This is a genomic window from Pseudomonas sp. USHLN015, assembly GCF_037153275.1.
Lineage (GTDB): Bacteria > Pseudomonadota > Gammaproteobacteria > Pseudomonadales > Pseudomonadaceae > Metapseudomonas > Metapseudomonas tohonis.
Genome location: NZ_JBBCKP010000008.1, coordinates 228,641 through 401,118, shown reverse-complemented (window position 1 = coordinate 401,118; position 172,478 = coordinate 228,641). Strand labels below are relative to the sequence as shown.

The 172,478-nt window shown below is 67.1% G+C and carries 152 protein-coding genes and 2 pseudogenes (1 of these 154 cut by a window edge); 83 read left to right on the top strand and 71 right to left on the bottom strand.

Annotation, left to right across the window (positions count from 1 at the left end; translation table 11 throughout):
- Window positions 1-448: 448 nt before the first annotated feature.
- Genes WFQ67_RS18575 through WFQ67_RS18565 form a run of 3 tightly spaced genes read right to left on the bottom strand, consistent with a single transcriptional unit; the run spans window position 449 to window position 5,803 of the window.
- Window positions 449-3,535: an efflux RND transporter permease subunit gene (locus WFQ67_RS18575; protein WP_337057820.1), complete on the bottom strand. Its 3,087-nt coding sequence runs from the start codon at window positions 3,533-3,535 to the stop codon at window positions 449-451.
- Complete coding sequence (locus WFQ67_RS18570) at window positions 3,532-4,629, bottom strand: efflux RND transporter periplasmic adaptor subunit (protein ID WP_213624883.1); 1,098 nt, start codon at window positions 4,627-4,629, stop codon at window positions 3,532-3,534. Before WFQ67_RS18570 ends, WFQ67_RS18575 begins: the two co-directional genes overlap by 4 nt.
- A complete protein-coding gene (locus WFQ67_RS18565) occupies window positions 4,622-5,803 on the bottom strand; it encodes an efflux RND transporter periplasmic adaptor subunit (protein ID WP_442969603.1) in 1,182 nt (393 codons plus the stop codon). The genes WFQ67_RS18570 and WFQ67_RS18565 overlap by 8 nt, the downstream gene beginning before the upstream one ends.
- A gap of 189 nt (window positions 5,804-5,992) precedes the next feature.
- On the opposite strand from WFQ67_RS18565, the gene WFQ67_RS18560 reads away from it, so the two are divergent.
- Window positions 5,993-6,220: a hypothetical protein gene (locus WFQ67_RS18560; RefSeq protein WP_173175458.1), complete on the top strand. Its 228-nt coding sequence runs from the start codon at window positions 5,993-5,995 to the stop codon at window positions 6,218-6,220.
- Window positions 6,221-6,364: 144 nt separating this feature from the next.
- Here the strand turns inward: WFQ67_RS18560 and WFQ67_RS18555 are convergent, their stop codons facing one another.
- From WFQ67_RS18555 to WFQ67_RS18545, 3 genes are all read right to left on the bottom strand, one after another.
- Window positions 6,365-6,592, bottom strand: a complete 228-nt coding sequence (locus WFQ67_RS18555; protein WP_213624881.1) for a DUF2188 domain-containing protein — start codon at window positions 6,590-6,592, stop codon at window positions 6,365-6,367.
- A 122-nt stretch (window positions 6,593-6,714) separates the two neighbouring features.
- Complete coding sequence (locus WFQ67_RS18550; protein ID WP_213624880.1) at window positions 6,715-6,939, bottom strand: hypothetical protein; 225 nt, start codon at window positions 6,937-6,939, stop codon at window positions 6,715-6,717.
- Window positions 6,940-6,941: 2 nt separating this feature from the next.
- Complete coding sequence (locus WFQ67_RS18545) at window positions 6,942-7,217, bottom strand: hypothetical protein (protein WP_263149524.1); 276 nt, start codon at window positions 7,215-7,217, stop codon at window positions 6,942-6,944.
- A gap of 556 nt (window positions 7,218-7,773) precedes the next feature.
- Here WFQ67_RS18545 and WFQ67_RS18540 point away from each other — a divergent pair.
- From WFQ67_RS18540 to WFQ67_RS18530, 3 genes are all read left to right on the top strand, one after another.
- Window positions 7,774-8,082, top strand: a complete 309-nt coding sequence (locus WFQ67_RS18540) for a hypothetical protein (protein ID WP_337057817.1) — start codon at window positions 7,774-7,776, stop codon at window positions 8,080-8,082.
- Window positions 8,083-8,141: 59 nt separating this feature from the next.
- The gene (locus WFQ67_RS18535) at window positions 8,142-8,444 is read left to right on the top strand and encodes a hypothetical protein (protein ID WP_213624877.1); all 303 of its coding nucleotides are present in this window, start codon (window positions 8,142-8,144) and stop codon (window positions 8,442-8,444) included.
- 177 nt (window positions 8,445-8,621) lie between these two features.
- Window positions 8,622-9,320 carry a hypothetical protein gene (locus WFQ67_RS18530; RefSeq protein WP_337057816.1) on the top strand — a complete coding sequence of 233 codons (699 nt, stop codon included), beginning with the start codon at window positions 8,622-8,624 and terminating at the stop codon, window positions 9,318-9,320.
- A gap of 41 nt (window positions 9,321-9,361) precedes the next feature.
- Here WFQ67_RS18530 and WFQ67_RS18525 read toward each other — a convergent pair whose 3' ends face one another.
- Window positions 9,362-10,786 (bottom strand): hypothetical protein, encoded by a 1,425-nt coding sequence (locus tag WFQ67_RS18525; protein ID WP_337057815.1) that lies wholly within the window; start codon window positions 10,784-10,786, stop codon window positions 9,362-9,364.
- 372 nt (window positions 10,787-11,158) lie between these two features.
- Window positions 11,159-13,273, bottom strand: a complete 2,115-nt coding sequence (egtB, locus tag WFQ67_RS18520; protein WP_337057814.1) for an ergothioneine biosynthesis protein EgtB — start codon at window positions 13,271-13,273, stop codon at window positions 11,159-11,161.
- Between the two features lie 577 nt (window positions 13,274-13,850).
- On the opposite strand from egtB, the gene WFQ67_RS18515 reads away from it, so the two are divergent.
- Window positions 13,851-14,288 carry a phosphotransferase system, HPr-related protein gene (locus WFQ67_RS18515; protein WP_337057813.1) on the top strand — a complete coding sequence of 146 codons (438 nt, stop codon included), beginning with the start codon at window positions 13,851-13,853 and terminating at the stop codon, window positions 14,286-14,288.
- 85 nt (window positions 14,289-14,373) lie between these two features.
- On the opposite strand, the gene WFQ67_RS18510 is transcribed toward WFQ67_RS18515, so the two are convergent.
- Entirely contained in the window at window positions 14,374-15,048 is a 675-nt protein-coding gene (locus WFQ67_RS18510) for a TetR/AcrR family transcriptional regulator (RefSeq protein ID WP_337057812.1), read from the bottom strand.
- A gap of 153 nt (window positions 15,049-15,201) precedes the next feature.
- Between WFQ67_RS18510 and phlG the strand changes: the two genes are divergently transcribed.
- Window positions 15,202-16,086 carry a 2,4-diacetylphloroglucinol hydrolase gene (gene phlG, locus WFQ67_RS18505; RefSeq protein ID WP_337057811.1) on the top strand — a complete coding sequence of 295 codons (885 nt, stop codon included), beginning with the start codon at window positions 15,202-15,204 and terminating at the stop codon, window positions 16,084-16,086.
- 39 nt (window positions 16,087-16,125) lie between these two features.
- Here the strand turns inward: phlG and WFQ67_RS18500 are convergent, their stop codons facing one another.
- Window positions 16,126-16,728, bottom strand: a complete 603-nt coding sequence (locus WFQ67_RS18500; protein ID WP_213624870.1) for a TetR/AcrR family transcriptional regulator — start codon at window positions 16,726-16,728, stop codon at window positions 16,126-16,128.
- Between the two features lie 528 nt (window positions 16,729-17,256).
- Between WFQ67_RS18500 and WFQ67_RS18495 the strand changes: the two genes are divergently transcribed.
- From WFQ67_RS18495 to WFQ67_RS18470, 6 genes are all read left to right on the top strand, one after another.
- Window positions 17,257-18,339: a hydroxymethylglutaryl-CoA synthase gene (locus WFQ67_RS18495; protein ID WP_178083006.1), complete on the top strand. Its 1,083-nt coding sequence runs from the start codon at window positions 17,257-17,259 to the stop codon at window positions 18,337-18,339.
- Window positions 18,340-18,365: 26 nt separating this feature from the next.
- On the top strand, window positions 18,366-19,562 hold the full coding sequence (locus WFQ67_RS18490) for a thiolase family protein (protein ID WP_044402899.1): 1,197 nt from the start codon (window positions 18,366-18,368) through the stop codon (window positions 19,560-19,562).
- A gap of 12 nt (window positions 19,563-19,574) precedes the next feature.
- Window positions 19,575-20,015, top strand: coding sequence for a Zn-ribbon domain-containing OB-fold protein (locus WFQ67_RS18485; protein ID WP_044402896.1), 441 nt, complete (start codon window positions 19,575-19,577; stop codon window positions 20,013-20,015).
- Window positions 20,016-20,222: 207 nt separating this feature from the next.
- Window positions 20,223-21,272, top strand: a complete 1,050-nt coding sequence (locus tag WFQ67_RS18480; protein WP_337057810.1) for a type III polyketide synthase — start codon at window positions 20,223-20,225, stop codon at window positions 21,270-21,272.
- Between the two features lie 72 nt (window positions 21,273-21,344).
- A complete protein-coding gene (locus WFQ67_RS18475; protein WP_301150996.1) occupies window positions 21,345-22,607 on the top strand; it encodes an MFS transporter in 1,263 nt (420 codons plus the stop codon).
- 5 nt (window positions 22,608-22,612) lie between these two features.
- Window positions 22,613-23,500: a fumarylacetoacetate hydrolase gene (locus WFQ67_RS18470; protein ID WP_337057809.1), complete on the top strand. Its 888-nt coding sequence runs from the start codon at window positions 22,613-22,615 to the stop codon at window positions 23,498-23,500.
- A 138-nt stretch (window positions 23,501-23,638) separates the two neighbouring features.
- On the opposite strand, the gene WFQ67_RS18465 is transcribed toward WFQ67_RS18470, so the two are convergent.
- On the bottom strand, window positions 23,639-24,127 hold the full coding sequence (locus WFQ67_RS18465; protein WP_337057808.1) for a BRO-N domain-containing protein: 489 nt from the start codon (window positions 24,125-24,127) through the stop codon (window positions 23,639-23,641).
- 893 nt (window positions 24,128-25,020) lie between these two features.
- Window positions 25,021-25,404, bottom strand: coding sequence for a hypothetical protein (locus WFQ67_RS18460; protein ID WP_337057807.1), 384 nt, complete (start codon window positions 25,402-25,404; stop codon window positions 25,021-25,023).
- 258 nt (window positions 25,405-25,662) lie between these two features.
- On the opposite strand from WFQ67_RS18460, the gene WFQ67_RS18455 reads away from it, so the two are divergent.
- Together WFQ67_RS18455 and WFQ67_RS18450 are read left to right on the top strand one after the other, a co-directional pair.
- Window positions 25,663-26,424 carry a hypothetical protein gene (locus tag WFQ67_RS18455; RefSeq protein WP_337057806.1) on the top strand — a complete coding sequence of 254 codons (762 nt, stop codon included), beginning with the start codon at window positions 25,663-25,665 and terminating at the stop codon, window positions 26,422-26,424.
- A gap of 95 nt (window positions 26,425-26,519) precedes the next feature.
- A complete protein-coding gene (locus tag WFQ67_RS18450) occupies window positions 26,520-27,023 on the top strand; it encodes a hypothetical protein (protein WP_337057805.1) in 504 nt (167 codons plus the stop codon).
- 463 nt (window positions 27,024-27,486) lie between these two features.
- Here the strand turns inward: WFQ67_RS18450 and WFQ67_RS18445 are convergent, their stop codons facing one another.
- A complete protein-coding gene (locus tag WFQ67_RS18445; protein ID WP_337057804.1) occupies window positions 27,487-27,921 on the bottom strand; it encodes a hypothetical protein in 435 nt (144 codons plus the stop codon).
- A gap of 413 nt (window positions 27,922-28,334) precedes the next feature.
- On the opposite strand from WFQ67_RS18445, the gene WFQ67_RS18440 reads away from it, so the two are divergent.
- The 3 genes from WFQ67_RS18440 to WFQ67_RS18430 all read left to right on the top strand — a co-directional run bounded on the left by WFQ67_RS18440 (window position 28,335) and on the right by WFQ67_RS18430 (window position 30,206).
- Window positions 28,335-28,898 (top strand): hypothetical protein, encoded by a 564-nt coding sequence (locus WFQ67_RS18440; protein ID WP_337057803.1) that lies wholly within the window; start codon window positions 28,335-28,337, stop codon window positions 28,896-28,898.
- Window positions 28,898-29,854, top strand: a complete 957-nt coding sequence (locus WFQ67_RS18435; protein WP_337057802.1) for an acyl-CoA desaturase — start codon at window positions 28,898-28,900, stop codon at window positions 29,852-29,854. The genes WFQ67_RS18440 and WFQ67_RS18435 overlap by 1 nt, the downstream gene beginning before the upstream one ends.
- 82 nt (window positions 29,855-29,936) lie before the next feature.
- Entirely contained in the window at window positions 29,937-30,206 is a 270-nt protein-coding gene (locus tag WFQ67_RS18430; protein ID WP_111261850.1) for a hypothetical protein, read from the top strand.
- 115 nt (window positions 30,207-30,321) lie between these two features.
- Here the strand turns inward: WFQ67_RS18430 and WFQ67_RS18425 are convergent, their stop codons facing one another.
- Together WFQ67_RS18425 and WFQ67_RS18420 are read right to left on the bottom strand one after the other, a co-directional pair.
- The gene (locus tag WFQ67_RS18425) at window positions 30,322-31,905 is read right to left on the bottom strand and encodes a rhodanese-related sulfurtransferase (protein WP_337057801.1); all 1,584 of its coding nucleotides are present in this window, start codon (window positions 31,903-31,905) and stop codon (window positions 30,322-30,324) included.
- Entirely contained in the window at window positions 31,902-32,510 is a 609-nt protein-coding gene (locus tag WFQ67_RS18420) for a cysteine dioxygenase (RefSeq protein WP_173175415.1), read from the bottom strand. Before WFQ67_RS18420 ends, WFQ67_RS18425 begins: the two co-directional genes overlap by 4 nt.
- A 107-nt stretch (window positions 32,511-32,617) precedes the next feature.
- Between WFQ67_RS18420 and WFQ67_RS18415 the strand changes: the two genes are divergently transcribed.
- The 8 genes from WFQ67_RS18415 (at window position 32,618) to WFQ67_RS18380 (ending at window position 40,540) form a co-directional block, all read left to right on the top strand.
- Window positions 32,618-33,538, top strand: coding sequence for a LysR family transcriptional regulator (locus WFQ67_RS18415; protein ID WP_021221877.1), 921 nt, complete (start codon window positions 32,618-32,620; stop codon window positions 33,536-33,538).
- A gap of 187 nt (window positions 33,539-33,725) precedes the next feature.
- Window positions 33,726-34,562: an ABC transporter permease gene (locus WFQ67_RS18410; protein WP_083422403.1), complete on the top strand. Its 837-nt coding sequence runs from the start codon at window positions 33,726-33,728 to the stop codon at window positions 34,560-34,562.
- A gap of 2 nt (window positions 34,563-34,564) precedes the next feature.
- On the top strand, window positions 34,565-35,326 hold the full coding sequence (locus WFQ67_RS18405) for an ABC transporter ATP-binding protein (RefSeq protein ID WP_397468422.1): 762 nt from the start codon (window positions 34,565-34,567) through the stop codon (window positions 35,324-35,326).
- Complete coding sequence (locus WFQ67_RS18400; protein WP_337057800.1) at window positions 35,323-36,522, top strand: acyl-CoA dehydrogenase family protein; 1,200 nt, start codon at window positions 35,323-35,325, stop codon at window positions 36,520-36,522. Before WFQ67_RS18405 ends, WFQ67_RS18400 begins: the two co-directional genes overlap by 4 nt.
- Entirely contained in the window at window positions 36,519-37,463 is a 945-nt protein-coding gene (locus WFQ67_RS18395; RefSeq protein ID WP_337057799.1) for a D-isomer specific 2-hydroxyacid dehydrogenase family protein, read from the top strand. The genes WFQ67_RS18400 and WFQ67_RS18395 overlap by 4 nt, the downstream gene beginning before the upstream one ends.
- 28 nt (window positions 37,464-37,491) lie before the next feature.
- Window positions 37,492-38,325 carry a class II aldolase/adducin family protein gene (locus WFQ67_RS18390; RefSeq protein ID WP_074971354.1) on the top strand — a complete coding sequence of 278 codons (834 nt, stop codon included), beginning with the start codon at window positions 37,492-37,494 and terminating at the stop codon, window positions 38,323-38,325.
- A 15-nt stretch (window positions 38,326-38,340) separates the two neighbouring features.
- Window positions 38,341-39,294 carry an ABC transporter substrate-binding protein gene (locus WFQ67_RS18385; RefSeq protein WP_044402856.1) on the top strand — a complete coding sequence of 318 codons (954 nt, stop codon included), beginning with the start codon at window positions 38,341-38,343 and terminating at the stop codon, window positions 39,292-39,294.
- Window positions 39,295-39,331: 37 nt separating this feature from the next.
- Window positions 39,332-40,540 carry a dipeptidase gene (locus WFQ67_RS18380; RefSeq protein WP_337057798.1) on the top strand — a complete coding sequence of 403 codons (1,209 nt, stop codon included), beginning with the start codon at window positions 39,332-39,334 and terminating at the stop codon, window positions 40,538-40,540.
- Between the two features lie 327 nt (window positions 40,541-40,867).
- Here WFQ67_RS18380 and WFQ67_RS18375 read toward each other — a convergent pair whose 3' ends face one another.
- From WFQ67_RS18375 to WFQ67_RS18340, 8 genes are all read right to left on the bottom strand, one after another.
- On the bottom strand, window positions 40,868-42,025 hold the full coding sequence (locus tag WFQ67_RS18375) for a glutathionylspermidine synthase family protein (RefSeq protein WP_337057797.1): 1,158 nt from the start codon (window positions 42,023-42,025) through the stop codon (window positions 40,868-40,870).
- 9 nt (window positions 42,026-42,034) lie between these two features.
- The gene (locus WFQ67_RS18370; RefSeq protein WP_213624846.1) at window positions 42,035-42,766 is read right to left on the bottom strand and encodes a DUF1190 domain-containing protein; all 732 of its coding nucleotides are present in this window, start codon (window positions 42,764-42,766) and stop codon (window positions 42,035-42,037) included.
- A gap of 25 nt (window positions 42,767-42,791) precedes the next feature.
- Window positions 42,792-43,217 carry a DUF350 domain-containing protein gene (locus WFQ67_RS18365; RefSeq protein WP_213624844.1) on the bottom strand — a complete coding sequence of 142 codons (426 nt, stop codon included), beginning with the start codon at window positions 43,215-43,217 and terminating at the stop codon, window positions 42,792-42,794.
- 16 nt (window positions 43,218-43,233) lie between these two features.
- Window positions 43,234-43,896 (bottom strand): DUF2491 family protein, encoded by a 663-nt coding sequence (locus WFQ67_RS18360; RefSeq protein ID WP_213624842.1) that lies wholly within the window; start codon window positions 43,894-43,896, stop codon window positions 43,234-43,236.
- Window positions 43,893-44,918 (bottom strand): ion channel, encoded by a 1,026-nt coding sequence (locus WFQ67_RS18355; protein ID WP_213624840.1) that lies wholly within the window; start codon window positions 44,916-44,918, stop codon window positions 43,893-43,895. The genes WFQ67_RS18360 and WFQ67_RS18355 overlap by 4 nt, the downstream gene beginning before the upstream one ends.
- 45 nt (window positions 44,919-44,963) lie before the next feature.
- A complete protein-coding gene (locus WFQ67_RS18350; protein ID WP_213624839.1) occupies window positions 44,964-45,521 on the bottom strand; it encodes a rhomboid family intramembrane serine protease in 558 nt (185 codons plus the stop codon).
- 71 nt (window positions 45,522-45,592) lie between these two features.
- On the bottom strand, window positions 45,593-46,297 hold the full coding sequence (locus WFQ67_RS18345) for a PspA/IM30 family protein (RefSeq protein ID WP_021221891.1): 705 nt from the start codon (window positions 46,295-46,297) through the stop codon (window positions 45,593-45,595).
- 26 nt (window positions 46,298-46,323) lie between these two features.
- A complete protein-coding gene (locus tag WFQ67_RS18340; protein WP_213624837.1) occupies window positions 46,324-46,980 on the bottom strand; it encodes a YjfI family protein in 657 nt (218 codons plus the stop codon).
- A gap of 636 nt (window positions 46,981-47,616) precedes the next feature.
- Between WFQ67_RS18340 and WFQ67_RS18335 the strand changes: the two genes are divergently transcribed.
- The 10 genes from WFQ67_RS18335 (at window position 47,617) to WFQ67_RS18290 (ending at window position 59,976) form a co-directional block, all read left to right on the top strand.
- Window positions 47,617-49,203, top strand: a complete 1,587-nt coding sequence (locus WFQ67_RS18335) for a flavin monoamine oxidase family protein (RefSeq protein WP_268195322.1) — start codon at window positions 47,617-47,619, stop codon at window positions 49,201-49,203.
- An 89-nt stretch (window positions 49,204-49,292) separates the two neighbouring features.
- Window positions 49,293-49,787 carry a RidA family protein gene (locus WFQ67_RS18330; protein WP_044402848.1) on the top strand — a complete coding sequence of 165 codons (495 nt, stop codon included), beginning with the start codon at window positions 49,293-49,295 and terminating at the stop codon, window positions 49,785-49,787.
- Between the two features lie 63 nt (window positions 49,788-49,850).
- Complete coding sequence (locus WFQ67_RS18325; protein ID WP_337057795.1) at window positions 49,851-52,313, top strand: TonB-dependent receptor plug domain-containing protein; 2,463 nt, start codon at window positions 49,851-49,853, stop codon at window positions 52,311-52,313.
- A gap of 2 nt (window positions 52,314-52,315) precedes the next feature.
- Complete coding sequence (locus WFQ67_RS18320; protein WP_337057794.1) at window positions 52,316-53,260, top strand: aliphatic sulfonate ABC transporter substrate-binding protein; 945 nt, start codon at window positions 52,316-52,318, stop codon at window positions 53,258-53,260.
- A 269-nt stretch (window positions 53,261-53,529) separates the two neighbouring features.
- A complete protein-coding gene (locus tag WFQ67_RS18315; protein WP_337057793.1) occupies window positions 53,530-54,306 on the top strand; it encodes a 2OG-Fe(II)-dependent halogenase WelO5 family protein in 777 nt (258 codons plus the stop codon).
- A gap of 4 nt (window positions 54,307-54,310) precedes the next feature.
- The gene (locus tag WFQ67_RS18310) at window positions 54,311-55,060 is read left to right on the top strand and encodes a tRNA-dependent cyclodipeptide synthase (RefSeq protein ID WP_337057792.1); all 750 of its coding nucleotides are present in this window, start codon (window positions 54,311-54,313) and stop codon (window positions 55,058-55,060) included.
- A gap of 204 nt (window positions 55,061-55,264) precedes the next feature.
- Window positions 55,265-56,821: a DHA2 family efflux MFS transporter permease subunit gene (locus WFQ67_RS18305; protein WP_337057791.1), complete on the top strand. Its 1,557-nt coding sequence runs from the start codon at window positions 55,265-55,267 to the stop codon at window positions 56,819-56,821.
- Window positions 56,808-58,145 carry an LLM class flavin-dependent oxidoreductase gene (locus WFQ67_RS18300; protein WP_337057790.1) on the top strand — a complete coding sequence of 446 codons (1,338 nt, stop codon included), beginning with the start codon at window positions 56,808-56,810 and terminating at the stop codon, window positions 58,143-58,145. Before WFQ67_RS18305 ends, WFQ67_RS18300 begins: the two co-directional genes overlap by 14 nt.
- Window positions 58,146-58,377: 232 nt before the next feature.
- A complete protein-coding gene (locus WFQ67_RS18295; RefSeq protein WP_337057789.1) occupies window positions 58,378-59,148 on the top strand; it encodes a hypothetical protein in 771 nt (256 codons plus the stop codon).
- 99 nt (window positions 59,149-59,247) lie between these two features.
- Complete coding sequence (locus WFQ67_RS18290) at window positions 59,248-59,976, top strand: BPL-N domain-containing protein (protein ID WP_337057788.1); 729 nt, start codon at window positions 59,248-59,250, stop codon at window positions 59,974-59,976.
- A gap of 92 nt (window positions 59,977-60,068) precedes the next feature.
- Here WFQ67_RS18290 and WFQ67_RS18285 read toward each other — a convergent pair whose 3' ends face one another.
- The 4 genes from WFQ67_RS18285 to WFQ67_RS18270 all read right to left on the bottom strand — a co-directional run bounded on the left by WFQ67_RS18285 (window position 60,069) and on the right by WFQ67_RS18270 (window position 62,999).
- Window positions 60,069-60,761 carry an amino acid ABC transporter permease gene (locus WFQ67_RS18285; RefSeq protein ID WP_337057786.1) on the bottom strand — a complete coding sequence of 231 codons (693 nt, stop codon included), beginning with the start codon at window positions 60,759-60,761 and terminating at the stop codon, window positions 60,069-60,071.
- Between the two features lies 1 nt (window position 60,762).
- Window positions 60,763-61,488 (bottom strand): amino acid ABC transporter permease, encoded by a 726-nt coding sequence (locus tag WFQ67_RS18280; RefSeq protein WP_337057785.1) that lies wholly within the window; start codon window positions 61,486-61,488, stop codon window positions 60,763-60,765.
- A 130-nt stretch (window positions 61,489-61,618) separates the two neighbouring features.
- On the bottom strand, window positions 61,619-62,431 hold the full coding sequence (locus WFQ67_RS18275; RefSeq protein ID WP_213624815.1) for an ABC transporter substrate-binding protein: 813 nt from the start codon (window positions 62,429-62,431) through the stop codon (window positions 61,619-61,621).
- Window positions 62,432-62,681: 250 nt separating this feature from the next.
- Window positions 62,682-62,999 (bottom strand): hypothetical protein, encoded by a 318-nt coding sequence (locus WFQ67_RS18270; protein ID WP_213624813.1) that lies wholly within the window; start codon window positions 62,997-62,999, stop codon window positions 62,682-62,684.
- Between the two features lie 299 nt (window positions 63,000-63,298).
- Between WFQ67_RS18270 and WFQ67_RS18265 the strand changes: the two genes are divergently transcribed.
- The 3 genes from WFQ67_RS18265 to WFQ67_RS18255 all read left to right on the top strand — a co-directional run bounded on the left by WFQ67_RS18265 (window position 63,299) and on the right by WFQ67_RS18255 (window position 65,449).
- Window positions 63,299-63,886 carry an STN domain-containing protein gene (locus WFQ67_RS18265; protein WP_337057783.1) on the top strand — a complete coding sequence of 196 codons (588 nt, stop codon included), beginning with the start codon at window positions 63,299-63,301 and terminating at the stop codon, window positions 63,884-63,886.
- The gene (locus tag WFQ67_RS18260; RefSeq protein WP_337057782.1) at window positions 63,883-64,428 is read left to right on the top strand and encodes an RNA polymerase sigma factor; all 546 of its coding nucleotides are present in this window, start codon (window positions 63,883-63,885) and stop codon (window positions 64,426-64,428) included. The genes WFQ67_RS18265 and WFQ67_RS18260 overlap by 4 nt, the downstream gene beginning before the upstream one ends.
- A 67-nt stretch (window positions 64,429-64,495) precedes the next feature.
- Window positions 64,496-65,449, top strand: a complete 954-nt coding sequence (locus WFQ67_RS18255; RefSeq protein ID WP_213624807.1) for a FecR family protein — start codon at window positions 64,496-64,498, stop codon at window positions 65,447-65,449.
- A gap of 265 nt (window positions 65,450-65,714) precedes the next feature.
- On the opposite strand, the gene WFQ67_RS18250 is transcribed toward WFQ67_RS18255, so the two are convergent.
- Together WFQ67_RS18250 and WFQ67_RS18245 are read right to left on the bottom strand one after the other, a co-directional pair.
- Complete coding sequence (locus WFQ67_RS18250) at window positions 65,715-65,840, bottom strand: hypothetical protein (RefSeq protein ID WP_271106178.1); 126 nt, start codon at window positions 65,838-65,840, stop codon at window positions 65,715-65,717.
- Window positions 65,841-65,990: 150 nt separating this feature from the next.
- The gene (locus WFQ67_RS18245) at window positions 65,991-66,275 is read right to left on the bottom strand and encodes a hypothetical protein (RefSeq protein ID WP_213624805.1); all 285 of its coding nucleotides are present in this window, start codon (window positions 66,273-66,275) and stop codon (window positions 65,991-65,993) included.
- Window positions 66,276-66,487: 212 nt separating this feature from the next.
- Between WFQ67_RS18245 and WFQ67_RS18240 the strand changes: the two genes are divergently transcribed.
- Window positions 66,488-66,898: a hypothetical protein gene (locus WFQ67_RS18240; RefSeq protein ID WP_337057781.1), complete on the top strand. Its 411-nt coding sequence runs from the start codon at window positions 66,488-66,490 to the stop codon at window positions 66,896-66,898.
- Between the two features lies 1 nt (window position 66,899).
- Here WFQ67_RS18240 and WFQ67_RS18235 read toward each other — a convergent pair whose 3' ends face one another.
- The 19 genes from WFQ67_RS18235 to WFQ67_RS18145 all read right to left on the bottom strand — a co-directional run bounded on the left by WFQ67_RS18235 (window position 66,900) and on the right by WFQ67_RS18145 (window position 91,126).
- Complete coding sequence (locus WFQ67_RS18235) at window positions 66,900-67,403, bottom strand: hypothetical protein (protein ID WP_337057780.1); 504 nt, start codon at window positions 67,401-67,403, stop codon at window positions 66,900-66,902.
- A 109-nt stretch (window positions 67,404-67,512) separates the two neighbouring features.
- Window positions 67,513-68,571 (bottom strand): hypothetical protein, encoded by a 1,059-nt coding sequence (locus WFQ67_RS18230; protein ID WP_337057779.1) that lies wholly within the window; start codon window positions 68,569-68,571, stop codon window positions 67,513-67,515.
- Window positions 68,572-68,581: 10 nt separating this feature from the next.
- Window positions 68,582-70,387, bottom strand: coding sequence for a hypothetical protein (locus WFQ67_RS18225; protein ID WP_213624796.1), 1,806 nt, complete (start codon window positions 70,385-70,387; stop codon window positions 68,582-68,584).
- Window positions 70,388-70,391: 4 nt separating this feature from the next.
- Entirely contained in the window at window positions 70,392-71,663 is a 1,272-nt protein-coding gene (locus WFQ67_RS18220; RefSeq protein WP_337057778.1) for a hypothetical protein, read from the bottom strand.
- Window positions 71,664-71,681: 18 nt separating this feature from the next.
- Window positions 71,682-72,614, bottom strand: coding sequence for a hypothetical protein (locus WFQ67_RS18215; protein ID WP_337057776.1), 933 nt, complete (start codon window positions 72,612-72,614; stop codon window positions 71,682-71,684).
- A 73-nt stretch (window positions 72,615-72,687) separates the two neighbouring features.
- The gene (locus tag WFQ67_RS18210; RefSeq protein ID WP_213624790.1) at window positions 72,688-75,090 is read right to left on the bottom strand and encodes a hypothetical protein; all 2,403 of its coding nucleotides are present in this window, start codon (window positions 75,088-75,090) and stop codon (window positions 72,688-72,690) included.
- The gene (locus tag WFQ67_RS18205) at window positions 75,087-76,250 is read right to left on the bottom strand and encodes a hypothetical protein (protein ID WP_213624788.1); all 1,164 of its coding nucleotides are present in this window, start codon (window positions 76,248-76,250) and stop codon (window positions 75,087-75,089) included. The genes WFQ67_RS18210 and WFQ67_RS18205 overlap by 4 nt, the downstream gene beginning before the upstream one ends.
- Entirely contained in the window at window positions 76,220-77,665 is a 1,446-nt protein-coding gene (locus WFQ67_RS18200; protein WP_337057775.1) for an alkaline phosphatase family protein, read from the bottom strand. Before WFQ67_RS18200 ends, WFQ67_RS18205 begins: the two co-directional genes overlap by 31 nt.
- A complete protein-coding gene (eboE, locus tag WFQ67_RS18195; protein ID WP_337057774.1) occupies window positions 77,658-78,878 on the bottom strand; it encodes a metabolite traffic protein EboE in 1,221 nt (406 codons plus the stop codon). The genes WFQ67_RS18200 and eboE overlap by 8 nt, the downstream gene beginning before the upstream one ends.
- Window positions 78,875-79,759 carry a TatD family hydrolase gene (locus WFQ67_RS18190; RefSeq protein ID WP_337057773.1) on the bottom strand — a complete coding sequence of 295 codons (885 nt, stop codon included), beginning with the start codon at window positions 79,757-79,759 and terminating at the stop codon, window positions 78,875-78,877. Before WFQ67_RS18190 ends, eboE begins: the two co-directional genes overlap by 4 nt.
- A gap of 22 nt (window positions 79,760-79,781) precedes the next feature.
- Window positions 79,782-80,534 (bottom strand): EboA domain-containing protein, encoded by a 753-nt coding sequence (locus WFQ67_RS18185; protein ID WP_213624780.1) that lies wholly within the window; start codon window positions 80,532-80,534, stop codon window positions 79,782-79,784.
- The gene (locus WFQ67_RS18180; RefSeq protein ID WP_213624778.1) at window positions 80,531-81,421 is read right to left on the bottom strand and encodes a UbiA family prenyltransferase; all 891 of its coding nucleotides are present in this window, start codon (window positions 81,419-81,421) and stop codon (window positions 80,531-80,533) included. The genes WFQ67_RS18185 and WFQ67_RS18180 overlap by 4 nt, the downstream gene beginning before the upstream one ends.
- A complete protein-coding gene (locus WFQ67_RS18175) occupies window positions 81,418-83,298 on the bottom strand; it encodes a 3-dehydroquinate synthase (protein WP_337057772.1) in 1,881 nt (626 codons plus the stop codon). The genes WFQ67_RS18180 and WFQ67_RS18175 overlap by 4 nt, the downstream gene beginning before the upstream one ends.
- Before the next feature lie 706 nt (window positions 83,299-84,004).
- Entirely contained in the window at window positions 84,005-84,853 is an 849-nt protein-coding gene (locus WFQ67_RS18170) for an alpha/beta fold hydrolase (protein ID WP_213624774.1), read from the bottom strand.
- Entirely contained in the window at window positions 84,846-86,066 is a 1,221-nt protein-coding gene (locus WFQ67_RS18165; RefSeq protein ID WP_337057771.1) for an LLM class flavin-dependent oxidoreductase, read from the bottom strand. The genes WFQ67_RS18170 and WFQ67_RS18165 overlap by 8 nt, the downstream gene beginning before the upstream one ends.
- Entirely contained in the window at window positions 86,063-87,688 is a 1,626-nt protein-coding gene (locus WFQ67_RS18160) for a dipeptide ABC transporter ATP-binding protein (protein WP_213624770.1), read from the bottom strand. The genes WFQ67_RS18165 and WFQ67_RS18160 overlap by 4 nt, the downstream gene beginning before the upstream one ends.
- On the bottom strand, window positions 87,685-88,518 hold the full coding sequence (locus WFQ67_RS18155; RefSeq protein WP_213624768.1) for an ABC transporter permease: 834 nt from the start codon (window positions 88,516-88,518) through the stop codon (window positions 87,685-87,687). The genes WFQ67_RS18160 and WFQ67_RS18155 overlap by 4 nt, the downstream gene beginning before the upstream one ends.
- Entirely contained in the window at window positions 88,515-89,528 is a 1,014-nt protein-coding gene (locus WFQ67_RS18150; RefSeq protein WP_337057770.1) for an ABC transporter permease, read from the bottom strand. Before WFQ67_RS18150 ends, WFQ67_RS18155 begins: the two co-directional genes overlap by 4 nt.
- Complete coding sequence (locus WFQ67_RS18145) at window positions 89,525-91,126, bottom strand: ABC transporter substrate-binding protein (protein WP_213624765.1); 1,602 nt, start codon at window positions 91,124-91,126, stop codon at window positions 89,525-89,527. Before WFQ67_RS18145 ends, WFQ67_RS18150 begins: the two co-directional genes overlap by 4 nt.
- Before the next feature lie 245 nt (window positions 91,127-91,371).
- On the opposite strand from WFQ67_RS18145, the gene WFQ67_RS18140 reads away from it, so the two are divergent.
- Window positions 91,372-92,748 (top strand): tetratricopeptide repeat protein, encoded by a 1,377-nt coding sequence (locus WFQ67_RS18140; protein ID WP_213624763.1) that lies wholly within the window; start codon window positions 91,372-91,374, stop codon window positions 92,746-92,748.
- A 23-nt stretch (window positions 92,749-92,771) separates the two neighbouring features.
- Here WFQ67_RS18140 and WFQ67_RS18135 read toward each other — a convergent pair whose 3' ends face one another.
- A complete protein-coding gene (locus WFQ67_RS18135; RefSeq protein WP_213624761.1) occupies window positions 92,772-93,767 on the bottom strand; it encodes a P1 family peptidase in 996 nt (331 codons plus the stop codon).
- 351 nt (window positions 93,768-94,118) lie between these two features.
- Here WFQ67_RS18135 and WFQ67_RS18130 point away from each other — a divergent pair, with 351 nt between their 5' ends.
- The 9 genes from WFQ67_RS18130 (at window position 94,119) to WFQ67_RS18090 (ending at window position 107,119) form a co-directional block, all read left to right on the top strand.
- A complete protein-coding gene (locus WFQ67_RS18130) occupies window positions 94,119-96,389 on the top strand; it encodes a TonB-dependent receptor (protein WP_337057769.1) in 2,271 nt (756 codons plus the stop codon).
- Between the two features lie 50 nt (window positions 96,390-96,439).
- Window positions 96,440-98,017, top strand: a complete 1,578-nt coding sequence (locus tag WFQ67_RS18125; RefSeq protein WP_337057768.1) for an alkaline phosphatase D family protein — start codon at window positions 96,440-96,442, stop codon at window positions 98,015-98,017.
- Between the two features lie 230 nt (window positions 98,018-98,247).
- A complete protein-coding gene (locus tag WFQ67_RS18120) occupies window positions 98,248-100,521 on the top strand; it encodes a TonB-dependent receptor (RefSeq protein ID WP_337057767.1) in 2,274 nt (757 codons plus the stop codon).
- A 12-nt stretch (window positions 100,522-100,533) separates the two neighbouring features.
- Window positions 100,534-101,892 carry an LLM class flavin-dependent oxidoreductase gene (locus WFQ67_RS18115; RefSeq protein WP_213624753.1) on the top strand — a complete coding sequence of 453 codons (1,359 nt, stop codon included), beginning with the start codon at window positions 100,534-100,536 and terminating at the stop codon, window positions 101,890-101,892.
- The gene (locus tag WFQ67_RS18110) at window positions 101,889-102,830 is read left to right on the top strand and encodes a 5'/3'-nucleotidase SurE (RefSeq protein WP_337057766.1); all 942 of its coding nucleotides are present in this window, start codon (window positions 101,889-101,891) and stop codon (window positions 102,828-102,830) included. Before WFQ67_RS18115 ends, WFQ67_RS18110 begins: the two co-directional genes overlap by 4 nt.
- Window positions 102,827-103,852 (top strand): LLM class flavin-dependent oxidoreductase, encoded by a 1,026-nt coding sequence (locus WFQ67_RS18105; RefSeq protein ID WP_337057765.1) that lies wholly within the window; start codon window positions 102,827-102,829, stop codon window positions 103,850-103,852. Before WFQ67_RS18110 ends, WFQ67_RS18105 begins: the two co-directional genes overlap by 4 nt.
- A gap of 39 nt (window positions 103,853-103,891) precedes the next feature.
- Window positions 103,892-104,932, top strand: a complete 1,041-nt coding sequence (locus WFQ67_RS18100) for an LLM class flavin-dependent oxidoreductase (protein ID WP_337057764.1) — start codon at window positions 103,892-103,894, stop codon at window positions 104,930-104,932.
- A gap of 32 nt (window positions 104,933-104,964) precedes the next feature.
- Entirely contained in the window at window positions 104,965-105,999 is a 1,035-nt protein-coding gene (locus tag WFQ67_RS18095) for an LLM class flavin-dependent oxidoreductase (RefSeq protein WP_213624745.1), read from the top strand.
- Entirely contained in the window at window positions 105,989-107,119 is a 1,131-nt protein-coding gene (locus WFQ67_RS18090) for an LLM class flavin-dependent oxidoreductase (protein WP_213624743.1), read from the top strand. The genes WFQ67_RS18095 and WFQ67_RS18090 overlap by 11 nt, the downstream gene beginning before the upstream one ends.
- A gap of 55 nt (window positions 107,120-107,174) precedes the next feature.
- On the opposite strand, the gene WFQ67_RS18085 is transcribed toward WFQ67_RS18090, so the two are convergent.
- The 3 genes and pseudogenes from WFQ67_RS18085 to WFQ67_RS18075 form a co-directional block, all read right to left on the bottom strand.
- Window positions 107,175-108,275 (bottom strand): sigma-54 interaction domain-containing protein, encoded by a 1,101-nt coding sequence (locus tag WFQ67_RS18085; protein ID WP_213624741.1) that lies wholly within the window; start codon window positions 108,273-108,275, stop codon window positions 107,175-107,177.
- A 116-nt stretch (window positions 108,276-108,391) separates the two neighbouring features.
- Window positions 108,392-109,085, bottom strand: a pseudogene (locus tag WFQ67_RS18080) (NtaA/DmoA family FMN-dependent monooxygenase); the annotation flags it as partial.
- A gap of 178 nt (window positions 109,086-109,263) precedes the next feature.
- Window positions 109,264-110,216: pseudogene (locus WFQ67_RS18075) on the bottom strand (GNAT family N-acetyltransferase).
- A gap of 255 nt (window positions 110,217-110,471) precedes the next feature.
- Here WFQ67_RS18075 and WFQ67_RS18070 point away from each other — a divergent pair.
- Window positions 110,472-110,948 carry a hypothetical protein gene (locus tag WFQ67_RS18070; protein WP_213624737.1) on the top strand — a complete coding sequence of 159 codons (477 nt, stop codon included), beginning with the start codon at window positions 110,472-110,474 and terminating at the stop codon, window positions 110,946-110,948.
- A gap of 326 nt (window positions 110,949-111,274) precedes the next feature.
- Window positions 111,275-112,405, top strand: coding sequence for an FMNH2-dependent alkanesulfonate monooxygenase (gene ssuD / locus WFQ67_RS18065; protein ID WP_337057763.1), 1,131 nt, complete (start codon window positions 111,275-111,277; stop codon window positions 112,403-112,405).
- Window positions 112,406-112,441: 36 nt separating this feature from the next.
- On the opposite strand, the gene WFQ67_RS18060 is transcribed toward ssuD, so the two are convergent.
- Window positions 112,442-113,362, bottom strand: a complete 921-nt coding sequence (locus tag WFQ67_RS18060; protein WP_337057762.1) for a LysR family transcriptional regulator — start codon at window positions 113,360-113,362, stop codon at window positions 112,442-112,444.
- Between the two features lie 134 nt (window positions 113,363-113,496).
- Between WFQ67_RS18060 and WFQ67_RS18055 the strand changes: the two genes are divergently transcribed.
- The gene (locus WFQ67_RS18055; RefSeq protein WP_173180224.1) at window positions 113,497-113,703 is read left to right on the top strand and encodes a tautomerase family protein; all 207 of its coding nucleotides are present in this window, start codon (window positions 113,497-113,499) and stop codon (window positions 113,701-113,703) included.
- A 65-nt stretch (window positions 113,704-113,768) separates the two neighbouring features.
- Here WFQ67_RS18055 and WFQ67_RS18050 read toward each other — a convergent pair whose 3' ends face one another.
- Entirely contained in the window at window positions 113,769-114,980 is a 1,212-nt protein-coding gene (locus WFQ67_RS18050; protein WP_337057761.1) for a cytochrome c biogenesis protein DipZ, read from the bottom strand.
- 36 nt (window positions 114,981-115,016) lie between these two features.
- Window positions 115,017-115,283 (bottom strand): DUF2790 domain-containing protein, encoded by a 267-nt coding sequence (locus WFQ67_RS18045; RefSeq protein ID WP_337057760.1) that lies wholly within the window; start codon window positions 115,281-115,283, stop codon window positions 115,017-115,019.
- Between the two features lie 201 nt (window positions 115,284-115,484).
- On the opposite strand from WFQ67_RS18045, the gene WFQ67_RS18040 reads away from it, so the two are divergent.
- From WFQ67_RS18040 to WFQ67_RS18030, 3 genes are all read left to right on the top strand, one after another.
- On the top strand, window positions 115,485-116,225 hold the full coding sequence (locus WFQ67_RS18040) for a response regulator (RefSeq protein WP_213624727.1): 741 nt from the start codon (window positions 115,485-115,487) through the stop codon (window positions 116,223-116,225).
- Between the two features lie 41 nt (window positions 116,226-116,266).
- The gene (locus WFQ67_RS18035) at window positions 116,267-117,532 is read left to right on the top strand and encodes a sensor histidine kinase (RefSeq protein WP_337057825.1); all 1,266 of its coding nucleotides are present in this window, start codon (window positions 116,267-116,269) and stop codon (window positions 117,530-117,532) included.
- Window positions 117,533-117,652: 120 nt separating this feature from the next.
- The gene (locus WFQ67_RS18030) at window positions 117,653-118,150 is read left to right on the top strand and encodes an HvfX family Cu-binding RiPP maturation protein (RefSeq protein ID WP_337057759.1); all 498 of its coding nucleotides are present in this window, start codon (window positions 117,653-117,655) and stop codon (window positions 118,148-118,150) included.
- A 643-nt stretch (window positions 118,151-118,793) separates the two neighbouring features.
- Here the strand turns inward: WFQ67_RS18030 and WFQ67_RS18025 are convergent.
- The 4 genes from WFQ67_RS18025 to WFQ67_RS18010 all read right to left on the bottom strand — a co-directional run bounded on the left by WFQ67_RS18025 (window position 118,794) and on the right by WFQ67_RS18010 (window position 122,023).
- Entirely contained in the window at window positions 118,794-119,537 is a 744-nt protein-coding gene (locus tag WFQ67_RS18025) for an HvfC family RiPP maturation protein (protein WP_337057757.1), read from the bottom strand.
- Entirely contained in the window at window positions 119,530-120,375 is an 846-nt protein-coding gene (locus tag WFQ67_RS18020) for an HvfB family MNIO-type RiPP peptide maturase (RefSeq protein WP_337057756.1), read from the bottom strand. Before WFQ67_RS18020 ends, WFQ67_RS18025 begins: the two co-directional genes overlap by 8 nt.
- Before the next feature lie 73 nt (window positions 120,376-120,448).
- Window positions 120,449-120,931, bottom strand: coding sequence for an HvfA family oxazolone/thioamide-modified RiPP metallophore (locus tag WFQ67_RS18015; RefSeq protein WP_337057755.1), 483 nt, complete (start codon window positions 120,929-120,931; stop codon window positions 120,449-120,451).
- 210 nt (window positions 120,932-121,141) lie between these two features.
- A complete protein-coding gene (locus WFQ67_RS18010; RefSeq protein WP_213624717.1) occupies window positions 121,142-122,023 on the bottom strand; it encodes a LysR substrate-binding domain-containing protein in 882 nt (293 codons plus the stop codon).
- Between the two features lie 92 nt (window positions 122,024-122,115).
- On the opposite strand from WFQ67_RS18010, the gene WFQ67_RS18005 reads away from it, so the two are divergent.
- Complete coding sequence (locus tag WFQ67_RS18005; RefSeq protein WP_337057754.1) at window positions 122,116-123,159, top strand: NAD(P)H-dependent flavin oxidoreductase; 1,044 nt, start codon at window positions 122,116-122,118, stop codon at window positions 123,157-123,159.
- Between the two features lie 216 nt (window positions 123,160-123,375).
- On the opposite strand, the gene WFQ67_RS18000 is transcribed toward WFQ67_RS18005, so the two are convergent.
- Entirely contained in the window at window positions 123,376-124,107 is a 732-nt protein-coding gene (locus WFQ67_RS18000) for an SDR family NAD(P)-dependent oxidoreductase (protein WP_337057753.1), read from the bottom strand.
- Between the two features lie 256 nt (window positions 124,108-124,363).
- On the opposite strand from WFQ67_RS18000, the gene WFQ67_RS17995 reads away from it, so the two are divergent.
- The gene (locus tag WFQ67_RS17995) at window positions 124,364-125,260 is read left to right on the top strand and encodes a TauD/TfdA dioxygenase family protein (protein ID WP_213624711.1); all 897 of its coding nucleotides are present in this window, start codon (window positions 124,364-124,366) and stop codon (window positions 125,258-125,260) included.
- A 36-nt stretch (window positions 125,261-125,296) separates the two neighbouring features.
- Here the strand turns inward: WFQ67_RS17995 and WFQ67_RS17990 are convergent, their stop codons facing one another.
- Entirely contained in the window at window positions 125,297-126,127 is an 831-nt protein-coding gene (locus WFQ67_RS17990) for a cache domain-containing protein (RefSeq protein WP_213624709.1), read from the bottom strand.
- Between the two features lie 355 nt (window positions 126,128-126,482).
- Between WFQ67_RS17990 and WFQ67_RS17985 the strand changes: the two genes are divergently transcribed.
- Window positions 126,483-127,106: a LuxR C-terminal-related transcriptional regulator gene (locus tag WFQ67_RS17985; protein ID WP_213624707.1), complete on the top strand. Its 624-nt coding sequence runs from the start codon at window positions 126,483-126,485 to the stop codon at window positions 127,104-127,106.
- A 669-nt stretch (window positions 127,107-127,775) separates the two neighbouring features.
- On the opposite strand, the gene WFQ67_RS17980 is transcribed toward WFQ67_RS17985, so the two are convergent.
- Window positions 127,776-129,419: a hybrid sensor histidine kinase/response regulator gene (locus tag WFQ67_RS17980; protein WP_213624705.1), complete on the bottom strand. Its 1,644-nt coding sequence runs from the start codon at window positions 129,417-129,419 to the stop codon at window positions 127,776-127,778.
- A gap of 197 nt (window positions 129,420-129,616) precedes the next feature.
- Between WFQ67_RS17980 and WFQ67_RS17975 the strand changes: the two genes are divergently transcribed.
- The 5 genes from WFQ67_RS17975 to WFQ67_RS17955 all read left to right on the top strand — a co-directional run bounded on the left by WFQ67_RS17975 (window position 129,617) and on the right by WFQ67_RS17955 (window position 134,943).
- Window positions 129,617-130,117, top strand: coding sequence for a hypothetical protein (locus WFQ67_RS17975; RefSeq protein WP_244862885.1), 501 nt, complete (start codon window positions 129,617-129,619; stop codon window positions 130,115-130,117).
- 182 nt (window positions 130,118-130,299) lie between these two features.
- Complete coding sequence (locus tag WFQ67_RS17970; RefSeq protein ID WP_173179912.1) at window positions 130,300-130,677, top strand: DUF4189 domain-containing protein; 378 nt, start codon at window positions 130,300-130,302, stop codon at window positions 130,675-130,677.
- A 137-nt stretch (window positions 130,678-130,814) separates the two neighbouring features.
- Window positions 130,815-131,210: a DUF2946 family protein gene (locus tag WFQ67_RS17965; protein WP_213624703.1), complete on the top strand. Its 396-nt coding sequence runs from the start codon at window positions 130,815-130,817 to the stop codon at window positions 131,208-131,210.
- Between the two features lie 54 nt (window positions 131,211-131,264).
- On the top strand, window positions 131,265-133,430 hold the full coding sequence (locus WFQ67_RS17960) for a TonB-dependent receptor (protein ID WP_337057752.1): 2,166 nt from the start codon (window positions 131,265-131,267) through the stop codon (window positions 133,428-133,430).
- Between the two features lie 10 nt (window positions 133,431-133,440).
- A complete protein-coding gene (locus tag WFQ67_RS17955; RefSeq protein ID WP_337057751.1) occupies window positions 133,441-134,943 on the top strand; it encodes a PepSY domain-containing protein in 1,503 nt (500 codons plus the stop codon).
- 28 nt (window positions 134,944-134,971) lie between these two features.
- Here the strand turns inward: WFQ67_RS17955 and WFQ67_RS17950 are convergent, their stop codons facing one another.
- The 5 genes from WFQ67_RS17950 to imuA form a co-directional block, all read right to left on the bottom strand.
- A complete protein-coding gene (locus tag WFQ67_RS17950; RefSeq protein ID WP_213624698.1) occupies window positions 134,972-135,883 on the bottom strand; it encodes a response regulator in 912 nt (303 codons plus the stop codon).
- A 4-nt stretch (window positions 135,884-135,887) separates the two neighbouring features.
- A complete protein-coding gene (locus WFQ67_RS17945) occupies window positions 135,888-137,192 on the bottom strand; it encodes a sensor histidine kinase (protein WP_280527431.1) in 1,305 nt (434 codons plus the stop codon).
- Between the two features lie 363 nt (window positions 137,193-137,555).
- Window positions 137,556-140,633 carry an error-prone DNA polymerase gene (locus WFQ67_RS17940; RefSeq protein ID WP_337057750.1) on the bottom strand — a complete coding sequence of 1,026 codons (3,078 nt, stop codon included), beginning with the start codon at window positions 140,631-140,633 and terminating at the stop codon, window positions 137,556-137,558.
- Entirely contained in the window at window positions 140,630-142,045 is a 1,416-nt protein-coding gene (locus WFQ67_RS17935; protein WP_337057749.1) for a Y-family DNA polymerase, read from the bottom strand. Before WFQ67_RS17935 ends, WFQ67_RS17940 begins: the two co-directional genes overlap by 4 nt.
- Entirely contained in the window at window positions 142,045-142,656 is a 612-nt protein-coding gene (gene imuA / locus WFQ67_RS17930) for a translesion DNA synthesis-associated protein ImuA (protein WP_213624691.1), read from the bottom strand. The genes WFQ67_RS17935 and imuA overlap by 1 nt, the downstream gene beginning before the upstream one ends.
- Window positions 142,657-142,917: 261 nt before the next feature.
- On the opposite strand from imuA, the gene WFQ67_RS17925 reads away from it, so the two are divergent.
- The 10 genes from WFQ67_RS17925 (at window position 142,918) to WFQ67_RS17880 (ending at window position 153,004) form a co-directional block, all read left to right on the top strand.
- Window positions 142,918-143,958 (top strand): GGDEF domain-containing protein, encoded by a 1,041-nt coding sequence (locus tag WFQ67_RS17925; protein WP_337057748.1) that lies wholly within the window; start codon window positions 142,918-142,920, stop codon window positions 143,956-143,958.
- 184 nt (window positions 143,959-144,142) lie between these two features.
- A complete protein-coding gene (locus tag WFQ67_RS17920) occupies window positions 144,143-145,156 on the top strand; it encodes a methyl-accepting chemotaxis protein (RefSeq protein WP_442969607.1) in 1,014 nt (337 codons plus the stop codon).
- A gap of 14 nt (window positions 145,157-145,170) precedes the next feature.
- Window positions 145,171-145,536 (top strand): response regulator, encoded by a 366-nt coding sequence (locus WFQ67_RS17915; protein WP_021221682.1) that lies wholly within the window; start codon window positions 145,171-145,173, stop codon window positions 145,534-145,536.
- A 1-nt stretch (window position 145,537) separates the two neighbouring features.
- Entirely contained in the window at window positions 145,538-145,864 is a 327-nt protein-coding gene (locus WFQ67_RS17910) for an STAS domain-containing protein (protein WP_213624687.1), read from the top strand.
- A 13-nt stretch (window positions 145,865-145,877) separates the two neighbouring features.
- Window positions 145,878-148,070: a chemotaxis protein CheA gene (locus WFQ67_RS17905; RefSeq protein ID WP_213624685.1), complete on the top strand. Its 2,193-nt coding sequence runs from the start codon at window positions 145,878-145,880 to the stop codon at window positions 148,068-148,070.
- 12 nt (window positions 148,071-148,082) lie between these two features.
- The gene (locus WFQ67_RS17900) at window positions 148,083-149,729 is read left to right on the top strand and encodes a methyl-accepting chemotaxis protein (protein ID WP_337057746.1); all 1,647 of its coding nucleotides are present in this window, start codon (window positions 148,083-148,085) and stop codon (window positions 149,727-149,729) included.
- 9 nt (window positions 149,730-149,738) lie between these two features.
- The gene (locus WFQ67_RS17895) at window positions 149,739-150,248 is read left to right on the top strand and encodes a chemotaxis protein CheW (protein WP_228723449.1); all 510 of its coding nucleotides are present in this window, start codon (window positions 149,739-149,741) and stop codon (window positions 150,246-150,248) included.
- Complete coding sequence (locus tag WFQ67_RS17890) at window positions 150,248-151,057, top strand: CheR family methyltransferase (RefSeq protein ID WP_173179938.1); 810 nt, start codon at window positions 150,248-150,250, stop codon at window positions 151,055-151,057. The genes WFQ67_RS17895 and WFQ67_RS17890 overlap by 1 nt, the downstream gene beginning before the upstream one ends.
- Window positions 151,054-152,184, top strand: a complete 1,131-nt coding sequence (locus WFQ67_RS17885) for a protein-glutamate methylesterase/protein-glutamine glutaminase (RefSeq protein WP_213630368.1) — start codon at window positions 151,054-151,056, stop codon at window positions 152,182-152,184. The genes WFQ67_RS17890 and WFQ67_RS17885 overlap by 4 nt, the downstream gene beginning before the upstream one ends.
- Window positions 152,185-152,359: 175 nt before the next feature.
- The gene (locus WFQ67_RS17880; protein WP_213630367.1) at window positions 152,360-153,004 is read left to right on the top strand and encodes a response regulator; all 645 of its coding nucleotides are present in this window, start codon (window positions 152,360-152,362) and stop codon (window positions 153,002-153,004) included.
- Window positions 153,005-153,016: 12 nt separating this feature from the next.
- Here the strand turns inward: WFQ67_RS17880 and WFQ67_RS17875 are convergent, their stop codons facing one another.
- Window positions 153,017-153,739: a phosphatase domain-containing protein gene (locus WFQ67_RS17875; protein WP_213630365.1), complete on the bottom strand. Its 723-nt coding sequence runs from the start codon at window positions 153,737-153,739 to the stop codon at window positions 153,017-153,019.
- 816 nt (window positions 153,740-154,555) lie between these two features.
- Here WFQ67_RS17875 and WFQ67_RS17870 point away from each other — a divergent pair.
- A complete protein-coding gene (locus WFQ67_RS17870; protein WP_213630363.1) occupies window positions 154,556-154,810 on the top strand; it encodes a hypothetical protein in 255 nt (84 codons plus the stop codon).
- A gap of 12 nt (window positions 154,811-154,822) precedes the next feature.
- On the opposite strand, the gene WFQ67_RS17865 is transcribed toward WFQ67_RS17870, so the two are convergent.
- Window positions 154,823-155,242: a hypothetical protein gene (locus WFQ67_RS17865; RefSeq protein WP_173179948.1), complete on the bottom strand. Its 420-nt coding sequence runs from the start codon at window positions 155,240-155,242 to the stop codon at window positions 154,823-154,825.
- Between the two features lie 434 nt (window positions 155,243-155,676).
- Between WFQ67_RS17865 and WFQ67_RS17860 the strand changes: the two genes are divergently transcribed.
- On the top strand, window positions 155,677-158,049 hold the full coding sequence (locus tag WFQ67_RS17860) for a glucose/quinate/shikimate family membrane-bound PQQ-dependent dehydrogenase (protein WP_337057744.1): 2,373 nt from the start codon (window positions 155,677-155,679) through the stop codon (window positions 158,047-158,049).
- A 3-nt stretch (window positions 158,050-158,052) separates the two neighbouring features.
- Window positions 158,053-159,216: a lactonase family protein gene (locus WFQ67_RS17855; RefSeq protein ID WP_337057743.1), complete on the top strand. Its 1,164-nt coding sequence runs from the start codon at window positions 158,053-158,055 to the stop codon at window positions 159,214-159,216.
- On the opposite strand, the gene WFQ67_RS17850 is transcribed toward WFQ67_RS17855, so the two are convergent.
- Window positions 159,217-159,549: a four-helix bundle copper-binding protein gene (locus WFQ67_RS17850; RefSeq protein WP_213630357.1), complete on the bottom strand. Its 333-nt coding sequence runs from the start codon at window positions 159,547-159,549 to the stop codon at window positions 159,217-159,219.
- A gap of 255 nt (window positions 159,550-159,804) precedes the next feature.
- On the opposite strand from WFQ67_RS17850, the gene WFQ67_RS17845 reads away from it, so the two are divergent.
- Window positions 159,805-160,926: a mechanosensitive ion channel family protein gene (locus WFQ67_RS17845; RefSeq protein ID WP_213630355.1), complete on the top strand. Its 1,122-nt coding sequence runs from the start codon at window positions 159,805-159,807 to the stop codon at window positions 160,924-160,926.
- Window position 160,927: 1 nt separating this feature from the next.
- Here the strand turns inward: WFQ67_RS17845 and WFQ67_RS17840 are convergent, their stop codons facing one another.
- Window positions 160,928-161,446 carry a CinA family protein gene (locus tag WFQ67_RS17840; protein ID WP_337057742.1) on the bottom strand — a complete coding sequence of 173 codons (519 nt, stop codon included), beginning with the start codon at window positions 161,444-161,446 and terminating at the stop codon, window positions 160,928-160,930.
- Window positions 161,447-162,011: 565 nt separating this feature from the next.
- Here WFQ67_RS17840 and glgA point away from each other — a divergent pair.
- The 6 genes in view from glgA to glgX are tightly spaced (at most 31 nt apart) and all read left to right on the top strand, a layout consistent with a single transcriptional unit that may run on beyond the window.
- Window positions 162,012-163,553 (top strand): glycogen synthase GlgA, encoded by a 1,542-nt coding sequence (glgA, locus tag WFQ67_RS17835; RefSeq protein WP_213630352.1) that lies wholly within the window; start codon window positions 162,012-162,014, stop codon window positions 163,551-163,553.
- The gene (gene treZ, locus WFQ67_RS17830; RefSeq protein WP_213630350.1) at window positions 163,553-165,319 is read left to right on the top strand and encodes a malto-oligosyltrehalose trehalohydrolase; all 1,767 of its coding nucleotides are present in this window, start codon (window positions 163,553-163,555) and stop codon (window positions 165,317-165,319) included. The genes glgA and treZ overlap by 1 nt, the downstream gene beginning before the upstream one ends.
- Window positions 165,316-167,400: a 4-alpha-glucanotransferase gene (gene malQ / locus WFQ67_RS17825; RefSeq protein WP_337057741.1), complete on the top strand. Its 2,085-nt coding sequence runs from the start codon at window positions 165,316-165,318 to the stop codon at window positions 167,398-167,400. The genes treZ and malQ overlap by 4 nt, the downstream gene beginning before the upstream one ends.
- Window positions 167,393-170,191 (top strand): malto-oligosyltrehalose synthase, encoded by a 2,799-nt coding sequence (locus WFQ67_RS17820; protein WP_337057740.1) that lies wholly within the window; start codon window positions 167,393-167,395, stop codon window positions 170,189-170,191. The genes malQ and WFQ67_RS17820 overlap by 8 nt, the downstream gene beginning before the upstream one ends.
- A complete protein-coding gene (locus WFQ67_RS17815) occupies window positions 170,188-170,511 on the top strand; it encodes a DUF2934 domain-containing protein (protein WP_337057739.1) in 324 nt (107 codons plus the stop codon). Before WFQ67_RS17820 ends, WFQ67_RS17815 begins: the two co-directional genes overlap by 4 nt.
- Window positions 170,512-170,542: 31 nt before the next feature.
- Window positions 170,543-172,478, top strand: partial view of a glycogen debranching protein GlgX gene (gene glgX, locus WFQ67_RS17810; protein ID WP_337057738.1) — the 5' portion only. The gene runs 191 nt beyond the window's last position; the window shows 1,936 of its 2,127 coding nt (coding positions 1-1,936); the start codon lies at window positions 170,543-170,545; the stop codon falls past the right edge of the window.

Sequence of the window (172,478 nt, the reverse complement as noted above, 5' to 3'; positions counted from 1 at the left end):
CTGCGCAGCGATGCGCAAGCTGCTGAACATCGCCTATGGCGTCTTGAAATCGGGCCGGCCATTTGACGCAAAACTGGCCCTTGCTCACTAGGAATCAAGACGGTATCTACGGCGGTGCTGCGCCCCGCTGGGCGATTGAAATCGCCCCTACAGGAACGCTCCCTCTCTCAAGCCTCGTGGGTGCACGCCTGTAGGGGGGATGACGCTTTTTTCATCCACCAGCGGTGCTCGATATGGCTCCAATTGGTGGACCGGTGGAGCGTGGTCCACCCTACGGCGGTGCTGCGCCCCGCTGGGCGATTGAAATCGCCCCCAACAGGAACGCTCCCTCTCTCAAGCCTCGTGGGTGCACGCCTGTAGGGGGGATGACGCTTTTTTCATCCACCAGCGGTGCTCGATATGGCTCCAATTGGTGGACCGGTAAAGCGTGGTCCACCCTACGGCGCCGCTACGCCTCCTGCGCATGTCGTGCCGGGGGCGTGTCGTCGTCCGGTTCGTGGATGCGGTACCAGGCGACGTAGAGGGCGGGCAGGAAGAACAGGGTGAGCAGGGTGGCGATGATGATGCCGCCGATCATGGCGAAGGCCATGGGGCCCCAGAACACCTCGCGGGCGATGGGCAGCATGCCCAGGCTGGCCGCTGCGGCGGTGAGGAGGATGGGCCGGGTGCGGTGGTGGGTGGCTTCGATCACCGCGTCCCAGGGATGGGCGCCTTCGCGATGGAACTCGTCGATCTGGGTCACCAGGATCACCGAGTTGCGGATGATGATGCCGATCAGCGCCAACACTCCAAGTATCGCCACGAAGCCCAGCGGCGTGCCCGTGGGCAGCAGGGCGAGCACCACGCCTATCAGCCCCAGGGGTGCCACGCTGGCCACCAGGAACATCTTCTGCACGCTCTGCAGCTGGATCATCAGGAAGGTCGCCATGAGGAACAGCATCAGCGGCACCACCTGGCCGATGGGCCCCTGGGCCTTGCCGCTTTCCTCGACCGTGCCACCGGGGGTGATGCGGTAGGAGGCGGGCAGCGTGGCGGCGAAGTCATCGACCTCGGGCTTGAGCCTGGCCATCAGGTCGGTGGGTTGCATGTCGCCGTGGACGCTGGCCTTGAGGGTGATGGTGGGTTTGCGATCGCGGCGCCACACCAGCGGCTGCTCCAGCTCGTAGCCCACGCTGGCGAAGGCCTTGAGCGGGATGGAGGTGCCGTTGGGGGTGACGATCTGCAGGTTCTCCAGGGTCTCCGGCGAGTTGCGCTCGCCTTCCTCGGAGCGGCCCACCAGGTTGACCAGGTAGATGCTGTCGCGCACCTGGGTGATGGTGGCGCCGGTGACCACGCCGTTCATCATCTGCGCCACGTCCTCGGAGGAGAGGCCCAGCTGGCGCGCCTTGTCCTGGGCGATGTCGATCTTCAGCACGCGGCCGGGCTCGTTCCAGTCGTAGATCATCTCGCCGACGTTGGGGTTGGCGTCCAGCCGCGCCGCCAGGGCCATGGCGTACTCGCGCACCTTGTCGATGTCCGGGCCGCTGATGCGGTACTGGATCGGCCGGCCCACCGGCGGACCCATCTCCAGGGGCTGCACGTAGCCGCTGATGCCGACGAACTCGTCGCGCAGGCGCTGCTTGAGGCGGGCGGAGAGGCGCTGTCGCGCATCCATGTCCTTGGCCACTATCACCAGTTGGCCGTAGTAGGGGTTCTGCAACTGCTGGTCGAGCGGCAGGTAGAAGCGCACCGCGCCCTCGCCGATGTAGGAACTCCAGCGCTGGATATCGTCATCGCCCTTGAGCTTGGCCTCGAAGCGGTCCATCACCGCGCGGGTCTCGGCGATGCTGCTGTTCTGCGGCAGGTTCAGGTCCACCAGTAGCTCGGGGCGGTCGGAGGAGGGGAAGAACTGCTGCTGGACGAACTGCATGAGGAACAGCGAGCCGCCGAACAGCGCCACGGTGAGCAGGATGGTCGCCCAGCGGTGCCCCATGGCCAGGCGCAGGCCGCGGTCCATGAAGCGGGTCATGTGGCCCTTCTTCTCTTCCTTGTGCTTGAGCGTGGCAGGCAGCACGTGCACGGCGATGACCGGGGCGAAGATCACCGCCACTATCCACGACAGCAACAGGGCGACGGCGATCACCGCGAACAGGGTGAAGGTGTATTCGCCCGCCGAGCTGGCGTTGAGGCCGATGGGCACGAAGCCGGCCACCGTGACCAGGGTGCCGGTGAGCATGGGGAAGGCGGTGGAGGTGTAGGCGTAGGTGGCGGCGTCGTGCCGCGAGTCGCCCAGTTCCAGGCGGGTGACCATCATTTCCACCGTGATCATGGCATCGTCCACCAGCAGGCCGAGGGCGATGATCAGCGCGCCGAGGGAGATGCGCTGCATGGTGATGCCGCTGTATTCCATGAACACGAAGACCAGGGCCAGCACCAGCGGGATCGAACAGGCCACCACCAGGCCGGCGCGCACGCCGAGGCTGATGAAGCTCACCACCAGGACGATGATCACCGCCTCGAACAGCGCGCTGGTGAAGCCGCCGATGGCCTTCTCCACCACTTCGGCCTGGTTGGAAACCTGGTGCACGCCGACGCCGATCGGCAGTTCGTTGGTGACCTCCTGCATGCGTGCATGCAGCGCCGCGCCGAAGGTCTGGATGTTGCCGCCGTCACGCATGGCCACCGCCAGGCCGATGGCCGGCTCGCCGTTGAAGCGGAACAGCGAGGTGGGCGGGTCCTGGTAGCTGCGCTGGATGCTGGCGAGGTCGGCGAGGCGGTAGAAGCGGTCGTTGATGCGCAGGTTGACCGCCTCCAGGTCCGCCTGGGAGCGGAACTCGCCGGAGGTGCGCACCGAGATGCGCTCGGCGCCGGCTTCGATCACCCCCGAGGGCGTCACGCTGTTCTGCGCCTGCAGGCTCTGCATCACCTGGCGCTGGTCGAGGCCCAGGGCGGCCAGCTTGCGGGTGGAGAAATTGAGGTAGAACACCTCGTCCTGTTCGCCGATCAGCTGCACCTTGCCCAGATCCTTGACGCTGCGGATGTCCAGGCGCACGCGCTCGACGTAGTCGCGCAGCTGGCGGTAACTGAGGCCGTCGCCGGTGAAGGCATAGAGGCTGCCGTAGACGTCGCCGAACTCGTCGTTGAACGCCGGGCCCTGCAGGCCCTGGGGAAACTCGCCGCGGATGTCGTCGATCTTCTTGCGCACCTGGTACCAGATGTCGGGTATCCGGGTGCCGTCGGTGGTGTCCTTGAGGTAGACGAAGACGGTGGATTCGCCCGGCCGCGTGTAGCTCTTCACGTAGTCGAGGCTGTCCAGTTCCTCGAGCTTTTTCTCGATGCGGTCGGTGACCTGTTCCAGGGTGTCGTTCACCGTGGCGCCGGGCCAGCGAGTCTGGATGACCATGGTCTTGATGGTGAAGGCCGGGTCTTCCTCGCGGCCCAGTTCGAAATAGGAGAAAACCCCCATCACCAGTGCCACCGCCATCAGGTACCAGGCGAACGACTGGTGGCGCAGCGCCCATTCCGAGAGGTTGAAGCCGCCCTTGGCATCACTCATGGCCGATCCCCTTCATCCAGTTTCACTGCCTGGCCTTCCTTGAGGCTGTTGACCCCGGCACTGACCACCCGCTCGCCATCGGCGAGCCCCTTGCCGACCAGCACGTGCTCGCCTTCGCGACTCAGCACCTGCACCTCGCGGCGGTGCACGACGGCGGCCTGTTCGTCCACCACCCAGACCTGGCCACGGTCCTCCTGCGCGCCGGGTTCCGCACGCACCAGCACGCTGGCGGGCAGGCTGGCGCGCGGGGTCACCGGGCTGCTCAGTTCCACCCGCACCGTGGTGCCGAGGCGGAAGCTATCCGGGGTCTGCTCCAGGCTCAGGCGCACGCGGCGGGTGCGGGTGGCGGCGTCGGCCTGGGGCGCCATCTCGCGGATGCGCCCGGTGGTGGAGGCGTTCTCCTGCAGCTGGGCGCTGACGAGGAAGGTGGCGTCCTCGGGCAGGGCGGCGACGAGGTCGTCGGGCAGGTCGAACACCGCCTCGCGCACTTCCGGGCGTGCGAGGGTCACCACGTCCTGGCCGGCGGCGACCACCTGGCCGGCCTCGGCGCGCCAGGCGGTGACGACGCCGTCGAAGTCGGTGGTGAGGCGGGTGTAGTCGAGCTGGTCGCTGGCCTGCTGCACCGCCGCGCGGGCCTGGTCGAGGCTGGCGCGGCTGGTCTGCAGGCGGGTGCGCGCGGCGTCGAGGTTGGCCTTGGCGCCGACGCCCCGGGCGAACAGCTCCTCCTGGCGGCGGGCATCGGCCTGGGCGTCGATCCATTGCGCTTCGGCGCTGGCGCGGTCGCCCTCGCTGGCACGCAGGCGGTTCTGCTGGTCGGTGGGGTCGAGGGTGGCGAGGAGGGCGCCCTTGGCCACCTTGTCGCCGACATCCACCGCACGCGAGGCGATGCGGCCGTTGGTGCGGAAGCCCAGGGTGGTTTCGTAGCGCGCCTGGATGGTGCCGGCGAAGCGGCCGACACTCTCCTGGCGCTGGCTCTCCACCACCACGCTGAGCACCGGGCGCGGTGGGGGCGGCGTCTGTTCCTGCTCGCCGCAACCGGCCAGCAGCAGGGCGCCGAGGGGCAGGAGGCAGGCGATGCGGGTGGCGTCATTCATGGGGCACGCTCCCTTCGACCTGGGGCTGTGGCGCCGGCTCGTCGCGGTCCTCTCGCACCGCTGCGGCCTTGTCCGGTTCGGCGGCCTGTTCGGCGCGGGCGATTTCTACCTGCTGGCCGGGGTGCAGCAACTGGCCGCCGGCGATCACCACCCGCTGGCCCGCTTGCAAACCCTGGCCCACCAGCACCTTGCCGCTGGCGTAGCGAACCGCGCCGACCTTCTGCAGCGCCACCCGCTGGTCATCACCGACCAGCCATACCGCCGGCTCGCGCCCGGCCTTGGTCAGCGCCGACCAGGGCAGCACGACGCCATCGCCGCTGCGCGGCCGCAGGCGGGTGGTGACCACGGCCCCCAGGTTCATCTGTGGCGGCACGTCCTGCAGCGCCACCTTGACCTTGAGGGTGCCGCTCTGCGGGTCGATGGTCGGGGTGATCTCGCGCACCTCGCCCTTGGCGGTCACCTGCGGCTGGCCGAGGAGGGCGACGGTCACGTCCTGGCTCTCCAGCTGCTGGTCGAACAGCGATTCGTAGACGTTGAACACGGCGTCACGCTCGCCCTCGCGGGCGAGGGTGAAGATCGGCACCGTGGCTTGCACCACCTGGCCGACTTCGGCGTGGCGGCTGGTGATCACGCCGTCGGTCGACGCCTTCAGCTCGGTGTAGGCGAGCATGTCGCGGGCGTTGGCGGCCTGTGCCTCGGCGGCGTCCAGGGAGCTGCGGGTGGCACGCAGCTGGGCTTGTGCCTGGTCGAACTCGCTCCGGCTGGTGTAGCCCTTGGGCAGCAGCTTGCGCTGGCGCTCGAAGGCCAGCTCGGCCTCCTTGAGCTGCGCGCGCTGGGCGGTGACGGCCGCATTGGCGGTGTCGAGGTTGCTGCGCTGCTCCTGCGGGTCGAGGCGTGCCAGCACCTGCTGCGCCTGGACCTGGTCACCCACGTCCACCAGGCGTTCGATGATCTTGCCGCCCACGCGGAAGGCCTGCTGGGCCTCGACGCGGGCCTGGATGTCGCCGGTGAGGCGCACTTCGGCGCTGAAATCGGCTTCCTCGATGTTCTGCACCAGGACTCGCTGCACGGGCTTGGGCGTCTCCTGCTCCTGGCAGGCGGCCAACAGCAAGGCGGCCAGGAGGCCGGTTGCGATGCGAATGTTCCTCGATGAGGGGGTATGCAGCGGGTTCATCCCTGGACCAGGCCTCCGGTGGCGAATGCGACGTGAATGGCGCCGAGCGTGCAGCGAAGCGGTGGCGCCGATGGCAATTCGAGGGAAGTGCCAGGAGGAAAGTTCAAGTCGGCAAGGCGCCTTGCAGTGAACTCATCGTCGCCGGCGCCAGTCAGCACAGATACACCCGCCAACGCCGAGGTAACCGACATGGCGCACTGGATCATCACCTACCACAAGGACAACAACACTTCGACGCTGGACATCGAGGCGGCGAGCAAACCGGATACGGAGGAGGCCAACCGCCAGTTGCTGGCGTGGGCCGAGGACAACCTGCCTGCCGGGGAGTACGCCGAGAGCGAGGACCACAGCCGCGAGCCGGCGATCCAGTTGCTCAAGCGCTACGGCATCACCATCACCGGCATCTCGCGCGCCTGAGCCTCGAATGTGACAACGCGACCGATCCGGGACGCTCACCTTGCAAGGCGTGAGGTGGATATCCGGGTCGATCGCGTTTCTCAGCGCCGGCAGCGGTCAGTGGCCAAGAGGCCGCTGACAACCCTGGCGAGGCGGTGACGCGCGCTAGTCGTCCGACGGCTCGTAGTAACGCCGGGTGGGCGGATAGCGCAGTTCCTGCTCGACGCTGCCGTCCTCCCCGTGCACCTTCACCGTGCCTGCGCGGTTCTGCATGAAGCTCTCGATGCTCTCGAGCAGTACGGCTTTCTCGCTGGCGGTCTTGGACGGGCGCGTCGCACCTTCCTTGCGCAACTCCCACCCCTTTTCCGTGGGGGAAATGTGATAACAGCCCATGTGGATCTCCAGTTCATTAACGTCGACGGTCTTGATGCCGTTTGCGCCCCCGGGCGCCTCTCAGGGACTTATAGAGCCGGTGGTGCCGGACAGGTTCCGCCTTTGTGCCGAGGCGCGCCCTTTCAGGGCTTGCAGCGGATGCGCCCGCGTGAAGCCTCCCTGGCGAGCGCTGCCAGGCGCTCGGCTTCGCTGCGCAGGATCGCCACCGTGCGGAACAGGGCCTCGCAGAGCTCTTCGTCGTCGATCTTCTGCGCGGCGCTGACCAGCGTGATGCAGGCCACCTGATTGTTCAGCGAGGCGTCGTGCAGGGTGGTGCGCAATGGCTCGTCGAGTGGGGCGAGGGGCATGGTCAGTCGCCCTCCGGCAGGGCGTCGTCGCCTCCACCCGGGTCCTGCTCGAGCATGCGCTCCAGTTCGTCGATCAACTGGCCATTGAGGGCCTCGAACTGCGCGTGGCTGGCCCAGTGGCGGGGGAAGAGGCCGGAGACGATGGTCAGGCGGCCGGTGCGCAGGTCGCGCAGGGACAGCACCACCTCGTCGTCGCGGAACTTGACCACGCACAGGTGGTTGTCCAGCCGGGCGTCCAGCCTTTGCTGCAATTCTTCGGCTGAGGGTTGAAAAGCCATGGCTATGTCCAGGTACGGGTGGGTCCATCCAAAAAAGAAGCCCGACGCATGCCGCAGCGACCGGGCCTCAAGTTGGGATACGCGTGAGTTGCTATTGAGAAGTCCGGGAGCGGGTGTGAGTTCAGCCTTATTACGCTGCTGGAAGAGGCCGTTCGTCCGCTGCAATGGTTTCAATATCATCGAGATGACGCGCTGATGTCAGGTGATTTCCCGGCCGCTTCCCCGTGCGGGGTCGACGAGCACCATTAGCGTGCAGCCCGCCCCCGATCATCGCATCGTGCCTGTTCGCGACCTTGCAAATCGCCCGAATCGTGCAGATCGCCCGTGCAGAATGCATGGGCTCGACCCCGCTCAAGGACGCGGGTTCCCCGGCTTTTTGGGTGGTTTGCCATCGTGTCGATATCAGGTTGTGGCGGTTTTCCTGTGCAGGGCGGCGACGGGGTGCAGGGAAGTTGCAGAAAACCTGTATTGGCATGTTTATCGCTAGTTGCCTGTGCTCCCCTGGGGGTTGAAAACCTTTTCCGAGCCTGTCTCACCGGCTTCCGGAGGTATCAGGATGATCACGTCCCTCGCTCATCTGACCCTGTACTCGCCCGCACTGGCCGAAGGCGTCGTGCGGCTTGAGCCGCGCGCGGTGACGCTCGACTTCGGCCTGGCGCAGTTCGAAGACTGGGCGGCGCTGGATGGGCTCGCCGGGCACATCAGCTTCGTGGGGGCGGCACCGGAGAACTGGAACCGCACGCGGCTGATCGAACTGGAGCCGCTGGACCCCGGGCAGGACAAGGCGATTTTCGAGGTGATGGCCGAGCGGCCATCCATCAGGGGCGTGGACGGCGCATCGGTGTTCCCGGTACGCATGCTCTGACCCCATTGCGCGCGGCCCGAATTCACGCGGCCGGCATGACCGTAACAAGGAGGCTGTTGATGAAAACTGCACTGTCTGGCAAGGAACTGGACCTGATGCTCGCGCGCGCCATCCCCAGTTGCAGGGTGGAAAGCCGGACGCTCACGGACGGCACCTTCAGCCTCTTCGTGCATAACCCGGCGACCCATGAACACTTCACCGTGGCCGGGCTCAACCACCTCGATTACCAGGACCCCAGCGCCGTGTTGCGCCTGGGCAAGCAGGTGTTCGAGGACATGGTGCTGCTCCAGGCCGGCTGCGGCAGCCGGCGCATCGTCAAGCTCGCCAGCGCCCAGGAGCAGGGGATCCGCCAGGCGGGCTGATGCTGTTTCCACCGGTGCCGATCGTGCCCGGTGAGCTGCATCACCCACACCCCCGGGCTGCTCCGACTGGAGCGTCTTGTTCCTACATGGGAATAGGACGTTCCAGTCGCTCGTCGCACTCAGCTTAAAAACACACCGGCCGACCTTGAGGGAACACCCCAGAAAGGAGAGGTCGTCATGGAAATCACGCGCAACCTGCCGTTATGGCTCATGCGCTCGGATACCCGGGTCGCCGAAGTGGCCAAGGCGGGCGAGTCAGCCCGAGCACTGGCACTGCCAGAGGCACTGCCGCAGAAAGATCTGGATCGAGTCATCGAAAGTCATACTTACAACCGGTTGGCGCAATTGCCAACGAAGCCGCAGGTGAGTTTCGATCTTGAGATATGGGCCATCGAACAGGTGACGCGCCCGCCCAAGGACAATGCGCGTCCGCTGGAAATCATCGATGCGGAGCTGAACATGGCGCATGCGGGGTTTCAGGCGATCTACGGCAGCATATTGAGAGAGTTGTCGGGGCGGGAGCCGGTTATGCGTGACGGATTGGTTGGTATATCGGTGGATAGCGCAGGCAACATCATCGTCAGTAATCACAATGGCTTACTCAGGGATGATGTGGCGAAACGGCTGTCTGCACGAATGAACGCTTCCACCGAATTGCTGCAGTACGCCAATCGTTATGTGGAGTTGGCCATCGAGCGTATCGAGTCGGATATGAACGTGGACTTCGATGGGTTCGGCCGTTATCACTTGGACAAAAGCAATTTCTCGAGCGTTGTCAGAGCCCTTGAGTACAACAGCCTTCAGGCCCATCTGATCTCATGGGGTGTCGTACGTTATGGACACTGGACCGAGCGACGGATTCATCCGCCAGCCTAGTTGGAATGTGCGGGCTTATTAGCCCGCACAAAGCTCAAGCATCAACGCTCGCTCTTAAGAAGTGTCTGTTGACATAGATGCCCTAAAACTACGGAATTCTCTGGGCTGCCGACTCCTACACTCGGTTCTTCGTTAAGCCTTAGGTACCATGAGCCGTAGTTGTAGTCAGTCTTCCACGTGTTCCTGTAACTTCCCGAATAGTCGACAAAAGTCGTGCTCCAGTCCCCATAACAAGTCCCCAGATTTATGGTGCCACGAGCCCATCCATTGATATCGGTTTTTGCAGGATACGAAATATAAGGCTCCTGCCCGAGACGCGTTCGCTGTAACAGGTGGAGTACTGGTGTGACCCCCTTTATCGGAGTGTCGGTGCTGTCTGTCAGCAACATCGACCACTTCACCTGTTTATAAGCCTGTGTCGTCATGTATCGCTGCCCGTATGCCAATGGAGCGGAGTATGGAATGCGAAGGACATTCGACTCTCCCTCGACGTAGTGATTGCGCATGAAGGGCGTTGAGCCAATAGTCAGGCGATAGCGCAGATGGGGAGTCCACGCCACTACCGGGTTGGGGCGAACCCGAACCTGGAGGCGCTCATTGGCTGGCAGCCCGTTGATATTCAGTCGTATGTCCTTGGTCTCCTGCTGCCAGGCACCGTTGTTGTAGACCTCCAGCAACCAGCGATTGCTCCTCCCTGAATCCTCCCCCGTCAGCATGAGCCGCAGCGTCTGCCCACGAACACTGGTGAACGCGTAATAGTCGTAGTCCCAGGCACTGTCCGAGTTACCCGTGATGACGTTCAGGGTGTCGGGCAGGACGGTGGCCGACTCGAGGCTGTCGTTGGGTTCATGGGCATCGATTGGAGCGGCGACCAGTGCGCCGAAGCCGACGGGCGAGCCGTCGGAGGCGTGGGCGTTCATCAGCCAGTAGTAATGACCGGGTGGCGTGACGGCGAGGATCGATTCGTCCGCATTGCCGGGTTGGTTGGAATGCCCGACCAACTGGAGGTTGCCGTTGCCGATGTCTCTCAACAGGAAGAGTTCGAAGTCAGTGCCTGGGCTCTGCTCGGTGACGACGGCTTCGGTCTTGGAATGCTGGCCGATTTCGAAGTGGTAGCAGTAGCTGCCGCCTTGCTGCACACCGGAAAGGGTGTACAGCTGGTTGATCGAAAGCGACGTACACAACGGGGTGTAAGCATTGCTGCGTGCTTGCAGGCCGTTGCTTCTGCTGATGGGAGGTTTGGGCGCTGCCGCTTGCGGTACTGATGAGACCGGGGGAGTAGCGGGGAGGTTGCCGGGTAATGGCACCTGCCGCAGGACGGCAGGTGGCGCAAAATGGGACTCGGCGGTAAGGGTGCTTCCCGGCGGAAGCCTGGGGGTGTCGGCCAGTGCATTGGAAGCCTGGGCGCCAAGCATGGCCAGCAGCAATAGCTGGGGTGCGTGGAGCGTGGTTTTGAGGGCTGGCATCGGCTTCATCCTTGTGTCTGTGAAATGGCGAGCGCAGATGCTAGGGCGACCCCGTCGATCACCTTCCGGTGGGGGCGTCAGTGGTTTTTTCCGCTGTTGTGGGGCAGGTGTTTTTATTGCAAGGGGTCGCGGGAGATGAGTAAGGAAATCTGACCGGCAGATTGCCCGCAGGCACCTCAGGCTCAGGCCTGTTCCTTCACGGTGATAGACGCAATGACGGGGTGGTCATGCCGCTGTCGGTAGGCACGGCCTGGGTCGCAATGGCATGCATCGTAGCGATGAGATCGCCCAGGCAGGTGCTCATGTGCGAAGACGGCGTTGGTGTAGGAGGCTGAGCCGAGCGCCTGCCAGCTTCAGGTGCCCTCAGCAGCCTCAACCACTCTCCAACACGAATATCCCCACCTGCGGTTCCGGGCTCAGCCAGTGGCGGGCGAGGCGCCAGCCGGATTCGGCGGCCATCTCGGCGATGCCTTCCAGGCTGTACTTATGCGAGCACTCGGTGTGCAGACGCTCCCCGGCGGTGAAGTGGAAGCGCCGGCCGGCGACGCGGACTTCCTGCTCGTGGAGGCTGACCAGGAACATCTCCATGCAGCGGTCCTGCGCGTTCCAGCGCGCCAGGTGGGCGAAGGCGTCGAGGTCGAAGTCGCCATCCAGTTCGCGGTTGATGCGGGCGAGCAGGTTCTTGTTGAACTGTGCGGTGATGCCGTCGTCGTCGTCGTAGGCGGCCTCCAGCGTGGCGACATCCTTCTGCATGTCCAGGCCCAGGATCAGGCGTGAGTCGCGACCGAGGAAGCGGCGCACCGAGCGCAGGAAGCGCAGCGCCTCCGCCGGGCTGAAGTTGCCCAGGGTCGAGCCGGGGAAGAAGGCCACCCGTGCCCGGGAGGCGGCCGCCTGCGGCAGGTGCGGCAGGTGGGTGAAGTCACCCACCTGGGGCAGTACACAGAGATCCGGATAGGCGCCCTGCAACATGGCGGTGGCCTTGCGCAGGGCCGACTCGCTGATGTCGATGGGCAGGTAGAGGCCGATCTGCGGTGCCGCGTCCAGCAGCAGTCGGGTCTTCAGGCTGGCACCGCTGCCGAACTCCACCAGCGCCGCGCCAGGTGGGATGACCGCTGAAAGCTCCCTGGCGATATCGCCCAGCAGCGCCGTTTCCATGCGCGTGGGGTAGTACTCGCGGGTGCGGCAGATGGCTTCGAACAGCTCGGAACCGGCGGCGTCGTAGAAGTACTTCGGCGGCAGGCTCTTGTTCGGCGCCCCGAGCCCGCTGCGCACGTCCTCGGCGAAGCCTTCGTGCTCGCCGGCCTGCTCGTCGGCGCGGGCGTCGCGGGCCAGTCGCAGGCCGGAGAACATCCAGCGCTGGGCCGGGTAGAAGAAATTGCGGTAGCTGGGCCGTGCGTGGCCGGCCGGGGTGATGCTGGCGCCGCCGCGCAGGACCATCTGGCTGACCATGAACTTGCCGTTGTACTCGCCCACCGCGCCGGCGGAGGGATGGAAGCCGGGGTAGGGCAGGTAGGCGCTGCCGGTCCATTGCCAGGCGCAATCCTCCACCTGGCCGAGCAGCCCTGCGCGCGCCGCGACTTCCCATTCCGCTTCGCTGGGCAGGCGGGCGTCCGCCCAGGTCGCGTATGCGCAGGCTTCGTAGTAGCTGATGTGGGTCACCGGTGATGCCGGCTGCAGCGGGCGCAGGCCGCCGAGGCCCATCTCCATCCAGCCCGTTTCGCCATGCTGCCAGTACAGGGGCGCTTCCCAGCCTTCTTCCTGTACTTTTGCCCAGCCTTCGGAGAGCCAGAGGTCCGCACGGGAGTAGCCGCCTGCCTCGATGAACGCCAGCCATTGGCCGTTGCTCACCAGGCGGTCGGCGATCTGGAACGGGGGCAGGAATACCTGATGGCGCGGCCCCTCGTTGTCGAACGCGAAGCCCTGGCCGTCGTGGCCGATCTCCACCAGGCCGCCGGCGAGGGCGACGAAGCGCGCCGGCCGGTCGCTCCCCGGCTCGCGCCAGCGGGTGTCGTAGGCCGGGTGCAGGGGCGAGCGGCTGAACAGGTGCAGCAGGTCCATGAGCAGCAGTTCCTGATGCTGCTGCTCGTGGGCCAGGCCGAGCTCCACGAGGACGGCCAGCTCGTCCGTGATGCCGTCCTGCAGCAGCGCGTGCATGTGTTCGTCGATGTAGCGGCGGTAGGCCATGACCTGCGACACCGGTGGTCGGGTCAGCAACCCGCGCTGGGGGCGCGGCTGGCGTGGGCCGAGGGCCTCGTAGTAGGAGTTGAAGAGGTAGGCGAAGCCCAGGTCGAAAACCTTGTAGTCCGCGAGGTTTGGCGCCAGCAGGAAGGTTTCGAAGAACCAGGTGGTGTGGGCGAGGTGCCATTTGGCCGGGCTGGTGTCGGGCATGGACTGCACGACCATGTCCTCTTCGCTCAGGGGCGCCACCAGGGATTCGCTGTGGCTACGGACTTGCAGGTATCGGTCGAGCAGCGTGGTGCGGTTCATCGGCCTCTCTCTCAGTGCTGTTGGCAGGACTGTTGGATGCGCGTGATGGCATGCCCGAGCGGCAGGCAGGGCAGCAGGCCCCGAAGAGCGGGGTCATAGGGTCTGATGCTTTGGGGTCGAGGAAAGTTCGTGTGGTTTCGCCATCCGGAGCGAGCGGCGGCGGCATGCTCCGAGCTCTGGGTGTGCCCGGCTCAAAGGGCCAGGCAACGCCACGCTCCAAGAGCGCAAATTTTTATTTTATTTTTAGATTTCGGTCATAACACATTGATAAATATGTATTTAATTTCTTGGTTGCTGTGAATTTCACGCTAGCCACAGGTGCTCGCTACGCAACGCGTGTCGCGCCTTGCTTATTTGGCTCGTCGCCCAGGGCTGAGGGGGGCTGGCGACGAATTTCCTGCCTTCCGACTTTATGAATATCTCTTAACCTATTGATGTTTATTGATTTCTAATACTTAAGGTGAATTCTAGATTTTGCCTGGGCATTGGCTTGTGGCGGGCGTGCAGGCATCGAAAAGCCTGAATCTTTGCGGGTTTTGGCCTGTCCACCTTGAACACGCCAAGCAGGAGAGCCGCCATGAGCAGCAGTGAACGCAAGCCCTATACCCCTCGCGAGATCGACGACATCGAGGACCGCATGGGCTCCATGGAGCAACTGGATTTCAGTGACCGCAAGGACGAGCGCCAGGGGCGCGTGGGCGACCTGCGCCCGGGGGAAGAGGTGGCGCGTGAGTTCCCTGACCGTCGTGTGCGTGAGGCCGGCATGTCGGGCGGCGAGACGCTGGGGCGCAGCCTGCACGAGGACGGCGTCTCCGCCGATGACCTCAGCCCCGAGACCCTGATCGACGAGAACGAGACCCGTATCGGCCGTGACCCGGGCGGCGTATTGCCGGCGGACAAGGATCTGTCCGTGGTGAAGGAGCGCGAGATAGGCGCTGGCGATGGGCTGGATGAGGCCGAGGAAGCGCGGGTCCGACCGCTGGATGGCAAGCCCTGGGATGGCGAAGCGCAATAGCCGGGCCGCCAAACGTAGCCCGGGCTTCAGCCCGGGAAGGCCCTTGATGTCGCTCCGGGCTAAAGCCCGGCGTTCGTTAAGGGCGTCAAGCGCCGCCGTTGCGGCGGTGTTCGCCAATCGCCGCAAGCCCGCCCAGGGCGTAAGTCAGCATGTGCTCCAGCAGCGGTTGAGGTTCCGTATCCAGGCCCGGAAGCACGGTCGTGCTGAGGGTGTCGTGGGCGATCAGCAGGAACAGGCAGGGCGAAAAGATATTCAGGGCGCTGCGCAGCACGGCCGGGTCATCCTCCGGGAGGCCCAGCAGCTCGCCGATGATGCGCCGGGTGGCGAGGGCCTTGGGGAAGGATTCTTTCTTCAGCACGGCCGGCAGCAGCGGGGAGGGTGACAACAGCTCCCGCGCCAGCACCTTGGCGGGCCAGGCGAGGCGAGGGCTGCCGAGACTCGCCAGCAGCTCCGTGATCAGGCGGCGCAGTTTTTCCTCGCCGGTCAGCTCGCTGGTCGTCAGCGCTTCCAGCGTCTCCAGGGTCATGATGCGCTGGTGGGCTTCCAGCAGGACGGCGGTGTAGAGCCCGTCCTTGCCCTCGAAGTGGTAATTCACGGCGGCGACGTTGGCCTGCGAGCGCGCGCAGATCTCCTTGCTGGTGGCATTGGCGAAGCCGCGTTCGGCGAAAACCTGCCCGGCGATCTCGAGAATCTGCTGGCGTGTGGCCTGGCCGTCCTGGCGAGGCGCCCGGCTGGGGGCCTGCTGCTCGGTAGTTGTCATGGAACCGACTCTTTTCGTCTTAGTTTAAATTCAAATTTGACTTTGCTTTTAGCCTGTCCTAGCGTCTCAGGGGCCGACACCTTCCCGCAGGAAGGTGAGATATGTGATCCGTCCGCACCTGATCCCATCGAGCCAACGATGCAGGTTACTTCAATGCAAACACGCGTGATGGTGCCATTCAGTTATTTTTCCCTGCCCATGCAGAAGCAGTTCCTGCGCAACCGCGAAGCGATCCGCGGCAAGCCCTATGCGCGCTTTTTCAGCGGCGATATGCGGGTTCCGCTATCGGCCATGCGCCTGCTTCAGCAGGGGCCTTTGCCCCTGGAGCAGACGCTGAGCCCCTCGGTGGAGGACATCAATCGCCTGCTCGACCCGGACTACGCCAGTGCGGAGGCCGGGTACGCACTGTTGAGCGGGCCGATGGCCTATGTCCAGAGCCGCAAGTTCTTTCCGGGCTGCAGCGCACGGATGTTCGAGTGGTGGTTCCTCTGGCACCCGCTGGAGGCCGAGCGCTACATGCTCTGGTTCCCCTACGCCCATGTGAAGAACCCCTGCCTGAACGCCCATAAGCTCTGCGATACCGAGCGCTGCTTCCGGCACCGGCTGTACGGCAACAGCTTCTGTGCCACGGAGTACGTCGGCTCCCGGCTGATGGACCTGAAGATCGACTTCCACGAGCCGGCGCAGCTGGGGCTGGACCCGGCGCTCTACCGCGAGGCGAAGATCGACGGCAGCGTCAGTGCGCTGATGAGCCTGGCCCAGGAGCCGGACGTGCCGGTGTCGCTGATGATCCATCTGTTCAAGGAAACGGAGGAGGGGATGTGGCTGACCAGCCGTTACTGGGTCGGTTCGCATCCGTCGATGGCGCGGTTCCCCGGCGCCGAACGCGCGGAAGCCCTGCTCGCCGGCTTGGGTCTGGACGCGGCCGGGCTGGAGGAACTGGCGTTCGAGTTCGCGGTGCACGACCTGTGCGAGTTCAATCACCTGGCGAGTTTCCTGCCGGAACTCTACCGCGAGTTCTCCGGCGATCCGGCCTGACCTGGACGACCCGCGTTCCCTGCGGGTCCTGTTCCTGCTTCAGGTGGCGGGGGAGGAGCAGACACCGTTGATCAGCAAGTTGATGAAGTCGTCGATGTCCTCTTCGGCGCGCAACTGATCGGTGAGCAGCCGGTACCAGCAGAACCCGAAGATCATGTCGAGCAGCAGGTCCTGGTTGATGTCCTTCGGCAGCTCACCGCGACTCACCGCATTTTCCACCAGGCGCTTGGGTACTTCCCGGCGCCGTTCCATGAACTGGTCCTTGAGCTCCTCGAGCGTTTCCGGGTCCAGCTGGGCTTCCGCGATGACACTGCGGAAGGCCAGGCCGCAAATGGTTTCCCTCCAGATATTCCACAGATTGTGCAGCAGGAAGGAGAGATCTTCGCGGAACGAGCCCAATTCCGGAAAAACCCTGACCTGCTCGCTTTCCTTCTCGTAGACCTCAGCTATGAGGGCTGCCTTGTTCCGCCACCAGCGATAGATCGTCGGTTTGCTGGCACTGGCCCGTCGCGCGACGGATTCGATGCTCAACCCCGCATAGCCACTTTCCGTCAGAATTTCTGTCGTCGATTTGAGGATGGCTTTGTGCGCATGCGGGCTACGTAGCGAGCCGATGGAGCTCCTGGAGCGGGTTCGATTCAAGGCAAAGTCCCCATAGAAAATGTATTGACAAACGAATTCTAAGGTATAGGCTCGTTTTTACGAAACGATACGGACCGTTTCGGTTAGTTGTTCTGTAACAAAATCCCTCTTGAGATGAGGGGATCGGGTCGGCGGTCACATATCACAGGCAGATAGAACCAAGGCTACCGGTTTCCTTTTCTCTTTGGGTGACGGCTGTTGAATTGTTTCCTAAATACGATACGGCACGTTTCGTATCTCTGATGAGAGGCAACGAAGACGAAGAGATTTTCACGCAGTGCCACTTTGCAGCGTCAATGCGCTGAGAAATGCAGCACGCCCAAGCGTTAGCGCTGCGTGGCGGTGGTCGGTGCCCGTGACAACCTGCGGACGTCGCGGATACCTGTGGCGAGCGAACATCGCGTCGTTCCCACCTATCAGAACAACAACAAGCAGGTACTCCTTTTTCGATGTGATTTGCGTGCTGCCCATTCCGGACGGCAAGGGATGGCTTGTCTCAATGAAAATGTGCTCAAGAGGAATACGACCGTGCATAAGACAGGAATTGTCAGTTACGGCTACGGGCTGCCCGTGTGCCGCCTGAAAGTCGAAGACGTGCTCAGCGTCTGGCGTAACGCCGACCTGAGACTGGTCAGGGATCAGTTAGGGATAACCGAACGTGCCGTGCTCCAGCCGGACGAAGATGTCATCACCCTGGGTGCCCTCGCGGCCCAGCAGGCGGTGGAGCAGGGCGGTATCGCCGAGCTCGACGCCCTGTACCTGGGAACCTGCACCAACCCCTATGAATCCCGCGCCTCGGCGGCGGTGATCCTGGAGATGCTCGGCAGCGGCTACGACGCCTTCTGCGCCGACGTCCAGTTCGCCGGCAAGTCCGGCACCTCGGCCCTGCAGATCGGCCACGCCCTGGTCGCCTCCGGCATGGCCCGCAACGCCCTGGCCATCGGTGCCGACACCATCAACCGCAACACCGCCCCGGGCGACCTCACCGAAGCCTACGCCGGCGCCGGTGCCGCCGCGCTGCTGCTGGGCCGCGACAACCTGATCGCCGAGTTCGACGGCAGCTTCTCCTGCGCCGCCGACGTCGCCGACAACATCCGCCCGCAAGGCGAGCGCTACATCCGCTCCGGCATGGGCCTGGGCTCCGACAAGAACAGCATCGGCCTGGAAGAGCAGACCGCCCGCGCCGTACACGGCCTGTTCAAGAAGCTCGGCACCTCCAGCCATGACTACGACTACGCGGTGTTCCAGCAGAACCTCGTCTCCACCCCCCGCTCGCTGGGCCGCCACCTGGGCTTCGAGCCGCGCCAGATCGAGCCCGGCATCTACGCCGGCAGCGTCGGCGACACCGGTTCGGCCAGCCCGCTGCTGGGGTTGATCAACGTGCTCGACCAGGCACGGCCGGGGCAGAAGATCCTCCTCTCGTCGTACGGGTTCGGCGCCGGCAGCGATGCCATCGCGCTGACGGTCACCGACGCCATCCTCGCCTACCAGCAGCGCACCAAGCCGCTGCGCAAGGTGCTGGAGAACAAGGTGTACGTGGATTACGGCACGTCGATCAAATACGAATTCAAGTATTTGCGCGCCGACTACGCCCTGACCGCCTACCTCTGACCGCCCGTACTGCAAGGAGCACAACCATGACTGCACGTCGCGTTGCAATCGTGTCGGCCGCCCATACGCCGAAACCCGGCAACTCCCGCGTCCGGCAGACCTTCAAGGAAATGATCGTCGAGTCCGCCTACGAGGCCATCCACGCCGCCAAGATGCACCCCCGGGAAATCCAGGGTGTCGCCTACGGCTACCACGGCGAGGGCATCTCCGAATACGGCGGCCTCGGCCCGACCCTGTCCGACGCCCTCGGCATCAGCCCCGCGCCCACCTTCATGAGCACCGCCAACTGCACCAGCAGCTCGGTGTCGTTCCAGATGGCCCACCAGATGGTGGCCTCCGGCGAATACGACATCGTCCTGTGCGGCGGCTTCGAGAAGATGACCGACCACTTCAACTACGCCGAGTACATCGGCTCCAGCACCGAGTGCGAGTACGACTACTTCCTCGGCATCTCCCACACCGACGCCTTCGCCCTGGCCACCGCCGAGTACTTCCACAAGTACGGCTACGCCGGTCGCGAGGCCGACGTGCTCGCCAGCTTCGGCCGGCAGATGCGCATCTACGCCCACAACACCCCCGGCTCCACCCGCTACGGCCACCCCATCCCCAGCCTCGAAGAGCTCAAGCGCACCGAAGCCTGCGGCTCCATGCTCGCCTGGGGCGAGGCCAGCGGCTGCGCCATCCTCGTGGCCGAGCACCTGGCCCACAAGTACACCGACAAACCGGTGTTCGTGCGGGGCTGCGCCTACACCGGCGTGTCGCACTACTACGGCACCCGCTACCACAACCCGACGCTGAAGTACCCGGGCCTGCCCCAGGACGTCGGCATGGCCGTCTCGGCCAACTCCATCGCCTGCGCCGAGATCGCCTACAAGAAGGCCGGCATCACCGCCAAGGACATCGACGTCGCCCAGGTCTACGACCTGCTCGGCGCCGGGCTCATCCAGATGGAATCCATGGGCGTGTGCAAACCCGGCCAGGCCGGCGACTTCGTCCGCGAGGGTGGCATCGCCCTGGACGGCCAACTGCCGTTGAACACCGACGGCGGCAACATCGGACGCGGCCACGCCTCCGGCGCCGACGGCATCCTGCACATCACCGAACTGTTCCGCCAGTTGCGCGGCGAGTCCACCAACCAGGTTCCCGGCGCCCGTATCGCCGTCTCGCAGAACCTGGGGGGTTACGCCGCCCACAACTCGGTGATCGTCCTGGCCAACGACTGAGGAGTGTCGACCATGTCTCTCTACCCCGAACAGATCCACCGGATGACCACCGCCAGCATGCTCCGCGAATGGCGCGAGCACGGCGGCAAGTACCGGCTCGAAGGCAGCCGCTGCGACGAATGCCACGAGATCTTCTTCCCCCGGCGCACCGTCTGCGGCGCCTGCAACTCGCTGAAGGTCAGCGCCTACCGCTGCGAGCGCACCGGCCATATCGAAGTCATGGCCAATGCCGAGAACCCGATCCTCGCGGCCATGGGCTACGGCGAAGTGGTGCCCCGGCACATCGCCATGGTGCGGCTGGACGACGGACTGGTGATCGCCTCCGAGATCGTCGATGTCGTCGACCCGGCCCAGCTCAAGGTCGGCGCCCGCGTGAGGATGGTGGTGCGCAAGCAGGTGCGTGAAAGCAACCTGGCCTGGCAGTACGCCTACAAGTTCGTACTCGACCACTGAGGCTCTTGCCGCGGGGCCCGGAAGGGCTCCGTGGCAGCTAAAACAAGAACGTCATTTTCCGGCGTGCGGTTACGCCCTTTTCTCCTGCCGCTGCCCCCCCCCCGGGAAGTGCTGGCCCACGCCAGCGCTGACGGGCTTGGCTGTGCCTGAAGAACGGGTTCTTACCCACTGAATGAACAAATTTTGAACGATCAACGAGGATTCAACATGTCGACTCTTTGCCAGCCCCACGTACTGTTCCCGCAACACAAGATCACCCAGCAGCAGATGATCGAGCACCTGGAGAACCTCCACGGTGATCACCCGCGCATGGCCCTGGCCAAGCGCATGATCCTCAACACCGAGGTCAACGAGCGCCACCTGGTACTGCCCATCGACGAGCTGGCCATCCACACCGGCTTCACCCACCGCAGCATCGTCTACGAGCGTGCCGCCCGCGAAATGTCCTCCGCTGCCGCCCGCCAGGCGCTGGACAACGCCGGCCTCAAGCCCGAGGACGTGCGCATGGTCATCGTCACCTCGTGCACCGGCTTCATGATGCCGTCGCTCACCGCCCACCTGATCAACGACCTCGGCCTGCCGAACTCCACCATCCAGCTGCCCATTGCCCAGCTCGGCTGCGTGGCCGGCGCCGCCGCCATCAACCGCGCCCACGACTTCGCCACCCTCAAGGCCGACAACCACGTGCTGATCGTCTCCCTGGAGTTCTCCTCGCTGTGCTACCAGCCGGACGACACCAAGCTGCACTCCTTCATCTCCGCGGCGCTGTTCGGTGATGCCGTCTCCGCCTGCGTGCTGCGTGCCGACGACGAGGCCAAGGGCTTCCGCATCAAGGCCACCGATTCGTTCTTCCTGCCCAAGAGCGAGCACTTCATCAAGTACGACGTGAAGGACACCGGCTTCCACTTCACCCTCGACAAGGCCGTGATGAACTCCATCAAGGACGTCGCCCCGGTGATCGAGCGCCTCAACCAGACCGGCTACCAGCAGAACTGCGCGCAGAACGACTTCTTCATCTTCCATACCGGCGGCCGCAAGATCCTCGACGAACTGGTCCGTCACCTCGACCTGCCGTCCGAGCGCGTCTCGCTCTCGCGCACCAGCCTCTCCGAGGCCGGCAACATCGCCAGCGTGGTGGTCTTCGACGTCCTGCGCCGGCAGTTCGACAGCTCCCCCAAACCCGGCAGCAAAGGCCTGCTCGCCGCGTTCGGGCCGGGCTTCACCGCCGAAATGGCACTTGGTGAATGGGCAGCCTGAGTACCCTCGGGCGCGGTGGCGCGGGGTAACCCGCGCCACCCTTTTCGGCTCCTTAGAAGAGGAGGGCTGGCCATGCGCGAGCAGGCAAGCGACACGGGCTGGGATGCCCGCTACGAAACACGCATGGTGATCCTGTTGTCGCTGAGCTTCGGCCTGGTGGGGCTGGATCGCTTCATCATCCTGCCGCTGTTCCCGCTGATCATGCGCGACCTGCAGCTGGACTATCAGGACCTCGGCAACATCTCCGCGGCCCTGGCGCTCACCTGGGGCGTCTCCGCCCTGGGCATGGGCTGTCTGGTGGAACGGCTCGGCGCCAAGCGCGTACTGGTCGTCTCCGTGCTCGCCTTCTCGCTGCTCTCGGGGCTCTCCGCCCTGGCCGGCGGGGTGCTCGGGCTCATCCTCCTGCGCGGCCTCATGGGCTTCTCGGAGGGCGCCTTCACGCCCACTAGCATCAGCGTCACCACCCAGGTCTCGCACCCACGGCGCACCGGCTTCAACATCGGCGTACAACAGGCCGTGTTCCCCATCCTCGGGCTCGGCCTCGGGCCGCTGATCGCCGCCGGCCTGCTAGCCTGGCTCGGCTCCTGGCGCTGGGTGTTCATCAGCGTGTCCATCCCCGGGTTCATCCTCGCCTGGTGGCTGCAGCGCACCTACCGCCCCGTCCCCGCACCCCTCCAGGCCGGGCAGGAGCGGCCCTGGCGCCTGTGGCTCGCGGCCCTCGGCAGCGGCAACGTGCGGCGCAACATCGGCATCATGTTCTGCATCCTCACCTGCCAGTTCGTGCTCTGCGCGCTGCTGCCCAGCTACCTCACCGACCACCTCGGGCTGTCGCTGGAGGCGATGGCGCTGGTGATCTCGGCGATCGGCTTCGGCGGCTTCGTCGGCCAACTGATCATCCCCGGCCTGTCCGACCGCTTCGGGCGCAAGCCGGTGGTGCTGCTCTCGTTCTGCGCCAGCGCCGCACTGGTCGCCACGCTGATCGTCACACCCGCCGAGCCCTGGCTGCTGTTCGGGGTGCTGTTCTTCATCACCTTCTTCAACTTCAGCCTCATCTGCCTCACCGTCGGCCCGCTCACGGGCGAATCGGTGGCGCCGCACCTGCTCACGGCGGCCACCGGCATCGTCATCGGCTTCGGCGAAATCCTCGGCGGCGGTCTGGCGCCGATCCTCGCCGGCTACCTCGCCACCCACCACGGGTTGCCATCGATCCTCTACCTGGCCCTGGCCGGCAGCCTCGCCGGCCTGTGCCTGGCGCTCGGGCTCAAGGAAGGCCGCGCACAGGCACCTCGCGAAGCCACACCGCCGGCCAACGCCGCACTGCTTATTAGGGAGTAATTGAAATGGGCGACTACCTGAAAGTCCTCGACATCGAACACAGCGGCGGGCCGCGCATCGGCCTGCTGGGCGACGACCCCGCGCACACGGTGCGGGTGCACGGCGAAAGCAGCGGCCTCTACCAGACCCTGCAGGACTGCGCGCGCCGCCATCAGGACCACCTGGCGCACCTGCGCCACCTGCCGGGCCCGACGCACACGCTGCCCGCCCTGCGCCAGGAAACCCGCCTGCGCCCGCCCGCCATGCCCGACAACCCGCTGCTCACCCATGTCAGCGGCCTGCCGCTAGGGGCGCGGGACGACGCCGGCTGGTTCTACAAGGGCAACGGCCGCGTCCTGCGCATCGACCGCGACGACCTCGAAGTGCCGTACCACGTCCAAGCCATCGCGGCGGACGCCTGCCTGGTCTCCATCTACCTGGTGGGCTCGCGGGGCCAGCTGCTCCACGTCGGCGTCACCCTCGGCCACGACCTGCACGACCCGCTGCAGGGCCAATCCGCCCGCGCCCACCTGCTCGAATGCGCCGTGGCCTCGGAACTGCTGCTGGGCGAGCTGGACGAACCGCTGCACCTGCGCCAACGCATCGAACGCAACGGCACCTGCTTCAGCGAAACCCACCTGCGCCTCGACCCACAGGCCTGGCGCGCCTCGCGGGAAGCCGGCGAAGCCCTGCTGGAGCAGCACCCGCAATTCCTCCAGCCGGGCATGGTCCATTACCTCTTCAGCCGCCTCGACAGCGAAATCGTCGCCACCCACCTGCAACACGGCGACTGCCTGGAACTGAGCTGCCCCATGCTCGACATGCGCCTCGAAAACCGCATCGTCGAAGAGGAACTGCGGCACCTGCTGCCGCTCTCGTCACCCCGCCGCGCGGGGCAGGGCAGGGCGGCCTGAGTCACCGGGCGGCGTTCCGCGTGAGGCTGTAGGGTGGGCCGGGCGGCTCCAGTACGTAGGGTGGGCTTCAGCCCACCGTTCCTGCCCGGCACACGCCAAAAAAACGCCGCACCTTAGTGCGGCGTTCCCGGCCGAGCCCTAGATGAACCGCTTCCAACTCGGCCCATCACTCAATGCCGGGTCATCGTGCGCCGCCATGAAACGAGGCAGGTCCCGCCGCGCGATCCACAGCTCCCCCTGCCAACGCAGAGCGCCGACACGCTGGTTCGCCCAGGTCATCAGAATGCGTCGCGGGCTGGCATCGACCTCGCGGTGATAGTCGTACAACGCCGGGATCACCTCATCGCTGAGCCACTGGCTCAACGCGCAATGCTCCGGGTGCCCGAAGCGATACAGCGCCCGGTAAAGCCCGGCCTCGCTGATCAATTCCAGCTCCTCGCAACGGCCAGTGGCAAAGCGCAGCATTGCGAAACGGGGATACAGGCGCTTGGTCAGCCGATAGGGCCGGGCAGCGGCGATCATCAGGGCGAAATCGATGGCGACGAACCAGGGTCGGTTGTCGATCATCACCGCGCGCAGTTGGTGGCAATGGCGTTGAAAGGTGATGGGGGTGGATGCGTCATGCATGGTGCAGCTCCAACGTAAGGTCAGGTAGCTGTCGCCATTCGCTGTCAATCGAAGGGTGACAGGGCACGCGGGGTTGACAGACCGGTACGTTGGAACCGGCAGGCCACGAGGACCTCCCCGCGCGACCTGCCATAAAGCAGAGCAGTTACGAAAACTGCATGCGTGCTGATGCCTGCAAAAAACATCCGCCGTTTTTCGCATGCACCAACTGGCGCAATCGCGCCAACGTATACGGGCTGTCAAACCCGACCACGGGATTGACCGTGGCGGTGGGAGGATAGGGATGGGGGAGCGTGAGAGCAAGTGGAGAAGGGCTACTGCCGCTATTCAAGTATTTGAGCGGTGTGTTGTAGATGAGTAGTGGCGATTCACAAAGCTCCTCGTGAACGACTGCTATCAGTCGGAAACAGTCACTCAGGCTCTTTGCGAAGCAGGTGCAATTAAATTTTAAGACTATGCGCTCATAACCTGCTGATTAAAATGACAAAAGCTACCATTACAGTAGCTTTTGCCGGTGATAGCCTACTTCTTTTTGGGCTTGCTAGGTTTCAAGTCGGGATTGTTTCCCGGAGTTTCCTTATTGTCACGGCGACGCTTGTCGACTTCGCCGGTTGACTTGGCAATGGGTTTTGGGCCTGGCTTAAGCGCCATAGTATCTCTCCTTGATGTTGATGTTGATGTTGATGTTGTTTGTTGCGGATTTAGCTTATTGATATTAGCGGGTGCTTTCAATAAGTATGAGACTCTGGATTTTGACTTTTGGAAAAACTCATTCGCTGTCAAGAAGTTAGCAATCCAAGACTGAATGAACACCTCTGGTCGGCAGCTGCCCCTCTTAAGCGTCGGCTATCGGCAGCACCGGATATCCATATTGGCTCGTAAGTAGCACGCTTTTAGTAACGCTGCCCCTTGGCAGGCTTGGCGATGATCTGCCACTCATCTTCGTAGACAACTGAACCGGGCACAGAGGTTCGAAGCACGTCAACGTGGAGGCCATGAAGTTCCAAGAGGGTCTTCAGGTGCCACATGCGCTGGATGGCTTCAGTGGCCGCCGGCTTGAACCAGGAGATGGCCCGTCGATGCTCCATGGATTTCAGTACGCTCGGGACAGTCAGACTCTCGTTGAACCACACCAATGAGGTCCGCAGTTCCGAATGCTCGCTGACTGTGAGATCTCCGGTGTCTCGCAGGTCATGCGCGGCTACTAGAATCCCGGTTGTATGACCTGAGTCGCGGTCGGGGGCGAGCGTTGTAAAGCGGATCAATCCTTGATGCATAACGTTCCTTGTCTTTTGAATCGGTTACTTCAGCAGTAAAGGCTCGGACCAGCCGGAGTGGCAGAAATAGCAACTTGCTTGAAGGTTAAGAAGCTGTCAGCTGTGTGTCTACGTTCGGTAGGCCGACGATAGCGCATTGGAGGAGGGCGTACGCCATGCCTACTAGCCAGTTCTCGATTCGATAACCACGCCCGTCCAAGCAGAACCCTTTTCATTTAATGTCCTCACACCCCCCAAATCCTTCATCAAGGCCCTACCGTGTTCAAAAAACTCAAAGGCATTCTCGGCATCCAGCCCAAACCAGCAGGTGAAAACAGCTACGGCGTCCATCTCCGTGGTGGCGCGGACGAGACCTGGCCCGAGGCCCTGAACCGATTCGAGTCGTTCTGCATGAGCCTGCATGCGTTCTACGACGAGGAAGGGGAAACCTATGAACTGTACTTCGACGAGTACTTCCAGGACGGCACGCTGTTCGAGTGGTCGGGCGCTGTATCCGACGAGGACCTGCTGAGCGCCGAGACGCAGCATGGGTTCGCGATGCCGGAGGAGCTGAAGGCGCTGTTCAGGAAGCGCTTCGCCATCTACGACGTCATCGCGGATCGCGGCCGCTGGGGCGACCGTCGCATCCTCGAGATCTACGGGCGTTCGACCTCGACCTCCTACCCGTGCCTGCACGCGTTCTGCCCGGCGATCGCCTGGAACTTCGGCGAGTACTTCGCCAGGGAGGAGTTGACGGAAGAACAAATCGCGCACCTGAGCGCCAACTACTTCTGCTTCGGGCGCTGGTCGGACGATGACCACTACTGCACCTATCTTCTGGTGGACCGGCACGGCAACTACGGGCGATTCCGCTTCCACACCGAAGACTACCCCGGCACCCTGCAGCGGCTCGAACCGCTGTTGAGCGGCCAGCCTCTCGACATGACGCTGGATGCGCTGATGGTGTGGGCGATCAACAACTCGATGGAATACCTGCTCGAACGCAACGATCTGCCCAGCCCTTATGGGAAAGAGGTTTGAGGCGCTAGCTATGGGGTGCTGGTCCAGTCGGCTCGATTGTGAGGAGCAGGGATTGAGCCAAGATTGGTTCTCTTCGTTTGCAGGGCGGTTAAACCATGTGCATTGATCTCGTTTCCAGGCCGATCCTGGGCCACTGGGATGTCTCCTCTGCTGTCTCGCAATGTGAGTATCAGTTCGGTCAACGACTCATTTATGTCCAGCACCCGAAAGACGACTCATACGTGCCATACGTTGAGCAGGCGCAAGAGACCATAAAAGCGGTGTGGAATGACATCGAGCATGCAGTTCGCTTTGCCGAGGAATTTTCACGTCACCTGCTCCCTGAGTTTTGGATAGAGCATGACAAGAGTGGAAAGCCAGGCATGCGGTTCGACGTTTATTCAATTCACTTTGATCTCAACGCACCACACCCCACCTACGTGATTGGCAAGAATAATGATTTCGGCTTCGAGTATATGACCTATGACGAAGACGACCTCTGCCAAGCTTCACCGAAATTAACTGAACTGCCTGAGCCGCCAGAAAATTTCTGGCTAAGCGTGAGCTGGATTGGGGCCCGTAAATTTGAAAGCATCACCTGGCCAGGCGCACAACCTTGATTCTTCAAGGTGCTGCAAACTGCGCGCCTCGGTTCTGTTCCATGCGCATGTCGCATAGATGAGAGTGACAGTTATCGGTTAGAGCAGGACGCCTGCATTGGCAGCAAGACGGCTTGGTGGGCTGTCCGTTGTAGCTGACAAATCGACATCAGAAAATAAGCCTCTCCGCAACCAGCCGGGTATACAGCGACCTGCCTGCTTCCAGACATGCCTCAGGTGAAAACTGCGGGCAGGCCTGAAATGACGAAGTAAATACACGGCTAAGGCAGAGCGCAGCATCTCTTTCCGAGTGAATACGTCCAAGCTGCTTTGCAATGCTCTTGGCTTCCCTGTCAAATTCGGGATCCATTGGGTCAGTAGGCCACCAATGGAATGCATGCCACCTTGCTATTTCTTCCTTGATTATTCTTTTGAGTGCATTTTCCATTAGGCAGTCAACACGGTTTTTCAATGTTTCGTTGATTCAAAAGCCACATCCCGGCTCTTTTCCCTCTGCGCTTTCCTTCAGCCTTGCAAAATGTCTTTCCCACGCAAAGTTGTAAGCAGTAATGGACATTTTTGTCTTGCAACTGGCGTCGCCTTTTGAAATCAGGGCATGCAAGAAATAGCCGGCTCCCGTGCCTGAAGGCGAGTAAACAGAAAGCCCAGTGGCTCCATTGCTTACTTCTTTCTTCAACTGTTGGTTATTTACGAAGCCGGTGATGTTCCCAGTGCGAACGTAGCTTGGCCTAAAGCACTTCGACAGGTAGGTCTCGACGCGTCTGGCAACCCGTTCGCTCTCGTCGTTGAAGCAGTATTCCGGGCTTATGTTGCCAGTTTGCAGCAGCTCTTCCTTGGTTTCAGGGAAGATTGAACAGCCGCTTAGAAGGATGAAGAAGATCGCTATGAGTTGCTTCATGGAACTGTGCGGTACCAAATTGTGGGTGAGTGGCATATCCAGCGTTGTGACGGAAAAGGCTCACAGCCGTTACATATACCCGGGGCAGGAATTGCCAGGAGGGCGGAAGGATATCTGATTTGGGATTACGAACCCGCAGGAAATCTGTCTGTGGCTGGTTATAGGTCGGGCGTTACTGCTCCAGGAGTGCTTGCTTCTGGTCGAAGCTGGCGGGTTCGCTGGAGAAGATGGCCCATCCGTCCAGTGTGAAGCTGAAGCAGGTGGATACCTGGCTCATAAAATCGACCCTGAAATTTCTTCAATCACCCAGTTGATCCATACGCCCGCCACGTAAAGAATGGCGCAGCCGGCGGCACAAGCTTCGTGTCCACGAAGCCCGCAAGACACGGCGAACCTGAAAGGAGTCAGGTGATATGGAAGTCGATCCGAATGCTTCGCTGAAAGAAGCCGTCGCCCAGTTCTATACCCGCCATGGCTTCCCAATCGACGGTGGTGTCAGTGCCAAGCGCTGGTCACCCGTGGGCTGCCGCGACCTCAAGGTCTATCTGCCGAATTTCGAGTGGCGCCGCCGGGCGCTGCCGCTCCATGACATTCACCACGTCCTCACCGGCTACCCATTCCGGCCAACCGGCGAGTTCGAGATGGCCGCCTGGGAATTCGCTGCAGGCCGTTACCCGAATCCACTCAGCACACTGTTCTGCCTGCCGTTGGTGAGCATGGGGGCCTGTGTCGTACCCAGGCGCAGCTTCTCGGCCTTCGTGCGCGGGAAGCACAGCCGCACGCTGTACCAGGGTTACGCCTATCCGGAGCTGCTGGAGAGGAGTGTGGCGGACGTTCGCGCCGAGATACTGCCTTCTGCTCCTGTAGCCCCGACGCCTAGGCATTACTTCGAGTACCTGGCCCTGGTCGCCTGCTCGGCAAGCGTGATAGCGCTGCCGCTCCTGGGTATCGCCTTTGTCCTAGCGGAGATTTTCTGATGTCCACTCACGCAGGCGCTGCCTCCGGCGCGTTCAAGGTCAACTCCCTGGTGCTGGACAACGGCGCCAGCCCGCTGACGGGCACCATCGTCTGGGACACATGGCGGTCGCTCTGGAACAGTTTCATCTTCACCAGCGCCCTCGTGCTGGCACCGCTCTATTTCAGCTGGGGCGCTTTGCTGGTCTTCCTCACGCTCAGTGCGGCGACCCTGTGTGCGGGGCATTCGGTGGGGTTTCATCGGAGGCTGATTCACCGCAGCTTCAAGTGCACGAAGGCCACGGAACGCTTCCTCGTGTGGATGGGCACCATCGTTGGCATCGGCGGCCCGTTCTGGACCATCCGCACCCATGACACCCGCGATTGGTCCCAGCGGCAGCCGGCCTGTCACGACTACCTCGCTCACCGCCAGGGCCTGCTCAAGGACGCCTGGTACAACCTGCATTGCAAGTTCGTGCTCGATCACCCACCGGGCTTCAACCCGGGCCCGGATATCGCCAACGACCGCTTCTACCAGTTCCTGGAAAAGACCTGGATGCTCCAGCAGCTCCCCATCGGCATCGTCCTTTACCTCATCGGCGGCATGCCGTGGCTGGTGTGGGGTGTGTCGGTCCGGGTGGCGGCCTGCACCACCATGCACTGGTTCATTTCCTACTTCGCCCACACCCGCGGCCCCCAGACCTGGGAAGTGGATGGTGCCGGCGTGCAGGCCCATGACGTGCCCATTGCCGCCATCCCCACCTTTGGCGAGAGCTGGCACAACAACCACCATGCCTTCCCGGCGTCAGCTCGCCATGGGCTCTACCCCGGCCAGATCGACCTGGGTTGGCACTTCATCCAACTGCTCCAGCGTCTTGGTCTTGCCTGGGATGTGAATGTGCCGAGCAATCTGCCGCCTCGGGAGGGGATTACGGCGTTGAAAGTGGGGGCTGAGGAAGTTATGTGCCGCAATGACTAGATGATCGGCAGCAGGTCTGTACAAAAATTAGAACTCAATCAACAGGAGAGCGGAACAAATTCCGCCACATACAAGTGCCCTCATGAAAGAAGAACCAAAGAATCCTGTGCTGGAGACCCCGTGGCACAAGTCATCTTTTCTTTTCATTATCATTTTCTTCATTTCAATCAATGGGTACGGGCTGATTGCCCTGATCGCGCTGGTCATGGCTCTGCTTAATCTGAGGCATGACAACTGGTACAGATTCCTATGGCCCTGGATTTTCGTCCTGATGTTTAGTGCTGCGGGTCTTGTAGGTTTTGCAACCCGAATCATCGCCGAGAACTACACATACGAAGCGTCAGAGCGATAAGCCTGCTTGGGAAGGCCAGAGAGAGTTGATGGGCTGCCATAGGCAGCTGGTGTCCATTCCAATCAACTGACGTGAGTGCCTGCTCCTGGCAGAGAGCAGGCACTCAGCGTCCTCCTCACACCACAAAGAACCCGTGCGTCCCATCCCGCCCCAACTGCTCCACCAACCCAAACTCCCAATCCAGATACGCCTGCATGGCCTCACGCGGGTTGTCGGTGCCTTCGTAGGGGCGGCGGTAGCGGTCGATGCGCGGTGACAGCAGGCCGCTTTCCCCGGCTTCCACCGGCAGGCCGGCGTCGGCCCAGGCGGTGTTGCCGCCGTCGAGCAGGAAGGCGGGTTTGCCGGTGATGGCGGCCACTTCGTCCACGGCGAAGCGGGCCAGCAGGCCGCTGCCGCAGGTGAGTACGTAGCGCTCGGCCTTCGGAGCCGTGGCGAGGGCGTCGCGCAGTTGGGCGCGCAGCACCCAGCGGGCGCCGGGGATGTGGCGTTTGACGTGGTTGGCGCTGGCGGTGAAGTCCAGCACCACCGTGTCGCCATGCTCCAGCCAGGTGGCCAGGGTCTGCGGGGCGATGGCTTCGACCTGGGGCAGGGCGGGCAGGGTGGGGCGCCAGGCGCCGCTCTCGCTGAAGTCAGCTGCCGTGAGCCCATCGAGCACATGCACCTCCCAACCCAGTTGCGCCAGCCAGGAGCCGGTCATGTTGGCGCGGGTGCTGTCGTCGTCGGCCAGCACGATGCGCGCGCCGCGCGCGCTGGCGTAGTGGTCGGTCTCCTGCACCAGCTGGCCGCCGGCGACCCAGCGGGCGCCGGGCAGGTGGCCGGTGCGGTATTCCTCTTCGGTGCGCACGTCGAACAGGTAGGTGGTGCGGCCGGGCTCGGCGTGCCAGTCGTGCAGCTGTGTGAGGTCGGCGCGGCGTACGCCAGCCTTGTCGGCCACGGCGCGGGCTGCCTGCGCGGCCTGTTCGCGGGTTTGCTGGTCGACCTCGGTGAAGCGCCGTTGCTGGCCATGCTCCAGCGTCTGCCCGGCCAGGGTCCAGCCGATGGTGCCGTTGCGCAGGGCGGCCACCGGGTTGGGGATGCCGGCGTTCACCAGGGATTGGGTGCCGATGATGCTGCGGGTGCGCCCGGCGCAGTTGACGATCACCCGGGTGCTCGGGTCCGGCGCCAGTTCGCGCACGCGCAGCACCAGTTCGGCGCCGGGCACGCTGATGGAGCCGGGGATGTTCATGGTCTGGTACTCGTCGAAGCGGCGGGCGTCGAGCACCACCACGTCGGCCTTGGCGTCCAGCAGCGCCTTCACTTCCTCGGCGGCGAGGGAGGGCGTGTGGCGCTGGCTTTCCACCAGTTCGCCGAAGGCCTTGCTGGGCACGTTGACGTCGCGGAACAGCTCGCCACCGGCCTCGCGCCAGCCGGCGAGGCCGCCCTCCAGCAGAGCCACGTCGCTGTAGCCGAGTTGCAGCAGGCGCTCGGCGGCGCGTTCGGCCAGGCCTTCGCCGTCGTCGTAGAGAGTCACGGCGGTGTCGCGGCGGGGCACGCGGTCGAGCACTTCCAGTTCGAGCTTGGACAGCGGGATATTGGCGGCGAACAGCGGGTGCGCCTCGGCGAAAGGGGCCTCCTCGCGCAGGTCGATGAGGGCGACTTCCTCGTGGGCGAGGAGGGCGGAGCGGATGTCGGCAAAACGGCGAAGGGGGATACGGCTCATGGCGCCAGGCTCTCTTTCGACAGGTCCCAGATATTGGGCAGGTGGAGGTTGGAATAACCGGAGATGAAGGGCTTCTCGACGCCGCCCTCGGCATAGACGGCGCGGCGCACCGCGCCGATGTTGGCGCCGTACACGTGGATGCTGATGGAGGTGCGGTTCTCGAAGGCGTTGCGCACCTGGTGGATGTCGCCCACCCGGGGGGACACGGCGACCACGTCGCCCGGCTGCAGGGATTCGGCCGCGCCCTGGGGCCGCAGGCTGCCGTCGGCGTTGCGGGCGAAGCCCTGGCTGAGTTCGGCGCCGCGCAGCATGCCGATCAGCCCCCAGGTGCGGTGGTCGTGCACCGGGGTCGATTGGCCGGGGCCCCAGACGAAGCTGACGATGGAGAAGGCCTGGCGCGAGTCCGCGTGCAGCAGGTACTGCTGGTAGCGCTCCGGGCTGGGCTGGGCGTAGGCGTCCGGCAGCCAGTCGTCGGTGCTCACCAGGTCGCGCAGCAGCGCGGCGCCCTGGTCGAGTATCCGTGGCTCGTCCGGTGCCTGGGCGAGGAGGTCGGCGAGGTCGACGATGAAGCCGCGTAGCCGTCCGAGGTTGGGCGTTTGAGACATGGTTCCCTCGATGTCCGTGAGTGCGCAGCGGTAACCGCTACCGTGCCGGGGCAAAAGATATTATTCTTCTTGCGTATTCTTCCAGCCATTTATTATGCGAATATAGAATGAAGATAGATGATATCGATGCATTCGTGGCCGTCATCCGCAGCCAGTCGATCAGCCAGGCGGCGGAGTCCCTGCAGCTCACCCAGCCGGCCATCACCCGGCGCGTGCAGAATTTCGAGGAGGCCCTGGGCGTCAGCCTGCTGGACCGCAACACCAAGCCGCTGAAGCCCACGCCCATGGGCATGCGCGTGTACGAGCAGTGCCGCTCGGTGCTGCGCGAGATGGACGCCCTGCGCGAACTGGTGCTGAGCGATTCCTCCCCCAGCGGCGTGCTGCGCCTGGGCGTGCCACAGACGGTGGGCGACGTGGTGCTGCTGGACGCCCTCAGCCAGCTCAAGACCCTCTACCCGGACCTGCAGACCCAGGTCTCCACCGGCTGGGGCAGCCACCTGCTGGGCAAGATGGAGAACGGCGAGCTGGACGCCGTGGCGGCGCTGTTCCCGGCGGGCAAGGTGTTCCCCGAAGGCATCGTCGGGCGCTCCCTGGCACGCATGGACCTGGTGGTGGTCGCGGCCAAGGGCGAGGTGCGCAAGCGCTCCTGCAAGCTCGCCGACTGCTACCAGCGCGGCTGGGTGCTGAACCCCGATGGCTGCGGCTTCCGCGCCGGCCTGCAACGGGCCCTGAGCGACGAGGGGCTGTCGCTGCGCATCAACCTGGAAACCTTCGGCACCGAGCTGCAGCTGGGGCTGATCGCCAATGGCCTGGGCTTCGGCCTGGTGCCGCGCCCGCTGCTGGAGAACAGCCGCCACCGCGAGCGGCTGGAGGTGGTGCCGGTGAGCGACTTCAAGCCGGTGATCGACCTGTGGCTGATCCACCCGCGCTTCCTCGGCAACCTGCAGGCGCCGGTGGCGCTGTTCGGTGAGACCGTGGCCCAGCGCGTGGCGCACCAGGCGGAGGAGGGGGCCGCGGCAGGCTCATAACCAAAGTATCTTGCATGTAACTGCATTGGTTAGATGCGCGATTTGTATATTAGATTAGAACCAGATCGAATTTCACTGCGGTTTTTTAGATGGATAGCATGTGGGTCAAGCCAGGCTGCAGCGGGCTCGATCCAACCTCCCGCCTGCGGCCCCCGACCATTGGAAAGGCCCCGAGCGAGGAGAAGGAATGTCCCGGCGAAGCAACGCCCTGGTGCCCCCGGGCACCGCACTGACGGCCCTGCTGGCGCCCCTGCGCTGGAAGGGCTGGAGCAACCTCGGCCTGCGCCTGGTCAGCCCGCTGGTGCTGCTCCTGCTCTGGGAGCTGGCCTCCCGCACGGGCCTGCTGCCGGCGCGCATCATCGCCGCGCCCAGCGCCATCGGCGACACCCTCTGGCAGATGATCGCCAGCGGCGAGCTGGCCGGGCACCTCTGGGTGTCCCTCAAGCGCGCCCTCAGCGGGCTGGCCATAGGCGTGTCCCTCGGCACCGTGCTGGCCCTGCTGGCCGGCCTGTCGCGCCGGGGCGAGCTGATCATCGATTCCCCCGTGCAGATGCTGCGCACGCTGCCGTTCCTGGCCATCGTGCCGCTGTTCATCCTCTGGTTCGGCGTGGGTGAGACGCCGAAGATCGCCCTGATCGCCCTCGGCACCACCTTCCCGGTCTACCTCACGCTGTTCTCCGGCATCCGCGGCGTCGATCCCAAGCTGGTGGAGGCGGGGCGCCTGTTCGGCCTCAGCCGCCTCGAACTGGTGGTCCACGTCATCCTGCCCGGCGCCTTGCCGTCCTTCTTCGTCGGCCTGCGCTACGCCTTCGGCATCAGTTGGCTCGGCCTGGTGGTGGTGGAGCAGATCAACGCCAGCGCCGGCCTCGGTTACCTGGTCAACGACGCCCGCGATTTCATGCGCACCGACGTGATCGTCATCTGCCTCATCGTCTACAGCGTGCTGGGCCTGTCCATCGACGCCCTGGTGCGCCTGCTCGAACGCCTGGCCCTGGCCTGGCGCCCCACCTTCATAAGGAACTGACCATGGATGTTGCGCTGCAACGCCTGCGCCCGCCGGTGCGCGTGCGCGGGCTGACCCGTCGCTTCGCCGGCCAGGCCGTGCTCGACGGCCTCGACCTGGAGCTGGGTGCCGGCGAATTCGTCGCCCTGCTGGGGCGCAGCGGCTCGGGCAAGACCACCCTGCTGCGCGCCCTGGCCGGGCTGGACGCGGTGGACGGCGGCACGCTGGAGGTGCCCGAGGCCCACGCGGCGGTGTTCCAGGAGCCCCGGCTGATGCCCTGGAAGCGCGCCTGGCGCAACGTCGCCCTCGGCCTGCGCGGCGCCAACCCGCAGACCCGCGCCCTGGCCGCCTTGCAGGAAGTGGGGCTGGGCCACCGCCTCGACGCCTGGCCCGGCACCCTGTCCGGCGGCGAGGCGCAGCGCGTGGCACTGGCCCGCGCCCTGGTGCGCGAGCCGGAGTTGCTGCTGCTGGACGAGCCCTTCGCCGCGCTGGACGCCCTGACCCGCATCCGCATGCACCAGCTGATCATCGAGCTGTGGCGCACCCACCAGCCCTCGGTGCTGCTGGTCACCCACGACGTCGACGAGGCCGTGCTGCTGGCCGATCGCGTCGTCGTGCTGGAGGCCGGGCGCATCGCCGAGCAGATTCCCATCCGCCTGGGACGGCCGCGCGAGGTCGCCAGCCGCGGCTTCCAGGAGCTGCGCCAGCACCTGCTCACCCTGCTCGGCGTCGAAGCGCCGGCCAGCCCCTTCGTCCACACCCTCGCACGGACCGCCCAACGATGAGCCTCGACCTGAAAACCGCCAAGGAGACGGCCCGCGTGCCCGACCTCGATTCCCCGGCCTTCGCCGACCTGCTAGCCCAGCTCAGCGACGAGTTCGCCGCCAGCGCCGCCCATTACGACCGCCACGGCGAATTCCCCTACGCCAACCTGCGCCGCCTGCACGAGCACGGCCTCATCGCCCTCACCGTGCCGCGTCGCCTCGGCGGCAGCGAGGCCAGCCTGGCCCAGGCGCGCCGGGTGATCGCCGCCGTGGCGCGGGGCGAGCCATCCACCGCCCTGGTGCTGGTGATGCAGTACCTGCAGCACGCGCGCCTGCAGGCCAACCAGGCCTGGCCCGAGCACCTGCGCCTGCGCCTGGCCCGCGAGGCGGTGGAAGAGGGCGCGCTGATCAACGCCCTGCGCGTGGAGCCGGACCTGGGCACCCCCGCCCGGGGCGGCCTGCCGGGCACCATCGCCCGGCGCGTGCCCGAAGGCTGGCGCATCAGCGGGCGGAAGATCTACTCCACCGGCATCCCCGGGCTCACCTGGCTGTCTGTGTGGGCGCGCAGCGACGAAGCCGAGCCCCGCGTCGGCACCTGGCTGGTGCACCGCGACACGCCGGGCATCCGAATCGAGGAAACCTGGGACCACCTGGGCATGCGCGCCACCTGCAGCCACGACGTGGTCTTCGACGACGTACTGGTGCCCGACGAATACGCCGTGGACATCCTCCCCGCCAGCCAGCCGCGCCCCTCGGAGCTGGACTCCAGCGGCGTGCTCTGGCTCGCCGTGCTGCTCTCCAGCATCTACGACGGCGTCGCCCGTGCCGCCCGGGACTGGCTGGTGGGCTGGCTGGCCGAGCGCACGCCGGCCAACCTCGGCGCGCCGCTCTCCAGCCTGCCGCGCTTCCAGGAGCTGGTGGGGCGCATCGACGCACTGCTGCTGTCCAACCGCGTGCTGCTCGACGCCGCCGCCGAAGGCCGCATCCCTGCCAGCGAGGCGACCCAGGTCAAGTACCTGGTCACCACCCAGGCCATCACCGCCGTGGAGCTGGGCGTGGAAGCCATCGGCAACCCGGCCCTGGCCCGGGGCAACCCACTGGAGCGGCACTACCGCGACGTGCTCTGCAGCCGCATCCACACCCCGCAGAACGACGCCGTGCTCGGCGCCGCCGGCCGCGCCGCCTTCGCCTTGCCCAGCCGGGGCGGGCAGGCATGAGCCGGGCGCGCATCGCCAGCCAGCTGGACGGCACCTTCAACGACCTGCTGCGCGCGCGCCTGCCGGGCGTGGAGGTGCTGGACCTGCCTCGCGGAGTGCCCAGCACGCTGCCGACGGACATACAGGTGCTGCTCGCCGCGCCTCACGCCGATTGGCGCAACGCCGCCGAGCCGCCGCCCGGCTGGCCCTTCGGCCTGGGCTTCGTGCAACTGGTGAGTTCGGGGCTGGATTTCTTCCCGCCCTGGCTGTTCGACGGCCCGCCGGTGGCCAGCGCCCGGGGCGCCACTGCCAGCAGCATCGCCGAGTTCGCCCTGGCGGCCATCTTCGCCGCCGCCAAGCAGCTGCCCGAGCTGTGGATCGACAGCGCCGACGCCTGGCGGCAACGCCCGCTGGCGTCCCTGGCCGGCAGCACCCTCGGCCTCTACGGCTTCGGCAGCATCGCCCGGGACCTGGCGCGCAAGGCCCTGGCGCTGGACATGCAGGTGCTCGCCCTGCGCCGTTCGCCCCAGCCCTTCGGCCTGGACGGCGTGCAGCGTGCCGGCGACATCCATGAACTCTTCGCCCGCGCCGATCACCTGGTGCTGGCCGCGCCCGCCACCGCCGAGACGCACTATGTGGTCAACCGCGAGACCCTGGCCTCGGCGCGCCCCGGCCTGCACCTGATCAACGTCGCGCGCGGCGCCCTGGTGGACCAGGCCGCGTTGCTCCAGGCCCTGGACGATGGGCGCCTGGCCCTGGCCAGCCTCGATGTCACCGACCCCGAGCCGCTGCCGGCCGGGCACCCGTTCTACAGCCATCCCCGTGTACGGCTGAGCCCCCACACCTCGGCCAACACGCCGCAGGTGTACCGCAACCTCGTAGCGCTGCTGGCGCGCAACCTCGAACGTTTCCACAGCGGGCAACCGCTGGAGAACCTGGTGCAGGCCGCGCGTGGCTACTGAGCCCGCCGGCCCTTCAAGGAGAAACCGCATGACCGCCAGGCTGACCGGCCTCACCGGCACCCCGCAACCCACGGCCTACTCGCTGCCCCGCGACGGCCACACCGTATTCCGCTGGCAGGAGCCGCCGCAGCAGCCCACGGTCGAGGCCGAGCGCCTGCTGCGCAAGCAGCGCCTGGCCGGCTCCTTCCGCCTGTTCGCCCGCCACGGCTTCGACATGGGCGGCGCCGGGCACATCACCGTGCGCGACCCGGAGTTTCCCGACCACTTCTGGGTCAACCCGGTGGGCGTGTACTTCGGCCATATCCGCGTGTCCGACCTGCTACTGGTCAATCCCCACGGCGAGATCGTCGAAGGGCAGGGCGCACTCAACCTCGCCGCCTTCGCCATCCATGCCGCGCTGCACGAGGCCCGGCCGGACGTGGTCGCCGCCGCCCACGCCCACTCGCTGTACGGCAAGGCCTGGTCCAGCCTCGGGCGCCTGCTCGACCCGCTGACCCAGGACGCCTGCGCCTTCCACGGCAAGCACGCGCTGTTCGACAACTTCACCGGCGTGGTGCTGGAAGCCAGCGAGGGCGCGCGCATCGCCGCCACCCTGGGGCCGAGCAACGTCGCGCTGATCCTGCAGAACCACGGCCTGCTCACCGTCGGCCGCACCGTGGAGGCAGCCGTCTGGCGCTTCATCGCCCTGGACAACGCCGCCCACGCCCAGCTGCTGGCCGAGGCCGCCGGCACGCCCCGGCCCATTCCCCCGGCCGTGGCCGAACACACCGCGCGCCAGGTGGGCACCGAATTCGGCGGCTGGTTCAGCTTCCAGCCCTACTGGGACCGCCTGTTGCGCGACGAGCCCGACTTCCTCGACTGATTGCAAGGAGCCCCCATGAACCGCCGTCACTTCCTCCAGTACTCCGCCCTGGCCGGGCTCGCCTGCGCGTTGCCCACGGCCTTCGCCCGGGACTGGAACGGCATCGGCCTCAACGTGGCCACCTACAAGGGCGCCGCGCCCACCTTCTTCGACGAGGCAGGCATCGAGCGCCCGCCCTATGCGGTGAAGTACGCCGAATTCAACGGCGGCAACCTCGGATTCGAGGCACTGATCAGCGGCACCCTGGACCTCGCGCCCATGAGCGAGATCCCGCCCATCTTCGGCATCAGGAACCAGGCGCCGGTGAAGCTCATCGCCGTGCTCACCGGCGACGTCAACAACCAGGCCTTCGTGGTGCCCAAGGGCTCGGCCATGCAGTCCCTTGCGGAGCTGCCGGGCAAGCGTGTGGGCTACATCCGCTCCACCTCGTCGCACTACATGCTGCTGCGTGCGCTGAAGGAGCAGGGCCTGACCCTGGCCGATATCCAGCCCTTCGCGCTGACGCCCCAGGACGGTTTCGCCGCCTTCCAGAACGGCAACCTGGATGTCTGGGTGACCTTCGGCTACTTCATCCAGCTGGCCGAACTGCGCAGCGGTGCGCGGGTGCTGCGCACGGGGCAGGGCTATCTCTCCGGCAACTATGTGATCGCCGCCAACCAGCGCGCCATCGACGACCCGGGCAAGCGCGCCGCCATCGAGGACTACGTCCAGCGCGAGTACCGCAGCTGGCAATGGGTGCAGCACAACCCGGAGGCCTGGGCGGCGAAGAGCGAGAAGATCCTCGGCATCCCCCGCGAGGTGTTCCTCGCCCAGTACAAGGCCCAGAGCGGGCCGCGCGTGCTGCAGGCAGTGGACGACGCCGCCGTGCGTTCCCAGCAGGCCGTGGCCGACACCTTCTTCGAGGCCGGTGTGCTGCCGCAGCGGCTGGACGTAGCGCCGCTTTGGGATCGAAGCTTCCGCTGGGGTTGAGCCCGTCACGTATCCCAGGCATCCAAGGATCGGTTCCATGCACCTCAAGCCAACCCTGATCGCCCTGGCACTGCTCACCGGCAGCGCCCAGGCCGCCGACGTCCCGCCCGCTATCCGCGCCCTCCACGAGCGGCTGCTGGTGCTCGACAGCCACCTCGACACCCCCATGCAACTGGCGCGGCCCGGCTGGGACATCAGCCAGCGCCACCGCTACGCCGACGACCTGTCCCAGGTCGACCTGCCGCGCATGCGCGAGGGCGGGCTGGATGGCGGCTTCTTCGCCGTGTTCACGCCCCAGGGCCCGCGCACGGCAGAGGGGCGCACCCTGGCCAGCGAACACGGCCTGGCGGTGATCACCCGCATCCGCGACATGGTCGCCGCGCGGCCCGATGAATTCGCCCTGGCCACCCGCGCGCAGGAGGTGCCGGGCATCGTCGCCTCGGGCCGCCGCGTGGTGCTGATCAGCATGGAGAACGCCGAGCCCCTGGCTGCCGACCCGGGCCGTCTGGCCACCTACCAGCGCCTGGGGCTGCGCATGCTCGGCCTGGTGCACGCGCAGAACAATTCATTCGCCGACTCGGCCACCGCCTTGCCGGAATGGCACGGCCTCAGCCCGGCCGGGCGCGCACTGGTGGGGGAGGCCAACCGGCTGGGGATTCTCATCGATGTGTCCCACGCCTCCGATGCGGTGTTCGACCAGGTGCTGGCGCTGTCCCGCGCGCCGGTGATCGCCTCGCACTCCGGCGCCCGCGCCATCGGCCCGCACCCGCGCAACCTCGACGACGCGCGGCTGCGCAGGCTCGCGGAAAAGGGCGGCGTGATACAGGTCAACAGCTTCCCCAGCGACCTGGTCCCCCGGCCGCCAAACCCCGAGCGGGACAAGGTCCTGGCGCCGCTGTACCGCGAGTTCCGCCTGGCCGCCAGCCTCTCCCCGGAGCAGGTGGCCAACCTCGCCCGACGCATCCGCGAGGCCGATGCCCGCTACCCGTTGCCGCCCACGCGCCTGGACGACTTCATGGCGCACCTGCTGCACATCCTCGACGTGGTCGGCCCGCAACACGTCGGCATCGGCGCCGACTGGGACGGTGGCGGCGGCGTGGAAGGCCTGCGCGATGTCAGCGACCTGCCACGCATCAGCCAACGCCTGCTCGCCGCCGGCTACAGCGAGCAGGACCTCGCTGCCATCTGGGGTGGAAATCTATTGCGAGTACTGGCCGCTGCCGAAGCTGCCGGAACTGCTCCGTAGGATGGGGCGGGCGGCATCTCCGTGAGGCACGAACGTCGCCGATGGGTTTCGCTGCGCTCTACGCCATCCTACGGACGCCCTCAAGGCGGCCGGTGACGAGACGGTAGCCCAGGTTTCAGCCCGTAGGTTGGTGCCGAGCGCAGCGAGGCCCAACGGTGTGATGCTGGGCCTGGTCATGTTGGGCTTCGTACCTCAGCCCAACCTACGGTGAGTGCCTCGGTGCTGGCTTCGTAGGATGGGTAGAGGTACGAAACCCATGCTGACGTCGCTGATGGGTTTCGCTTCGCTCTACGCCATCCTACGAGGGAGCGCGCCAGCCTCGGCAACTCAATCCATCACCACATGGGGCAGGAAACGGCTGGTGTCCTTGGTGATGAGGCTGTCGTCCTCGCGGATGCCCATGCCGGAGGCGGTATCGCCGACGATCCAGGAGCCGATCAGTGTGTAGCTGTCGCCGAAGCGGGGCAGGGGCGAGAACTGCTGGAGGATGTAGGGGGCGTCGGTGTAGGGGCCGTCCTGCACCACCACTTCGTCCTGCTGGGTGCGGATCTCGATGTTGGCGCCCTCGCGGGAGAAGAACGGCTTGCGCACCCAGCCCCGGGGCACCGGTGTGTGCGGGTTGGCGTCGACCTGGGTGGGCAGCAGGTTGGGGTGGCCCTCGTTGAATTTCCACAGCAGCGGCAGGATGCCCTTGTTGCTGATAATCGACTTCCAGGCCGGCTCGACGAACTGGGTGTCGCAGCCCGGCACGGCCTTGCCGAACGCCTCGCTGAAGATGTGCTCCCAGGCGTGCAGCTTGAACAGCCGGGGAATCCACTGCCCCTGCAGGTCGACGAAGCGGCCGTCGCCGTTCAGGCCGATATCCTCGATGTCGATGTGCCGTGTATCGATGCCGGCCAGCCGGGCCATCTGCGCAAGGAAGTCGGTGGTGCCGCGATCCTCGATGGAGCCGGCGATGGCGGCGAAGTGGAAGGGGATGTCCTTGCGGAAGGTGCCCAGCGCGCGGATCAGGTCTTCGGCCAGGGTGTTGAACTGATCGGCCTCGGCGGGGAGGGCGCCGCGACGTATCTGGTCTTCCAGCCAGAGCAGCTGCACCGAGGCGCATTCGAGCAGCGAGGTCGGCGTGTCGGCGTTGATCTCCAGCAGCTTGGCCGGTCCCTTGCCGTCGTAGCTGAAGTCCATGCGCCCGTAGAGGTGTGGGTGCCCCTCCAGCCAGGAGGTGCGGACCAGATCGAAGAACGCCGGGGGGATGGCCAGGCCGCTGAGCAGCTCCTCGCTCGCCACCACGCGATCGACCACGTCCAGGCACATCTCGTGCAGTTCGCGGGTGGGTTGCTCGATATCGCGGGTCACCTGCTCGCGGGTGAACAGGTAGTAGCCGCGCTCGTCCCAGTAGCGTTCGCCGTCGATGGTGTGGAACAGGAAGCCCTCACGCTCCACCTGCGCCTGCCAGCCCGGGCGTTCTTCGATGCTGATCTTTTTCATCTGCAGTCCTTAGCCACCGAACCCGAAGCCGCCGGTCTTGCCGCCCCAGCCACCGCGTGCGTTGGCCTCGGAGCCGAAGCCGCCACGGGAGATGGTCGAGGCCACCGCCGAGCCACCCTTGCCGGTCTTGCTGCTCAGGCTCTTGCCCAGGGTCTGCTGGGTGTAGGTCGAGGTCGGGCTGTTGCGCGCCTGGTTGGAGCGGCTGAAGGTCTTGCCCTGTTCGATCTGCCGGGACAGCGTGGAGGTGCTGTAGCTGCCACGGGCGTCGCGGTAGCGGTAGATCGGCTGCGAGTAGTAGTGGTTGCCACCGCTGCCCATCATCTGGCCGATGAGGATGCCGGTGATCAGGCCGTTGTCGCTGTGGCCGGTGCTGTGCACCACCTGCTGCTCGGCCTGCTCGTAGCTGGCGCGGGAGACCTCATTGGTCATCGACAGTTCGAAGCCGGCCAGGCGCGGCATGAACTTGCCGCCCGAGGTGGGCTGGCAGTAGTCGGGCACGAAGTCGGCGTCGCATGCGGCCTGGCTGTCGTAGGTGGGGGCGATCAGCTTGTGGTCGGCCATGGCGGTCATGTAGGCGTCCGAGCAGACGTCGACCGGGAACTTGTCGGCCACGCAGGCCTGCACGTTCTTGAAGGTCTTGGTGGCGCTGATCTGCACGGTGTCCTGCGGGTCGTTGCAGCCGGCCAGGGCCAGCGGCAGTGTGCCGGCGAGCACCAGCTGGATGGAATTGCGCTTTCTCATCTGGATTTCCTTGCGCGGCCGGGGATCAGGTCGAAGGGGTCATGCAGGCGGAGTTGAGCAGGCCGATGCTGACGGCCACGGCGCCGGAGTAGATGGCGGCGGCGTACTCGCCACGGGCGATGCGGCCGGGCAGGTCCTTGAGCACCAGGCTGGTGACGAAGAACGCCAGCAGCTGGACGACGGCGGCGATCACTACCCAGACCACGAAATCGAGGACGCTGACGCTGTAGGTGATGATGTTGCTGGCCGGCAGGGCGAAGCCGATCAGCGAGCCGCCCAGGGCGATGGCCGCTGCGCTGTTGCCTTCGCGGATCAGGGCGAACTCGCGGTGCGGGGTGACGCGGGTGTAGATGAACTGGAACAGGGCGAACAGGGCCGCCGCCACCAGGATGTAGATGACGAAGCCGATGACGGCGGTTGAGTTGAGCGACATGCGCAGCGCGTCGAGCATGGTGGATCTTCCTTGGTCAGAGAACTTGGATGTCGGTGATCTGCAGTGTCACGCCCACCGCGGTGGTCAGGGCGATGGCACCTTCTTCGTCTTCCTCCACCGAGAAGAGCAGGAACTCCCTCCGGTTGAGCAAGCCGATCTCGCGGGCGTAGAGCATGCTCTGATGCACCACGCCATAACTGGCTTCGGGGCTGACCACGTACTCGTGCATGGGCACCAGCTCGGTCTGGCCGTCTTCGCTGCCCCACTGGCGGCCGTATTCCTCGCCCTCCAGCTCGTAGACCTGCATGCCGATGCGGGCATTGGGCCCGGCCAGGCGCAGCAGTTCCTCGCGGCTGTTGATGGGGGTGACCTGGTGGTAGCCGAACAGGATCACCGCCTCGATGTCGCTGTCCTGGGGGCCGTTCATGATCACTTGCAGGAAGTAATCCTCATTGTCCAGGTAGTAGCGCTTGATCCGCGTGGACTGGCCAAGCTCGATGGTGCCGACGGCCCAGATCTTCTCGTCGCCGGGGAGGGTGACGTGGGACTGGCCGTCGAGCAGCGTCGCCAGCGAAGGGTTCAGGCAGAGCATGCGGCCCGCTGCCAGCCCCAGAGGGCGGCTGTCACTGGGGTGGCGGTGCGCGTCGCTGGAAGGCAGCGGCGGTTCCAGGCCCAGCCAGCGCTTGAGTTTGCTCATAGTGCGTTCTCCTCCAGGCGTTCACTGGCGATGTAGAAGATTTCCCCACCGCGGATTTCCAGCGCGTTGGCGGGGTTGATCTCGAAGCGGCTGGAGCCTGAGGCGCGGTAGCCGATGAGGGTGGCGTCGTGGTCCTGGCGCAGGCGGATGTACAGCTCGCCGCAGGTACCACTGAAACCCTCGGGCAGTACATGGCGGAACTGGGTGGCGCCGTCGCCGACACACAGCAGCTCGGTGACCACGGCGCTGGAGCCCGGGTCCTGGGAGGCGCGCACCAGCATCTCGATGGCCATGTTGGAGGTGCACTCCAGCTCGGGGGCGTAGCGGCGGGCGAGGGCGGCGCGCTCGGAGTCGTTGAAGTGCGCGACCACATGGGCGCGCGTGCCGATCGCCTTGATGGTGAGGACGATGGCCAGGGTCAGGCTGTCGGAGCGGGTGTGCACAAGGATGCGCTCGGCGCTCTCGATGCCGGCGCGGCGCAGCAGCACGGGGTTGTCCAGCGAATCACCACGGACGAAGGAGGCGCGGCCGGGCAGAGGGTTTTCCTCGATCAGCGCGTCGCAGATCACCAGGCTGTCGTCCCGCGTGGCTTCGTCTTGGTAGAGCAGCTCGACGATGCGCTCGCTGGCTTCGCCTTCCCAGCCGATGAGGACGGTGTGGCCCTTGAGGTTGGAGTAGTCGCCCAGGCCTTTCATGTTCTTTCTCCAGAGTTCGCCGACCGAAGCCGATGCCTTGCCGATGACCGCAGTGAGCAGGGCGATGCCGCCCAGCATGATCCACAGTGCCGTGACGAGTTTGCCGAAGGCGCTCTTGGGGGAGAGGTCGCCATAGCCCACGGTCGTCGCGGTGGTGAAATAGAAATAGGTGAAGTCCTGCCCTTGCAGCAGGTGCTGCTCACCGGCCAGCGCCAGGAGCAGGTAGGACGCCAGGTAGTGGATGGCCAGCAGCGAGCCGATGCCGGCCCAGCCGAAGCGCTGGAAGAAGGCCGAGGTTTGGTGCCGCAACAGCAAGATCAGCGACATGGAATCAACTCCATTGATCCTTTTCGAGTGGTTCAGGGGGCGGGGTCAGTGGGCGGTTTCGAGGAGCGACTTCGAGTGCATCAGCCAGGCGACGATGCAACCGGCGACGGCTCCGGCGATATGCGATTCCACCGATATCCCCGGGGTGGGGATGAAGCCGAAGACCAGGCCGCTGTAGCCGGCGAGGGCCACCAGGGCGACCAGCAGGCTGGCGATGCTGCGCTGGTACCAGGCGCGGGCCAACAGGTAGGTCCAGAGCCCGAAGATCAGGCCGCTGGCGCCGATGTGCAGACTGTTGCGGGCGAACAACCAGACCATGCCGCCGCCGAGGATGCTCACCAGCAGGGCCACGCGGACATAACGCCCGAGCCCCTCGGTGGACACCAACCAGCTGAGGATGATGAAGGGTGGCAGGTTGCTCAGCAGATGAGCGAAGGAACCGTGCAGGAAGGGCGCGAAGATCAGCCCCTGGAGCCCGCTGAGGGTGCGCGGGAGGATGCCATGGTGGACCAGGCTGTTGGCGGTGAGGGTATTGATCACCTGGACCACGGCCATCATCGCCGCCAGTGCCAGGATGACCCTGAGTCGCTTGCCTGTTTCCATCTGCGTTCCCCGAACTCCATTTGCGGGTAGGTGGTGGGCAGGCGACCGGGGTCGCCTGCCGGGCGCGGATTCTACTGCGATCCGTCCGGGGTTTGCTTGGCTTTCAAGCGGGCCAGTACATCGGCACCGCTGCCGCTCTGGGCGCCGATGCCGGCTTCCTGCAGGCGACGCTCCAGGTCACCGCCGTTGGCAGCGGTCTGCAGCTCTTCGGCGGCGGCCAGACGGGCATCCTGCTCGTCCTGGCGCTGGCGCAGGCGGTTGAGGCTGTCCAGGGCGGACTCCACCTTGCCGTTGGCGCCACCGGTGGCTTCGGCGGTGGCGACGCGGGCTTTTTGCACCACTTCGCGGGCCTTGGCCATTTCGATCTGCTGCTTCAGGCTCTTGAGCTGGCCTTCGGCCTTGTTGACCTGGGCGTGGAGGAGGTCGGCCTGCTTGCCGAACTGCTCGGACTGGTTGCGCTCCTGGTCACGCTGGGCCTCGATCTCGGCGATGCGGTTGGCGCATTCCAGGGCCAGGCCTTCTTCGCCCTTGTTCAGGGCTGAGGTGGCCTTGGCTTCCCAGTTGGCGACGTCGCCGTTGAGGCTTTCCAGGCGTTGCTGCGACAGTTTCTGCTTGGCCTTGATGTCCACCAGGCCGTTCTTGGCCTGCAGCACCGCGCGGTCGGCGTCACGCATTTCCTGCTCGAGGATGCGGATGGCGTTGGCGTCGACGATGGCTTCGCCGACTTCGGAGGCGCCGCCACGAACGGCGGTGATGATCTTCTTCCAGATACTCATGAAAACTTCTCCTTGAATGGATTCGGTCAAGCCTTGAAGTGGTCTTCGAAGGCTTCGACGGCGCGGATCACGTTTTCCGCCAGGGTGTAGATTTCCTGGACGATGACGGTAAGCGACGAGGCGGCGCTGAGGGCGCCGAACATGGAGTACACCTCCTGGCCGTCGATAACCTCGACGCCGACCGAGGACAGCGGGAACAGGTCCCGGGTACGCAGCACCAGTGCGTTGAACTCCTTTGCATCCTCCACCAGGTCAAGCGGCACCAGGGTGGCGTCGACCATGATGTGGTCACCCTCGACTGCCAGGTAGATCGGCAGGTCGCCGTACTCGCTCATGGTCAGCCTGAGCCCGGCCTGCTCGCCGTCGATGACGCTCAGCAGGATCTCGCCGGACGTCACCAGGGCCAGTTCGGCCAGGGCGTTGTGAAGCGAGCTGAGGGTCCAGTTGCTGTTCTCGGTCATGTAGTCCTCCAGTTTGACTCGGTCGCCCAGGAAGGGCTGCCGTAAAGCTCTCTCGATGCCCTTCAGGGCGTTCACGTTCTCGGGAAGTATCCAGAACTCGCGTTTCACCAACCCCGCTTCGCGGAGCCGGTTCCTCATGTCGCGGACGTAGTCGGCGGAAGACTTGCCAGCGGTGCTGGAGGGCTTCTTGGCGGCCTTGTCCGTAGTGGTCTTGCGAGGCATCTGTGTTCCTCCTCAAGGGTGTGCTGCGCAGAGTAGGGTGATTTCTGCTGTCGCGCAATTCCTTACATGAAAGATTTTTAAATCTTTCATGTAAGGGTTTTTGTCGGATTTTTTGGAGCAGACCTTAGGATGGGTAGGGCGGCGTTGCGCGAGCGAAGCGAAACCCATGCCGGAATTTACAGACGGTAGACCGTAGGTTGGCGCCGAGCGCAGCGAGGCCCAACGCAACGATTCCAACCCCGCAACGTTGGGCTTCGTGCCTCAGCCCAACCTACGGTGGTGCCACGCCCTTCGCGAGCAGAGCTCGCTCCTACGATCGCCATCCCGTCTCGTCAGCTCCGCGCTCCCGCCAACACCACGCCGCCCGTAGCCTGTGGCACGCGGGCATGATGTTTCAAGATGATTATGCGTTTCACGCAATATGCAGATTGATAAAAATGAAACATTTTAATATTTGCATATGCTCAAAATGTATTTCTCTTATCAAATTCCGCCCCATAGGATGGCTCCACATAGAGCGATTTCGAAGCTCTTGGATGTGAATCTATAACCGGATGCGATATCCGGATGCAGCCAGGGAAGGGCGCCATCGGGCGAGCCGTGCCTGGTGGAAGGGAATCAAGGAGAGTGCCTGCAATGCCTTTGACCAGACGACAGCTCATCGCCCGTATCGGTGCCGTTGGGGGCTACCGCGCCGCCATGGCGGCCATGGGTGTGCTCGGGGTGATGAGCCCGGCCACGGGTGCCAGCCAGGAGAACTACGCGGCGCTGCAACCGGCCAGCGGGCTGGGGCAGGGCGCCAGCGTCACCGTGGTCGGCGCCGGCATCGGCGGGCTGGTGGCGGCCTACGAGCTGCGCAAGGCCGGTTTCGCCGTGACCCTGCTGGAGGCCCGCGAGCGGGTCGGCGGGCGCAACTGGACGCTGCGCCGTGGCGATCGCGTCGAGTACACCGACGGCACCACCCAGGTCGCCGACTTCGACGAAGGCTTCTACTTCAACGCCGGCCCCGCGCGCCTGCCCAGCCACCACCAGCTGATGCTCGGCTACTGCCGCGAGCTGGGCGTGGAGCTGGAGGTGCTGGTCAACACCAGCCGCAACGCCCTGGTGCGCCCGGACCTGTCCGCGCCGCCGATGCAGATCCGCCAGGCGGTGAACGACAGCCGTGGCCACATCGCCGAGCTGCTGGCCAAGGCGGTCAACCGCCAGGCCCTGGACCAGGAGCTGAACGCAGCCGACCGGCAGAACCTGCTGGGTTTCCTCAAGACCTGGGGCGACCTGTCGGAGAAGCTCGACTACCTCGGCTCGGCGCGCTCCGGCTACAAGGTGTGGCCCGGTGCCGGCGACCAGCTGGCGCAGAAGAACGAGCCGCTGCCGCTGCGCACGCTGCTCAACCCGGCCCTGGGCACCGCGCTGATGATCGACGAATACCCGGAGTTCTCGCCCACCATGTTCCAGCCGGTGGGCGGCATGGACCGCATCCCGGCGGCCTTCCAGCGCCACCTGCAGCCGTCCCTGCGCCTGGGCGCGGAGGTGCGCTCCATCCGCAACCACGAGGACCGCGTGGAGATCGGCTACCGCGACCGCCGCAGCGGCCGCGAGCAGCAGGTGACCAGCGACTACGCGGTGATCGCGCTGCCGCTGCCGCTGCTGGCGAAGGTCGACAGCAACTTCACCGCCCCGGTGCGCCAGGCGATCTCGGCGGTGCAGTTCGGCTACGCCAACAAGGTGGCCTGGCAGTCGCGGCGCTTCTGGGAGACCGACTACCAGATCTACGGCGGGCTTTCCTTCATCAACCAGGAGGCCTCCGGGCTCTGGTACCCCAGCGGTGGCTTCAACCAGGCCGAGGGCATCCTCATCGCTGCGTACAACAACGGCGAGGTGGCGCGCAAATTCGGCGACAAGACCATCGACGAGCAGATCGCCCTGTCGCGCCAGGCCGTGGAGCTGCTGCATCCCGGCCACGGGCAGGACCTGCGCAAGCCGCTGGCCATCGCCTGGAACCGCATTCCCCACAGCCTCGGCCCCTGGATCAGCCACGAGGTAGCGGAGCCGGATTACGGCCTGCTCAACCAGGCCCAGGGCCGCGTGCACCTGACCAGCGACGGCCTCGCCCACAGCGGCGTGGGCATCTGGCAGGAGGCCGCCGCCGGCGCTGCCCGGCGCGTGGTGCGGAACATCTTCGAGCGTGCGCAAGGCACGTCGCAACACCGGCAAACGGCCTGAACCACGCCGCGCCACATCCATAACCAGATCCACCTGCCAGGTAGCGGACCTCCGAGGCTGGCGCCAACACAGACCTTGGAGCTTTCGCGATGCCTTTCAAACATGCCCTTCTGGGGTTGGGGGTCCTTTTCGCCACCGTCGGCCAGGCCGCGGAGATCGAGCGGGTGCCCTCGACCTATCCCAACTCGCCGATCCTGCAGTCGGCGACCCTGCCGCCGGGCACGGCGCTGACCTTCGTCTCCGGCATCCTGCCGGACCCGGCCGACCCCAAGGCCGCCAAGGACGACCTGCGCGCCGCCGGCGACACCGAGGCGCAGACCGTCGCCGTGCTGCGCAAGGTGGAGGCCGCCCTGGCCCCGCGCGGCCTCGGCCTGGGCGATGTGGTGCAACTGCGGGTGTACCTGGTGGGCGACCCGAAGCTGGACGGGCGCATGGACTTCGAAGGCCTGCAGCGCGGCTTCCGGCAGTTCTTCGGCAGCGAGAAGCAGCCGCTGAAGCCGACCCGCACCACGGTGCAGGTGGCCGGGCTGGTGTTGCCCGGCGCGCTGATCGAAGTCGAGGCGGTGGCCGCCAAGGCCCGCTGACCCAATCCCCCACAGATCGAGCCAGATGCGGCCGGGTTGCGGTCGCCTACAGGAAGTCCCGTGATGCGTAACGCCTTCAGCAAGACCTTCTCGCTTTCCCCCCTCAGCGCCGCGCTGCTCCTCGCCCTGGGCGGCGAGGCTGTGGCCGCCAGCGACCCGACCCTGTCCACCGTGGTGGTGACCGGCGTGCGCGGCAGCCAGCAGCGCACCGTGACCGACAGTCCCGCGCCGGTGGACGTGATCTCCGGCGAGCAGTTGAAGACCAGCGGCCAGAACGGCCTCAAGGACATGCTCACGCGCCTGCTGCCGTCCTTCAACGCACCCACCATCAACGGCGGCGGCACCGCCTTCCTGGTGCGCGGCATCAGCATGCGCGGCCTGGGCGGTGACCAGGTGCTGATCCTGGTGAACGGCAAGCGCCGCCACAACACCGCGATGATCAACAACAACGCCCGGGTCGGCACCGCCGCCGTGCCGGTGGACCTGGACCTGATCCCCACCGCCGCCATCGAACGCATCGAGGTGCTGCGCGACGGCGCCGCCGCCCAGTACGGCTCCGACGCCATCGCCGGGGTGATCAACATCATCCTCAAGAAGGACGCCGAGGGGATCACCTCGGACAGCTCCCTCGGCCAGTACTACAGCGGTGACGGCACCACCGGCCACGAGGCCGCCAACTTCGGTTTCGGCCTGGGGGAGGGCGGCTTCTTCAACCTCTCCTTCGACGCCAAGGTGCAGGAGCCCTACGACCGCGCCGGCGCGGTGCGCGGCAACTTCGGCACCCTCGCCAACGGCCAGCCCGACCCGCGCATCACCCAGCGCCACGGGTGGGGCGAAGAGTACGGCCTGGGCCGCGACCGCACCTACAGCAGCGCCTACAACCTGGAGCTGCCGCTGGGCGATGACCTCAAGCTCTACTCCTTCTCCACCCTCAGCTACCGCGATGGCAAGAAGGTGCTCGGCCACCGCGCGCCCACCGACATCACCGCCACCACCTGGCTGCCCAATGCGCCGTACCCCAAGGGCGGCCAGGCCACCCGTGAAGTGGAGGAGACCGACTACCAGTTCCTCGGCGGGCTCAAGGGCCTGGCCGCCGACTGGGACTGGGACCTCTCCACCACCTACGGCCGCGACAAGGCCGAGCTCTACACCGACAACAACCTCAACCTTTCCAACAACCCGCTGTTGAGCCAGCGGCGCTTCCACCTGACCGACGAGATCTTCGACCAGTGGACCACCAACCTGGACTTCAGCCGCGCGCTGGACATCGGTTGGAGCAGCCCGCTGGAAACCTCCTTCGGCATCGAATACCGCTGGGAGAAATACGAGCTCACCGAGGGTGAACCCAACTCCTACAACTACGGCAGCTACGTGATCCCCAGCGGTCCCAGCGCCGGCACGCGCCCCGACCCGGGCCTGTTCTCGGTCAACGGCACCACGCCCGAGGACGCCGGCGACATGATCCGCCACAGCGGCGCCGCCTATGTGGACTTCGGCCTCAACATCACGCCCGAGTGGTACACCGCCTTCGCCCTGCGCCACGAGAAGTACAACCAGGACATCGGTGAGACCACCAGCGGCAAGTTCACCACCCGCTACGAGTTCGCCCCGGGCTATGCGGTGCGGGCGGCGGTGAGCAACGGCTTCCGCGCGCCGTCCCTTGCGCAGAACGTGTTCTCCTCCACCAGCTCGGTGACCCTCTTCGGTGCCGGCGGCTCCACCACCACCGCGCGTACCAAGCAGATGCGCCCCGGCTCGCCGGAAGCCATCGCCCTCGGTGCCGAGACCCTGGAGCCGGAGACTTCGCGCAACTACAGCCTGGGCTTCACCGCCGAGCCCACCGACCGGTTGCGCCTGACCGCCGACTTCTACCTGATCGACATCGACGACCGCATCCTGCAGACCGGCGTGCTCACCGGCCCGGCGGTATCGGCGATCCTGGTGGCCAACGGCCTGTCGCCGAACCTCTCCGGCCAGTATTTCGCCAACGCCGCCGACACTCGCACCAAGGGCGTCGACCTGGTGGCCGAGTACCGCCAACCGCTGGACGAGTACGGCACGGTGCGCTGGAGCCTGGCCTACAACCACAACAAGACCACCATCCGCGACCTGGCCGAGACGCCGTCCGAGCTCTCCAGCCTGGGTTCCGGCTACGTGCTGTTCGACCGCCAGCAGCAGACCGACCTGACCAAGGCCACGCCCAAGGACAAGTGGATCATCAACACCAACTACAAGGTGGACGACTGGACCCTGAACCTGACGCTGACCCGCTACGGCGAGTACACCGAGGGCTCGAACATCCCCGCCAACGACCGCACCTACAGCGCCAAGTGGATCACCGACATCGACGTCGCCTACGACGTCACCCAGAACCTCACCGTGGCCCTGGGCGCCAACAACCTGTTCGACGAATACCCGGACAGCATCGGCATCGTGCCCTGGGCCGGTACCTACGAGTACGGCATGTTCTCCCCGTACGGCCTGGGTGGCGGCTACTACTACGGCCGCGTGAGCCTGGCGTTCTGATGATGGGCAAGGGCCGTTTGCTGGCGGGCCTGCTGTGCCTGGCGCTGGGGGCTGCCCCCGCGCTGGGCGCCGAGGCGCTGCGCGTGTCGAGCCAGAAGAACTCGCTGCAGGTGCTGCTGCAGGCCGCCGGCGAACTGGAGTCGGTGCCGTACCCCATCGAGTTCGCCGCCTTCGGCGCGGCGGCGCCCACGGCCGAGGCGCTGAGCGCCGGCGCGGTGGATGTCGGCACCCTGGGCGTCGCGCCCTTCGTCTTCGCCGCCTCGGCCGGTGCCGGGTTGAAGACGGTGGGCGTGGTGCGCCTGAAGGTCACGCCCACGGCGGTGGCCATCGTCGTGCCCGAGGGCTCGCCGCTCACCGAGGCGGCGTCCCTGGTGGGCAAGCGCATCACCACCACGCGCGGCTCCATCGGCCATTACCTGGCGCTGGCGGCGCTGCGCTCGGTGGGCCGCAGCGGGCGCGATGCCACGTTCGTGTTCCTGCAGCCGGGGGAGTCCCGCAGCCTGCTGGCCAACGGCGGGGCGGATGCCTGGGCCACCTGGGACCCGTACACCAGCATGGTGCAGCTGGAAGGCGGCACGCGGGTGCTGGTCAGCGGGGAAGGGCTGTTCGCCGGCAACATGCTGCTGGTGGCCAACCCGGCGGCGATCCGCGACAAGCCGGAGCAGCTGCGGGACTTCCTCCAGCGCGTCGGCCGCGCCTGGGACTGGGCCAACGCCCATGTCGAGGCCTTCTCGGCGATCCAGGCGCGCCAGAGCGGCCTGCCGCTGGAGGTGCACCTGCGCTCCAACCGCTACTCGCAACCCAGGCGGGTGGACGTGGACGAGGCCCTGGTGCAGGACCTCGCCGACACCGCCCGGCTGTACCGGGACGAGGGCGTGATCGGGCCGGGATTCGAGGCTGAAAACCAGGTGGACCGGCAATTCAATTCGACTCGACAAGTGCAATGAATGACGGTTGTAAGTTGCACGTAAGTTCAACTTCAAACTGTAACTTTCATAATCTTCATGCGTGGCGTTAATAGTGCTTAGGGCTGACCTTGAATAACTTCTTATTAATTGGAAACAAAGTTTGGAGGCTAGAGAAAATCGATATTTCACAAGTGGTTGCGACCTGTTGAATATGCAGATCAGGTGATCTCGGATCATGCATGCATACCAGGCAGGGACGCCTGCCGTTAATACGAACGACAACTTCCAGGGATACGCGAGGAGTCTTCATGCTGACCATTACCACGGTCGAGGAATTGACCGCAGCGCATATACACGATGTTATCCACGCCCGCACTTACGGGATTCTCATAAAAGGCTTCGCTTCGGCCGATACCGTGGCCCTGGCGCTCGACCGCCTGAGCCGCCACGAGCTGCGCGGTGCCTTCAGCGAACAGACCGAGTTCGTGCGCCTGGGCAAGGCCTATATCGAAATCGGCGACGAGGCCAGCCGGGTCGACTACCACGCCCAGGCCGTCGCCAATATCCGCAAGATCCGCAGCGTGTTCAGCCCGTTGGCATCGCCCATCGACGAGCTGCGCCTGCTGCTCGACGAGGTCTGGCCCAAGGGCGCGCGGCTGCTGGATGTGAACGGCGAGAAGTGCTTCGTCGGCATCGCCCGCTTCCAGGGCAACGGCGTCGACCTCACCCCGCACACCGACAACCTGGAACGCAATGCGCCCCAGGACCACGAGCCGAAGCTGCTGACCCAGCTCTCCACCAACATCTACCTGCAGATACCCGAGGACGGCGGCGAACTGGAGATCTGGGGCATCCACCCCGACGAGATCGAGTACGACCGACTGCGCGGCGAGCGCGCCTACGGCATCGAGCGGCACCTGCTGCCGCCGCCGGACCTGGTGGTCAAGCCCGAGCCCGGCGACCTGATCTTCCTCAACCCGCGGCTGATCCACGCGGTGCGCCCCTCGGCCACCGCCACCCGGGTCACCCTCGGCGTATTCATCGGCTATTTCGGCGACGACCAGCCCCTTGCCTACTGGAGCTAAAGACATGAGCGATGTGGAAGCGATCAACCTCAAGGCCTATTTCAACAAGGGTGGCGAAGAACTGGACTTCACCGGCAAGCGCTGCGTGCTGGCCGTGAGCGTGGGCCAGGAGTACCACGAGGAGCAGAAGCTCAGTTCCACCGTGCACCTGATCAACAAGTCCGGCTTCAGCCGGGTGAAAGTGGTGGTGGCCGACACCCTGCAGCGCCACAACAAGCACGGCAAATCCCCGGGCGAGGCGCTCTCCGCCTCGATCCGCGACGGCGACGCCTGGCTGGCGCGCAACCGCAAGTACCTGGCCGGCCTGGAGGCGCCGGTGACCATCAGCCGCTGGAACCAGGAGCTGGCCTCCGACCGCTACGCGGAGCTGCGCCAGCAGGTGGACCGGCTCTACCGCGAGAGCGAGGACCTGCGCGGCGCCATCGAGGCCACCATCGGCGTGTTCATCGAGCGCCTGCGATTGCGCGACCCGGAGGCTGACGTCGAGCGCGCGGCCGCCCAGTGCCGCGAGTACATCCTTGAGGAGGTGCCGATCATCCTCCCGCTGTGGGCGGAGGAGGGCTACGACTACGTGATCTACCCGCAGCAGATGACCAACGCCATGGCCACCGCCCGGCGCCTGCTGATCGAGCCACACGCGCCGGACCGGGTGCACTGGCTGCCGCTGAAGTTCAAGAAGCGCGGCATCCCGATCCCCTTCACCCTCCCGGGCGCCGTGCACCCGGCCTGGGCGGGGAGTGCGATTGCGATCTGACTGTTCCATGAAGGGCGGCTTACGCCGCCATCGCGAATGAATTCGCTCCCACAAGGTGAGCCCGGCGCTCTTCTGTGGGAGCGGATTCATCCGCGAAAAGGGCGCAGCCCTGCGGTCTACCTGGGCGAATTAATTCGCCCCAACCACGGCCCCACGCCACACGGACGACGGCCTCCACCCCCTGTCATGACGGAAGGAGTTCCCATGAGCGTTTTTGCGCAACAGCAACGCAAATGGTGGGCCTTGCTCGGTGTGAGCATCGCCAGTTTTCTCGGCTGCGTGGATTTCACCATCGTCAACACCGCGCTGCCGGCCCTGCAGGCCGACCTCGGTGCTTCGGTGGAAAGCCTGCAATGGGTGATCAACGGCTTCATCCTCGCGCTCTCCAGCGCCATGGTGCTGGTAGGCCGGCTGGCCGACCTGCATGGCCGCCGGCGGGTGCTGAACATCGGCCTCGCCGTATTCGGCCTGGCCTCCCTCGGTGCCGGGCTGGCCACCAGCATCGATGCCCTGGTGGCCGCGCGGGTGGCCCAGGGGCTGGCCTGTGCGGTGCTGTACACGGCCTCCGGTGCCATCGTCTCGGCCACCTTCGCCAGCGAGGAGCAGGGCAAGGCCTTCGGCGTGCTGTTCGGCGTCAACGGCGTCGGCCTCGCCGTGGGACCGGTGCTGGGCGGGGTGATCACCAGCGCCTTCGGCTGGCAGTGGATCTTCCTGGTCAACGTGCCCTTCGTGCTGCTCAGCCTGGCGATCATCGCCCTGGCGGCGGACGAATCCCGTGCCGAGCAGGACGGCGCGCGGCTCGACTGGGCCGGTGCAGCGCTGCTGCTGGTGGGCCTGCCGAGCCTGGTGCTGGTGATCGTCCAGGGCGGTGCCTGGGGCTGGGCCTCGGCCACCACCCTGGGCCTGGTCGGCCTGGCCGCGCTGGCCTTCATCGCCTTCGTCGCGGTGGAGCTGCGGGTGCGTGCGCCCATCGTCGACCTGCGCCTGTTCGCCAACCGCCGCTTCGTCGCCGCGGTGACCGCCAGCTTCGGCCTGGCGCTGTTCTACTGCGTGGCCTTCTTCGTGATGCCGCTGTACCTGTCGCTGATCCGTGGCGAAAGCGTGCAGGCCAGCGGCCTGCTGCTGCTGCCCACCACCCTGGGCGTGGCGCTGCTGTCGCCGGTGGTGGGGCGGCTGGTGGACCGCAAGGGCCCGGCGCTGCTGATCCAGGCCGGGCTGCTGTTCTTCGCCCTGTCGGCCTTGCTGCAGGCCGGCTTCGCCGAGGGCACCTCGCTGCCGTACCTGCTGGGCGCCTTCGCGGTGATGGGGCTGGGCTGGGCCTGCATCCTCGGGCCGTCCACGGTGCTGGGCATCTCCTCGGTGCCGCAGCAGGTGGGCTCGGTGGCCATGGGCTCGCTGATGACCCTGCACAACGTCGGCGGCGGCCTCGGTCTGGCGGTCGGCGTGGGCCTCTACCGCGCATTCGCCGCCCAAGCGCTGGCCGGCTCCACGGGCGTGGCGGCCGATACCGACTGGCTGGCCCGTGCGGCCGCCGCGCCGGAGCAGGGCGTGGCACTGCTGGGCGCGCACCTCGCACAGGCCCCGGAGGTGCTGCAGGGCTGGGTGCACGGCGCCTTCCTCCAGGGCTACCAGGCGGTGATGCTGTTCCTCGCCGCCAGCGTACTGTTGGTCTGGGCCAGCGTTGCCTTGCTGCTACGCGCCCAGGTGGCCGTGCCCGCCGAGGCGGCTGCCGAGCAGGAGCCCAGCCATGGCAAGGCGTGACGGTCGCCTACGCCTGGGGGCCTTCCTCTCCGGCTCCGGCGCCCATGCCGGCAGCTGGCGCCACCCCCGGGCGGACGCCGACGCCTCGATCAACTTCGAGCGCTACCGGCACTACGCCCAGACCCTGGAGCGCGGGCGCTTCGATGCGCTGTTCCTCAACGACAACGTGGCGGTGGGCGAGCTGGACCCGCGTGTGCTGCGCAGCAGCGCCTACAGCCTGCGCTGGGACCCCTTGACCCTGCTGCCGGCCCTGGCGGTGACGACCCGGCACATCGGCCTGATCGCCACCGCCAACACCAGCTACAACGAGCCCTACAACATTGCCCGCAAGTTCGCCTCGCTGGATCACATGTCCGGCGGCCGCGCCGGCTGGAACCTGGTGACGGCGCTGATCGGCGGGGAGAACTTCAACCGCGCCGAGCACCTGCAGCATGCCGACCGCTACGCGCGCGCCGGGGAGTTCTTCGAGGTGGTCACCGGACTCTGGGACAGCTGGGCCGACGATGCCTTCCCCCTGGACAAGGCTTCCGGCACCTGGCTGGAACCGGCGCGCATGCGCGTGCTCGACCACGAAGGCGAGCACTTCCGCGTGCGCGGCCCGTTGAATGCCCCACGGCCGTTGCAGGGCTGGCCGGTGATCGCCCAGGCCGGCTCCTCCGAAGCCGGCCGGGCCCTGGCGGCGCGCACCGCCGAGCTGGTGTTCACCGCCCAGCAGACCCTGGAGGAGGGCAAGGCTTTCCATGCCGATATCCACCAGCGCCTGGCGTTGGCCGGGCGCGAGGAGGGCGCGCTCAAGGTGTTCCCCGGCCTGGCCCCGGTGGTGGGGCGCACCGCCAGCGAGGCGCAGGAGAAGCACGAGGAATTGCAGGCGCTGGTGGACCCGGAGGCGGCGCTCAAGGCGCTGTCCTTCCTGCTGGATATCGGCATCGACCTGGAACGCCTGCCGCCGGATGCGCCGGTCGTACTGCCCGACCCGTTGCCGGTCACCGAACGCCACAAGAGCCGCCAGCAACTGGTGATCGACCTGATCCGCCGCGAGAAACCCACCGCCGCACAGCTGCTGCGCACGCTCGGCGCCGGCGGCCATCGCCTGCTGGTGGGCACGCCGAGCCAGATAGTCGAGGAGATGGCCTGCTGGTACGAAGAGCGCGCGGCGGATGGCTTCAACCTGCTGTTCACCCACCTGCCGGGCGGGCTGGAGGATTTCGTCGACCTGGTGATCCCGGAGCTGCAACGTGTGGGGCTGTTCCGCCGCGAATACGAAGGCCGCACCCTGCGCGAGAACCTCGGCCTGCAGCGCATCGCCAACCGGCATTTCGCCTAGCGCGGCCAGGCTGTCGGAATCCCCGGGCTGCAATCCGGGGCGCTCCGCTCCGGCGTGGTGATCGCGGCTGAAGAGCGGTAGATTTCCCGCTTTCATCACGGAGCGGCAGCACATGGACAACCCTTTCCAATTCCCGGCCACCGATGTCCCCACGAAGCAGGGCAGCAGTACGTCGAGCCCAGCATCCCTCGTGCTGCGCCTTGCGTTCCCCATCGAGGAGGCGTGACCGGACATGGGCGCCTGGGGCACGGGATTGTATTCCGATGACACGACCTGTGATGTACGGGATGACTACATCCAGCACCTGAAGCACGGGCTTTCCCACGGCGAGGCCTGCGAGAAGGTCCTGGGTCGCCATGCCGCACGGCTGGGCGAGCCTGAGGTGGCCTGCCTGGTGCACTTCGCCCTGGCCGACACGGCCTGGAAGTACGGCCGGCTGGACGAGACGCTCAAGGACAAGGCGCTGTCGCTGCTGCGCACGGGCGGGGACCTGTTCGTGTGGGAGCGCGATACGCCCCGGGATGTGCCGGCCCGTCGCAAGACCCTCAAAGCGCTCGAAGCCAGGCTGGCAACCCCTCAGCCGGCGGAAAAGCCTGTAAAGGTGTCGTCGCCCAAGCCCAGGAAGGTCCGTACCACGGCGCCTGTGGGATCGGTCTTCTCGCTGGCATTGCCCAGCCAACGCCAGGCGCTGCTGGTCCTGGTGGGCTTCGCCGAGCTGGAGAAGAGCATCGACCCGGTCTTCTCGGTCCTGGCGCAGCCCATCGATTCTCCCGAAGCCGTGCCCATTCGAATCACTGGCGATGCCCCGACACTGGTGCTCTCGAAGGGCCTTCGGCAGCCATTCCGGCACGTGGCGATCCTGCCCCGGGATGAACGAAAGGACATCCTCACCGGGCTGACACCCCTGGACATCACCGTCGAGCCCGCGCTGCCGTTCCAGCGGGAGCACACGGTGTGGCTGGCATTGGGGCGCATTGCCAGCGAGGTCGACGCTCACCTGTGAAGCCGGCGATGACGGCGAACCTTTTCCACGATCAACGGATTGCCATGCAGGCCTGCTAGAAGGGCCTGACCGACCTCTGACACAAAGGAACTGTGCGTGATGAACAAGAGTGTACTGGCCGCCCTGGCCCTGGTGTTTCCGCTGCTGGCCAAGGCCGAACTGGCGGTGATCTTCGACGGCGCCGGCACCTGCGACGGCTGCGCGAAGACCATCGCCGAGCTGTTGCAGAAACATCGCTACGACGTCCGCCTGGTGGATGAAGACCAACTCGGCGCCGAGGTGCTCGAGGACGCCGATCTCTACGTACAGCCGGGCGGCTCGGACGACATCATGGACACCTTGTCGGAGCTGTCCGCCAGCCAGGTGCAGGCCATCCGCGACTTCGTCGCCCAGGGTGGCCAGTACCTGGGCATCTGTGCCGGCGGTTACCTGGCTGGGCGCTATGCCGACGAGAAGGAAGGCGTCCCGGCCTTTGGCCTGATCGAGCTGGCCGAGGTCGACCAGGAAATCCCGAAGGACAACGCGGCGCAGTTCATCTCCATCCAGCTGCCCGCAGGCCACGAGCAGCGTGACGTCTACTACCAGGCCGGCCCGCATTTCGGCAGCCGGCTCCCGGCGGGCGCCGAGGCGACGGCGTACTACACGAAATCCCGACGCATCGCCGCGCGAATCTCGTCCTACGGCAAAGGCACGGTCGGTCTCATCGGGCCGCATTACGAAGCGGACAGCGCCTGGTACGCCGCCGACGGATTACCGCCCGATGCGAAGCAGCACCAGGACCTCCTGATGGCGATGCTGGCGCAGATGAACGCGCGGCATGAGCAGTGATCCGGCCCTCCGCCGCCGAGGTTGCCGGCTCAGCTTCGCAGGATGGGTAGAGCTACGCGAACCCTATCAATCGTCGTCTCCGACATACCCCATCACCCCTGCGGGCGCGAAGCACCGGTGAACCGCGTCACCCACCGCGCAAGCAGATCGAGGCTCGCGCACAGCACGAAATACACCAGCGCCACGAAGAGGAATACCTCCGTCGGGTGCACCATCACCCGGTTGCTCACCTGGGTGGCGACGAAGGACAGTTCGCCGACGCCGATGACGTAGCCCAGGGAGCTGTCCTTGATCAGCGAGACCCACTGGTTGAGGAACGACGGCAGCATGATCGGCAGCGCCTGGGGCAGGATGATCAGCCGCAGCACCTGCCAGGGCCGCAGGCCCAGGGCGCGGCCGGCGTCCCATTGGCCCGGCGGCAGGCTCTGGATGCCGGCGCACACCGAATGGGCGAGGTAGGCGCCGCCGATCAGCGACAGCGCGCAGACCACCGTAGCCAGCGCCGGCACATCGATGCGGAACAGCACCGGCAGCAGGAAGTAGCTCCAGAAGATCAGCATCAGCACCGGGATGGCGCGGAAGAACCCCAGCACCGCCAGCAGCACCAGGCGCGGCCGGCCTTCGAGCACGGCCAGGGCGGTGCCCAGGGCCAGGCCCAGCACCGCCGAAGCGATGCCCGAGAGCAGCGACAGCAGCAGGGTCAGCGCCGCGCCGCCCAGGGGGCCGTCGGGCCAGGCGCCGAGCAGGAAGTAATCGAGGTTGTCGAGGATCACCGAGAAATCCATCTCAGGCCTCCCCGCGCACGTGGCGGCGGTGCTGGTGGATCAGCGTGCCGGCCACTTCGATGGCGATCGCCGCGCCGAGGTAGAGCAGGGTGGCGATGCCGAAGGCCTGGAAGGTCTTGAAGGTCTCCGTCTCCACCTGGCGCGAGGCGTAGGACAGCTCGGCGAGGCCGATGGCCATGGCCAGCGAGCTGTTTTTCAGGGCGTTCATGTACTGGCCGAACAGCGGTGGAAGGGCCGTGTGCAGCGCCTGCGGCAGGATGATGCAGCGCCACACCTGGGCCGGCCGCAGGCCCAGGGCCATGCCGGCCTCGGCCTGTTGCGGGCGCACCGAGGCGATGCCGGCGCGCAGCTCCTCGGCGATGAAGGCGCTGGTGTAGAGCGACAGGCCCAGCGCGGCGGCGAGGAACTCGAAGGACGGCCAGGCCAGCGTGAGCGGGCCCAGCGCCCGTTCATGGGGCAGGTTGAGCCAGAACACCCAATCCTCGGGCAGCAGCGCGGGCACGCCGAAGTACCAGAAGAACAGCTGCACCAGCAGCGGGGTGTTGCGCAGCACCGAGAGGTAGGCGCGTGCGGGCCAGGACAGGCGGCCCGGCAGCTGGCGGCCGACCGCGACCAGGGCGCCGAGCAGGGTGCCGATGACGCAGACCAGCAGGGAGGTGCCGAGGGTCAGCAGGAAGCCGTCCAGCAGCCAGTGCAGGTAACGGGGAGCGAGGAGGTCGCCGAACATGGGGGCAGGTCTTTGAATGAGTGATCCCCGCATGGGCGGGGACGTGGGTAGGTCCCCGCGTTGGCAGGGAAGACGAGGCCTGTACGACCCACCGCCCCCCGCGGGCGCGGGGGGCCGGTGAAGCGCGCGATCAGTGCACCGTGCCGATCTTGTACAGGCGCGCCAGCGGGGTCTTGGTGTCCGGGCCGAACCAGGTGTCGTAGATGGCCTGGGCACGGCCCTGGTCCTCCAGCTCCTGCAGGGTCTGGTTGACGTACTCGGTCAGCGCGGTTTCACCCTTGGGGATCCCGACGCCGATCAGGTCGCTGGAGATGGTGAAGGGCGGCACCTCGTACTTGTCCTTGTCCGGCACGTTGGCCAGCAGGCCGATCAACTTGGGGCCGTCCTGGGTGATGGCCTGGACCTGGCCATTGCGCAGGGCGGTGAAGGCGAAGGGCGTGTCGTCGTAGGCGACCACCTTGGCACCGGGGAATTTCTCCCGCAGCACGCCTTCGTTGACCGTGCCCTTGTCGACGCCGACGCGCCATTTGTTCAGGTCGTCGGCATTCTTCAGCGTGCCCTTGCGCACGATGAACTGCTGGCCGGAGGAGAAGTACGGGATGCTGAAGTTGACCTGTTCGGCCCGCTCCGGGGTGATGGTGAAGTTGGCCAGCACCAGGTCGACCTTATTGGCCACCAGCAGCGGCACGCGGTTGGCCGGGTTGGTGGGCTGCAGCTGCAACTTGACCCCGAGCTTGTCGGCGATGGCGCGGGCGTAGTCCACGTCCAGGCCGGCGAGCTGCTGGGTCTTGCCATCGACGAAGCCGAACGGCGGGTTGCTGTCGAAGGCCGCGACACGCAGGACGCCGGCCTTGCGGATATCGTCGAGGCGGTCGGCCTGCGCGAGGCCGGAGAGGGTGGAAAGGGCGAGTGCGAGGGCGGTGAGGGCAGTCAGCTTCTTCATGAATATCCAGCTCCTTCGGCGGGCCCTGGCGCGCATGGCCGGGCTCCGCTCATCTGTCGGGGGCGATCGCTTCCGGGTGGGAAGCGTCGCCGTTCGCCGGTGGGGGTTGCCCGCTGGCGAGGCGATTCTGTCAGGGGGCTGGCTCGAACAAAAAAGAATTAATTTGTCTTTTTAAATTCGATAAAAGAATAAGCAGGGCTGCTGTGGCTCGCGCTGGAAGTGTCGTGCTAGAGCGGTTCCTGCCACCGACTCAGGGGAGGGGACGCTGCGGTTGCACCGAATGGCCGAAGTTGGCGCCCATGCGCACGCCGGTTGCGGCCGGGGTGGCGAGACCCAGCTGGTTGGCCGGGCGGCGCTCGATCGGCACCTGCATCGCGGCCTGGTTGCGCCGGGCAGCCTCGGCGCCCTGGGGGTTGGCCAGCCGCTGGGTGAGGCAGTCATAGGACAGAGCCTTGTAACCATTCACCTCGGCGCTGATGCAACTGCCTTGCGGGGTGCCCTCTTCGGCTACGGCCAGCAGCGGTGCGAGGGCGAAAACGAGGCCGGCGAGGGTGATGCGAACGGACATGATTGCCTCCATGTGCTGGATCATTGCCGGGAAATCTACGGTAAAAGCGCCGTCATCGCTGCGAAGTCTTTTTTGCAACGCCCGTCACACAATCGACATGAACAGCCATCAGGATGGCTTTCCTGAGTCAAGCCAGCGATGCATCGACACGCAGTACGGGTCGGAATCCGCCTATGTCAATGGAAGCCGTGGCGAGGGGCTGCCTCGCGCCAGCGGTGCTGATCGTTCTCCTCGTCGCGGCCTGCTGCCTGGCGGCCTTGCCGTGCCAGGCGGGCGAGGGCAGGGCCGGAAACGGCCCGATGGACTTCGATCTGCCGGCGCAGGACCTGCCCAAGGCACTGGAACGCTTCAGCGCAACCAGCGGCATGGCCATCCTGGTGGACCGCGAACTCACTCGCGGGCGGCGCTCGGCTTCGGTCATCGGCCGGCTGCCGGCTCGCGAGGCATTGGCGAGGCTGCTGGCCGGCACCGGACTGATGGCCCAGCACAGCGAGGGCCGTGCCTTCACCGTGCTGCCGGCAAGGGTTTCGAGCGCGCCTGCGGGGCGCAACCACGGCGCCACGACGCGCTGGGAACAGGGCAGCTTCGCGGCCGTCCTGCAGGGTGCATTGGGGAAGGCCTTGTGCGGTTCCCCACTGACCCGGCCAGGGGCTTACCGCGCGGCGCTGCAATTGTGGATCGGCCCGGTGGGCGTGGTGGAACACAGTCGACTGCTGGGGCCGACCGGTGATTTGCGGCGCGACGCGGCACTGGTGGAAAGCCTGCGAGGCCTGACGATCGACAGGGCGCCACCGTCCTCCCTGCCCCAGCCGGTCACCGTGCTGGTGGTGCCGGAGGCGGCCGCCAGCATGGAATGCAACAAGTGGGAAGGAGCTGCGGGGGCATGAATGACAAGGAGCGTGGCACCATGCTCAGGCTGTTTCTGGCCTCCTACGAGGAGTTCCGGACACGCCTGAGGCGGCGCCTGGGGTCGGATGACCTGGCCAACGATGTGCTCCACGAAACCTACCTGCGCCTGGATCGCATGGACGAGCCGGAGGATGTGCACAAGCCCGGCGCCTACCTGTATCGCATGGCCCTCAACGTCGCCGCCGACCGCCGCGCACAGGACGCCCGCCTGCTCACCGGCGAGGAGGTCGAGGAGCTCTTGCACCTGGGCGAAGAGCACCTCGACCCGGCGGTGATCGTCAGCGGGCAGATCGAGATCCGCGCGCTGGTCACCGCGCTGGCGGAGCTGACGCCCCGGCGCCGGCAGATCCTCATCGCCGCGCGCATGGAGGAGGTACCGCACCTGGAGATTTCCCGGCGCTTCGGCATCTCCACGCGCATGGTGGAGAAGGAGCTGAAGGCCGCGCTGGGCCATTGCGCGGCTCGCCTGGAAAGAAAAGTGGTGCAACGGTTCGGTCCCGGCGCCGGAAAACAGTCATAGGGTCGAGGGGCAACACGAGCGCCCCGCCGATCACTCCCGAGAACAGCTGCGCTTGAACGACGACGCCATGACAGGACCTCATTCCGGCACCGCCGGGCAGACCCGGCTGGAGGACGAAGCACGGGCCTGGTTGCTCCGCCTCACCTCCGGCCATGCCACCACCCGTGACGCCGAAGCCTTCCGCCTGTGGTGCGCGCAAAGCGAGCAGCACTGCGCGGCCTTCACCCGCGCCCGGCAGCTGTGGCAGGCCCTTGGGCCCGCCGCCGTGGCGCTGCAGCAACCTGCTGTCCCGGCGGCCAGGCTGCCGTCCCGGCGCTTCGGCCGGCGCGCGTTTCTCGGCGGCGCCATCGCGGCCTCCCTTGCCGTGGTGCTGGTACGGCCCTCGTTGCCGGGTGCGCTGTCCGGCCTGGGCGCCGACTACAGCACCGAGGTGGGCGAGCAGCGCCGCGTGGATTTCGCGGAGGGGCTGACCCTGGAGCTCAACACCCTTACCCGCATCAACCGGCGCCCGCTGGGCGGCGGCGTGGCGGGTATCGAGCTGCTCGAAGGCGAGGTGGAGGTGCTGGCCAAGGCGCCGATCCGCGTGGTGGCCGGAGCCGGCACCCTGGATGCGGCCGGCGCGCGTTTCAACGTGCGCGCGGTGGGTGATGCCATCTGCGTCACCTGCCTGGAAGGCAGCCTGGCCGTGGAGGTGCGCGGACGCAGCCTGCTGCTCCCGCCCGGCCGCCAACTGAGCTATGACCCGCACGGGCGCAGCGAGCCCGTGGCCTTCGACCCGGCGGTCGTCATGGCCTGGCGCGAGCAACTGCTGGTGTTCGATGACGCCCCGCTGGCGGTGGTGATCGATGAGATCAACCGCTACCGCCCGGGGATGATCCTGCTGGTCAACGGCGAACTCGGCCGGCGCAAGGTGCAGGCCCGCTTCCGCCTCGACCAGCTGGCTGAGGTCGCCTCCCTGATCCGCGAGGCCTACGGCGCGACCGTGACCGAACTGCCGGGTGGTGTGGTGCTGGTCAGTTGATCGGCCCGCATCCCAGCGCCGGAGCACGGCCCGTAGGAGCGAGCTCTGCTCGCGAATGACCTTGGTACCGTTGCGTACAACGCGCTCCGGTTCGGTGTCGCTCCGTTGGGCGCAGCGATACCCATCCACGACGCCAGAATGGGTTTCGTACCTCTACCCATCCTACGAAGCCCACGCGACCTGGCCCGGCATTGCGCTGTATACGGCTCACTTGATTCTGCACGCCATCAACGCAACGGCCCGGATGATCCGGGCCGTTGGCGTTTCAGGTGGCTTCATCCTCCGCGGGTGGCGGCTTGCGGGGCTCGCGCAGGTGGTCGAAATAGAACAGAACCAGGCCGAAGACGACGATGAGGCCGACGATGGCCAGGCCGATATGAGCGTTCTGCATCGCGGATTCCATTTCCAGGAAAGCATGGGCTCAGGGCTGCCGGGGATTGTCGGCCAGGGGGCGCGGGGAGGCCATCGGCGTTGCGGCAAAAGGCTGTAGGGAAGGGCGGAGCGGAGGCGGGGCCGCCAGGAGGGCGACCCCGAGAGCGGGTCAGACGAAGCCCTGTTCGCCAAAACCGCGCGGCAGGCGCTGGCGGCCGGGCAGGGCGGTGAGGTGCTGCTCCCAGCTGCTGCGCCAGTCGATGGCGACGTTCTCGGCCTTGGCCTTGCGGGCGGCGCGTCGTGCCGCGTTGCGCGCGGTGCGGCGGGCTTCCTTGAAGACGTCGGTGCTGCGGCAGGTACGGCACTTGACCCGTGCCAGTTCAGTGGTGGAAACCAGGTTGTTGCCGTGACGACCACAGGCGAGGTGCCCGGCGACCTTGTAGTGAGTGACCATCGGTGGGTCTCCTTTGTACGGCCGGGCCGCATCCGATGACTCGGTCACGGTTGGCACGAGAATGGGGACTACCTGGTTTTCGACTGCGGACGAGGGCTTCCGGTTCGGTTTATCGAAGCGGCAGTCCGGGGCCACCCTGAGCGACCCATCTTGCAGTGGTGAAGGCCGCAGAAGAAGGCTAGATTTCCCGCTCCCACAACCGAGCACATGGCATGGACAACCCGTTTCAACCTCCGATGAGCGATTCGCTGACGGAGAAAACCAGCACCAGACCGAGCATCACCCCCACCGCGCTGCGCCTGGCGATCCTGGCGTTCTGCTCGGCCCAGTTCCTGGCGCTGCTGTGGAACCGCGGGGCAATCTGGGAGGCCATGAGGGCCGGGGAAATCTCCACACTCGCCGGCGCTGCGGGTGTCCTTTTCGCGCTGTTGCTGATGCTTGCCGGGGGGTTGCTGTTCTTCTCCCGCAAATCGGCGTTGTGGCTGCTGCTGGCCTACCTGCCGTACCAGCTGTACTGGCTGGTGAACGCACAGGAGCGCGGCACGCTGTTGCTTTGTCTCCTTTCGCTGGGCTGCCTCACCGGCTGCCTGGTCTACTGCTGGCGGCTCAGGCGGCGGGTGTGACTCATTCGGTCTTGAACCTGATCCGGTTCACCCGGTACTCGATCATGCTGCTGTGGGCCAGCATGGACTTCAGCCATTCATCCGCCACCTCCCTGCGGGTGAATGCGCCCATCGAGGCGACACGTTTCCAGTGTTTCTCCTCGCGCAGGCGCGACTCCAGCACGTAGACGGCTTCTATCCCCGGGTCCTGGTACCAGGCGAGCGGGGCGTCCTTGCGTTGTTCCAGCTCGAGTATCTGCTTGAGCAATGAGGTGGCCTTGGCCTCCCATTCCCGCGCCTTGTGCTCGGCCTGCTCCTGCGCTCGGAGGGCCTGGTCGCGTTGCGATCGCAGTTTTGCGGTGCTCTCGAGGGCCTGCTGCGCGCGCTTGTTCATCGTCACGGATTCGGCGTCACGCTTTTGCGCCTGGCGCTCGCGGTAGGCACGCTGGCGCTCGGCGTTGCTCATGGCGTTGCCGCTGGAGGGGCGACCGCGCTTGCGGACGCCGGGGGATTCGGGGGTATTCATGGGGCCGTTCCTGAAGGGACGGCACAATTCTAGTTACGTAACGGTAAAAAGAAAATGTTACGTAACGGAAAATTCCCGTGACAGCCTGCCGCCACGGGAATGCCTGTTCCTAGAGATACCCTCGCAACGACACCCGCCGTATCCGCCCATCCAGCGGCACCGTCCCGCCGCCAGGGAGGGGCAGGGGGCGGCCGTGGAGGCCCATGCCTTCGCTGACCAGCACGGCGTCGTCGAGCAGGCAGAGGTTGGATGGGGTGTCGAGACCGGTGGCGAGGACACGGGCCGTGCCGCTGGCCAGGTCGCAGTGCAGAAGGCGGCCGCTGAAGCGTTCGAAGCCGCCATGCCGCGCCTCGCCTTGCCACTGTGGATCGAGCGGTTGCAGCAGGGAGCGGCACAGTTCAAGGACCAGCAGGCCACCGCCCGGCGTGAAGGCCAGGCCGGTGGGCAGTTGCAGGCCGTCGACCAGTGGCTGGATGGAGCCGTCTTCCGGCCAGACGCGGATCACCCGGCCGGCCCGCTCGACGAAGTCGATGCCTTGCCGCGTTGGGTCCAGCCGGCGTTCTCCGGAGAACAGGCTGACCAGGACGGCCCCGGTGGTGGGCTCGTGTACCAGGGTGACCGGCACGGCGTCCTGGCCCTGGTCCATGTCGGGTATCTGGGCGACGACCCGTTCGCCCCGGTCGTCGAATTCCACCACCTGGTTGGTATCGGGCTTGACCGACAGCCAGGTCCGTCGCCCGGGGTGGAAGCACAGGGCGTTGAGGTTGCCGCGGCTGTGGAACACCGGCACCGGTGGGTCCTGCCCCAGGTCGAGCACCCGCGAGCCTTCGACGTAGTCGGTGAGGCTGGCCAGGCAACGGCCATCGGCGCAGGCCACGTCGGAGAGCCCCATGATTTCGTCACGCAGCATGCGCACCTGCATGTTCATGGAGCGGTAGCCCTGGGCGACCGCCTCGGGCGCCAGGTAGGCACCCGGGCTACCGGGGGCGGGTCGCAGCCGGCTGATGCGCCCGCTGAAGAGCGCATCGGGGTGGCCGGAGCCGGCTTCCACCAGCAGCAGGCTGCCGTCGGGCTGCCGGCACAGGCCCCGGGGGTTGAGCAGGCCCTCGGCGACGACGACGGTGGGGCGCAGGTCTTCATCGGGGCTGTGGGGGATGTGGATGCTCATGTGCGCCTCCTCAGGGCTGCCAGGGCGTGCTGGTGAGGTAGGCCTTGAGCAGGGCCCGCTGGCTCGGCGACATGGAGCGCACCACCGGCATGTAGAGGGTGGTGCCGCGATAGGCATCGGCGGTGCGCGCGACGATGGCCGCGCGGGCGTTCCAGATGGCGTCCTGCTGGTTCAGCGGGATGAAGCGCGACATGGCCGGGAAGGCCAGGTAGTGGAAGCGCAGCACGGCCGGGTAGACCTGGTCCCAGGTGGGGATGCTGCCGGCGGGGATGCCGAAGTCGGTGATGGAGTAGATGCGGAAGTTGCTGAAGCTGCTGCCGTCGCCCAGGGAGTATTCCAGGTTGGTGTAGCCCGCCTCGGCGGAGGTGCCGGCCTTGCAGGTGATAGGGATCTGCACGCTGGTCTGGCCCTTGGCGATGGGGAAGGTGGCGGGGTAGTCGAGCAGGTCCCAGTACTGCGAGTCCTCGTAGCTGCCGGGGGAGGAGGCGGACAGGGTAATGGTGCCCGCTGCGGGCACCGGTCCGCCCAGGTAGCGCACCTGCAGGTCGAGGGTGACCCCTTCCGGGTACTCGTCCATGTACAGGTTGCGCTGGTCGCAGTAGAGCCGGTAGGTCACTTCGCTCACCGCCAGGGTGGTGCCGGCGACGGTGTTCGGCGCCGAGAGGGCGAGCGCGGAGCTTTGCACCTGGCTGAGCTGCGTGGCGGAGAGCGCCTGGTCGACGATGCCGCCGTAGACGTAGTAGTCCAGCAGGCAGGGACTGTTCGGGTCCAGGCCGAACAGATTGTTGCCGCCGGCGCTGACGCTCACCTCGCCGTAGTTGATGTTGGGCCCGATGGGGCTGGTGATGTCGGTGCGCACGGCGCGGAAGGTGGCCTTGGGGATCAGGTTGAGCATGTCCAGGCTGAGCAGGTTCTGGCCGTTGAAGGCGAAGGTCTGCGCGTAGCCGGTGCCCCCGGTCTTGCCGTTCACCAGCTGGCGGCCGGCCGGGCAGATCAGCGGCTCGCCGGCGAAGGCCGGGGCGAGGGTGCCGACCACACGGCCGATGCTGGGGTTGGGGGTGTACTGGCCGGCGGCGTAGTCGGCGTCCAGCTGCGGCGTGGTCATGCCCGGGCACATCTCGTACATGACGAAGCGCACCACGATGCCGGTGGCGCCCGGCGCCTGGATGATGGATTTGAGCATCGCGCTGGATTGGTTCCAGCTGACGATGGCGCTGAGCGGGAAGGTGACCTGGAAGGTGCCGGACAGCGGCGAGGAGCCTGGCGCATCGGTCTCGCCGACCAGCAGGCGCTTGGCGACGTCGAAGCTGCTGGCCACCACGTCGGCCTGGATCACCAGCTGCGGGCTGCTGGTGCCGCCGATCTGCAGCCCGCCGATGTAGATCTGCGTGGTGATGCCGCTGGTGGGGTCGAGGTCCACCATCATCGGGCCGGAGACCGGGGCCTGCCCGGTGACCGGGTCCTTGGAGCCGAGCAGGTAGACCGGTTGCCCCACCAGGTCGCCGGTGGTGCTGATGGCGCCCGGCGTGCCCTGGGAGCTGATCAGCACGTTCTGCATGTCCACCACGTGCTGGCCGTAATGGTTCCAGCCGCCAGCGGTGTAGTAGTCGCCCGAGGGCGCGTTGATCAGCTCGTTGAGCTGGTCGTCGCTGTAGCCCTGGGCCTCGGTCGCCACCTGGGAGTTGGGCAGGTCGAAGAGGTTCAGCGTCTGCGAGCCGTCGGTGCCCATGGGAATGGTCGGCGAGTTGTTGGGCAGGCTCACGTCGGTGCGGATGCCGCCCCAGAAGTTCAGTCGGGGTCCGTTCAGGATGCTCATGGGGTCATTCCTCGTCCTTGTGGGGTGCCGTTGCCGGCGCCTTGGCGAATTTGAACAGGTAGGAGAAATCGGATCTGACGGCGCTGTTCACCGGCGTGGCCATGGAGTGGCAGCTCATGCAACTGCTGTTGGGCTGGATGTAGCTCTCCATGGTGACGTTGGCCGCCAGGGCGGGCGTCGGCTGGCCCAGGGGGTTGCCGGGGTTGTCGGGCATCAGCGGCCGCTGGGTGGTGACCAGTTGGTAATAGCGCAGCACGCTGCTGGAGAGGCTCTGCTGGTACTGGCTGTTGACCGCTGCGGTGGAGCTGGCGATGGGCGTGACGCGGCTGAGCGGGTCGGGGGTCTGGAAGGTGGCGCCGGGCTTCGGCGTACACACCAGTTGGCTGCCCTGGTGCTGCCAGTTGCACGGCGACTGGTTGACGCTCGCCGCCGGTGCGCTGGCGTTGTAGTAGCTGTAGGGGCTGCTGCCGGCCGAGGCGCCCGGGACGTTGTCCACCTGCTCGAAGGTGGCCCATACCCACTGCGGGTAGCCCGGTGCCTTGACGATGATGTGCAGGCCGACCAGCCCCAGTGTGGCCGGGGCGGTGCTACCGGTGGGCCGGCCCTGGGCATCGAACTGCGCCACCTCGGCCTGGGTTGTCAGGTAGCGGCTGGCGTCGTCCTGGCGGGTGAGTACGCGCCAGGCGGCCTTGACCTCGGTGGCCTGGGCCGGGAAGGCGATGCTCTGCGCCTTGGCAACGGTATTGGCGTTGTAGAAACCGTTCTGCACGATGTAGTCGTAGGAGGCCTGGTTGGCGGAGATGTCGTAGTAGGTGGGGTTGCCTCGCTGATCGATCAGCCAGCCACCGACGGCTTGGTCGACAGCCTGCACCACCGAGGTGTTCTTCAGGGCCGCGATGTTGATGATGCCGAGGCTGCGCTTGCCCAGCGGGGCGTTCCAGGGCCCGGGATTGGCGCCGTTGGGCAGGAAGATCTCGCTCACCGTCTTGTAGCTCTGCCACACCGTGGGGCCTGCGCTGCCCAGGGGCTGGTTGCAGTCCGGCTGCCCTCGCTGACCGGTCTGGGCGGGCCAGTTGAGGGCGACGAACAACTGCCAGCTGTAGTCATCGAAGGCCTGCTGGCTGGCGTTGGCGGCGGGGGCGCTGGTGGGCGGCTGACACTGCGTGTTGGTCGGTGCAGTGCCCAGGGTGGGTTTGGACGGCTGTTCGTGCAGGCTGCAACTCGTGCAGGCGATGGCCAGCAGCGCAAGCCCGGAAAGGCGGAAACTGGGATTCATGGTGGCTCTCCTTGCCGGTCAGGGCTTGCGGGACTGGAGCTTGTTCCATTGCGCCTCGGCGCCGTTGTCCTGGGACGTCGGCGGGTTGAACAACTGGCAGGGCTCGGGGTTCACCGGGCACTTCTTGGCCACCTGGTCCCAGGTCTGCGCCGGGTCCGGCTTGTCGGTGCGGAAGTTGACGTAGTTCTGGCTGACGATGGGCGCGTTGGCGACGCTGGCGTCCCCGGAGAAGTAGAACGACTGCGGGTGGCGGAATAGCGGCTGGCCGGGGGCGGCGCGGGTGGCGTCCTTGTAGAAGGCGTAGCCGAACAGGATCGGCCCCTGGGGCGACTGCACGTCCAGCGCATAGGCCTGCACGCTGCCGCCCAGGTTCTGGCTGCGGGCCGGGCTGTAGGGCAGGTGCTGGACGAAGTCCTGGCGTGCCGGGTGGTTCATGGGCGAGAAGGAGCAGCACTCGGGCATGTCCTTGGGCCGGTCCTCGTAGGTGAGGAAGAAGGCCTTGTTGCCCAGGGAGACGAAGGAGCAGGTGTAGTTGTTGTCCTTGATCGGGAAGATCGGCAGGCAGTACTTCTCGTAGTGCTCCATCATCGCGCCGTAGCCGTCGCCATCGGCGGGGATGTAGGTGGTGTCGTAGTAGCTGGTGCCCTTGGACACGGTGTAGTCGGCCGGCTTGAGGGTGCTGGGCGGGTTGCTGTAGGGCGGCGGGTTCTTCTCGTAGTTCTGGGTGACGCGGAACATGGTCCAGTCGCTGATCCAGGTGGCGGGGAAGAACGGATCGCTGGGCTCGCCGGGCTTGCGCTCGGCGATGCAGTTGCCGTTGCTGGCGTCGCACCCGAGGGTGTTGTGCACGCCGTTGGTGAAGAACACGTCGCCCTCGTCATCGGCGGCGAGGGCGGGTTGGCCGAGCAGTGCGAGGGGCAGCAGCCAGGCGAGCAGTCGGGCTTTCTTCATGGGGACACTCCTTCGTAACGGGCAGGGCGGGCGAGCGGTGCCTGCCCGCCTGCGGGTTCCAGGTCAAGACGGTTCAGGTCAGGGGCCGGGGCGGGTAGTTGAGCTTCACCAGCTCGTTGGCCCAGCGTTCCAGCACCGCGCGCCGGCTCTGCGGCAGGTCGCGGGTGATGGGCATGGCGAGGGTGCTTTCCTCCTGGTAGGGCTTGCTGACCAGCCGGATCAACTGGTCGATCGCGCCCTCGATGCGTTGCAGGGAGTTCAGCGGCATGTACTTGTCCATGATCGGGTAGAGGTAATAGAACGGCTCGAAGATGCGCGGGTAGATGAAGCCCTCCCAGATCTGCACCCGCGCGTCCTGTTGGGTGCACACCTTGTTCCAGGCCGCGACGAACTCGCCCATGAGCCCAGGCTCGTCCGGCAGCACCCGCAAGGGCGCGAGGAAGTCGGTGTAGGCGGTCGGATAGTCGAAGCTGAAGGGCACCGCCGGCGCCGCGCCGGGGCCGTCCTGGACGAAGAAGCGCAGGGTCGGGAAGCCGGCGGCGATGGCCTTGACCGTCACCTGGGCGATGCCGTTGGCGTCGGTGGTGATCTGCGTGAGGCTGTAGTCCACCGTGGCGCCGTTGCCCAGCACGCCCGTGCGCGGGATGGATGGGATGAACTGCAGGCAGGGCGCCAGGCTGACGCCGGCGGGCGTGGCCTTGACGTGCTGGTAGTTGATCGTGCCCGTGGGGGCGTCGCTCGCCGGTAGCACTCTCTGCAGGCTGCGACCTGCACCCTCGCTGACCAGGCTTGCCGGCGCCTGGGTGCCGACGAACTGTGGCAGCAGCGTGGCGTTGTTGTTGCGGTTGGCGGGGTCGTCTGCGATCAGCCCGAAATCCACGTCATTGCTGAAGGCCAGGAAGTAACTGCTGGTGGTCAGCATGTAGGGGTTGTTGTATTCCGCCACCCACAGGGTGGTGCCGGCCGGTGCGGGAAGGCCGTCGTACTGCACCATGATCTGCAGGGTGCGGGTGTCCCCGACATCGATGAAGGTGCCGCTCTCGATCACTTCGGCGGTCCACATCCGCTGCTGGGCGGCGAGCACCGGGCTGGCGCCCTGGGTCTGCAGGGCCAGGGTGCCGGCCTGGGTCCTGGCCACGGCATCCTTCACCGGCAGGTCCACCAGGCCTGCGCGCTTGTCGAAGGCGGCCTGGGCGTACTGGGCGTAGACGAGGTCGGCCAGGGGCTGGAACTGGCCGCTTTGCTGGATGCCGACCTGGAAATCGCCCAGCTGGAGCTTCTCGCACTCCGGCACGGTCGCCTCGGTCGCTTCCAACGGCTGGAAGGGGAAGCCGGTACCGAGGTCCAGGGACAGCAGGTCGCCCTGGGCCTGGGCGGAGATCACCCCCAACTGGATAGTCGCTCCCGGCCTGCCGCCCGGGATCGGGAAGTCGCCGACCGGCTCCAGCCGGCGACCGGCAGGGGCCGTGGGGTACTCATCGGCGAACCACAGGCCCAGCACACCGGCGGTGCGGCTGTAGGCCGGGTTGAAGAAGATGTCGGCGACGTTGTCCAGCCCCTTCTGGTACATGTCCTGCAGCGCCTGTTGCTGCACGGCCAGGGTCTTCAGGCACTGCTGGCAGTCAGCGCACTGGGGATCGGTCGCGCAGGTGTTGCAGCCGGGCCCGCCGGTGCGGGTCACCACCGGTGGGTAGTCGTTGAAGATGCCGTTGCGGTCGTAATAGGTCAGGTAGGTGGTGAAGCGGAACATCAGGCCCTTGGCATTCTGCGCCTCCATCTGTTGCTGCAGGGCCTTGAGCAGGGCCGAGTCGCCCAGCTGCCACTGCAGGTTCTCGCGGGGGAAGCAGGTCTGCCAGGTGGTGGTGACCGTGTTCAGGCCCTGCACGGCCCCCCAGTTGAAGTTGAGGAAGCGGTCGAGCATGCGGTAGGCGCGCTTGGCCGTGAGGCCGCAGGTGGCGTCGCCCAGCACCAGGCGGTCGAAGTACAGCGCGGTGAAGGTGTTCTGCCAGGGGCTGATATCGACGAAGCGCGCCGGGGTGGGCTTGTCGCTGCCGAAGGGGTTGCCCAGCAACTGGAAGCCCTTGCCCACGATGCTGTCCTGCTCGATGTAGCTGTTGGCCTGCAGCTCGCCGCCGATGATGAGCGAGCGGATGTCGTTGTAGTCCACCGTGCCGCAGGCGTTGTCGCCGAACAGGTCCCATTCCGCGGGGATCTGCGGCAGGCCGCTGTTGGCGCTGTTGTTGGGCACCTGCAGCACGTAGTCCGGCACCTGGGCCTCGGGCAGCGGGGTGATCATCCAGGGCAGCACCTTGTCACGCGCGTTGGCGGGGTTGATGCCGAAGCTCTCCAGGAAGGGCCAGTTCAGGTCCATCTTCGCGGCGTCGTAGAGCGGGTAGATGTCGTTGTTGTTGGCCGTGGGCGGGTTCCAGAACATATGGCCGTTGAGGTAGAGGCGGGGGAAGTTCAAGACGCTCATTGCTGTCCTCCTTGACGCTTCCACTGGGCGCGTTTCAGCGACCAGACGAAGTCCAGTTTGTTGTAGCCGGCGAAGGCCGAATCCGGCAGCGGCTCGGTGGGGTAGACGATCCCGTCCTGCTGCGGCAGTGCGAAGTTGAAGTAGCCCTTCTTCGCCGAATAGGCCGCGGTGTCGTGGCAGGCGAGGCACGAGGACTGGCTCTGGAAGGCCGATTCCAGCTGGGAGTTGGCCAGCAGCTTGGGTGCACCGCCCGCCGTGTGCTGCACGCCGATCAGCTCGTACTGGGCGAGGGCGGGGTACTGCGACTGGAAGCTGGCGTTGACCGGTTGCGCGGCGCTGGTGGGGCCGGTGCTGTTGGTCATGGGCTTGGGCGGAATGTCGTTGGTGACGGTGTACTTGCTGTTGTTGCGGTTCTCGAAGGTGGTCCAGGCCCAGTCTTCGGTGAGCTTGTTGATGACGTGCATGCCGCTCAGGGCCGCGTAGCCCACCTGGTACTGGCTGCCGTTCTGCAGGTAGTAGGCCTGGGCGATGTAGTAGCCGTCATTGGCCAGGGTCTTCATGAACGCCTGGTCGTTGCCGATCCAGATCCATGATGTCTTCAGCTCCCAGGCGGCGGCGGGGAAGGCCAGGTTGGCGGTGAGCGCGGCCTGGCCGTCGACGTTGTAGACGCCCTTGTCGACGATGTAGCCGAAGGTGTCCCTGCCCATCAGCAGCTGGAAGCGCACCGGCTGGCCCTTCTGCGCCGCCGGCACATTGCCGCCCATCTCCAGGATCAGGCCGTCGACCTGCTGGATGCTGTCGAGGTTGTGGAAGGTGCGTTTGGTGTCCATGCCCATGGCCTGCGCGGCCTTGATCACCGCGATGGGCGTGGGTTCGCGCTGCTCATAGGGCAATGGCTGGCCGCCGTCAGGCAGGAACACCTGGTCGGTGGGCTTGAGGCCCTCCCAGACTCGGTCCGCGCTGCCCTTGATCTCCGGCTGGTTGAGGCAGACGAACCAGTTCCAGGCCAGGGTCTCGGGGGATTGTTCGAACGCCTTGCGCACCTCTTCGGGCTTGCCTCCGTACTCGAAGAAGGCGGTGCAGTCGAAGGCGGGTTGGCTCTGGGCCTGGGCCAATCCGGCCAGGGCGCTCAGTACTGCAAGGGGGAGGGCTCGTTGCATGGGGTCTCCTTGGCTATGGCCTTGTCGAGAGTTCGGTGCCCCAGGAAGTACTGCAGGAGCAACTGTTTTACCGCGGTGACCGGCAGCCGGTCCGGTAAAGGCAAGTCGCAATCGGTGATGAGCAGCGGGCCATCCTGGTCGCTGCGGGGAAGTCGGCCGTGGCTCCCGCGTACCAGGCGGGTGTCCAGCGGAATCAGGTCCATGTAGTAGCGGAACCCCAGTTTCTTGCGCAGCAGGCGCCGCGCCACCCTGAGCTTGGGCAGGGTGATGGCGGGGTCGATGAACAGCTCCAGCGGGTCGTAGCCGGGCTTGCGGTGGATGTCGACGGTGCGGGCGAAGTCGGGCGCCTTGTGGTCATCGAACCAATACTGGTAGTCGAACCAGTGCCCGGGGGCAGCGATCGCCACCAGGTCGCCGCTGCGCGGGTGCTCCAGCTGCCAGGCGCGCTGCTCGACGCGGTCCAGCACCCGCTCGATGCCGGGTTCGCACTCCAGCAGCGTGCGCACCCTGGGCAGGTCCTGTCCGTGACGCAGGTAGATGTGCGCGACCTGGTGGTCGGCCACCGCGAAGGCCGCGCTGGCGCCCGGGTCCAGCAGCTCCCAGCCGAGGGACTGGCGCACCTGCAGCCAGCCATCGGCACGCAGCAGGCGGTTGATGGAAACGGAACGCTCGACCGCCTCGATGCCGTACTCGGACACCAGCATCACGGCGGCGCCCCGTTCCTGGGCGAAGGCCAGCAGGCGGCCGACCTCGGCGTCGATGGCGCGCACCTCGGCGGCGATGCCGGGGTGCGTGGGGCCCAGGCGCTGCAGGTCGTAATCCAGGTGCGGCAGGTAGACGAGCTGCAGGTGCGGGCGGTTGATCTCGAACTCGGCCATGGCGCAGTCGACTATCCAGCGGCTGGAGCCGATGCCGGCGGCCGGCCCCCAGAAGTGCTGGAAGGGGAAGGTGCCGATGCGCTGCTCGATCTCCTGGTGCAGGCCGTCGGGGGAGGAGTAGAGGCCGAATTCCTTGCGCCCGTCGGCGGGGTAGTGCGGGCGCGGGGTGATGGAGGCGCCGACGTCGGCGTACATGTTGTACCACCAGAACAGCTGGCTGCAGCGAAAACCCGGCAGCTCGCGGGCCAGCACGTCCCAGACCTTCTCGCCCTGGACCAGGGCGTTGGGCTGCAGCCAGAAACGCACCTCGGCCTGGTCGCGGAAGTACCAGCCGTTGCCGACGATGCCGTGCCCGGAGGGCGGCAGCCCGGTGAGCATGGACGACTGCACGGTGGTGGTGACCGCCGGGAACACTGGCTGCATGCAGGCCATGCGCCCACGGCCGAGCAGGGCGTTGATGTGCGGCGTGTTCTCGCCCAGCAGGGCGGGCGTGAGGCCGACCACATCGACCAGCAGAAGGGGCCTGGGCTCAGGCATGTCGCACCTCCCGCAGCGGCTCGCCGGCGAGGACGCCATGCCGTTGCAACTGCGCCTGCACCCAGTCCAGCTCGGCGGCGATGCCGCTCGCCAGGGCGGCTTCGGAGCCGGGCCGCAGGGCTTCGGGAAGCACCATCCAGCTGTAGGTCTCCACCTCCAGCGCCGGGCGGAAGTCCGGGTGCTGGGCCAGGTACTCGAACACCCGCCCCAGGGCCTGCTGGCTGCCGCCGAGTTCCGGCAGCTGGAAGCGCTCGCTGAACAGTGGCACGTGGAAGTGCACGCGCAGTTCGCTGCAACCGGCCAGGGCGGGGTCGAGGAGGGCGGCGGGCAGGTCCTCCCAGGCCAGCAACTGGCCGCTGCGGTGGCGCGCCTTGACCTGGTGCAGGTAGGTGCCCTCGGCGAAACCACCGAGCACGGCCAGCACCTCCTCGCGGCGTTGCCCATCCCCGGGCAGGCGGCACACCAGGGCGTTGGAGAGCTGGATCTTGCCGATGGCGATGCCGGCCTGGCGCAGGCACGAAAGGGACGCGTGGCAGTCCTCGAACAGCACCGCCTGGTGGCAGACGTCGAAGCACAACGCCAGGTGGTCATGGTTGGGGTCCCGGGCCTGCCAATGGGCGAAGAAGGCCAGGGCCTGGTCGGTGTGTTCCAGCACGCAGTCGGGCTCCATTTCCAGGCACAGGCGGATGTTCTTGCCGGTCCTGCGCTTCAGCTGCGCGAGGGCTTCGGTCAGTTGCAGCAGGTGCATCTCCGCGCGGGCCAGGTGTTCGATCGACCAATGGGCGGCATAGCCCAGCGGAACGCTGGAAATCACACCCTGGTCGCAGTCCTCGGGCAGCGCCTCGGCCAGCAGCGCGGCCAGTTGCAGGCTGTAATCCAGGCGTGGGGATTCGGACCAGTCCGGCCGGTAGACACCGCTCTTCACGTGGCCCCCATGGAAGCGCCCATGGGGGAAGCCGTTGAGGGAGGTCAGGCGCAGGCCGCAGTCTTTCAACTGTGCGAGGAAGGCCGCGCGCGGGCCGGGCTGCTGCAGCTCGGCGGCAGCCCGGGCGCTGATCCACAGGCCGCTGTCCTGGCAGGGCAGGCCGCGCTGCCGGCGCACGGCCTGGAAAGGCCCGGCGATGGAGGCGCGCAGGGCGGCCAGGTCATGGGCCGGGTGCACGTTGCCGCAGTAGCCGAGCCGGGGCGGGGTCCATCCCATTGCCGGGCTCATCGCACCACCGGTTCCTGGCCCCGCAGGGCGGAGTTGTCCTGCCATTTGCGGCGCTGGTCGATGGGCAGCAGGGTGGCGACGGCGGCCTTGTCCAGCTGGCCGCTCTGGGCGAAGAAGTCCACCGGGTTGTGGAACAGCACCTGTTCCACCTGGGCTTCGCTGAAGCCGGCCTGGCGCATGGCGTCGGCCGTCTTGGGCACCTTGAGCGGGTCGCTCACGCCCCAGTCGGCGGCGCTGTTGACCACCATTTTCTCGGTGCCGTACTGCTGCAGCAGGGCGACCATGCGCTGCTCGGACATCTTGGTGTTGGGATAGATGGAGTGCCCGCGCCAGCAGCCGCTGTCGAGCACCAGGGGCAGGGTCAGTTCGTTGAGGTGGTCGATCAGCACGCGGTCTTCGGCGATGCCGACTTCACGGATGACCGCCAGGGTGCGCTTGGTGCCGCCGATCTTGTCGCGGTGCGGGGTGTGCACCAGGACCGGCAGGTCGAACTGCCGGGCCAGCTCCAGCTGCAGGGCGAGGAAGCGGTCTTCCTCCGGGGTGATGTCGTCGTAGCCGATCTCGCCGACGCCGACCACGCCATCCTTCACCAGGTAGCGGGGCAGTATCTCCAGCACCTCGTTGGCCAGCCCGTAGTTGTTGGCCTCCTTGGGGTTGAGGCCGATGGTGCAGAAGTGGTGGATGCCGAACATGCTGGCGCGGAAGCGCTCCCAGCCCACCAGGGTGTCGAAGTAGTCGACGAAGCTGCCCAGGCTGGTCCGTGCCTGGCCTTGCCAGAAGGCCGGCTCGATGACGCCGGTGATGCCGGCGGCGGCCATGTTCTGGTAGTCGTCGGTGGTGCGGCTGACCATGTGGATGTGCGGGTCGAAATAGGTGGGCATGTCGGCGTCCCTTGCGTTGTCGTTATCGGTGTTGGAAAGGCAGCTCGCCGGGCAGCCAGCCGCTTGGCAGGCGCCCCTGGCGGTGATGGGCGTCGAGGCGCTGGAGCTGTTCGGGCGCCAGCAGTGGCCACGCCAGCAGGTGCGAGATGCCAGGTGGAGCGGGGCGGTCGGCGGCCAGGCGCTCTTCCAGCATGTCCAGCGCCAGTTGGTTGAGTTCGCGGCCGCGACGCGGCGCCAGGCCCTGGACGTGGCGCAGGTCCAAATCCATGCCGACGCCCTTGAGCATGAGGAGGTGGAAGGCCCGCTCGGGGTAGTGCCGGGCCGGGTAGGGGTTGTCCAGGGCGAGGGCGGCGAACACCTCGCAGCTGTTGGTGCGCCCGGCGAACAGCGCCAGTTCCAGGCTGGCGCCCTGGCCGTCGAGCCAGTCCAGGGCCCGCAGCGCGGCGGCTTTCTCCTGGTCGTCGCCCCACTCGAAATACCGCTGCAGCAGGGCGGCCCGCCCGGGGCCGGCGTCGGCTTCCAGGGCCTGGGCGAGGAGCAGGGCGCGTGCCAGAGCCGCGCGCGTCCACGGCAGGTCGGCCACCGGGGCATCGCCGATCTGACGTCGGCACGGGCCACTGAGCCGCATCAGCGCCTGTATGTCGGGCTGTGCGGCGAGCCGTTCGCGGGCCTGGTTCCACCAGGCCAGGGCGGCGCCGGTCAATTCGTCGCGCAGGGCCTGGTGCAGGTCGGCGATGCGATCGCGGCCGAGCTGGAGCGTGGTCGGGCTGTTCATGTCGGTTTCACCCATTGCTGCAAGCGCGGCAGCAGGAGGAAGACGCCCACGCAGGCCAGGCTGCCCAGCGGATAGCCGGCGAGGGCCAGGACCATGGCGTCGATCAGCGGCAGCGCGGTCAGCCCTGCGCCGATGAAGGCGCGCACGTTGCGCCGCTCGGGCGCCGCCAGGTGGCGCCGGTAGCTCAGGCCCAGCCAGCCGAGCCACAGGAGCAACATGAGCCAGAACCACAGGCCCTGGGCGTAGACCGCCAGGGCCAGCGGGCTGAGCATCAGCAGCAGCGGCGCCAGGCTCGCCAGCTGGTTGAGGTGCTCCTGCCGGGCCACGTAGGTCAGCCCGCTGATGTAGGTGCCCAGCAGCAGGGCGCACAGCCACAGCGGCGCCGGCGGAGCGGTGAGGCTGGCCGCGGCGGTGAGGTAGAGGGCCGCGCGGCAGCCGCCCATGAACCAGACGCTGTGGGCGTGGCGCTTGTGCAGCAGGTTGTAGGCGAGGATCAGCCCGAGCAGCAGGGCCGCGCTGGCCAGCAACCAGCCGGGCCGTGCGATCAGCTGGCTCAGGCCCAGCAGCGCGGCGGCGGCCAGCAGCAACAGCGCGGTGCTGGCCAGCGCCACCTGCTGCCGGGTGACCAGCCCGAGGGCGATGGGCCGTGGGTTGTGGTGGCGGCTGTCCCAGTCGGCGTCCATCAGGTCGTTGAGCAGCATGCCGGCCAGGTAGAGGGCGGATGCGGCCGCCAGCAGCAGGGCCCAGGCCAGCGGGGAGGGCGGGGCGAGGGCGCTCGCGCTGCTGGCCAGCAGGGTGGCGGCCAGGGCGTTGGTCCAGACGGTGGGAAGGTTGGAGATGCGCCCGAGGGTCATCCAGGTCCGCAGGCTGGGCGTCGGCTGGCTCATCGCGCGTAGCCCTCGGTCCAGACCGGTTCGCGTGGGCGCATCTCGACCAGTCGTTGCAGGGCCAGCTCCATGGTCGGCTGGTCGATCTGGTGGACATCCACAGCGCGGCCGATGCGTTCGAGCATGGGGATGGACAGCTCGCCACCCAGGTGCTGGCGGAAGTCTTCGAGCCCTTGCAGCACGCACAGGTTGCCCCGGTCATCGCGCAGGGTCAGTTCGGGCGGCGACAGGTTGAAGCCGAGCCGGGCCAGGAGGCCGAGCAGGCGCTGGGCCTCGTGCGCCGCGAGAAGCCCGAGGGCCTTGGCGTAGAGGGCATCCAGGGCCATGCCGACGGCCACCGCCTCGCCATGGCGCAGGCGGTGCTGGCTGAGTTTCTCCAGCTTGTGCGCCGCCCAGTGGCCGTAGTCCAGGGGACGGCCGTTGCCGCGCTCGAAGGGGTCGCCGCCCCGGGTGATCTGCTCCAGGTGCAGCTCGGCGCAACGGCGGATGGCATAGCGGCTGGGCTCATGGGCGAAGGCGGAGAGGGCGTCGGCGTGTTCTTCCAGCCAGGCGAAGAAGGTCGCGTCCTTGATCGCCGCCACCTTGACCGCTTCCGCCAACCCGGCCAACTGGTCGCGCCGGGGCAGCCCGAGCAGCAGCTGGAAGTCGTTGATCACCGCGTTGGCAGGCTGGAAGGCGCCCAGGAGATTCTTCTGCTCGAAGGCATTGATGCCGTTCTTCACGCCGACGCCGGCATCGTTCTGCGCCAGCACGGTGGTGGGGATGCGGATCAGCCGCACGCCACGGTGGAACGTCGCGCAGGCGTAGCCCACGGCGTCCAGCAACGCACCACCGCCCAGGGCGAGCACGTAGCAGTGCCGGTCCAGGCCGTGCTCGAGCATCTGCCCATAGAGGCGCTGCAGCACATCGGGCGTCTTGCAGGACTCGCCGGCGGGCACGGCGATGGGATCGGCCAGCAGCTTCAACTGGCTGGCGCGGGACTGGAAATAGCCCTTGATCTGCGCGGCCATGGCGGGGTTGCTGCGCAGCAGGTCCGCGTCGGCGAAGACCATGGCGCTTGCGATGCGGGTGCCGTTGTCCGTCAGTTGGCGATGCAGGCAGTCGTTGTTCGCAGCGAACAGGTGCTCGGTGAACAGCACCGGGTAGCGGTAGGTGACGGTGAAGGAACCCTCCAGCTGGTGGGCGTCGGAGGCGGCCGTGGTGAGGCCGCGACGGGCCAGCAGGCCACGGCCCGCCAGGAACAACGCCGGCAACAGCATGCTGGCCATCACCGCCAGGAGCAGGACCTGGTCCTCGGCGACGAAACTGCCGAGCGCGCTGTAGACCGCGGCCAGGCCCGCATTGGCCAGGGTGGTGATGACCAGGAAACGTCGCAGCGGATAGCGCTGCATGCCGGCGGCGAGCACCGAGGTTTCCGCCAGTACGGGCACGCCGCGCAGGCAGATCAGCGACCAGGTGTTGAGCCGGGTGGCCAGGCGCCCGGCCTTGCGCCAGTCCTCGATGTCCAGCAGCCCGGAGGCGATGCGGAAGTACCCGGCCCCCAGCCAGTAGCCCAGCAGGGACCCCAGGCACAGGCCGACGAAGATCACCAGGTACCCGCCCACGGCGCCCAGTACCGCAACCGCCAGGAGCGAAACCATGCTGGACGGCACCGGCAGCACCACGTCCAGGGCCAGCAACGCGATGACGAGAACGGCGAGGTTGAGCGCACGCACGGGGTCTGCAGGCTGCTGGCCAAGACTCGCCAGCAGGCGCTGCATGGGTTCTTCGAAAAGGAGGAAGCTGACGATCACCAGCACCGCGAACAGCGCGAGCGACAGGCACAAGTGTTCCCACGGACCTCTACGCGAGAGGACATGACTCATCAGGCGCTTCATCAAGTTCCCTTTGTGCTTCTGGTTGATTTCCCTATCCCCGACGAGGCTGTGCTTCGTCAGGTCCAGCGTTCACGTCCTGAGCGGCTGGGGCGCATGTCCACGGTGACTGCGTAATTGCAACGTAGACAGTGGGGTTATTTTTGCAAGCAAGCGGATGACCGCTGCGCGCAGCTCAAGGCGCAGATTGAAAAGCTGTCGGATAGCTCAGGAAACCGAGCCGGCAGACGCAGGCCGCGAAATCCGTGACCTTGCAGCAAGGCGCGATCCCGGTTGCGGCTCGGGGCGACGGTCAAGCGGTTATGGATATCGGGTGCCGTGATGAGGAATGGCTCTAGCGAAGCGGATGGGTTTCGACTCGCCAGCGTTACAGCGTTCGAAAGACGGATGGGTGTGTCGATGTCGGCTCAGGAGTTCGTCACGCAAATCGCGAGAAGAAACTCAGCAGGGAGAACACAGCAGATCGTCGTGAGCGTAACCGAGGCTCGCCACGAAGCAGAAAGGCCGTAGAACCTTGAAATGACGCTTTTTGGTTTTGAAATCTGCGCCCTGGGCGCCTGCTGGGAAAATACGAAATTACCTATAATGTAGATTATGTTAAATCGCATATTTCCAATTCCTTTTCCAATCCCTCTCCCTCCAGCATTTCTCCGAACGCAGGAACGTAGCCCTGGACTTTCCATCCATCCGCCATGCTGGCTGAACGTACTCAAGGTACGGCGATGACTTCTCGCAATAGCGCCAACAGGTGTTCAGTGACCGGTTCTGGTCGTTCAAGCATCAACTGGTGAGCTGCTCCCTCGATGATGGCGAAACCGGAACCTGGCAGCCTGTGGTGCAGTGCACGCCCGCCTTCGGGCGGAGTCAGCCTGTCGTGTTCGCCGGAAAGAATTCGGATCGGGACACTGAGCTGCGCCAGTTGCTCCTCGGGTATCCAGCGGGTCTGACTGAGCAGCGCCTTGAAAACGTGCAGGCGGTTGCGTTCGGTGAGTTTTTCCTCGTATGCGATCAACTCCGGGTCGGTGTCCGGGTGCCAGGCCGCATCGCGGAAGCCTTTGGATAACAAGGGGCGGATCAGCTCCAGCACCCACGCTGGCAGTTTCAGCAGCGGGCTGCTCCCGCGTGGCGATTGCAGCTGGGTGCCGAGTAGCAGCACGCCATGGACGCGATTGAGTTGCTGGCGCTCCTGCAGGCGCACCAGGGCGCTAAGGGTGAGCGCGGTGCCGAAGGAATGAGCGAGCACAACGTTCTGCTCGCTTGCGAAGCGTTCGAAGATCGCCAGCTGATCGGCCACCAGTTCTTCCCAGGCGTAGGCACTGGCTTGTCGGGGCGTTTCGCTGGCGCCATGGCCCAGCAGGTCCCAGGCCACCAGGTTGTAGCGGGCCAGGCGCGGGTCTTGCCAGATGAGTCGCCACTGGTCCTTGTTACCGCCGCCACCATGGGCGAAGAACAGGCTCGGTGCGCCCTTGTCGACGACGCGTCGGGCCAGGTTGAGAAAGCGCCCGGGGCGGACTTCCACGGGCTCGCCCTGGACCACCTTTGTTGTGAAATCAAGCATGAACAGGCTCCTGTTGCCGAGTGGTGCAGCCCTCCAAGCCAAGGTGCTCGCGCAGGGTCTTGCCGGTGTAGTGGCGACGGTACAAGCCGCGACGTTGCAGTTCGGGGATCACTGTATCGACGAAATCGTCCAGGCCACCGGGTAGCCAAGGCGGCATGACGTTGAAACCGTCGGCGGCGAACTGCTGGAACCAGTGTTCCAGGGTGTCGGCGATATCGATTGCAGTACCGACCACCGCCAGATGCCCACGGGACATGGCGATGCGTTGATACAGCTGGCGAATGCTGAGGTTTTCCGCACGTGCCACGGTCACGAGCAGCTGTTGGCGGCTGCGGCCGGACTCGGTCAGTGGAAGTACGGGCAGAGGGCCGTCCAATGGATAGGCCGACAGATCGGTGCCGCCGGCCACATCGGACAGCAGCGACAACCCCACTTGCGGCTGCACCAGGCTTTGCAACAGCCCGTGGTGATCTTCAGCCTCGGCGCGGCTGCGGCCAATGACAGGCAGAATGCCGGGCATGACCTTCAGGCTGTCCGCATGACGACCGTGCTGGGCCAGGCGGCCCTTCACGTCACGGTAGAAGGCACGAGCACCGTCCAGCATTGGCTGAGCGGTAAACAGGACCTCGGCGTGCCGCGCTGCAAAGACACGACCCGCCTCCGAATCCCCTGCCAGCACCTGCACCGGATAGATGCCCTGGGCTGGCAGGAACCCGGTCACCTGTGCGTGGAAATCCTCAGCCAGGCGATAGCGTTCGGCATGGGAATAGTGCTGCTCACGGCCGAAGTTGAAGGCTTCGCGAGCATTGCTGGATGTCACCAGATTCCAGCCGCAACGGCCGCCGCTTATGGCCTGCAATGAGGCGAAGCTGGCCGCTACATCGGCAGCACGGTTGTACGAGGTGGTCACGGTGGCGATCAGACCGATACGGCGGGTATTGGCCGCCAGAGCAGCGAGCAAGGTCAGGGGTTCGAAATGCTCGGTGCGCGCCATGCGGCTGAGCTCGTCGCTGCTGCCGGGCAGCATGGCCAGGGTGTCGGAGAGGAAGATCGCGTCGAAGCCGCCCTGCTCTGCTTTGCGCGCCAAGGCCAGATAGTGGTCGATACTGGAGCCGCCATCGGCCCTGGCCTGCGGATGACGCCAACCGGCGACATGGTGCCCGGTTGGCATCAGAAAGGCGTTGAGGGCCAGCTGTTGATTGGCCCGGCTCATGGCGCTTCCCCTACGGCGGCGCGTAGCGGCGGTCGCAGCTCGGCGGCACAGGCGCTCAGGAGCGTGCGGGTGTATGGGTGGTTCGGTTGGGTGAGTACCTGAGCGGAGGCGCCCTGCTCCACCACCTGGCCGTGCTGCATCACAAGCAGCCGATCGCTGATCCGCGCCGCCACGCCCAGATCATGGGTGATGAAGATCAGCGCCAGGCCCAGCTCCCGCTGCAAGCCTTCCAGCAGATCGAGCACTTGCGCCTGTACCAGGGCATCGAGTGCCGATACACACTCATCCGCCACCAGTACGCGCGGATGGAGCATCAGGGCCCGGGCGATGGCGATGCGTTGGCGTTGGCCGCCGGAAAAGCTATGTGGATATGCATCGAAAGCGCTGTCCTGCAGGCCGACACGCTCCAGTAATGAGCGGGCACGTTGCTCGGCTTCGGCGCGAGGAATGCCCAGCGCGACCGGCCCTGCGATCAGCGCTGCACCGATGCGACGGCGCGGGTTGAACGAGGCACCGGGGTCCTGGAACACCATCTGGATGTGCGAGCGAATGGCGCGCCAGCCGGCCCCGTCGAGCCCCACCAACTCCTGCCCGTCCAGACGGATGCTGCCGCTATCGGCACGACTCAAACCAAGCAGCGTACGCGCCAGCGTGGACTTGCCCGAGCCAGACTCGCCGACGATACCGAGCGTCTCCCCTCCCCTCAGCTCAAAACTCACCTGCTGCAATGCCGTGATGCCATGACGCCGAAACCCCTGGCGCCGCCAATGCTGTTTCTTCAGGTGACGTACCTGCAACAACGGTGCCTCGCTGCCGATGGGCCGGGGCGCACGGGGCCGCAACATGGCGGCGCCCAACAGGCGACGGGTGTAATCACTGCGCGGCGCGTGCAGTACCTGGGCAACGGCGCCCTGCTCCACCACCCTGCCCGCCTCCATCACCAGTACACGATCGGCCACGCGGCTGACCACGGCAAAGTCATGGGTGATCAGCAGCACGGCCATGCCGCGGTCACGCTGGATTCGTTGCAGCAGCGCCAGGATATGTTCTCGTGTGCCGGCATCCAGCGCCGAGGTGACTTCGTCGGCTACCAGCAGGCGCGGTTCGCTGGCCAGGGCGATGGCAATCGCAACGCGTTGACGCTGCCCACCGGAGAGCTGGAATGGATAGGCAGAGCGCAGGCGCTGCGGGTCGGGCAAGCCGACATAGGCCAGCAGGTCCGTCACCCGTGCTCGGCGCTCATGGCGCGTCAACGTTGTGTGCAGCAACAGGGATTCCTCGATCTGCACGCCAATCCGTTGTACCGGATTCAGGGCCAGCAGCGGTTCCTGAGAAACCAGGGAAATGGCCGAGCCTCGGATGGCCGTCATGGCTCGCTCATCCAGGTGCAACAGTTCCTGCCCGGCAAACGCCAGACTGCCGCTGGTGATCGTCAATTCCGGAGCCAGCAAACGCAGAATCGCCGCACCCAGGGTCGATTTGCCCGAGCCGGACTCACCAACCACGCACAGCAATTCGCCGGCATCGAGTCGCAGGTCCAGGTCGGTAAAGGCATGAGTGCGTGACGCGCCGGCCGGCAAGCGTACCGACAGGCCGCGAATATCCAACAGTGACCCACTCATGCAGACACCTGCTCACGCACATCGAACGCCAGCCGCAAGCCCTCGCCCACGCGATGCGCGGCCAGGACGGTGGCGAGAATCGCGAGGCCCGGCCACAGGCTGAGCCACCATGCCTGCCGTGCCAGGTTGCGCGCCGAGTCGATCATGGCCCCCCAACTCATGGCTTCCGGATCACCCAGCCCGAGGAAGGACAGAGCCGACTCACCAAGAATCGCCGCCGCCATCACCAGCCCTACCAGCGACAGCACCGGTGGCAACGCGTTGGGCAGGATTTCCACGAAAACGATCGCCAGCGGAGACACGCCTGACGTGCGTGCCGCTAGCACGAAATCCAGTTGGCGCAGCCGCAGAAACTCGCTGCGCACGATACGCGCCACCGGTGGCCAGGCCGTGAGGGTTATCGCCAGCACCAGGGAGAACGGCGAAGGCTCGAGAATTGCCACCAGGATCACTGCCAGAAACAGACCGGGGATCACCTGGAAGACATCGGTCAGGCGCATCAGCACCGCATCAACCCAGCGGCCGGAATAGCCCGCGATGGCGCCCACTGCAATGCCCAGCAACAGGGTTGCCACGGTGGTCGACAGGCCGATGCTCAACGAAATCCGAGCGCCGAACACCAGGCCCGCCAGCGGATCGCGCCCAAGCATGTCGGTGCCGAGCAGCCACTGCGCATGGGTAAACGGTGGCTGCAACGGTGGCGCCACCATGGCCCAGGGAGTGGCCGGGTACAGCCAGGGTGCGGCAAGCGCCAGGGCACCGAGCAGCAGTAGAAAGCCGGCGCTCGACACGGCGCCCGGCTGCCGGAGAAAACGTCGCAGAACGCTCATGACGTCCCTCCGCTCGCAGCAACGCGCGGATCGAACAGATAGCAGGCCAATTCGCTGACAAGATTGCCCAGCAGCACGAGGAGCGAAATCACCAGGAACACCCCCAGCAGCAATGGATAGTCACGGGCTTCGAGTGACTCATACAGAAGCCGGCCGATTCCTGGCCAGGCATACACCACCTCCACCAGCAGGCTGGCGCTGGCCAGTTGGCCCAGTTGCAGGCCTGCGTAGGTAGTGACGGGCAGCATGGCGTTGCGCAGCACATGGCGCAGCAATACCCGGCGCTCGGAGGCGCCCTTGGCGCGCGCGGTGCGTACATGGTCCTGGTTGAACACCTCCAGCATGGCGCCTCGGGTGAGCTGTACGTAGACGGCGAGAAAGATGCAGGTCAACGACGCCAGCGGCAGCAAGAGATGCTGTGCCACGTCCATGCCTCTTGCCCACCCGCGCAAGCCGGCGCCAACGCTTTCCATGCCAAAGGCCGGTAATACCCCGAGGGCCACCGAAAACACGATCACCAGCAGCAAGGCCAGCCAGAACGCCGGGGTTGCATACAGAAGCAGCACCACTGCGCCGATCACCCGGTCCAGCTTGCCGCCGCGCCGCTGGCTGCGCGCGGCTAGCACTCCCAGGCCGATGCCGAGGGTGGTGGATGCAATGAACGCAGAAAGCAGCAACAGCAACGTGGCTGGCAGACGTTCGGCAATCAGCGGCCAGACGGCCGCCTGGTTGCGATGGGAGAAGCCCAGATCACCCTGAAGAACCTTCCTCAGATAGGCGAGCAACTGTGCCAGTACCGGCTGGTCCAGACCCATTTCCTGACGCAGCCGTTGGACATAGGCCGGGTCGTCGAGGCCGGCCGCGCTGGCCATGGTCAATGCCGGGTCGCCGGGGGCCAGGCGCAGCAGCAGGAAGGTCCCGATCAGCACCACGGCGATCACCAGCACCACCCGGCCAAGGCGCAGCGCCAGGAAGCCCAGCCCTTGTGTAATGAATCCCCCTGCACTCATTGGCCGGCTTGCTCCAGGTACACCTCATCCAGGCTGTCGTTGAGGCTGGTGGCGGTGCGCAGCAGGTTTTTCACGCTGCCGTGATACAGGGTCGGGAAGCGCATTTCAAAGATCGGCAGGATCGGCAGGTCACGATTGAGCAGGGCTTCCAGCCGGTGGTAAGTGGCCTGGTGCGCGACGGCATCCGGCGCATCCGTGGCTTCGCGCCACAGTGCGTCGGCCTCTGGATTGGAATAGCCGACCACGTTGTTGAACGGCGACCCCTTGGCGATGTTGTCGGTGCGGTAGAAATACGAAGTGGACAGGTACGGGTCGCCAACCTGGAAACTGAAGTTGTAGGTGAGGTCGAAGTCCCAATCGCTCACACGCTGGTACCAGGTTGCCGAATCGGATGTCAGCACCTGCACCTTGATGCCCAGCGGCTGCAAAGCCTGGCGGGTGTACTCGGCCAGACGCTCCCAGGCGCCGCCCTTCTCGCCGTTGAGCAGACGCAGGCGCACCTTGCTCACGTCCACGCCTGATTCCTTGATCAACTGCAGCGCCCTGGCCGGGTTATAGCTGTGCTGCTCCAGTTGCGGGTCGTGCTCGGGGCTGCCGATCGGAAAGATGCCTTCGGCCGGTTTGCCGGTGCCGAAGAAGATGTTGTCGACGATAAAGCGGCGGTCGAGGCTGAGCAGGATCGCTTCACGTACCCGGGCATCGTCCAGCGGCGCCTTGCGGGTGTTGATCTGCAGGAACGCCTGGCCCCGGAACAGCTCCCACCCCGCTTCGCTGCGGGTGACGCCGGGCAATGCGGCCAGGCGCGCCAGGTCGGCGTAGTCGGCATCGCCACTGCGCAGCGAATGGATGTCGCCACGCTCGAAGGCGGCCGCGCGGGAAGCGGCGTCGGGAATGACATGGAAAACGACCGCGTCGAGGTATGGCAGGTCTTTTTTCCAGTAGTTCGGGTTGCGCTCCAACCGGATGTAGGCGCCGCGCTTCCACTCCTTGAACACGAACGGCCCGGTGCCGACGGGTTGCAGGTTGGCCGGGTTGGCACGGTAGTCCCCCTTGCCCTCATACACGTGCCGGGCCACCACCGGCCGCAGACCGCTGCCCAACAGGTCGAGCAACGGCGCGAAGGGCTTCTTCAGCTGGATCCGCACGTGGCGGGCATCGAGCGCTTCGATGGACTGGAAATACTCCGCGTACAGGCTCTTTTGCCGCGGGTCCACGGCCGGGTAGAAGGTCGTGAAACTGAATACGACGTCATCGGCGGTAAAGGGCTCGCCATCGTGCCAGGTGACACCATCCTGCAAGGTGAAGGTCCATGTCAGGCGGTCAGCGGAACTGCTCCACTCGCGTGCCAATACCGGGATCGGCTTGAGCTCGTGATCAAAGCTCAACAGGCTCTGCAGCACCTTGCCGCTGACGTACTGGGTGGACACGTGCGACACCAGCGCATGCACCAGGCTCGGCGGCTCCGGCTGCGCCACCAGGCCCAGCGTGCCGCCGTGTACCGGGGCGGCATGAACCGTAGGCAGCCAGGCCACCAGCAAGGCCGCGGCTACCAGAGCGCTGAAGGTGCTGCGAAGGAAGGCAGAAGTGCGGTACTGCATGGCGCGTCTCATCATCGGCCGTAGGGATAGCAGCCAGGGAGCAAGGCCCATGCCAGCGCTCCAAGCCCCGCGATACCAGGCCTTGCGGGCCTTCTCCGGCATGCCGCTGTTGCTTATCCAACAGCCCGTTGCGCAGAGTGCGTGGAAAGCAGCAGGCCTTCGCCGGCGGCATCAGCAATCACGGGCAGCAGGCGCTGGCACGCGCGTTGCGATGACGGCAGTGAACGTTCTTTTGGAGTGCCACCATGCCCCAGGATTACCTAGGCAACCCGCTGTCCACCACAGAAGCCGCTACCCGTGCCGCCATCGACGACTTCATCGGCGGCCTGCTTACCTACGAGCCCCGCGCAGAAGGCATCCTGGCTGCCGCCGATGCCGCGCCCAACGACCTGCCGGCCAACGTGTACGCCGGCTTTCTGGCGATGTTCATCGAGTCATCCGAGGCTGCTCCGCTGGCCCGGCACTACTGGCAGCATGCCTACGACCTGCTGAACTCCGGCACCCCATGGCGCGAACGCACCCTCCTCGACCTGCTGCGCGCCTGGGTCGATGACGCCATCCCGGAGGCCCTCGCCCTGGCGGACCAGTTGCTGGATGCCCACCCCCGCGACCTGTTCGCCCTCAAGCTCAGCCAGTACCTGCGCTTCAACCAGGGCGACTCCCCCGGCATGCTGCGCGTGGCCCTCAAGGTGCTGCCGTACGCCAGTGAAGTCCCGCAAGTCCACGGCATGCTCGCCTTCGCCTACGAGCAATGCCACCTGCTGGCAGAGGCCGAGGCCGCAGCCCGCCAGGCACTCGCCCTGCAACCCGACGAGCCCTGGGCGCAGCACGCCCTCGCCCACGTATTGCTGACCGAGGGTCGCATCTCCGAAGGCACCGCCTTCCTGGAGGCAGTGAAAGACGGCTGGACCGGCCTCAATTCCTTCATGTACACCCACAACTGGTGGCACCTGGCACTGTTCCACCTGGCCCAGGGGCGGGAACAAAAGGTGTTGGGCATCTATGACGAGCACGTCTGGGGCGTGCTCCCCGAATACTCCCAGGACCAGATCGGCGCTGTGTCACTGCTCGCCCGGCTGGAGCTTGCCGGCGTCGACGTTGGCGATCGCTGGCAGGCCCTCGCCGAGTACCTCGGGGCACGTAGCGATGACACCGTGCAACCGTTTCTCTCCCTGCAGTACCTCTATGGCCTGGGGCGCGCCGGTCGCCCGGAAGCCAGACAACTGCTCAACGCCTTGCAACTGCGCAGCGAACAGGCCCCAGAGCACAGCCGAGCCGTCTGGCGCGAAGTCACCTGGCCTGCCGCCGAAGGCCTCTACGCCCATGCCACGGGCGACCACGACAAAGCCACGAAACGCCTTGATCAGGTCCTACCACGCCTCGTCGAAGCCGGTGGCAGCCACGCCCAACGCGACCTGTTCACCCTGATCGCCCAGGACGCCCACGTACGTGCGGGCCATTGGATCACCGCCCAGCAATTGCTGGAACAACGCCGCCGCCACTACGGCGACGATGTGCCGACCAACCGCACCCTGGCCCGGGTGTATGGGGAGCTCGGGCTGCCGGAGCAGGCACGACAGGCGCACGAGCGGGTCAGGGAGGCGTTGGCTGGATGCCGCTAGGTCGCGCAAGGCCATTGCATGGCTCAGTGCTTGCCGGCGATATGTACGCCCCGGGCAATCGCTCGCGCCAGGCAATCCGCCGCCGCCGCCCCCAGCAGTGACAGCGTCACCGGCCGCCTGGCCCCATCCTCCAGTGGCCGCTCACCGCTGGCCAGGGCGAACACGGTGTCGCCGTCGAACGGCAGATGCGCCGGGCGGATGGCACGGGCGATACCGTCCTGGGCCATGATCGCCAGGCGTTTGCATTCAGCGGTGCTGAGTGCGGCATTGCAGGCGACTACTGCCAGGGTGGTGTTGGCTCCAGCTTGCAGGCGCCCCAGGGTTTCCAGGCGTGAGAGGTCGGGGATCGGGTCATGGTGAGTCACTTCCGGAGACGGGCGCTGGCCACCGAACTCATGGTCGATTTCCCATGGCCACGCCCAAAAGGTCTTGCCGTCGTCCATGTACACACTGCCCACCGGGTTGACGGCTACCAGCGCGCCCACCACCAGGCCGTTGCCGAGATCCAGTGAAGCCGAGCCCAGCCCGCCCGGCCGAGTCCCCGCCAGAGCGCCCCGCCCTGCCCCCACCGCGCCCAGTTCGAAGTCCTCGCTGGCAGCCGCCAACGCCTCGATGCCCCATTGCCTGTAAGGCGGCTGCAACCCCCAGTCCTTGTCACCATGATTGGCCAGGTCGTGCAACACCGCAGCAGGTACCACCGGAATCGCCGGTGTCCAGGGTTGCACGCGCACGCCGACGTTTTGCCGGGATAGCGCCGCCGCTACGCCATCAGCGGTGGCCAGGCCGAACACCGAGCCGCCGCTCAGCACCAGGGCATGCAACTCGCCGATCATGTTTTCCGGCTCCAACGCTGCAATTTCACGTCCACCGGGACCACCGCCCCTGACATCCACTCCGGCGCGCCAGGCGCCGTCGGGGCGCAACACCGTCACACCACTGCGCACACGCTCGTCCGTATGGTGGCCCACCGTGAGGCCGGGGATGTCAGTGATCAGGTTGCGGGGACCGGGACGATACATGCAGGGCACTCCAAGGGTAGGCGAACGGAGCCTTGCGCAAAGCCAGATGCATGCCAAGCGCCGAGGCCAGCGTGAGCATCGGGCAGGACCACGCCAAGCACCCCCGCGAACCTGCTGCTAAGCCAGCACCCTGCCATCGCCCTGATGGAAAACAGGCACAGTCATCCCAGCGCAACATCTCTGTCATACCAGGGAAAACCTGTTGCACACCAAGGGCCTCCGGCCGATTCCGCCGTTCTGGCACACCCCGTGCTCCAGGGCCTCGCACCGGACTCTTCAAAGAGCGGACTCCCCTATGACAAAGCACGCGGCCAGCCCCGCGATGCACGACGCCAACACAAGGAATCTGCAATGCCTCCACACCCCATCCCAGCGACTGTTCATCCCGCCGGCAGCCGCCTGCTGGCCCTGACCGGTGCCGTGCTCCTGTCGCTGCAGGCGCCCGACGCACTGGCACAGGACAGCAGCGAAGAAACCACCCTGCCCAAACTCACGGTGACCGCACAGAAGCGCAAGGAACAGGCGCAGGACGTCGCCGTGGCGCTTACCCCGCTGAGCGGCAAGGACCTGGAAGAACGCGGCATCGACAACATCAAGCAGCTGCAATACACCACGCCCAACCTGGAGATCGACCCGGTCTACGGCAGCGACCAGACCCAGTTCCGCATTCGCGGCGTCGGGCTGCGTGACTACGCCACCAACAACTCCTCCACCGTCGGCGTGTATGTGGACGAGGTGGCCTACCCCTTCCCGGTGCAGACCCAGGGCCTGCTCTTCGACCTGGAGCGGGTGGAAGTACTGCGTGGCCCCCAGGGCACCCTGTACGGACGCAACAGCACGGGCGGTGCAGTGAACTTCATCACCCGGAAACCGACGGCCGAGCCGGAAGCCGAGATCAAGGCCGGCTATGGCTCCAACGACTACAAGACCCTGGAAGGCTTCGTCTCCGGGCCGTTGACCGATGACCTGCGAGGACGCCTGTCCTTCGCCGGCAAGGACGGCGGCGCCTGGCAGAAGAACCGCGACACCGGGCAGAAGCTCGGCGATCAGGACATACAGGCCTTCCGTGGGCAACTGCAATGGGACGCCAACGATGCCCTGCGCCTGAGCCTGTCCGCCCACCATGGTCGCGACCAGTCCGACAGCCGAGGCGCGCGCCTGTACCAGGGCCTGGTGCCGCGCAACATCGCCGGCCAGACCAGTTACGCAACCATTCCACCGGACAGCCGCCATGACCTTACCGGCTGGGGCCTGAAGCCGGCCTTCGCTCAGGCCACCGGGCTGAAGGCAGGCGACAAGCCGGGACGTGACAACACCAACCAGGGCCTGTCGCTGACGGCCGAATACAGCCTCGACGAGCACCTGACCCTGACCAGCATCAGCGCCTACAACCAGCTGCGCCGCCAGGAATACATCGACTGGGACGGTTCGAGAATTGCCCAGTCCGACGAGTTCTTCGATACCGATATCAAGGTGTTCTCCCAGGAACTGCGGCTGGCCTCCGAAGGCGACGGCCCGCTCGATTGGGTGGTGGGGGGCTACTACGCCAGGGAAAAGCTCGATGAGCAGTTCTACTCCGACTTCACCGAGTACCGGGGCCTGGGCAATATCTACCTCACCGAATACAACCAGAAGGCCGAGACCTACAGCCTGTTCGGCCAGGGCCGCTATGCCCTGGCCGATGACTGGACCCTGGTGTTCGGCCTGCGTCAGGAGCATGAGGAACGCAGCCTCAACGACTATGTCACGGGCTACCTGAATGCCCGGACTTCACCCCTGGATGAACAGCTGAACACCAACGAAACCTCGGCCAGGCTTGCCCTTGAATGGCGCCCTGCCGACGGGCACCTGATCTACGCCAGCATCAGCCGCGGCGTGAAGTCCGGTGGTTTCACCACCTACAACACCAACGCGCTGCAGGCCGCCAGCCTGATCGAACCGTTCAAGCCGGAAAAACTGCTGGCCTACGAGATCGGCTTCAAGAGCGACCTGACCCAGGCCCTGCGTCTCAATGGCGCGGTGTTCTACTACGACTACCGCGACCAGCAGTACCAGTCGCAGATGTGGATCAGCCAGGCCGTGGGCAACGTCGGCAAGCTGGTGAACATTCCCCGCTCGGAAATCTGGGGGGCCGATCTCGAACTGCAGTGGCAACCGCTGTCCGGCCTGACCATCAGCCAGTACGCCGGCTACAAGGAAGGCCGCTACAAGGACTACGAGGGACTGGACGCGGCCGCCACCGTCGCCAATGGCTATGCCTTCCCGGTGTACAACGACTTCTCCGGCGACAAGCTGACCAACTTCCCCGAGACCAGCTACGGCGGCGCCTTGCGCTACAGCCGGCCCATCGGGCCCTTGTTGTGGACGGCGAACTTCGACTACGCCTACCACGACACCCTGGTCAACAGCGACCCGCTGCGCAGCACCAATCACTACTGGCTGGCCAATGCCCGCCTGGCCGCCGCGCCCCTGGGGGAGAACTGGGAAGTGGCGCTGTACGCCCATAACCTGTTCGACCGCAAATACGACCTGTACAAGGGCTCGTTCCTCTCCAACGCTCAGATCGCCACCTCGGGCGACCCGCGCTCCATCGGCCTGGAAGCGACCTACCGGTTCTTCTGACCCCACCTCGCCGCAGCCGCCCTGGCTGCGGCGTTCAACGGATATCCGCGATGAATGCCTCTTCCATTGGTCGCCGCCAGGCCTTGCGCCTGTTGGCCGGTGTGGCGGCCGCACCCTGGCTGCTGCGCCACGGTCGCGCCCTGGCAGGGCTCGACACCCCCTTCACTCTCGGCGTCGCCAGCGGCGACCCGGCACCCGACGGCTTCGTGATCTGGACCCGTCTGGCCCGACTGCCCCTCTACCCCGGCAATGAGCTGAGCCTGCCCGAACGCATCCCGCTGAGTTGGGAAGTGGCCACGGACCAGGCCTTCCGTCGCGTGGTGCAACGGGGCCAGACCACGGCCCTGCGCCTGCGTGGGCATGCCGTGCATGTGGAACTGCACGGGCTGCAACCCGGGCGTGAATACTGGTACCGCTTCATTGGCCTGGGCGAAATCAGCCAGACGGGACGGGGGTTGACCCTGCCCGCCCCCGGTACCGCCCCCAAGAGCCTGCACCTGGCCGTGGCCTCTTGCGCGCACTGGGAGCGTGGCTATTTCAGTGCCTACCGGCACATGGCCGAGGAGCGGCCGGACCTGACGCTGTTTCTCGGCGATTACATCTACGAGTACAGCCTGCCTGCCGGCACACCGGACCTGGTGCGCCCCTACGGCGCGCCGGAGGCCACTGACCTGGCCGGCTATCGCTACCGTTACGCCCTGCACCACAGCGACGCCGACCTGCAGGCGCTGCACGCCGCTGCGCCCTGCCTGGCGACCTGGGATGACCATGAGGTGCAGGACGACTACTCCGGCGCGACATCCAAGCTGCCCGGTGTCGATCCCGCCGCCTTCCACCGCCGGCGCGCGGCCGCCTACCAGGCGTTTCTGGAAAACCTCCCGGTGCGCCGCTTACCCATTGGAACCAATGGCCTGCCGCAAATCTATCGCCAGTTCCGCTACGGCGACCTGGCCAGCCTGCCGCTGCTGGATGGTCGTCAATACCGCTCACGGCAGCCTTGCTACGCCGCCCCCGACTACGGCAAGGGGCACCTGGCAAAGGCCAGCTGCCCGGACCTGGCCGACCCGCAGCGCACCTTGCTGGGTTTTCAACAGGAACAGTGGCTGGACCGGCAACTGCGCCAGAGTACGGCCCGCTGGAACCTGCTGGCCCAGGACCTGCTGGTGGCGCCGTTGCGCATTCCCGGGCCCGGCCATGCCGAGGATCGCTACTGGACCGACAACTGGGATGGCTTTCAGGCAGGCCGTTCGCGCCTGCTGAAAACCCTGCATGAGAGCCGTGCTGCCAATCCGGTGATTCTCAGCGGCGACTACCACTCGTTCTGGGCCAACCATCTGCACCTGGAGCCGGAAAACCCCGATTCGCCCCTGGTGGCCACCGAGTTCGTCGGAACCTCCATCACCTCCAACGGGCCCAGTTACCAGGCCGTACAAGCCGTATTGCCGGACAACCCGCAGATCCGCTTCTACGACAGCCGCTCACGCGGCTACCTGTCCCTGCACCTGCAACCGGGGGAGTTGCAGGTGCGCATGCAGGCCATCTCCGACCGTGCCGACCCGAATGCCCGCCTCAGCACGCTCAAGCGCTTCACCCTGGAAAACGGCAGCGCCACGCTGCACGAGACCTAGCCACGAGCTGGGCGCCCGCCGGGAGCGGCGGCCCTGCGCGCTTCCCAGCACTCTGTCCGGCACGCTGTACGAAAATCAGCAGCCAACGCCCAGTGATCACTAAATATCCTTTTAAAACAAAGAGTTGAATGAATGGCACAGCCCTTGCTGATGCAGCCTCAGAACCCAGCTACGCCACACGAGGACGCGCCGGGGAGCTGACGACACAGTTCACCCCACAGGAGCCATTCATGTCATCCAACACCCAACCTACCCCGCTCAGCCCGTTGGCATTGGCCATCGTGCTGGCCAGCGCCGGGTTGCTCGTAACGCCGGTACAGGCGGCCGAGCCCACAGCAGGCAGCAACAGCGAAGAAACCCAGGTCCAGGCCGACGGCACCGCCCTGCCCAAGGTGGTGGTCACCGCCCAGCGTCGCCAGGAGGCGGTACAGGATATCGGTGCCGCCATCTCGGTGATCGAGGGCGACAGCCTCAAGGAGAAAGGCGTCTCCACGGTCAATGACCTGCAGCGCGTCACCCCCAGCCTCGAAGTGGAGCCGGCCTTCGGTAGCGGCCAGCCGCAGTTCCGCCTGCGTGGCATCGGTTTCATCGACTACACCTCGAACAACTCCTCCAGCGTCGGCGTGAACGTCGATGACGTGGCCTTCTCCCTGCCGGTCCAGACCCAGGGCGTACTCTTCGACATCGACCGCGTGGAGGTCCTGCGCGGCCCCCAGGGCACCCTGTACGGGCGCAACACCACCGGCGGTACGGTGAACTTCATCACCCGCCGCCCGACCCGCTCGTTCGAGGCCGGCATCACCGCCGACTACGGCTCCTACGATGCCTGGACCACCGAGGGCTATGTCTCTGGGCCGCTGACCGACACCTTGCGCGGGCGCCTGTCGTTCATCACCGACCAGGGCGGGGCCTGGCAGACCAACCGTGATACCGGCGAGTCGCTGGGCGATCGCGACAAACTCGCGGTGCGCGGCCAACTGGCCTGGGATGCCACCGACGACCTGGACTTCCGCCTGAGCCTGCAGCACGCCTACGACAAGTCCGAGAGCCGTGGCCTGTACCTGTTCCAGGACTACACCTCGGCCAGGACCGGCACCATTCGCGACCGCAACACCCATCACACCGGCTGGAGCCTGCGCCCGGAATTCGCCGAAGCGGCCGATATTTCCGGTGGCAGCAAGCCCCATGTCGACAACACCAACGACAACATCAACCTGACCGCCAACTGGCACGTCGGCGGCCTGCTGCTGACCAGCGTCACCGGCTACAACGAACTGCGCCGCCGTGAGCTGGGGGACTGGGATGCCACGGTCAATGCCGACTCGGACGAGTACTTCGATGACCGCGTCAACAGCGTCACCCAGGAACTGCGCCTGGGTTCGGATGGCAAGCAGCAGTTGAACTGGGTGACCGGGGTGTTCCTTTCCCAGGACCGCCTGAACGAAAAATTCAACTCCGACTTCACCGACCGCCTGGGCTTTTCAACCCTGACGAGCTACGTGCAGAAAGTGCAGACCCAGGGCCTGTTCGGCCAGGTCGACTACGCCTTCACCGATCAGCTCAAGGGCATCATCGGCCTGCGCCAGGAGCATGAGAAACGCGACCTGGAGGACTACTACTCGGGCTTCCTCAACGGCACCCTGTTCCCCGGCACCACCGCCTTCCCGGACCACACCTCGTTCTCCAACACCGGCACCTCGGGCAAGGTCGGCCTGGAGTACCAGCTCACCCCCAGCCACCTGCTCTATGCGAGCTACAGCCGTGGCTACAAGTCCGGCGGCTACACCGCACACAACAGCGGCAACCAACTGGCGATCGCACCGTTCGATCCGGAGTCGGTCAACGCCTTCGAGGTGGGCTTCAAGAGCGATATCACCGACCGGCTGCGTCTGAACGGTGCGCTGTTCTACTACGGCTACCACGACCAGCAGGTGCTGGGCCTGAGCTACAGCCAGCAGAGCAACTCGCTGGTGGGCGCCTTCGTCAACGCACCGCGTTCACGCATCACCGGTGGCGAACTGGAGCTGCTGTGGCATCCGCTGCAAGGCTTCGAAGTCCAGCAATACCTGGGCTACAAGGAAGGCAAATACACCGACGACTTCAACGCCGTGAACGGCGCCGCCACCCTCGCCGCCGGCGGTGAACGCTACACCAACTACAAGGGTGAAGCGCTGAGCTTCCCCAAACTCAGCTACGGCGGCTCGTTCGCCTACACCTGGCCGGTGGACCAGTTCGAGATCCGCGCGGAAACCAACTACAGCTACCGCGACGAATACAAGCAGGAAATCCTTCTCGGCAAGGACTACACCGTCGACCCCTACTGGCTGGTCAACGCCAGCGTCACCCTGTCGCCGCGCAACGGCAAATGGAGCGCCGGAGTGTGGGCGCGCAACCTGCTGGACGAAGAGTACGACGTGACCCGCAACTTCTTCCTGCCGGGCACCAGCGTGGCCCAGGCCGGCGACCCGCGCAGCGTCGGCGTGCGCGCTTCGTACAGCTACTGAGGGGACAGTCCGATGAGCGACCCGAACGCACGGCTACCACGCACCGACCAGCTGCACCTGAACGTCTTTCTCGCCAACAGCGGCCACCACGTGGCTGCCTGGCGCCACCCCCTGGCCCAGGCCGATGCCAGCCAGGATTTCGAGCACTTCAAGCGCATCGCCCAACTGGCCGAACGGGGCAGGTTCGATGCCCTGTTCATCGCCGATGTGGTGGCGCTCTGGGGGCATCATCTCGACGCCCTGAGCCGTACCGCCCGTGCGGAACACTTCGAGCCACTGACCCTGCTCTCGGCACTGGCGGCAGTCACCGAGCGCATCGGCCTGATCGCCACCGCCACCACCACCTACAACGAGCCGTACCACATCGCCCGCAAGTTCGCCTCGCTGGACCACATATCCAAGGGCCGGGCCGCGTGGAATCTGGTGACCTCGGTGGTATCCGACGAAGCCTGGAACTTCGGTCGCGAAAGCCATGTGGACCACGCCGACCGCTACCAGCGTGCGGAAGAGTTCCACGACGTGGTCAAGGGTCTGTGGGACAGCTGGGACGACGATGCCTTCGTGCGTGACAAGGACAGCGGCCTGTATTTCGACCCGGCCAAGCTGCACGTGCTGAACCACAAGGGCGCGCACTTCTCCGTGCGCGGGCCGTTGAACGTGGCCCGCCCGCCGCAGGGGCACCCGGTACTGGTCCAGGCCGGTGCTTCGGCTGCCGGAAGGGCCCTGGCAGCGCGGGTGGCGGAGGCGATTTTCGTCGCCCCGCATGACATCGAGGCCGGGCAAGCCTTCTACCGCGAAATCAAGGAACTGGCGGCCACCTTCGGCCGTGGTCCGGATGAGATCAAGATCCTCCCGGGCATCACCCCGTTCGTGGGCAACACCCGCGAGGAGGCGCAGGCACAGTTCGACGAGCTGCAGGCGCTGATCGACCCGGTGGTGGGCCTGCGTCTGCTGGCCGACACCCTGGGGGACGAGATCGACCTGTCGGACCACGACATCGACGGCCCGCTGCCGGACACCCCGGTGGGCCAGCGCGGTAGCCGTCGCGACCAGGTGATCGCCCTCGCCCGCCGCGAGAATCTGAGCATCCGCCAGCTCTACCTGCGCCTGGCCGGCGGCAATCCTGCCATCGGCACCGCCAGCGACATCGCCGACATCTTCGAGCGCTGGCTCCAGGCCCGCGCCTGCGATGGCTTCAACGTATTTTTCCCGGTGTTCCCCACGGGGCTGGAAGTCTTCGTCGAGCAGGTGATTCCCGAGCTGCAGCGCCGTGGCCTGTTCCGCACCGAGTACCAGGGCCGCACGTTGCGTGAGCACCTGGGCCTGAAACGACCGGTCAACCGGCTGAGTACGCAGGGGGTCAGCGCATGAAGCCCTGGACCTGGGTGTCGTTGTCGCTCGCCCTGGCCGCCGCCCCGGCCAGCGCCCTGGACATCCTGTTGAGCAATGACGATGGCTACGACCACCCGAACATCCGCGCCCTCTACCAGACCCTCAAGGACCAGGGGCACCGTGTGAAGATTGCCGCGCCCTACAGTGAGCAGAGCGCCCGCGGCGGTGCGTTCTTCTATGGCCGCGAGGTAAAGATCGGCCAGGACAGGGACCCGGCCTACCCCGACAGCTACTACCTGACCACCACTGAACAGGGCCGCTGTGAGAGCCAGGCCTGTGCCGGGCAGGACGTGACCATCGAGATCAGCGGCACGCCGGTGATGGCCGTGCTGCTGGGCCTGGAAAAGGTGCTGCCGGGTCCCGACCTGGTCATCGTCGGGCCCAACCCTGGCAACAACCTCGGCGCCCTGAACAACATCTCCGGCACCTTCAATGCCGCTGCCATCGCCTTGCAGCGCGGCGTGCCGAGCATTGCCGTCAGCACGGACCTGAAAGAGGCCGACAGTGGCCGCGTGGCGGCGATTGTGGGGCGGTTGGTGAGCACGCTCGAGCGTCATCGGCAGCCCGATGGCGCGCTGTTGCCCAAAGGGGTGGGGCTGAACGTCAACCTGCCGCCAACCGGGGCGATCCAGGGCATCCGCCTTACCCGCATCGGCAGCCAGGTGCCCTTCCAGGTGGCGTACACCGACGACCTCGGACCGCTGTTCAAGGCCCAGGCTGGCAAGCCTGGCATCAGTTTCGCCGCCGTTCCGGCTGCCGGCCCCGGGCAGCAAGAGGACGAAGCGGTGTGGCTGGCCAAGGGATTCCTCACCATCAGTCCATTCAATGGCCTGCCCGGCGAAGCGCCGACACCGGCCAGCCTGAAAGCACTGACGGCCCTTCATTTGACCCACGACAGCAAGGGGACGCAGCCATGAGCCGGCGCAGTTTTTCCTTAGGTTTTCTCAATCGGGTCTACAGCCCGCTCTACGACCGCCAGGTGTACCAGAACGCCCTGGAGCTGTTCCGCGTCGCCGAGGCGCTGGGGTTCGACAGCGGCTGGGTGGCCCAGCACCACCTGGGCTGCGAAACAGGCCGCCTGCCCTCACCGCTGCCCCTGCTGGCAGCGGCCGCACAACGCACATCGCGGATCAGGCTTGGCACCGGCATCGTGGTACTGCCCCATGAGCCGGCCCTGCGCCTGGCCGAGGATGCCGCCACCCTGGACCTGCTCGCCGATGGGCGCCTGCAACTGGGGCTGGGGGCAGGGTTCGACCCGGACAGCTTCAATGCCTTCGGCCAGCCCATCAGCGAGCGCCATGAACTGTACGACGACCGTCTGCAGCAGTTGCAGAACTACCTGGCCGGCGCCGTTCTCAACGACCAGGGGCAGGCGCTCAATCCACCGGCAGCGGGCCTCGGCGCACGGCTCTGGGAAGCCACTTCGCGGGTGGAACAGGTGGCCGAGCGCGGCAACGGCCTGATCGTCGCCCCCAACCCGCACCAGCCCTCCTCCGGCAGTGTCGAGTTGATCCATCGCTACCGCGACGCCTGGCTACTGGGCCATGGCACGCGGCCGCGGGTGGCCCTGGTGCGTGCGATCTTTCCCGGCGTCGATGCCAGTGATCCGGACTCCAGCCTGCGCCAGGACATCAGCCGCTACCTCCAGCGCCAACGCAGCATCGGCGTCTATCCCGGCGATGACGGCCTGAGCTTTGCCGAAGAACTCAATCGCCTCGGCGTGCTCTACGGCGACAGCGAGGGCATCGTCCGCCGCCTGGCCCAGGGCGCCCGGTTGCAGCCCGACGATCACCTGGTGGTGCAGGTACAGACCAGCTCCACCGGCCTGGACGAAGCCATCCACCACCTCGAGCGCATTGCCAGCGAGATTGCGCCGGCATTGGGCTGGCAGCCACATGGCACCGCAAGCGCCCCCCAACCCACCACCGCCACCGCCTAGGCCGGACCACGAACGGTCACCGATACCGGAGTACCTTCCATGAGCCAACGCCGCTTCAAACTCGGCTTCCTCACCCACGCCTTTGGCCGTGACCCCAAGCAGACCTATCGCGACCTCATCGAGCAGTTCGAAGTGGCCGAAGCACTCGGCTTCGACGGCGGCTGGATCGCCCAGCACCACCTGAGCGGCGGTTTCGGCCAGGCCTCGTCACCCCTGGTGCTGCTGGCTGCCGTGGCGGCCCGCACGCAGCGCATCGAACTGGGCACCGGGGTCATCGTGCTGCCCCTGGAAGACAGCCTGCGCCTGGCCGAAGACGCCGCCGTGCTGGACGAAATCAGCGGTGGCCGGGTGCAACTGGGCCTGGGCAGCGGTGGCGCCAACCTGGCGGTGTTCGACGCCTTCGGCCAGGACCCCGAGCAACGCAACGCGCTGTTCCGGGACGGCCTGAACAGGCTGCGACAGGCCCTGTCCGGCGCCCCGCTGGCCAATGCCGCCAGCCTGCAACCGCCGGCAGCGGAGCTGGACCGTCGCCTGTGGCATTCCCATGGCACGCCGGAGGGCGCGGTGGACGCTGCACGGCAGGGCAATGGCCTGCTGCTGGGCACCGCCACCCACGACCCGCTGACCGTGCAGAAACCTTTGGCCGACGCCTACCTCGCGGCCTGGAACCACAGCGATGCCAGGCCACGCATCGGCGTGGTCCGCGCGGTATTCCCCGCCAGGGACCGCGCCACCGCCCAGGCCGAGCTGGCGCCGGACATCGAGCTGCACGTGCCGCGCCTGATCCGCGAAGGGATCATCGACGAGGCCACCACCCTGGAGCAGCACCTGCGCTTGCTCAACGTGCACCACGGCCATCCCGACGAGGTGATCGCCAGCCTGCGCTCCGATCCGTCGCTGCTGCCCTACGCCGACTACTTCATCCCCCTGGTGCAATCGGAAAGCTCGACGCAGGAACAGATTCTCCGCCGCCTGGAAACCATCGCCAGGGAGATCGCCCCGGCCCTCGGCTGGCAGCCGCGCCAGCGTGGCGCTGATACGCCCGTTGGCACTACACAGCCAGGTGTCGCGGTGGGATGATGCGGCACGCCCGCCACGAGTCCCTCCGAGCCATGAGCCTCTCCATCAGTTGGCGCCTATCCCCTGCCACCGGCCCCTTGGCGAGCGGAGCAACGGATTTCGCCGACTGGGTGCAGGTGGCTCAGGCAGCGGAATATGCCGGCCTCGATGGCCTGTTCATCCCTAGCGGAGCGGGCCTGCCGGAGAGTTTTACCGTGGCGGCGGCGCTCTGTGCCCACACGCGCGACCTGCGCCTGACCACCAGTTTCCCAAGCGATGTCATGCTGCCCGCCGCACTGGCAGCCGCTGCGCAGAGCTTGCAGTCGATCAGTCACAACCGCCTGCACCTGCATTTGCCAGATAGCGAGCACAGCAGCGTGCGTCGCACCTTCGGTGACCTGCTCAACCGCGACCAGCGCAGCGAGCGGATTGGTGAATACCTGAATATCCTTGGGCATCTACTCGGTCCGGCCAACGGATCGCTGGACTTCTTCGGCCAGTACTTCCATCTGGAAAATGCCGGGTATGCCGACTGCCACAGCCGCCAGACAGTGCCGCTGCTGTTGGACGAATCCCAGAGCACCGAGCTGATCGCCGCCCATGCCGATACCTGCCTGCTCGATGCCCAGGCACCGCAACGCCTGGCCGCTACCATCGGGCGCCTGCACGAGGCTGCCGATCGCCATCAACGGCGATTGGGCTTCGCTACCACCTTGGGCCTGATCATGGCGGACGACGAGACCCAGGCCTGGGCCGCAGCCGACACCTGGCTGAGCGAACACCGCCACTTTGTCGCGCCACCCAGTGGCTTTGCCGACAGCTCGGTGGTCCAGCTCGCCACGGCAACGGTTCGACGCTTCGAGATCTACCCCAATCTGTGGCGTCCTTCCGCCCTGCTGCCGGTGTTTCTGGTGGGCAGCCTCGACCAGGTGACCAGTCGCCTGGTGGCGTTGCAGGACTTGGGTATCGACCACGTGATCCTGCAAGGGGCGCCGGCCGTGCAGGAGATCCTCCGTGTCGGAGAAGAATTGCTGCCGCGCCTGCGCGCACGCGGCGTGACCACGGAGAAGCACAGCCATGGGCAATGACGAGCGACCCCTGGAACTGAACTGGTTCCTGCCCACCAACGGCGATGGTCGTCACCTCACCAGCAGTGGTCTTCCCAAATCGGGGCTGTTCCCCAAGGGTGAGCGGGCGCCGACACTGGGCTATCTGCGCCAGGTCGTGCGGGCTGCCGAACGCAGTGGCTTCGACGCGATCATGGTGCCCACCGCGGCCGGCTTCGAAGACCCCTGGCTGATCACCACCGTACTGGCTCAGGAAGTGCAGCGCCTGAAATTCCTGATCACCCTGCGCCCGGGTGTAGAGCTACCCGCCTACACCCTTCACAAGGCCGCGACCTTGCAGCGCATCTGCGGCAACCGACTGGCGTTGCATGTGGTCACGGGGTCCAGCCGCTTCGAACAGCGCTCGCTGGGCGACTTTCTCGAACACGATGAGCGCTACGCGCGCACCGAAGAGTTCCTGCAGCTGTTCCAGGCGCTCTGGGCCGGTGAGGGCCAGCATTACCAGGGGCGGCATTACCACACCGGTGCCGGATTGCAGGAGGCGCCGGGCAGCCCGTTGCCGCACCTGTACTTCGGCGGTGCCTCGGCGGCAGCACAGCAGGTGGCTGCCACTCAGGCGCATGTGTACCTGATGTGGGGCGAGCCGCCGGCGATGATCGCCGGGCGCGTCGAGACCATGCGCGCGCTGGCATCGGCGGCCGGTCGCAGCATGCGCTTCGGCTTGCGCTTGCACGTGTTCGCCGCGCCCAGTGCCGAACAGGCCTGGACGCAGGTTGAACGGCTGGTCAAAGAGATTCCCAAGGACGCCATCGAGCGTGCCCAGCAGCAGCTGGATTCCTACCAGTCGGTGGGCCAGTCACGACAGAACGAGCTGCACCGCGGGCGACAGCCAGGGGCCCGGGAGCTGGAGGTCTCGCCAAACCTTTGGGCCGGGGTCGGCTTGGTTCGTGGGGGGGCAGGCACGGCCTTGGTGGGCAGCTACGAGGAAGTGGCTGAACGACTGGAAGAGTATCGGCAGCTGGGAGTGAGCAGTTTCACCCTTTCCGGGTTTCCTCACCTGGAAGAGGCAATACACCTGGGGGCGGAGTTGTTACCGAGGGTGCGGGGAACGGAGCGATCCAGGCAATTGGGCGGAGCCTGAAAGGCGACTCTCGCCGAGCCCTCTGCCTGGCGGAGGGCTCGCCAGCAGATCGCGTTTACCGCACCTTGGCCTTCGGCTCTAGCGCCTTGAGCAGCCCGTGGTTGGACAGCAGCGTCCGCATGGCGTTGCGGGTGATTCCGAGCAACGCCGCGCTGCGTACCTGGTTGTAGCTGCAAAAGGCATAGGCTTCACGTACCAGCAGTTCTTCCAGGTCCTTGAATAGCGTCTCGCCGGGCACTTCGAACAGGCGCTGGAACTGTTCGCGAATCACCTCCTGCGGCAGACGCGGCACGGCGCTGCCGGCACCCGCCACGTTACGGCTGGCTGCCAGTCCTCCACCCGCGAACTTCAAGTCGTCCGGGCGGATGACCTTGCCAGTGGCCACCAGCAGTGCCAGGTGCACGACGTTTTCGAGCTCGCGGATATTGCCCGGCCAGGCATAGTCGAGCAGTGCATTGACCGCTGCTTCGGAAAACATCGGCGGGGCGATCTTCAGGCGCTGGCAGTAGCGATCGCGGAAGTGTTCGGCCAGCGGCAGGATGTCCAGCGGACGATTGCGCAAGGGCAGCACGCTGACCTGGGCGACGTTGACTCGGTAGAACAGATCCAGACGAAAATTGCCCGCCTCCACCGCTTGCTCGAGGTCGACGTTGGTCGCGGTCAGCAGGCGGATATCCACTTTGATCGGTTTACGTGAGCCCACGCGCACGATTTCCTGCTCCTGCAACGCGCGGAGCAGTTTCACCTGCAGCGGCATCGGCAGGTCACCGATCTCATCGAGAAACAGGGTGCCGCCGTCGGCCTCCTCGAACCAGCCGATACGCCGGCCAGTGGCACCGGAGAACGCACCGGCCTCGTGTCCGAACAATTCGCTCTCGGCGAGACTTTCATTGATCGCACCACAGTTCACCGCCACGAAGCGACCGGTACGACCACTGTGGCGATGCAGGTAGCGGGCGACCAGCTCCTTGCCGGTACCGGTTTCGCCATTGATCAGCACCGGCACTTCGCTGGGTGCGAGGCGATCCAGATACCCGAGCAGTTCGCGCGAACGGGGGTCGTTGAACACCAGTGCCTTGGCGCGAATCGACAGCGGCTGACTTTCCCCTTCGGGGAGCGTCAGTACAGCTGAATCCTTGTCAGAAAGACTGTTCATGCACGGCTCGGATCGGCTGTCGTCACGGAGGATGAAAGGCACGATAGGCGGCGCCCGCTTATAACAATAAATAATATATTTTTATATCCTAATGCCAAATTGAGCTTTATCGCCGTAGCCAGCTGGCGCCCCGCCTCCGAGGCTCCGGCCTGCACGATCACCGGCCACCCCTGGGGGGGACGGGCGATATGCAGGGGACCGCGCACGCTGAAGAACTCGCCCTTGTGGTCCAGGCGATGCAGGCGATCCGGGTCAAAGTACTCGCCGCTGTCGGCATCGCGGATAAACGCATCGTCGGCCCAGCTGTCCCACAGGCCGGTGACCACGTCATGGAACTCCCGCGCACGCTGGTAGCGACGGTCGTGCTCGATATGCTCCTCCAGGCCGAAATTCAGCGCGGCCTCCGGGTTGGACGTGGTGACGATGTTCCACCCGGCGCGGCCATTGCTTCAGGTGATCCAGCGAGGCAAAGCGGCGGGCTACATGAAAAGGCTCCTCGAAACTGGTGGATGCCGTGGCCACCAGGCCAATGTGCTCGGTGGCCTGGCTGAGTGCCGAAAGCAGGGTGAACGGCTCGAACGAGGTAGCGGTGTGGCTTCGCTTCAGCGCCTCCAGCGGCATGTTCAACAAGGCGAGGTGGTCCGCCATGAAGAACGCATCGAAACGCCCCCGCTCCAGGGTCTGGGCAAAACGCTTGAGGTGCTGGAAATTGAAATTGGCATCACGAAAGGCACCCGGATAACGCCAGGCCCCCGTGTGGATACTCACGGGTCGCATGAACGCACCGAGCTTGAGCTGGCGAGACGGCATGAGGGCGTTCCTTGCGAGTAGGCGAGATGGCCAGTCTTGCAAGGCCATCCGCCTTTTTGAAGAAATCAAAACGTCTCTCAGGCGAACCAAAACGCATAACAGGATGGGTCGGGCGAGCCTGGCCGATGCACGCCCGCCTCGCCCCGTCCCAGGGGATCTTCACGTCAGCCCGACGACGCTAGAGATGGAAGTCGCCCGCTGCCTCCGGCTGGTACAGCACTTTCCTGATCTCGATCCTTCGCGTCCGATCGGCGATCCGCCAGTCGATGGCGTCCCCCTCCTGATAACCCAGGATGGCGGCGCCGATGTCGGAACACACCGAATGCTTCCCGGCGCGGCTGTTCGCGTCCTCGGGATAGACCAGGGCCACTTCGATCTCCTCGTCGTCCAGTTGCAGCAATGCCCTGGAGTTCATCGTCACGACATTGCGCGCCACCCGTTGCGGCTGGACGACCATGGCTCGCTCCAGTTCGTGTTCGAGCTCGACGACGGCCGGGCCTTCCTCGAGCACGAGCAGGCTTTCGAGCCGGGCCTTGTCGATCTCGGTGATGCAGATACCGGTGGCGTCGCTCACGGCACCTTCGCGCAGGAGCTGGAGATAGCGCCCCGCTGTCATGGAAAACGAATGCAATGTCGGTGTTTCGCTCTCGCGCTGAAAGCCGCTGCGCAGAAAGGCTTTCAGCGAACGGGTGTTGTCCGGGTGGATCTTGGCGATGAGCTTCTTGGCACGCATGTCGAGGAAGGCCAGCTTCATGCCCTCGCGGATGGTGCGGGCGCCCAGGTTCCGGCCCCATTTGCCGCTGTCCCCGATCGCCAGGACGATCTCGCAACACGACCCGCTCTTTATGAGACGGACGAAGCCCACCGGGGTGTCCTGCCGGTCATAGGCCATGAAGAATCGCCCGTCGCCGTTGAACAGATGGGTCAGGATCGGCATCTGGGTCCGCTCCATGGCCTGCTCAATGGAACGGGAGACGTCCCGCGAATCGCTGAGGTAGCTGGTGACGCGCTCATCCTCCAACCAATCCATCAGCTTCAGCGCGTCTGCCCGGGTAATTTCAGGGCACAGGGAAATGAAAGGCCTGTTCATCTTCACCCCACATTCGTTCTTAGAGGATGAAAGCCCTTCATGGCTAGGCCATGACGGTTCTTTCGGCGACCGGCGACTTTAAGCCATAACGCGTGGCTTGCCGAACAACCTGTGCGCCATTGCCCCGAGATTAAGCGCTTCCCGACACCTGGACGCGGCATCGGCGGGCTCACGCCCAATCACCCCAGAGGCGCAGCCGTTCGCCACTAGCACACTCGCCCTAATCGACCGCGGTCGGCGCGGGTAATAGAGTCCAGGCCCGTTGAAGGATTCTTGCCATCACAAGGAGTGAAACCGTGTCCTCACTAAGGCTCGCCCTCATCGCTCTAGCGGCTCTGTCCGTTGGTGCATGCGCAGTCCACACGCCGACCCATACCGATGACAACGGCGTCCGCGCGGCCGCGCAGAAGCTCATCGGCCAACCGGCCAGCAAGGCCTTCGAGCTGTTCGGCCAGCCCGACCAGGGCATGGGGCCGTCCTCGTACGGCAGCGGTGGTTTCTATGCCTGGAACCGCGTACAGACCCACGTGACGCCGGAGCAGGTATTCGTCAGCACCGGCAAGGAATATGTCGGCCAGAAGGAAACCTGGGTGGGCGTCGGCGGCGGTGGCGTCGCCGGCGTGGCGCAGGTCGGCAGCGAGCCGGTGTACCGCGAGACCGGCTACTACGAAAACCGCACCGTGCTCGACTACTTCTGCAGCATCACGCTCTACACGGACGGCAAGGACATCATCACCAACGCCAGCGTGATCAACTGCATGAATCCGCAGTGAGCCCCGCACGCGAGGCAATGTCGCAAGGCCGTCCTCGCATCCCTCCATCGCACCCGTAGAGTCGCACTGCCCTGCCCTGGTAGCCCGCACCGCCCAGCGCGGGCCTGCCGCCTCCCGCCCCACCCCGGTCGCCGCGTGTTTTGGCACATACTTATTCCCCGAAATTATTTATCGGAGATCATCTTGAGCTTTTAGGATATATGCCGATCCACCGGGCCCAGCCCGCTACAGAGACTTGCCCGAGCAAGCGCCTTCCTGCCCTGCGTTGCACACCATCGATGCGCCCTGCCCTCTGCGGGACGCTGGCCTGCAACGAGGATTGATCCATGAGCTTCGACGTTTTCTGGTTCCTGCCGACTTCCGGTGATACCCGCTTCCTTGGCCGTTCCGAGAGTGGTCGCCCGGCCACCAACGCCTACATGCGGCAGATCGCCGTGGCGGTGGACCAGCTCGGCTACGACGGCGTGCTGATTCCCACCGGCGCCAGTTGCCTCGACCCCTGGGTGACCGCCGCCAGCCTGGTGCCGGTCACCCAGCGCATCAAGCTGCTGGTGGCCCTGCGCACCACCCTCGGCAACCCCACCGCCACGGCCCGCCAGGCCGCGAGCCTCGACGAGGCCAGCGGCGGGCGCCTGCTGCTCAACGTGGTGCCGGGCGGCGATGCCACGGAGCTCGCCGCCGATGGCGTGTTCCTCGACCATGACGCGCGCTACACCGCCTCGGACGAATTCCTCACCATCTGGCGCCGCCTGCTGCAGGGCGAGACCGTCGACTTCGACGGCGACCACCACAAGGTCCTGGGCGCACAGAACTTCTTCCCGCCACTGCAGAAGCCCTACCCGCCGCTCTACTTCGGCGGCTCTTCACCGGCGGCCCACGAGCTCGCCGCCAAGCATGTGGACGCCTACCTGAGCTGGGGCGAGCCTCCGGCGGCGGTGGCCGAGAAGATCGCCGACGTACGGGCCCGCGCGGCGGAACACGGGCGCACGGTGCGCTTCGGCGTGCGCCTGCACGTGATCGTGCGGGAGACCAACGAGGCGGCCTGGGCCGCCGCCGACGAACTGATCAGCCACCTGGACGACGCCACCATCGCCGCCGCCCAGGCCAACTACGCGCGCATGGATTCCGAAGGCCAGCGGCGCATGGCCGCCCTGCACCAGGGGCGGCGTGACCGTCTGGAAGTGGCGCCCAACCTCTGGGCCGGCGTGGGCCTGGTACGTGGCGGCGCGGGCACCGCCCTGGTGGGGGACCCGCAGACCGTCGCCGCGCGGCTGCAGGAATACGCCGACCTGGGCATCGAGAGCTTCGTGCTCTCCGGCTACCCGCACCTGGAAGAGGCCTACCGCTTCGCCGAACTGGTGTTCCCGCTGTTGCCCGGCAAGGGCAAGGTCACCACCGAGGGCACCTTCACCGGCGGCGCCTTCGATATCCGCGCCGGCAAGGAGCGGGCTGCCTAGAAAGGACCGATCCGGGCACTGTTCAAGGGCCCGGTTTCAGACCTTCCACTCGCGCTTGCACGCCATCAGGAACTCGATGAAGGCGCGCAGGCGCAAGGGCATGTGCCGGCCCTGCGGATACAGCAGGGTGAAAGGCCGCGAACGCCCGCCGAACGCCGGCAGCACCTCCACCAGCGTCCCCTCCGCCAGCTCCCGCTCGACGATGAAGCGGTAGGTCTGGAACAGCCCCGCGCCGTGTTTGGCCAGGGTCACGCCGCCGAGCACATCGTCCGAGCAGCAGTAGTTGCCCGTCAGCAGCAGCTCCCGCTCCTGGCCCCGTTCGTTGAACAGCCAGGGGATGCGTCGGCCGTTGCTGGGCAGCTCGAACTGGATGCAGTCGTGCTCGGCCAGCTCCTCCAGGGATTGCGGCGCCGGAACCCTGGCCAGGTAGTCCGGGCTGGCCACCACCACCAGGGCGGCGTCTTCCAGGTGCCGGGCGATCAGCGTCGAATCGGGCAACGCGCGCACGCGGATCGCCAGGTCGTAGCCCTCGCCGACGAAGTCGATGTTGCGGTTGCTCAGGTGGATGTCGAGCTTCACCCCCGGGCAGCGCTCGCGAAAGCGCGCCAGCACCGGGAGGATGCGGTGGTGACCGTAGGTGGTGGGAATGCTGATGCGCAGCTGGCCCGTCGGCTCCTGCTGGCGGCCCATCATGTCGCGCTCGGCCTCGATCAGCTGGGTCAGCGCCTGGCGGCATTGCTCGAAGTAGCCACGCCCGCTTTCCGTAAGGCGGATGCTGCGCGTCGTGCGCTGGAACAACCGCGTGCCCAGGCGCTCCTCCAGGCGTGAAATGGAGCGGCTGACCGCCGCCGGCGTGACCCCGGCCACCAGCGCGGCCGCCGTGAAACTGCCTTCCTCCGCGGCAAGGCAGAACAGCTCGATGCTGCCCAGCTGGATGTCTTCGAAATGACGCTTCACGATTGATTACACCGGGTATCAACTGAAGTTTCCGATCCTACATTTATCCAGCGAAACGGAACAAATACAGTTCCCTCACCCCCGCCGAACGCCACGTGCCTCGGCGCCATCCGCCCCCTCCAGAGGAACTCCAGATGCCATTCGTCAACGTCCGCATCACCCGCGACGGCGTCACCCGCGAACAGAAGGCCCAGGTCATCGCCGAGATCACCGACACCCTGCAACGGGTCCTGGGCAAGGACCCGCACCTCACCCATATCGTCATCGAGGAAGTCGACACCGATAACTGGGGCTACGCCGGCATCACCACCACCGAGTACCGCAGGAACCCGCCCGGTTGAGGCCAGCCGGCAGCAGGTGCAAAAGGGAGGCCCGGTGCCTCCCTTTTTTCCGTCAGCCCTCCTGTTCAGCGTTGCGCCGCTTCATCCCGCTCCTTCAACAGCGCCTGGATCACCGCCTCCTGCTCCGCATAACGCCCCTCCCCCGCATGCATGTGGCGGATGCGCCCCCTGGCATCGATGAAGTAGTGCGCCGGCCAGTACTGGTTGTCGAACGCGCGCCACACCCGGTACTGGTTGTCGGTGGCCACGGGGTGCCGGATGCCCAGGCGCGTGATGGCCTGGCGTACATTCGCCTCGACCCGCTCGAAGGGGTATTCCGGCGTGTGCACCCCGATCACCACCAGCCCCTGGTCGGCATAGCGGCGTGCCCACTCGTTCACATGAGGCAGGCTGTTGCGGCAATTGATGCAGTCGTAGGTCCAGAAATCCACCAGCACCACCCTGCCGCGCAGCGCCTGCATGTCCAGCGACGGGCTGTTAAGCCACTGGCTGGCGCCCCCCAGCGACGGTGCGGGGCCCAGGTCGGGCAGCCGCCCATCCGCGCGGGCATCGCCGACCAGATGCTCCAGCAGCTCCGGCAGATCATCGAGCACCCGAGCTTCGAGACCCGAAGCCAGGGCCGATGAGCCGGCGCCGGCCAGTCGCGGGCCGAGACCGCTGGCGATGCCGACCACCGCCAGCATCGCCACCACGCCCGTGCCGCGGCGCAGCCAGCCGACCAGCCGCAATGACGGTCGCAGGCGCTGCAGCACGCCGCGCCCGAGGAAGATCGCCACCGCCAGAGCGGTCGCGCTGCCCAGGCCGAAGCTGAACAGCAGCAGGCTGGTGGAGGCATTGGGGCCATCGAGCATCGCCCCGGAGAGGATCAGCCCGAGGATCGGCCCCGCGCAGGGCGCCCACAGCAGGCCCGTGGCACAGCCCAGCAGCCAGGCCGCAAGTGCCGACGGCAGCCGTCGTGCCTGGCCGTGCAGGCGCTCGGCCAGCCACAGCCAGGGCCGGGAAAGCCAGTTGGCGACACGGCTGGAAAGCAACGCAAGCGCCGATGAGCCCAGCACCGCCAGGGCGACCCAGCGCCCCCAGGTGCTGGCCTCGATGGCCCAGTCGGCGGAAACGGCCGCCAGGCTCGCCAGCGCGGCGAAGCCCGAGGCGAGGCCGAGCAGGGTCAGCAGCGTCGAACTGGTCGAACCGCCGGAGCGCGACAACAGCAGCGGCAGCACGGGAAGAATGCAGGGGCTGAACAGGGTCAGCACCCCGCCGATGAAGGCGATGAGCAGCATGGGCACCTCGGCGCAGGCGATTTCGGGGGCAACGGCTCAGTTGCTGTCCTGGCAGGCCGTGGCGTGCTTCAGGTAGGCGAGACGGTGTTCGCGGCCCTGGGAATCCAGGTAGTCCATGCGGGCTTCGACGACCTGGCAGAGCACGGTCGGCGCCTCGTGCAGCGCCAGGACCTTCTGCACATCCAGCTGCATGCCGTAGTGGTACTGCTCGACGGGCAGGGTCTCCGCCGCCTGCAGGCCGGAGCCCAGCAGCGGCAGGACCAGCGACAGGGCGAAGGCGGCGGTACGGGCGAGTGATTTCATGTCGATCTCCTGGTGATGGAAGCCGGCCGGGTTGCCGGGCCTCCATTGCAAGGCCAGGGGGTATCGCCACTGTGTCGGAAGCGCCGCCGATTTGCCGCGCCAGGTAACAAACGCGCCGTGTATACACTGCAATACAAAGGGCAGCGGGCAAGCGGGCGCGACGTCGATACACTAGCGCCGACACCCTCCGAGGAACGCTCCATGGACCACATCGACCACATCCTGATCGTCGACGACGACCGGGAAATCCGCGAGCTGGTCGGCAACTACCTGAAGAAGAACGGCCTGCGCGTGAGCCTGGCGGCCGATGGCCGGCAGATGCGCGGCTTTCTCGACGGCAACACGGTCGACCTGATCGTGCTCGACATCATGATGCCCGGCGAAGACGGCCTGAAGCTCTGCCGCGAGCTGCGCGTGGGCAGGCACAGGTCCACCCCGGTGCTGATGCTCACCGCCCGCAGCGAGGAGACCGACCGCATCGTCGGCCTGGAGATGGGCGCCGACGACTACCTGACCAAGCCCTTCTCCGCCCGCGAGCTGCTGGCCCGGATCAACTCTGTGCTGCGCCGCACCCGCATGCTGCCGCCGAACCTGCAGATCAGCGAAAGCAGCCGCCTGATCGGCTTCGGCCAGTGGCGCCTGGACACCAGTGCACGCCACCTGCTCGACGCCGAAGGCACCATGGTCGCCCTGAGCGGCGCCGAGTACCGCCTGCTGCGGGTCTTCCTCGACCACCCGCAGCGCGTGCTCAGCCGCGAGCAATTGCTGAACCTGACCCAGGGCCGCGAGGCCGACGTGTTCGACCGGTCCATCGACCTGCTGGTCAGCCGCCTGCGCCAACGCCTGCTGGACGACGCCCGCGAGCCGGCCTGCATCAAGACCGTACGCAGCGAGGGCTACGTCTTCTCCCTGCCCGTGCAACTGATCGAGCCCCTGTCGTGAGCACCCTCCTCCACTGGCCACGGACGCTGGCCGCGCGGCTGATGCTGATCTTCCTCAGCGGCCTGGTGCTCGCCTACGGCATGTCCTTCAGCTCGCAGTTCTACGAGCGCTACCAGACCGGCCGCAGCATGATGCTCAACAACCTGGAAATGGACGTGAGCACCGTCGTCGCCCTGATCGACCGCCTCCCCGCCCAGGAGCGCGCGGCCTGGCTGCCGCTGCTGGAGCGGCCGAACTACCGCTACCGCCTGGACCCGGGCCTGCCGGGCACGCCCATGGACATGAGCGCGGCGCCCATGGCCGCCACCTCCATCGAGCGCGCCCTGGGCAAGGACTACGCCCTGAGCTTCGCCACCCTCGAAGGGCCCGCGCCGCACTTCCAGGTGCACATGCGACTGCGCGACGGCCACCCGCTGACCCTGGACGTGACTCCCGCGCCCATTCCCATGGCCGGCTGGCTGCCGTTGATGCTCACCCTGCAACTGGCAGTTCTGCTGCTGTGCACCTGGCTCGCCGTGCGCATGGCCATCCGCCCCCTCACCCGCCTGGCCAGTGCCGTCGACCAGCTCGACCCGGACACGCCCGCCACGCCGCTGGCCGAGACCGGCCCGCGCGAGGTCGCCCATGCCGCCCGCGCCTTCAACGCCCTGCAAGGCCGCATCGCCGCCTACCTCAAGGAGCGCATGCAGCTGCTGGCGTCGATCTCCCACGACCTGCAGACGCCGATCACCCGCATGAAGCTGCGTGTGGAGCAGATGGACAGCACCCCCGAAATCGAACGCCTGTGGAGCGACCTCGACGAAATGCAGCACCTGGTGCGCGAGGGCGTCGCCTACGCGCGCAGCCTGGACGGCGGCCGCGAAGCCGTCTGCCGCGTGGCGCTGGACGCCTTCCTCGACAGCCTGGTGCTCGACTACCAGGACAGCGGCCAGGCGGTGAGCCTCGAAGGCCGCACCGGTGCGCTGCTGGAGACGCGGCCGCACGCGCTGCGACGGGTGCTGAGCAACCTCATCGACAACGCCCTCAAGTTCGGTGGCAATGCCGAGTTGCGGGTGCTGGAGGATGGACCCGGCCGCGTGCGCCTGCAGGTGCTGGACGAAGGCCCGGGGATCGACGAGGCGGAGCTGGAACAGGTCTTCAAGCCCTTCTACCGCGTGGAGGGCTCGCGCAACCGCGACACCGGCGGCACCGGCCTGGGCCTGGCCATCGCCCAGCAGCTGAGCCAGGCCCTGGGCGCCCGTCTCACCCTGTGCAACCGCGAAGGCGGCGGCCTCTGCGCGCAACTGGAGCTGGATGTAACAGGCTGAGCCACGGATACACCGGGATACACAGCGCCGCCGGGCGGACACACGCGGGACAAGACCGGCGGCGAGCATGGCCTCACCGCGCGGGCACCCCGTCCAGCGCCCCGATCCGAGGCACTCCCCATGACGTCACTGGCACCCACCCCCTTGAAACAGGCCTGCAACCGCCTCGCCCGACTGGGCGACTGGGGCGCGGACATCCCCCTGCGCCTGTTCCTGGCCTGGGAATTCTTCGAATCGGGCCTGGAGAAATGGAACGGCGACAACTGGTTCGAGCCGATCAACGCCGCCTTCCCGTTCCCCTTCGACCTGCTCCCTGCAGGGCTCAACTGGCAGCTCTCCATGTGGGCCGAACTGATCGCCCCGCTGCTCCTGCTGCTCGGCCTCGGCACCCGCTTCGCCGCATTCGTGCTGATGATCATCACCGTCGTCGCCATCGCCGCCGTGCACTGGCCGGCGCACTGGTCGAGCCTCGCCGAGCTCGCCCTGGGCTACTCCATCAGCGACAAGGGCTACGGCAACTACAAGCTGCCGCTGATCTACCTGGTCGCCGCCCTCCCCCTGCTCCTCAACGGCGCCGGCCGCCTCAGCCTCGACGCCCTGCTACGCCGCAAGGCCTGATCCGCGCCCAGCAAAAAGCCCGCACATCCAGCGATGCGCGGGCTTTTCGATGCCCAGCCTGGTCCCGTTGAAAGGATGGGTAGAGCTGGCCTTTGCGTAGGGTGAATGACGGTTTTTTCATCCACCAGCGGTGCCCGGCATTACTTCGCTTGGTGGACCGGTAAAGCGTGGTCCACCCTACGCCGCGCAGGCCTCCGCGCTTGCCCGGGTCCCGGGGCCTCGCACACCCGTAGGATGGGTAGAGCGCAGCGAAACCCATGCTGAGCAGCCGCACGGAGCTACGCCTTGCGTAGGGTGGATGACGCTTTTTTCATCCACCAGCGGTGCCCGGCATTACTTCGCTTGGTGGACCGGTAAAGCGTGGTCCACCCTACGCCGCGCAGGCCTCCGCGCTTGCCCAGGCACCGGGGCTTCACACGCCCGTAGGATGGGTAGAGCACAGCGAAACCCATGCTGTGCATCCACACGGAGCTGGCCTTTGCGTGGGCGTTCCGCACGTCCTCTCAAACAGCAGCGGCCAACGCAGACGTGGCCGTTCTATTTAGCGTTACGTAACGCGCCACATATTCGTTACGTAACGCCTATCAATCCCCAGGAGGTATGGCTTCGCGAGCAGAGCTCGCTCCTACAGCCGAGCACCTGCTTATAGCCGCGTCCCGATTACCACGCCTTGCTCCCGCAGGCTCTCCAGCAATGCCAGGCCCGGCGGCAGGATGGCCTCCACCTCCACGCCAATGGCTTCGGCCAGCATCTGCACGTGCTGCAAACCGCTGCATTCGCGTGCCTGCAGGGACGCCAGCAAGGCATGGGCCAGCGGGGCCAAACGCGAGAAATGCACCTGCTGATCCGCACCGCGCCGGGCCAGCAGCAGTGTCGGTTGCTCCGGCATCCGTTGCGGCAGGAACCCCGGGGCGATCTCGCTCACCGGCCAGGCATAGGCCAACGGCCAGGCCAGCGCCGAGAGCAGTGGCACGCCGTCGAGCAGGTCGCCTGCCGGGTCGTGCCCGGGCTCCTGCAGGTCGCTCAGCAGCAGTGCGCTTTCCACCCACTCGTAGTGGGCCAGCTCCGCCAGCCATGGCAGGTCCGGGTCATCACCGCCACCGCCTTCGAGAAAGGCCACGAACTCCCCGGCCAGCTCGGTGAACAGCGGCGTACGGCAGTGATGCTCGGCGTAGAAGATGCGCACCAGCGCCTGCCACCGCGCGTCACCCAGGCAGGCACGGAGCACCGGGAAGCCCCCCGCCAGCAGCCCCTCGACATTGCCGAAGAACAGCTGCCGGTAGACCGCCAGGCGCCGCGCCTCGATGCCTGGCGGCGGCGCGTAGCGCTGCGGGTCACGTACATGTCGGGCCAGGCTCAGCAACTGGGCGTGCAGCTCATCAGCCATGGCGCACCTCCGGCCAGCCGGTGGCGGCGTGCTGCCGCGCGCGGATCTGCTCCACCTCCTCCAGCAACTCCACCAGGGGCGGGAAGTTGAAGTCGCGCTCCAGCAAGGTCGGCAGCGGGCCGAAGCGCCGGTAGGCCAGTTCCAGCAGGTGCCAGACATGGCCCTTCACCGTCGCGCCGTGGGTATCGATCTTCAGGTCCGGCGCCTCGTCGTAGTGGCCGGCCACATGCAGGCTGGCCACCCGTCCGGCCGGGATCGCCGCCAGGTAGGCCGCCGCGTCGTAGCCGTGGTTGATGGCGTTGACATGGAGGTTGTTGACATCCAGCAGCAGGTCGCAATCGGCCTCCTCCAGCACCGAGCGGAGGAAGTCGATCTCGCTCAGTGCCTGGTAGGGCGCGGCGTAGTAGGAAATGTTCTCCACGGCGATGCGCCGGCCGAGCACGTCCTGCGCCTGGCGGATGCGCGCGGCCACGTGGTGCACCGCCTCCTCGGTGAACGGCAGCGGCAGCAGGTCGTAGAGCTGGGCCTGGTCGGAGCAGTAGCTCAGGTGCTCGCTGAAGCAGGCCACGTGGTGGCGGTCGAGGAAGCGCCGGGTCTGCCGCAGCAGCTCCAGATCCAGCGGTGCCGGGCCGCCCAGGGACAACGACAGGCCGTGGCAGCTCAGCGGGAAGCGCTCGGCCAGTTGCGCCAGGCCATCGCCGAAGCGACCACCGACGCCGATCCAGTTGTCCGGCGCGCATTCGAGGAAGTCCAGGGCGCCGGCGTCCATCGCCAGCAGCTCGGGCATCAGGGCGCGGCGCAGGCCGAGGCCGGCGCCGTGCAGGGAGGCTGTGTTCATGAGGGGCTCCAGAAAGCGCGAACCCTCCCGGCCAGGGGCGCAGGAGGGTTACTTGGGGGGCGTGGGCGGCGACTCAGTCCTTCGCCTGGCTCATGTGGGTGAACAGTTCCGTGGGCACTTTCTTGCCGTTGGAGAGGTACTGGTTGCTGCGGAACCTGTACACCTCCGCCTCGGACAGGTAGCCATCGCCATTGGTGTCGATCGCCTTGAACTCCTCGCCGCCCTTCGGCGCCACCGCCAGCAGCTCGGCGAGGGAGACGCGGCCGTCGTGGTCGGTGTCGGTGCGGGCGAACGAGGCGTCGCCGCACTTGCCTTCACCGCATTTGCCCTCCCCGCACTTGCCTTCGTCCTGGGTCGCCTTGGCGCTGGCACCGCTGGAGCCGCATTTGCCTTCGCCACACTTGCCTTCGGCGGCCTTGTCGGCGGCGGCCAGCTGGTAGCCCTGGGGCAATGCCTCGACGGCGAAGGCGGCGGACGAGGCGATGTTGAGGCCGCCGGCCAGGGCCACGGCGAGCAGGCCGATACGGGATGTGTTCGCGAGCGGGGTGTGGGACATGGTGCTTCTCCGGATACAGGGCGCGGGCGGTGCCGCGCGGATCGTGCCACTGGGGGCGTTGGAACCCTCGAACCGCAGGCCGTTGCTGCATCGGTTCGGGGTTGGGGCTATTTCGCCCTGGCCCTGTATCCGTGGCGTATCCGTGAAAGGGAGCATTTGTAAGCCAGTCCCGGGACCGGCGCGGCGAGATACACAGCGATACACAATGAGCTAGCCGGCGATCGCCTCGCGCAGGCGCTGGAAGGCCGCTGTGGCGTAACCCTCGCGCCAGACCAGCAGCGTATCCACCGGCATCACCGCCAGCGCGGTGACCGCCGGGCTCTCCCGGTACAGCGAGAGCACCGAGCGCGGCACGATGCCGGCGCTGTCCCCGGCGCTGACGCAGGCGAGGATGGCGTGGTAGGACCCCACCTCGCGCACCTGCACTGGTGTGCCTTCGGTGCGCTGCCCGGCCAGCCAGCGCTCGGCGAGCATGCGGTAGGTACAACCCCGGGCGAAGCAGGCCAGCGTGCCGACGCGGATATCCCCGGGCGAGGCCGCTGGCGGGTGGTCCGGCGGCAGCACCATCACCAGTTCCTCATTGAAGGCCGGCATGGCGCAGAGACCGCGCTCCAGCGCCTGGCCGTCGAGGTCCTCGCGGCGCAGCGCATCGGGGTGCGCCACCAGGGCACAGTCGATGCGGCTCGACAGCACCCCCTCGATCAGGGCCTGGCTGGTGCCGGTCGAAACCTCCAGGGCGACCCCCGGGTGAGCACGGTGATAACGCGCCAGGATCGGAGGCAGCCTGCTGGCCGCCGTGCTTTCCATGCTCCCCAGGCGCAGCGTCCCGCCCGCCACGTCGGGGTGCATGGACTGCCGCGCCTCCGCCGCCAGTGCCAGCAGGCGTTCGGCATAGGCGAGGAATTCGCGGCCCTTGTCGGTGAGCGTCATGCGCTTGCCGTCGCGCAGGAACAGGTGCACGCCCAGTTCGTCTTCCAGTTGTTTGATGCGCGTGGTGACGTTCGACTGCACCCGCTGCAGGTGCTGGGCCGCACGGGTCACGCTCTGCTCGTCGGCGACGGCGCGAAAGATCTCGAGGCTGGTCAGGTCCACTTTCAATCTCTTACAGAGAACAAGTTGATCTGAATATTCTCATTATGAGATTTTACGTCAAGCCAACCCTTGACCCAGAGGCCTGCCGACACATGCTGATCACCGAACTCCTGGGGATCGACATCCCCCTCATCCAAGCGCCCATGGTGGGTGTCTCCACGCCGAAGCTCGCCGCTGCCGTGTCCAACGCCGGTGCGCTGGGCTCCATCGGCATCGGCGCCAGCACGCCCGAGCAGGCCCGGGCGATGATCCGCGATACCCGCGCACTGACCGCCAAGCCGTTCAACGTCAACCTCTTCTGCCACGCGCCCGCCCAGCCCGACCCCGCGCGTGAACGGGCCTGGCTGGAGCACCTGCGCCCGCTGTTCGCCGAATTCGACGCCGAACCGCCGGCCGCGCTGCGCGAGATCTACCGCAGCTTCCTCGACGACCCGGCCATGCTCCAGGTGCTGCTGGAAGAGGCCACGGCCGTGGTCAGCTTCCACTTCGGCCTGCCGCCGCAGGAGTGGATCGACGCGTTGCGCGGCCGGGGCATCCGCCTGCTCGCCACCGCCACCAACCTGGCCGAGGCGCGGCTGATCGAAGCGGCCGGGATCGACGCCATCGTCGCCCAGGGCGTCGAAGCGGGCGGCCATCGCGGCGTGTTCGAGCCCGAGCAGGATGCGCTGATCGGCACCTTCGCCCTCACCCGCACCCTGGCCAGCCGGACCCGCCTGCCGGTCATCGCCGCCGGCGGCATCATGGACGGCGCCGGCATCCGCGCGGCGCTGCAACTAGGCGCTAGCGGCGCGCAGCTCGGCACCGCCTTCATCCTCTGCCCGGAATCTGCCGCCAACGCCGCCTACCGCGCAGCCATGCAAAGCCCACGAGTCGAGCGCACCGCCCTCACCGCGGCCATCTCCGGCCGCTCCGCACGGGGGCTGCCGAACCGGCTGTTCAGCGATGTCGGCCACCCCCAGGCCTCCGCCCTGCCCGACTACCCCATCACCTACGACGCCGCCAAGGCCCTGCACGCGGCCGCCTCGGCCAAGGGCTGCGACGACTACGCCGTGCAGTGGGCCGGCCAGGGCGCACCGCTGGCCCGGGCATTGCCCGCCGCCGAACTGGTGGCCACCCTCGCCGACGAACTTGCGTGACGCAGGGGCGTGCCTTGGAATGGGGCTCGTAGAGGCAGCGCTGTGCCGTAGGTTGGCGCCGAGCACAGCGAGGCCCAACGGAGCGTGTCTCGGCTGCGCTGCGTTGGGCTTCGTACCTCAACCCAACCTACCCCCGTGGCAGGACGTAGCCCGGACACACACGAACGTAAAGACAAAAAGGGAGGCTCGAAGCCTCCCTTTCTCATCACCTCCTGGTCACCAGGTCCCGCTGCTCATGCCGCCGTCCACCGCCAGCACCACGCCCGTGGTGAAGCCGGCACCGGCCAGGTACAGCACTGCCGCTGCGATCTCCTGCACCGTGCCGATCCGCCCCGACGGCGCCAGGCCGTTGAGGAACTCGCGGTTGGCCGGGTCGTGCATCGGCGTCTCGATGATGCCGGGCGCCACCGCGTTGACCTGGATGTTGTGCGGCGACAGCTCAAGCGCCAGCGCGCGGGTCATCTGGTTGATGCCGCCCTTGATCAGCACCGGCAGCGCGGCGGGCACCCGGATGTTGGGCTGCAGGGCCACGGCGGCGGAGATGTTGATGATGCGTCCGCCACCCTGCGCGGCCATGTGCGCGGCGGCCACCTGGCTGCTGTAGACCACGCCCTTGAGGTTGGTGTCCAGCAGCGTTTCCAGGTCTTGCGCGGTGTAGTCGATAAAGGGCTTGGGCAGGAAGACGCCGGCGTTGTTGACCAGCACCTCGACGCTGCCGAACGCCTCCAGCGCCGCAGCGAACACCCTGGAGGCGGTGCCCGGGTCGGCGACGTCCCCGGCCACGCCGATGAACCCGGCCGGGTCGCCCAGGCTCGCGGCGGCTTCACGCAGGCGCTCGGCGGTGCGCGCGGTGCCGACCACGTTGTAGCCCTGGTCGATGAAGGCGCGGGCCAGGCCCAGGCCGATGCCGCTGGATGCGCCGGTGATGACGACGGTCTGCTTGCTCATGTTCGGTTCCTCTTGGATGGCTCGTGTCGTGGCCGCGGTCGGGCCGCGTTGCCGTTGCAGCGCACTGTATTTGTGAGCATCGAGCCGAAAAATCCGCCATGGATCACTTCAGTTGATACGCCGGGTAATCAATCGACCGGCGATACGGGCGGCGGATGAGCGTGGGCGACCGGATTTTGGCCGGAGTCGCCGTGGCGGGGAGCGCCCGCGTTGGCCATGCTGAGCACGCCCATGACAACGACAAGAGGTGGCCCCGATGTTCGAGTTCTTCCATGTCCATCCCAGCGTCAACCGCGCCCTGGAGACCCGCCACTTCCAGGCCGTGCCCGCCACCGGCGCGCTGGGGGCCGACGTCAGAGGTGTCGACCTGAAGCGGCTCGACGGCGAGGGCTTCGCCGAACTGCGCCAGGCGTTGCTGCACCACAAGGTGCTGTTCATCCGGGACCAGCAACTGGAGATCGAGGACCTGGAACGGGTGACCCTGGCCTTCGGCGAGTTCGGCCGCGAGCCCTATGTGAAGGGCATGGCCGACCACCCGAACGTGGTCCATGTGGTCAAGGAAGCCGACGAGAAGAGCCCCGTGGTGTTCGGCGGAGCCTGGCACACCGACTGGTCCTTCCAGGCCAGGCCGCCGGCCTTCACCCTCCTCTACGGCAAGGACATCCCGCCCTTCGGCGGCGACACCTTCTTCGCCAACCTGGCGCTGGCCCACGACTGGCTGTCCCCGCCCCTGCGGGCATTCCTCCAGGGGCTCGACGCCATCCACAGCCCCGAGCGCGCCTATGGCGTCGGTGCGGCGCACAACAGGATGCTGGAAAACATGGACATCCGCTTCGGCGAAGCCACGGACGACGAGGTGCGCAGCCACCCGCTGATCACCCGCCACCCGGAAACCGGGCAGCAGGTGCTCTTCGTCAACCCGGCCTACACCAGCGGCATCGAAGGGCTGCGCCCCACGGAGGCGACCGCGCTGCTGACCCACCTGTTCGGCGTCGCGGCCCAGCCGACCTTCACCTGCCGCATGCGCTGGAGCCCCGGCACGCTGGCGATCTGGGACAACCGCAGCACCTGGCACCTGCCGATTTCCGACTACCACGGCATGCGCCGCGAGATGTACCGCACCACCGTGGTCGGCGAGGCCCCCACCCGCTAGCCCCGCAGGGGGCTGCGCCGGCAGCCCCCGCACGCATCAGTCGCTGTAGTAGCCGGTCACCACCAGGTAGTGGCCGACCTTGCGCAGCAGCGCGTGCTTGTACTCCACCTTGCCGGTCACCGGGTTCTTCCAGCGGTACTCGTAGTCGCCCTGGTCGGCCTTGGCCATCAACTCGAGGATCGGCGCACCCACCGGCTTGCCCTCGGGGTCGTCGATGGTGGCGAAGTCAACGCCCACCAGGCGCAGGTTGTAGCCGTGGGCGACGTAGCGGCGGTCCTGCAGGTCGACGACGAAGAGATACAGGTCGTCCTCGCGGAATGCCGGCGACAGCGCGTTGATCGCCTTGATGCTGCCGGCCGCATCGGCCTGCATCGCCTTCACTGCGCGCGCCATGAACTGATGCGCCTGCTCGGGCGTGGCCCGGGGCAGGTAATGGCCGACGGCGATGATGCGCTCGCCGACCCGGCGGAAATACACCTCCTTGCGCTCCACCCGGCCGTCGCGCCAGTTCTTCCAGCGGTATTCGGCGGTCTGCACGCCCTGATGCTCGGTGGTGGCCAGCACCTTCTGGAAGGCCTCGCGCAACTCGGGCTCCAGCACCTGCGACACGTCCCGGCCGATCAGCACGGCCGAAGGACCGCCGCTGGCCAGCATCACGCCGTGGGTATCCACCACGAACACGTAGCGATCGTCCTCGATGAACTCGCCCTGCCGGCTGAACGCCGCCAGCGCCGCGTCGCCCTGCTTCTGGTAGTAGTCGACCGCGCGGTCCAGCAAGGCGCGCGCCTTCTCGGCGTCCGCCGCCGGGTCTGCCGACGCCAGCCCGGTGAACGACAGGCAGAGGGCCAGGGCAATGGTTCGGAACATGGATGCAACTCCTCGCGCCAGGGGCGACGACAGCGGCCGGTTGGCCTACAGGGAAGAAATCCTTCCACATTTTCGTACAGGCTCTGGATAACGCCAGGCGCTCGCCATGGATTCGGGGCGATCTCCTGCGAACGAGAGTGGATTCGGGCGTCTTTGCATGAGCTGGCAGTGAAATTGCCGATGGTCGACGCAGTGATTTGTACGATGGCGTGCGAGGCGATTTGTCTCTACCCTGACACACTTTCAGGAAGAATCACCCGCTGCTGTGCGCAGGCAGTCGATTTCCGAAGCCGTGTCGCCAGGTCGACGTGCCGTCGATGGCGCCTGGCTTCCCCGAGAACAAGACAATAAACGGATGTCCGAAGAAAACCGTTCCGAATGCATCATCGTCGCCGACGATCACCCCGTATTCCGCGATGGCCTGCGGCGTATCGTCCAGCGCGTGCTCCCCACCGCCCGGGTGGAGGAAGCCGGCAGCATGGACGAGGTACTGGCCCTGGCCCGTGAGGGAGAAACGCCGAGCATGTTCATCCTCGACCTGCTCTTCCCCGGGCAATCCGTCGAGGCCATCGGCGCGCTGCGCCAGGCCTTCAAGCGCAGCTCCATCGTCATCGTCTCCATGGTCGACAGCCAGAAGGCCGTGGACGAGGTGATGGCCGCCGGTGCCGACGGCTTCATCGGCAAGGCCACGGCACCGGACGAAGTCGGTGAGGCGCTGCTGGCCATCCGCGACGGTGACTTCGTGGTGCGTTTCGGCGAAACCGGGCTGCTCGCCCACGATGCCGAACTGACCCAGCTCACGCCCCGCCAGCAGGACGTGCTGCGGCTGATCGTCGGCGGCCTGTCGAACAAGGAAATCGCCCGCGAGCTGGACATCTCCCCCTTCACCGTGCGCATCCACGTCTCCTCGCTGCTCCGCGCCCTGGGCGTCAACACCCGCGCCGCTGCAGCGGCCAAGGCCGCCAAGGCGGGCATCTGATTTCGTAGGTTGGCGCCGAGCGCAGCGAGGCCCAACACGCAATATCCGGCCCGGCTTCAGGCTGTCTCCGTAGGAGCGGCTTCAGCCGCGAAAGACCTTCAACAGGCACGTGGCCGCGAGTAACCGGATGCTCCTATCTCGAATGAGTTCGCTCTGTCTGGGTTAGGTATTGCCAGAAGGTTACGAGCTCGGTTGATTGCCGAGCTTTGCTGATGTCTCTGGTTTCGCCCCCCCCGGGCGAGTCCCTTTTCCAATCGCTGGAACGCCAGCCCGGTGAAAAGGAACCAAAAAACTTGCCCCTGCATACGGGTCTGGCTTCGCCAGACTCCCCTCGCTCCATCATCGTTTCAGGGGCACGGCGTAACGGGCCATCCATGGCCCGGTACGCCTCTCGCGACATCCATGTCGCTCAACCCCTGAAACGATGATTGCGCTCGGCCTCCTGAAGGGGCGTTAGGCGGCTGCTTCAACTCTGATGCCTCACTTCATATTGATGTGCGCATCACTACCGCAGCTGACGGCTTTCGTAGGATGGCGTAGAGCGAAGCGAAACCCATGCGGTGGGCCTGCCAGGAATCCAGAAGAGTCCTGAAAGCGCCGCTCTCGTGAATTCACAACAGCTAACGCAGACAGAGCGAATGAATTCGCTCCCTCCCATGGCGCCGCGCCTCAACCCGCCGCGGCCGTCTCCGGCATGCCCAGCTTCAGCGCCATCAGCACCGAGCGCAGCTCGGCCGGGTGCAGGGGCTTGGAAAGGATCGGGATGTCCGGGTCGGCCACCAGCTCCTGCACCCGCTTCACCTCGTGACCGGTGATCACCACCGCCGGCACCTTCCAGCCGCTGCGGGCGCGGATGCGTTCGATGCAGTCGGCCCCGGTGGTCTCGGTGTCGAGGTCGAAATCGGTGATGACCAGATCGCACTGCACCTCGCCCGGCGGCAACGAAGGCCGTGCCTCGACGACGCAGCCCCACTTCTCCAGCAGCGTCGCCGTGGCGCGCAGCACGGCACCATCGTCCTCGATGAGCATCACCCGCAGGCCGTCGAGCATGCGCAGCGGCAGCTGCGAGCGCGCCGGCAAAGGGGCCTGGCGCGGCGCTTCGCAGCCTTGCAGGCCTTCGATGGCCACGCTGGTGCCACGCCCCAGGCGCGAGGCGATGCGGATTTCCAGGCCCATCAGCTGGGCCAGGCGCTTGACGATGGCCAGGCCCAGGCCGACGCCTTCGATGTCGCGGTCACGCACCTGGCGCACCCGGTAGAACTCATCGAAGACATTGGCCAGGTGCTGCGGCGGAATACCGCGACCCTGGTCGTGCACCTCGATGGCGATGCGCCCGTCACGCCGCCGGCAGCCAAGCAGCACGGGGCGGCCAGGGGCGTACTTGAGGGCGTTGGAGAGAATGTTCTGCACCATGGTCGACAGCAGGTGCGGGTCGGCCTGCACGTGCAGTTGCGGCGGCACCCGCAGCTGGATGCGCACCCCAGCCCAGCGCGCGGCCTCGGCGTTCTGCCGCACCAGGTCCTGCAGCAGGGCTTCCAGCGCCACCGGCTGGGTGCGCGGCACCACCTTGCCGCCATCGAGGCTGTACATGTCGAGGATCGAGCGGAACAACTGGGAAACGCTGTGCAGCGACTTGTCGATGCTGTCCACCAGCTGGCGTTCCTCATGGCCCAGGTCGGCGTCGCGCAGGCACGCGGTGAACAGGCTGATGCTGTGGATCGGCTGGCGCAGGTCATGGCTGGCCTGGGCCAGGAAGCGCGACTTGGCGAGGTTGGCCGCACTCTCCGCCTCGGTGGCCCGCCGCGCCTGGCCCAGCAGGATGTTCACGTAGGCCGGCACGATGATGGTGGTCACCACCAGCGTCAGCACCATGTAGGGCTGCTCCTGCCAGTAGGGGTTGAGCGCGGTGATGACCGCCAGCGCCACCAGTGCCAGCAGGGTCGAGACCGCCAGGTAGCGCGAACCGAAGCGCAGGCCGTTGCCCACCGTCACCCACAGCAACAAGCCGTAGGCCGGCAGCATCGCCGGCCCGCCGACGATCATCGAGAAGCCGATGCCGGCGTAGTCGTGGGCCATGGAGAACAGCCGGCGCGAAGGGTACACCCCCGGCCAGCGCACGATGCTCGTCAGCAACACGAATGAGACCGCCAGGAACAGCGTGTTGTAGATGAGGATGGGGACTGCCTTGTCTTCCGGCATGCGGCCGAGGAGTTCGGCCACTGCGGTGTAGAGCGTGGCGAGGCTGGCGATGACCAGCCGGACGACGGCCTGGGAGCGTTCGGTGTCGAGTGCGCTACGGCGAAAAGCGGGCATGCAACATCCTTTCTGCCTGGCTGGGCCAGGTCTGGTCCTTCCTGAAGGGTGCAACCTTATGCGTCGCGGTCGCCGCTGATCAAGCGGCACGGCACCTCGCTGACCGATGGCGCGCGGCCACCGTTGATCATTCTTCTCGAACCCTTCCGGGCGCCGTGGGCCGTATTCCATGTAACCCACAGCACCTGGAGAACTCCATGAGACTGAACAAATTGACTGCCTTCATCCTCACCGGCTGCCTGGCCGGCGCCTCCCTCACCGCACTGGCCGAGACCGATGGCGGCACCGGCCCCACCGTGCCCGGCCCGAGCACGCCCAGTTCCCCCACCTCCCCCTCGACCGACAGTGGCACCGGCTCGGGTACCCAGTCGCCCGGCAATGGCGTCGGTGGCCCCAGTGCGCCCGGCGGCACCGGCACGGGCAGCGGCACGGGCAGCGGCATCGGTGGCCAGGGCGGCGCTCCCACCCCGGGCACCGATGGCAGCGGTACGGGAACCGGAACGGGGACCGGCGGTACCGGCGGCTCGGGAACCGGTGGAGCGGGCACGGGCGGCACCGGCTCCGGGACCGGCGGTGCGGGCACCGGTGGCATGGGCGGCAGCGGCACCGGCGCCCCGGCAGGAACCGGCGGCACGGGTGGCTCGGGCTCCTCGGGCGGCAGCGGCAGCTCCTCCGGCGGTTCCAGCGGCAGCCAGTGATCGCACTCGGCAACCACGCCTCGCGGCGTGGTTGCCGCTGCGCCGCATCCCCTCCAAGGCGCAACCGGCTGCACCTTGCACGCCATGATGGCGAACTACTAGCAACGACCGGCGCATCCCTTTAGTCTTCGCCCACCCGCCTTTCCCTTCCTTCCCATCCTGCGGGCCTAAGAGGACTCATCATGCAACGGACCCTTGCGATCGCCCGCAACCTTTCCCTGTGCCTGGCTTTCGGCCTGGCCGCCACCCAGGTGCACGCCGCTGGCGCCCTGGCCATCGACAGCAACCAGGGCCTGCAATACGGCTTCGCCTACGACTACCCGGACCTCTCCCAGGCCCAGGACCGCGCGCTGAGCGAGTGCGGCAGCGGCTGCGAGGTGGTGCTGGACTTCGAGAGCGGCTGCGCCGCCTACGCCGCCGACCAGGTCAACGGCTCCACCGCCTATGGCTGGGGCGCCGACTTCAACGCCGGCAATGCCCAGGCCCGCGCCATTTCCGAATGCCAGGAGCGTGGCGGAAACGCCTGCGTGGTGCGCAGCTGGGGTTGCAACAGCGAGTGATCGCGGGGGCGCCGCCGGCTGATCCGGTGCGCGCCGAATGCCCACGCCGCCCGTGATTTCCTCGTGCACGGCCCTGCGGCAAAACGCCACGAAAGGCCACTCCCGAGCGGCCCGATGACCTGCTAAAGTCGCCGCCCATGAAATTCACCCGCACCGAACGCCCGCTGATCGCCTGGATGCTCTACGCAAGCGTCCTGTTCAGCCTGTTCGCCTGCGGTATCCACCACGGCCAGATGAGCGGCCTGGCCCTCAGCGGCCTCGGCGGCGCCTTCTGCTCGGCCAACGACACCCAGGGCGCCGGGATCGACGACAGCGGCAAGCAACTGCCCCAGCTCGCGGCCCAGTACAGCTGCCCGCTCTGCTCCTCCTTCGCGCCCGCCGTGGCCCTCAGCAGCCTCGGCTGGCAGATCGACGCCTTCCTCGGCGTCCCCGCCACCCCGCTGGATGCCCACAGCTGGCCGCAACCGCCGCCGCGCGAACTCTGGCCCTCCCTCAACCCCCGCGCCTCCCCCGTCTCTTCCTTGCTCGCCTGACCACCTGGCGCTCCCGCGCCGGATCACCCGTGCACGCTCGACAAGGAAGAGCCGATGAACCCGAAAAACACCTGCCTGGTGCTGCTGGCCTGTGCCTGCTCGCCCGCCTACGCCCAACACGCCAGCGACCCCCTGGAACTGCCCGCCAGCACCATCAGCGCCGACCGGGAAAAACCCGGCCTGGACCTCGATGCCGCCGCCGAAGGCACCTCGCGCCTGGGCCTCAGCCCGCGTGAGAACCCCGCCTCGGTGGCCATCGCCGACCGCGAGAAGATCGAACGCATCGGCGCGCGCAACTTCCTCGATGTCGCCAACGCCCTGCCCGGGGTCAACGCCTCGGCCCCGCCCGGCTGGGGCGGCTACGTGGCCTACCGCGGCTTCAACGGCGCCCAGGTCAACCAGCTGTTCAACGGCATCAGCCTGCAATACACCAGCGCCAACCGCCCGGTGGACGCCTGGATCTACGACCGCGTCGAGCTGATCGGCGGCCCCTCCTCCTTCCTCCATGGCAGCGGCTCGGTGGGCGGCAGCCTCAACTACGTCACCCGCCTGGCCAGCCGCGAGAACAGCGGCGAGGCGCGCATCCGCTATGCCCGCTTCGACGACCGCGAGGTCTCCATCGGCGTCAACCGCGTGCTCAACGACGGTCCCGGCCCGCACCACTACGCGCGCCTGGACTACAGCCGCAACGACGGCAACGGCTACATCGACCGCCAGGAGCGCGGTGCCGGCAACTTCGCCTTCTCCCTGCTCAGCGACCTCACCGACAACCTCTCCCACACCCTGGCCATCGAATACCTGGATGAGAAGGAAGACAGCCCCTACTGGGGCGCGCCGACCCTCAACCCCAAGGCCGGCGAACTGAAGATCGACCGCCACGACCGCTTCTCCAACTACAACGTCGAGGACGGCCGCTACGAGCAGCGCACCCGCTGGCTGCGCTCGATCACCGACTACCGCTTCGATGACGCCAGCAGCCTGCGCAACACCTTCTACCACTACGAAGGCCAGCGCGATTACCGCAACCTGGAGACCTATCGCTACACCGCCGGCAACAGCGCCATCCAGCGCACCGGCGCCTACCTGCAGCGCCACGACCAGGAGCTCAACGGCAACCGCGTGGAGTTCCTGCACAAGGGCGAGCTGCTCGGCCGGGCCAGCGACTGGGCCTTCGGCCTCGACTACAGCGTCAACCAGCAGGCGGTCTACCCGCGCTCCTCCTCGGCGATCTTCGACACCGTTCTGCCCGGCGCCTTCGACCCCGGCCATTTCGACGACATTCCCGGCATGGCCGGCGGCCTGGTCAAGGCCCGCAGCAACGAGGTGCGCACCACCTCCGGCTTCGCCGAGAACCGCCAGCAGCTCACCGACGAACTGGCCCTGGTCACCGCCCTGCGCTACGACCACATCGAGCTGGACGCCCGCAACCACGGCGCGGTCAGCGCCAACGCGCCAGCTTCCTTCGAGCGCCGCTGGGACGCCGTCACCGGCCGCGCCGGGCTGGTCTGGCAGTTCACCTCCGACGCCAACCTCTACGTGCAATACAGCACCTCGGCCGAACCGCCGGGAGGCACCCTCACCGGCGCCAGCTTCACCCAGGTCCGCGACTACGACCTGAGCACCGGGCGCCAGGTGGAAGTGGGCAGCAAGCTGGACTTCGACGAAGGCCGTGGTTCGGCGACCGTCGCCGCCTACCGCATCGTGCGCAAGGACTTCCCCATCGCCGATGCCAACAACCCCAACAGCACCGTCCAGGCCGGCCAGCAGACCTCCGATGGCATCGAGATCGCCGCGTCCTACCGGCTCACGCCCGCCCTGACCGTCGAGGGCAATTTCGCCTGGGTCGACGCGCGCTTCGACGAGTTCAACGAAGTGGTCAGCGGCGCCAACGTCTCGCGCAAGGGCAAGACCCCGGTCAACATCCCGGACCGCCTGGCCAACCTCTGGCTGACCTACGAGCTGGCCGAGGACTGGCGCACCGGCGTCGACGCGCGCTACGTCTCCTCGGTCTACGCCAACAACGCCAACACCCAGTGGGTGCCCTCCTACACCCTCTACGGCGCCTTCCTCGAACATCGCCTGAGCGCGGATACCAAGGTCACCGCGCGCCTGCGCAACCTCACCGACGAGGTCTATGCGCGCTTCATCCACCAGACCGGTGCGCAGTACTACCTGGGCGAGCCACGCAGCCTGGAGCTGGCCCTGGACATGCGCTTCTGAGGGCCGCCGGATGAAACGCCACCTGTACCTCTGGCACCGCTGGCTGGGCATCGGCCTGTGCCTGTTCATGGCCCTGTGGTTCGTCTCGGGGATGGTCATGCTCTACGTCGGCTACCCCAAGCTGACCCAGGCCGAGCGCCTCGCCCCGCTGCCGCCCCTGGCGGCGGGGTGCTGCGTGGAACCCGCCGTCGCACTCAAGGTCACCGGGCGCAGCGAGGCGCCCTCGAGCCTGCGCCTGGTCAGCATCGCCGGCGAGCCGCGCTACCTGCTCGGCTACCGCGACGCCAACCTCGCGGTGGACGCCCGCGACGGCAGCCTGCTCGCGCCCCAGGGCCCGTTGCAGGCCCTGGCCAGCGCGCGGCAGTTCAGCGGTGCCGAGGCCCATTACCTGGAAGAGGTTGACGAAGACCTGTGGAGCCACAGCCGTGCCCTGGACGTCGACCGCCCGCTGCACAAGGTGCGGGTCGACGACGCGGCGCGCAGCCTGCTCTATGTCTCCTCGCGCACCGGCGAGGTGGTGCGCGACGCCAGCCGTGCCGAACGCGCCTGGAACTACCTGGGCGCCTGGCTGCACTGGCTCTACCCGCTGCGCGGCGGCCTACTGGACGGCATCTGGGCCAGCATCGTCATCTACCTGTCCCTGGCCGCCACGGCGATGGCCGTGCTGGGCGCCGTGGTCGGCCTGCTGCGCTGGCGCTTCTCCAGGCCCTACCGCAGCGGCTCGCGCTCGCCCTACCCGGCCGGGTTCGCCCGCTGGCACCACCTCACCGGGCTGGGCTTCGGCCTGCTGCTGATCGCCTGGATCTTCAGCGGCCTCATGTCCATGCGCCCCTGGCACCTCACCGAAGGGCGCTCGCCCCTCGCCGCGCGGGATTTCCAGGGCGGCGAACTGCGGGCTGGCGCCTTCAAGGTCGGGGTCGAGGAGGCCCTGCAACGCTTCCACGAAGCCGGCCTGGAACCGGTGGAACTGCAATGGCGGATGCTTGGCGGTGCGGCCTACCTCGGTGCGCTGGATGCCCGGGGCGACAGCCGCGTGCTGCCGCTGGCGAAGGCGGGCCCGGCCCTGGCGCAACTGCCCCGTAGCACCCTGGAAGCCGCCGCGCCCCGGCCCGTGGCGCAAGCCACCTGGCTGGAGGCCTACGACACCTATTACTACCCGCGCGGCGAAGCCAGCATGTACGGCGGCCAACCGAAGCGCCTGCCGCTGCTGCGCCTGGCCTTCGACGACCCCGGCCACAGCTGGGTGCATATCGACCCCTACAGCGGCGCGGTGCTGGATGTGCTGGACGACAACCGCCGCGCCGGTCGCTGGCTGTTCAACCTGCTGCACAGCTGGGACTGGCAACCGCTGCTGGAACGGCCATTGCTGCGGGAGCTGCTGATCATCGCCTTCAGCCTCGGTGGCCTCGCCATCAGCGTCAGCGGCGTGGTGATCGGCTGGCGACGGTTGCGGCCCAAACGCCGGGCGCTGCGCTCACCAGCGGTTTCAAGGGGGCTCATGCGCCAGCATTGATGCGGATGACGACGGGACGGTCGAGGGCTCAGGCGCTCAATCGCTCCCGCAACCGCCCGAGCATGCCCAGCAGGCTGCCCACCTTCTCCCGCTCGCGGCCCTCGCGCGGGGCTTCTGCCTGGCGGGCCGGGGCGCGCTGCGGCTGCGCGCGCCAGGCCTGGGCCTGCTCGGCGGCGGCCTTCAGGCCTTTTTCGAACAGCCCGCGACGGATCGGCTTGGGCAGGTAACGGAAGATCTGCGCCTCGTTGATCAGCTTGAGCAGCGCCTGGGTGTCGCGGAACGGCGTCACCACCAGGCTGAGCAGCCGTGGATGGGCCTGGGCCAGGGACTTGAGCAGTGGCGCGGTGTCTTCGCCGGCGAACTTCAGGTCGCCCACCAGCAGGTCCACCGGCTCGTCGTTGAGCATCGCCACAGCCTCGCCCAAGTGGCGCGGACGCAGCAGGCGGTGGCCGCCGTCCATGCAGAAGTCGGCGACGCTGGCCAGGGTCTCCGGGTCCTCGTCCAGCAGCAGCACGCTGAGCGGCTCGCGCCTGGCCGCCACCTCCAGCGCCGGTGCCGGCAGCTGGCGCCCGGCGATCTCGGCCGCCTGGCGCAGGGTGAAGGCCATCTCCTGCGGGTCCCAGGGCTTGGTCAGGTAGCGGAAGATGCCGCCGCTGTTCAGCGCCTCCACCGCCGTATCGAGATCGGAGTAGCCGGTGAGCAGGATGCGCAGGCAGTCCGGCGCCATCTCGCGCACCTGGGTCAAGAGCTCGGCGCCACTCATCTGCGGCATGCGCTGGTCGCTGACGACGATGTGCACCGGCTCCCGGGCCAGGCGCTCCAGGGCGCGCAGCGGGTCGCTTTCGGTGACCACCTCGTAGTCACGGCGGAACTGCAGGGCGAGGCTGCGCAGGATGCGCTCCTCATCGTCGACGAACATCACGCGTATGGGCGAAGTCATGGGCTCAGGCGCTCCGTTTCATTTCACGGGCCTGCACGCGCGGCAGGCGGATGAGGAAGCGCGTGCCGCGCCCCACTTCAGAGGCCACGCGAATGCTCCCGCCGTGGTCCTGGATGATCTTGTAGCTGATGGACAGGCCCAGCCCCGTGCCCTCGCCCACCGGCTTGGTGGTGAAGAAGGGGTCGAAGATGCGCCGCACCACCTCCGGCGCCATGCCGCAGCCGCTGTCCTGCACCGAGATGCACACCCACTCCGCCTCGGCCCAGCTCTTGAGCTGGATGCGACCGAAGCCGACCGTGGCCTGGGCGGCATTGGTCAGCAGGTTGAGCAGCACCTGGTTGATCTGCGACGGCGCACAGGCCACGCGCGGCAACTCGCCGAGCTGCTGGATCACCTCGGCCTTGTCCTTGATGTGGTTGCGGGCGATCAACAGCGCGCTGCGGATGCAGTCGTTGAGGTCCACTTCCTCGCTCATGGCGCGGTCCAGGCGGGCGAAGTCCTTGAGCCCGGCCACCAGCTCGCCGATCTGCTCCAGGCCATAAAGGGTGTCGCCGAACAGCTGGCGCAGGTCCTCGGCCAACAGCTCCGGCGCCACCTGCTCGCGCATCGCCGCGGCGGCGTCCAGGGCGTCGCCCAGGCGCTGCTCGTCGCAATCCGGGTCGCGCAGGCAATCGGCCAGGGCGGCCTGGCTGCGGGCCAGCTCGGTGAGCGGCGCGGTGAGCTGGTCGAGCAGTTGCACGTTGTTCTTCACGTAGCCCAGGGGGGTGTTCAGCTCATGGGCGACGCCGGCGACCATCTGGCCCAGGGAGGCCATCTTCTCCGACTGCACCAGCTGGGCCTGGGATTCCTTCAGATCCACCAGGGCCTTGCGCAGCACCTGGTTGCGCTGGGCGATGCGCAGCTCCATGGCCTTGAGCAGGTCGAGCACCGTGCCCAGGCCCTGGTAGCGGCCCTCGCCGTCCACCAGGATGAAGTCCTCGGTGATGGGGTACTGCAACTCGGCGGTGATCTGCTTGGCCGCCTGTTCCAGGCTCATCTCCAGGCTCAGCACCAGGGGCGATCCGTTCATCACCTCGCTCACCGGGCGGCGCCCCCAGAGGTCGCGGCCGAAGCGCTGCATGAAGATGTCCTGCAGGGTGTAGCGGCTCACCAGGCCCAGCGGCCGGGCCTCGGTATCCACCACCGGCAGGGAAAGGAAGGTCTTGTGCTCGGCGGTCAGCAGCCGGTCGGCCACATCGCTGATGCTCATCGCCGGTTCCAGCCCCGCGACGGGTTTGAGCAGGCGCGCCAGACTGCTTTCGGCTGCCATGATCCAAGGCTCCTTCCACTGAGAATGGGCGTCATTCAAGCAGTGACAGGTTGCCATCATGTGACAGCTGTCTCATTTCCCTTACACCTGGATTCGCAGGCCGGCCGCCGGGGTGGCGTAGAGCTAGCCGGCAGCACCGCCGGTGGAGGTAAAAGGCGACCTCCACCCTACGCAGCGGTCATGCCCATGCGATGAGCCGCCCCTGTGGGAGCGAATTCATTCGCGATGCGCCGCCACCAGCAGCTCCGAACCACCCCGTAATGTAGGGTGGACCGCGCTCCATCGGTCCACCATGCGGGCTAGCCGGCAGCACCGCCGGTGGAGGTGCCGCCCTGTGGGAGCGAATTCATTCGCGATGCTTCATCAATGGAAATCCCGGCTGCGCACATCCAGCCCCGCCAGCAGCGGGCTGAGGTCGTGCAGGCGACGGGCGATGAGGTGGCGCACGCCGTCCTTGGTCTCCAGGCGGCCGTCCACCTGGAGCATCTGCGAGCCCACCAGCACGCGGCGCTGGCGCACGGCGATGTCGTGCCAGACCACCACGTTGACCATGCCGAACTCGTCTTCCAGGGTGACGAAGACCACCCCGCTGGCGGTCTGCGGGCGTTGGCGACCCTTGACCAGGCCGGCGACGCTCACCCCCTGACCGTGCTCCGTGTTGGCCAGGTCCCGCGAGCTGCGGCAGCGCCGCCTGGCCAGGGCGCCGCGCAGCAGGGCCAGGGGATGGGGGCCGAGGGTGGTGCCCAGGGTGTCGTAGTCGGCGTACAGGTCCTCGCCACGGCTGGGCAGCGGCAGGTCCACCGGCAGCTCGGCCTGCTGCGGCAGGCCGGCGAACAGCGGCAGCTCCTCCTCCACCGCCGCCACCGCCCAGCGCGCCCGGTGGCGATGGCCGGCCAGGCCGCGCAGGGTGCCGGCATCGGCCAGGCGTTCGCGGGCACGGGCATCCAGGCGGGCGCGGTGGCAGAGGTCGGCCACGTCGTCGAAGGCGCGGACGGCGCGGGCGGCGGAGATGCGCCCGGCCGCCTCCTCGTTGAAGCCCTTGACCATGCGCAGCCCCAGGCGGATGGCCAGGCGCCCGCGCGCATCGGGTTCCAGGTCGCAATCCCAGTCGCTGTGGCGCACATCCACCGGGCGCACTTCGATGCCGTGGCGGCGGGCGTCCTGCAGCACCTGGTCGGGGGTGTAGAAGCCCATGGGCCAGCTGTTGACCAGGGCGCAGGCGAAGATCGCCGGCTCGTGGCACTTGAGCCAGCTGCTGGCGTAGGCCAGCAGGGCGAAGCTGGCGGCATGGGACTCGGGGAAGCCGTAGCTGCCGAAGCCCTTGATCTGCTCGAAGAGGCGCTGGATGAATGCCAGCTCGTATCCCTTTTCCAGCATGCGCTCGGTCAGGCGGATGCGATGGGGCTCCAGGCCGCCATGGCGCTTCCAGGCGACCATGGAACGGCGCAAGCCGTCCGCCTCCTCGGCCGTGTACTCGGCCGCCACCATGGCGATCTGCATCACCTGTTCCTGGAACAGCGGGACACCGAGGGTGCGCTGGAGCACCGTCTTCAGCTCCTCGGAGGGATAGTCCTCGTTTTCCTCCTTGTTCCGCCGCCGCAGGTAGGGATGGACCATGTCCCCCTGGATCGGCCCCGGCCGCACGATGGCCACCTGGATCACCAGGTCGTAGAACTCTTTCGGCCGCAGGCGCGGCAGCATGGCCATCTGCGCGCGGGACTCGATCTGGAACACGCCGATGGTGTCGGCGCGGCTGATCATGGCGTAGGTGGCCGGGTCATCCTTGGGCAGCCCAGCGATGGTCCAGCGATGGCCGCGGTGACGCTCGATAAGCCCGAAGCAGCGCCGCAGGGTGGTGAGCATGCCCAGGGCCAGCACGTCCACCTTGAGCAGGCCCAGGGCGTCGAGGTCGTCCTTGTCCCACTGCACCACGGTGCGCTCGGCCATGCTGGCGTTCTCCACCGGCACCAGGGTGTCCAGCGGTGCCTCGGAGATGACGAAGCCGCCCGGGTGCTGCGACAGGTGCCGGGGAAAACCGATCAGTTCCTGGGTCAGCACCAGCACGCGGCGCAGCACCGGGCTTTCGGGATCGAAGCCGGCCTCCAGCAGGCGATCCACGGGCGGTGCGTGGTCACTCCAGCTGCCGCAGCAGTCGGCCAGGGCGTTGACCTGGTCCGGCGGCAGGCCCAGTGCCTTGGCGATATCCCGCACCGCCCCGGTGCCGTGGTAGGTGCTGGCCACGGCGGTGAGCGCGGCGCGGCCGCGACCATAACGGCGGAACACGTACTGCATCACCTCCTCGCGGCGCTCGTGCTCGAAGTCGACGTCGATATCCGGCGGCTCCTTGCGCTCCTTGGACAGGAAGCGCTCGAACAGCAGGTTGAAGCGGCTCGGGTCCAGCTCGGTGATGCCGAGCACGAAGCACACCACCGAGTTGGCCGCCGAGCCCCGGCCCTGGCAGAGGATCTTCTCTCCACGGGCAAAGCTGACGATGTCATGCACCGTGAGGAAGTAGCTTTCGTAGCCCAGCTCCTCGATCAACGACAGCTCGTGCTCCACCTTCTCCAGCGCCTCCGGACTGGCGCCTTCGGGCCAACGCTTAGGGATACCCTCGGCCACCAGATGACGCAGCCAGCTCACCGGCGTATGCCCCTCCGCCACCAGCTCGCGCGGGTACTGGTAGTTGATCTCGCCCAGGTCGAAGCGGCAGCGCGCGGCGATCACCAGGGTCTCGGCCAGCAACGCCGGCGGGTAGAAACGCTCCAGCACCGCCCGTGAGCGCAGGTGGCGCTCGCCGTTGGGGAACAGGCGCTGCCCGGCCTCGGCCAGGGTGCAGTGGTGGCGGATGGCGGTCATGCAGTCCTGCAGGGCACGGCGGCCCCGGGCGTGCATGTGCACGTCGCCCGCTGCCACGGCGGGGATGGCCAGTTCACCGGCCAGGGCCTGCAGGCGGGCCAGCCGGCCGGCGTCGTCCGGCCCCCGGTGCAGCTCCACCGCCAGCCACAGGCGCCCGGGGAAGCGGGCCCGCAACCAGCGGCCCTGCTCCTCGTCCGCCGGCTCGCCGGGCAGCCAGAGGGCCAGCAGGCCATCGAGGGCGCCGTCGAAATCCTCCGCCAGCAGGCGGTACTCGCCCTTGGCGGCGCGCCGACGGGCCCGGGTGATGAGCCGGCACAGGCGCTGGTAGCCGGCGAGGTTTTCCACCAGCAGCACCAGGCGCGGGCCGTTCTCGATCATCATCTCGCTGCCGACGATCAAGGGCAGCTCGCTGGCCTTGGCCGCCTGCCAGGCCCGCACGATGCCGGCCAGGGTGCATTCGTCGGTGATCGCCAGGGCTGTGTAGCCCTGCTGCTTCGCCCGCTCGAACAATTCGGCGGCGCTGGAGGCCCCGCGCTGGAAGCTGAAGTTGGACAGGCAGTGCAGCTCGGCGTACCCGGCGCTCATGCGAACCACCCGAGCAGGGTGAAGGGGCCGATCTCCCCCGCCGGGCACCAGGCCCAGGCGCGGCGGCCGTCGCGGGTTTCCAACTGGTAGTAATCGCGGCGCTGGTCGTCGCCATCCCACCAGCCGGATTCCACCCGCTCCGGCCCGGCGAGGATGCGCGGGGCGAACTCGCGCAGCGGCTGGCCCTCGCGCAGCAGCCAGCCGGGCCGAGGCGGCCCCTGCAGCAGCGGCCCGGCCTGGCCGTCCACACCCAGGCGCCAGGCATGCTCGGGGCGGTGGTCGGCATGGGCCTTTAAACCCTGCACGGCGTCATCGCCCAGGCGCGCGCGCAGGCGTTCGCGCAAGGCTTCCCAGGGCAGGTTCTGCTGCGGTCGCGGGTCGAACAGTTCGCGGTGCTCGGGCACGAAGCGCGGCAGGTCGCGGGCCACCAGGCGCAAGGCGCGCACCGGCGCCACCACCTGCAGCTGCTCCAGGCGTCCACGGGCCAGCTCGAAGAGCATCGCCGGGTCGCGCTCGGTACCCAGCAGGCCCACCGGCACCTGGCTGTCCGCCTGGCTGGCGTGCTGCAGGTGCAGGACGAAGCGCTGCACACCGCTGTCGCGCCCGGCGAGGAAGGCGGCGAGGTCCGAGGTGAGGCGGCGCAGGGGGAACAGCAGCGCCTGGTTCGATTCCACCTCGAAGTTGAGCTCGATGCGTGCATCGAATTCATCCGGCGGCAGGTAGCAGTCCAGTGCCACGGCACGGCGCCCCTGCAATTCGTCCAGGTGCTGCAGCACCCGTGCGGGGAAGCGCTTGGCCAGGGTCTCGCGGGGCAGCGCCAGGACCTGCTTCATGCGCCGCAGCCCCATGCGCCCCAGGGCCGTGGCCACGTCCGGCTCGAAGCCGGCACGCTCCACCGGCATGCGCTCGATCGCCTCGTGCAGGGCTGCGCCCTCTTCCACCGCCAGGCCGTCGTGGATGTTGGCCAGCATGCGCGCCGCCACCGGATTGGGCGCCACCACGATCCGATGACGGAAGCCGAGCGCCGCCAGCTCCTCGCGCAGGCGCGCCTCGAAGCGCGGCCAGGGCCCGAACAGCGCCAGGCTGGAGGCGATCTCCAGCAGCAGCACGCGGGGGTAGCGCAGGCTGACATGGGAGCTGAAGCCGTAGCCCCAGGCAGCGAGAAAGCGCTGCCAATGCTCGATCTCCCCGGCGTCGTATTCAGCCTGGGCGAAGTCGCGGGTCAGCGCGTGGGCGGCGGTCAGGCCCATGCCCGGGCGCAGCCCCAGGGCCCGCGCGGCCGGGTTGACCGCCTGCAGCACGCGGCGCTGGGGGGTGCCGGTGACCAGGGCCAGGGGCACTTCGGGGTCGTCGCGGCGACGCAGCACGGCGTCCAGCGCCAGCTGCGGCAGCAGGATGCAGGCCCAGCGCATCAGTGCCCCGCAAGGGCCAGGGTGCCGGTCGGCGCCAGGCCACCCCGGCACTTGAGCACGCGCACCCGGCCCGGGCCGTCCAGTGCAAGGCGCAGGGCAGCGGGCGACGGGTTGAGGGCTTCCTGCAGGGGTCGATAGGCGAAGCCCAGGGTCTGCCCGGTTTCCGCCGCCACCTGCAACCGGCGCAGGGCACGGTCGTCCGCCTGGCGCGGCCAGCAGAGCACGGCGCCGCAGCTGCCCGAGCGCAGGCACTGCTCGGCCGCCCAGAGGGCGTCGCGGCCTTCGGCCTCGACCAGCACCAGCCAGCGCAGGTCCACCCCCGCGGCCTGCCAGGCCTGGGGGTACGGCAGGTAGGGCGCGCCTACCAGCACCACCCGTTCGGCGCTGGCGGTAAGCCGTGCCAGGGTCGGCCAGAGCAGGTGCAACTCGCCCAGCCCCGCGCCCGGCACGAGGATTTCGCTGAGGGCCGACTCCGGCCAGCCGCCCGAAGGCAACGCCGCATCCAGCTCGCCATGCCCCGTGGGTTGCGCACCGACCGGCAGCGCACTGGCCTGGCCCTTCCAGACACGCCGCTCGTCCAGCAGCGCGTCGAGGGCGATCACGGCGCCCATCAGGCGCCATCCCGGCGAAGGCGGCCCGTGAAGGCGGAAGGAAAGGAGGCAGGCATGGGAAGCTCGGCACGAATAACTGTATGCGCATACAGTAATTGAGGCGAATGCCTACGGCAATGCTCTACACACGCCGCAGGACGAGTGGATCATCCACTGGCGCGAATGCCCTGCGCGCGGGACCGGCGAAACCGGAGGAAAGGCTAACGGCGCGCCGATGCCCTGCGATAGCCTAGGCGCTCACGGCCTGCGGATGAGCCCGCGATGCAGCAACCCCATCACAGCCCCCCCGGTCTGGAAGACGCCGACCAGCGTGCCCTGGTGCGGCTGATCTTCGCCTCCACCGCCCTGACCCTGGCCTGCTTCTCGGTGCTGCAGTTCCTCGCCGGCAACCTGCTCCTGTCCCTGCTGGAGATGACCACCGCCGCCCTGCTCGGCTGGGCCTGCCAGCGCATTCGCCACGTCCGGGTGCTCACGCCCTGGCTCTACGCCTACCTGCTGCCGACCTTCAGCTTCCTCCTCTACATCATCGTCATGCCCGGCGCCTCGCCCACCGCCTTCGTCTGGATCTACCTGGTGCCGGTGCTCTCCTACCTGCTGCTGGGCAAGCTGCGCGGCTTCCTCCTGGCCATCCCCTATCTGGTCCTGGCGGTGATCGCCTACCTGCTGCGCTTTCCGCCACAGCCCGACGCCACGGGCCTGATCGACCTGGGCAACGCCATGCTCTGCGGCCTGCTGATCCTGGCCTTCATGCACATCTACGAGGCCCGCCGGGCGATCGCCCACGCCCAGTTGCGGCGCCTGGCGCAGAGCGACGCCCTCACCGGCGTGGCCAATCGCGCCTTCTTCCAGCAGGCCCTAGAGCAGAGCATCCGCGACGCCGAGCGCAGCGGTGCCGGCCTGGTGCTGGTGGTGCTCGACGTCGACGACTTCAAGCAGGTCAACGACCGCTGGGGCCACGACGCCGGCGACCAGGCCCTGCGCCATATCTGCCAGCGCCTGCAGCAGCGGCTGCGCTCCACCGACCTGATCGGCCGCCTGGGCGGCGAGGAGTTCGGCCTGCTGCTGGGCCAGACCACCCGCGACGACGCCACGCGCCTGGTCGAGGAACTGCGCCACGACCTGCAGCAGTCACCGCTGCAATACGGCGAGCACAGCATCCCGCTGTCCGCCACCTTCGGCCTGGCCGAATGGCGGACCGACGGCCACAGCGGCGACGAGCTCTACCGCCGCGCCGACAAGCGCCTCTACCAGGGCAAGGCCCAGGGTCGCAACCGCCTGGTGATCAGCGACTGCGTGCCCTGATCGGTCGCGCCACTGCCCGCACGGCGGGATTCCCCTAGACCGCCCTAGGGGCCACCCCGATTTCGACGACGCAGCGCACCTCCTATCGTTCCCGGTATCACTCCACTACCGGGACTTAGCCGTGCTGGCCTATTCCGTTCTCTGGTTCGCCCTCCTCCTCGGTCTCGCCGGCCTGGGGCTGGAGATGTCCTGGGTCGCGGGAGCCGGTATCGCCCTGGCCGCCGTCGCCGCCCTCCTCATGCGCCCCCGCGCACCGGTGGTGGTGGAAGCGGCGCCGACCCGCGTCGAGCCGCCGCCCACCGACTGCCAACCCCTGCTCAGCGCGGTACTGCCCGCCTGGGGCCAGAACATCGGCCAGGTGCGCGAACTGGTGAGCGGCAACGTCAGCCAGCTGTTCGGTCGCTTCGCCAGCCTGGCCCAGCGCCTCGACCAGACCCTGCAACGTTCCGAGAGCGTGATCGGCGGTGCCGGCGTCACCGACAACCTGCGCCAGGCCCAGCAACGCCTGGACGAAGTCACCACCGCCTTCCACCAGGCCACCGCCCACAAGAACGAGCTGCTGGCCACCATCGGCCACCTCAACAGCTACGCCAGCGAATTGCAGAGCATGTCCAAGCACGTCCAGGACATCGCCAGCCAGACCAACCTGCTGGCCCTCAACGCGGCCATCGAAGCGGCGCGCGCCGGTGACTACGGGCGCGGCTTCTCGGTGGTGGCGGACGAGGTGCGCAAGCTCTCCAGCCTCTCCGCCGAGACCGGCCAGCGCATGGTCGAGAAGGTCGGCGAGATCAACCAGGCGATCCGCTCCACCGTCAGCGCCGCCGAAGAGCTCTCGGCCAGCGAGGAAAGCAACCTGCGCTACCTGGACCAGGTGGCCGGCGACATCATGCAGGGCCTCAGCGCCAACCTCGACGAACTCACCGACACCTCCCGCGAGCTGCAGCGCGACGCCCGCACCACCCAGGCGGACATCCAGGAGATCGTCGTCAGCCTGCAGTTCCAGGACCGCACCGACCAGATGCTCGACCACCTGCAGAACGACCTCGAGCGCCTGCTGCACGCCCTGCGCGACCAGGACCCGATCCTCGGCCAGCCCCAGCGCTGGCTCACCGAGCTGCGCCGGCAGTTCACCACGGACGAAGAGCGCACCGGCCGTCGCGGCCAGCCTGCGCAGAACAGCGAAGTCACCTTTTTCTGATCATTGGAGGCCCCATGGCCAAGACCATCCTGATAGTCGACGACTCCTCGTCGATGCGCCAACTGGTGAAGATGACCCTCGGCGGCGCCGGCCACCAGGTCATCGAAGCCGTCGACGGACGCGACGCCCTGACCAAGCTCAACGGGCAGAAGATCAACCTGATCATCAGCGACGTGAACATGCCCAACCTCGACGGCATCGGCCTGGTCAAGGAGATCAAGGCGCACAAGGACTACCGCTTCACCCCCATCGTCATGCTCACCACCGAGAGCGAGCAGAGCAAGAAGGCCGAGGGCCAGGCCGCCGGTGCGCGCGCCTGGATCGTCAAGCCGTTCCAGCCCCAGCAGTTGCTGGCCGCCGTCGAAAAGCTGGTGGGCTGAGATGCTCGCCATCGAGTTCGACACCGCCGCCAGCCCCGCGCGCCTCGCCCTGGGCGGCAGCCTGACCATCTACGAGGTGGCCCAGGCCCATGGCGAGCTCCTGGCCCTGCTCGCGGCCAATGCCCGGGTGGAGGCCTGGCGCCTGGACCTCGAGGCGTTGGAGGAGCTGGACAGCGCCGGTGTGCAACTGCTGCTCGGCCTGCGCCGCCAACTGGTGCTGGCCGGCAACACGGTCGAGGTGGTGAACCTGCAAGGCGCTGCGCTGGAAGTCGTCAGCCTGCTGCGCCTGGACGTGCTGCTGCCCGGCGAGCAGCCGGCAGTGGCCTGAACGGAGGCGCCCGATGCTCAATGGCGAACAGTGGAGCCAGCTGCTGCTGGGCTTCATCGAAGAGGCCCGTGACCTCGGCAAGCAGGCCGAGGAATACCTGCTGCAACTGGACCAGCAGCCCGACGACGCGGCCGCCATCAATGGTCTGTTCCGCGCCATGCACACCCTCAAGGGCTCCGCCGGCCTGTTCTCCCTCACGCCCCTGGTGAGCTTCACCCACCACTTGGAGAACCTCCTGATGGCGGTGCGCGACGGCCATCGTGCGCTCGACCCCTCGCTGGTCTCGCTGATGCTGCGCTGCCTCGACGAGATCGTCTCGATGATCGCCCTCATCGACCCGGAAACCGGTGAGCTGCCGGTGGACGAACAGCACCAGGCCGAACTGCTCGGCGCCCTCGCCGCCCACCTCGGCGCCGCCACGCCGACGCATGCGGCGCCCGGTGAAACCGAGCCGCCTGCCGATGGCGGCTCGGCGAAGGACGGTGCCTGGCACATCTCCCTGCGCTTCCATGCCGACCTGCTGCGCAACGGCTTCGACCCCATCGCCTTCGTCCAGTACCTCGGCCGCCTGGGCGAGGTGCTCCACCTGCAGGTGATCGACGACGCCCTGCCGCCGCTGGCCGAACTGGACCCGGAAAGCTGCTACCTGGGCATGGAGATCGACCTTCTCAGCAACGCCACCAAGGCCGAGATAGAGGACGTCTTCGACTTCATCCACGACTTCTGCACCCTGCGCATCCTGCCGCCCGACAGCGCGCTGGACGACTACATCCGCCTGATCCAGGCGCTGCCCGAGACCGACCAGCGCATCGGCGCCATCCTCGTCGCCAGCGGCCTGCTCACCGAGCACGAACTGGCCCAGGGCCTGGCCCTGCAGGCCGGGGCCGCCGAGCTCAAGCCGGCCCTCGGCGCAGTGCTGGTGGAGGAAGGCATCGTCGCCCCGCAGGCGGTCAACGCCGCCCTGGCCAAGCAGAAGAGCTCGCGCGAGCGCAAGGTCCAGGAAAGCAGCCAGATCCGCGTCGCCGCGCACAAGCTGGACGAGTTGATCAACCTGGTCGGCGAGCTGGTGATCAGCGCCGCCGGGGCCCAGCTGCAGGCGCAGATGCACGGCAACGCCCTGTGCCTGGAAGGCGCGCAGACGGTCAACCAGCGCGTCGAGCAGATCCGCGAGGCAGCGCTGAAGCTGCGCATGATCGAGATCGGCGACACCTTCAACCGTTTCCACCGCGTGGTGCGCGACGTCAGCCAGCAGCTGGGCAAGGACATCCGCCTGGAGATCCGCGGCGCTGACACCGAGCTGGACAAGTCGGTGATCGACAAGCTCGCCGACCCCCTCACCCACCTGGTGCGCAATGCCATCGACCACGGAATCGAGTCCGCCGAGCAGCGCCTGGCCGCCGGCAAGAGCGCCGAAGGCCGGCTGAGCCTCAACGCCTTCCACGAGTCGGGGATGATCGTCATCGAGGTGGCCGACGACGGCCATGGCCTGAACACCGCGCGCATCCGCGAGAAGGCCATCGCCCGTGGCCTGATCGATGCGCAGGCTAACCTGCCCGAGCACGACATCCAGCGGCTGATCTTCGCCGCCGGCTTCTCCACCGCCGACAACGTCTCCGACCTCTCCGGGCGCGGCGTCGGCATGGACGTGGTGCGCAGCGCCATCGACGCCCTGCGCGGCAGCATCGAGATCGACTCGCGCCCGGGGCTGGGCTGCACCTTCCGCATCCGCCTGCCGCTGACCCTGGCCATCATCGACGGTTTCCTGGTGAGCCTGGGCGAAGAACACTTCGTGGTGCCGCTGGACATGGTCACCGAATGCCTGGAGCTGGAAGCCGGGCAACTGGCCGAGGCCGCCTACGGCTACCTCGACCTGCGTGGCCGGCCCCTGCCCTGTATCGACCTGGCCGCGCATTTCGAGCTGCCGGTGCAGCGTGGCAAGCGGCGCAACATCGTGGTCGTCAGCCTCGGCAGGCAGCAGGCCGGGCTGGTCGTCGACAACCTCCACGGCGAGCTGCAAACGGTGATCAAGCCGCTCGGCCTGCTGTTCCAGCACCTGGAAGGCATCAGTGGTTCCACCATCCTCGGCTCAGGGCAGGTCGCCCTGATCCTCGATATCGCCAGCCTGTTCCGCCACCTGCAAGGACGCGTCGACGCCGACGCCCGTACGCCCTCAACCCAACCGCGCCCCGACCTCGCCGGCTCGTAGGAGAACATCGCCATGCAATTCATCAGCAACCTGAAGATCGGCGTGAGGCTGATCGCCGGATTCTCCCTGGTGGTGCTCCTGACCGCCGTGGTGGGGGTCCTGGGCATCGTCAACCTGGGCAAGGTCAACGACCTTTCCGACCAGATGTACAACCGCGAGATGGCCGCCCTGGAAACCATGATGAACGCCAACCTGGACCTCATCTACATGGGCCGCCACCTGCGTAGCAACCTGCTGTCGTCTTCCCAGCAGGAACGCGACGCCACCGCCGCGCAGGTCCACGAAGCGATGAAGAACCTGCACGAGAACCTCGACAAGGCGCGCGGCAGCTTCGACAGCGAGCAGTCCCTCGCCAAGCTCGCCGCCCTCGACGCGCAACTGTCCGAATACGAGAAAATCGTGCTGCAGATGCTCGAGGCCAACAAGAACGCCCCCCTGGCGCAGAGCACCGAGGCCACCGCGCTGATGCCGCAGCTGCGCGCCCAGGGCAACGCCGCCGACGCCACCATCAGCGAGCTGGTGACCCAGAAGAAATCCCGCGCCAAGGAAGCCAACGACACCATCACCGACATCTACCTGGGTTCGCGGACCCAGATGATCGCCCTGATCCTGATCGCCGCCGTGCTCGGCTTCGCCATCGGCATCCTGGTCACCCGCTCCATCTCGCGTCCGCTGAACCGCGCCATGGGCGTGGCCAACAGCCTGGCCGAAGGCGACCTGACCGTGAACGTCGAATCCGAAAGCCGCGACGAGACCGGCCGCCTGCTGGCCTCCATGCAGCACATGACCGAGCGCCTGCGCAGCGTCATGGCCGACGTGCGCAGCGCCGCCGATTCGCTGTCCTCGGCCTCCGAGGAGGTCAGCGCCACCTCGCAATCCCTGAGCCAGGCCGCCACCGAACAGGCCGCCAGCGTCGAGGAGACCACCGCCTCGGTCGAGCAGATGTCCGCCTCCATCGCGCAGAACACCGAGAGCGCGCAGATCACCGACGGCATCGCCGGCAAGGCTGCCAACGACGCCGTGCAGGGCGGCCAGGCGGTGCGCGAGATGGTCCAGGCCATGAAGCAGATCGCCGACAAGATCGGCATCATCGATGACATCGCCTACCAGACCAACCTGCTGGCCCTCAACGCCGCCATCGAGGCCGCCCGCGCGGGCGACCACGGCAAGGGCTTCGCGGTGGTCGCCGCCGAGGTGCGCAAGCTCGCCGAACGCAGCCAGGTGGCGGCCCAGGAGATCGGTGGCGTGGCCAGCAACAGCGTGCAACTGGCCGAACAGGCCGGCGCCCTGCTCGACCAGATCGTGCCGAACATCCAGAAGACCTCCGACCTGGTGCAGGAAATCACCGCCGCGTCCCAGGAGCAGACCACCGGTGCCGCGCAGATCAACATCGCCATGGGCCAGATGAACCAGATCACCCAGCAGAACGCCTCCGCCTCCGAGGAACTGGCGGCCACCGCCGAGGAGATGAACGCCCAGGCCAGCCAGCTGCAGGAACTGATCGGCTACTTCCGCCTGGAGAGCGGCGCCCACTCCAACAAGCTGCCCGTGGCGCGCAACGACCGTGGCCCAGGCAACGTACGCGAGCTGCGCCGCCCGGCCCCGCGCAAACCGAACCAGCCGCTGGCCGATGAAGGCCAGTTCGTCAGCTTCAACTGAGGAGGCGGCATGAACGAAGCCAAGGCCATGGTGCCGGTGGCCTTGCCCACCAGCATCCAGCACCTGTCGTTCCGGGTGCGCCAGGCGCGCTACGCCCTGCCCATCGACCTGGTGCGCGAGATCATCGAGTACGGCCAGGTGACCACCGTGCCGATGATGCCGCCCTTCATCCACGGGGTGATCAACCTGCGCGGCAACGTGGTGCCGGTGCTGGATCTGGCGGCACGCTTCGGCTTCGAGCTGAGCGTGCCGAACAAGCGCACCTGCATCGTCATCATCGAGCTGAACCTGGATGACCAGCAGCAGCGCATCGGCCTGGTGGTGGACGCGGTCGACGCGGTGCTGGACATCGAGTCCGACAAGGTCGAGCAGGCACCGCCATTCGGCGCCGGCATCCGCACCGACTTCATCGCCGGCATGGCACGCGATGAGCGCGGCTTCACCATCATCCTCGACGTGCGCCGCGTGCTCTCGCTGGACGACATCCGCCAGCTGAGCCTCGCCCAGCAGGCCGGCTGATGCCCACCAGCCACCTGCCCAAGCTCAGCGACAGCGACTTCCGTCGCCTCCAGCAGATGATGCTGGAGGCCTCGGGGATCCGCATGGCCGAACAGAAGCGCACCCTGATGGCCGGCCGCCTGATGGGCCGCCTGCGCGCCCTGGAGCTGGACAGCTACGGCGACTACATGAAGGTGCTCGACGATCCCGCCTCCCAGGAGGAACGGCGCACCGTCATCGACCTGTTGACCACCAACGAGACCTACTTCTTCCGCGAGCCGCAGCACTTCAAGCTGCTCGGCGAATGGGTGGCCCGCCAGCGTCGCCCGCTGCACCTGTGGAGCGCCGCCAGCTCCTCCGGCCAGGAGGCCTTCAGCATGGCCATGACCCTGGCCGAGAACGCCCGCACCCAGGACTGGTCGATCTTCGCCAGCGACCTCAGCCGCCGCGTGCTGGAAAAGGCGCGCCTGGCCACCTACCCCATGGAGCAGGCGGAGAACTTCCCCACCGGCTGGCTCAAGCGCCATTGCCTCAAGGGCGTGGAGGAAAGCGAGGGGCTGTTCCGCATGAGCCAGACCCTGCGCCACCGGGTGGCCTTCGCCGAACTCAACCTGACCCGGCCGATCCCCAGGGAGATCGGCCCCTTCGACGTGATCTTCCTGCGCAACGTGCTCATCTACTTCGGCCAGGAGGAAAAGCGCGCCATGGTCGCGCGCCTGGTGGAGCGCCTGCGCCCGGACGGCCTGTTCTTCATCGGCCATGCGGAAAGCCTGCATGGCTTCAACCTGCCGCTGCGTGCAGTGCGGCCCTCGGTATTCCAACGCACATGAGCCCGCTCAGCAGACCCGCCCAGAACCCGATCAAGGTGTTCATCGTCGACGACTCCGCCCTGGTGCGGCAGGTGCTCACCGCCTGCCTGGACAACCACCCCGGCATCCAGGTCATCGGCCAGGCCGCCGACCCGCTGTTCGCCCTGGACAAGATGCGCAAGCAGTGGCCCGACGTGCTGGTCCTCGACGTCGAGATGCCGCGCATGGACGGCATCACCTTCCTGCGCAAGATCATGGCCGAGCGGCCCACGCCCTCGATCATCTGCTCGACCCTCACCGAGGCCGGCGCGGCCATCACCCTCGAAGCCCTGGCCGCCGGCGCCGTCGGTGTCTTCACCAAGGCGCGACAGGGGCTCAAGGACAGCCTGCAGCAGCTTTCGGGCGATCTCATCCGGCAGATCGAACTGGCCGCCCGCAGCCACCCCCACGCCATGCCGCGCAGCGCGCCGCCGCCACCGCCGGCCAAGGCCGCGCCGGCAGCGGCTCCGGCCGAGCCGGCGGCACGCCCCACCGGCTACGCCACCACCGACCGCGTGGTCGCCCTGGGCACCTCCACCGGCGGCACCCAGGCCCTGGAGGTGGTGCTGCGCCAGCTGCCGGTGGACTGCCCCGGCATCGTCATCGTCCAGCACATGCCGGAGAAGTTCACCGCCGCCTTCGCCCAGCGCCTGAATAGCGTGTGCGAGATCGACGTGCGCGAGGCCCGGCACATGGACCGCGTGCGCCCGGGCCTGGCCCTGGTCGCCCCCGGCGGGCACCACATGCAGCTCAAGCGCAGCGGCGCGCAGTACTTCGTCGAGGTGCTCGACGGCCCCCACGTCAACCGCCACAAGCCCTCGGTCGACGTGCTGTTCCGCTCCGTCGCCCGCCATGCCGGGCACAACGCCCTGGGCGTGATCATGACCGGCATGGGCGACGACGGCGCGCGCGGCCTGCTGGCCATGCGCGAGGCCGGCGCGCGTACCGTGGCCCAGGACGAGGCCAGTTGCGTGGTCTTCGGCATGCCCAAGGAAGCCCTGCGCATGGGTGCCGCTCAGAGCACCGAGCCCCTGGCCAAACTGCCGGAAGTGATCATTCGTTATGCGCGTGGCTCGAGCACGGATAAAAGCGCGGAAGCCGCCAGATAGAGGCATGCAAGGCGAAAAACGGGCCATCCTGATGCTGGCCCGGTGCTACCGTCCGTCCGGTCGATCCGGGCGAACCTTCGTGTCGGATGCTACTCCGTACCTGTAGGCCTGCACTTTTTCAGGGCAGCCTGCAATTGGAGAAATGCATGATCGACGCGTTGCGCAAGGAGCGCCCATGACCTGTCGCCTGTTGCTGGCTGACGACCACGCACTCATCCGTGTCGGCGTCCGAGCCATGGTCAATGACCTGGAGGGTTACGAAGTAGTCGGAGAAGCGGAGGACGGTGAGGAAGCCGTCTTGATGGCCGAGCGCCTGAAGCCGGACATCATCCTTCTGGATATATCCATGCACGGCGTGGACGGCCTGGAGGCCCTGCAACGCCTCGGAACGCGCGTGCCCGAGGCCCGCGTGCTGATGCTCTCGATGCACACCGACGCCGAAGTGGTCCTCTCCGCCCTGGAGAAAGGCGCCTACGGCTACCTGCTCAAGGACGCCGCCATGGTCGAGCTCGCCCTCGCCCTCAAGGCCGTCGACCGGGGCCAGCGCTACCTCAGCTCTGCCATCGCCCAGCCGGTGATCGACCAGGCCCTGGCGCGCCAGCATGGCAGCGACGATCCCGGCCTCACCCAGCGCCAGGTGGAAATCCTGCGCCTGATCAGCCGTGGCGCCTCGACCCGATCGATCGCCGACGGCCTGGGTCTCAGCGTGAAGACCGTGGAGGCCCACCGCGCGCAGATCATGAAACGCCTGGACATCCACGATGTACCCGGGCTGGTCCTCTACGCCGTGCGCAAGGGCATCATCAGCCCGGACGACTGAGGCGCGGGCGCGTCAGGAGTCGGAACGCACCTGTTCGGCGGCCCCGCTCGCCGCCACCTCTTCATCCGGCTGCGCGCCGAAGGTGGCCCGCAACCAGCGCCCCACCTGGCACGCCGCCAGGGTCCGGGTGCTGCAGGCGCCGCTGGCCAGCGCCTGGCGCAAGCCGTCGATATCCGCGCCCTCGACATAGGCGATGGCGTCATCCATCAACCGCGCGTCGCCGAAGCCTCCGGCCTTCATCTCCGCCAGCGCATCGGCACGGCTCCAGCCCTGCACCACGGTGCGGTACATCGCCGCCATCAGACCGGTGCGGTCGCGGCCGTGCTTGCAGTGCATGAGCACCGGCCCCTGCGCCTCGGCCCGCTGCAGCACACGGAGCACACGCAGCACGTCCACGTCGTCGACCCGGTCGGCGTGCAGCGGGATGCTCACCCGTTGCACCTGCGCATCACCCAGCCAGTCGGCGTCGTCCTCCTTGATGAAGCTCACCACCGTGCGCACCCCCAGGCGCTGCAGTTGCGGCAGGTCGCCGGAATCCGGCAGCGCGCTGCGGTACAGCTGCGGGGTCATGCGGTAGAGGTTGAAGCCCCGGTCCACCGGCACCGCCCAGTCCTGCCGCGACAGCAGCGCTCCCGGCTCCGGCACCTGGGTGTTGCCCTGGGCCAGCGGCACGCACAGCGAAGCGACGGCCAGCAGGCCGGCGAAGAACAGCGAGATACGGGGTCCGGGCGTCATGGCGCGCTCCTGCAAGGTTCGCCACTACCCTCGCGCACCGCCCGTAAAGGCCAGATCAAGAAGACGTGAAAAATTTGTCGGCCGCCCCACCGGTGCAAAAGCCTGCAAGGGCGACCGCTGGGGCGATTTCATTGGCTCTGCCTACGTTAAATCTTGCTAGAAGGTTTCGAGCCCAGCTGATTGCCGAGCTTTGCTGATGGTTTCTATTTCGCCTTGCCGGGCGAGTCTCTTTTGGCAGTCGTCGGGGTGGCGAACCACCCAAAAGAAACCAAAAGGGCTTGCCCCATCATCCGGCCCGACTGCGTCGGGTGCCCTCACTCCGTCGTCGTTACTCGCTACGCTCGCCCTTCGGGCCGCACTGAAGTGCGTTCGCCACAAGTGGCGTCTGGGGGCCGGCGCGATGGGCCATCCATGGCCTTGCGCGCCTCTCGCGGCATCCATGCCGCTCGTCCCCCGACGCAACGACTGCGTTCGGCCTCCTGGGGGGGCGTTTCCGCTGCTCCAACCTCTTCGCCGGAATCTTCATCGATGTGCGCATCACGCTTTGGGGACGGAGTGGTTTACGTAGGGTGGCGTAGAGCGAAGCGAAACCCACGCGGTGGGCGTGACAGGGAGGCAAAAAAATGCTCGGAAAGCACCGGACTTGAGGCCTCGAATCACGCTCACAACAGCTAACGCAGACAGAGCCACTTCAGTCACCAAGCGAAGCGCAGCATCGCCGCAGGTTGGCCAATTCGGCGGATGTCCGACAATCGCCACACCACGCCGGGCCAAGCTGTTCTAGAATCAGCCTCGAATCACGCTGCAGTCCCGCCCATGGATATCCAGAGCCGCACCCTTCTCCTGCGTTCCCTCCTCGCCCAGCTCAGCGAGGACGCCCCCCGAGATGCCAGCACCCTGGAAGGCGACCCGGCACGGGTCATGATCGGCCTGCGCGACCTCCAGGAACTGGGCCTGATCAGCGGCCAGCTGCAGCGCAGCGAGCAGAGCGACGGCCAGGGCCCGCTGCTGGCCAGCGCCACGGGCATCACCCTCACCCGCCGCGGCGCGGCCTTCAAGGCCGAGCCCTGAACCCCGCGCGCATCAGTTCGCCGAGGACAGCTCGGTGCCCTGGCTGACGTTCATCGACTCGTAGGGCCGGTTGTCGAACTGGTGGTACTTCTCCAGCCAGGCAGCATAGGCCTGGCCGTCCCCCGCATAGCGACCCGAGCTGGAATAGCGCGGCGCGTCGCCCTCCACCAGGCGGCGCTCGATCATCGCCGGGTAGGCCGGGTGCTTGCGGGTGGTGAAGAGATAGACCGAGCCGTCGCGCTCGTTCTTGATGATGGTCACCTGGTCCGACGACGAATAACGGACTTCCGGCAACGCCAGCGCCTCATCGAACGCCGCCTGCCACTGCTGCACGCTGATGGGCTCGGGGAGCGGCTGCACGGCCGGCTGTTCGTTGGCCTGGGAATCGCCCGCGCCGAACAGGCCGAGCAGCATTGCGAATAACTGGTTCATGGTCTTGCTCACCGGGAATGGGAGTCACAGAGGTTCAGAGGGACGTGGGCGGGGTCGGTTCAGGAAATTTTCGGGGGCTCGGCGCAGGGGGCGCTCGGCAGTCCGCTGGGTGGGTCGGGGCGGCTGCGCTTCCCGCGCGACGGCCAGGCCGACGCGGCGACGCGGGATGCGATAGCGACCGTGCGGGTGAGCCCGCTTCCAAGACCGTGCCTCCAGCCCGAACGCCAGCAGGATGATGAGAGGCGCATAGCTCACCCGATTCACATGACGGAATGATGACGAAGTGCCATCCACCCCGGCTCCGGGCCCTCCGTCGCGCCCGTGGCCCTGAACTATTCCCCGCACCGGGGTTCGATCTCTTCAGCGGCGCCGCGCCATCCGCGTGTGCCGAGCCCCCCGACCGCAACCGCAAAGCCCCACCCCGGAGGACCCCCATGGCCACCCTCGGCGCCCGCCCTTCCCCCCTCGCCCGCCTGCTCGCCCTGCTCCTGTCGCTGATCGGCCTCGCCCTGCTGATCGGCGGCATCCGCCTGGTCTGGGTCGGCGGCTCCTGGTACTACCCGCTGACCGGAGGGGCCTTGCTGCTGACCGGCTTCCTGCTGTGGTACGGCCTCGGCTCGGCGCTGCTGGTGTTCGCCGCGATGCTCATCGCCTCCACCGCCTGGGCCCTCTGGGAAGTCGGCCTGGACTGGTGGCAACTGGTCCCGCGCCTGGCCCTATGGTTCGGCCTCGGCGTGCTGCTGTTGCTGCCCTGGACGCGGCGCGGCCTGGCCGGCGGCACCTCGCCGGCCAACGGTGGCGCGCTGCTGGTGGCGGTGCTGCTGGCCGGCGCCGTGGCGCTGCTCAGCCAGTTCACCGAACCGCACCGCCAGGAAGGCGAGATCAGCCGGGCCGACCCCGCGCCCGCCGCCGGCGAGCCACCCATGCCCGAAGGCGACTGGCAGGCCTACGGGCGCAGCAATGCCGGCGACCGCTACTCGCCCCTGGCGCAGATCACCCCGGAGAACGTCCACAAGCTGGAGTTGGCCTGGAGCTACCGCACGGGCGATCTGCCCGGCCCCGACGACCCGCAGGAGACCACCGCCGAGAACACCCCGCTCAAGGCCAACGGCATGCTCTACGTGTGCACCCCGCACAGCCAGGTGATCGCCCTGGACCCGGACAGCGGCCGCGAGATCTGGCGCTTCGACCCGAAGATCAGCACACAGCACGCCGACAGCTTCAAGGGCTGGGCGCACATGACCTGCCGTGGCGTCGCCTACCACCAGCAAGACACCCCCAGCGACGGCAAGCGCTGCGAGCGGCGCCTGTTCCTGCCCACCGCCGACACCCGCCTGATGGCCCTGGACGCCGATGACGGCAAGCCCTGCGAGGCGTTCGGCGACAAGGGCTCCATCGACCTCACGCGCGGCATCGGCAGCTTCACCCCGGGTGGCTACTACTCCACCTCGCCGCCCGGCGTCAGCCGCGACCTGGTGATCATCGGCGGCCATGTCACCGACAACCTCTCCGAGGACGAGCCCTCGGGCGTGATCCGCGCCTACGACGTGCGCGACGGCCACCTGGTGTGGAACTGGGATGCCGGCAACCCCGACGACACCGCCCCGCTGGCCGAGGGCCGCACCTACACCCGCAACTCGCCGAACATGTGGTCGGTGATGAGCCTGGACGAGCAGCTCGGCCTGCTCTACCTGCCCATGGGCAACCAGACCCCGGACCAGTGGGGCGGCCGCCGTACCCCCGCCTCGGAGACATACAGCGCCGGCGTCACCGCCCTGGAGATCGCCACCGGCAAGGTGCGCTGGACCTTCCAGATGACCCACCACGACCTCTGGGACATGGACGTCGGCGGCCAGCCCACCCTGGTCGACCTGCCGCCGCAGAAGGCCGGCGATGCCCCGCGCCCGGCGCTGATCGCCTCCACCAAGCAGGGCAGCCTCTACGTGCTCGACCGGCGCACCGGCGAGCCCATCGTCCCGGTGAAGGAAACCCCCGTGCCCCAGGGCGCCGCCAAGGGCGACTTCACCGCGCCGACCCAGCCCATGTCGGCCCTCAACCTGATGCCCCCGCCCCTGCAGGAACGCGACATGTGGGGCGGCACGCCGGTCGACCAGATGCTCTGCCGCATCGCTTTCCGCTCGTTGCGCTACGAGGGCATCTACACCCCGCCCTCCGAGCAGGGCAGCCTGGTCTATCCCGGCAATTTCGGGGTCTTCGACTGGGGCGGCATCGCCGTCGACCCGGTGCGCCAGATCGCCTTCCTCAACCCCAGCTACATGGCCTTCACCTCGAAACTGATCCCCGAAGGCAACGCCGCCGATGAACCTGCGCGCAAGAGCGAGATCGAAGGCGTACAGCCGAACAAGGGCGCGCCCTACGGCGCCCTGCTCTCGCCGCTGCTCTCGCCCCTCGGCCTGCCCTGCCAGTCGCCGCCCTGGGGCTACGTCGCGGCCCTGGACCTGACCACCATGAACGTCGCCTGGAAACACAAGAACGGCACGGTGCGCGACAGCTCGCCGATTCCCATCCCGCTGCCCATGGGCGTGCCCAGCCTGGGTGGCAGCGTGATCACCGGAGGCGGCGTCGCCTTCCTCGCCGGCACGCTCGACCAGTACCTGCGCGCCTATGACGTGCGCACTGGCGAGCAGCTCTGGGAAGGCCGCCTGCCGGCCGGCGGCCAGGCCACGCCCATGAGCTACACCGGCAAGGACGGTCGCCAGTACGTGCTGATCGTCGCCGGTGGCCACGGCTCACTGCACACCCGCCAGGGCGACCATGTCCTGGCCTTCGCCCTGCCCAAGGAATGATCGATGCCGCGTAACGCCCCACTGCTCTTCTGCACCCTGACCCTGCTCGCCGGATGCGCCGGGCGCCCACCCGCCGACACCACCCAGCTGCTGGTGGGCTGTACCGGCGAGGCCTGCCCCGGTATCCAGCGCTTCGCCTTCGACGGCGCCCGGGGCCGGCTGACGGAACGGCCGCTGCAGACCCTGCCCAGCGCCAACCCCTCGTGGCTGGTGCTCTCGGCGGACGGCAGCCAGCTGTTCGCCACCAACGAGAACCCACCCCAGGGGCGCGACCCGGCCGGCCAGGTCAGCAGCTTCGCCATCGGCGGGGGCGCCGAGCGCAGCCTCACGCCGCTCAGCCAGGTCGCGACCCGGGGTGCCGAGCCGACCCATGCCAGCCTCAGCGAAGACGGGCGCTTCCTCTTCGTCGCCCACTACGGCACCCGGCCCACGCCCGGAGGCAGCCTCGCGGTGATCCCGGTCACGGCCCACGGCACCCTGGGCGCCGTGGCCCAGCAGGTGCGCCAGAGCTTTTCCCGGCGCGGCTCGCAGCGCCAGGGCTCCTCGCACATGCACGCGGCGGTGCCGGCCGGCGGCTACCTCTTCGTCACCGACCTGGGCGCCGACAAGGTCTATGCCTACCGCTACGACGGGGAAAAACCGAAAAAGCCGCTGCAGGCCGCCAGGCCCGGCGCCTTCGCCCTGCCCAAGGGCAGCGGCCCACGCCACCTGGCGTTCGACGAAAGCGGCACGCGCGCCTACCTGACCCTCGAGCTGTCCAACCAGATCGCCATCCTCGGCCGCGACGAGGCCAGGCTGGAGCAGCAGGGCCTGGTGGACCTCGACCCGCCCGGCGCCAACGCCGAGGGCGACCGCCGCCTGGGCGCCATCCACCTGTCGCCGGACGGACGCTTCCTCTACGTCGCCCGCCGAGGGGTGGAGAACCAGATCGTGGTCTATGCGGTGAGCCCCGCCGACGGCAGCCTCAGCGAAGTGCAGCGGCATGCCAGCGGTGGCGAGGAGCCTCGCGAATTCACCTTCGCCCCGGACGGGCGCTTCCTGCTGGTGGCCAACCAGAAGAGCGACAGCGTGGCGGTATTCGCCCGTGATCCGCAGAGCGGCCTGCTGGTGGAGCAGGTGCAGGCAATCAGCACCCCCGCCCCCAGCGCCCTGCGCTTCGTGCCCTGATCAGGCGGCCAGGGACAGGCCCTGGCACTGCCTCGCGCACTCCTCGCAGACCTGGGCCAGCCGCTGGCAGTGCGCCAGGTCGTGGCGCTGGCACTCTGCCGCGCACAGCCTGCACAGGCTCGCGCAGAACAGGCCGAATCCGATCACCTGGGCGCTTTGCCGCTCCACCAGCTCCTGCATCAGCAGGCAGCTGTCGGCGCATTCGCGGCTCAACTCGATGCAGCGCCCCAGGTCCTCGCCGGACTCGTCCAGGCGGCTCTCGGTGACGCACTGCGCGCATTCGCTGGCGCACACCAGACAGGCTTCGGCACAGGCTTGGATCTCGGCATTCATGGGCATCTCCATCCAGCGGGCTCATCTACTTCGGCCCCACCATGGCGCGGCGGTTCAGGTCATTTCGCAGGCGTGACCAGCCGTAGGTTGGGCTGAGGTACGAAGCCCAACGCAGCAGAGCCGAGCCCCGCTCCGTTGTGCCTCGCTGCGCTCGGCGCCAACCTACAAGCGTGCCATGGCCGCCTGAACATCCACCCGAACCCATCGCCAGGCACCGGGTCACTAACAGGGTCATCGCGATCCCGGAGGTTCTTCATGCTCGAACAATGGCTGCCCTACCTGCCGCTGCCGGAACTCAGGGTCCTGCTCACGGCCCTGGTGGTGACGCTGGGCCTGAGCCTGGTCGCACGCGGGGTCATGCGGGTGCTGGTCCGCCTGGCCAAGCCGGTGCTGTTCCTGCGCGAGCTGCTGCAGCGGGTGCGCCGGCCGCTCTACCTCCTGCTGCCGCTGCTCGGCCTGCAGACGGTGTGGAGCGCTGCGGACGACGATCTGCTGTTCATCGGCCCGCTGCGCCAGCTCACCTCGATGGCCATCATCGGCACCTTCACCTGGCTCGGCCTGCGCGCGGTGGATGCGGTGCAGCAGGTGATCCTGCTGCACAACCCCGTGGACATCGCCGACAACCTGCGCGCCCGGCGCATCCAGACCCAGACCCGCGTGCTGGTGCGCACCCTGAGCTTCTTCGTGCTGCTGTTCGGCGCCGCCACCATGCTCATGACCTTCCCCACCGCGCGGCAGTTCGGCACCAGCCTGCTGGCCTCGGCCGGGGTCGCCGGGCTGGCGGTGGGCTTCGCCGCCAAGCCGGTGCTGGGCAACCTGATCGCCGGGCTGCAGATCGCCATCACCCAGCCCATCCGCCTGGATGACGTGGTGATCGTCGAGAACGAGTGGGGGCGTATCGAGGAAATCACCGGCACCTACGTGGTGGTGCGTATCTGGGATGACCGCCGCCTGGTGGTGCCGCTGCAATGGTTCATCGAGAACCCCTTCCAGAACTGGACGCGGGTCAGCTCCTCCATCACTGGTGCGGTAGTGCTCTGGGCCGACTACGAGATGCCGCTGGACCCGCTGCGCCAGGAGCTGGACCGCCTGTGCAAGGAAGTGCCGCAACTCTGGGACGGTCGCGTCAGCGTGCTGCAACTGGTCGATGCCAGCGAGCGCGCCGTCCAGCTACGGGTGCTGGTCAGCTCCATCGACTCCTCGCGCAACTGGGACCTGCGCTGCTACCTGCGCGAGAACCTGATCAACTTCATCGCCCATCGCTACCCGCACTGCCTGCCGCAGCTGCGCGCCGAACTGTCCCGCAGCGCCGCGCCGGAACTGCGGGGCCGCCACCCGGAGCCCATCGTCGAACCGGAGCGCCAGCCGCCGGTGTGAGTCAGCCGCCGGCCGCCTCGATGGGCAGCTTCGCGGCGACGGCCTGGCGCAGGCGCTCGTAGTAATAGGGCAATTGCAGCAGGCCATGCCGGGCGGCCGCCTCGCGCACCTGGTTGCGCTCGCCATCGAAGCGCAACTGCTCGCTGACCACCCACGGCTCGCCGTCCATCAGCATGGCGCAGGCGAAGCACACCAGGCCGTCCATCTCGCCTTCGGCCTCGGCCAGCCCGGTGTTGGCCAGCGCCACGTTGGCCTCGCTGTTATCCAGGGCGCCCAGGGCCATCTCCCGCGCCACCTCCTCGCTGGTCAGGCCGTAGCGGGCGATGGTGCCCGGGTCCACGCCCAGGCATTGCTGCTTGGCCTCGGGCGAATAGGCGACATAGCCCCGATCCAGCACCGCACCGCAACCGGAGACCCCGGCCAGCAGGGACGCCATCATCCCCCCGGTGCAGGATTCGGCGGTGACCAGGGACAGCTGGTACTTCTCGAGGAAACTCACAACCTGCTCGACGCTCTGCATGACGGCCTCCGGGGAATGTCTGTGCCTGTGTAGAGGCTTAGGGAGGCGCCGGAGCTGCCGAGTTCCCACTATCCACCGGCGCAGGCGACGGGCGCATTCGCCGAACGCGGCTCGCCCCGATCTCAAAACCTGGCGAGGAAAGCTGGAACGTGGCTTTGCTTTTGGCTCCCTAGAAGGGCGCGCGCAATCTGACCTCGGAGCATGCAGCCGCCGCTCACTCCGGACGTAGGGTGTGCTGCGTTCATCTGGACTCGCCGGAAGCACCGAGCAGAGGTGCGCACGGTGTTCATCTTGCAGGGCTCTCAATTCAAATCGCCTCGCGCTCAGTTGCCGGCAACCCTCATCGGCGAAGTTCCCCGACGGCCTGCCGGCCGGCAAAAAAAGTCGAAACTTCTCCGCGCTGCGCCTGGTCAGGATTCATGTGGGGATGTGGCGTCCATGCTCGGTCCAAAACTCATCTTTCCAACTGGCATCCGCCCGAGGGGCAATGCAGGAACGATGGCCCGCGCATGGGCGACGTAGATGAACATCCCCCTATCAGGGATCTCGGATAGCGGAGGATGATATGGGAAATGCTGCAGCGAGCGCTCAGCTCGGGGGTTTGAGTTCCGTGATCAATCGCCCCCAGCTTCATGTGGAAAGCCTGCATACCAACAAGAAAAGAATTCTGTTCGTCACCTCGGAGTTCGCTGATCTGGTCAAGGTCGGCGGCCTGGGGGACGTTTCCGCTGCACTGCCCAGGGCCCTGGCTTCCCGACATGACGTTCGCGTTCTCATCCCCGGCTACCGGCAGGTGCTGGAGAGCGGCAACCCGATCCGCGTGATCGGCCGGGTGCCGGGGCATGCCGCCCTGCCCGCCTGCCGCATCGGCCGCATGGATCTCAAGGACGGCCTGATCGTCTACGTCATCATCTGCCCCGAACTCTACGAGCGCGAAGGCACGCCCTATGGCGACGCCGAGGGCCGCGACTGGCCGGACAACCACATCCGCTTCGCCCGCCTGGGCCTGGCCGCCGCCGAGCTGGCCGCCGGCACCGCCTGCCTCAGCTGGTGCCCGGAGCTGATCCACGCCAACGACTGGCCCGCCGGCCTCGCCCCTGCGTACATGGCCTGGCGCGGGCAGAGCACGCCCAGCGTGTTCACCATCCACAACCTCGCCTACCAGGGCCTGATCGATCCGCAATGCAGCCCCGAACTGGGCCTGCCGCCGGAAGCCTGCAGCCACGAGAGCATGGAGTTCTACGGCAAGCTGTCGTTCCTGAAGGCCGGCATCGCCCACGCCAGCCACGTGACCACCGTGAGCGAGAACTACGCCCACGAGATCACCACCGAGGACTTCGGCTGCGGCCTGGAAGGCATGCTCAAGCACCGTGTCGACCAGGGCCAGCTCAGCGGCATCACCAACGGCATCGACGAGAGCTGGGACCCGCGCACCGACGAGCACCTGGTGGCCAGCTTCAGCGCCCAGCTCTGGCAGGGCAAGCGCGAGAACCGCGAGTACGTGGAGAAGCTCTTCGACCTGGAGCCGGGCGACGGCCCGCTGTTCGCCGTGGTCTCGCGCCTGGTGCAGCAGAAAGGCATCGACCTGACCCTGGAGATCGCCGACGCCATCGTCGCCGGTGGCGGTCGCATGGCCATCATCGGCCGTGGCGAGCCGGCCCTGGAATCGGCCATGCAGGACCTCGCCCAGCGCCACCCACACCGCATCGGCGTGCACGTCGGCTTCAACGAGACCGATGCCCGGCGCATGTTCGCCGGAAGCGACTTCCTGCTCATGCCCTCGCGCTTCGAGCCCTGCGGCCTGAGCCAGATGTACGCCCAGCGCTTCGGTTCCCTGCCCATCGCGCGGCGCACCGGCGGCCTGGCCGACACCATCGAGGATGGCGTCACCGGCTTCCTGTTCCGCGAGGCCGATGCCGCCAGCTACCTGGATGCCGTGCAGCGTGCGCTCAACGTCTACCGCCACCCCGAGCTGCTCAATGCCATGCGCTGCCAGGCCATGGCCTCGCCGCTCTACTGGCACCAGTCGGTCAAGCCCTACGACCGCCTCTACAAACGGCTGCTCAAGGCCGGCTCGATGACGCTGCAGGCAGGGGGTCAGGCTTGATGTTTCCCCTTACGCGCAGCCATGGGGCGCTGCTCGAGGAAGACGGCACCACACGCTTCGCCCTCTGGGCGCCGGATGCCGGCTCCGTCGAGGTGGAACTGGCCGACGGCAGCCGCCACCCGCTGCGCGCCCACGGCGAAGGCTGGTATTGCAGCCGCCTGCCCCTGGGCGCCGGCACCGTCTACCGCTACCTGATCGACGGGCACCTGCGCGTGCCCGATCCGGCCTCGCGGGCCCAGGAGGACGGGCCCCACGGCTTCAGCCGGGTGGTCGACCCCAAGGCCTACCGCTGGCGCCACGCCGACTGGCGCGGCCGCCCCTGGCACGAGGCGGTGATCTACGAACTGCACGTCGGCCTGCTCGGCGGCTTCGACCGCGTCGAGGCGCTGCTGCCCGGGCTCAAGGAGCTGGGCGTCACCGCCATCGAGCTGATGCCCCTGGGGGAATTCCCCGGCGCACGCAACTGGGGCTACGACGGCGTGCTGCCCTTCGCCCCGGACAGCTCCTACGGCCCGCCCGAGGCGCTCAAGCGGCTCATCGACAGCGCCCACGGCCTGGGCCTGATGGTGTTCATCGACGTCGTCTACAACCACTTCGGCCCCGACGGCAACTACCTCGGCCAGTACGCCGGGGCCTTCTTCAACTGCGAGCGCAAGACCCCCTGGGGCCCGGCCATCGACTTCCGCCAGGTGCAGGTGCGCGACTTCTTCTGCGAGAACGCCCTGATGTGGGTGCTGGACTACCGCGTCGACGGCCTGCGCTTCGACGCCGTGCACGCCATCACCGAGAAGGACTTCCTGGTGGAGATGGCCGGCCGCCTGCGCGCCGCCGCCGGCAAGGGCCGCCACCTGCACCTGGTGCTGGAGAACGAGGACAACGACGTCGACCTGCTGGAAAAGGGCTACGACGCCCAGTGGAACGACGACGGCCACAACGTGCTGCATGCCCTGCTCACCGGCGAACGCGAGGGCTACTACGCCGACTTCGCCACCGAGACCACCAGCAAGCTGGCGCGCTGCCTCGGCGAGGGCTTCGTCTACCAGGGCGAGTCCACCCGGCGCGGCCACCTGCGCGGGCAATCCAGCGCGCACCTGCCGCCGACCGCCTTCGTATTGTTCCTGCAGAACCACGACCAGGTCGGCAACCGTGCTTTCGGCGAGCGCCTGGCCAGCCTGGCGGAGCCGGACGAACTCAAGGCCGCCACCGCCCTGCTGTTGCTCTGCCCGATGATCCCGCTGCTGTTCATGGGCGAGGAATGGGGCTCGCGCCAACCCTTCCTGTTCTTCACCTCGCACAACGAGGAGCTGGGCCGCGCGGTGCGCGACGGGCGGCGCAACGAGTTCCGCGAATTCGCGGTGTTCGCCGACGAGCAGATCCGCCGCAGCATTCCCGACCCCAACGCCCTGGGCACCTTCACCGGCTCCATCCCCGACTGCGCCACCTGCACCGAGCCCGGCCAGCAGGCTTGGCGCGTCTATTACCGGCGCCTGCTGGAGCTGCGCCACGCGCAACTGGTGCCACGCCTGCCCGGCAGCCAGGCCATCGGCACCCGGGTGCTGGAGGAAAAGGCCGTATCGGCCAGCTGGCGCCTGGGTGACGGCAGCCTCCTGCGTATCGACCTCAACCTCGCCTCCGCCCCGGTACGTGCGCCGCTGCCGCACGACGGCGCGCGGGTGATCTTCTCCAACCGCATGGACCTGGACGACTACCGCCAGGGCCTGCTGGCGCCGCGCAGCGTCGCCGTGACCCTGGAGGACAGCGCATGAGCGACGCCCTGTTGGCCGACCTGGCCGGTGCCGCCGGCCTCAGCATCCACTGGACCGACGCCGACGGCCGCCCGCAGCAGGTGGCCCCCGAGGCCCAGCGCGCGCTGCTCGAAGCCCTCGGCTACCCGGCGCAGAGCGAGCAGCAGATCCACGCCAGCCTCGCCCACATCGACCAGCAGCGCGGCAGCGCCGCCCTCGACCCCCTGCTGACGCTGGACCAGGGCCAGCCGCTGTCGCTGGCCCGGCATTTCGCCGCCGGCACGCCCTTCCAGCTGCAGCTCGAAGACGGTGCCCGGGTCGACGCGCGGCTCGACCACGAAGGCCGCCTGCCCGCCATCGCCGCCTGCGGCTACCAGCGCCTGCTGATCGGCGACCAGGCGCTGACCCTGGCCGTGGCCCCGCCGGCCTGCCAGAGCGTGGCCCAGCTTTGCGACCACCAGCGCCGGCACATCTGGGGGCTCACCGCGCAGCTGTATTCCCTGCGCCGCCCCGGCGACGGCGGGCTGGGCGACACCCAGGCGCTGGAGGAGCTGGCCCGCAGCGCCGCCGCCAAGGGCGCCGACGCCATCGCCCTGAGCCCGGTGCACGCCATGTTCAGCGCCAGCAGCCACAGCTACAGCCCCTACTCGCCCTCCAGCCGCCTGCTGTTCAACGTGCTGCACGCCGCCCCCGGCTGCATCCTCGGCGAGCGCGCCATGCAACAGGCGATCGCCGCCTGCGGCCTGGGTGCCGAACTGGCGCGCCTGGAAGCCCAGCCGCTGATCGACTGGCCCGCCGTGGCCAGCAGCCGCCAGGCCATCCTGCGCGCGCTGTTCGACGGCTTCAGCGGCCCGGAGAACGCCTTCAGCGCCGACTTCGCCAGCTTCCGCGAGCACGGCGGCGACGCCTTGCTGCAGCACTGCCGCTTCGAGGCCCTGCACGGCTTCATGAGCCGCAGCGGCCTGCCCACCGATTGGCGCGTCTGGCCGGAGCAGTACCGCGATCCCCACCACGAGGCGGTGCTGCGCTTCGCCGCCGAGCACGAGCAGGACGTCACCTTCCACGCCTTCTGCCAGTGGCTGATCGCCCGGGGCCTGGACCGCGTGCAGAGCGCTGCCCGCGGCGCGGGGATGAAGATCGGCCTGATCGCCGACCTCGCCGTCGGCGCCGACGGTGCCGGCAGCCAGGCCTGGGCCCGTCAGGCCGAACTGCTGCCCGCGGTGACGGTCGGCGCACCACCGGACATCCTCAACCGTTCCGGGCAGAGCTGGGGGGTCTCGGCCTTCTCCCCGGAAGGCCTGCAACGCCATGGCTACCGCGCCTTCATCGAAATGCTGCAGGCCAACCTGGCCCACGCCGGCGGCATCCGCATCGACCACGTCATGGGCCTCAAGCGCCTCTGGGTGTTGCCCCAGGGCGCCCCGCCAGAGGCCGGCGCCTACCTCAACTACCCGCTGCAGGACCTGCTGCGCCTGCTGTCGCTGGAGTCCTTCCGCCACCGCGCCCTGGTCATCGGCGAAGACCTCGGCACCGTACCCGCCGGCCTGCGCGAGGCATTGGCGCAACGGATGATCCTCGGCATGCGCGTGCTGCAGTTCGAGCAGGCCGACGGCCACTTCCTGCCGCCCCACAGCTGGCCCCGCGACGCCCTCGCCACCACCACCACCCACGACCTGCCGAGCATGCGCGGCTGGCTCCTGGGGCGCGACATCGAGTGGCGCGAGGTCACCGGCCAGCGCAGCGCCGAGCACAGCCACGGCGACCGCGAGGCCCGCGCGCGGGAAAAGCTGGCCCTGACCACGGCGCTCTACGCCAGCGACCCGGGCCACGGCCCGGACAGCGACAGGGACAGCGAGGCGCAGCTGGAAGCCTGCATCGGCTTCGTCGGCCGCACCCCCGCGCCCCTGGTGCTGCTGCCCCTGGAAGACGTGATGGGCAGCGAGGAGCAACCCAACCTGCCCGGCCCCGGCGACCAGCACCCCAACTGGCGGCGACGCTGGAGCGAACCGGCCGCCACCATGCTCGACGGCCCGGGTGCCAGCCGCCGCCTGCAATGCCTCGACGACGCCCGCCGCCAGCTGGAGGGCCAAGGCCATGAATGAAGTCCGCGCCACCCTGCGCCTGCAGTTCCACCGGGGCTTCACCCTGGACGACGCCGTGCCCCTGGTGCACTACTTCGCCCGGCTGGGCATCAGCCATGTCTACGCCTCGCCGCTGCTCACCGCGCGCAAGGGCTCCGTGCACGGCTACGACGTGGTCGACCCCACCCGGGTCAACCCCGAGCTGGGTGGCGAGGCGGCGCTCAAGCGCCTGGTCGCCGCCCTGCGCGAGCAGCGCATGGGGCTGATCCTCGACATCGTCTCCAACCACATGGCCGTGGGCGGTGACGACAACCCCTGGTGGCTCGACGTGCTCGAATGGGGCCAAAGCAGCCCCTACGCGCAGTTCTTCGACATCCAGTGGCGCTCCCACGACCCGCTGCTGCGCGGCCAGCTGCTGGTGCCCTTCCTGCGCAGCGACTACGGCGAGGTGCTGGCGGCCGGCGAGATCGCCCTGCGCTACGACGCCGAGGACGGCAGCCTCTACGCCCAGCACTTCGACCATCGCTTCCCCCTCACCCCGCCCAGCTACGGCGAACTGCTGCGGGCCAGCTGCGAGCCGTCGCTGGCGGACCTCGCGGCGCGCTTCGAAGCCCTGGACGGGCAGCCCGATGCCTGGCAGCAGGCGCGGGAGCTGCGCCGCCAGCTGGCCGAAGCCACCCCGGACGACGTGCCCCTGGCCCGCGCCCTGGAGCACTACCACGCCGACACGCCGGAAGGCCTGGAGCGCCTGCACCGACTGCTCGAGCGCCAGCACTACCGCCTGGCCAGCTGGCGCACCGCCGCCGACGACATCAACTGGCGGCGTTTCTTCGACATCAACGAACTGGGCGGCCTGCGCGTCGAGCGCCCCGAAGTGTTCGAGGCCACCCACGCCAAGGTCTTCGAGCTGATCGCGGCGGGCCTGGTGGACGGCCTGCGCATCGACCACATCGATGGCCTGGCCGACCCGCGCGGCTATTGCCGGCGCCTGCGCCGCCGCGTCGAGGGGCTGCTCGCCACGCGTCCACGCGCCCTGCTCGGCCAGCACTTCCCGATCTACGTCGAGAAGATCCTCGGCCAGGGCGAGCGCCTGGCCGGCGACTGGGGCGTGGACGGCACCACCGGCTACGAGTTCATGAACCAGGTGTCCCTGCTACAGCACTCCCCCCTGGGCGAGCTGCAGCTCAACGCCCTGTGGAGCACCCTCAGCGGCCGCTCCGGTCGCTTCCAGGACGAGGTGCTCGAGGCACGCCAGCTGGTGCTCACCAGCTCCCTGGCGGGCGATCTGGAAAACCTCGCCCAAAGCCTGCTGCTGGTGGCGCGCGAAGACATCGCCACCCGCGACCTGACCCTGGGCGCCATCCGCCGCGCGCTGCTGGAACTCATCGTGCATTTCCCGGTGTACCGCACCTATGCCGGTGCCTGCGGCCGCTCCGAGCAGGACCGCCGCGTCTTCGAGCAGGCCCTGGCCGGTGCCCGCAGCACCCTGGGCGAGGCCGACCAGCCGCTGTTGCAGCACCTGGACCGCTGGCTCGGCGGCCAGCCCCTGCGCGAGGTGCCGCCCGGCCCGCAGCGCAAGCAGCGGCGCAAGGTCCTGGCGCGCTTCCAGCAGCTCACCTCCCCGGCCGCCGCCAAGGCCGTGGAAGACACCGCCTGCTACCGCTCGGCGGTGCTGCTCTCGCGCAACGACGTGGGCTTCGACCCGCAGCAGTTCAGCGGCTCGGTCGCCGAGTTCCACGCCCAGTGCCTGGCGCGCTCGCAGCACTTCCCCGGCAACCTGCTGACCACCGCCACCCACGACCACAAGCGCGGCGAGGACAACCGCGCGCGCCTGGCCGTGCTCAGCGAGCGCTCCGCCTGGTTCGCCGCCCGCTGCGAGCACTGGCGGCGCCTGGCAGCGCCCCTGCGCGCGGTGCTGGACAGCGACGGCGCCCCCAGCGCGGCGGACGAGCTGATGCTCTACCAGTGCCTGCTCGGCAGCTGGCCGCTGGACCTCGATGCCGACGACCGCCACGCCCTGGAGGCCTACCTGGAGCGCCTGCTGCGCTGGCAGGAAAAGGCCCTGCGCGAGGCCAAGCTGCAAAGCAGCTGGAGCGCCCCCAACGCCGCCTATGAAGTGGCCTGCCGCACCTTCCTGCACGACCTGCTGGCGCGCGACACCGCCCGCGAGCTGCGCATCGACATCGCCGCCGCCGCCAACGCCATCGCCCCCGCCGGCGCCCTCAACGGCCTGGCCCAGTGCCTGCTGCGCATGACCACGCCCGGCATCCCCGACCTCTACCAGGGCACCGAATTCTGGGACTTCAGCCTGGTGGACCCGGACAACCGCCGCGAAGTGGACTTCCCCCGCCGCGTCGACGCCCTCACCGAACCGGCCGAGCAGGACCGGTTGATCGAGCACTGGCGGGACGGCCGCATCAAGCAATGGCTGATCTCCACCGTGCTCTCGGTGCGCTATGCCCGCGCCGAACTGTTCGCCCGGGGCGACTACCAGCCGCTGCAGGTGGAGGGCGAGCACGCCGAGCAGGTCCTGGCCTTCGCCCGCAGCCAGGGTGGCGACTACCTGGTGGTGCTGGTGCCGCGCCTGGCCAGCGAGCTGCTGGACGAGGCGGTCACCCCCCACATCCCGCCAGCACGCTGGGGCGACACCCGCGTGGTGCTGCCCGCCGCCATTGCCGACAGCACGCTCACCGGCGTGTTCTCCAGCGCGCCGCTGCACCCCGTCGATGGGCGCATCGCCCTGGCGCAGGCGCTGGCGGACTTCCCCGTCAACCTCTTGTGTTTCAGACCTCACCAGGAGCCACAGCCATGAGTGCAGAAGAACAGCGCATCCGCGAATTCGCCTACCAGATCTGGGAATCGGAGGGCAAACCCACGGGCCAGGAAGCCCGCCACTGGGAAATGGCGCGCAAGCTCGCCGAGTCGGAAACCCGCGGCGAGCGCCCGCCGGCGCCCAAGCCGCGCCGGGTCAGCAAGCCCAAGGAAGTACCGGCCAGCCCACCCGCCGAGGCCCGCGCCGCCCAGCCGGCCCCGCGCAAGCCACGTGCCGCCAAGGCCCCTGCCGAAGAAAAACCCGCACTGCTGAAGAAGCCGCGCGCCACCAAGGCCACGCCCAAGGCGCCGAAAGCCTGAGCCCAACCGAGTCGTTTGAGGAGAAACACCAATGAGCAGGCAACGCTCACGGATAACCGAAGGCCACCCCTTTCCCCTGGGCGCCACCTGGGACGGCCTGGGGGTCAACTTCGCGCTGTTTTCCGCCCATGCCACCAAGGTGGAGCTCTGCCTGTTCGACGCCAAGGGCGAGCGTGAACTTGAGCGTATCGAACTGCCCGAATACACCGACGAGATCTGGCACGGCTACCTGCCCGACGCCCACCCCGGGCAGATCTACGGCTACCGCGTGCACGGCCCCTACGAGCCCGACGCCGGCCACCGCTTCAACCCCAACAAGCTGTTGATCGACCCCTATGCCCGCCAGCTGATGGGCGGGCTGCGCTGGTCGGAGTCGCTGTTCGGCTACACCATCGGCCACAAGGACGGCGACCTGTCCTTCGACGAGCGCGACAGCGCGCCCTTCGTGCCCAAGTCCAAGGTCATCGACCCCGCCTTCACCTGGCCCGAGCAGAAGGCGGTGCGCGTGCCCTGGGACGCCACGGTGATCTACGAGGCCCACCTGCGCGGCACCAGCATGCGCCACCCCGCCGTGCCCAAGCACCTTCGCGGCACCTGCGCCGGGCTGATGAACGCCGAGCTGTTGCAGCACATCCGCTCCCTGGGCATCACCACCATCGAGCTGCTGCCGGTCCACGGCTTCGTCAACGACCAGCACCTGCTGGAAAAGGGCATGAACAACTACTGGGGCTACAACAGCCTGGCCTTCTTCGCGCCCCACGCGGCCTACCTCGCCAGCGGCCACATCAACGAGTTCAAGGAAATGGTCGCGCACCTGCACGACGCCGGCCTGGAGCTGATCCTCGACGTGGTCTACAACCACACTGCCGAGGGCAACGAACTGGGCCCGACCCTGTGCATGCGCGGCATCGACAACGCCACCTACTACCGCCTGCTGCCCGACAACCGCCGCCACTACATCAACGACTCGGGCACCGGCAACACCCTCGATCTCAGCCACCCCTGCGTGCTGCAGATGGTCACCGACTCGCTGCGCTACTGGGCCACCGAGATGCGCGTCGACGGCTTCCGCTTCGACCTCGCCACCATTCTCGGGCGCCATCCGCACGGCTTCGACGAGCGCCACGGCTTCCTCGTCGCCTGCCGCCAGGACCCGGTGCTGAGCAAGCTCAAGCTGATCGCCGAGCCCTGGGACTGCGGCCCGGGCGGCTACCAGGTGGGGGGCTTCCCGCCCGGCTGGGTGGAGTGGAACGACCGCTTCCGCGACACCGTGCGGGCCTTCTGGCGCGGCGACAACGGCCAGATCGCCGGGCTCGCCAGCCGCCTCACCGCCTCGGGCGACCTGTTCAACCAGCGCGGCCGCCGGCCCTACGCCTCGGTCAACTTCGTCACCGCCCACGACGGCTTCACCCTGCGCGACGTGGTCAGCTACGACCACAAGCACAATGAAGCCAACGACGAAGGCAACCGCGACGGCAGCGACAACAACTACTCCTGGAACCACGGCGTCGAAGGCCCCACCGACGACCCGGACATCCGCGAACTGCGCCTGCGCCAGATGCGCAACATGATGGCCACGCTGCTGCTCTCCCAGGGCACGCCGATGCTGGTGGCGGGCGACGAGTTCAGCCGCACCCAGCAGGGCAACAACAACGTCTACTGCCAGGACAACGAGCTGGGCTGGATCGACTGGGAACTCGACGACGAGGGCCGCAGCCTGCTGGACTTCACCCGGCGGCTGATCAGCCTGCGCCGCGCCTACCCGATCCTGCGGCGCGGCCGCTTCCTGGTGGGCGAATACAACGAGGAACTCGGGGTCAAGGACGTCACCTGGCTGTCGCCCTGCGGCAACGAGATGACCGAGGAGCAATGGCAGGACGGCAATGCCCGCTGCCTGGGCATGCTCATGGACGGCCGCGCGCAACCCACCGGCATCCGCCGCAGCGGCGCCGACGCCACCCTCCTGC

Excerpts from the sequence above, each read along its gene's own strand:
- WFQ67_RS18185 (WP_213624780.1), bottom strand. The coding sequence starts at position 80,534 with ATGAACAGCCCGACCACGCTCCAGCTCGGCCGCGATCGCATCGCCGAC.
- WFQ67_RS17905 (WP_213624685.1), top strand. The coding sequence starts at position 145,878 with ATGCTCAATGGCGAACAGTGGAGCCAGCTGCTGCTGGGCTTCATCGAA.
- WFQ67_RS18365 (WP_213624844.1), bottom strand. The coding sequence starts at position 43,217 with ATGCTCGACGCGCTGCGCATGTCGCTCAACTCAACCGCCGTCATCGGC.
- WFQ67_RS18220 (WP_337057778.1), bottom strand. The coding sequence starts at position 71,663 with ATGAATCCCAGTTTCCGCCTTTCCGGGCTTGCGCTGCTGGCCATCGCC.
- WFQ67_RS18355 (WP_213624840.1), bottom strand. The coding sequence starts at position 44,918 with ATGTCGCTGATCTTGCTGTTGCGGCACCAAACCTCGGCCTTCTTCCAG.
- ssuD (WP_337057763.1), top strand. The coding sequence starts at position 111,275 with ATGAGCTTCGACGTTTTCTGGTTCCTGCCGACTTCCGGTGATACCCGC.
- WFQ67_RS18025 (WP_337057757.1), bottom strand. The coding sequence starts at position 119,537 with ATGGCTGATGAGCTGCACGCCCAGTTGCTGAGCCTGGCCCGACATGTA.
- WFQ67_RS18425 (WP_337057801.1), bottom strand. The coding sequence starts at position 31,905 with ATGAGCCGTATCCCCCTTCGCCGTTTTGCCGACATCCGCTCCGCCCTC.
- WFQ67_RS18460 (WP_337057807.1), bottom strand. The coding sequence starts at position 25,404 with ATGCATCAAGGATTGATCCGCTTTACAACGCTCGCCCCCGACCGCGAC.
- WFQ67_RS18315 (WP_337057793.1), top strand. The coding sequence starts at position 53,530 with ATGCTGACCATTACCACGGTCGAGGAATTGACCGCAGCGCATATACAC.
- WFQ67_RS18410 (WP_083422403.1), top strand. The coding sequence starts at position 33,726 with ATGTCCCGGCGAAGCAACGCCCTGGTGCCCCCGGGCACCGCACTGACG.
- WFQ67_RS18345 (WP_021221891.1), bottom strand. The coding sequence starts at position 46,297 with ATGAGTATCTGGAAGAAGATCATCACCGCCGTTCGTGGCGGCGCCTCC.
- WFQ67_RS18125 (WP_337057768.1), top strand. The coding sequence starts at position 96,440 with ATGAATGCCTCTTCCATTGGTCGCCGCCAGGCCTTGCGCCTGTTGGCC.
- WFQ67_RS18490 (WP_044402899.1), top strand. The coding sequence starts at position 18,366 with ATGACTGCACGTCGCGTTGCAATCGTGTCGGCCGCCCATACGCCGAAA.
- WFQ67_RS18005 (WP_337057754.1), top strand. The coding sequence starts at position 122,116 with ATGCTGATCACCGAACTCCTGGGGATCGACATCCCCCTCATCCAAGCG.
- WFQ67_RS17875 (WP_213630365.1), bottom strand. The coding sequence starts at position 153,739 with ATGACGCCCGGACCCCGTATCTCGCTGTTCTTCGCCGGCCTGCTGGCC.
- WFQ67_RS18190 (WP_337057773.1), bottom strand. The coding sequence starts at position 79,759 with ATGCCCACCTATTTCGACCCGCACATCCACATGGTCAGCCGCACCACC.
- WFQ67_RS17995 (WP_213624711.1), top strand. The coding sequence starts at position 124,364 with ATGTTCGAGTTCTTCCATGTCCATCCCAGCGTCAACCGCGCCCTGGAG.
- WFQ67_RS18270 (WP_213624813.1), bottom strand. The coding sequence starts at position 62,999 with ATGTCCGTTCGCATCACCCTCGCCGGCCTCGTTTTCGCCCTCGCACCG.
- WFQ67_RS17980 (WP_213624705.1), bottom strand. The coding sequence starts at position 129,419 with ATGCCCGCTTTTCGCCGTAGCGCACTCGACACCGAACGCTCCCAGGCC.
- WFQ67_RS18110 (WP_337057766.1), top strand. The coding sequence starts at position 101,889 with ATGAAGCCCTGGACCTGGGTGTCGTTGTCGCTCGCCCTGGCCGCCGCC.
- WFQ67_RS18375 (WP_337057797.1), bottom strand. The coding sequence starts at position 42,025 with ATGAAAAAGATCAGCATCGAAGAACGCCCGGGCTGGCAGGCGCAGGTG.
- WFQ67_RS18435 (WP_337057802.1), top strand. The coding sequence starts at position 28,898 with ATGTCCACTCACGCAGGCGCTGCCTCCGGCGCGTTCAAGGTCAACTCC.
- WFQ67_RS18545 (WP_263149524.1), bottom strand. The coding sequence starts at position 7,217 with ATGGCTTTTCAACCCTCAGCCGAAGAATTGCAGCAAAGGCTGGACGCC.
- WFQ67_RS18330 (WP_044402848.1), top strand. The coding sequence starts at position 49,293 with ATGCCTTTCAAACATGCCCTTCTGGGGTTGGGGGTCCTTTTCGCCACC.
- phlG (WP_337057811.1), top strand. The coding sequence starts at position 15,202 with ATGCAAACACGCGTGATGGTGCCATTCAGTTATTTTTCCCTGCCCATG.
- WFQ67_RS17895 (WP_228723449.1), top strand. The coding sequence starts at position 149,739 with ATGAACGAAGCCAAGGCCATGGTGCCGGTGGCCTTGCCCACCAGCATC.
- WFQ67_RS18475 (WP_301150996.1), top strand. The coding sequence starts at position 21,345 with ATGCGCGAGCAGGCAAGCGACACGGGCTGGGATGCCCGCTACGAAACA.
- WFQ67_RS17920 (WP_442969607.1), top strand. The coding sequence starts at position 144,143 with ATGTCCTGGGTCGCGGGAGCCGGTATCGCCCTGGCCGCCGTCGCCGCC.
- WFQ67_RS18040 (WP_213624727.1), top strand. The coding sequence starts at position 115,485 with ATGGACCACATCGACCACATCCTGATCGTCGACGACGACCGGGAAATC.
- WFQ67_RS17955 (WP_337057751.1), top strand. The coding sequence starts at position 133,441 with ATGAAACGCCACCTGTACCTCTGGCACCGCTGGCTGGGCATCGGCCTG.
- WFQ67_RS17935 (WP_337057749.1), bottom strand. The coding sequence starts at position 142,045 with ATGCGCTGGGCCTGCATCCTGCTGCCGCAGCTGGCGCTGGACGCCGTG.
- egtB (WP_337057814.1), bottom strand. The coding sequence starts at position 13,273 with ATGAACCGCACCACGCTGCTCGACCGATACCTGCAAGTCCGTAGCCAC.
- WFQ67_RS18430 (WP_111261850.1), top strand. The coding sequence starts at position 29,937 with ATGAAAGAAGAACCAAAGAATCCTGTGCTGGAGACCCCGTGGCACAAG.
- WFQ67_RS18200 (WP_337057775.1), bottom strand. The coding sequence starts at position 77,665 with ATGCCTGAGCCCAGGCCCCTTCTGCTGGTCGATGTGGTCGGCCTCACG.
- WFQ67_RS18250 (WP_271106178.1), bottom strand. The coding sequence starts at position 65,840 with ATGCAGAACGCTCATATCGGCCTGGCCATCGTCGGCCTCATCGTCGTC.
- WFQ67_RS18035 (WP_337057825.1), top strand. The coding sequence starts at position 116,267 with ATGCTGATCTTCCTCAGCGGCCTGGTGCTCGCCTACGGCATGTCCTTC.
- WFQ67_RS17990 (WP_213624709.1), bottom strand. The coding sequence starts at position 126,127 with ATGTTCCGAACCATTGCCCTGGCCCTCTGCCTGTCGTTCACCGGGCTG.
- WFQ67_RS18030 (WP_337057759.1), top strand. The coding sequence starts at position 117,653 with ATGACGTCACTGGCACCCACCCCCTTGAAACAGGCCTGCAACCGCCTC.
- WFQ67_RS17915 (WP_021221682.1), top strand. The coding sequence starts at position 145,171 with ATGGCCAAGACCATCCTGATAGTCGACGACTCCTCGTCGATGCGCCAA.
- WFQ67_RS18020 (WP_337057756.1), bottom strand. The coding sequence starts at position 120,375 with ATGAACACAGCCTCCCTGCACGGCGCCGGCCTCGGCCTGCGCCGCGCC.
- WFQ67_RS17950 (WP_213624698.1), bottom strand. The coding sequence starts at position 135,883 with ATGACTTCGCCCATACGCGTGATGTTCGTCGACGATGAGGAGCGCATC.
- WFQ67_RS18165 (WP_337057771.1), bottom strand. The coding sequence starts at position 86,066 with ATGAGCCGGGCCAATCAACAGCTGGCCCTCAACGCCTTTCTGATGCCA.
- WFQ67_RS18310 (WP_337057792.1), top strand. The coding sequence starts at position 54,311 with ATGAGCGATGTGGAAGCGATCAACCTCAAGGCCTATTTCAACAAGGGT.
- WFQ67_RS18565 (WP_442969603.1), bottom strand. The coding sequence starts at position 5,803 with ATGAACCCGCTGCATACCCCCTCATCGAGGAACATTCGCATCGCAACC.
- WFQ67_RS18325 (WP_337057795.1), top strand. The coding sequence starts at position 49,851 with ATGCGTAACGCCTTCAGCAAGACCTTCTCGCTTTCCCCCCTCAGCGCC.
- WFQ67_RS18320 (WP_337057794.1), top strand. The coding sequence starts at position 52,316 with ATGGGCAAGGGCCGTTTGCTGGCGGGCCTGCTGTGCCTGGCGCTGGGG.
- WFQ67_RS18550 (WP_213624880.1), bottom strand. The coding sequence starts at position 6,939 with ATGCCCCTCGCCCCACTCGACGAGCCATTGCGCACCACCCTGCACGAC.
- WFQ67_RS18335 (WP_268195322.1), top strand. The coding sequence starts at position 47,617 with ATGCCTTTGACCAGACGACAGCTCATCGCCCGTATCGGTGCCGTTGGG.
- WFQ67_RS18275 (WP_213624815.1), bottom strand. The coding sequence starts at position 62,431 with ATGAAGAAGCTGACTGCCCTCACCGCCCTCGCACTCGCCCTTTCCACC.
- WFQ67_RS18120 (WP_337057767.1), top strand. The coding sequence starts at position 98,248 with ATGTCATCCAACACCCAACCTACCCCGCTCAGCCCGTTGGCATTGGCC.
- WFQ67_RS17855 (WP_337057743.1), top strand. The coding sequence starts at position 158,053 with ATGCCGCGTAACGCCCCACTGCTCTTCTGCACCCTGACCCTGCTCGCC.
- WFQ67_RS18135 (WP_213624761.1), bottom strand. The coding sequence starts at position 93,767 with ATGTATCGTCCCGGTCCCCGCAACCTGATCACTGACATCCCCGGCCTC.
- WFQ67_RS18170 (WP_213624774.1), bottom strand. The coding sequence starts at position 84,853 with ATGCTTGATTTCACAACAAAGGTGGTCCAGGGCGAGCCCGTGGAAGTC.
- WFQ67_RS17960 (WP_337057752.1), top strand. The coding sequence starts at position 131,265 with ATGAACCCGAAAAACACCTGCCTGGTGCTGCTGGCCTGTGCCTGCTCG.
- WFQ67_RS18470 (WP_337057809.1), top strand. The coding sequence starts at position 22,613 with ATGGGCGACTACCTGAAAGTCCTCGACATCGAACACAGCGGCGGGCCG.
- WFQ67_RS18265 (WP_337057783.1), top strand. The coding sequence starts at position 63,299 with ATGGACTTCGATCTGCCGGCGCAGGACCTGCCCAAGGCACTGGAACGC.
- WFQ67_RS18150 (WP_337057770.1), bottom strand. The coding sequence starts at position 89,528 with ATGAGTGCAGGGGGATTCATTACACAAGGGCTGGGCTTCCTGGCGCTG.
- WFQ67_RS18145 (WP_213624765.1), bottom strand. The coding sequence starts at position 91,126 with ATGCAGTACCGCACTTCTGCCTTCCTTCGCAGCACCTTCAGCGCTCTG.
- WFQ67_RS18340 (WP_213624837.1), bottom strand. The coding sequence starts at position 46,980 with ATGCCTCGCAAGACCACTACGGACAAGGCCGCCAAGAAGCCCTCCAGC.
- WFQ67_RS18385 (WP_044402856.1), top strand. The coding sequence starts at position 38,341 with ATGAACCGCCGTCACTTCCTCCAGTACTCCGCCCTGGCCGGGCTCGCC.
- WFQ67_RS18095 (WP_213624745.1), top strand. The coding sequence starts at position 104,965 with ATGAGCCTCTCCATCAGTTGGCGCCTATCCCCTGCCACCGGCCCCTTG.
- WFQ67_RS18175 (WP_337057772.1), bottom strand. The coding sequence starts at position 83,298 with ATGAAGCGCCTGATGAGTCATGTCCTCTCGCGTAGAGGTCCGTGGGAA.
- WFQ67_RS18105 (WP_337057765.1), top strand. The coding sequence starts at position 102,827 with ATGAGCCGGCGCAGTTTTTCCTTAGGTTTTCTCAATCGGGTCTACAGC.
- eboE (WP_337057774.1), bottom strand. The coding sequence starts at position 78,878 with ATGAGCCCGGCAATGGGATGGACCCCGCCCCGGCTCGGCTACTGCGGC.
- WFQ67_RS18290 (WP_337057788.1), top strand. The coding sequence starts at position 59,248 with ATGAACAAGAGTGTACTGGCCGCCCTGGCCCTGGTGTTTCCGCTGCTG.
- WFQ67_RS17815 (WP_337057739.1), top strand. The coding sequence starts at position 170,188 with ATGAGTGCAGAAGAACAGCGCATCCGCGAATTCGCCTACCAGATCTGG.
- WFQ67_RS18230 (WP_337057779.1), bottom strand. The coding sequence starts at position 68,571 with ATGAGCATCCACATCCCCCACAGCCCCGATGAAGACCTGCGCCCCACC.
- WFQ67_RS18240 (WP_337057781.1), top strand. The coding sequence starts at position 66,488 with ATGGACAACCCGTTTCAACCTCCGATGAGCGATTCGCTGACGGAGAAA.
- glgA (WP_213630352.1), top strand. The coding sequence starts at position 162,012 with ATGGGAAATGCTGCAGCGAGCGCTCAGCTCGGGGGTTTGAGTTCCGTG.
- WFQ67_RS18015 (WP_337057755.1), bottom strand. The coding sequence starts at position 120,931 with ATGTCCCACACCCCGCTCGCGAACACATCCCGTATCGGCCTGCTCGCC.
- WFQ67_RS17880 (WP_213630367.1), top strand. The coding sequence starts at position 152,360 with ATGACCTGTCGCCTGTTGCTGGCTGACGACCACGCACTCATCCGTGTC.
- WFQ67_RS18000 (WP_337057753.1), bottom strand. The coding sequence starts at position 124,107 with ATGAGCAAGCAGACCGTCGTCATCACCGGCGCATCCAGCGGCATCGGC.
- WFQ67_RS18380 (WP_337057798.1), top strand. The coding sequence starts at position 39,332 with ATGCACCTCAAGCCAACCCTGATCGCCCTGGCACTGCTCACCGGCAGC.
- WFQ67_RS18085 (WP_213624741.1), bottom strand. The coding sequence starts at position 108,275 with ATGAACAGTCTTTCTGACAAGGATTCAGCTGTACTGACGCTCCCCGAA.
- WFQ67_RS18215 (WP_337057776.1), bottom strand. The coding sequence starts at position 72,614 with ATGAAGAAAGCCCGACTGCTCGCCTGGCTGCTGCCCCTCGCACTGCTC.
- WFQ67_RS17970 (WP_173179912.1), top strand. The coding sequence starts at position 130,300 with ATGCAACGGACCCTTGCGATCGCCCGCAACCTTTCCCTGTGCCTGGCT.
- WFQ67_RS18415 (WP_021221877.1), top strand. The coding sequence starts at position 32,618 with ATGAAGATAGATGATATCGATGCATTCGTGGCCGTCATCCGCAGCCAG.
- WFQ67_RS18440 (WP_337057803.1), top strand. The coding sequence starts at position 28,335 with ATGGAAGTCGATCCGAATGCTTCGCTGAAAGAAGCCGTCGCCCAGTTC.
- WFQ67_RS18400 (WP_337057800.1), top strand. The coding sequence starts at position 35,323 with ATGAGCCTCGACCTGAAAACCGCCAAGGAGACGGCCCGCGTGCCCGAC.
- WFQ67_RS18245 (WP_213624805.1), bottom strand. The coding sequence starts at position 66,275 with ATGGTCACTCACTACAAGGTCGCCGGGCACCTCGCCTGTGGTCGTCAC.
- WFQ67_RS18155 (WP_213624768.1), bottom strand. The coding sequence starts at position 88,518 with ATGAGCGTTCTGCGACGTTTTCTCCGGCAGCCGGGCGCCGTGTCGAGC.
- WFQ67_RS17975 (WP_244862885.1), top strand. The coding sequence starts at position 129,617 with ATGAGACTGAACAAATTGACTGCCTTCATCCTCACCGGCTGCCTGGCC.
- WFQ67_RS18045 (WP_337057760.1), bottom strand. The coding sequence starts at position 115,283 with ATGAAATCACTCGCCCGTACCGCCGCCTTCGCCCTGTCGCTGGTCCTG.
- WFQ67_RS18305 (WP_337057791.1), top strand. The coding sequence starts at position 55,265 with ATGAGCGTTTTTGCGCAACAGCAACGCAAATGGTGGGCCTTGCTCGGT.
- WFQ67_RS18525 (WP_337057815.1), bottom strand. The coding sequence starts at position 10,786 with ATGCCAGCCCTCAAAACCACGCTCCACGCACCCCAGCTATTGCTGCTG.
- WFQ67_RS17870 (WP_213630363.1), top strand. The coding sequence starts at position 154,556 with ATGGATATCCAGAGCCGCACCCTTCTCCTGCGTTCCCTCCTCGCCCAG.
- WFQ67_RS18210 (WP_213624790.1), bottom strand. The coding sequence starts at position 75,090 with ATGAGCGTCTTGAACTTCCCCCGCCTCTACCTCAACGGCCATATGTTC.
- WFQ67_RS18450 (WP_337057805.1), top strand. The coding sequence starts at position 26,520 with ATGTGCATTGATCTCGTTTCCAGGCCGATCCTGGGCCACTGGGATGTC.
- WFQ67_RS18445 (WP_337057804.1), bottom strand. The coding sequence starts at position 27,921 with ATGAAGCAACTCATAGCGATCTTCTTCATCCTTCTAAGCGGCTGTTCA.
- WFQ67_RS18395 (WP_337057799.1), top strand. The coding sequence starts at position 36,519 with ATGAGCCGGGCGCGCATCGCCAGCCAGCTGGACGGCACCTTCAACGAC.
- WFQ67_RS18530 (WP_337057816.1), top strand. The coding sequence starts at position 8,622 with ATGGAAATCACGCGCAACCTGCCGTTATGGCTCATGCGCTCGGATACC.
- malQ (WP_337057741.1), top strand. The coding sequence starts at position 165,316 with ATGAGCGACGCCCTGTTGGCCGACCTGGCCGGTGCCGCCGGCCTCAGC.
- WFQ67_RS17965 (WP_213624703.1), top strand. The coding sequence starts at position 130,815 with ATGAAATTCACCCGCACCGAACGCCCGCTGATCGCCTGGATGCTCTAC.
- WFQ67_RS18555 (WP_213624881.1), bottom strand. The coding sequence starts at position 6,592 with ATGGGCTGTTATCACATTTCCCCCACGGAAAAGGGGTGGGAGTTGCGC.
- WFQ67_RS17885 (WP_213630368.1), top strand. The coding sequence starts at position 151,054 with ATGAGCCCGCTCAGCAGACCCGCCCAGAACCCGATCAAGGTGTTCATC.
- WFQ67_RS18115 (WP_213624753.1), top strand. The coding sequence starts at position 100,534 with ATGAGCGACCCGAACGCACGGCTACCACGCACCGACCAGCTGCACCTG.
- WFQ67_RS18205 (WP_213624788.1), bottom strand. The coding sequence starts at position 76,250 with ATGCAACGAGCCCTCCCCCTTGCAGTACTGAGCGCCCTGGCCGGATTG.
- WFQ67_RS18295 (WP_337057789.1), top strand. The coding sequence starts at position 58,378 with ATGGGCGCCTGGGGCACGGGATTGTATTCCGATGACACGACCTGTGAT.
- WFQ67_RS18485 (WP_044402896.1), top strand. The coding sequence starts at position 19,575 with ATGTCTCTCTACCCCGAACAGATCCACCGGATGACCACCGCCAGCATG.
- WFQ67_RS18510 (WP_337057812.1), bottom strand. The coding sequence starts at position 15,048 with ATGACAACTACCGAGCAGCAGGCCCCCAGCCGGGCGCCTCGCCAGGAC.
- WFQ67_RS18055 (WP_173180224.1), top strand. The coding sequence starts at position 113,497 with ATGCCATTCGTCAACGTCCGCATCACCCGCGACGGCGTCACCCGCGAA.
- WFQ67_RS18300 (WP_337057790.1), top strand. The coding sequence starts at position 56,808 with ATGGCAAGGCGTGACGGTCGCCTACGCCTGGGGGCCTTCCTCTCCGGC.
- WFQ67_RS18140 (WP_213624763.1), top strand. The coding sequence starts at position 91,372 with ATGCCCCAGGATTACCTAGGCAACCCGCTGTCCACCACAGAAGCCGCT.
- WFQ67_RS18465 (WP_337057808.1), bottom strand. The coding sequence starts at position 24,127 with ATGCATGACGCATCCACCCCCATCACCTTTCAACGCCATTGCCACCAA.
- WFQ67_RS18575 (WP_337057820.1), bottom strand. The coding sequence starts at position 3,535 with ATGAGTGATGCCAAGGGCGGCTTCAACCTCTCGGAATGGGCGCTGCGC.
- WFQ67_RS18370 (WP_213624846.1), bottom strand. The coding sequence starts at position 42,766 with ATGAGAAAGCGCAATTCCATCCAGCTGGTGCTCGCCGGCACACTGCCG.
- WFQ67_RS18100 (WP_337057764.1), top strand. The coding sequence starts at position 103,892 with ATGAGCCAACGCCGCTTCAAACTCGGCTTCCTCACCCACGCCTTTGGC.
- WFQ67_RS18280 (WP_337057785.1), bottom strand. The coding sequence starts at position 61,488 with ATGTTCGGCGACCTCCTCGCTCCCCGTTACCTGCACTGGCTGCTGGAC.
- WFQ67_RS18255 (WP_213624807.1), top strand. The coding sequence starts at position 64,496 with ATGACAGGACCTCATTCCGGCACCGCCGGGCAGACCCGGCTGGAGGAC.
- treZ (WP_213630350.1), top strand. The coding sequence starts at position 163,553 with ATGTTTCCCCTTACGCGCAGCCATGGGGCGCTGCTCGAGGAAGACGGC.
- WFQ67_RS17820 (WP_337057740.1), top strand. The coding sequence starts at position 167,393 with ATGAATGAAGTCCGCGCCACCCTGCGCCTGCAGTTCCACCGGGGCTTC.
- WFQ67_RS18515 (WP_337057813.1), top strand. The coding sequence starts at position 13,851 with ATGAGCAGCAGTGAACGCAAGCCCTATACCCCTCGCGAGATCGACGAC.
- WFQ67_RS17900 (WP_337057746.1), top strand. The coding sequence starts at position 148,083 with ATGCAATTCATCAGCAACCTGAAGATCGGCGTGAGGCTGATCGCCGGA.
- WFQ67_RS18180 (WP_213624778.1), bottom strand. The coding sequence starts at position 81,421 with ATGAGCCAGCCGACGCCCAGCCTGCGGACCTGGATGACCCTCGGGCGC.
- WFQ67_RS18480 (WP_337057810.1), top strand. The coding sequence starts at position 20,223 with ATGTCGACTCTTTGCCAGCCCCACGTACTGTTCCCGCAACACAAGATC.
- WFQ67_RS18235 (WP_337057780.1), bottom strand. The coding sequence starts at position 67,403 with ATGAATACCCCCGAATCCCCCGGCGTCCGCAAGCGCGGTCGCCCCTCC.
- WFQ67_RS18090 (WP_213624743.1), top strand. The coding sequence starts at position 105,989 with ATGGGCAATGACGAGCGACCCCTGGAACTGAACTGGTTCCTGCCCACC.
- WFQ67_RS18570 (WP_213624883.1), bottom strand. The coding sequence starts at position 4,629 with ATGAATGACGCCACCCGCATCGCCTGCCTCCTGCCCCTCGGCGCCCTG.
- WFQ67_RS18050 (WP_337057761.1), bottom strand. The coding sequence starts at position 114,980 with ATGCTGCTCATCGCCTTCATCGGCGGGGTGCTGACCCTGTTCAGCCCC.
- WFQ67_RS17850 (WP_213630357.1), bottom strand. The coding sequence starts at position 159,549 with ATGAATGCCGAGATCCAAGCCTGTGCCGAAGCCTGTCTGGTGTGCGCC.
- WFQ67_RS17845 (WP_213630355.1), top strand. The coding sequence starts at position 159,805 with ATGCTCGAACAATGGCTGCCCTACCTGCCGCTGCCGGAACTCAGGGTC.
- WFQ67_RS18535 (WP_213624877.1), top strand. The coding sequence starts at position 8,142 with ATGAAAACTGCACTGTCTGGCAAGGAACTGGACCTGATGCTCGCGCGC.
- WFQ67_RS17860 (WP_337057744.1), top strand. The coding sequence starts at position 155,677 with ATGGCCACCCTCGGCGCCCGCCCTTCCCCCCTCGCCCGCCTGCTCGCC.
- WFQ67_RS17865 (WP_173179948.1), bottom strand. The coding sequence starts at position 155,242 with ATGAACCAGTTATTCGCAATGCTGCTCGGCCTGTTCGGCGCGGGCGAT.
- WFQ67_RS18260 (WP_337057782.1), top strand. The coding sequence starts at position 63,883 with ATGAATGACAAGGAGCGTGGCACCATGCTCAGGCTGTTTCTGGCCTCC.
- WFQ67_RS18285 (WP_337057786.1), bottom strand. The coding sequence starts at position 60,761 with ATGGATTTCTCGGTGATCCTCGACAACCTCGATTACTTCCTGCTCGGC.
- WFQ67_RS18390 (WP_074971354.1), top strand. The coding sequence starts at position 37,492 with ATGACCGCCAGGCTGACCGGCCTCACCGGCACCCCGCAACCCACGGCC.
- WFQ67_RS17925 (WP_337057748.1), top strand. The coding sequence starts at position 142,918 with ATGCAGCAACCCCATCACAGCCCCCCCGGTCTGGAAGACGCCGACCAG.
- WFQ67_RS18360 (WP_213624842.1), bottom strand. The coding sequence starts at position 43,896 with ATGAGCAAACTCAAGCGCTGGCTGGGCCTGGAACCGCCGCTGCCTTCC.
- WFQ67_RS18405 (WP_397468422.1), top strand. The coding sequence starts at position 34,565 with ATGGATGTTGCGCTGCAACGCCTGCGCCCGCCGGTGCGCGTGCGCGGG.
- WFQ67_RS18420 (WP_173175415.1), bottom strand. The coding sequence starts at position 32,510 with ATGTCTCAAACGCCCAACCTCGGACGGCTACGCGGCTTCATCGTCGAC.
- WFQ67_RS18560 (WP_173175458.1), top strand. The coding sequence starts at position 5,993 with ATGGCGCACTGGATCATCACCTACCACAAGGACAACAACACTTCGACG.
- WFQ67_RS17890 (WP_173179938.1), top strand. The coding sequence starts at position 150,248 with ATGCCCACCAGCCACCTGCCCAAGCTCAGCGACAGCGACTTCCGTCGC.
- WFQ67_RS17945 (WP_280527431.1), bottom strand. The coding sequence starts at position 137,192 with ATGGCAGCCGAAAGCAGTCTGGCGCGCCTGCTCAAACCCGTCGCGGGG.
- WFQ67_RS17840 (WP_337057742.1), bottom strand. The coding sequence starts at position 161,446 with ATGCAGAGCGTCGAGCAGGTTGTGAGTTTCCTCGAGAAGTACCAGCTG.
- WFQ67_RS18225 (WP_213624796.1), bottom strand. The coding sequence starts at position 70,387 with ATGAGCATCCTGAACGGACCCCGACTGAACTTCTGGGGCGGCATCCGC.
- WFQ67_RS17910 (WP_213624687.1), top strand. The coding sequence starts at position 145,538 with ATGCTCGCCATCGAGTTCGACACCGCCGCCAGCCCCGCGCGCCTCGCC.
- imuA (WP_213624691.1), bottom strand. The coding sequence starts at position 142,656 with ATGGGCGCCGTGATCGCCCTCGACGCGCTGCTGGACGAGCGGCGTGTC.
- WFQ67_RS17985 (WP_213624707.1), top strand. The coding sequence starts at position 126,483 with ATGTCCGAAGAAAACCGTTCCGAATGCATCATCGTCGCCGACGATCAC.
- WFQ67_RS18350 (WP_213624839.1), bottom strand. The coding sequence starts at position 45,521 with ATGGAAACAGGCAAGCGACTCAGGGTCATCCTGGCACTGGCGGCGATG.
- WFQ67_RS18160 (WP_213624770.1), bottom strand. The coding sequence starts at position 87,688 with ATGAGTGGGTCACTGTTGGATATTCGCGGCCTGTCGGTACGCTTGCCG.
- WFQ67_RS18540 (WP_337057817.1), top strand. The coding sequence starts at position 7,774 with ATGATCACGTCCCTCGCTCATCTGACCCTGTACTCGCCCGCACTGGCC.
- WFQ67_RS17940 (WP_337057750.1), bottom strand. The coding sequence starts at position 140,633 with ATGAGCGCCGGGTACGCCGAGCTGCACTGCCTGTCCAACTTCAGCTTC.
- WFQ67_RS18130 (WP_337057769.1), top strand. The coding sequence starts at position 94,119 with ATGCCTCCACACCCCATCCCAGCGACTGTTCATCCCGCCGGCAGCCGC.